The organism is Streptomyces sp. C10-9-1 (assembly GCF_024497955.1).
In the GTDB taxonomy this organism is placed as follows: Bacteria; Actinomycetota; Actinomycetes; order Streptomycetales; family Streptomycetaceae; genus Streptomyces; species Streptomyces sanyensis.
Window position 1 is genome coordinate 113,378 of the sequence record NZ_JANHKP010000009.1, and the last position, 184,884, is coordinate 298,261.

At 74.0% G+C, this 184,884-nt stretch carries 173 protein-coding genes (1 of these 173 running past the window's edge); 60 read left to right on the plus strand and 113 right to left on the minus strand.

From position 1 onward, the window contains the following. On the minus strand, window positions 1-486 hold the 5' portion of the coding sequence (locus NPS70_RS14665; RefSeq protein WP_256524664.1) for a ferritin-like fold-containing protein. 240 nt of this gene lie to the left of the window's left edge; the window shows 486 of its 726 coding nt (coding positions 1-486); it begins with the start codon at window positions 484-486; its stop codon lies beyond the left edge, outside the window. Between the two features lie 273 nt (window positions 487-759). Between NPS70_RS14665 and NPS70_RS14670 the strand changes: the two genes are divergently transcribed. Next, entirely contained in the window at window positions 760-2,805 is a 2,046-nt protein-coding gene (locus NPS70_RS14670; protein WP_308315013.1) for a DEAD/DEAH box helicase, read from the plus strand. A 120-nt stretch (window positions 2,806-2,925) separates the two neighbouring features. After that, window positions 2,926-3,783 carry an alpha/beta fold hydrolase gene (locus NPS70_RS14675; RefSeq protein WP_256524665.1) on the plus strand — a complete coding sequence of 286 codons (858 nt, stop codon included), beginning with the start codon at window positions 2,926-2,928 and terminating at the stop codon, window positions 3,781-3,783. Between the two features lie 37 nt (window positions 3,784-3,820). Here NPS70_RS14675 and NPS70_RS14680 read toward each other — a convergent pair whose 3' ends face one another. Next, complete coding sequence (locus NPS70_RS14680; protein ID WP_256524666.1) at window positions 3,821-4,735, minus strand: NYN domain-containing protein; 915 nt, start codon at window positions 4,733-4,735, stop codon at window positions 3,821-3,823. 193 nt (window positions 4,736-4,928) lie between these two features. Between NPS70_RS14680 and NPS70_RS14685 the strand changes: the two genes are divergently transcribed. Continuing rightward, window positions 4,929-5,066: a hypothetical protein gene (locus tag NPS70_RS14685; RefSeq protein ID WP_256524848.1), complete on the plus strand. Its 138-nt coding sequence runs from the start codon at window positions 4,929-4,931 to the stop codon at window positions 5,064-5,066. Between the two features lie 79 nt (window positions 5,067-5,145). Here the strand turns inward: NPS70_RS14685 and NPS70_RS14690 are convergent, their stop codons facing one another. The 3 genes from NPS70_RS14690 to NPS70_RS14700 all read right to left on the minus strand — a co-directional run bounded on the left by NPS70_RS14690 (window position 5,146) and on the right by NPS70_RS14700 (window position 7,558). Next, the gene (locus NPS70_RS14690; protein WP_256524667.1) at window positions 5,146-5,751 is read right to left on the minus strand and encodes a MarC family protein; all 606 of its coding nucleotides are present in this window, start codon (window positions 5,749-5,751) and stop codon (window positions 5,146-5,148) included. Window positions 5,752-5,877: 126 nt separating this feature from the next. Further along, window positions 5,878-6,744 (minus strand): PHP domain-containing protein, encoded by an 867-nt coding sequence (locus tag NPS70_RS14695; RefSeq protein WP_256524668.1) that lies wholly within the window; start codon window positions 6,742-6,744, stop codon window positions 5,878-5,880. A gap of 175 nt (window positions 6,745-6,919) precedes the next feature. Further along, entirely contained in the window at window positions 6,920-7,558 is a 639-nt protein-coding gene (locus tag NPS70_RS14700; protein WP_256524669.1) for a DUF6758 family protein, read from the minus strand. A gap of 209 nt (window positions 7,559-7,767) precedes the next feature. On the opposite strand from NPS70_RS14700, the gene NPS70_RS14705 reads away from it, so the two are divergent. After that, entirely contained in the window at window positions 7,768-9,069 is a 1,302-nt protein-coding gene (locus NPS70_RS14705) for an MFS transporter (RefSeq protein ID WP_256524670.1), read from the plus strand. A gap of 48 nt (window positions 9,070-9,117) precedes the next feature. On the opposite strand, the gene NPS70_RS14710 is transcribed toward NPS70_RS14705, so the two are convergent. After that, a complete protein-coding gene (locus tag NPS70_RS14710; protein WP_256524671.1) occupies window positions 9,118-9,708 on the minus strand; it encodes a suppressor of fused domain protein in 591 nt (196 codons plus the stop codon). A gap of 471 nt (window positions 9,709-10,179) precedes the next feature. Here NPS70_RS14710 and NPS70_RS14715 point away from each other — a divergent pair, with 471 nt between their 5' ends. Together NPS70_RS14715 and NPS70_RS14720 are read left to right on the plus strand one after the other, a co-directional pair. Beyond that, on the plus strand, window positions 10,180-11,295 hold the full coding sequence (locus tag NPS70_RS14715; RefSeq protein ID WP_256524672.1) for a magnesium and cobalt transport protein CorA: 1,116 nt from the start codon (window positions 10,180-10,182) through the stop codon (window positions 11,293-11,295). A 105-nt stretch (window positions 11,296-11,400) separates the two neighbouring features. Beyond that, window positions 11,401-11,919, plus strand: coding sequence for a hypothetical protein (locus NPS70_RS14720; protein WP_256524673.1), 519 nt, complete (start codon window positions 11,401-11,403; stop codon window positions 11,917-11,919). Between the two features lie 57 nt (window positions 11,920-11,976). Here NPS70_RS14720 and NPS70_RS14725 read toward each other — a convergent pair whose 3' ends face one another. Next, entirely contained in the window at window positions 11,977-12,552 is a 576-nt protein-coding gene (locus tag NPS70_RS14725) for a helix-turn-helix domain-containing protein (protein WP_256524674.1), read from the minus strand. Between the two features lie 91 nt (window positions 12,553-12,643). On the opposite strand from NPS70_RS14725, the gene NPS70_RS14730 reads away from it, so the two are divergent. After that, window positions 12,644-13,936, plus strand: coding sequence for an MFS transporter (locus NPS70_RS14730; RefSeq protein ID WP_256524675.1), 1,293 nt, complete (start codon window positions 12,644-12,646; stop codon window positions 13,934-13,936). Window positions 13,937-13,949: 13 nt separating this feature from the next. Here NPS70_RS14730 and NPS70_RS14735 read toward each other — a convergent pair whose 3' ends face one another. Then, a complete protein-coding gene (locus NPS70_RS14735) occupies window positions 13,950-14,720 on the minus strand; it encodes a hypothetical protein (RefSeq protein WP_256524676.1) in 771 nt (256 codons plus the stop codon). Window positions 14,721-14,885: 165 nt separating this feature from the next. On the opposite strand from NPS70_RS14735, the gene NPS70_RS14740 reads away from it, so the two are divergent. From NPS70_RS14740 to NPS70_RS14750, 3 genes are read left to right on the plus strand one after another with little or no spacing between them, the layout of a single operon-like run. Continuing rightward, on the plus strand, window positions 14,886-16,148 hold the full coding sequence (locus tag NPS70_RS14740) for a magnesium transporter MgtE N-terminal domain-containing protein (RefSeq protein ID WP_256524677.1): 1,263 nt from the start codon (window positions 14,886-14,888) through the stop codon (window positions 16,146-16,148). Between the two features lie 11 nt (window positions 16,149-16,159). Beyond that, on the plus strand, window positions 16,160-16,753 hold the full coding sequence (locus NPS70_RS14745; protein ID WP_256524678.1) for a DUF1003 domain-containing protein: 594 nt from the start codon (window positions 16,160-16,162) through the stop codon (window positions 16,751-16,753). 43 nt (window positions 16,754-16,796) lie between these two features. Next, window positions 16,797-17,930, plus strand: a complete 1,134-nt coding sequence (locus NPS70_RS14750) for an Mrp/NBP35 family ATP-binding protein (RefSeq protein WP_256524679.1) — start codon at window positions 16,797-16,799, stop codon at window positions 17,928-17,930. 106 nt (window positions 17,931-18,036) lie between these two features. On the opposite strand, the gene NPS70_RS14755 is transcribed toward NPS70_RS14750, so the two are convergent. The 5 genes from NPS70_RS14755 to sigE all read right to left on the minus strand — a co-directional run bounded on the left by NPS70_RS14755 (window position 18,037) and on the right by sigE (window position 23,080). Beyond that, the gene (locus NPS70_RS14755) at window positions 18,037-18,711 is read right to left on the minus strand and encodes a hypothetical protein (RefSeq protein ID WP_256524680.1); all 675 of its coding nucleotides are present in this window, start codon (window positions 18,709-18,711) and stop codon (window positions 18,037-18,039) included. Window positions 18,712-18,827: 116 nt separating this feature from the next. Next, the gene (locus tag NPS70_RS14760) at window positions 18,828-19,289 is read right to left on the minus strand and encodes a sec-independent translocase (RefSeq protein ID WP_256524681.1); all 462 of its coding nucleotides are present in this window, start codon (window positions 19,287-19,289) and stop codon (window positions 18,828-18,830) included. Window positions 19,290-19,457: 168 nt separating this feature from the next. Next, window positions 19,458-21,182 (minus strand): S1C family serine protease, encoded by a 1,725-nt coding sequence (locus NPS70_RS14765; RefSeq protein ID WP_256524682.1) that lies wholly within the window; start codon window positions 21,180-21,182, stop codon window positions 19,458-19,460. Between the two features lie 177 nt (window positions 21,183-21,359). Then, window positions 21,360-22,316 carry a zf-HC2 domain-containing protein gene (locus tag NPS70_RS14770; RefSeq protein ID WP_256524683.1) on the minus strand — a complete coding sequence of 319 codons (957 nt, stop codon included), beginning with the start codon at window positions 22,314-22,316 and terminating at the stop codon, window positions 21,360-21,362. Then, window positions 22,313-23,080: an RNA polymerase sigma factor SigE gene (gene sigE, locus NPS70_RS14775; protein ID WP_256524684.1), complete on the minus strand. Its 768-nt coding sequence runs from the start codon at window positions 23,078-23,080 to the stop codon at window positions 22,313-22,315. The genes NPS70_RS14770 and sigE overlap by 4 nt, the downstream gene beginning before the upstream one ends. A gap of 145 nt (window positions 23,081-23,225) precedes the next feature. Between sigE and NPS70_RS14780 the strand changes: the two genes are divergently transcribed. After that, on the plus strand, window positions 23,226-23,903 hold the full coding sequence (locus tag NPS70_RS14780; RefSeq protein WP_256524836.1) for an O-methyltransferase: 678 nt from the start codon (window positions 23,226-23,228) through the stop codon (window positions 23,901-23,903). A gap of 79 nt (window positions 23,904-23,982) precedes the next feature. Here the strand turns inward: NPS70_RS14780 and NPS70_RS14785 are convergent, their stop codons facing one another. Beyond that, complete coding sequence (locus NPS70_RS14785; RefSeq protein ID WP_003966491.1) at window positions 23,983-24,150, minus strand: DUF3117 domain-containing protein; 168 nt, start codon at window positions 24,148-24,150, stop codon at window positions 23,983-23,985. A 334-nt stretch (window positions 24,151-24,484) separates the two neighbouring features. Between NPS70_RS14785 and NPS70_RS14790 the strand changes: the two genes are divergently transcribed. Beyond that, window positions 24,485-25,285, plus strand: a complete 801-nt coding sequence (locus NPS70_RS14790; RefSeq protein ID WP_256524685.1) for an enoyl-CoA hydratase/isomerase family protein — start codon at window positions 24,485-24,487, stop codon at window positions 25,283-25,285. Between the two features lie 112 nt (window positions 25,286-25,397). Here the strand turns inward: NPS70_RS14790 and NPS70_RS14795 are convergent, their stop codons facing one another. Together NPS70_RS14795 and NPS70_RS14800 are read right to left on the minus strand one after the other, a co-directional pair. Continuing rightward, window positions 25,398-26,006: a DNA-3-methyladenine glycosylase I gene (locus tag NPS70_RS14795; protein WP_256524686.1), complete on the minus strand. Its 609-nt coding sequence runs from the start codon at window positions 26,004-26,006 to the stop codon at window positions 25,398-25,400. Continuing rightward, the gene (locus NPS70_RS14800) at window positions 26,003-26,353 is read right to left on the minus strand and encodes a DivIVA domain-containing protein (RefSeq protein ID WP_256524687.1); all 351 of its coding nucleotides are present in this window, start codon (window positions 26,351-26,353) and stop codon (window positions 26,003-26,005) included. Before NPS70_RS14800 ends, NPS70_RS14795 begins: the two co-directional genes overlap by 4 nt. Before the next feature lie 145 nt (window positions 26,354-26,498). On the opposite strand from NPS70_RS14800, the gene folP reads away from it, so the two are divergent. Then, a complete protein-coding gene (gene folP / locus NPS70_RS14805) occupies window positions 26,499-27,359 on the plus strand; it encodes a dihydropteroate synthase (protein WP_256524688.1) in 861 nt (286 codons plus the stop codon). A 15-nt stretch (window positions 27,360-27,374) separates the two neighbouring features. Here the strand turns inward: folP and NPS70_RS14810 are convergent, their stop codons facing one another. Both NPS70_RS14810 and dapE read right to left on the minus strand, forming a co-directional pair. Continuing rightward, entirely contained in the window at window positions 27,375-28,133 is a 759-nt protein-coding gene (locus NPS70_RS14810) for a TIGR00730 family Rossman fold protein (RefSeq protein ID WP_256524689.1), read from the minus strand. Window positions 28,134-28,349: 216 nt separating this feature from the next. Beyond that, window positions 28,350-29,429, minus strand: a complete 1,080-nt coding sequence (gene dapE / locus NPS70_RS14815) for a succinyl-diaminopimelate desuccinylase (protein ID WP_256524690.1) — start codon at window positions 29,427-29,429, stop codon at window positions 28,350-28,352. Between the two features lie 146 nt (window positions 29,430-29,575). Between dapE and NPS70_RS14820 the strand changes: the two genes are divergently transcribed. Further along, complete coding sequence (locus tag NPS70_RS14820; protein ID WP_256524691.1) at window positions 29,576-30,481, plus strand: hypothetical protein; 906 nt, start codon at window positions 29,576-29,578, stop codon at window positions 30,479-30,481. 215 nt (window positions 30,482-30,696) lie between these two features. On the opposite strand, the gene NPS70_RS14825 is transcribed toward NPS70_RS14820, so the two are convergent. Continuing rightward, the gene (locus NPS70_RS14825; RefSeq protein ID WP_256524692.1) at window positions 30,697-31,275 is read right to left on the minus strand and encodes a hypothetical protein; all 579 of its coding nucleotides are present in this window, start codon (window positions 31,273-31,275) and stop codon (window positions 30,697-30,699) included. 655 nt (window positions 31,276-31,930) lie between these two features. Here NPS70_RS14825 and NPS70_RS14830 point away from each other — a divergent pair. Further along, window positions 31,931-32,341, plus strand: coding sequence for an ATP-binding protein (locus tag NPS70_RS14830; RefSeq protein ID WP_256524693.1), 411 nt, complete (start codon window positions 31,931-31,933; stop codon window positions 32,339-32,341). Window positions 32,342-32,443: 102 nt separating this feature from the next. Here NPS70_RS14830 and dapC read toward each other — a convergent pair whose 3' ends face one another. Continuing rightward, window positions 32,444-33,538, minus strand: coding sequence for a succinyldiaminopimelate transaminase (gene dapC / locus NPS70_RS14835; protein WP_256524694.1), 1,095 nt, complete (start codon window positions 33,536-33,538; stop codon window positions 32,444-32,446). Between the two features lie 128 nt (window positions 33,539-33,666). After that, window positions 33,667-33,987, minus strand: coding sequence for a ferredoxin (gene fdxA / locus NPS70_RS14840; protein WP_003985062.1), 321 nt, complete (start codon window positions 33,985-33,987; stop codon window positions 33,667-33,669). Window positions 33,988-34,100: 113 nt separating this feature from the next. Here fdxA and NPS70_RS14845 point away from each other — a divergent pair, with 113 nt between their 5' ends. Both NPS70_RS14845 and NPS70_RS14850 read left to right on the plus strand, forming a co-directional pair. Next, window positions 34,101-35,105 (plus strand): GNAT family N-acetyltransferase, encoded by a 1,005-nt coding sequence (locus NPS70_RS14845; RefSeq protein ID WP_256524695.1) that lies wholly within the window; start codon window positions 34,101-34,103, stop codon window positions 35,103-35,105. A gap of 148 nt (window positions 35,106-35,253) precedes the next feature. Beyond that, window positions 35,254-36,105 (plus strand): transglutaminase-like domain-containing protein, encoded by an 852-nt coding sequence (locus NPS70_RS14850; RefSeq protein ID WP_256524696.1) that lies wholly within the window; start codon window positions 35,254-35,256, stop codon window positions 36,103-36,105. A 109-nt stretch (window positions 36,106-36,214) separates the two neighbouring features. On the opposite strand, the gene NPS70_RS14855 is transcribed toward NPS70_RS14850, so the two are convergent. From NPS70_RS14855 to NPS70_RS14870, 4 genes are all read right to left on the minus strand, one after another. Next, window positions 36,215-38,266, minus strand: coding sequence for a hypothetical protein (locus tag NPS70_RS14855; RefSeq protein WP_256524697.1), 2,052 nt, complete (start codon window positions 38,264-38,266; stop codon window positions 36,215-36,217). Window positions 38,267-38,641: 375 nt separating this feature from the next. Next, on the minus strand, window positions 38,642-39,043 hold the full coding sequence (locus NPS70_RS14860; protein WP_256524698.1) for a DUF6113 family protein: 402 nt from the start codon (window positions 39,041-39,043) through the stop codon (window positions 38,642-38,644). Continuing rightward, window positions 39,040-40,008: an N-acetyl-1-D-myo-inositol-2-amino-2-deoxy-alpha-D-glucopyranoside deacetylase gene (gene mshB, locus NPS70_RS14865; protein WP_256524699.1), complete on the minus strand. Its 969-nt coding sequence runs from the start codon at window positions 40,006-40,008 to the stop codon at window positions 39,040-39,042. The genes NPS70_RS14860 and mshB overlap by 4 nt, the downstream gene beginning before the upstream one ends. A gap of 176 nt (window positions 40,009-40,184) precedes the next feature. Continuing rightward, window positions 40,185-40,379 carry a hypothetical protein gene (locus tag NPS70_RS14870; RefSeq protein ID WP_256524700.1) on the minus strand — a complete coding sequence of 65 codons (195 nt, stop codon included), beginning with the start codon at window positions 40,377-40,379 and terminating at the stop codon, window positions 40,185-40,187. Window positions 40,380-40,546: 167 nt separating this feature from the next. Between NPS70_RS14870 and NPS70_RS14875 the strand changes: the two genes are divergently transcribed. Then, a complete protein-coding gene (locus tag NPS70_RS14875; protein ID WP_256524701.1) occupies window positions 40,547-42,694 on the plus strand; it encodes a prolyl oligopeptidase family serine peptidase in 2,148 nt (715 codons plus the stop codon). Window positions 42,695-42,910: 216 nt separating this feature from the next. Here the strand turns inward: NPS70_RS14875 and NPS70_RS14880 are convergent, their stop codons facing one another. The 13 genes from NPS70_RS14880 to NPS70_RS14940 form a co-directional block, all read right to left on the minus strand. Continuing rightward, complete coding sequence (locus NPS70_RS14880; RefSeq protein ID WP_256524702.1) at window positions 42,911-44,053, minus strand: ABC transporter ATP-binding protein; 1,143 nt, start codon at window positions 44,051-44,053, stop codon at window positions 42,911-42,913. Further along, window positions 44,046-45,056, minus strand: coding sequence for an ABC transporter ATP-binding protein (locus NPS70_RS14885; RefSeq protein WP_256524703.1), 1,011 nt, complete (start codon window positions 45,054-45,056; stop codon window positions 44,046-44,048). Before NPS70_RS14885 ends, NPS70_RS14880 begins: the two co-directional genes overlap by 8 nt. A 12-nt stretch (window positions 45,057-45,068) precedes the next feature. Next, complete coding sequence (locus NPS70_RS14890) at window positions 45,069-46,055, minus strand: ABC transporter permease (RefSeq protein WP_256524704.1); 987 nt, start codon at window positions 46,053-46,055, stop codon at window positions 45,069-45,071. Then, window positions 46,048-46,971: an ABC transporter permease gene (locus NPS70_RS14895; RefSeq protein ID WP_256524705.1), complete on the minus strand. Its 924-nt coding sequence runs from the start codon at window positions 46,969-46,971 to the stop codon at window positions 46,048-46,050. The genes NPS70_RS14890 and NPS70_RS14895 overlap by 8 nt, the downstream gene beginning before the upstream one ends. A 145-nt stretch (window positions 46,972-47,116) precedes the next feature. Further along, the gene (locus tag NPS70_RS14900) at window positions 47,117-48,745 is read right to left on the minus strand and encodes an ABC transporter substrate-binding protein (protein WP_256524706.1); all 1,629 of its coding nucleotides are present in this window, start codon (window positions 48,743-48,745) and stop codon (window positions 47,117-47,119) included. 68 nt (window positions 48,746-48,813) lie between these two features. Then, the gene (locus NPS70_RS14905; protein WP_256524707.1) at window positions 48,814-49,761 is read right to left on the minus strand and encodes a GNAT family N-acetyltransferase; all 948 of its coding nucleotides are present in this window, start codon (window positions 49,759-49,761) and stop codon (window positions 48,814-48,816) included. Between the two features lie 123 nt (window positions 49,762-49,884). Next, window positions 49,885-50,985, minus strand: a complete 1,101-nt coding sequence (locus NPS70_RS14910) for an ABC transporter ATP-binding protein (RefSeq protein ID WP_256524708.1) — start codon at window positions 50,983-50,985, stop codon at window positions 49,885-49,887. Then, on the minus strand, window positions 50,978-52,036 hold the full coding sequence (locus NPS70_RS14915) for an ABC transporter ATP-binding protein (RefSeq protein WP_256524709.1): 1,059 nt from the start codon (window positions 52,034-52,036) through the stop codon (window positions 50,978-50,980). Before NPS70_RS14915 ends, NPS70_RS14910 begins: the two co-directional genes overlap by 8 nt. Window positions 52,037-52,047: 11 nt before the next feature. Further along, window positions 52,048-52,995 carry an ABC transporter permease gene (locus NPS70_RS14920; protein WP_256524710.1) on the minus strand — a complete coding sequence of 316 codons (948 nt, stop codon included), beginning with the start codon at window positions 52,993-52,995 and terminating at the stop codon, window positions 52,048-52,050. Beyond that, window positions 52,988-53,914: an ABC transporter permease gene (locus NPS70_RS14925; protein WP_256524711.1), complete on the minus strand. Its 927-nt coding sequence runs from the start codon at window positions 53,912-53,914 to the stop codon at window positions 52,988-52,990. Before NPS70_RS14925 ends, NPS70_RS14920 begins: the two co-directional genes overlap by 8 nt. A gap of 97 nt (window positions 53,915-54,011) precedes the next feature. Beyond that, window positions 54,012-55,649: an ABC transporter substrate-binding protein gene (locus tag NPS70_RS14930; protein ID WP_256524713.1), complete on the minus strand. Its 1,638-nt coding sequence runs from the start codon at window positions 55,647-55,649 to the stop codon at window positions 54,012-54,014. Between the two features lie 472 nt (window positions 55,650-56,121). Continuing rightward, on the minus strand, window positions 56,122-58,029 hold the full coding sequence (gene typA, locus NPS70_RS14935; protein ID WP_256524714.1) for a translational GTPase TypA: 1,908 nt from the start codon (window positions 58,027-58,029) through the stop codon (window positions 56,122-56,124). Window positions 58,030-58,341: 312 nt separating this feature from the next. Next, the gene (locus NPS70_RS14940; RefSeq protein ID WP_256524716.1) at window positions 58,342-60,702 is read right to left on the minus strand and encodes an ABC transporter family substrate-binding protein; all 2,361 of its coding nucleotides are present in this window, start codon (window positions 60,700-60,702) and stop codon (window positions 58,342-58,344) included. A 260-nt stretch (window positions 60,703-60,962) separates the two neighbouring features. Here NPS70_RS14940 and NPS70_RS28530 point away from each other — a divergent pair, with 260 nt between their 5' ends. Continuing rightward, window positions 60,963-62,747, plus strand: coding sequence for a TPM domain-containing protein (locus NPS70_RS28530; RefSeq protein ID WP_308315014.1), 1,785 nt, complete (start codon window positions 60,963-60,965; stop codon window positions 62,745-62,747). A 28-nt stretch (window positions 62,748-62,775) separates the two neighbouring features. Here NPS70_RS28530 and NPS70_RS14950 read toward each other — a convergent pair whose 3' ends face one another. The 5 genes from NPS70_RS14950 to NPS70_RS14970 all read right to left on the minus strand — a co-directional run bounded on the left by NPS70_RS14950 (window position 62,776) and on the right by NPS70_RS14970 (window position 67,720). After that, window positions 62,776-65,340, minus strand: coding sequence for a SpoIIE family protein phosphatase (locus NPS70_RS14950; RefSeq protein WP_256524717.1), 2,565 nt, complete (start codon window positions 65,338-65,340; stop codon window positions 62,776-62,778). A gap of 148 nt (window positions 65,341-65,488) precedes the next feature. Continuing rightward, window positions 65,489-65,905 carry an ATP-binding protein gene (locus tag NPS70_RS14955; RefSeq protein WP_256524718.1) on the minus strand — a complete coding sequence of 139 codons (417 nt, stop codon included), beginning with the start codon at window positions 65,903-65,905 and terminating at the stop codon, window positions 65,489-65,491. A 155-nt stretch (window positions 65,906-66,060) separates the two neighbouring features. After that, entirely contained in the window at window positions 66,061-66,471 is a 411-nt protein-coding gene (locus NPS70_RS14960; protein ID WP_256524719.1) for a (deoxy)nucleoside triphosphate pyrophosphohydrolase, read from the minus strand. Between the two features lie 87 nt (window positions 66,472-66,558). Then, entirely contained in the window at window positions 66,559-66,729 is a 171-nt protein-coding gene (locus NPS70_RS14965; protein ID WP_256524720.1) for an SPOR domain-containing protein, read from the minus strand. A gap of 238 nt (window positions 66,730-66,967) precedes the next feature. Next, entirely contained in the window at window positions 66,968-67,720 is a 753-nt protein-coding gene (locus NPS70_RS14970) for a GntR family transcriptional regulator (RefSeq protein ID WP_256524721.1), read from the minus strand. 253 nt (window positions 67,721-67,973) lie between these two features. Here NPS70_RS14970 and NPS70_RS14975 point away from each other — a divergent pair, with 253 nt between their 5' ends. Further along, window positions 67,974-69,332 (plus strand): glycoside hydrolase family 18 protein, encoded by a 1,359-nt coding sequence (locus NPS70_RS14975; RefSeq protein WP_256524722.1) that lies wholly within the window; start codon window positions 67,974-67,976, stop codon window positions 69,330-69,332. 36 nt (window positions 69,333-69,368) lie between these two features. Here NPS70_RS14975 and NPS70_RS14980 read toward each other — a convergent pair whose 3' ends face one another. Both NPS70_RS14980 and NPS70_RS14985 read right to left on the minus strand, forming a co-directional pair. Beyond that, window positions 69,369-70,232, minus strand: a complete 864-nt coding sequence (locus NPS70_RS14980; protein ID WP_256524723.1) for a DUF4190 domain-containing protein — start codon at window positions 70,230-70,232, stop codon at window positions 69,369-69,371. A 161-nt stretch (window positions 70,233-70,393) separates the two neighbouring features. After that, a complete protein-coding gene (locus NPS70_RS14985; protein ID WP_256524724.1) occupies window positions 70,394-71,977 on the minus strand; it encodes a S8 family peptidase in 1,584 nt (527 codons plus the stop codon). A 204-nt stretch (window positions 71,978-72,181) separates the two neighbouring features. Between NPS70_RS14985 and NPS70_RS14990 the strand changes: the two genes are divergently transcribed. Continuing rightward, the gene (locus NPS70_RS14990) at window positions 72,182-73,300 is read left to right on the plus strand and encodes a pyridoxal-phosphate dependent enzyme (protein ID WP_256524725.1); all 1,119 of its coding nucleotides are present in this window, start codon (window positions 72,182-72,184) and stop codon (window positions 73,298-73,300) included. A gap of 95 nt (window positions 73,301-73,395) precedes the next feature. Beyond that, window positions 73,396-74,397, plus strand: coding sequence for a TIGR00341 family protein (locus NPS70_RS14995; RefSeq protein ID WP_256524726.1), 1,002 nt, complete (start codon window positions 73,396-73,398; stop codon window positions 74,395-74,397). Window positions 74,398-74,588: 191 nt separating this feature from the next. Here the strand turns inward: NPS70_RS14995 and NPS70_RS15000 are convergent, their stop codons facing one another. The 10 genes from NPS70_RS15000 to NPS70_RS15045 form a co-directional block, all read right to left on the minus strand. Beyond that, window positions 74,589-75,494, minus strand: a complete 906-nt coding sequence (locus NPS70_RS15000; RefSeq protein WP_256524727.1) for a fumarylacetoacetate (FAA) hydrolase — start codon at window positions 75,492-75,494, stop codon at window positions 74,589-74,591. A 25-nt stretch (window positions 75,495-75,519) separates the two neighbouring features. Continuing rightward, window positions 75,520-76,836, minus strand: coding sequence for a pyridoxal phosphate-dependent aminotransferase (locus NPS70_RS15005; protein ID WP_256524728.1), 1,317 nt, complete (start codon window positions 76,834-76,836; stop codon window positions 75,520-75,522). A 31-nt stretch (window positions 76,837-76,867) separates the two neighbouring features. Beyond that, the gene (locus NPS70_RS15010; RefSeq protein WP_374212002.1) at window positions 76,868-78,529 is read right to left on the minus strand and encodes an AMP-binding protein; all 1,662 of its coding nucleotides are present in this window, start codon (window positions 78,527-78,529) and stop codon (window positions 76,868-76,870) included. Window positions 78,530-78,555: 26 nt separating this feature from the next. Then, window positions 78,556-79,686, minus strand: a complete 1,131-nt coding sequence (locus NPS70_RS15015; protein WP_256524731.1) for a Glu/Leu/Phe/Val dehydrogenase dimerization domain-containing protein — start codon at window positions 79,684-79,686, stop codon at window positions 78,556-78,558. 70 nt (window positions 79,687-79,756) lie between these two features. Continuing rightward, window positions 79,757-80,320, minus strand: a complete 564-nt coding sequence (locus NPS70_RS15020; RefSeq protein ID WP_256524732.1) for a type 1 glutamine amidotransferase — start codon at window positions 80,318-80,320, stop codon at window positions 79,757-79,759. Window positions 80,321-80,332: 12 nt separating this feature from the next. Continuing rightward, on the minus strand, window positions 80,333-81,136 hold the full coding sequence (locus tag NPS70_RS15025) for an acetylglutamate kinase (protein WP_256524733.1): 804 nt from the start codon (window positions 81,134-81,136) through the stop codon (window positions 80,333-80,335). After that, window positions 81,133-82,188 carry an N-acetyl-gamma-glutamyl-phosphate reductase gene (gene argC, locus NPS70_RS15030; RefSeq protein WP_256524734.1) on the minus strand — a complete coding sequence of 352 codons (1,056 nt, stop codon included), beginning with the start codon at window positions 82,186-82,188 and terminating at the stop codon, window positions 81,133-81,135. The genes NPS70_RS15025 and argC overlap by 4 nt, the downstream gene beginning before the upstream one ends. Continuing rightward, the gene (locus NPS70_RS15035) at window positions 82,185-83,036 is read right to left on the minus strand and encodes a RimK family alpha-L-glutamate ligase (protein WP_256524735.1); all 852 of its coding nucleotides are present in this window, start codon (window positions 83,034-83,036) and stop codon (window positions 82,185-82,187) included. Before NPS70_RS15035 ends, argC begins: the two co-directional genes overlap by 4 nt. A gap of 1 nt (window position 83,037) precedes the next feature. Further along, on the minus strand, window positions 83,038-83,223 hold the full coding sequence (locus NPS70_RS15040; RefSeq protein ID WP_256524736.1) for a lysine biosynthesis protein LysW: 186 nt from the start codon (window positions 83,221-83,223) through the stop codon (window positions 83,038-83,040). Window positions 83,224-83,299: 76 nt separating this feature from the next. After that, complete coding sequence (locus tag NPS70_RS15045; RefSeq protein ID WP_256524737.1) at window positions 83,300-84,451, minus strand: isopropylmalate synthase; 1,152 nt, start codon at window positions 84,449-84,451, stop codon at window positions 83,300-83,302. A gap of 237 nt (window positions 84,452-84,688) precedes the next feature. On the opposite strand from NPS70_RS15045, the gene NPS70_RS15050 reads away from it, so the two are divergent. Continuing rightward, window positions 84,689-85,441, plus strand: a complete 753-nt coding sequence (locus NPS70_RS15050) for an arylmalonate decarboxylase (RefSeq protein WP_256524738.1) — start codon at window positions 84,689-84,691, stop codon at window positions 85,439-85,441. 67 nt (window positions 85,442-85,508) lie between these two features. Here the strand turns inward: NPS70_RS15050 and NPS70_RS28710 are convergent, their stop codons facing one another. From NPS70_RS28710 to NPS70_RS15070, 4 genes are all read right to left on the minus strand, one after another. After that, on the minus strand, window positions 85,509-86,198 hold the full coding sequence (locus NPS70_RS28710; protein WP_256524739.1) for a response regulator transcription factor: 690 nt from the start codon (window positions 86,196-86,198) through the stop codon (window positions 85,509-85,511). 27 nt (window positions 86,199-86,225) lie between these two features. Then, a complete protein-coding gene (locus NPS70_RS15060; protein ID WP_256524740.1) occupies window positions 86,226-87,431 on the minus strand; it encodes a transposase in 1,206 nt (401 codons plus the stop codon). Between the two features lie 354 nt (window positions 87,432-87,785). Beyond that, window positions 87,786-89,015: an MFS transporter gene (locus NPS70_RS15065; RefSeq protein ID WP_256524741.1), complete on the minus strand. Its 1,230-nt coding sequence runs from the start codon at window positions 89,013-89,015 to the stop codon at window positions 87,786-87,788. Between the two features lie 118 nt (window positions 89,016-89,133). Next, window positions 89,134-89,670 carry an SDR family oxidoreductase gene (locus NPS70_RS15070; RefSeq protein ID WP_256524742.1) on the minus strand — a complete coding sequence of 179 codons (537 nt, stop codon included), beginning with the start codon at window positions 89,668-89,670 and terminating at the stop codon, window positions 89,134-89,136. Window positions 89,671-89,878: 208 nt separating this feature from the next. Between NPS70_RS15070 and NPS70_RS15075 the strand changes: the two genes are divergently transcribed. Beyond that, window positions 89,879-93,244, plus strand: a complete 3,366-nt coding sequence (locus tag NPS70_RS15075; RefSeq protein ID WP_256524743.1) for a BTAD domain-containing putative transcriptional regulator — start codon at window positions 89,879-89,881, stop codon at window positions 93,242-93,244. Between the two features lie 47 nt (window positions 93,245-93,291). On the opposite strand, the gene NPS70_RS15080 is transcribed toward NPS70_RS15075, so the two are convergent. The 3 genes from NPS70_RS15080 to NPS70_RS15090 form a co-directional block, all read right to left on the minus strand. Beyond that, window positions 93,292-93,978, minus strand: a complete 687-nt coding sequence (locus tag NPS70_RS15080; protein ID WP_256524744.1) for a ScbR family autoregulator-binding transcription factor — start codon at window positions 93,976-93,978, stop codon at window positions 93,292-93,294. Window positions 93,979-94,858: 880 nt separating this feature from the next. Further along, entirely contained in the window at window positions 94,859-95,551 is a 693-nt protein-coding gene (locus NPS70_RS15085) for a TetR/AcrR family transcriptional regulator (protein WP_256524745.1), read from the minus strand. Between the two features lie 493 nt (window positions 95,552-96,044). Then, entirely contained in the window at window positions 96,045-96,767 is a 723-nt protein-coding gene (locus tag NPS70_RS15090) for a hypothetical protein (RefSeq protein ID WP_256524746.1), read from the minus strand. A 664-nt stretch (window positions 96,768-97,431) separates the two neighbouring features. On the opposite strand from NPS70_RS15090, the gene NPS70_RS15095 reads away from it, so the two are divergent. The 5 genes from NPS70_RS15095 (at window position 97,432) to NPS70_RS15115 (ending at window position 99,997) form a co-directional block, all read left to right on the plus strand. Continuing rightward, on the plus strand, window positions 97,432-97,701 hold the full coding sequence (locus NPS70_RS15095) for a type II toxin-antitoxin system Phd/YefM family antitoxin (protein WP_256524747.1): 270 nt from the start codon (window positions 97,432-97,434) through the stop codon (window positions 97,699-97,701). Beyond that, on the plus strand, window positions 97,694-97,957 hold the full coding sequence (locus tag NPS70_RS15100; protein ID WP_256524748.1) for a type II toxin-antitoxin system RelE/ParE family toxin: 264 nt from the start codon (window positions 97,694-97,696) through the stop codon (window positions 97,955-97,957). The genes NPS70_RS15095 and NPS70_RS15100 overlap by 8 nt, the downstream gene beginning before the upstream one ends. Window positions 97,958-98,246: 289 nt before the next feature. Then, window positions 98,247-98,633 carry a CPCC family cysteine-rich protein gene (locus tag NPS70_RS15105; protein WP_256524749.1) on the plus strand — a complete coding sequence of 129 codons (387 nt, stop codon included), beginning with the start codon at window positions 98,247-98,249 and terminating at the stop codon, window positions 98,631-98,633. Further along, window positions 98,630-99,361 carry a HEAT repeat domain-containing protein gene (locus tag NPS70_RS15110; RefSeq protein WP_256524750.1) on the plus strand — a complete coding sequence of 244 codons (732 nt, stop codon included), beginning with the start codon at window positions 98,630-98,632 and terminating at the stop codon, window positions 99,359-99,361. The genes NPS70_RS15105 and NPS70_RS15110 overlap by 4 nt, the downstream gene beginning before the upstream one ends. A gap of 3 nt (window positions 99,362-99,364) precedes the next feature. After that, window positions 99,365-99,997, plus strand: a complete 633-nt coding sequence (locus NPS70_RS15115; RefSeq protein WP_256524751.1) for a DUF6000 family protein — start codon at window positions 99,365-99,367, stop codon at window positions 99,995-99,997. A gap of 404 nt (window positions 99,998-100,401) precedes the next feature. On the opposite strand, the gene NPS70_RS15125 is transcribed toward NPS70_RS15115, so the two are convergent. Further along, the gene (locus NPS70_RS15125) at window positions 100,402-100,743 is read right to left on the minus strand and encodes a hypothetical protein (protein ID WP_256524753.1); all 342 of its coding nucleotides are present in this window, start codon (window positions 100,741-100,743) and stop codon (window positions 100,402-100,404) included. Between the two features lie 249 nt (window positions 100,744-100,992). On the opposite strand from NPS70_RS15125, the gene NPS70_RS15130 reads away from it, so the two are divergent. Next, window positions 100,993-101,244 carry a hypothetical protein gene (locus tag NPS70_RS15130; protein WP_256524754.1) on the plus strand — a complete coding sequence of 84 codons (252 nt, stop codon included), beginning with the start codon at window positions 100,993-100,995 and terminating at the stop codon, window positions 101,242-101,244. Further along, complete coding sequence (locus NPS70_RS15135) at window positions 101,244-101,636, plus strand: DNA-binding protein (protein WP_256524755.1); 393 nt, start codon at window positions 101,244-101,246, stop codon at window positions 101,634-101,636. Before NPS70_RS15130 ends, NPS70_RS15135 begins: the two co-directional genes overlap by 1 nt. 113 nt (window positions 101,637-101,749) lie before the next feature. Here the strand turns inward: NPS70_RS15135 and ychF are convergent, their stop codons facing one another. Then, window positions 101,750-102,838 (minus strand): redox-regulated ATPase YchF, encoded by a 1,089-nt coding sequence (gene ychF, locus NPS70_RS15140; protein ID WP_256524756.1) that lies wholly within the window; start codon window positions 102,836-102,838, stop codon window positions 101,750-101,752. Window positions 102,839-103,034: 196 nt separating this feature from the next. On the opposite strand from ychF, the gene NPS70_RS15145 reads away from it, so the two are divergent. Then, on the plus strand, window positions 103,035-103,667 hold the full coding sequence (locus NPS70_RS15145; protein WP_374212003.1) for a DUF6542 domain-containing protein: 633 nt from the start codon (window positions 103,035-103,037) through the stop codon (window positions 103,665-103,667). Window positions 103,668-103,713: 46 nt separating this feature from the next. Here NPS70_RS15145 and ppgK read toward each other — a convergent pair whose 3' ends face one another. Together ppgK and NPS70_RS15155 are read right to left on the minus strand one after the other, a co-directional pair. Continuing rightward, the gene (gene ppgK / locus NPS70_RS15150) at window positions 103,714-104,454 is read right to left on the minus strand and encodes a polyphosphate--glucose phosphotransferase (RefSeq protein ID WP_256524757.1); all 741 of its coding nucleotides are present in this window, start codon (window positions 104,452-104,454) and stop codon (window positions 103,714-103,716) included. Between the two features lie 204 nt (window positions 104,455-104,658). Then, on the minus strand, window positions 104,659-105,651 hold the full coding sequence (locus NPS70_RS15155) for a 4-hydroxy-3-methylbut-2-enyl diphosphate reductase (RefSeq protein ID WP_374212004.1): 993 nt from the start codon (window positions 105,649-105,651) through the stop codon (window positions 104,659-104,661). Between the two features lie 76 nt (window positions 105,652-105,727). Here NPS70_RS15155 and NPS70_RS15160 point away from each other — a divergent pair, with 76 nt between their 5' ends. From NPS70_RS15160 to NPS70_RS15175, 4 genes are all read left to right on the plus strand, one after another. Further along, the gene (locus NPS70_RS15160; RefSeq protein ID WP_256524759.1) at window positions 105,728-107,086 is read left to right on the plus strand and encodes an APC family permease; all 1,359 of its coding nucleotides are present in this window, start codon (window positions 105,728-105,730) and stop codon (window positions 107,084-107,086) included. A gap of 43 nt (window positions 107,087-107,129) precedes the next feature. Continuing rightward, window positions 107,130-108,338 (plus strand): exodeoxyribonuclease VII large subunit, encoded by a 1,209-nt coding sequence (gene xseA, locus NPS70_RS15165; RefSeq protein ID WP_256524760.1) that lies wholly within the window; start codon window positions 107,130-107,132, stop codon window positions 108,336-108,338. Between the two features lie 76 nt (window positions 108,339-108,414). Continuing rightward, complete coding sequence (locus tag NPS70_RS15170) at window positions 108,415-108,648, plus strand: exodeoxyribonuclease VII small subunit (RefSeq protein WP_256524761.1); 234 nt, start codon at window positions 108,415-108,417, stop codon at window positions 108,646-108,648. Window positions 108,649-108,762: 114 nt separating this feature from the next. After that, window positions 108,763-109,353 (plus strand): malonic semialdehyde reductase, encoded by a 591-nt coding sequence (locus NPS70_RS15175; RefSeq protein ID WP_256524762.1) that lies wholly within the window; start codon window positions 108,763-108,765, stop codon window positions 109,351-109,353. Between the two features lie 148 nt (window positions 109,354-109,501). On the opposite strand, the gene NPS70_RS15180 is transcribed toward NPS70_RS15175, so the two are convergent. Continuing rightward, window positions 109,502-110,059 carry a DUF4245 domain-containing protein gene (locus tag NPS70_RS15180; RefSeq protein ID WP_256524838.1) on the minus strand — a complete coding sequence of 186 codons (558 nt, stop codon included), beginning with the start codon at window positions 110,057-110,059 and terminating at the stop codon, window positions 109,502-109,504. Window positions 110,060-110,196: 137 nt separating this feature from the next. Between NPS70_RS15180 and glpX the strand changes: the two genes are divergently transcribed. After that, a complete protein-coding gene (glpX, locus tag NPS70_RS15185) occupies window positions 110,197-111,228 on the plus strand; it encodes a class II fructose-bisphosphatase (protein ID WP_256524763.1) in 1,032 nt (343 codons plus the stop codon). A 147-nt stretch (window positions 111,229-111,375) separates the two neighbouring features. Here glpX and NPS70_RS15190 read toward each other — a convergent pair whose 3' ends face one another. Both NPS70_RS15190 and NPS70_RS15195 read right to left on the minus strand, forming a co-directional pair. Beyond that, window positions 111,376-111,738 (minus strand): WhiB family transcriptional regulator, encoded by a 363-nt coding sequence (locus NPS70_RS15190; RefSeq protein ID WP_305885929.1) that lies wholly within the window; start codon window positions 111,736-111,738, stop codon window positions 111,376-111,378. A 157-nt stretch (window positions 111,739-111,895) separates the two neighbouring features. Beyond that, entirely contained in the window at window positions 111,896-112,558 is a 663-nt protein-coding gene (locus NPS70_RS15195; RefSeq protein ID WP_256524765.1) for a DUF1707 domain-containing protein, read from the minus strand. A 188-nt stretch (window positions 112,559-112,746) separates the two neighbouring features. Here NPS70_RS15195 and NPS70_RS15200 point away from each other — a divergent pair, with 188 nt between their 5' ends. Further along, a complete protein-coding gene (locus tag NPS70_RS15200) occupies window positions 112,747-114,414 on the plus strand; it encodes a fumarate hydratase (RefSeq protein ID WP_256524766.1) in 1,668 nt (555 codons plus the stop codon). Between the two features lie 155 nt (window positions 114,415-114,569). On the opposite strand, the gene NPS70_RS15205 is transcribed toward NPS70_RS15200, so the two are convergent. Then, entirely contained in the window at window positions 114,570-116,102 is a 1,533-nt protein-coding gene (locus NPS70_RS15205) for a ricin-type beta-trefoil lectin domain protein (protein ID WP_256524767.1), read from the minus strand. Window positions 116,103-116,219: 117 nt separating this feature from the next. Here NPS70_RS15205 and NPS70_RS15210 point away from each other — a divergent pair, with 117 nt between their 5' ends. The 4 genes from NPS70_RS15210 (at window position 116,220) to NPS70_RS15225 (ending at window position 122,462) form a co-directional block, all read left to right on the plus strand. Further along, the gene (locus tag NPS70_RS15210; protein WP_305885891.1) at window positions 116,220-117,668 is read left to right on the plus strand and encodes an aspartate ammonia-lyase; all 1,449 of its coding nucleotides are present in this window, start codon (window positions 116,220-116,222) and stop codon (window positions 117,666-117,668) included. A gap of 113 nt (window positions 117,669-117,781) precedes the next feature. Continuing rightward, complete coding sequence (locus NPS70_RS15215; protein ID WP_256524768.1) at window positions 117,782-118,462, plus strand: DUF402 domain-containing protein; 681 nt, start codon at window positions 117,782-117,784, stop codon at window positions 118,460-118,462. Window positions 118,463-118,898: 436 nt separating this feature from the next. After that, the gene (locus NPS70_RS15220; RefSeq protein WP_256524769.1) at window positions 118,899-120,827 is read left to right on the plus strand and encodes a SpoIIE family protein phosphatase; all 1,929 of its coding nucleotides are present in this window, start codon (window positions 118,899-118,901) and stop codon (window positions 120,825-120,827) included. A gap of 171 nt (window positions 120,828-120,998) precedes the next feature. After that, window positions 120,999-122,462 carry a catalase gene (locus NPS70_RS15225; RefSeq protein WP_256524770.1) on the plus strand — a complete coding sequence of 488 codons (1,464 nt, stop codon included), beginning with the start codon at window positions 120,999-121,001 and terminating at the stop codon, window positions 122,460-122,462. Between the two features lie 77 nt (window positions 122,463-122,539). Here NPS70_RS15225 and NPS70_RS15230 read toward each other — a convergent pair whose 3' ends face one another. Further along, entirely contained in the window at window positions 122,540-124,765 is a 2,226-nt protein-coding gene (locus NPS70_RS15230; protein WP_256524771.1) for a transglycosylase domain-containing protein, read from the minus strand. 402 nt (window positions 124,766-125,167) lie between these two features. Between NPS70_RS15230 and NPS70_RS15235 the strand changes: the two genes are divergently transcribed. Beyond that, window positions 125,168-126,061 (plus strand): SPFH domain-containing protein, encoded by an 894-nt coding sequence (locus NPS70_RS15235; protein ID WP_256524840.1) that lies wholly within the window; start codon window positions 125,168-125,170, stop codon window positions 126,059-126,061. Further along, window positions 126,058-126,306, plus strand: coding sequence for a hypothetical protein (locus NPS70_RS15240; protein WP_256524772.1), 249 nt, complete (start codon window positions 126,058-126,060; stop codon window positions 126,304-126,306). The genes NPS70_RS15235 and NPS70_RS15240 overlap by 4 nt, the downstream gene beginning before the upstream one ends. Window positions 126,307-126,337: 31 nt before the next feature. Here the strand turns inward: NPS70_RS15240 and NPS70_RS15245 are convergent, their stop codons facing one another. Then, entirely contained in the window at window positions 126,338-127,279 is a 942-nt protein-coding gene (locus tag NPS70_RS15245; protein ID WP_256524773.1) for a hydrogen peroxide-inducible genes activator, read from the minus strand. Window positions 127,280-127,411: 132 nt separating this feature from the next. Between NPS70_RS15245 and NPS70_RS15250 the strand changes: the two genes are divergently transcribed. Together NPS70_RS15250 and NPS70_RS15255 are read left to right on the plus strand one after the other, a co-directional pair. Continuing rightward, the gene (locus tag NPS70_RS15250) at window positions 127,412-127,966 is read left to right on the plus strand and encodes a peroxiredoxin (protein WP_256524774.1); all 555 of its coding nucleotides are present in this window, start codon (window positions 127,412-127,414) and stop codon (window positions 127,964-127,966) included. 2 nt (window positions 127,967-127,968) lie between these two features. Further along, a complete protein-coding gene (locus NPS70_RS15255) occupies window positions 127,969-128,502 on the plus strand; it encodes an alkyl hydroperoxide reductase (protein ID WP_256524775.1) in 534 nt (177 codons plus the stop codon). An 84-nt stretch (window positions 128,503-128,586) separates the two neighbouring features. On the opposite strand, the gene NPS70_RS15260 is transcribed toward NPS70_RS15255, so the two are convergent. The 5 genes from NPS70_RS15260 to NPS70_RS15280 all read right to left on the minus strand — a co-directional run bounded on the left by NPS70_RS15260 (window position 128,587) and on the right by NPS70_RS15280 (window position 134,743). Continuing rightward, on the minus strand, window positions 128,587-129,354 hold the full coding sequence (locus NPS70_RS15260; RefSeq protein WP_256524776.1) for a hypothetical protein: 768 nt from the start codon (window positions 129,352-129,354) through the stop codon (window positions 128,587-128,589). Next, a complete protein-coding gene (locus NPS70_RS15265) occupies window positions 129,351-130,694 on the minus strand; it encodes an AI-2E family transporter (RefSeq protein WP_256524777.1) in 1,344 nt (447 codons plus the stop codon). The genes NPS70_RS15260 and NPS70_RS15265 overlap by 4 nt, the downstream gene beginning before the upstream one ends. Window positions 130,695-130,909: 215 nt before the next feature. Then, window positions 130,910-131,617, minus strand: coding sequence for a transglycosylase SLT domain-containing protein (locus NPS70_RS15270; protein ID WP_256524778.1), 708 nt, complete (start codon window positions 131,615-131,617; stop codon window positions 130,910-130,912). Window positions 131,618-132,055: 438 nt separating this feature from the next. Beyond that, window positions 132,056-133,378, minus strand: coding sequence for a PhoH family protein (locus NPS70_RS15275; RefSeq protein ID WP_256524779.1), 1,323 nt, complete (start codon window positions 133,376-133,378; stop codon window positions 132,056-132,058). Window positions 133,379-133,981: 603 nt separating this feature from the next. Beyond that, window positions 133,982-134,743: an isoprenyl transferase gene (locus tag NPS70_RS15280; protein ID WP_256524780.1), complete on the minus strand. Its 762-nt coding sequence runs from the start codon at window positions 134,741-134,743 to the stop codon at window positions 133,982-133,984. A 107-nt stretch (window positions 134,744-134,850) separates the two neighbouring features. Here NPS70_RS15280 and mgrA point away from each other — a divergent pair, with 107 nt between their 5' ends. Beyond that, window positions 134,851-135,888, plus strand: coding sequence for an L-glyceraldehyde 3-phosphate reductase (mgrA, locus tag NPS70_RS15285; RefSeq protein WP_308315015.1), 1,038 nt, complete (start codon window positions 134,851-134,853; stop codon window positions 135,886-135,888). A 383-nt stretch (window positions 135,889-136,271) separates the two neighbouring features. After that, window positions 136,272-136,976 (plus strand): hypothetical protein, encoded by a 705-nt coding sequence (locus NPS70_RS15290; RefSeq protein WP_256524781.1) that lies wholly within the window; start codon window positions 136,272-136,274, stop codon window positions 136,974-136,976. A gap of 65 nt (window positions 136,977-137,041) precedes the next feature. Here NPS70_RS15290 and NPS70_RS15295 read toward each other — a convergent pair whose 3' ends face one another. Further along, complete coding sequence (locus tag NPS70_RS15295; RefSeq protein ID WP_305885935.1) at window positions 137,042-137,899, minus strand: A24 family peptidase; 858 nt, start codon at window positions 137,897-137,899, stop codon at window positions 137,042-137,044. A gap of 148 nt (window positions 137,900-138,047) precedes the next feature. Between NPS70_RS15295 and NPS70_RS15300 the strand changes: the two genes are divergently transcribed. Both NPS70_RS15300 and NPS70_RS15305 read left to right on the plus strand, forming a co-directional pair. Further along, window positions 138,048-138,473 (plus strand): DUF192 domain-containing protein, encoded by a 426-nt coding sequence (locus NPS70_RS15300; protein WP_256524783.1) that lies wholly within the window; start codon window positions 138,048-138,050, stop codon window positions 138,471-138,473. Window positions 138,474-138,577: 104 nt separating this feature from the next. Then, window positions 138,578-139,144, plus strand: a complete 567-nt coding sequence (locus tag NPS70_RS15305; protein ID WP_256524784.1) for a CchlQ — start codon at window positions 138,578-138,580, stop codon at window positions 139,142-139,144. Window positions 139,145-139,238: 94 nt separating this feature from the next. Here NPS70_RS15305 and NPS70_RS15310 read toward each other — a convergent pair whose 3' ends face one another. The 14 genes from NPS70_RS15310 to NPS70_RS15375 form a co-directional block, all read right to left on the minus strand. Continuing rightward, on the minus strand, window positions 139,239-139,889 hold the full coding sequence (locus NPS70_RS15310; protein ID WP_256524785.1) for an OmpA family protein: 651 nt from the start codon (window positions 139,887-139,889) through the stop codon (window positions 139,239-139,241). Further along, window positions 139,889-140,488 (minus strand): hypothetical protein, encoded by a 600-nt coding sequence (locus tag NPS70_RS15315; RefSeq protein WP_256524786.1) that lies wholly within the window; start codon window positions 140,486-140,488, stop codon window positions 139,889-139,891. Before NPS70_RS15315 ends, NPS70_RS15310 begins: the two co-directional genes overlap by 1 nt. Window positions 140,489-140,517: 29 nt before the next feature. Then, window positions 140,518-141,192 (minus strand): pilus assembly protein TadG-related protein, encoded by a 675-nt coding sequence (locus NPS70_RS15320; RefSeq protein ID WP_256524842.1) that lies wholly within the window; start codon window positions 141,190-141,192, stop codon window positions 140,518-140,520. Further along, entirely contained in the window at window positions 141,189-141,425 is a 237-nt protein-coding gene (locus NPS70_RS15325; RefSeq protein WP_256524843.1) for a hypothetical protein, read from the minus strand. Before NPS70_RS15325 ends, NPS70_RS15320 begins: the two co-directional genes overlap by 4 nt. A 164-nt stretch (window positions 141,426-141,589) precedes the next feature. Further along, a complete protein-coding gene (locus NPS70_RS15330) occupies window positions 141,590-142,597 on the minus strand; it encodes a response regulator transcription factor (protein WP_256524787.1) in 1,008 nt (335 codons plus the stop codon). Window positions 142,598-142,613: 16 nt separating this feature from the next. Then, window positions 142,614-144,098 (minus strand): sensor histidine kinase, encoded by a 1,485-nt coding sequence (locus NPS70_RS15335; RefSeq protein ID WP_374212005.1) that lies wholly within the window; start codon window positions 144,096-144,098, stop codon window positions 142,614-142,616. A gap of 114 nt (window positions 144,099-144,212) precedes the next feature. After that, entirely contained in the window at window positions 144,213-145,100 is an 888-nt protein-coding gene (locus NPS70_RS15340; protein WP_256524788.1) for a DUF5936 domain-containing protein, read from the minus strand. A 10-nt stretch (window positions 145,101-145,110) separates the two neighbouring features. Next, window positions 145,111-146,049 (minus strand): type II secretion system F family protein, encoded by a 939-nt coding sequence (locus NPS70_RS15345; protein WP_256524789.1) that lies wholly within the window; start codon window positions 146,047-146,049, stop codon window positions 145,111-145,113. Window positions 146,050-146,101: 52 nt separating this feature from the next. Continuing rightward, on the minus strand, window positions 146,102-147,442 hold the full coding sequence (locus tag NPS70_RS15350; protein ID WP_256524790.1) for a CpaF family protein: 1,341 nt from the start codon (window positions 147,440-147,442) through the stop codon (window positions 146,102-146,104). Between the two features lie 67 nt (window positions 147,443-147,509). Then, window positions 147,510-147,896, minus strand: a complete 387-nt coding sequence (locus NPS70_RS15355; RefSeq protein ID WP_256524791.1) for a TadE/TadG family type IV pilus assembly protein — start codon at window positions 147,894-147,896, stop codon at window positions 147,510-147,512. Between the two features lies 1 nt (window position 147,897). Next, window positions 147,898-148,407, minus strand: coding sequence for a TadE family protein (locus tag NPS70_RS15360; protein ID WP_256524792.1), 510 nt, complete (start codon window positions 148,405-148,407; stop codon window positions 147,898-147,900). An 87-nt stretch (window positions 148,408-148,494) separates the two neighbouring features. Beyond that, on the minus strand, window positions 148,495-149,742 hold the full coding sequence (locus NPS70_RS15365) for a P-loop NTPase (protein ID WP_256524793.1): 1,248 nt from the start codon (window positions 149,740-149,742) through the stop codon (window positions 148,495-148,497). A 7-nt stretch (window positions 149,743-149,749) separates the two neighbouring features. Beyond that, entirely contained in the window at window positions 149,750-150,469 is a 720-nt protein-coding gene (gene cpaB, locus NPS70_RS15370; RefSeq protein ID WP_256524794.1) for a Flp pilus assembly protein CpaB, read from the minus strand. Between the two features lie 127 nt (window positions 150,470-150,596). Then, window positions 150,597-151,475 carry a hypothetical protein gene (locus NPS70_RS15375; protein WP_256524795.1) on the minus strand — a complete coding sequence of 293 codons (879 nt, stop codon included), beginning with the start codon at window positions 151,473-151,475 and terminating at the stop codon, window positions 150,597-150,599. Between the two features lie 435 nt (window positions 151,476-151,910). Between NPS70_RS15375 and NPS70_RS15380 the strand changes: the two genes are divergently transcribed. Then, window positions 151,911-153,569 (plus strand): chitinase, encoded by a 1,659-nt coding sequence (locus NPS70_RS15380; RefSeq protein ID WP_256524796.1) that lies wholly within the window; start codon window positions 151,911-151,913, stop codon window positions 153,567-153,569. 57 nt (window positions 153,570-153,626) lie between these two features. On the opposite strand, the gene NPS70_RS15385 is transcribed toward NPS70_RS15380, so the two are convergent. Then, complete coding sequence (locus NPS70_RS15385; protein ID WP_256524797.1) at window positions 153,627-154,955, minus strand: Nramp family divalent metal transporter; 1,329 nt, start codon at window positions 154,953-154,955, stop codon at window positions 153,627-153,629. Window positions 154,956-155,213: 258 nt separating this feature from the next. On the opposite strand from NPS70_RS15385, the gene NPS70_RS15390 reads away from it, so the two are divergent. Further along, window positions 155,214-156,560: a M14 family metallopeptidase gene (locus tag NPS70_RS15390; RefSeq protein ID WP_256524798.1), complete on the plus strand. Its 1,347-nt coding sequence runs from the start codon at window positions 155,214-155,216 to the stop codon at window positions 156,558-156,560. Window positions 156,561-156,612: 52 nt separating this feature from the next. Here the strand turns inward: NPS70_RS15390 and NPS70_RS15395 are convergent, their stop codons facing one another. The 3 genes from NPS70_RS15395 to NPS70_RS15405 are packed head-to-tail and all read right to left on the minus strand — an operon-like array spanning window position 156,613 to window position 158,827. Then, window positions 156,613-157,017: a RidA family protein gene (locus NPS70_RS15395; protein ID WP_256524799.1), complete on the minus strand. Its 405-nt coding sequence runs from the start codon at window positions 157,015-157,017 to the stop codon at window positions 156,613-156,615. After that, complete coding sequence (locus NPS70_RS15400; protein WP_256524800.1) at window positions 157,014-157,796, minus strand: IclR family transcriptional regulator; 783 nt, start codon at window positions 157,794-157,796, stop codon at window positions 157,014-157,016. Before NPS70_RS15400 ends, NPS70_RS15395 begins: the two co-directional genes overlap by 4 nt. Continuing rightward, a complete protein-coding gene (locus NPS70_RS15405) occupies window positions 157,793-158,827 on the minus strand; it encodes a sugar kinase (RefSeq protein ID WP_256524801.1) in 1,035 nt (344 codons plus the stop codon). The genes NPS70_RS15400 and NPS70_RS15405 overlap by 4 nt, the downstream gene beginning before the upstream one ends. A gap of 175 nt (window positions 158,828-159,002) precedes the next feature. Here NPS70_RS15405 and NPS70_RS15410 point away from each other — a divergent pair, with 175 nt between their 5' ends. Both NPS70_RS15410 and NPS70_RS15415 read left to right on the plus strand, forming a co-directional pair. Then, window positions 159,003-160,277: an alanine racemase gene (locus NPS70_RS15410; RefSeq protein WP_256524802.1), complete on the plus strand. Its 1,275-nt coding sequence runs from the start codon at window positions 159,003-159,005 to the stop codon at window positions 160,275-160,277. 66 nt (window positions 160,278-160,343) lie between these two features. Further along, entirely contained in the window at window positions 160,344-161,951 is a 1,608-nt protein-coding gene (locus tag NPS70_RS15415; RefSeq protein ID WP_256524803.1) for an amidohydrolase family protein, read from the plus strand. A 21-nt stretch (window positions 161,952-161,972) separates the two neighbouring features. Here the strand turns inward: NPS70_RS15415 and NPS70_RS15420 are convergent, their stop codons facing one another. Continuing rightward, entirely contained in the window at window positions 161,973-162,602 is a 630-nt protein-coding gene (locus tag NPS70_RS15420; protein WP_256524804.1) for an alpha-ketoglutarate-dependent dioxygenase AlkB, read from the minus strand. A 271-nt stretch (window positions 162,603-162,873) separates the two neighbouring features. Here NPS70_RS15420 and NPS70_RS15425 point away from each other — a divergent pair, with 271 nt between their 5' ends. After that, complete coding sequence (locus NPS70_RS15425; RefSeq protein WP_256524805.1) at window positions 162,874-163,131, plus strand: chaplin; 258 nt, start codon at window positions 162,874-162,876, stop codon at window positions 163,129-163,131. A 281-nt stretch (window positions 163,132-163,412) separates the two neighbouring features. Here the strand turns inward: NPS70_RS15425 and NPS70_RS15430 are convergent, their stop codons facing one another. The 3 genes from NPS70_RS15430 to NPS70_RS15440 form a co-directional block, all read right to left on the minus strand. Beyond that, entirely contained in the window at window positions 163,413-164,273 is an 861-nt protein-coding gene (locus NPS70_RS15430; RefSeq protein ID WP_256524806.1) for a tyrosinase family protein, read from the minus strand. Window positions 164,274-164,308: 35 nt separating this feature from the next. Then, a complete protein-coding gene (locus NPS70_RS15435; RefSeq protein WP_256524807.1) occupies window positions 164,309-164,821 on the minus strand; it encodes a tyrosinase cofactor in 513 nt (170 codons plus the stop codon). Between the two features lie 167 nt (window positions 164,822-164,988). Then, the gene (locus NPS70_RS15440; protein WP_256524808.1) at window positions 164,989-165,492 is read right to left on the minus strand and encodes a hypothetical protein; all 504 of its coding nucleotides are present in this window, start codon (window positions 165,490-165,492) and stop codon (window positions 164,989-164,991) included. Window positions 165,493-165,645: 153 nt separating this feature from the next. Here NPS70_RS15440 and NPS70_RS15445 point away from each other — a divergent pair, with 153 nt between their 5' ends. Then, window positions 165,646-166,923 carry a cytochrome P450 gene (locus NPS70_RS15445; protein WP_256524809.1) on the plus strand — a complete coding sequence of 426 codons (1,278 nt, stop codon included), beginning with the start codon at window positions 165,646-165,648 and terminating at the stop codon, window positions 166,921-166,923. Between the two features lie 49 nt (window positions 166,924-166,972). Here the strand turns inward: NPS70_RS15445 and NPS70_RS15450 are convergent, their stop codons facing one another. Both NPS70_RS15450 and NPS70_RS15455 read right to left on the minus strand, forming a co-directional pair. Continuing rightward, complete coding sequence (locus NPS70_RS15450; protein ID WP_256524810.1) at window positions 166,973-167,473, minus strand: DUF5949 family protein; 501 nt, start codon at window positions 167,471-167,473, stop codon at window positions 166,973-166,975. 79 nt (window positions 167,474-167,552) lie between these two features. After that, window positions 167,553-168,083, minus strand: a complete 531-nt coding sequence (locus NPS70_RS15455) for a DUF4352 domain-containing protein (protein ID WP_256524811.1) — start codon at window positions 168,081-168,083, stop codon at window positions 167,553-167,555. 190 nt (window positions 168,084-168,273) lie between these two features. Between NPS70_RS15455 and NPS70_RS15460 the strand changes: the two genes are divergently transcribed. Beyond that, a complete protein-coding gene (locus tag NPS70_RS15460; RefSeq protein ID WP_256524812.1) occupies window positions 168,274-168,537 on the plus strand; it encodes a hypothetical protein in 264 nt (87 codons plus the stop codon). A 45-nt stretch (window positions 168,538-168,582) separates the two neighbouring features. Here NPS70_RS15460 and NPS70_RS15465 read toward each other — a convergent pair whose 3' ends face one another. Beyond that, window positions 168,583-169,860: an NAD(P)-binding domain-containing protein gene (locus tag NPS70_RS15465; protein ID WP_256524813.1), complete on the minus strand. Its 1,278-nt coding sequence runs from the start codon at window positions 169,858-169,860 to the stop codon at window positions 168,583-168,585. Further along, on the minus strand, window positions 169,842-171,155 hold the full coding sequence (locus tag NPS70_RS15470; RefSeq protein ID WP_256524814.1) for an ATP-grasp domain-containing protein: 1,314 nt from the start codon (window positions 171,153-171,155) through the stop codon (window positions 169,842-169,844). Before NPS70_RS15470 ends, NPS70_RS15465 begins: the two co-directional genes overlap by 19 nt. A gap of 145 nt (window positions 171,156-171,300) precedes the next feature. Here NPS70_RS15470 and NPS70_RS15475 point away from each other — a divergent pair, with 145 nt between their 5' ends. Beyond that, window positions 171,301-172,563 carry a glycoside hydrolase family 26 protein gene (locus NPS70_RS15475; protein ID WP_256524815.1) on the plus strand — a complete coding sequence of 421 codons (1,263 nt, stop codon included), beginning with the start codon at window positions 171,301-171,303 and terminating at the stop codon, window positions 172,561-172,563. On the opposite strand, the gene NPS70_RS15480 is transcribed toward NPS70_RS15475, so the two are convergent. Genes NPS70_RS15480 through NPS70_RS15520 form a run of 9 tightly spaced genes read right to left on the minus strand, consistent with a single transcriptional unit; the run spans window position 172,529 to window position 183,391 of the window. Beyond that, window positions 172,529-173,728 carry a GNAT family N-acetyltransferase gene (locus NPS70_RS15480; protein WP_256524816.1) on the minus strand — a complete coding sequence of 400 codons (1,200 nt, stop codon included), beginning with the start codon at window positions 173,726-173,728 and terminating at the stop codon, window positions 172,529-172,531. The genes NPS70_RS15475 and NPS70_RS15480 overlap by 35 nt on opposite strands. Further along, window positions 173,728-174,396, minus strand: a complete 669-nt coding sequence (locus NPS70_RS15485) for a lipopolysaccharide biosynthesis protein (RefSeq protein ID WP_256524817.1) — start codon at window positions 174,394-174,396, stop codon at window positions 173,728-173,730. The genes NPS70_RS15480 and NPS70_RS15485 overlap by 1 nt, the downstream gene beginning before the upstream one ends. Then, complete coding sequence (locus tag NPS70_RS15490; RefSeq protein ID WP_256524818.1) at window positions 174,393-175,562, minus strand: glycosyltransferase; 1,170 nt, start codon at window positions 175,560-175,562, stop codon at window positions 174,393-174,395. The genes NPS70_RS15485 and NPS70_RS15490 overlap by 4 nt, the downstream gene beginning before the upstream one ends. Then, window positions 175,559-176,329 (minus strand): polysaccharide deacetylase family protein, encoded by a 771-nt coding sequence (locus tag NPS70_RS15495; RefSeq protein WP_256524819.1) that lies wholly within the window; start codon window positions 176,327-176,329, stop codon window positions 175,559-175,561. The genes NPS70_RS15490 and NPS70_RS15495 overlap by 4 nt, the downstream gene beginning before the upstream one ends. Next, window positions 176,319-178,136 (minus strand): murein biosynthesis integral membrane protein MurJ, encoded by a 1,818-nt coding sequence (murJ, locus tag NPS70_RS15500; RefSeq protein ID WP_256524820.1) that lies wholly within the window; start codon window positions 178,134-178,136, stop codon window positions 176,319-176,321. Before murJ ends, NPS70_RS15495 begins: the two co-directional genes overlap by 11 nt. Further along, the gene (locus NPS70_RS15505; protein ID WP_374212007.1) at window positions 178,133-179,611 is read right to left on the minus strand and encodes an O-antigen ligase family protein; all 1,479 of its coding nucleotides are present in this window, start codon (window positions 179,609-179,611) and stop codon (window positions 178,133-178,135) included. Before NPS70_RS15505 ends, murJ begins: the two co-directional genes overlap by 4 nt. After that, window positions 179,608-181,068: an exopolysaccharide biosynthesis polyprenyl glycosylphosphotransferase gene (locus tag NPS70_RS15510; protein WP_256524821.1), complete on the minus strand. Its 1,461-nt coding sequence runs from the start codon at window positions 181,066-181,068 to the stop codon at window positions 179,608-179,610. The genes NPS70_RS15505 and NPS70_RS15510 overlap by 4 nt, the downstream gene beginning before the upstream one ends. Further along, window positions 181,065-182,237, minus strand: coding sequence for a glycosyltransferase family 4 protein (locus tag NPS70_RS15515; protein WP_256524822.1), 1,173 nt, complete (start codon window positions 182,235-182,237; stop codon window positions 181,065-181,067). Before NPS70_RS15515 ends, NPS70_RS15510 begins: the two co-directional genes overlap by 4 nt. 53 nt (window positions 182,238-182,290) lie before the next feature. Then, window positions 182,291-183,391 (minus strand): DUF3344 domain-containing protein, encoded by a 1,101-nt coding sequence (locus NPS70_RS15520; RefSeq protein ID WP_256524823.1) that lies wholly within the window; start codon window positions 183,389-183,391, stop codon window positions 182,291-182,293. Between the two features lie 347 nt (window positions 183,392-183,738). Between NPS70_RS15520 and NPS70_RS15525 the strand changes: the two genes are divergently transcribed. Both NPS70_RS15525 and NPS70_RS15530 read left to right on the plus strand, forming a co-directional pair. Further along, a complete protein-coding gene (locus NPS70_RS15525) occupies window positions 183,739-184,038 on the plus strand; it encodes a hypothetical protein (protein ID WP_256524824.1) in 300 nt (99 codons plus the stop codon). Between the two features lie 154 nt (window positions 184,039-184,192). Next, window positions 184,193-184,603 (plus strand): rodlin, encoded by a 411-nt coding sequence (locus NPS70_RS15530; RefSeq protein WP_256524826.1) that lies wholly within the window; start codon window positions 184,193-184,195, stop codon window positions 184,601-184,603. Window positions 184,604-184,884: the final 281 nt, after the last annotated feature.

Below are 184,884 nucleotides of genomic sequence, written 5' to 3' on the forward strand. Positions count from 1 at the left end.
CTTCTCCACGGCGAAGTTGCCGTGGCCCGTGTCGTCGAGCACCGCCAGCACCAGGGCACGGGTGTCGCCGTCCAGCCGGGCGGCCACCTCCCGGTAGAAGTCGCTGGCGATCGAGTCGCCGACATAGGCCTTGACCAGACCTTCGAGCCAGTCGGACGGAGCGGTCTGGCGGTGGAAGTCGTCCAGGGCCCGGGCGAACGGGGCCATGGCCTCGGTGGGCTCGGTGTCGATCGCGGCGAGCCGGTCCCGCAGCCGCTCGAAGTGGTGGAACTCGGCGGAGGCCATCTTCGCCAGCTCCGCCTTGTCGGCGAGCGTGGGCGCCAGCTTCGCGTCCTCGGCGAGCCGCTCGAAGGCCGCCAGCTCCCCGTAGGCGAGGGCGCCGAGGAGGTCCACGACCGCGGCGCGGTACTGGGGGTCGGCGGAGGCCGCGGCCCAGTCCTGGGCGGCGATCCCGGTGTGTTCAGTGGCGTTGTCAGGGCTCTCCATGGAGCGCACAATAGCCCGCCCGTCCGGCGGGTGAAGGGGCTGGTCAGCGACGCCCCCAGCACATCCGTCGGGAATTCGTCCAACACAGATGCGCGATTTGGGGGTACAGTGGTAATGCGCCTGCTGAGCATCAGCGTCAGCGATGTCTGCTCGGTGGGCCGTCTCATGAATGAGGATGCCCGGTCGGTGGCCCGATCGGCTCCGACCCGCCCGCCCTCCACGCGGTCCGAGTGCACTTGTGCGCCGGGTCGCAGATGAGGGGCCCTCAGCGGCATGACGCTCGAGCGACGGCAGTGGTCCCGCACCGTCCGGCCAATCCAGGGTCGGCCCTGCACCCGGCTGCGGTACGACCCCCATCGTTCGCCTCGTGCCGCGTCTCACAGAAGAGGCAACACCCTGACTACGCAGACCACGACTTTCCGGGATCTCGGGATCCTCCCCGAGACGGCCGAGGCCCTTGAGGCCGTCGGCATCGTGTCCCCGTTCCCCATCCAGGAGCTGACCCTCCCCGTCGCGCTCTCCGGCACCGACGTGATCGGCCAGGCCAAGACCGGCACCGGCAAGACGCTCGGTTTCGGCCTGCCGCTGCTGGAGCGCGTCACCGTCCCCGCGGACGTCGAGGCCGGCCGTGCCGGCCCCGAGCAGCTCACCGACGCGCCGCAGGCGCTGGTGGTCGTCCCCACCCGCGAGCTCTGCACGCAGGTCACCAACGACCTGCTGACCGCCGGCAAGGTGCGCAACGTGCGCGTGCTCGCCATCTACGGCGGCCGCGCCTACGAGCCCCAGGTCGAGGCGCTGAAGAAGGGCGTCGACGTGATCGTCGGCACGCCCGGGCGCCTGCTGGACCTGGCCGGGCAGAAGAAGCTCGACCTCTCCCACGTGCGGGCGCTCGTGCTCGACGAGGCCGACGAGATGCTCGACCTCGGCTTCCTGCCCGACGTCGAGAAGATCATCCAGCTGCTGCCCGCACGCCGCCAGACCATGCTCTTCTCGGCGACCATGCCGGGAGCGGTCATCGGCCTGGCCCGCCGCTACATGTCGCAGCCGACGCACATCCGCGCCACGGCCCCGGACGACCAGGGCGCGACCGTCGCCAACATCGCCCAGCACGTCTACCGCGCCCACTCGATGGACAAGCCGGAGATGGTCTCCCGCATCCTCCAGGCCGAGGGCCGGGGGCTGGCGATGATCTTCTGCCGGACCAAGCGGACCGCCGCGGACATCGCCGACCAGCTCGCCCGCCGCGGCTTCGCCTCCGGCGCCGTCCACGGCGACCTCGGGCAGGGAGCGCGCGAGCAGGCCCTGAGGGCCTTCCGCAACGGCAAGGTGGACGTGCTGGTGTGCACGGACGTGGCCGCCCGGGGCATCGACGTCGAGGGTGTGACGCACGTCGTCAACTACCAGTCGCCCGAGGACGAGAAGACCTATCTGCACCGCATCGGCCGGACCGGCCGCGCCGGGGCCTCCGGCACCGCGATCACGCTGGTCGACTGGGACGACATCCCGCGCTGGCAGCTGATCAACAAGGCCCTGGAGCTGGACTTCAACGACCCGGTCGAGACCTACTCCACCTCACCCCACTTCTACGCGGAGCTGGGCATCCCCGAGGGCACCAAGGGTGTCCTGCCCCGGACGGAGCGCACCCGCGCCGGGCTCGCGGCGGAGGAGATCGAGGACCTGGGCGAGACGGGCGGCCGCGGCCGCCGCTCGGCCGGACCGGCGGTGAGGGAGGAGCGCCCGGCCCACACGCCGCGGCAGCGGCGGCGCACCCGGGGCGGCGCCGAGGTCGCCGCCGGGGCGGTTCCCGAGCAGGGCGGCGAGCAGCCGGCCGAGCCGCGCACGCCGCGGCGCCGCCGTCGCACCCGCTCCGGCGCCCCGTCGGCGGGCGCGGCCGTGGCCGAGGCCGCGGCTCCCGCGGAGGGGCTCGCCGCCGAGGCGGACGAGGCCGCCGTGGCGGCTCCGCGCCGTCGGCGGACCCGGGCGGCCGAGAGCGTCGCCGAGGCTGCGGTGCCCTCCGCGGCGGAGGCCGAGGCCGCCCCGGCCGCGGAAGCCGAGGCCAAGCCGCGCCGGACCCGCACCCGCAAGACCGCCGCCAAGGCCACCGCACCCGAGGCCGCCGAACCGGCGACCGGGGCGGAGCCGGAGGCCGCCGAGGCCAAGCCGCGGCGGACCCGCACCCGCAAGACCGCCGCCAAGGCGACCGCCGCCGAGGCCGCCCCGGCCGCCGAAGCCGAGGCCAAGCCGCGCCGGACCCGCACCCGCAAGACCGCCGCCAAGGCCACCGCACCCGAGGCCGCCGAACCGGCGACCGGGGCCTGAGCCCGCGGCAGTGCGCCGAGTGAACGCCCCGCCCCTCCCGGGCGGGGCGTTCGCCGTCCCCGGCCGGTGGCCGCGCACCCGCTCCGCGGTCCGCGCGCACCGGCGCGCTAGCCTCTGGCCATGAGCCGCCCTCCCACGTTCGTCCCGCCGTCCTGCGCCCGCTCCCTGCGCCTCGCCACCTCCCGCGGCGAGTTCGCCGTCCTCGACGCCCGCCCCTCGGGGGCGCCGCGGGGGACCGCCCTGCTGCTCCCGGGGTACACCGGGAGCAAGGAGGACTTCATCGCCCTGCTCGCGCCGCTCGCCGAGGCGGGCTTCCGCGCCGTCGCGGTCGACGGCCGCGGCCAGTACGAGACCGGCGGCCCCGCCGACCGGGAAGAGCCCTACGCCCAGCAGGAGTTGGCGAGCGACGTACTCGCCCAGGCCGCCGCGGTCGGCCCGGGGGTGCATCTGGTCGGGCACTCGCTGGGCGGGCAGATCTCCCGCGCGGCCGTACTGCGGGAGGCCTCGCGCTTCGCCAGCTTGACGCTGATGTCCTCCGGGCCCGCGGAGGTGAGCGCGGCCCAGCAGGAGAAGGTCGAACTGCTCGCCGGGGCCCTGGCCGTGATGTCGATGGACGAGGTCTGGACGGCGATGCAGACCTTCGAGGGCTCCGCACCCGAGGACGCGGCCGAGGGGACCGACGGCGACCGCGAGGACCTGCGGCGGCGCTGGCTGCTCCACAGCCCGGCGCAGCTCCTGGCAACGGGGCGCCAGCTGCGCGGCGAGCCCGACCGCACGCAGGAGCTGGCGGCGGTCGGGCTGCCGCTGCACGTGCTCTCGGGAGACGAGGACGACACCTGGCCGATCGGGCTGCTCGACGACATGGCCCTCCGGCTCAAGGCGGCGCGCACGGTGGTCGACGGCGCGGGGCACTCCCCCAACACGGACCGCCCCGAGGAGACGGCACGGGCGCTGGTGCGCTTCTGGGAGGGGTGCTGACGGGCGGTCCACGCGCGGCGGGCCGCCCTCGGGACGCTCAGAGGGCGGACTGCAGGCTCTGCCAGAAGCCGTCCCGCAGCGCCCGGCGCAGCATCCCCTGGCCGCGCAGAGAGCTCCCGAGCAGCCGCTCCGCCTCGACGAGGAGCTCCTGGTCGACGGGGCCCGGCAGGTAGGGGTGCCCGGGGAGCAGCGCGGACAGCTCCGCGGCATCCCGGTCCGCGGCCCAGGCGGCCGCGATCCGGGCGCCGGTGGTCCGCACCTCCTCGCGCGAGGGCGGGGGGCCCTCGGTCTCCAGGGTGGTCACGGGGCGCCTGCTGACGTAGGGGCGGCAGAAGTCGGCGTCGAGTACGCGGCGGCTGTCGGCCTCCCAGCACAGCGGGTCGGCCTGGTTGCGGCCCTCGGCGGCCTCGATGCCCCACAGGTGGACCCGCACGCCGTAGCCCTGGGCCGCCTCGACCGCCGGGACGAGGTCCTCGTCGCCGCCGACCAGGGCCGCGTCGCTGATGGCCCGGTGGCGGGCGAGGGACTCCAGGTCGCCGCGGATGAGGGAGTCCACGCCCTTCTGCTGGTTGTTGGCGTTGAGGTTGCCGAGGCGGACCTTGACGTCCGGGAGTTCGGCGATGGCCTGCTGCTCGGGGGTGTGGATGCGGCGCCGTGCGCCGTCGTACCAGTAGACGCGCAGCAGGCGGCTGTCGCCGAAGACGCCGCGCGCGGTGTCGATGAGGGCCGCGATCAGGCCGCCGGCGTCCAGGTCGCACGCGCGCCGGTCCTCGGTACCGGCGACCAGCAACCCGGCCGAAGCATGCACGTAACCGGCGTCCACGAAGATGGCGTGTGTCGAGGGACTTCTGGCGACCTCGACGAGCATGCGCCGCAGGAGCTCATCGGTGTGCTCCAGGCGGGCGGCGAGTTCGGCGGTGTCGGTGCTGGTGCTGCGGGCGTCGTCGTTCATACCGGCCCCATTCTCCGCGCCCGGGACGCTAACCGCTAGTAGTTAGGCGTCCGAAAAATTTCTTTAGCGTAGGGAATGTTTGCAGGATGCATCGCGTTGTGGAGAGTCGGACACGGACGGAGAATTCCGTCTGTCAGCAGTTCTCCGCACAGGAGGATCACGACGAAGGGAGAAGCCGTTGCGCTTCGAGATCATGCGACTGGACGACGTCGACGGCAGTGCTGTCGACAGCACTGTCGTGGACGCCGCCTCCGTCAACCGGATCGTGCAGCAGGCCGCCTCGATCGGCCAGCGCATCCTCATCCGGCCCGCCGAGACCTCGGCTTCGTAGCCCTCGCCCATCCGCACGCGCGGCGCCCCCGTACGGGACTTCCGTACGGGGGCGCCGTGCGTGTCGGGGGCGACCGGGGTCAGGCGCCCCGGACGACCTGCGTGACGCCGTTGATGATCTGCTGGACCGCGATGGCGGAGAGCATCATCCCCGCGAGCCGGGTCACCAGGACCACCCCGCCGTCCTTGATCACACGGATGATGACCAGCGAGTAGCGCATCGCCAGCCACAGCACCACGTGCATCGCGGCGATCGCCGCCCAGACCGAGACCTGCTCGCCGGCGGTGTCCGCGTGCTGCACGGCGAGGATCACCGAGACGATGGCCCCGGGACCGGCGAGCAGCGGCATGCCGAGCGGGACGAGGGCGACGTTGACGTCCTTGGTCTGCTGGGGCTCGTCGGTCTTGCCGGTGAGCAGGTCGAGCGCGATCAGCAGCAGGAGCAGACCTCCGGCGATCATCAGGGCCGGGACGGAGACGTGCAGGTAGTCGAGGATCTGCTGGCCGAGGATGCCGAAGACGGTGATCACACCGAAGGCGACGGCCACGGCCTGCCAGGCCATGCGCCGCTGGACCTTGGCGGCGCGGCCGGAGGTGAGCGCCAGGAAGATCGGCGTGACCCCCGGGGGGTCCATGATGACGAAGAGGGTCAGGAACAGGGAGCCGAAGACGGCGGCGTCGAACACGTGAGGGCCTTGCGTGAGGAAGGGGTGCTGTCCGGGGCCGCGGCGCGCCGGGGCACGCCGCGCGGTGCTCCCGGGGCAGGCGTGCCCCGGGGGCGCGGGGAAGAAGGAGGGCGGGGAGGAGCGGTGCTACCGGCGCGGTGCTCCACCGGCGCCCGGCACGGGGAACGCGCCGCTCGCGCGCCGGGTGATCTCCCCGTAGATCTCGGGGTCGGTGGTGTACTCGCCGAGGGCGCAGGTCTTGCGGCTGCCGTGGTAGTCGCTGGAGCCCGTGACCAGCAGCCCGAGATCGGCCGCGAGGCCCCGGAGCCTGGTCCGGGCGGCGTCGTCGTGGTCCATGTGGTCCACCTCGACGCCGTCGAGGCCGTGGGCCGCGAGGGCGGCGAAGGCGTCCTCGGGCACCGTGCGGCCGCGCTTGACCGCCAGCGGGTGGGCGAGGACGGTGACACCGCCCGCGGCCTTCACCAGGCTGATCGCGGTGAACGGGTCGAGTTCGCACTTCTCCACGTGGGCCCGGCCGCCGTCGGCGAGCCATGCCGGGGTGAAGGCGTCCGAGACGGAGGAGACCACGCCGAGTTCGACGAGGGCCTCGGCGATGTGCGGCCTGCCGACCGAGCCCTCGCCCGCGATCCGCGCCACCTGCTCCCAGGTGACGGGCACGTCCAGTTCCCGCAGGCGGGCGACCATGGCACGGGCCCGGGGGACGCGGTCGTCCCGGACGAGTTCGCGCCGGCGCAGCAGCTCGGGCTCCTCCGGGTCGAAGAGGTACCCCAGCAGGTGCAGCCCCACTCCGTCGAGGCGGCAGGAGAGCTCGGCGCCCGTCACCAGGGTCAGCCCGGCGGGCAGGGCGGCCGCGGCCTCCGCATGGCCCCGCGTGGTGTCGTGGTCGGTGAGCGCGACGACGTCCAGCCCGGCCGCGGCCGCGTTGCGGACCAGCCCGGCGGGGGTGTCCGTGCCGTCCGATGCGGTGGAGTGGGTGTGCAGGTCGATGCGCACGACGCGGTACTCCAGGGCTCGGGGCGGACGGGGACGCTCCAGGATAACCGCCGCACGGAGCCCGGGACCCCGCCGGGCAGGCCGATGAGGGTAACGCCACACCAGCCCCGGCGCCCCTTACCGAGGCCCCGCCGGCGCACCGCTCCGCCGCACCCCGGGGACGGGGGAGCGGCGCCTACGGAATCAGGCGGGGCGAGAGCGCCCCGCAGGGCAGCAGCTCGATCTCGGCCCCGGCATCGCGCAGATCGGTGAGCACCAGCTCGTCGTAGAGCAGCAGCCCGGACTGCTCGGGCCAGACCACGGCCCACAGCCACAGGCCGCGCGCCTCGCCGGCGAAGACCGCGCGGTCCGCCGGGACGCCCTCGACCTGCCACAGCGGCGTGGGGCGCCCCGCGGCGAGGACCTTGGCCTGCGGGGCACCGTCGACCTTCAGGCGCGCGCCGGGATCGGGGCCGTCGATGCCCGCGTAGCGCGCACCCAGCCCCACCCCCAGCTCCTCGGCGACCAGGAGCAGTTCGCCGATCCCGCCGAGGGGGCCGGGGCCGGAGCAGGCGACCGCGGTGGCACGCCCCCCGCTGCGGTCGTCCCCGGCGTGGGCGACGCCGGTGAACAGCCAGCCGACCGGGAGCGGCCACGGCATCCACACCGGGATCCGGGCGCGGTGCACGACGACACCGAGGGCCTCGACACTGGGCGGGATCACCGGCTGCAGCGGATACACGGCCCCGTGCACATCGCACTGCCAGGAGTCGGCAAAGAGACCGGGCGCCCTCACCCGGCCACCGCACTTCGGGCAACTGGGTTCGCCCCTCATAGGGAACCACGGTCCTCCCCCGCCGACGCCGCGTCAAGGACGATCACCCGTCCGGAGCGTGCCTCCGCCTGGAAACATGCATGCATATTGCAGTAATTAGCCTCCCTAAAATACTGTGGGCGGGCACTCCGGCGGGGACGCGGGCACGCACGCCCCGGCGCGGCACGCACACGGGCACGCACGGGACGAGGACACGGAGGGGCGATTCCATGCACGCAGAGGACCGCGCGGGCTCCCGCGCAGACGGCCGGGCGGTCGGCACCCCGACCGGGGAGGCGGCACCCGGCGGGCAGTCCCGGGAGGGGGCCCCCGGCATCCTGCGCCAGCCGAAGGCGGTCTGGGCCACGGCCGGCGCGTCCGTCGTCGCCTTCACGGGGATCGGGCTGGTCGATCCGATCCTGCCGTCGATCGCCGACGGGCTGAGGGCCACACCGAGCCAGGTCTCCCTGCTGTTCACCTCGTACTTCCTGATCACCGCGTGCGCGATGCTGGTGACCGGCGCCGTCTCCAGCCGCCTCGGCGGCCGGCGCACCCTGCTGGCCGGGCTCGCCCTGGTGGTCGTCTTCGCCACACTGTCGGGAACCTCGTCCTCGGTGGGCGAGCTGGTCGGGTTCCGCGCGGGCTGGGGGCTGGGCAACGCCCTGTTCGTCTCCACCGCGCTGGCCGTCATCGTCGGCGCGGCGAGCGGGGGCAGCGCCGCGGCGATCCTGCTCTACGAGTCGGCGCTGGGCCTCGGCATGGCCTGCGGCCCGCTGCTGGGCGCCGTCCTGGGCGAGGCGAGCTGGCGCTACCCCTTCTTCGGCACGGCCCTGCTGATGGCCATCGGCTTCGTGTGCATCGCCGCCTTCCTGCGGGAGCAGCCGAGGCCGTCACGCCCCGCCTCGGTGCTCGACCCGGTCCGGGCGCTGGGGCACCGCGGGCTCGCCTCCACCGCGGCCGCGGCCTTCTTCTACCACTACGCCTTCTTCACCGTGCTCGCCTTCGCCCCCTTCGTCCTCGACCTGACGCCCTACCGGGCGGGCGGCGTCTTCTTCGCCTGGGGCGTGCTGCTCGCCCTGTTCTCGGTGGTCGTCGCCCCGCGCCTGCAGTCGCGCTTCGGCTCACCGCCCGTCCTCTGCGCCGCCCTGCTGGTGCTGGCCGCCGACGTGGTGGCACTCGGGTACGGCGGGCACGGCACGGCCGTGTTCTGCACGGTCCTCTCCGGCGCCCTCATCGGGGTGGCCAACACCGTCTTCACGGAGCTGGCGCTCGGTGTGTCCGACGCGCCCCGGGCGGTGGCCGGAGCCGGGTACAACTTCGTGCGCTGGTTCGCCGCGGCGGCCGCCCCCTACCTGGCGCCCCGGATCGAGGAGTGGAGCGGCGGAGCGCGGATGCCGTTCCTGGTCGCGGGCGCGGCAGCGGCGGCGGGGGCGGGCATCGTCCGGGTCCGGCGCGGACTCCTCGCCCCGCGGGCCGGAGGCCCGGAGCCGGGCGGGAGCACCCGCGAGGGCACGGCGGCCCGCGCCGGCTGACGCAGCGGCGCTCCCGGGCGGCCACCGGTCCGGTGGCCGCCCGCGGGTTCACTCCAGGGGCACCGAGCGGCGCACCGGGTCGCGCAGGTCCGTACCGTGCGTCAGCCAGCGCTCCTGGAGGGCCGCCGCGCCGTGCACCCGCTTCCACGCCGCCTCGTTGGAGGTCATCGGCAGCAGGGGCAGGAACCGCACCGGCTCCATGGGCTCGTCCAGGTCGAGGTCCTCGACCAGCCCGCCGGGCTCGGCGACCAGCACCGAGGTGAACGGCGCGCCCGGCCACAGGGGTTCGCCCACGTCGAGCGAGGCTCCGGGCACCACCACGACGCCCTCGACCTGGGGGGAGGCGGCCAGCACGGCGAGCGGCCGCAGCACCTTGTCGGTCTCGGCCCGCCCCGCCCGGACCGAGAGCAGCAGCTCGGCGCGGGGGCCCTTGTGGGGGTCGGCGAAGGCCGCGGTGGGATCCGCCATCGGCGAGCCCGCCATGCCGAGGGTGGCGTAGCGCACGATCCCCCCGGCCTCGTCGGCGAAGCGCAGCACCTCGATCCGGTCGGTGCCGAGGAAGGTGACCGCCGCGCGGGCGTCGGGCTCACCGAGCGTGCCGCGGAGCCGTGCTTCGACGAGAGCGAGAACTTCTTCCATGCAGTGAGCATAAAACGCGTAAGGAACGGGCAAACACAGGGATTGGCCCGTGAGCGGCTGATACTGTGAAGCGCTGGTCGGGACGGCTCGCAGGGACTCCTCCCCGCGGCCGCCGCAGGAGCCCTGCTCCGGTCCCGACGACACGTCATCCCCCACGGGGGACCGGCAGGAGGAGGTGGGGCTGCGATGGACCGAAGTCGATCGTGCAGTACCGGCAGCTCTTCCGCACGGCCCGTCCTCCCGTACGCCGCCTGATCCCGGCGCACCGCTGAGCACCGCGCCCCCGGGGTCCCCCCTCACGGGTCGCACGGCGTGCCGCACGACGGAAGAGCACCGCGTCTCTCTTTGTCTGCAGCGAATCGCCGTCACCGCGATCCCGCGGTGCCGCCCGCTTTGCGGACGTGTGTCCACGTCCCCATTCCGGGTTGCGCCACGCCCGTCGCCGACGGCCTCTCCGTGAAGGAGCCAGCCATGTCGATGATCCGCGACCTCCGCGCCGTCGTGCGCCCCTCCCTGCGCAGGAACCGCACCAGCTTCCACGCCTACGACACCACCCGCGACCCCTCCGCCTCGACCGCCGTCGTGGACTGCGCGGTGTACCGCGACGGCAGGCGCCTGGAGGGCGGCGGCTGCCAGACCCCCCACGAGGCGATGCTGCGCGTGCGCGAGGGCGGCGGCTTCGCCTGGATCGGGCTGCACGAGCCGACCGAGCAGGAGTTCGCCGGCATCGCCGCCGAGTTCGGCCTGCACCCCCTCGCGGTGGAGGACGCCGTCCACGCCCACCAGCGGCCGAAGCTGGAGCGCTACGACGACACCCTGTTCACCGTCTTCAAGACCATCCACTACGTCGACCACGCCGAACTGACCGCGACCAGCGAGGTGGTGGAGACCGGCGAGGTGATGGTGTTCACCGGCCGGGACTTCGTCATCACCGTGCGGCACGGCGGCAAGGGCTCGCTGCGCGCCCTCCGCCACGGCCTCCAGAAGGACGCCGACCTGCTCGCCAAGGGGCCCTCGGCGGTGCTGCACGCCATCGCCGACCACGTGGTCGACGGGTACATCGCGGTGGCCTCCGCCGTGCAGGACGACATCGACGAGGTCGAGATCGACGTCTTCTCCGCCCCCGCGAAGGGCAGCCCGCGGGGCAGCGACGCCGGGCGGATCTACCAGCTCAAGCGCGAGGTGCTCCAGTTCAAGCGGGCCGTCTCGCCGCTGCTGCGGCCGATGCAGCTGCTCAGCGAGCGGCCCATGCGGCTGGTCGACCCGGACATCCAGAAGTACTTCCGCGACGTCGCCGACCACCTCGCACGGGTCCAGGAGGAGGTCATCGGCTTCGACGAGCTGCTCAACTCCATCCTCCAGGCCAACCTGGCCCAGGCGACGGTGGCCCAGAACGAGGACATGCGCAAGATCACCTCGTGGGCGGCCATCATCGCCGTGCCGACGGCCGTCTGCGGGATCTACGGCATGAACTTCACGCACATGCCCGAGCTGGAGTGGCGCTTCGGGTACCCCGCGGTGCTCACCGGCATCGCGGTGGCCTGCTTCGCCATCCACCGCACGCTCAAGCGCAACGGCTGGCTCTAGCGCGGCCCGGGCCGGAGGTCCGCCGCCTCCTGCCGGCGCGACTCCGGCACAGGCCGCCACGGCGCCCCCGGCCCGCCCCCCGGGCCGCTCGGTAGGCTGCCCCGTATGACAACGCAACGGCTGGGCCAGGCGCTCGTCGAGGAGTCCGCGAAGAAGTCCGGGCTGCTCTGGGTACGCGGCGACGGCGTCCCCGCCCGCGCGCTGTGGCACGTGTGGCACGAGGGAGCCGTCCATGTCGTCGGCGACGGGCCCGGCGAGCAGCCGCTGCCGGGACTGGCCGACGGCGGCACCGCCGAGGTCACCGTGCGCAGCAAGGACAAGGGCGGCCGACTCGTGCAGTGGACGGCCTCCGTACGGCGGCTGGAGCCGGGCACCCCGGCCTGGGACGCGGCCGTGGCCGAGCTGCGGGGCAAGCGCCTCAACGCGACGGACGCGGAGGGCATGGCGGAGCGCTGGGCCCGCGAGTGCCGTGTGCTGCGGCTCGAACCTCGGGGCGCGGCCGTCACCGAGCTGCCCGACGGCCCCCTCGACGCGGCGCCGCTGCCGAGCCCGGCGGTCACCCGGCGCCCCGCCCCCGCGGCGCTGCCGAAGCTGCTGCTGGGACGCCGCGGCCGCCGGCGCTGAGCGGGCGGCGCGCGGACCGCGGGACACGGCACGGCGTCCGCGCCGTGGTCCGGAGCGTCAACTCCGCGGGGTGCGCAGCCGTATGCGCTCCCCGCGGCTGCCGAAGAGGCTCAGCACCTCCGCACCGCCGCGCCCCGCGGCCCCGAACCAGTGCGGCACCCGGCAGTCGAACTCGGCGGCCTCGCCCGGGCCCATGGTGAAGTCGCGCTCCCCCAGGCGCACCCGGAGCCGCCCGGTCAGGACGTAGACCCACGCATGCCCCTCGTGGGTGCGCGGGTGCGGCCGGCCGTCGCACACCGGGATGACCACCTTCTCGGCACGCGGTCCGCTGCCCCGGCGCGCCAGCGGGATCAGCAGCCGGCCCTCTCCCGCGGCGGGGGCGGACCGGAGGGCCGCTTGCGTCCGGGGCGCCGGGACGACGTCGCCGAGGGGGATGCCCAGCGCCGCCGTGACCGGCAGCACCAGCTCCAGGCTCGGCTTGCGCCGTCCCGACTCCAGCCGGGAGAGGGTGCTCGTCGAGATGCCCGTGGCGCGGGCGAGGCGGGCGAGGGTCACGCCCTTCTTCTCACGGGCGTGCCGCAGCCGGGGGGCTATCTGCTCGATCACGGCGTCCACGCTCGGTTGCTGCTCCATGGCGCGCAGCGAAGCAGGACGTCCCCGAATCGGCAAGATTTTTTGCCGGAACGGCCTCTCCCTCACGATGCTCCCGGTGGAGGTGTTCCCCATGGACGCAACAACGGATGCCATCGGAGCCGGCCCGAGGACCGCAGCGGGCCCGGCACCCGCCCCACCGCCGGGAAGGCTGCCCGCCGGGGTGTACGTGCTGGGCTTCAGCCTGTTCGCGATGGGCACGGCGGAGTTCCTGATGGCGGGTGTGCTGCCCCAGGCCGCGGACGACCTCGGGGTCAGCCTGTCCTCGGCCGGGTTCCTGATCACGGCCTTCGCGCTGGGGGTCGTGGTCGGCGGTCCGCCCTTCGCCGTGCTCAGCCTGCGCTGGCCCCGCCGCACGGCGCTGGTCGTGACGCAGGGCGTGTTCGCCCTCGCCGTGGCCGCGGGGCTGCTGGGCGACTACCGGGTCCTGCTGGTCACCCGGGTGGTCGCGGGCCTCGCCTACGCGGGCTTCTTCGCGGTCGCGTCGGTGACGGCGATCAGCCTGGTGCCGCCGGAGCGCACCGCGCGGGCCTCCGGCGTGGTGGTCAGCGGCCTGAGCACGGCCATGGTCGCCGGAGGGCCCGCGGGCACCCTGCTCGGCCATGTCACCGAGTGGCGCGGCGGCTTCTGGGGCGTCGTGGCGCTCACCTGCGCCGGGATCGCCGGCTGCCTCCTCGGTCTCCCCCCGCACGGCGGCGCCGGCGGGTCCGCCGCACCGAGCCTGGCGCGGGAGCTCGCCGTGATGCGGCGACCGGCGCTGTGGGGCGTCTACGCGATCACGATCCTCACCACCGCGGCGTACATGATCACCTTCAACTACCTGGCGGCCCTGCTCACCGAGGTCACCGCCCTGCCCCGGGTGTGGGTCCCGGCCGTCCTGGCGCTCTTCGGGGCCGGTGCCTTCGCCGGCCTGGCCGTCGGCGGCCGGATCTCCGACCGGCGCCCCCACCTGGCGCTGCTCGCCGGCGCGTCGGCGATCGCGCTCCTGTCGGCCCTGATGGCCGCCGCCCTCCACCGGGTGTGGGCGGTGGTTCCCGTGGTCCTCCTCCTCGGCATCGCCGCGTTCCTGCTCAACCCCGCGGTCTACGCACGGGTCTTCGCCATCGCGGCGGACGCGCCCGCGCTCGCCGGGGCCACCACGGTCTCGGCGTTCCAGCTGGGCATCAGCCTCACCCCCGCGCTCGCCGCGTCCGCCCTCGCCCGAGGAGCCTCCCTCACCGGCATCTGCCTGATCGGGGCCGCGCTGGCCGCGGCCGCCGTCCCCCTGGTCCTCCTCGACCGCGCCCGGCACGTCCGGGCGGTGCGCACCGCCGCGGTGGAGCACCGTCCGCCGCACGCCGGGGCCCCGAGGGCGCCGCGGGGCTGAGCGCGGCGCCCGGTCAGTCCCCCGAGGTCCCGGGGAGCTGGCCGCTGTAGTCCAGGGTCTCGTCCTTGGAGGGCTCCGCCAGGGCGAAGTCCTTGTCCCAGTCCGCCAGCACCAGCACCCCGGCGCCCCCGGCGCGGGCGAAGCGGAGCGGGTAGGGGTCGCCGATCAGGGACACGTCGAGGACCCCGCCCGCGCCCTTGGCGGCGCGCACCTCGATCGTCTTCACCCCGCCCACCCGGGTGCGGTCCCCCTTGCTCAGCTCGCCGTGCATCCCGAGCAGGCCGTCGAGGATGACGTCCATCTCCGTGAAACCGCGGAACTGCGCGTACGAGGGGTCGTTCTGGGGCACCTTGACGTACTTGTCGCCCAGCTTGCGGGCCGCCTCCTGGTCCGCCTCGGTCTGCTTGTCGTCGCCGTCCTCGCCCGCATGGGTCCAGAAGCCCGCGTCGGCCTTGAGGTAGAGGGCGTCGCCGACCCTGAGCAGTTCGAAGGTGTTCTCCTTCGAGGCCACCGAGCCGCTGGCGCCGTCCTGCTTGAGGCGCATGTTCAGCTTGTAGGTGCCGCCCTTGCTGACCAGCGTGCCCGAGAGGCGCACCGCGGAGGCGGCGTCCGCCGCCGCCCGGGCCTTCTTCTCGATCTCCGCGGCACCGAGCTTGCCGATCCCGTTCGTGCCCTCGTCGGGATCCGGACCGCCGCAGGCCGTCGCCGCCGAGGTCACGACGGCGCACAGGGCTGCGGCGAGAGCCGCGCGACGCGCCCGGCCGGCGATAGGAAGGGGAGTCACCGGCACCCTGCCTCTCATCTGTCGGGGATGGCAGACCGCAGCGTACCCGGGCGTCCCGCGGCCGCCGGAGGCAGCCGTACGGCGGTGGGCCGAGGGCGAGGCGGAACGGTACGGGCTAGCCTGAACGCGTCGAAGTGCACCTTTCACGGCATAAGGAGGGGCGGCATGGCAGCGGGCGCCCCCCGGGTCTTCGTCTCGCACCTCGCCGGCGTGCCGGTCTTCGACCCCAACGGGGACCAGGTCGGCCGGGTCAGGGACCTGGTGGCGATGCTGCGCGTCGGGCACCGGCCGCCGCGGCTGCTGGGGCTGGTGGTGGAGGTCATCAGCCGGCGCCGGATCTTCCTGCCGATGACCCGGGTCACCGGTGTGGAGTCGGGCCAGGTGATCACCACCGGTGTGCTCAACGTGCGGCGCTTCGAGCAGCGGCCCACCGAGCGGCTGGTCCTGGGCGAGCTGCTGGACCGGCGGGTGCGCCTGGTGGAGACCGACGAGGAGGTCACCGTCCTGGACGTGGCCATCCAGCAGCTCCCCGCCCGCCGCGACTGGGAGATCGACAAGGTCTTCGTCCGCAAGGGCAAGGGCGGTGCCCTGCGCCGCAAGGGCGAGACCCTGACGCTGGAGTGGTCCGCCGTGACGGGCTTCTCGCTGGAGGAGCACGGGCAGGGCGCGGAGAGTCTGCTGGCCACCTTCGAGCAGCTGCGCCCCGCGGACCTCGCCAACGTGCTCCACCACCTCACCCCCAAGCGCCGCGCCGAGGTGGCGGCGGCACTCGACGACGACCGGCTCGCCGACGTGCTGGAGGAGCTCCCCGACGACGACCAGGTCGAGATCCTCGGCAAGCTCAAGGAGGAGCGGGCGGCCGACGTGCTGGAGGCGATGGACCCGGACGACGCCGCCGACCTGCTCTCCGAACTCCCCGAGGACGACAAGGAGCGGCTGCTGACCCTGATGCGCCCCGACGACGCCGCGGACGTGCGCCGCCTGCTCTCCTACGAGGAGCGCACCGCGGGCGGGCTGATGACCACCGAGCCGATCGTGCTCCGCCCGGACGCCACCGTCGCCGACGCGCTGGCCCGGGTACGCCAGCAGGACCTCTCCCCGGCCCTGGCCGCCCAGGTCTACGTCTGCCGTCCGCCGGACGAGACGCCCACCGGGAAGTACCTGGGCACGGTGCACTTCCAGCGGCTGCTGCGCGATCCGCCGTTCACCCTGGTCAGCTCGATCGTGGACAGCGACCTGCCGCCGCTGTCGCCGGACACGGCGCTGCCGGCCGTCACCAGCTACCTCGCCGCGTACAACATGGTGGCCGCCCCGGTCGTGGACGAGGGCGGCTCGCTGCTCGGCGCGGTGACCGTGGACGACGTGCTCGACCACCTGCTGCCCGACGACTGGCGGGAGACCGAGTTCGAGGAGTCCGGCCATGGCTGAGGGGGGCGCCCGTGGTTAGCGGCGGCGAGCCCGGCCACCCCGAGCGCGGCGAGGTCCGCGACCGGGTGCCCTCCGGCGCCTCGGCGGCCTCCCGGCGGGTACGGCTGGACCTGCCCCGGGCGCCGCGCCGCACCCTGCTGCCCGACTACGACCCCGAGGCCTTCGGCCGGCTGTCGGAGAAGATCGCCCGCTTCCTCGGCACCGGCCGGTTCCTGGTCTGGATGACGCTGACGATCATCGCCTGGGTGCTCTGGAACATCGGCGCCCCCGCCGAGCTGCGCTTCGACGAATACCCGTTCATCTTCCTCACGCTCGTGCTCTCCCTCCAGGCCTCCTACGCGGCTCCGCTGATCCTGCTGGCGCAGAACCGCCAGGACGACCGGGACCGGGTCAACCTGGAGCAGGACCGCAAGCAGAACGAGCGGTCCATCGCCGACACCGAGTACCTCACCCGAGAGATCGCGGCCCTGCGCATGGGCCTCGGCGAGGTGGCCACCCGCGACTGGATCCGCTCGGAGCTGGAGGACCTGGTACGCGAGCTGGAGGAGCGTCGCGCGCCCCTCCCGCCGGAGCGCTCCGCCCGACGTGACGAAGGCGACCGCTGACGGCCTTTCCGGAGGCGTCCTCCAGCGCCGTACCATCGTCGGTATGGCTACGGAAGACGCGGTGCTCGAGGCACTGGCGACGGTGAACGACCCCGAGATCAACCGACCGATCACCGAACTGGGCATGGTGAAATCGGTCGACATCGGGGACGACGGCACGGTCGCCGTCACGGTGTACCTCACCGTCTCGGGCTGCCCGATGCGGGAGACGATCACCCGGAACGTGACGGAGGCGGTGGCCCGCGTCGACGGCGTCGCGCGCGTCGACGTCTCCCTCGACGTGATGAGCGACGAGCAGCGCAAGGAGCTGGCCGCCTCGCTGCGCGGCACGACCGCGGAGCGCGAGGTGCCCTTCGCCAAGCCGGGCTCCCTCACCCGGGTCTACGCGGTGGCCTCCGGCAAGGGCGGCGTCGGCAAGTCCTCCGTGACCGTGAACCTCGCGGCCGCCATGGCCGCCGACGGGCTGAAGGTCGGGGTCGTGGACGCCGACATCTACGGCCACAGCGTGCCGCGCATGCTGGGGGCCGACGGCCGGCCCACCCAGGTCGAGAACATGATCATGCCGCCCTCGGCGAACGGCGTGAAGGTCATCTCGATCGGCATGTTCACCCCGGGCAACGCCCCGGTGGTGTGGCGGGGGCCCATGCTGCACCGCGCCCTCCAGCAGTTCCTCGCGGACGTCTACTGGGGCGACCTGGACGTCCTGCTGCTCGACCTCCCTCCGGGCACCGGCGACATCGCCATCTCGGTGGCCCAGCTGGTGCCCAACGCGGAGATCCTGGTCGTGACGACGCCGCAGCAGGCGGCCGCCGAGGTGGCCGAGCGCGCCGGGTCCATCGCGGTGCAGACCCACCAGAAGATCGTCGGGGTCGTGGAGAACATGTCCGGGCTGCCCTGCCCGCACTGCGACGAGATGGTCGACGTCTTCGGGACCGGGGGCGGGGAGAAGGTGGCGGAGGGGCTGACGAGGACCACCGGCGCCACCGTGCCGGTGCTCGGCGCCATCCCGATCGACGTCCGGCTGCGCGAGGGCGGCGACGAGGGCAAGCCGGTGGTGCTGACCGACCCGGACTCCCCGGCCGGGTCCGCGCTGCGGGCGATCGCCGGGAAGCTCGGCGGACGGCAGCGGGGCCTGTCGGGGATGAGCCTGGGCATCACGCCGCGCAACAAGTTCTGAGACCCGGAACCGCGCGTTCGTGCGCGGCAGCGTGCAGGGGCCCCTGCGGCCGTCGACGGCCGCAGGGGCCCCTGCACGCCCGGCTCCGGGCGGCGGGCGGGCGCTGTCAGAGGTAGGGCGCCAGGTCCTCGATCGCGGTGAAGGCGAGCCCGTAGGCGCTCATCCCCCGCCCGTAGGCCCCGATGTGGCAGCCGTTGCCGGCCGTCCCCGCCAGCACCCAGCCGAACTCGGACTCGCGGTAGTGGAAGGGGGTGGGCACGCCGTCCACGGGAAGCGCCAGCGCCGACCACTCCTCGCCGGACAGGTCGTCGGCGAGCGCGAACGCCGTCTCGGTCTGCTGGTCGAGCCAGTCGTCGCGCAGCGCGTGGTCCAGCTGCGGGGGCCAGGTGTGGGCGAGCAGCCCCGACCCCGCCAGCCAGGCCGCGGTGGAGACCGAGGTGGCCTCCAGGACGCCCGTGCCGTCGCCGCTGCGCCGCAGGGGGCTGGCCGCGACGGTCACGACCACGGCGAACCGCTCCTTCTCCGCGCCGGTCGCCTCGTTCCGTATCGAGGGCTCGTCGCCGTGGTTGATCGCCCCGTGCTGGACGGTGCCGTCGGCCGCGGTGCCCACCTGCATCAGCCTGCGCGGGCCGGTGAAGGCACCGTCCAGGCCGTACCAGGGGAAGGCGGCGCTCCGGAACCCGTCCGCCGTGCGCCGTGCCGCTGCCGCCGCCGCGCCTCCCTCGGTTCCCGGGTCGCCGCCCGGGACCGGTGCGACACCGGTCGTACTGTGCGCCGTCATCCGGCCGCCTCCTGAGATCTCCGCACCTTCAGCGGCCCCCGCCCACGGGCGTGCGGCACACTGACGGACAGATGGAGAGAATAGCCACCCGGGGGCGGCCTCAGCGCATTGACCGCTCAGGTGGCGTCGGAGTCGAAGGGCGGCCGCTCGTCGCGGGCGGGTGTGTCGCGCTTCTTCAGCAGGTCCGGGCCCCCGGCGGGCGAGCCGTTCACGGCGGCCGGCACGGCCTGCCCGGGCGCGTCGGACGGCTCCTTGCCGTTGACCGCGTCCGCGACCTCGTTGATCTCCTTCTTGAGGTCGAAGCTGCCGCGGAGCTCCTTGAGCTCCTTGAGGTCCTCGTTCTCCGCGAGCTGCTTGCGCAGATACGTCTTCGGGTTGAGGTCCTCGAACTCGAAGTCCTTGAACTCCGGGCCGAGTTCGCTGCGGATGTCGTGCTTGGCGCTCTCGGAGAACGCGCGGATCTTGCGGATGAAGCGCGCGGCGTCCTGGATCACCTTCGGCAGCTTGTCGGGGCCGAAGATGAGCACGGCGAGGACGACCAGAGCCACCAGCTCCAGTCCGCCTATGTCGTTGAACACCCTGCAGCTCCTCGTGTTCTCCGCGGCCCCTGGGGCCCGAGGGGATCCGGACCCCGTCCACGGTACCTGTCGTGTCCGTCGTGCCGGTACCTCCCCGGTGACCGGCAGGTGGTCCCCGGCCACCGCCGGGGTGCGCCACCCGGGCGCCCGGGTGAGGCGGGGAGGTGCTCAGGAGCCGTCGGCCGAGCCCAGTGTCAGTTCCACGGTCCGCTGCCGGCCGGCGCGGGTGAGGGTCAGCTCCAGCCGGTCGCCGGGACGGTGGGCGCGGATCTTCACGATGAGCTCCTCACCGCTGTGCACCCGCTGGCCGTCGACCCGGGTGATCACGTCGCCGGGCCTGACGCCCGCGGTCGCCGCGGGACCGCCGGGGGTGACCGACGGAGCGCCGTCGCGGCCCTTGTCGCCGACGCGGGCGCCGTCCCCCGGGAACTTCATGTCGAGGCTGACGCCGATCACCGGGTGGGTGGCCTTGCCGGTGTTGATCAGCTCCTCGGCGACCCGCTTGCCCTGGTTGATCGGGATGGCGAAGCCCAGGCCGATGGAGCCCGCCTGGCCTCCGTCGGCTCCTCCGGTGTCGGCTGCCCGGATGGCGCTGTTGATGCCGATGACCCGGGCCTGCGCGTCGACCAGGGGGCCGCCGGAGTTGCCGGGGTTTATCGGGGCGTCCGTCTGGAGGGCGTCGACGTAGCTGACGTCGCTCCCGTCGCCCCTCTCGCCCCCGGCGGTGATCGGCCGCTCCTTGGCGCTGATGATGCCCGAGGTGACGGTGTTCTGGAGGTCGAAGGGGGCCCCGATGGCCACCACGGGGTCGCCGACCCGGACGTCGTCGGAGTTGCCCAGCGGCAGCGGCTTGAGGCCGGAGACGCCGGTGACCCTGACCACGGCCAGGTCGTAGCCGCTGTCCTTGCCGACGAGGGTCGCCTCGGCCGTCTCCCCTCCGCTGAAGGTCACCGTGATGTCGCCCGACTCGCCCGCGGGGTCGACGACGTGGTTGTTGGTCAGGATGTGCCCCCGCCGGTCGAGGACGAAGCCGGTCCCGGTGCCCTGCTCCCCGCTGCCGCTGACGTGCAGGGTGACGACGCTGGGGAGGGCGCTGGCGGCGATCCCCGCGACGCTGTCGGGGGCGCGGTCGCGGTTCTCGGCGTCCGCCTGCGGGAGCTCCAGCCGGGTGAAGCCGCCGTTGCGTTCGACGTAGGCGCCGATCGCGCCTCCGGCACCGCCCGCGACCAGCGCGACGGCCAGGGCCCCGGCGAGGAGCCCGCCGCGGCGGCGTCGGCGGGGGACCGGCTCACCGGAGGAGGTCAGGGGCCCGTCGGGGGCGCTCCAGGGGTCGTACTGGAGCCATACGGAGTCCGGCGGCTGGGGGCGGTCGCCCGGCGCCGGGGGCTGGTGGGGGTGCCCGGCGGGCGGCTGCGCGGGCAGCGGGAGCGGGCCCCGGACGGCACCCGGGCCGTCCTGGCCGGGCGGCACCGCGGGGGGCGGCGGGGCGTACGGCCCCGGGGCGGGACCCTGCGCCGGGGCCGGGGTGTGGACGGAAGTGCCGTGCGCCGGGGTGGGCACCGGGCGCTGGACCGGCGGCGCGGGCGCCCAGGGCCCCGGGCCGCCGTACGGCGGGGTGCCGTAGGGATCGGGGTCGTGCAGCGGGACGGCGCGCGCGGGAGGCTGCTCCGGGGGCGGTCCGGGAGCAGGGGCGGGCGGCGCGGACGGGATCTCGGGAGAGGCGGCCTCCGGCGCGAAGGGCGCGTCCGCGCCGGGCTGCCCGGCGCCGGGTGCCGGGCTCTCGGGCGCGGGGGCTCCGGGCGGGGCGTCCGCCCCGGCCGTGTCGGCCCTCCCGGCCACACCGGGGCGGCTCCACCACTTCGCCTTCGGTCCGGTGGGCTTCCCGTCGTCCATGCTCTCCCCGCAAACTGCCGGCCAACGCGCTGCCTCCGCCGGGCACGCTCCGAGGATTCAACCAGGTTTGCGATTCGGTGCGCAGGACACTGCGACCGGTTCCCGCCGCCTGCCCGGGGCGGACCGGACGGGCGGCCGGCCGCCGGGCACGCCCGGTCGGCCGGGCGGCCGCGGCGGTCAGCGCAGGGGCCTCCAGGGCGAGGTGGGCGGAGCCTGGGAGGCGGCGACCGGCGGCACGGCCGGGGCCGTGGCCGCGGGTGCTCCCGGTGCGGGCGGCACGGTGGGCGCCGGTGGTGCTCCGGTGGCCGAGGACAGCCGGAAGCCCGCTGCGGCCGGCGGCACCAGCGGTGGCAGCGGCGCGTAGCCGTTCCTCAGGAACAGCGGGGGGAACGGGGCCGACTGGGCCTGCACGACGGGCGGAGCCGCGGGTGAGGGCGCCGCGACCGGGCCGCCGTCGGTGCGGCCGGTGGTGCGGCGGCGCTCGGTGTCCGCGGCGCTGCGCAGGGAGGAGCCGCCCGTCCCGGGGGTGCCGGAGGGCACGGCCGTGCGCACCGGGGTGACCTTGTTCCCGGCGCCGCTCCCGCGGGGGGTGGTCTCGGCCGAGAGGTCGAGGGGGACCGCCCCGCCGAAGGCGATCGCGGCGAAGGACACGGCGCTGGCGGCGGCGAAGGCGAAGCGCCGGCCTCGCCAGCCCGAGCGCTCAGCCTCGGCGCGGCCCACGTCGTGTATCCGGAACCCGCTCTCGGCGCGACCCGGCAGGGCCGCCGCGTGGGACCCCGCGGGGACGTACCCGAAGGCCTCCCCGCGCCGGTGCGGGGTATGTCCCGCGGAGCGGTTCAGAGCTCCGTGGTCGCCGTCGGCCGGGCGGCCGGTGAAGGGGCCGCCGCCCTCACCGGGACCGGCGGGCAGCCCCTGGAGCCGGGCGAGCAGGCTCTCGGAGAGCGGGGGCGGCGCGGACTGGGCGAAGGCGTTCTTCAGACGGCGCTGGGCGTCCGCCTCGGCCTTGCACCGGGGGCAGGTGGCCAGGTGCGCGAGCACCCTGTCCCGTGCGTCGTGCGTCAGCTCGCCGTCGACGAGCGCGGCGAGCCTGTCCCCCAGGTGCTGCTCCGCGGGGGTCGGACCTGTTGCACTCACGCCAGTCCGCCCTCCCCTGCCAGACCGGCGGCCACGGCGGGGCCGCGCCGCTCGGAGCGGGCCTGGGGCGACCGGTGCCGCAGCGCCTTGCGCAGATGCGAGCGCCCACGGTGGATCCTGCTGCGGACGGTGCCGAGCTTGACGCCGAGGGTGGCGGCGATCTCCTCGTAGGACAGTCCCTCGATGTCGCAGAGGACCACGGCGGCGCGGAACTCCGGGGCGAGGGTGTCCAGTGCCTGCTGGACGTCCGCGTCGAAGTGGGTGTCGTTGAACACCTGCTGCGGGGACGGCTCACGGCTGGGCAGGCGCTCGGCCGCGTCGTCGCCGAGGGCGTCGAAGCGGATCCGCTGCTTGCGGCGGACCATGTCCAGGAAGAGGTTGGTCGTGATGCGGTGGAGCCAGCCCTCGAACGTGCCCGGGGTGTACGTCGACAGGGAGCGGAAGACCCTGACGAAGACCTCCTGGGTGAGGTCCTCCGCGTCGTGCTGGTTGCCCGTGAGCCGGTAGGCGAGGCGGTAGACCCGGGCGCTGTGCATGCTGACGATCTCCTCCCAGGTGGGAGGGGTCCACACCTGCGATTCCGCATCCGATGCGAAGCTCGCGGTGGTCACGGTTTCGGAGGACATGGAACGGTCAGCGCTCTTGGTCACGGATTCGGGCTCACCCACCGACCCGAGCAGGCGCCTCAGTACGCCTCTCCGATCCGCAGGCGCAGCCGCACCTCCCCTGTCAGATCTGGTGGTGTCCAGCGGAGCCCCTACCATAGCCACCTCGCCCGTTAGCTCCGGATAAGAATCTTTACGTGGATTTGGGCCGGACCCTCCGCCCCTCCGCCGTCGCCTCCCTCCGGGCCTCTCCCCCGCCCTGTCACAACGCCTGGTCCCATCTGCGGGTTCCCGGGCGCAGCGGATACAGTCAGCGTCGCGCCAACCAAGGGGACAGGAGAGGGTCATTACCGCCAACCGGCAGACGAGCTGGGCGTTCGCCGACGCCTTTCTCGCCGAGGACGACGCTCTGCACTGGGCCCGCGAGCGGGCCCGGGAGACGGGGCTGTCCCCGGTGTCGCCCGGCACGGGCTCGGCGCTGCGTCTGCTGGCCGCCACCGCCGAGGCCAAGGCGGTCGCCGAGATCGGCACGGGCACCGGTGTCTCGGGGATCTACCTGCTCCAGGGCATGCGGCCGGACGGCGTCCTGACCACGGTGGACCTGGAGCCCGAGCGGCAGCAGTTCGCCCGGGAGGCCTTCCGGGCCGCGGGGTTCGCGGCCAACCGCGCCCGCTTCATCCCCGGCGGAGCCCTCGACGTCCTGCCCCGCCTGGCGGACGGCGGATACGACCTGGTCTTCTGCGACGGCGACCGGGCGGAGTCGCTGGAGTACCTTGCTGAATCGTTGCGCCTGCTCCGGCCGGGCGGCGTCGTCTGCTTCGAGGGCGTCTTCACGGACGGCCGCACGGTGGACTCCGCGGCCCAGCCCGTCGAGGTGCTGCGGGTGCGCGAACTCCTGCGCGCCGTGCGGGAGAGCGCCGAACTGCTCCCGACGCTGCTGCCGGTGGGCGACGGGCTGCTCTGCGCCGTGCGCAGGCCCTGACCCGGCGCGCGGACGACCGGGCCCGGACGCACCGCGGCCCCGGCACGCTCGGTACCGGGGCCGCTTGAGCCGGGCTGCGTCAGCCGACGACCTTCTTCAGGGCGTCACCGAGTGCGTCGGCTTCGTCTGGAGTCAGCTCGACGACAAGCCGACCGCCGCCTTCGAGCGGAACGCGCATGACGATGCCCCGCCCCTCCTTGGTCACCTCGAGCGGGCCGTCGCCCGTCCGCGGCTTCATGGCCGCCATGCTCGTTCCCCTTCCTGAAACCAGCTCACCGCAGCCGGCGGCCCCATGACAGGTGCTGTGTCACCGGCATCGAACACATTGCTTCCAGGCCATTATCCCGCATGGCGGGACCCAAAGACCAACATCAGTCCGCATCGCTTGGGCAACGCGCTCCCGCAAAACCACCCAATTCGGCGATCAGCCTGCGATACTTCGCGCTCCCCGGTCGCCGCGGTGCCACCACCGGGCCTCCGGCACTTTGACGCAGGTCACACCCCCGCACCGGACGCGGCGCGGTGATCTCCGCCATGCTGGGCCCCGACACTGCCGTCACACCGCAAAGGGGAACACCGCCATGGCGGACGCCGTGCTCTACGACGTGAGCGACGGACTCGCGACGATCACGCTCAACCGGCCCGAGGCCATGAACGCGATGAACGTCGAGGCCAAGGTCGCCCTCCGCGACGCGGCCCGCGCCGCCGCGGCGGACGAGGCCGTGCGAGCGGTGCTCCTGACGGCGACGGGGAAGGCGTTCTGCGTCGGGCAGGACCTCAAGGAGCACGTGGAGCTCCTGGCCGCTGCCGCCGAGACCGGGTCCCGGGACGTGATGACCACCGTCCGCGAGCACTACAACCCGATCGTGGAGGCGCTCGCCGGGATGGCGAAGCCCGTGGTCGCCGGGGTCAACGGCGTCGCCGCCGGGGCGGGCCTGGGATTCGCGCTCGCCGCCGACCACCGCATCGTCGCGGAGACCGCCACCTTCACCACTTCCTTCGCCGGGGTGGCGCTGACCGCGGACTCCGGGGTCTCCTGGACGCTGCCGAGGCTGGTCGGGCCGAGCCGTGCGGCCGACCTGCTGCTCTTCCCCCGCTCCTTCGGCGCCCAGGAGGCGTACGACTGGGGCATCGCCAACCGGGTCGTGCCGGCGGCCGAGCTGCACGCCGAGGCGGAGAAGGCGGCCAGGGCGCTCGCGGCCGGGCCGACCCTGGCCTACGCGGCCCTCAAGGAGTCCCTGGCCTACGGGGCGGCGCACTCGCTGACCGAGTCACTCGCCAAGGAGGAGGAACTCCAGTCGAGGGCGGGGGCCTCCGAGGACCACGCGATCGCCGTGAAGGCCTTCCTCGCCAAGGAGCGCCCGGCCTACGTGGGCCGCTGAGGCGAACCCGCGGACCGGGGTGCGGCGGGGAAGCCGCGCCCCGGTCGCCCGGGCGGGGCGGCCGCCGCGGCACGGGGCCCGCGTCCCGGCAGCCGTGCGGAGCGCACCGCCCCTATGCCGTGGGCCGGAGCGCGGGGGCGGGCGGGCGGCGGGCCAGGCAGTCGGCGAGATGGTCGTCGACCAGCCCGCAGGCCTGCATCAGCGCATAGGCCGTCGTCGGTCCGACGAAGCGCAGCCCGCGCTTCTTCAGCGCCTTGGCGAGGGCCGCCGACTCGTTGGTGGTGGCGGGCACCTCGGCCGTGCTGCGCGGCGCGGGCCGCCCCTCGGCGGCGGGCGCGTGCGACCAGATCAGGGCGTCCAGCTCCCCGGCCGGCCAGTCGGCGAGGACCCGGGCGTTGGCCAGGGTGGCCTCGATCTTGGCCCGGTTGCGGATGATGCCGGGATCGCCGAGCAGCCGCTCGGCGTCGGCCTCGGTGAACCGGGCCACCTCGGCGATGCGGAACCCGGCGAAGGCGCGCCGGAACCCCTCCCGGCGGCGCAGGATCGTGATCCACGACAGCCCCGACTGGAAGGCCTCCAGGCACAGGCGCTCGAAGAGTGCGTCGTCGCCGTGGACGGGACGGCCCCACTCCTCGTCGTGGTAGGCCGTGTAGTCCTCGGCGGACACCCCCCAGGGGCAGCGGAGCCGCCCGTCCGGGCCGGGCAGCGCGCCGGTGCTCATCGGCCCTCCTCCTCGCCGCGCTCGTCGAAGAGGTCCGGCCGCACGGCGGTGGCCCGGGCCCCGGCGAGGGCGGACTCCAGTTCGGCGATCCGGGCGTCGCGCTCGGAGAGCTCGGCGCCCAGCCGGTCCAGCACGTCGTCGACGTCGCCCATGCGGTACCCGCGCGGGGTCACCGGCAGGCGCAGGGCGTCCAGGTCGGCGCGGGCCACCGGGCGGTGTGCGGGCAGCGGGTCCACGGGCTGCTCGGGCGCGGCGTCCGGCAGCACGGCGCTGCCGGTGCCGCCGACCACCGCGAGCGTGACCGCGGCGACCACCACCACCATGGTGATCAGCAAGAAAAAGAACACGAGCGACCCTCTCCCCGAAAAGCCCGGACCCCGGCCCGGTGTCGACGTCCCGTGCCGATCGTGCCACGGGAGACTGACGGTGCCGATGGTGCCACGGCACTGTGACAGTAGGGTCGCAGGCGGACGACCCGAGGAGGAACTGCGGATGCTGCGGCTGGGACGGCGTGAGTTCGCCACGCACGAGCCGGTGATCATGGCGATCGTGAACCGGACCCCCGACTCCTTCTACGACGGGGGAGCCACCTTCCGCGACGAGCCGGCGCTCGCCCGGGTCGAGCAGGCGGTGGCCGAGGGCGCGGCCATCATCGACATCGGCGGGGTGAAGGCGGGCCCCGGCGACGAGGTCACGGCCGAGGAGGAGGCCCGGCGCACGGTCGGCTTCGTCGCCGAGGTCCGCAGGCGCCACCCGGACGTGGTGATCAGTGTGGACACCTGGCGCCACGAGGTGGGCGAGGCCGTGTGCGAGGCGGGCGCGGACGTGATCAACGACGCCTGGGGCGGGGTGGACCCGAAGCTGGCCGAGGTGGCCGCCCGGTACGGCGCCGGCCTGGTGTGCACCCACGCGGGCGGCGCCGAGCCGCGGACCCGGCCGCACCGGATCGCCTACGAGGACGTGATGGCGGACATCCTGCGGGTGACCGTGGGGCTCGCCGAACGCGCGGTGGCCCTCGGCGTGCGGCGGGACGGCATCATGATCGACCCCGGCCACGACTTCGGGAAGAACACCCGGCACAGCCTGGAGGCCACCCGCAGGCTCGGCGAGATGGCGGCGACCGGCTGGCCGGTGCTGGTGTCCCTGTCGAACAAGGACTTCGTCGGGGAGACGCTGGACAAGCCGGTCAAGGAGCGGGTCCTCGGCACGCTGGCCACCACGGCGGTCTCCGCCTGGCTGGGCGCCCGGGTGTACCGGGTGCACGAGGTGGCCGAGACCCGGCAGGTGCTGGACATGGTGGCCTCGATCGCGGGCCACCGCCCGCCGGCGGTGGCCCGCAGGGGCCTGGCCTGAGCCCAGGGCAGGGCGTCAGGCCTGGTGGCCGGTCTCCTTGGTGACCAGGGCCACGGCCTCCTCCACGGAGTCCGTGACGTGGAACAGGGTCAGGTCGTGCTCGGACGCCTTGCCCCCGGCCACCACGCTGTCCCGCAGCCAGTCGACCAGCCCGCTCCAGTAGGAGCTGCCGAAGAGGACGATCGGGAAGCGGGTGACCTTGCGGGTCTGGACGAGGGTGAGGGCCTCGAACAGCTCGTCCAGCGTGCCCAGCCCGCCGGGCAGCACCACGAAGCCCTGGGCGTACTTCACGAACATCGTCTTCCGGACGAAGAAGTAGCGGAAGTTCACGCCGATGTCGACATGGGCGTTGATGCCCTGCTCGAAGGGGAGCTCGATACCGAGCCCCACCGAGATGCCCTTCGCCTCCCGGGCCCCCTTGTTCGCCGCCTCCATGGCGCCCGGCCCGCCGCCGGTGATCACCGCGAAGCCCGCCTCGGCCAGCGCCCGGCCGAGCTCGACGCCGGTCTCGTACTCCGGGGTGCCGGGCTTGGTGCGGGCCGAGCCGAAGACGCTGATGGCGCTGGGGAGTTCGGCGAGGGCGCCGAAGCCCTCCACGAACTCCGACTGGATCCGCATGACCCGCCACGGGTCGGTGTGGACCCACTGCGAGTCGCCCTCGGTGTCCAGCAGCCGCTGGTCGGTCGTTCCGGGCTGGACCTGCCCCCTGCGGCGCAGTACCGGCCCCAGTCGCTGCTCCTCCAACGCGCGCAGCCCCTCGGAGTTGCCGCTCATGACCTGCTCCCTCCGCCGAACATCATGTGCTTCGGGACAGGGTAGGTCGGAGCAGGTGACGAATGGCGGAATCAGGGCGATCGACGGGGGGTGGGCTTGGTTGCCCCGGCCCGGACGCCGCCCGCCGGGGCGGGCAGAGGCGCCCCGGGCGGGCCGGGCGGCCCTGCGGTGCGCACCCGCCCGGGCCGGAGCGTGCCGCCCGCTCCCCCGCGCGCCTCAGGAGCCGAGCCACTCCCGCAGCCGCCGCTCGCAGTGGACGATCCGGTCGGTCCGCACGTGCTCGTCCCGCTTGTGCGCGTACAGCGGGTCCCCGGGTCCGTAGTTGACGGCCGGGACGCCCAGCGCGCTGAAGCGCGAGACGTCCGTCCAGCCGAACTTGGGGCGCGCGGTGCCGCCCACGGCGGCCATGAACGCGGCCGCGGCCGGGTGCGACAGGCCGGGCAGGGCGCCCCCGGTGTGGTCGTCGACCACGAACTCGCTCACCCCGCAGTCGGCGAAGACCTCGCGGACGTGCGCCTCGGCCTCCGCCATGCTGCGGTCGGGCGCGTACCGGAAGTTCACCACGACCGTGCAGGCGTCCGGGATGACGTTGGTGGCGACGCCGCCCTCGATGCCCACCGCGTTGAGGCCCTCCCGGTACTCCAGGCCGTCGATCTCCACCCGGCGGGGCCGGTAGGAGGCGAGGCGGGCCAGGATGGGGGAGGCCGCGTGGATGGCGTTGGAGCCCATCCAGCCGCGCGCCGAGTGGGACCGCTCCCCCGCCGTGCGCAGATGGACCCGCAGGGTCCCCTGGCAGCCGCCCTCCACCTCGGCGTCCGAGCCCTCCAGCAGGATGGCGAAGTCCCCCTCCAGCCAGTCGGGGTGCGCCTCGGCGACGTGCCCGAGGCCGTTGAGGTGGGCGGCGACCTCCTCGTTGTCGTAGAAGACGAAGGTCAGGTCGCGGTTGGGCTCGGGCACCGTTGCGGCGATGCGCAGCTGCACGGCCACGCCCGACTTCATGTCGCTGGTGCCGCAGCCCCACAGCACCCCGTCCCCGTCGAGCCGGGAGGGGACGTTGTCGGCGATCGGGACCGTGTCGATGTGCCCGGCGAGCACCACGCGCTCCGCCCTGCCGAGGCGGGTGCGGGCCACGACGTTGTTGCCGTGGCGGTCGACGGTGAGGTGGGGCAGGGCGCGCAGGGCCTGCTCGATGGCGTCGGCGAGGGGCTTCTCCTGGCCGCTGACCGAGGGGAAGTCGACCAGCGCGGCGGTGAGCGCCGGGCCGTCGAGGCTGAGGTCGAGCGTGGTGTCGGGCATGGTCCCGAGCCTATGTCCTCGGCCCGGGCCGGGGCGGGCGCGGTCCGGCCCCGTCGGGACCGGGGGCCGGTGCGGTCCCGGGGGTGCCCTCCGCCGGGGGAGGTCGGCCGGAGGCGCCGCGGCGGGGCTCCAGTACCGTGTGCCTCGTGTCCGAGACCGCCTCCCCCGTCCGGCGCGGCCGCCTGCGGCGGTTCGCCGCCGCGCTCCTCGTGCTGCTGGCGCTGGCCGGCTACGTCACCGTGCGGTACGTCACCGGCGGCGGCCCGCCCGGGTGCGTCGTCCGGGCCTCCGAGAAGGGCGGAGCGGCGTACCGGCTGTCCGCCGAGCAGGCCGACAACGCGGCCACCATCGCCGCGGTGGGCACCACCCGCGGCATGCCGCAGCGCGCGGTCACCATCGCGCTGGCGACCGCCCTGCAGGAGTCGGCGCTGCGGAACATCACCTACGGCGACCGCGACTCCCTCGGCCTGTTCCAGCAGCGCCCCTCGCAGGGCTGGGGGACGCCGGAGCAGATCCTCGACCCGGTCTACTCGGCCGGGATCTTCTACGACCACCTCGCCGAGGTGCCGGGCTACTCGCGGCTGCCGCTGACGGTGGCCGCGCAGCGGGTCCAGCGCAGCGGCTTCCCGCAGGCCTACGCGAAGCACGAGCCGGACGCGACCCTGCTGTCCGCAGCGCTCACCGGCGGCGCCTCGGCGGCGCTCAGCTGCTCGGTGCGCCCGGACGGCCGGGCGGGCGACGCCTCGGCCGTGCAGGAGGAGCTGACCCGGGCGTTCGGCCCCGGTCTGCTGCCGCCGTCCGCCCCGGCGGCCGGGGCCCCGGGCTCCGCGGTCCTCTCCGTGCCGGTGGACCGGGAGGACCCGGACGGGGGCGACCGGCGGGGCTGGGAGCTGGCGCACTGGGCCGTGGCGCGCTCCGACGCGCTGCGGGTCGCCGAGGTCTCCTACGCGGGCCGCGTGTGGAGCTCCGACCGGGCGGTGGAGGGCTGGCGCGCGCAGCGGTCGGCCCGCGGGGACGACGGCGGCAGCGTCCGGATACGCGTCGCCCACTAGGCACTGCCCCGCGACTCCCGGCGGGCGTCCGACGGCGGTTGCGGCACCCCGCGGCGTTGGCGGATGCATCCGGACGCGTCCGGCAGGCGGAGGCTCCTCCGTCTGCCGGACGCACCGCATCCGACGCCGCGCGCAACGGCCGGACAGCCCCGGGTCGTGTCGGAACCGCGCCGCGAAGGCGCGTCCCGCAGAGCGATCACGACCCGACGCGCACGCTAGCTCGTCCAGCTGTGGGCCACGTCGACCACGACCCTGTCGTCCAACTGGAACACGCGGAAGGGCAGTCGGGCCCGCACACCGAGACCGACCTGCGTCTCGCCCTCGAAGGTGCTGCCGAACCGGGTGTCCCGGAAGGTGCTGTACCCGCTGACGTCCACGCCGGGCAAGGGCTCACCGGCTTCGCCCGGGTAGGTCGGCACGCCGGCCTCCAGGTCGTAGCTCCACGCGCCGACGCGGACGTCGAGGATCGCCCCGCCGGCGACCGGAATGTACTCGCCCGAGGGCCCCGCGTGGAACCGGTCCACGTACTGGACGTGGTAACCGATCCGGTCACCACCGCCGGGCACGTCGAAGACGATGCGGTCGAAGCACTCGTGCTGTCCGGTCCGGATGTCCTCCAGGTGATCGGCCCCCTGGGGGGCACCGCCCTTGACGCCGCTGCCCCAGCCCGTGGGACAGACGGCCGCCGTCGCCCGCGACCCCTCCGCCGGGGCCGCGCCCGCGGTACCCGCCGCCGCCCCCAACGTGCCACCCGCAAGCACGAACACCGCCATTGCCGCTCCGAAACGCCGCATCATTTCCCCTTTGATCGCGTGTGGTCACGGACTCCGCTGTCAGATGGGACACCCCGCGGCACCCGGAAGGTTGCACACCGGCCGGGCCCGATCCGGGAAACCCGCCATCCGCCGTCACTGCCCGACAGCGGCCCCGATGCCCACCGCAGATCGACCACGGGCCGATGCGCTCCGCCGGGGGCCGCCCCGCCGTCGCCGGTGGACCGGCGCGCGGCGTCCGACGCGCTGCGTCCGGCAGACGGAGGAGCCTCCGCCTACCGGATGTATCCGCACACATCCGGCAACGCCCCGGGGTGCCGCAACCGCCGTCGGACGCCCGCCGGGAATCGCGGGACAGCCGCCGCCGGGGCACCAGTACGAAGGTTCACCCCCGGGAGCCACGGCACCCCCTCCGGGGATGGCGCGCGGGCCGCGCGGACAACCGGCAGGCAGGGGAGGCGGAGCGGCGCCCGGCAACGGGAGTGACGTTCCTGCACCCTTTCGGACATGACGGTGTTCGCCCGTTATCGGCCGGGCCCGGCCCTTCGGCCCGTTACCGATTCTTTACCTTGGGGTGCCGAAACTTACCCCGCCCTCCCGCCGGTTGTCAGGACGTCCGTGCACGGACAGCAGCACCACCGCACAGTCCGAACGTCCTCTCGCTTCAAGGAGCACCATGTCCCTCCCCCTGACCCGTCGGATCGCCCGTGCCGCGCTGCTCATCGCGGCGGGAGCAGCTCCCGTGGTCGGTGCGGCCGGCTCCGCGGGCGCTGCCACCCTCCCCGAGACCCCCGTGGGGGGCCTGACGGCGCTCGACACCGCGAACGTCGACGGAACGGTCGACAGCGTCTCCAGGGAGACCACCGAGGTCGCCGGCCAGGTCGGCGGCCCGACCGCCGGTAAGGCCGCGCCCGCCGCGACCGAGACCGTGGGCAAGGCGGCCGGGCAGGCCGCCCCGGTCGCCGAGCGGGCGGCCGGCGACGCCGCGGGCGAGGCCGGCGGCCTGCTCGGCGGCGGTCTGCCGACCGACGCGCTGGCCGGCGGCGCCACCGGCGCCCTCGGCGGGGGTCTGCCGCTGGGCGGCTGACCGCCGGCACGCACGTGCGGAGGGGCCCGGCGGTGTCGCCGGGCCCCTCCGCACGTCCGCGGGCGCGACCGGGGGCTCCCGCTGCCGGGGCCCCGGCAGCCGTCACCCGAGGCGCTTGACCGCGGCCTCCACCCGCTCGTCGGTGGCCGTGAACGCCACCCGCACGAAGCGGGCGCCCGCCTCGCCGTAGAAGTCGCCGGGGGCGACCAGGATGCCCCGCTCGGCGAGGCGGGCCACGGTGTCCCAGCACGGTTCGTCCCGCGTCGCCCAGAGGTACAGGCTCGCCTCGCTGTGCTCGATCCGGAAGCCGTCCGACTCCAGCGCCGTGCGCAGCGCCGCCCGCCGGGCCGCGTAGCGCGCCCGCTGCTCGGCCACGTGCACGTCGTCGCCGAGAGCGGCGACCGTCGCGGCCTGCACGGGCGCCGGGGTCATCATCCCGCCGTGCTTGCGGATGGTCAGGAGCTCGCCCAGCACCCCGGCGTCACCGACGAGGAACGCCGCGCGGTACCCGGCCAGGTTGGAGCGCTTGGAGAGCGAGTGGACCGCGACGACGCCCTCGTAGGAGCCGCCGCAGACGTCCGGGTGGAGCACCGAGACCGGCTCCGCCTCCCAGCCGAGCTCCAGGTAGCACTCGTCGCTGAACAGCAGCACCCCGTGCTCGCGCGCCCAGGCCACGGTGCGGGCCAGCTCGTCCCTGCCCAGCACCCTGCCGGTGGGGTTGGAGGGCGAGTTGAGCCAGAGCAGGCGCAGCCCCCGCGGGTCGAGCTCGGTCGGGTCGTCGTACACCACCGGGGTGGCACCGCACAGCCGGGCGCCCACCTCGTAGGTCGGGTACGCCAGCCGGGGGTAGGCGACCGCGTCGCCCGCCCCGAGGCCCAGCTGGGTCGGCAGCCAGGCCACCAGCTCCTTGGAGCCCACCACCGGCAGCACGTTGGTGTGCTGCGGGTCCACCGCGCCGAGCCGGCGGGCGGCCCAGCCGGTGAGCGCGTCGCGCAGGGCGGGCGTGCCCCAGACCGTCGGGTAGCCGGGCGAGTCGGCGGCGTCCACGAGGGCCTGCCGGACGATCCCCGGCACGGGGTCGACCGGGGTGCCGACGGACAGGTCGACGATGCCGTCGGCATGGGCCGCGGCCGTCGCCTTGAACGGTTCGAGCTTGTCCCAGGGGAAGACGGGGAGGCGCGACGAGACTGCGGCCACGGCGGGGACTCACTTTCTGGTGCGGCGGGCGGGGATACGCCGCGGTCCCGCACGACGGGTGCCGTGCGGGACCGGGGCGTGCGCAGGGGCGGCCCGCCGGTGCGGCGGGCCGGACCGCTCGGGGCGGTTCAGCCGTTCTGCGGCGGCAGGGCGGCGATGAAGGGGTGGTCCCGCTCGATCAGGCCGAGCTTGGACGCGCCACCGGGCGAACCGAGCTCGTCGAAGAACTCGACGTTCGCCTTGTAGTAGTCCTTCCACTCCTCCGGGGTGTCGTCCTCGTAGAAGATCGCCTCCACCGGGCAGACCGGCTCGCAAGCACCGCAGTCGACGCATTCGTCCGGGTGGATGTACAAGGACCGGGAGCCCTCGTAGATGCAGTCGACGGGGCACTCCTCGATGCACGCCTTGTCCTTCACGTCGACACAAGGCTGCGCGATGACGTAGGTCACGCTGTCGTTCCTCCTCGGTAAGGGCTGGCTTGCGCGGGAGCGCGGCGTCGTCGATGCCCGCCCCTAGTATCTCCGTTCCTGGGGACGATCCGAACAGGAGGGGCGGAGGAACCGTGGAATTCACTGCCGGCGGGCGGCTCGTGGTCCGAATTACCCCGGCTGACGTGGGGAAACGGGTGTCGGTCAGGAGTGCGGGGGCAGCCACTCAAGCGGGTGCCCGGTTCACCGACACGGTCGGGGTTCTCACATCGTGGACCGACGGTGTGCTGCTGATCACACGGCGCACCGGCGAGAGCGTCCGTGTCCCGGAGTCCTCACTGGTGGCGGGCCGGACGGTACCGGCCGCCCCCGCCCGGCGCCGGGGCCCGGCGGCCTCCTTCGGGGAGCTCGCGCGGGCGGCGTCCCGGGCGTGGCAGCCGCAGGAGGCCGAGCGCCTCGGCGAGTGGGAGCTGCGTGCCGCGTCCGGGTTCACCCGGCGCGCCAACTCGGTGCTGCCGCTGGGCGACCCCGGGATGCCGCTGGACCGGGCGCTGGAGCGGGTGCGCGCCTGGTACGCGGCACGCGGGCTGCCCGCCTACGTCCAGGCGGCGACCGGGGCCGCGGGTACCCAGGAGGAGCTGTGCGCGGCGCTGGAGGAGCGCGGCTGGGAGCGTGAGGTCTCCGCCGAGGTGCTGGTCGGGCCTCTCGCCCCGCTGGCCGACCGGGACGCGGACGTCTCCCGCGTCACGGTCTCCCGCACGGCCGGGGAGGGGTGGCTGCGCCGCTACGGGCGGTTCGGGGGACCGGAGGGGGAGCTGCCCGCGCAGGTGCGGGCGGTGCTCGCCGCGGGCCCCTCGGTGTGGTTCGCCTCCGTGCCGGGGGCGGACGGGGTGCCGGCGGCGATCGGCCGCTGCGTCGTCGACGGGCGCTGGGCGGGGTTCATGGCCGTCGAGGTGGCCCCGGAGCACCGGCGCCGGGGCCTGGGCACGGCGGTGATGGCCGCCCTGGCGGGCCGGGCGCTCGCGGAGGGCGCCTCGGCCGCCTGGCTCCAGGTCGAGGCGGGCAACGAGGCCGCGCAGGCCCTGTACGCGGGTCTCGGCTTCGCGGTGCACCACCGCTACCACCACTTCCGCGCCTGAGGCTCCGGCCGCGGCCCGAGGGTGCGGCCCGAGGGACAATGGGCGCACCGCGGCGGCCGGCGGGGGCGTCCGGCCCCTGTGCGCCCGGCCGCGGCCGGCGCGCGGGCGCCGCCGGTCCGACGAGTCCTGGACGGGGTACGACAGCCATATGCACCACCACCGGGCACACGAGGACCGGGCAGAAGGTCCCTGGCGGCGCCGGTTCGCCGAGGAGGCCAGGGCGGACCGGCCCGACCTGGCGCTGCTGTGCCTGCTCATCGGCACGGAGGCCGACGAGGAGTTCGGCGAGGAGGGCATCGACGCGGCCCAGATCGAACTCGACCGGCTGTCCGGGGCGCTGCCCTACGGGGTGCGCGGGCCGGACGCCCAGGCACGGGCCCTGAGCGGGTTGCTGGGCGGCCGGGAGGGCTTCCACGGGGCTCCGGCCGACTACCGGCGGCTGGAGTCCTCGCTGCTCCACGAGGTGCTGCGGCGGCGACGGGGCCTGCCGATCCTGCTGTCGGTGGTGTGGACCGAGGTGGCCCGCCGGGCGGGGTGGCACGTGTACGGCGTCGCGCTGCCGGGCCACTTCGTGGTGGGCTTCGGGGACGCGGACGGGCAGGTGCTCGCCGACCCGTTCGCGGCCGGCCGGACGCTCTCGGCCGAGGACGCCGGGCTGCTGGTGGCGGGCGGCACCGGCACGGCGCTCACCCCGGACATGCTGGAACCCGCCGATCCGCGGGCGGTCGTCACCCGGATCCTGAACAACGTCCGCGCCTGGGCCTCGGCGCGCCCCGAGCGGTCGGACGTGGCGCTCTGGGCGCTGGACCTGCTGCTCCTGCTGCCCTCGCACCCCGCCCGACTGCGCTACGAGCGGGCGCGGCTGCTGGTGCAGCGGGGCTCGTTCACCGAGGGCGCCGCGGAGATGGAGGCGTACGCGGACGTGGTGGCCGCGGTGGAGCCGGCCGCTGCCGAGTCCCTGAGGAGCCAGGCGCGCGGTGCGCGGGCGCGGCTGAACTGACCGCCCGGAAGCGGCCCGGGTCCGGGCGGAGCCGGGAGCACCGCAGGCCCGGGCGGACCGCTCGCGCGGAATCCGCCCGGGCCTGCCGCCCGGCGTGCGGCGGGGCCGGTCAGCTGGGGTCGAGGTCGATGACGGCGGTCCGCTCGGCGGGCGTCGTCCCCCGCAGTGCGGGACCCATGGCCTGGGCCACGTCGTCGGCGGAGACCTCGTACTCCCGGCCGTCCCCCTTGGTGATCATGATGCCGTCGAAGACGCCCTCCAGGAGCTCCTCGATGGCGGCCTTGTCGTAGTGCTCGACCAGCTTCCCGTCGACGGCCTTCATCGACAGGATCCTCGGCAGGGACCTGGCCGGACCGAACTGGATCTGCTTGCCCCCGGCCTGGATGGTGATCAGGCCGGACATCGCGGGCTCGGCGAACTCCTTCATCGCCCGGTCGATCTCGGCCTGGGTGACGGCCGGCTCCCGCGTGGTGAGCGGCAGCGTCACCACGTTGGGGCTGCCCGTCTCGACCTGCGCGCGGTACGCGTCCTTGACGGTGACCAGCGACCGGGCGACGTCCACGGTCTCGCCGGGCTTGCCCGGTACGGCCACGGCGCGTCCCGTCTCGAAGCGGATCGTCCCTTCTGAGGCGGAGTCGGCGGAGCCGGCCAGGTCGGCGAGGGCCACGCTCAGCTTCTCCTCGTCGACGAGGATCACCGGCTGCGCGACCCGCTCGCCCCCGAAGAGGGAGCCGATCACGGAGACCGGGTTGTAGTCGCTGCCGGCCGCCGCCCGGACCGTGGCCTGGCTGTCCAGCGACAGACCGGCCTTGTCCGGCACCAGCTCGCTCTTCTGGTCCCCGACGGCGAGCTGCATCGGGGCGGTCGCCCGTTCCCCGAGCGCCGCGTCGAGCTTGCCGACCGCCTCCTCGCGGGTACCGCCGCCGATGTCCACCCCGAGCACCGTGGTGCTCTTCGGCACGTCCGAGTGGTTGAGCAGCAGCCCGGCGCCGTAGGCGACGGCGAGCAGGCCGAACACGCCCGCTCCGGCGAGCACCAGCTTGGAGCGTCCCTTCTTCCCGGCCGGTGCGGGCGCCGGACGGCTCTCGGGCTCCGGCGCGGGCGCGGGCGCCGCGGGGCCCGGGCGTCCTGCGGCGGGTCCCGCGGGGAACCCGGCGCCCGGGCCCTGGGGGAACCCGCTGCCGGGCGCGGTGCCGCGCGGGCCCGCATCCCGGCCCGCGGGCGGGAAGGGAGCCCTCCGGTCGCCGGGGACGACCGGGATGCCGCTGCTCAGCGTGTCGCCCGAGACCTGGCCGCCGGGCGGCTCGGGCGCGGGGCGCTGCGGGGTGAGCACCGCGGTGTCGTCGGAGATGCCCGGCGGCTCCGCCGGACCGCCGGGGGCCCGGCCGAGGTCGCCGGGGGCGAACTGCAGCTCGCCGGTGGCCGGACCCGAGGTGGGGCCGGCGGGGCCCGTCGCCCCGGCGAAGGGGTCCCCCGGGGGCGGGGTGGGCGCGGGGCCGACGACGGGGCCGTCCTGGGCCAGCAGCGGGTTGGGACCGGTGCCGCGCAGGGCGCCGCCCGTGCCCGCTCCGCTACCGCTGAGCGGGCGGGTGGGCAGGCCCGGGGGCCCGGGGGTCCCGGCTCCCTCGGCGAGGTCGGCGAGGGAGGAGCGCGGGGCGGCCTCCGGACCGGTCTCCTGGGCGGAGGGGGTCCCGGGCGCGGAACCGCTCCCGGGGGGCTGCGCGGGCACGGCGGGCTTGCGGGGCGCGAACCAGTCGCTGGTCGCCGCCTTCTCCTCGGCCGGGGGTGCCGCCGCGGGCTGCGGCGCCTCCTGGTCGGCGGGGGGCCGCGGCGTGCTGCCGGTGCGCTCGGCGGCGCCGTCGCCTCCCGCGCCCCCGTCCGCGTCCGCGCGGCCCGCCCCGTCGGTGTCGCTCATCGGCGTGCGCATCACGACGGGCGGGATCGGCCGGGACCCCGGGATGTTGATCCGGATCCGGGTCGTCAGGGTCGTCTCGGTCTTCGGCTCGTCCGGCCGGCGCTCCGGGGTCCGGGCGTCGTCCGGCTCGTCCTGCGGATGCAGCGACGGATACTGGCGGGAACCGTACGGCGGGGTTCCCGAGGGGTACGCGGCTCCACCGCCCCCCTGGGGGCCGGAGGACGAACTGTCAGTTTCACGACTCAAAGCAGGTTCTCCCGGTTGGCTCCGCCGCCCGTTCTTACTGGAACGCTGCTGCTGCGGGCGGCTCGGCGGCGCGCACCACCATACTGTTTGGCGCCGACGGACACCCCGGGGCCGCGTCAAGCGGCACCCGTCCGTGCCCGGCGGACCGTGTGCGCACGGCCGGTTCACGGGCTCCCCCGCCCGTTGACCGCCTCACCCTAGGCGCTGCGTGCACGCGGGGTGCAGCGGGGGTGCGGCGGCGGTGTGCGGAAGCCGTGGACATCGCCGGCCGGGCCGCGGACGCCCCACCGGCGGGGCCGGGCACCGCACTTGCCCGCCCGCGCGCCGCTCGGCGCACCGCGGGCGGGCTCGCGGGCGCCTGCCGCCCGGCGGCCCCTACCGGCCCGTACCGCCGCCCCGCCCGCCGGACCGCCACAGAGTGGCGCAGATCACAGCGGCGGCCATCCCGCCCAGCATGAAGGCGATCGGTCCGAGGCCGGAGGCGAACAGGGCGTCCCCCTCGGGCCGTCCGGTGCTCAGCAGGACGATCGCGAGCAGCCAGCCGACCGCCGGCCAGACCACACCCAGTTGCGTACCGGTGGCCTCGCGGGCGCCTGCGAAGAGGGCCGTCGTGCCCAGCAGGGCGAGGGCCAAGCCGCCCGGGAACCAGGCGGCTTGGAGCAGCGAGCCGGCCAGGCCGACGACCGCCCCGAGGAGGAGCAGTCCGGCGTAGGCGGCGACACGCCGCGGGCTCGGCGGGCCGCCGGGGAAGACGCCCGGGAGGTGCTGCCCGCTCATGCCGTGCCTCCGGCGGCGCCACGGGCGGCGCCGTGGACGGCCTCCCCGGCCGGACGGGGCACGGTGCCGCCGTCCGGGAGGGGGATCCCCGCGAAGAGGTCGCGCTCGCGGCCGCCGTGCCCCTCGCCGGGGGTTCCGACGGCCAACTCGTAGTACTCGGTGGTGAACAGCGGCTGCCCCAGGTCGTTGGAGAGCGCGAAGAAGCGCCCTTCCACGGCGATCTGGGTGGCGTGCGCCCTCATCGCGGCGGCCTTGCGGTCGGCGTACGCCGAACCGTCGATCTCGGTGGTGACGCGTGCGTCGTCGACCACTCCGGGGACGTCGTCCGGGGAGCCGACGGCGGGGAACGGCCGCGAGGTGGCGGCCCGGAGCCGGTCGAAGCCCTCCTCGGCCACCGACCGCGGCACCCGGTTCCAGTAGATCTTGGCGATGGTGTGCGGTTCGCCCAGGTCCCGCCGGTACGCGCGCTCGCCGGCCAGGTCCGCGGCCCGCATCGCGACCCGGTGCGCCTGGATGTGGTCGGGGTGCCCGTAGCCCCCGTCCGGGTCGTAGGTGACCAGCACCTGCGGCCGGACCGAGCGGATCACCTCCACCAGGTGGGCCGCGGCCTCGTCGACGTCGGTGTTCCAGAAGGCGCCCTCGCGGTGGTTCTGCTCGACGCCCATCATCCCGGAGTCGCGGTACCGGCCCCGGCCGCCGAGGAAGCGGTGGTCGCCGACGCCCAGCTCCTTCATGGCGGCGGCCAGTTCGCCCACCCGGTGGGGACCGAGGCGGTCCTCGCGGTCGGGGGCGAGGTGGGCGAGCCCGGGCGGGATGACCTCGCCCTCCTCGCCGAGCGTGCAGGTCACCAGCGTGACATGGGCACCGGCTGCCGCGTACAGCGCCATCGTGGCGCCGTTGTTGATCGACTCGTCGTCGGGGTGGGCGTGCACCAGCAGCAGACGGCGGACGGGGAGATCCTTCATACGGCACAGCGTAGAGCGCCGGGGCACACGACGGAGCCCGGAGCGCCGAGGACCCTCCGGCGGGTCGGGGGCGGCCGCGGCGCCCCGTCCGCACGGCCGCGGACGCGTACGGGCCCGCCCCGGCCGGTGCGGTCAGCGGTCCGCGGTCCGCCCCCCGGCGAACCGCGGGCCGGTCCTCAGAACTTGAGTCCTCCGATCATCCCGGCCACGTTCGAGGTCAGCTCGTTGAGCGTCGGGGCGATCGAGGAGCTGGCGAGGTAGAACCCGAGCAACACGCAGACCGCCGCATGCCCGCCCTTCAACCCGGACTTCCGGATCAGCAGGAAGACGACGATCGCCAGCAGCACCACCGCCGAAATCGAGAGTGCCACGGCGGTTCACCTCCACAGAATGTCGGTAGGGACGGTCCAGTTGCCTGTGCCGGAGGGTTCATACCCACCTTGCGCTACGGATCATAACTATCCGTGCCTCCGCATCGATCGGTGCACGGCAGCACACGGGGGCGCACGGGCCCGGCCCGGTGCCATAGGTTCGCCGCATGACAGCGACGCAGCAGCTCTCCTTCCCGCGTCAGTCGGCGCGGACGCAGCGGTTCTCCCTGGGAGCCCCCCGTGCCTTCACCGTCTCGCCGGACGGCTCCCGGGTGGTGTTCCTGAGATCGGCGTCGGGGACGGACCGGACCGGTCTGCTCCATGTCCTGGATCTGGACGGGCCGGTGCCGCGGGAGCGGGTCGCGGCCGACCCCCGGGAGCTGCTCGGCGGGGCGGACGAGGACCTGCCGGCGCAGGAGCGGGCGCGCCGGGAGCGCAGCCGGGAGGCGGGCGCGGGCGTGGTCGGCTACGCGGTGGACGGCGCCGCCGAGTTGGCGGCCTTCGCCCTGTCGGGGCGCCTGTTCACGGCGGAGCTCCGCGCGGGCACGGCGCGCGAACTGCCCTGCCGGGCGCCCGTGGTGGACCCCAGGCCCTCCCCCGACGGGAGGCGGGTCGCCTACGCCTCGGGGGGCGCCCTGCGGGTGGTGGGCGCCGAGGGAGAGGGCGACCGCGCGCTCGTGGAGCCCGAGGAGGAGGGCGTCGCCTGGGGGGTCGCCGAGTTCGTCGCGGCCGAGGAGATGGGGCGCTCACGCGGGTTCTGGTGGTCCCCGGACTCGGACCGCCTGCTGGTCGCGCGGGTGGACGACCGGCGGGTCCGGCGCTGGTGGATCGGCGACCCGGCGCACCCGGACCGCGAGCCGGTGCCGGTGGCCTACCCGGCCGCCGGCACCCCGAACGCCGACGTCCGGCTGTTCTCGCTCACCCTCGGCGGGGAGCGCACCGAGGTGCTCTGGGACCGGGCCCGCTACCCCTACCTGGCCCGGGTCCACTGGTCGCAGGCCGGACCGCCGCTGCTCCTGGTGCAGTCGCGGGACCAGCGCAGCCAGCTGTACCTGGCCGCCGACCCGGAGACGGGCGCCACGAGGTGCGTCCACGCGGACGAGGACGAGGCCTGGCTGGAACTGCTGCCCGGCGTCCCGGCCTGGGCCCCCGGCGCGGCGGGTGCCGGCGGGGGCCGCCTGGTGCGCGTCGCGGACGAGGGCGGGGCGCGGGTGCTGGCCGTCGGCGACCGGGTGCTGACGGGGGCGCGGCTGCACGTCCGCGCCGTCCTCGACATCGGGGAGGACGACGTGCTGGTGTCCGCCTCGGCGGGCGAGGAGGCCGCGGAGGCGGAGACGGGCGAGGTCCACGTGTACCGGGTCGGTGCGCGCGGGGTGGAGCGCGTCTCGGGCGGGGCCGGGGTGCACCGGGCGGTCCGCTCGGGCGGGGTGACGGTGCTGGCCTCCTCCTCGGCCCGCTCGCCGGGCACCGCGGTGCGGGTGCTGCGGGACGGCGAGCCGGTGGCGGAGGTGGCCTCGTACGCGGACACTCCCGTGCTGGCGGCCCGGCCCCGGCTGGTCGAGGCGGGCCCGCGCCGCATCCCCTGCGCGGTGCTGCTGCCGTCCGGGTACGACGCGGGGCAGGGGCCGCTGCCGGTGCTGATGGACCCCTACGGCGGGCCCCACGGCCAGCGGGTGCTGGCCGCCCACGACGCCCATCTGACCTCGCAGTGGTTCGCCGACCAGGGCTTCGCCGTGGTGGTCGCCGACGGGCGGGGCACACCGGGGCGTTCACCGGCGTGGGAGAAGGCCGTCCGTGGCGACTTCGGGCTCGCGCTGGAGGACCAGGTCGAGGCGCTCCGGGCGCTGTCCGGGGAGTTCCCGCTGGACCTGGGGCGGGTGGCGGTCCGGGGCTGGTCGTTCGGCGGCTATCTGGCCGGCATGGCGGTGCTGCGGCGCCCGGACGTGTTCCACGCGGCGGTGGTCGGGGCGCCGGTGACGGACCTCCGGCTGTACGACACCCACTACACCGAGCGCTACCTGGGCGACCCGGCGGCGGAACCGGCCGTCTACGCCGCGAACTCCCTGGTCGGTGACGAGGGCCTGACGGTGTCCGGGACCCCGCACCGGCCGATGCTGATCGTGCACGGGCTGGCCGACGACAACGTGGTGGTGGCCCACGCCCTGCGGCTGTCCTCGGCGCTGCTCTCGGCGGGACGTCCGCACGAGGTGCTGCCGCTGAGCGGGGTGACCCACATGACGCCGCAGGAGCAGATCGCGGAGAACCTGCTGCTGCTGCAGGTGGACTTCCTGCGCCGGTCCCTGGGGCTGGTCTGAGCCCTGCCGCCCCGGCCTTCGGGAGCCGCCGGGGCTCCCTGACGGGGCGGCGGCGCGGCGGGCGGTGCGCGCTGGTTGCGCCGGCCGGGGCGCATGGCGCGTCCCGGCCGGCACGACGGCACCCGCACGGCCGTACGGGGTCCAGCGTGGCGTGTCCGTATATCGGTGACGGGTCGCCGGGGTTGCCTGCGTGTTAACGCCCCGCCCGGCGCGCCGTCAGCCCGGGGCGGCGCCTCCCCCGCCTCCGGTCCCGCCCTCCGGGCCGTCGCCGGTGCCAGGGTCCTCGGCGGCCTTCCCGCCACGCGCCCCGGCGCCGCCCGTCGGCCCTTCCTCCCCTCCCGGCACCACGTGCCGCTCCTCGGCGAAGTGGCAGGCCGAGGGGTGCTGCACGGGCCCGGGGACGACGGTGAGGTGCGCGGGGACCGCCAGCAGCGGCACCTCCTGCGCGCAGCGCTCCTGCGCCTTCCAGCAGCGGGTGCGGAAGCGGCAGCCGGAGGGGATGTCGGTCGGCGAGGGGACGTCGCCGGTGAGGATGATCCGTTCCCGGTGCTCGCGGGCCTCCGGGTCGGGCACGGGCACCGCGGAGAGCAGCGCCTGGGTGTACGGGTGGGTGGGGTGGTCGTAGATCTCGGCGTCCTTGCCGATCTCCACCACCCGTCCGAGGTACATCACGCCCACCCGGTCGGAGATGTGGCGGACGATCGACAGGTCGTGCGCGATGAAGACGTAGGAGAGCGAGAACTCGCTCTGGAGGGCGTCCAGCAGGTTCACCACCTGGGCCTGCACGGAGACGTCCAGCGCGGAGACCGGCTCGTCGGCCACGATGATCTCGGGCTGGAGCGCGAGGCCGCGGGCGATGCCGATGCGCTGGCGCTGGCCGCCGGAGAACTGGTGCGGGTAGCGGTTGACGTACTCCGGGTTGAGGCCGACGACGTCCAGCAGTTCCTGCACCCTGGAGCGCCGGGAGCCCTTGGGGGCGGCCTCGGGGTGGATCTCGAAGGGCTCCCCGACGATGTCGCCGACCGTCATCCGCGGGTTGAGCGAGGTGTAGGGGTCCTGGAACACCATCTGGATGTTGCGGCGGACGGCCTTGAGCGCCTTGCCGGACAGCCTGGTGATGTCCTCGCCCTTGTAGCGGATCGCCCCGGCCGTGGGGCGCTCCAGGTGGACGAGCATCCTGGCGAGGGTGGACTTGCCGCAGCCGGACTCGCCGACGATCCCCAGGGTCTCGCCGGCCGCCAGGTCCAGGTCCACGCCGTCCACGGCCTTGACCGCGCCGATCTGCTTCCTGAACAGGATGCCCTTGGTCAGCGGGTAGTGCTTGACCAGGTCGCGCACTTCGAGGATCGCTTCAGCCATGCAGGGTCTCCTCCCAGAAGTGGCACGCGCTGCGGCGGTCCTCGTCGACGGTGTAGAGCGGCGGGACGTCCCGGCGGCAGACCTCCTGGGCCATGGGGCAGCGGGGGTTGAAGGCGCAGCCGGGCGGGATGGCCAGCAGGTTGGGCGGCAGGCCCTTGATCGCGTACAGCTCCCGGCCCTTCTGGTCCAGGCGCGGGATGGATTCCAGCAGGCCCCGGGTGTACGGGTGGGCGGGTGCCTTGTAGATGTCGTGGACGGGTGCGGTCTCGACGATCCGGCCCGCGTACATCACGGCGATCTTGTCGGCCACGTCGGCCACCACGCCGAGGTCGTGGGTGATCAGGATGAGGCCCATGTCGAGTTCCCGCTGGAGTTCCGCGAGCAGGTCCATGACCTGGGCCTGGACGGTGACGTCGAGTGCCGTGGTGGGCTCGTCGGCGATGATCAGGTCCGGCTCCAGGGAGAGAGCCATGGCGATCATGATGCGCTGGCGCATGCCGCCGGAGAACTGGTGGGGGTACTGGCCGACGCGTTCGCGGGCGGCCGGGATGCGGACCCGGTCCATCAGCTCGACCGCCCTGGCCCGCGCGTCCTTGCGCGACAGGCCCTGGTGGACGGTGAACATCTCGCCGAGCTGGTCGCCGACCGTGAGGACGGGGTTCAGGGAGGAGAGCGCGTCCTGGAAGATCATGGCCATCTCGGCGCCCCGGATGCGGCGGCGCTCGTCCTCGCCGAGGGTGAGCAGGTCACGGCCCTTGAAGAGGATCTCGCCGCCCGCGATCCGCCCGGGCGGGGTGTCGAGGATGCCCATGACGGCCTGCGCGGTCACGGACTTCCCGGAGCCCGACTCGCCGAGGACGGCGAGGGTCTCCCCCGCGGAGACCGTGTAGTCGACGCCGTTCACGGCCTTGGCGACCCCGTCGCGGGTGTGGAACTCCACGTGCAGGTCGCGCACGTCGAGCAGCGGCCCGGGTGCGGAGGGGCGTTCGGGCGTGGTGGACATGGCGGGCACCGCCTATCGGAGCTTGGGGTCGAGGGCGTCGCGCACCGCGTCGCCGAGCATGATGAACGCGAGGACGGTGACCGCCAGGGCCCCGGCGGGCCACAGCATCATGTGCGGGGCGTTGCGGATGTAGGGGGACGCGGACGAGATGTCGATGCCCCAGGAGACGGTGGGGGGCTTGAGCCCGGCGCCGAGGTAGGACAGCGTCGCCTCCAGCGAGATGTAGGTGCCGAGCGCGATGGTGGCGACCACGATCACGGGGGCGATCGCGTTGGGCGCGATGTGCCGCAGCAGCATCCGGGTGTTGGAGGCGCCGAGCGCGCGGGCGGCCTGCACGTAGTCGTTCTGCTTGGCGGTGATCACGGAACCGCGGGCGATGCGGGAGATCTGCGGCCAGCCGAGCAGCACCATGAAGCCGACCACCGGCCAGACGGTGGTGGAGTCGACGACCGAGAGCAGGACCAGGCCGCCGAGCACCACGGGGATGCCGAAGAAGATGTCGGTGAGCCGGGACAGCAGCGAGTCCGGCAGGCCCCCGAAGAACCCGGCCAGCGAGCCGAAGAGGGAACCCAGGATGCCGACCCCGAGCGTGGCGCAGACGCCCACGGTGACCGAGGTGCGGGCCCCGTAGACGACCCGGGTGTAGACGTCGCACCCCTGGCCGTTGAAGCCGAAGGGGTGCCCGGGCTGGGACCCCTGCTGGGCCTTGGCGAGGTCGCAGGAGAGCGGGTTGCCCGAGGCGATCAGCGAGGGCCAGAGGGAGATGACGACCAGGAAGAGGATCACCAGGGAGGAGACGATGAAGACGGGGTTGCGTCGCAGGTCCCGCCAGGCGTCGGACCACAGGCTGCGCGGCTTCGCCGCGGGGCCGCCCTCGGAGGGGCTGTCCCCCAGGGGCTTCTCCAGGGTCTCGCCCTCGCTCATCGCGAGGTCGGTGGCGCCCCCGGCTCCCGTGGGCGCGATGGCGGAGTCCTCGTAGGGTGGCTGCTGCTCAGGCATACCGGATCCTCGGGTCGAGAACGGCGTACAGGAGGTCGACCAGCAGGTTCGCCAGGAGGAAGACGATGACCAGCACGGTGACGAAGCCGACGACGGTCTGGGTGTTCTGGCGCAGGATGCCCTGGTAGAGCTGGTAGCCGACGCCGTGGATGTTGAAGATCCGCTCGGTGACGATCGCGCCGCCCATCAGCGCGCCGATGTCGGTGCCGATGAAGGTGACGACGGGGATGAGCGAGTTGCGCAGCAGGTGCCGGCGGATGACCCGCCCGCGCGGCAGCCCCTTGGCCTTGGCGGTGCGCACGTAGTCGGCGCGCAGGTTCTCCGCGATCGACGTCCGGGTGAGCCGGGTGACGTAGGCGAGGGAGACGGAGGCGAGGACGAGGCCGGGCACGATCAGCTCGTCGAGCGGGGCGGACGAGGACACCGAGGGGTCGATCCACCCCCACTTGATGCCGAGCAGCAGCTGCACGAGCAGACCGGTGACGAAGGTCGGCACCGCGATGACCACCAGCGTCAGCACGAGCACCCCCGTGTCGACCGGGCGGCCGCGGCGCAGCCCGGTGACCACGCCGAGGGTGATGCCGATGACGATCTCGAAGAAGATCGCCACCAGGGTCAGCCGGATGGTGACCGGGAAGGCGTCGGCCATCAGCTCGGTGACCTCCTGCCCGTTGAACGCGGTGCCGAAGTCGCCGGTGAAGACGTTGCCCATGTAGGTCAGGTATTGCTGCCACACGGGCTTGTCGAGGCCGAACTCCTTGCGCAGCTGGGCCGCCGTCGCCGGGTCGCACTGCCGGTCCCCGCACAGGCCGGCGACCGGGTCGCCCATGACGTTGACCATGAGGAAGATCAGCAGCGTGGTGCCGAAGAAGACCGGGATCATCTGCAGCAGACGCCGGATCACATAACGTCCCATGAGGTGCTCCGGGGATCGTCGCGGACAGGCGGGAACGGGGCGGGGCGGAGGCGGGCCGGGAGGAAGGGGTCGGGGCCGCGGGACCGGGGGGAACGGGGACGGCCCGGCGCTCGCGCTGCGTCGCCGGGCCGGACGGGCTCCGCCGTCAGTTGACCGTGATCTCGTTGTAGACCGGGACGCTGAAGGGGTTCAGGGTCACGTTCGAGATGCGCTCCGAGTAGCCCGCGCTGCCGTTCTGGTACCAGAGCGGGACGGCGGCCATCTGGTCGCGCACGACCTCCTCCGCCTGCTGGAAGGTGTCCACCGCCGTGGCGGTGTCGGTCTCGGCGTTGGCCCGGTCGACGAGGTCGTCGAACTCCTGGTTGCTCCACTTGCCGTCGTTGGAGGAGGCGTTGGTGTAGTAGAGCGGCTGGAGGAAGTTCTGGATCAGCGGGTAGTCCATCTGCCAGCCGGCCCGGAAGGGGCCGGGCATCCGCTGCTCGCCGATCTGGTTCCGGAAGTCCGCGAAGGTGCCGATCGGGTTGCCGATGCACGCCTGGTCGTCGCCGAGGGCGTTGTTGATGGAGTTGCAGACGGCGTCGACCCAGTCCTTGTGGGAGCCGGTGTCCGTGTTGTACGAGATCTTGATCTGACCGCCGGGGAGGCCGCCGCCCTCCTCGATCAGCCGCTTGGCCTCCGCCGGGTCGTACTCGCAGGCGTCGCCGCAGAGGGTGTCGTCGAAGCCGCCGTCCTCCCCGAGGACCGGCGAGGTCCAGTCCTTCGCCGGGGTGCGGGTGCTCTGGAAGATCGTCTCGGTGATCTGCTCCCGGTTGATGGCCCGCGAGATGCCGGTGCGGACCTTGTTGCCGTCCGGGGTGTCCCAGGCGTCGTCGTAGAAGGGGAAGGCGAGGGTCTGGATGATGCCGGCGGGGGTGTTGATGTAGCGGTCGCCGAGGTCGCTGCCGACGTTGCGCAGCTGGGCGGCCGGGATGTCGTCGACCAGGTCCAGGTTGCCCGCGATCAGGTCCGTGTAGGCGGTGTTGTTGTCGGTGTAGACCATGAGGTCGATGCCGCCGTTCTGCGCCCCGTCCGGCCCCGGGTAGTCGTCCCAGCGGCGCAGTTCGGCCTTCGTCCCCCGGTCGTAGGACTGGAGGGTGTACGGGCCGTTGCCGACCGGCTGGTCGAGCCAGGCGTCGTGGTCGTCGAAGAAGGACTGCGGCAGCGGGGCGAAGGCCGAGTACCCGAGGGTGTCCGGCCAGGTCGAGAACTTCTGCGAGAGCTTCACGGTGAAGGTCAGGTCGTCCACGACCTTCAGCCCGGACAGGGAGGTGGCACTGGGCTCGCCGCTCTCGGGGTGGACCTGCTCGTAGCCGTCGATGTAGCCGAAGAAGTAGGCGTTCTTCTGGTTGTTGCGGAGGTCGGCGCCGTAGTTCCAGGCGTCCACGTAGGACTTCGCGGTGACCTTCTCGCCGTTGCTGAAGGTCCAGCCGTCCTTGATCCTGACGGTGAAGTTGACCGAGTCGTCGGTCTCGATGCTCTCGGCCATCATGTCGGTGGCCGCGCCGGTCTTCGGGTCGTACTTCTTCAGCCCCCGGAAGATCATGTCGAGGACCTTGCCGCCCTGCACCTCGTTGGTGTTCGCGGGTTCCAGGGGGTTCTGCGGGTCGGACCAGGAGGAGGAGACGATCCCGTCCTCGCCGCCCGCTCCGCCGTCGCCGCCGCCACCGCAGCCCGTGGCGGCGAGGGCGACGGCGACCGCGCAGGCGGCCCATCCGGCGCGCGTGGGTCCACGCATGGGGTTCCTCCCGTGTCCTCGGCAAGACTTAGGACCGAATATCACCCCGTACAGGACCTAACGCACTTTCAGGGCGTCCGGGTGGGTGTCCCTGCCGGGAGGGTGAGCTCCCAGGTGTCGACCCCGTAGTGGAGGGCCATGCCGTGGGCCTCGTAGAGGGCGAGCGCGCGGGTCTCGTTCGAGGTGTCCACGCCCAGACCGACGAGGTCCCGGCCGCGGGCGGCGTAGACGCCGAAGGCGTGGCGCAGCAGATGGCCGCCGATCCCCCGGCCGCGCACCTCCTTGCGCACCCCGAGGTTGCGGATCCATCCCATGGCCTCGCGGTCGTCCCGGGTGAGCAGCACCGCCACGTCGCCCTCCGCCTCGGTCGAGGCGATCCAGACCAGCGACCAGTCCAGGCGCGCGCCGTCGATGTCGTCCAGCCAGGAGGTGTAGCCGCGCGGGTGGTGGCCGAAGTGCTCCGCGAAGGTCTCCTCGACCAGGGCGTGGGCCCGGCGGCGGTCCTCCTCGGCCCGGCAGTCCCGCAGGCTGAGTCCCGGCAGCGGGGCGGGGGCGGTGTCCGCCCGGGCCGACAGCGGCCGGGTCATCACCTGGTGGCGGCGCACGGTGTCCCAGCCCCGCTCCCTGAGCAGCCCGGTGTCGAGCGCCGGCTCGGCGTTGAGGTGGAGGTGGAGGACGGCCCGCCCGGCGCCGGCGGCCATGGCCGCCGCCCGCTCCTCGGCGAGACGCAGCAGCAGGGCGGTGACGTCCCCGCGGCCCGGCAGGGCGTACAGGTCGACGCCGATGTCCCCCTCGTCCGAGTCGCTCCAGACGACGGCGTAGCCGACCGGGTCGCCGGGGCCGTCGGTGACGAGCCAGGTGTCGCGGTCGAGATCGGTGTCGGGGTGGCGCAGATCGGCCTCGACCGTGTGCCGGTCGGTCTCGGGGCGGCCGATCTCGACGAGGTCGACGGCGTTCATCAGGGCGCAGACGGCGGGTGCGTCGGCCAGCGACACGGGGCGCACGGAAAGGGGCATGCGGTCACTCTCCGGGCCGCCCGGGCGCGGCCGCAAACGCTTTTCCCGCCGGCCGGCACCCGCCCCGGACGCGACGGTGCCCGCCCCGCCGGAGGGCGGGACGGGCACCGGTTGCGCGAGGGGTCAGTGGACGTGGACGACGTCCTTCTCCTCGGCGAAGTGGCACGCCGACTCGTGCGCGGCCGGGGTGTCCTTGCCCACGAACGGGGCCGGGACCGCCAGCAGCGGCACCTCGATGGAGCACTTCTCCTCGGCCTTCCAGCACCGGGTGCGGAAGCGGCAGCCCGACGGGGGGTTGGCCGGCGAGGGCACGTCACCGGTGAGGATGATCCGCTCACGGCCCTCGCGGGCGGCCGGGTCCGGCACCGGAACCGCGGAGAGCAGCGCCTGGGTGTACGGGTGGGTCGGGTGGTCGTAGATCTGCACGTCGGTGCCGATCTCGGCCATCTTGCCAAGGTACATCACGCCGACCCGGTCGGAGATGTGGCGGACGATCGACAGGTCGTGCGCGATGAAGATGTAGGAGAGGTTGAACTCGTCCTGGAGCTTCTCCATCAGGTTGATGACCTGCGCCTGCACCGAGACGTCCAGCGCGGAGACCGGCTCGTCGCAGATGATGATCTCCGGGTTGAGCGCGAGGCCGCGGGCGATGCCGATGCGCTGGCGCTGGCCGCCGGAGAACTGGTGCGGGTAGCGGTGGATGTACTCGGGGTTGAGCCCGACGACGTCCAGCAGCTCCTGCACCTTCTTGCGGCGGTCACCCTTCGGGGCCACCTCGGGGTGGATCTCGAAGGGCTCCCCGATGATGTCGCCGACCGTCATCCGCGGGTCGAGCGAGGTGTAGGGGTCCTGGAACACCATCTGGATGTTGCGGCGGACGGCCTTGAGCGCCTTGCCGGACAGCTTGGTGATGTCCTGGCCCTTGTAGAACACCTCGCCGGAGGTGGCCGTCTCCAGCATCATCAGCAGCTTGGCCACGGTGGACTTGCCGCAGCCCGACTCGCCGACGATCCCCAGGGTCTCGCCCTGGTAGAGGTCGAAGGAGATGCCGTCCACGGCCTTGACCGCGCCGATCTGCTTCTTGAACAGGATGCCCTGGGTCAGCGGGAAGTGCTTGACCAGGTTGCGCACCTGCAGGATCGGCTCACCCCGCCCGACGGGCGCGTCGAGCGCGGCGGAGGGGGTCGGGTCCACGGCCTCGCCGTCCTTCGTGAGCTCAGCCATGGATCGTCTCCTTCCAGAAGTGGCACGCGCTTCCGCGGCCGGGCAGCTCCCCGCCGTCCTGCTCGGTCACCGGGTGCAGGACCGGGACGTCGGTGCGGCAGACGTCCTGCGCCTTGGGGCAGCGCGGGTTGAAGGCGCAGCCCGAGGGGATCTTGAGCAGGTTGGGCGGCAGGCCCTTGATCGCGTACAGCTCCTGGCCCTTCTGGTCCAGGCGCGGGATGGAGTCCAGAAGACCCCGGGTGTACGGGTGGGCCGGGCGCTGGTAGAGCTCGTGCACGGGGGCCGTCTCCACGATCCGGCCCGCGTACATCACGGCGATCTTGTCCGCGACGTCGGCCACCACGCCGAGGTCGTGGGTGATCAGGATCAGGCCCATGTTGTACTCGCGCTGGAGCTCCGCGAGCAGGTCCATGACCTGGGCCTGCACGGTGACGTCGAGCGCCGTGGTGGGCTCGTCGGCGATGATCAGGTCCGGCTCCAGGGCCAGCGCCATGGCGATCATGATGCGCTGGCGCATACCGCCGGAGAACTGGTGGGGGTAGTCGTTGACCCGCGCCGCGGCGGCGGGGATCTTCACCCGGTCCATCAGTTCGATGGCCTTGACCTTGGCCTCCTTCTTGGAGAGGCCCTGGTGCACCCGGAACATCTCGCCGAGCTGGTAGCCGACGGTGAGGACCGGGTTCAGCGAGGAGAGCGCGTCCTGGAAGATCATGGCGATCTTCGAGCCGCGGATCTTGCGGCGCTCCTCGGGCGACATGGTGAGCAGGTCGCGGCCGCGGAAGAGCACCTCGCCCTTGGGGATGCGCCCGGGGGGCATGTCGAGGATGCCCATGATGGCCTGCGCGGTCACGGACTTGCCGGAGCCCGACTCGCCGAGGACCGCGAGGGTCTCGCCGGCCGAGACCGTGTAGTTGACGCCGTTCACGGCCTGCGCGACACCCTCGCGGGTGTGGAACTCCACGTGCAGGTCGCGCACTTCGAGGAGCGGGCCCTCGTGGTCCCCGGCGCCGCGGGGGGCCGGGACGTCCGCCGTCTTGTCGATGATGGTCACGTACGCCTCCCTCAGCGCAGCTTGGGGTCGAGGGCGTCGCGCACCGCGTCGCCGAGCATGATGAACGCCAGAACCGTGACGCTCACGAAGCCGGCGGGGAACAGGAGCGGGTGCAGGGCCTCACGGATCCGGCCGAGCGACTGGTTGATCATCACGCCCCAGGAGATGGTGGGCTCCTGGATGCCGACACCGAGGAAGCTCAGCGTCGCCTCGACGGAGATGATCACACCGAGCGAGATCGTGGCGAGCACGATCAGCGGGGTCAGGGCGTTGGGCAGCACATGGCGGAACATCAGGCGGCCGGTGGACGCGCCCAGCGAGCGGGCCGCGGTCACGTAGTCGGCCTGCTTGGTCTGGATGACGGTGGAGCGCATGATGCGCGCCATGCTCATCCAGCCGAGGACCGTCAGGGCCGTGAGCACGCCCCAGATGCCGCCGGTGCGGAAGCCGTCGTCGTCACGGAAGGTGTTGAGGATGACGATGGCGCCCACGAGGAACGGGATGCCCATCACGATGTCGATGCCGCGGGAGATCAGGGCGTCCACCCAGCGGCCGTAGAAGCCGGCGACCAGGCCGAGCAGGAGCGCGATCAGCGCGGAGCCCACGGTCGCGAGCACACCGACCGTGATGGAGGTGCGGGCGCCGTGGATGGTGCGGGCGTAGACGTCGCAGCCGCGGGCGTCGTAGCCGAACCAGGCGTCGGCGCTGGGCTTCTGCAGCGAGCGGGAGAGCTCGCACAGCTGCGGGTCGGCGCTGGCGAAGAACGTCGGGAAGGCCGCCATCAGCAGCAGGACGAAGATGATGCCCGACGCGATGAGGAAGAGCGGGCGGCGCACCAGGTCGCGGACCGCGTCCTGGAGGAGGCTGCGCGACTTCTCGGGCTTCTTCGAGAGCTGGGGCGCGGCGGGGGTCGCCGCGGCCGCCTCCGGGGTGACTGCGGTGTTGGTCACGTCAGGCATAGCGAATCCTCGGGTCGAGCACGGCGTAGAGGAGGTCCACGACGAGGGCCATCACCACGTAGACGAGCACCAGCAGGGTGACGAAGCCGACGAGCGCAGGTCCGTCCTCGATCTGGATCGCCTTGAAGAGGTTGTATCCGACACCGGGGATGTTGAAGATCCGCTCGGTGACGATGGCCCCGCCCATCAGGGTGCCGAGGTCCGCGCCGAGGAAGGTGACCACCGGGATCAGGGAGTTCCGCAGGACGTGGACGCCCGTGATCCGGGTCGGCGAGAGCCCCTTGGCCTTGGCCGTGCGGACGTAGTCCATCCGCAGGTTCTCCGCCACCGAGGCGCGTGCCAGCCGCGCGATGTAGGCGAGGGAGACCGAACCGAGCACCAGACCGGGCAGCAGATAGCTCATGAAGCCCTCGTTGGTACCCGACACCGGGAAGATCCCGGCCTTGACGCCGAGGAAGATCTGGGCCGTCTGCCCCAGCACGAAGATCGGGACGGCGATCACCGTGAGGGTGGACAGCAGCACCAGGTTGTCCAGGAACTTGCCGCGTCTCATGCCCGCCAGCACGCCGGCCGCGACACCGACGACCATCTCGAAGACGAAGGCGATACCGGCGACCTTGAGGGTCTCCGGCCAGGCGTCGGCGATCATCTCGCTGATCGGGCGGGAACCGCTGAGGCTGGTTCCGAAGTCGCCCTGCAGGAGACCCGAGACGTAGTAGCCGTATCTCACCGGCAGCGGGTCGTCCAGGTGGTACTGCGCGGTCAGCGCAACTCTGATGCTCTCTGGTACCGGACGCTCTCCGTACAGGTTCTGTACGGGGTCACCACCCATTTCGGTGACGAGCGCGAAGACCAGGAATGTGGTCCCGATGATGACCGGGACCATCTGGAGCAGCCGTCTCAAGACGTAGCGGCCCATGGTTCCTCCTCGTGGGAACGACGAGGGGCGGCTCGTACCGCCACCCCTCGTCGTTCAGGCCCTGATGTACTGTGCGGCGCCCTCGGGCGCCGGGCCGTCAGGCCTTCTCGACCTTGGTGAGCTCGACCTGGTTGAACAGGTTCATCTCAACGTTCTTGACGTTGGTCGAGTGACCGAAGACGTTCTTGCCAAAGCGCAGCGGGATCACCGGCATGTCCTTGACGAGGATGTCCTCGGCGGCCTGCCACTTGGTGATGGCCTCGGCCTCGGTCTTCGCCTCGCGGCCCTCCTGGACCAGGCGGTCGAAGTCCTTGTTGCTGTAGCCGTAGTAGTTGGAGGAACCGTCCGTGGAGAACAGCGGGCCGAGGTAGTTCTCCATCGACGGGTAGTCCATGATCCAGCCGAGGCGGAACATGCCGGAGAACTTCTTCTCCTCGACCTGCTTCAGCAGCTCGGCGAACTTCGGCACGGCCTGGCCGACGCAGTCGATGCCGAGGTTCTTCTTCAGCTGGTCGCAGGTGGCGTTGATCCACTGCTCGTGACCACCGTCGGCGTTGTGGCCGATGTTGATCTTGTTGCCCTCGATGCCGCCGGCCTCGGCGAGCAGCTTCTTGGCCTCGGTCGGGTTGAACTTGCAGGCGTCGCCGCAGGCGCCCTCGCGGTAGCCGCCCACGACCGGGGAGACGAACGCGTCGGCGGAGGACTGCGAGTTCTGGAAGACGACCTTGATGATCTCGTCGCGGTCGATGGCCATGGAGATGGCCTTGCGGACGCGCGGGTCGGAGAACTTCTTGTCGTACGTCGGGAAGGCGACGAACTGGAAGGTGGACGCCTCGGAGGACTTGAAGCGGTCGCCCAGCTCGCTCGGGGCGGTGCCCATGACCTCGGTCGGGATCTGGTCCACGACGTCGAGGTTGTTGGCGAGCAGGTCGTTGTAGGCGGTGTTCTGGTCCTGGTAGATCCGGAACTCGACCGCGTCGACCTTCGGCTTCTCACCGAGCTTGTAGTCGGCGTACGCCTTGACCTTGACGGCCTTGTCGTGCTCCCACTTGCCGTCCATCTGGAACGGGCCCTGGCCGATCGGCGCCTCTTCGTACGCCTTGATGTCGGTCAGCGCCGACTGCGGCATCGGGTAGAAGACCGTGTAGCCGAGGACGGACTTGTAGCCGGCGAACGGGGCCTTGAGGGTGACCTCGATGGTCTTGTCGTCGACGGCCTTCAGGCCGGACAGCTCCTTGGCCGAGGGCTCGGGGGCCTTCTTCGGGCCCTCGTCGCCGTCCGGGTCGACGGGGTTCATCTCGTCGTAGCCCTGGATGGTGCCGAAGAAGTAGTTGCCGTCGGCGGCGTTGGGGCCGTACGCGCCCCAGTTCCAGGCGCCCACGTAGTCCTTGGCGGTGACGGGGGTGCCGTCGTGCCAGGTGGCGTCCTTGAGCTTGATCGTCCAGACCTTGTTGTCCGTGCTCTCGATGGACTCCGCGGCGGCCAGGACGGGCTGGTTCTGGGCGTCGAACTCGACGAGCGGCGTGAACAGGCCCGACAGGACCTGGGAGCCACCGGACTCCGTGGCCGCCTGCGGGACGAGGCGCTTGGGCTCGGCGATGTTCATGCTGAACGCGCCGCCGGAGCCCCCTTCGCCCCCGCTCTTGCCCTCGTCACTTCCGCTGCCACAGGCAGTTGCGGCCAGGGCGACGACTATCGCACCCGCGACCCACTTGGCGCTCTTGGCACCGCGCATGGGTTCCTCCTCATGAGTCCACTTGTCGCTACATGAGGGCCACTGACGTGGGTGGCGCCGACACCCCTGACGACGCCGTGTCAATGACCCGAGTGTGCTCGTGAGTCGGCGCTCCCCACAGCGCATGACCCATTGACCCGAGCTCAATGGAGCCAACTATTAAGTACGTCCGGGCCGTAAACCACACTTAAAGGGTCTCGTTTTGACAACATCACCCGGGGCCGTCGAATCGAAATCCGGACAAAGCGAGCACAGACAGACACCCGCGAAACGGACCGTTAACACGTGTTCCGGAGAGCGACGGCCGATATGCGGACACCCGGCACGGTAAACCGACTTGACGCACGCCACGGCCCCCCGCGGTGGGCGCGGGGGGCCGTGGTGGAGCTATGCGCTTTTTGCCCGAATTGCCTGAATGGATGTCAGGCCCCCGGCCCGGGCCCGCCGTCGGCGGCCGGGGCGCCGTGCCCGCTCAGCCGTGCTTGGCGCGCGAGGCGGTGCGGGCGCGCTCGCGCTGGTCCAGGACGACCTTGCGGATGCGCACGGCCTCCGGGGTCACCTCGACGCACTCGTCGTCGCGGCAGAACTCCAGGGACTGCTCCAGCGAGAGCTTCCGCGGCGGCACGATGGACTCCGCGACGTCGGCCGTGGAGGAGCGCATGTTGGTGAGCTTCTTCTCCTTGGTGATGTTCACGTCCATGTCGTCCGAGCGGGAGTTCTCGCCGACGATCATGCCCTCGTAGACCTCGGTGCCCGGCTCCACGAAGAGCACACCGCGCTCCTGGAGGTTGGTCATGGCGAAGCCGGTCACGGCGCCGGAGCGGTCGGCGACCAGGGAGCCGTTGTTGCGGGTCGTCAGGGTGCCGAACCACGGCTCGTGGCCCTCGTGGATCGAGTGGGCGATCCCGGTGCCGCGGGTGTTGGTCAGGAACTCCGTGCGGAAGCCGATCAGGCCGCGGGAGGGGACCACGAACTCCATGCGCACCCAGCCGGAGCCGTGGTTCGACATGTTGTCCATGCGGCCCTTGCGGACGCCCATGAGCTGGGTGACGGCGCCCATGTGCTCCTCGGGGACGTCGATCGTCATCCGCTCGACCGGCTCGTGGACCTTGCCGTCGACCTCCTTGGTGACGACCTGGGGCTTGCCGATGGTGAGCTCGAAGCCCTCACGGCGCATCTGCTCGACCAGGATGGCCAGCGCCAGCTCGCCGCGGCCCTGCACCTCCCAGGCGTCGGGGCGCTCGGTGTCCAGCACGCGGAGCGAGACGTTGCCGATGAGCTCGCGGTCGAGGCGGTCCTTGACCTGACGGGCGGTCACCTTGCGGTCCTTCACGGCCGCCTTGGCGTCCGCGCCCTTGCCCGTGCCGCCGCGGCCGACGAGCGGCGAGGTGTTGGTGCCGATCACCATGGAGATGGCGGGCTCGTCGACGGTGATCAGCGGCAGCGCCACCGGGTTCTCCGGGTCGGCCAGGGTCTCGCCGATCATGATGTCGGGGATGCCCGCGACGGCGCAGATGTCGCCCGGGCCGGCCACCTCGGCGGGCTTGCGGGTGAGTGCCTCGGTCATCATCAGCTCGCTGATGCGGACGTTGGAGATGCTGCCGTCGCGCTTGATCCAGGCGACGGTCTGCCCCTTGCGCAGCTCGCCCTGCTCGACGCGCAGCAGCGCGATGCGGCCGAGGAAGTTGTCGGCGTCGAGGTTGGTGACGTGCGCCTGGAGCGGGGCCTCCTCCTCGTACACCGGGGCCGGGACGTGCTCCAGGATCGTGGAGAAGAAGGGCTCCAGGTTGGTGGAGTCCGCCGGGACCGTGCCGTCCTCGGGCTTGGTCAGCGAGGCGACGCCGTCGCGGCCGCAGGCGTAGACGATCGGGAACTCGATCTGGTCCTCGTCCGCGTCCAGGTCGAGGAAGAGGTCGTAGGTCTCGTTGACGACCTCGTCGATGCGGGAGTCCGGGCGGTCGGTCTTGTTGATGCAGAGGATGACCGGCATCCGGGCCTGGAGCGCCTTGCGGAGCACGAAGCGGGTCTGCGGCAGCGGGCCCTCGGAGGCGTCCACCAGCAGCACCACGGCGTCCACCATCGACAGGCCGCGCTCGACCTCGCCGCCGAAGTCGGCGTGGCCGGGGGTGTCGATGATGTTGATCGTGATGGGCGCCCCGCCGTCCTTGGGGTGGTACTTCACCGCCGTGTTCTTGGCGAGGATCGTGATGCCCTTCTCACGCTCCAGGTCGTTCGAGTCCATGACCCGGTCGTCGACGGTGTCGAGCTGGTGTGCGGCGAAGGCACCGGCCTGCTTGAGCATGGCGTCGACGATGGTCGTCTTGCCGTGGTCGACGTGGGCGACGATGGCGACGTTGCGGATGTCGTGGCGCGTGGGCATGGGTGGCTTGCGCTTCTCTCGGGTCGGGGATTCGGCGTGAAGTTCCTCGTACGCCCGCCGGGCGGACGCGCCACGGCTGCCTCCCATGGTACGGGGCCGCCGCGCAAGGGGCTTCCCCGGCGGGAGGGGACGGGGGGAAGAGACGAGGATCACGCCGCGGGCGCGGGGTGCCACGGCCCCGGGAGCCCGGGTCGGGGGGCCGGAGACGACCCTGCCCGCCGGGGGGACCGGCGGGCAAGGGAGTTGAGCTGTTCCAGAGCTTGCGAGGGCCGCGTCACGAAGGGGTCACCCGTTCGAAGCCGCCCCCGGCGGTCATCCGGCGGCGGTCTCCCGCCCGGTCGCGTCCTCCGCCCCGCCCGCACCGTCGGGCGCCGCGTCCTTGCGGTAGCCGATGTCCTGGTAGCGGGGCGTCTCGAAGCCGAAGGCGCCGATGTTGGCCAGGGAGGACTTCACGGCGACCAGGTCGGGGCGCTGGTAGAGCGGGACCGAGCCGGCCGCGGCCCAGATCCGGGCGTCCGCGCGCCGGATCAGGTCGCGGGCCTCGTCCTCGTCCAGCTCCGCCGCCGCCTGGTCGAACAGCTGGTCGATGTAGTCGGTGCCCACGCGGGTGTAGTTCTGCTCCACCAGCAGCGAGCCGTCCGAGGCGGGCCGGGGCTTGGCGTGGATGGGCCGCGCGTCCGTGGCCGGGTAGGCGCTGGCGGGCCAGGAGTACAGGGCCAGGTCGTAGTCGCCGGAGGCGATGTGGTCCGTGAAGTAGCCCTCGTCGGCGACCTTGGTGATCTCGGTGCGGATGCCGATGCGCTCCAGCATCGCGGAGATCTTGCCGCCCACCGAGCGCAGCGCCTCCGAGCCCGGGCCCGAGGGGAGCACGAAGCGCAGGGTCAGCGGCTTGCCGTCCTTGCCGACGGCGCCGCCCGCCGCGGCCGGGGAGGGCGCGGCGGTGCCGCGGGGGGCGTAGGCCCCGGACACGCCCTCCCCCGAGCCCTTGGCCTCGCTCGTGCCCGCGGCGTCCGGCTCGGCGGCGACCGCCCGGGCCTGCTCCCGGATGGCGAGGCTCTGCAGGAGCGCCGCGGGGGCGGGGGCGAGGACGCGGGTGTCGGCCCGGCCGGCCTCCCGCGCGCGGGTGCCGGCGGCGGGCTTGTCGTCGTCGCCGACGATGTACAGGCCCTCGTCGGAGGCGGCGGGGTCGGCGGAGGCGTCCCGGCCGCCGGGCTTGTCGGACTGCCCGGCCCCGGCCCCCTGCCCGTCCGCCTTCTCCTGCTCCGCGCCCGCGGCCTGCTCCTCCTGCTTCCGGGGGACCGCGCCGCCGGGCGTCCAGCCGGCGTCGGCGAGGAGCGCCTGGGCCTGCTCGGTGTCCGGGCCGCCGAGCACACCGCTGGAGTCCTTGTAGGCGGGCTGGCCCGCGAGGGCCACATGGCTGCCCGGCGGGTCGGCGGGCAGGCCGAGCGGGGCGAGGACGGCCTCCGCCAGCTCCTTGCGGTCGATCGCCCGGGCCACGGCCTGGCGCACCCGGCGGTCGGCCAGCGGACCGGACTCGCCGTTCATCGCGAGCTGGGTGTAGGCGGGCTCCAGCGACTTGCGGACCCGGAAGCCCTTGAGGGCCGACTGCTCCTTCGCGTAGGCGGCCCGGGCCGCCGCCGTCCGCTCCCGGGTGGCGCGGGCCGCCTCGGCCGCGCTCGCGTCGGAGCCGTTGGCGCGGGCCCACGAGCCCAGTGCCGCGGAGGGGGCGAGGTCCGCACCGGGGCCGTGGGCGAGCGGGCGCCCGCCGCGGCCGGCGTCCTTGGCCGCATAGGCGATGCGGTCCGCCGCGGAGCGGTCGATCTCCGCCACGTCCAGCTCGCCCGCGGCCAGCGCGGCGACCCGCTCGGCCCGGGGCACCGCGGTCAGCACCAGGGATTCCAGCTTGGCCCGCTCGCCCCACCAGCGGGGGTTGCGGACCAGGGTGGTGGTCTCGGCCTTGCGGTCGATCCTGCCGATCCTGAACGGCCCCGCGGTCGCGGCGAGCCGGGTGCGGGCGGCGTCGTTGAAGGCGGCCGGGGTGGCGGTGACGTCCTTGGGGTACAGCGGGGTGAACAGCGCCTTCCAGTCCGCGTAGGGCTTGGCGAAGGTGACCTTGACCTCCAGGTCGCTGTCGCCGCGCTCGATCCGCTCGATCCGCTCGTACCCGGCGTTGCGCGCCGTCCAGTAGGCGGACTCCTTGCCGCTCAGCGCCCGCCACTGGGCGAGGAAGTCGGGTGCGCCGATCTCCCGGCCGTCGCTCCAGACCGCCTGCTGGTTGAGCTTGTAGAGCACGACCTGCTGCGGCTCGCGCTCGACGACCTCCGCGGACTCCAGGAAGTCCGGGTTGCGCACGGGGCGCCCGCGCTCGTCCATGGTGAACAGCGCGGGGAGGACGGCGGAGGCGATCCGGCCGGTGGTGGCGTCCGCGTCGGCCTGGAAGGCGTTCAGGGTCACGGGGACGGAGTCCACCGCCCAGCGCACGGTCCCGCCGTCGGCGAGGCTGCCGCGCCCGGCCGCCGCGATGTCCCGGGCGGGTGGCCTGGCCGAGGCCCCGTCGTCCCCCGCGGTGCACGCCGACAGGGTGGGCAGTGCGAGAACGCCGCCGGTGAGCAGGGCGACGGAGCGAAGCCTTCGGGAGCACGTCCGCCCTCGGGGGACCTCGACCTGGGACATGGCTTGCACCTCTTGGTCCTGTTGTGTCGATTCTGGAGATGATCACACCGATTCCTCCACTGAAGTGGACGGCCCCCGAGGGCCGCGGCAGACACGGCGGTCCGCGGCGGTGAACTCACCCGCGCGGACCAAGACCGCCCGCGGGCGCCCTCACCCGGACGGGCGCGGCGCGGCGGCGGGCGCTCCCGGGCCGCGGCGGGAGGCGGGGCGGGGGCGGCGTCCGGTCGCGGGGGCCCCGGCCGCGACCTAACCTCCGGAATGTGACGCGTACCGCCGCGAAGGCCCTGCTCCCGGCGCTGGCCGCGGTGTGGTGGCTGACCGGTCCCGCCCTCGCCCACCCCCCGGACGGCGCGGCCGGCGCGCGCCCCGGGCCGGACCGGGTCAGCGGCCGGCCGGCCGAGGCCCCCCGCCCCGGTGCGCCGCCGGACGCCCGCGCCCTCGCCCAGGGCGCCGGGTCCGGGGCGGGCGACCTGGTGCTCCCCATCGCCGCGGTCGGCGGCGCGGGCGCGCTCGCGGCCTACGCCTACGCCCGGCGCCGCCGCCGCACCGCCACCCGCACCACGCCCCACGGCGGGCACGGGGGCCTCGACGGCCCCCGCCCGCTGCCCGAACTCGACGCCCGGGCCCGCCGCGCCCTCGTCGGGACCGAGAACGCCCTGCTCACCAGCGAGGAGGAACTGGACGCGGCCGCGGAGCGGTGCGGCGAGGAGGCCGTCCGGCCCTTCCGCGAGGCCGCCGCCCGCGCCCGGGAGGAGCTGACGGCCGCGTTCCGGCTGCGCCAGCAGCTCGACGACGCCTACCCGGACGGGGAGTCCGCCCGGCGGCGGATGCTCGACGAGATCGTGGCCCGGTGCACCGGGGCGGTCCGGAGGCTGGACGCCGAGGCGGAGGACTTCCGGCGGCTGCGGGACCCGCGGCGGAACGCGCTGCGGGACCTGGCCGCGGTGCAGCGGCTCCACGACGAGGCCGACGGGCGGATGATGCACGCCGAGGCCGCCCTGCGCGTGATGCGGGAGCGGTACGCCTCCGCCGCCTCGGCCCCGGTCGCCGGGGTCGTGGCGACCGCGCGGGAGCGGCTGGCGTTCGCGGCCGGCGCCCTGGCGGAGGCCCACCGGGCCGCCGGGGGCCGGGACACCGCGGGGGCGGCGGACCGGGTGCGGGCGGCCGAGGCCGCGGTGTCCCAGGCGGGACGCCTGGTGGAGGCCGTCGACCGGCGGGCCCGGGAACTCGCCGAGGCCGCCGGGAGGCTGCCGGAGGCCCTGGCCGACACCGAGGCGGACCTCGCGGCGGCGCACGCCCTGCTCGACGCCCTCGGCCCCGGCGCGGTGGCCTCCGGCCCGCTGCGGGCCAGGGAGGCCGTCGCCGTGACCGTGGCCGCCGAGGTGCGGCGGGAGCGGGACGCGGGGCCGTTCGACCCGCTTGAGGCGCTCCGCAGGGTCGAGGAGGCGGACGGCGCGCTGGACCGGGAGCTGGCCGAGGCCCCGGGCCCGGACCGGGGCACCCTGCGCGCCCGGGCCCTTCTGGAGCGTGCGCTGCTGGGCGCGCGGGCGGCGGTGCACGCGGCCGACGACTCCATCGCGGTGCACCGGGGCGCGGTGGGCGGCGAGGCCCGGACCCGGGCGGCGGAGGCGCGCCGCCGCCTGGGGCGGGCCGAGGGGCTGTCGGGGCGGCCGGAGGGCGCGAAGGGCGCCGGGACGGGCGGGGCCGGAGTGCCCGGCGGTCCCGGGGGCCCGGGGGGCGATCCCCGCTCGGCGCTGGTCGAGGCGCAGCGGGCCGACGCCCTCGCCCGGGAGGCGCTGACGCTCGCCGAGAACGACGTACGGGCCTGGCACGCACGCGCCGCCGGAGGCGGCGAGGCGCAGGCGCGGCCGGCGGGAGCGGGCGGCGCGGTACTGGGCGGGATCGTCCTCCTCGGGGAGGCCGGCGCCGGCGGCCCGCCGCCCGAGGCCACCGGGGTGCTCGGGGGCGGGCAGCCCGCGCGGTTCGGTGGCGGCGCCGCCCGCGGGCGGCGCGAGGGGGAGGGCGGGGACGGCGACGGGTCCTGAAGCGGCACGGCCCGATCGCGGCGGCCCTTCAGAACATGCTGAGCAGCTGCTCCACGGTCGGTTCCGCCGAGCCCGCCTCGTCCGGCAGCCCGAGTTCGAACCAGACCGTCTTGCCGCGCGGGGTGCGCCGTGAGCCCCAGCCGGCGCTCAGCAGCCCGACGAGCTGGAGCCCGCGCCCGCCCTCGTCGGTGTCGCGGGCGCGGCGGCGGCGTGGCTGCACCAGGCCCGCGTCCCAGACCTCGCACACCAGGGTGCGGTCCCGCAGGAGCCGGAGCCGGATCTCCCCCTCGCCGTAGCGCAGCGCGTTGGTGACCAGTTCGCTGACGAGCAGTTCGACGGTGTCGACCAGCGCCTCCAGGCCCCAGGAGTCGAGCTGCGCGCGGGCCAGCTCGCGGGCGCGGCCGACCGAGCGCGGCTCGCGGGGCAGCCGCCAGTCGCCCACCGCGTCGGCGGGCAGACCCTGGATACGGGCCATCAGCAGGGCGATGTCGTCCTCGCCGTGGCGGGTGTCCAGGGTCGTCAGCACATGGTCGCAGACGTCCTCCAGGGCGCGGCCCGGATCGCCCAGGGCCGCGCGGAAGGCGTGGAGCCCCTCGTCGAGCGGGTGGTCGCGGGACTCCACCAGGCCGTCGGTGTACAGCGCCAGCAGCGCGCCCTCGGGCAGCTCGACCTCGACCTCCTCGAAGGGCTCGCCTCCCACCCCGAGGGGCATCCCGGGCGGCACGTCGAGCAGGAGTGCCTCCTCCCCGGGCTCGACCAGGACGGGCGGCAGATGGCCGGCGTTGGCGAAGGTGCAGCGCCGGGTGACCGGGTCGTACACCGCGTACACGCAGGTGGCCAGGTAGACCTCGGCCAGGTCGGCCGGCTGCTCCGGCGCGTCCGGGCCCGCCGCGCCGGAGCGGCGGACCTGCGCACGGGTGCCGGGCCCGCCCAGACCGCGGGCGATCTCGTCGAGCGCGGAGAGCACCTCCGCGGGTTCCAGGTCGAGCAGGGCCAGGGTGCGCACCGCCGTGCGCAGCTCGCCCATGGCCACGGCGGCGCGCAAGCCCCTGCCCATGACGTCGCCGACGACGAGCGCGGTGCGGTGGCCGGGCAGCTCGATCACGTCGAACCAGTCGCCTCCGACCTCGGTGGCGGTGGTGCCCGGCAGATAACGGCAGGCGATGTCCAGCCCGGCGGCCTCGGGGTCGCCGGGGGGCAGCAGGCTGCGCTGGAGGATGAGCGCCCTCTCGTGCTCCCGCCGGTAGAGGCGGGCGTTGTCGATGCACACGGCAGCGCGGGCGGCGAGCTCGACGGCGAGCGCGCGGTCCCGCTCGCCGAAGGGTTCGCTGCCCTTGGCCCGGGCGAACTGGACCAGCCCGACGACCGTGTCGTGGGCCACCATCGGCACGGCCAGCGCGGACTGCACCAGGCCGCCCTCCCCCTCCGGCAGCGCCCGGACGGCGGCCGTGCGCAGCGCGGTGGCGCAGGCGGAGTTGAAGGGGTAGCGGTGGACCTCACCGAGCGCGACCGGGGGCGTCCCGCCGGAGGAGGCGGCCAGGGGCGCGTCGGAGACGGCGCTGGCGAAGGCGACCCGGCGCAGGTCGGCGCTGCCGCCGCCGTAGCTCTCGTGGACCGAGCCGAACTGGCCCGGCGGAGCCTCCTCGCCGGTGAGCAGGGCCTGGTAGAGGTCGACGGAGGCCAGGTCGCAGAAGCCGGGGACGGCGACGTCCAGCAGTTCGCGGGCGGTGGTCTCCAGGTCGAGCGAGTTGCCGATGCGGGCCCCGGCCTCGTTGAGCAGGGCGAGGTTGCGGCGGGCGCTGGCGGCCTCCCGGGCGGCGATCTGACGGTGCGTGACATCGGTGCCGACCCCGGCAACGCCGATCGGCCGTCCCGAACCCCCGTGCACGCGGTAGAGGTTGACCGACCAGTGCCGGCGCTCGCCCTCTCCGCCGGGCACGGTCCCGGAGACCTGGAGGTCGGTCACGGACTCGCCGGTCTCCAGGACGCGGCGCAGCGCCGCGTCCAGGTGCTCCGCCTCCGCGCGCGGCAGGTAGTCGTGCACGGTGCGGCCGCGGTGCTGCTCGGCCTCGCCGCCGAACACGGCGGCGAAGCGGCGGTTGGCCCGCTGCACGGTCAGGTCGGTGCCGAACAGCAGGAACCCGAAGGGCGATTGGCCGAAGATGGCCTGGGAGGAGGCGAGGTCGCTCTCGATGCGGCGCAGCGCCCGCACGTCGACGACGATGCACAGGGCCGCCTGCCGCCCGTCCCGCGCCTCACCGGGCATCACGTAGATCTCGGCGAGGCCGTGGGCCCGCGGGCGTCCGGGGGCGCGGAAGGGGACCAGCCCGGTCCACTCCTTGCCGTCCAGGATCTCCGCGACCTTGCGGTGGCCCCGGGGCCGGAGTTCGGCGGGGAGGAACGCCTCCACCGGGTCCTTGCCCCTGACCTGCTCGGCGGTCAGGCCGAAGAGGTCCGCGGCGCGCCTGCTCCACTGGTCGACCAGGCCGTCGGGGCCGATCGAGAAGGATGCGACCTTGATGTAGTCATAGATCGAGCCAGGCGGGCTGCTCTGCCACACGACACCGCTCGCCGTCCCAGGTATCTCGCTCACGCGACCGTCCCCTCCAGCTCACCGCACCGGACCGGCCATGACCGCAGTATTCAGCACTACGGCCCCGGTCGGCACGGCGTTCACGATCACAGAGAGGTCTCGTTCATTTCCGGCCGAGTTCCCCGTGATCGTCGTCCCTCCCCGACTCCTAACCCGTCAGAGCCAGCTCGAACCACACCGTCTTGCCCGTTCTCCCGCGCCGGATGCCCCAGCGGCGCGCGGAGCAGGCCACGAGCCGCAGCCCGCGGCCCCCTTCGTCCTCGGGGCGCGGGGCGCGCTCGGTGGGCGGGTCGGGCAGCGGGTCGGAGACTTCGACCAGCAGGGTGGGCGGGGTGCCGTCGGGCGCGGCGCGGCGCATCCTGACGCCGATGGGGCCGACGGTGTACCGCTGGGAGTTGGTGACCAGTTCGCTGACGAGGAGGACCGTCACCTCGCCGACGGCGGCGTCGACGCCCCACGCGCCCAGGGCGTCCCGTACGGCGTGGCGGGCGGCCCGCACCGCGTCGGGCCGCGCCGGGAAGCTCCACTCGACGCAGTGGTCCTCCGTGTCGATCACGCCGCTCACTTCCCCGGATACCGACGACCCGCACGCCCGTTTTCGGGCGTTTAAAGGCCCCATACCCCGTTTCGGGCATGAACTACCGTGACTCCCGGGGCGGAAGGGGCGCAGCCGAGGGGGACGTCCCGACGCCCCGGACGGGGCGGGAGCGCACCCGGGGACTACCCCCGGTCCGGGCGCCCTCCCGGGAGCAGCCTGAACGCCTCCGCCACCGCGGGCCGGTCCTGTTCGAGCCAGTCGACGGCGTTCGCCTCGTGCGGCGCGAGCCAGCGGAGTTCGTCGTGGTCCTGGAGGGGGGCGGGGCGGCCCCGGACCAGCAGGGCGGTCCACACCCGCAGGACGTAGCCGGGCTTCAGGGGCCACTCACCGGGGATCCGCTCCAGGGGGCGGACCTCCACCCCGAGCTCCTCCCGGAGCTCGCGCACCAGCGCCTCCTCGGGGACCTCCCCCGCCTCCACCTTGCCCCCGGGCAGCTCCCAGCGCCCGGCCAGCTCCGCGGGCGCGCTGCGCCGGGCCGCGAGCAGCCGGCCCTCCTCGTACACGGCACCGGCCACCACCACTCGATCAGTCACCCCGGGAGCGTAGCGGGCGGCCGCTGCCGCCCGGGCACGCCGGGAGGACCGGCGGACCGCACCGACGGGCCGTCAGGGCCGGGGCGCCTACTGGCCCACGGGCTCCACCCGGTAGAGCTGCTCGCGCCCCCGGGCGACGAGGGCGTCCGCGATGCGCTGGGCCTCGTCCCTGGTGGCGTAGCGGCCGACCCGGTAGCGGTTGCCGTTGTCGTCCTGCCGGATCACCTGCCAGGGGAGCGAGGCGGTGCCGTCCGTCATCGGGCTCCTCCCCCGGTCGAGCCGAGTGTCCGTAACCTTCGCCAGGAAACCGCAGTGCGCATATGCCTGAGCGTACGCCTGACCTTCACTGAGCGGATACGGGTTTTCACAAAGAGACAGCAACGAGGGGCGTATCCGGCCGGATACGCCCCCTTCACGCCCGAGAAGCACCCCCCTGCGCGGGAAGCCCGGCCGGACACGCCCCCTCCCTGCCGGGCAGAACCCCGCAGGGGCGCGGTCACCGCACGGGGAGGTGGTAGGCCACGCGGTAGCGGTCGGCGGGGACGACCACGTCCGCGGTCTCGACGGCGCGGCCCGAGGCGTAGTAGGTCCGCTCGATCACCATGACCACGTGGCCCGGCACGCCGCCGAGGGCGAGCAGCTCCTCCGCGAGCCCGGGACGGGCCCCGACCTGCTCCACCACGTTGTCCACGACGACGTCGATCGCCGCCATCCGCTCCACGACCCCGCAGCCGCCGAGCGGACCCTCCTCGGGGAGCATCACGGGAGTGCGGCCGGTGAGCTCCAGAGGCTCCCAGGAGGTCGAGAGCATCATGGGCTCACCGGCGTCCCGGTAGAGGTAGCGGGTGCGCATCACGCGGTCGCCGAGCCCGACCCCCAGCCGGTCCGCGACCTCGGGGGTGGCGCGCTCCTGCTCGCTGCCGGACTCCCAGGAACCGCGCACCCCCTCCTCGGCCTGCTCCTGCCGGAAGGGGGAGGCGCCGGAGGCGGGGCGGAAGCCGGAGCGGGCCACACGGCGGGGCACCGGGCGCTCGCGCACATACGTCCCCGAGCCGGAGCGGCCCTCGACCAGCCCCTCGGCCATCAGCACCTTGCGGGCCTCCAGGGCCACCGTGTCCGAGACCCCGTACTCCTCGCGGATGCGGGCCTGCGAGGGCAAGCGGGTGTGCGGCGGCAGCGAGCCGTTCACGATCTTCTCGCGCAGATCGCTCGCGACACGCAGATAGGCGGGCTGCTCACCGAAGGCCACTGACCACTCCCCAACACATTGACAGACGGCGACAGCCTGGCAACCGTAGGTTGCCGTCCGCAAGTGCGGGCCACAGTGTCACCCGATGTGATGACTTCCCGGTCGGCGGGGGTTTGGCACCCGCATGCACGATCTTGCCGGAGGCGCACGGGTACGCACCCTTGACCGGAATGGTCCAGACCAATAGCTTCCTTGCCGCACGCACGACTCCGCTCCTCCCCCGTCGGCACCCGCACAGGAACGAGCCAAGCCCATGCGTCGAACAGCCCTGGCCCGTACGGCAGTCGCCCTCAGCTCCCTCGCCCTGCTGGCCACCCTCTCCCCCGCCGCCGCGTCCGCCGGGGGTCGGCCCCCCGCACACGGCTCCGGCCACACCAAGCCCGAACTGCGGCGGGTCGGCTACTTCACCCAGTGGGGCGTCTACGGCCGCGACTTCCAGGTCAAGGACATGGACACCAGCGGCCAGGCCGCGCGCCTCACCCACATCAACTACGCCTTCGGCAACATCAGCCCCGAGGGCACCTGCTTCACCGGCAACGTCCCCGGCGAGGCCGACGCCTGGGCCGACTACGTGCGCCCGCTGGGCGCGGCCGACTCGGTCGACGGCGTCGCCGACACCGCGGACCAGCCGCTCGCCGGGAACTTCAACCAGCTGCGCGAGCTCAAGGCCGAGCACCCCGGCCTGAAGGTGATGATCTCGCTCGGCGGCTGGAGCTGGTCCACCCACTTCTCGGACGCGGTCCGCACACCCGAGTCCCGCCGCGCCCTGGTGTCCTCCTGCATCGACCTGTACCTCAGGGGCGATCTGCCCCGGGACGGTGCGCGCGGCGGCCCGGGGGCGGCCGCCGGGGTCTTCGACGGGATCGACATCGACTGGGAGTGGCCGGGCTCGGCGGGCGACAGCGACACCGTCTACCGGCCGGAGGACAAGCGCAACTTCACCGCCCTGGTGCGCGAGTTCCGCGTGCAGCTCGACGCGCTCGCCGCCGAGCAGCGCGGACGCCACGGCCAGCGGCGGCACTACGAGCTCAGCGCCTTCGTCCCCACCGCCCCCGCGAAGATCGACGCGGGCTTCGAGGTCCGCAGGATCATGCGGGACTTCGACTTCGTGAACCTCCAGGGCTACGACTTCCACGTGTCGGGCGAACCGGTCACCGCCCAGCAGTCGGCCCTGCGGGCGCGCGGGGACTTCAGCGTGCAGCAGACCGTGCGGGACTGGAAGCGCCGGGGCGCACCCGCCCGCAAGCTGGTCGTCGGCATGCCGTTCTACGGGCAGGGCTGGACGGGCGTGCAGGGCGGAGGCGACGGCATGGGGCAGCCCGCCTCCGGTCCGGCCCCCGCCACCTTCGCGAACGGCTACGAGGACTACAAGGCGCTGAGGAGGCTCGCCGCCTCGGACGCCTACACCGTCCACCGGGACCGCCGCGGGGGCCACGCCTGGATCTTCGACGGCACCACCCTGTGGACCTACGACGACCCCGCGGTGCTGCGCGCGAAGGCCGCCTACGTCCGCTCGGAGGGCCTGGGCGGCGCCATGTTCTGGTCCCTGGACGGGGACACGGCGGACGGCGAGCTGACCGCCGCGGTCGACCGGGGGCTGCGCCGCCGCTGAGCCGGCCCGCCCCCGCACGGCGGGACCGGCGCAGGGTCAGACGCCGGTCCCGCCGCCCGAGGCGCCGTCCGCGGTCCCCGCTCCGTCCTTGAGGGAGCCGGTGAGCCGGCCCTCGGTCGCGGCCAGCGCACAGGTGACGGTGCGGTCGCCGAGCGACCAGCTCTCGCGGGTGGGCAGGTAGTAGAAGTTGGCGATGTGCGGGGCGAGCGCGTCCGGGTCCGGCACGTACTTCTCGCTCATGAGGTGGCAGCGCCCCTCCATCTCGCGCTCGTCCGCGGCCGAGCCGGGGTAGCCGCCCTCGTCGTCCAGGAGGTAGCTGCCCGTGACCTCGGCGTCGTGCGGTCGGGCGCAGTCCACCGTCGGGACGGAGAAGGCCTCCGACTCCTCGGGGACCTCCTTGCCCGGGATGTCGAAGCAGTCGCCCTCGGCCAGGTCGAAGGGGCTGCTGGCCGCGGCGTCCAGTCCGTCCCGGACCCCGCGCATGAACTCGCCCGCGGCGCCGGTCGCCACGAAGGCGACGGTCAGCAGCGTACTGACGGCGGAGAGGGCGATACCGGCGACGGCCATGCCCTTGCCGCGCTGGCCCGACCGCCTGATCTGGGCCAGCGCGATGATGCCGAACACCAGACCGAGCGGCGGGATGCAGCAGACCAGGCCCACCACCAGGGCGGTGACGGCCAGTCCGTTGACCGGACGCTGCCCGGGGACCCCCGGGTAGGGGGCGTTCGGCGCGCCGTACGCGGGGTGCGGCGGATGGCCCGCGTACGGGCCCGCGCCCGGCTGGCCGAAGGGCCCCGCCGGGGTGCCGTAGGGCTGCGGGGCGGGGGGCTGGGCGCCGGGCGGGGCGCCGTAGGGCTGCTGCGGGTTCGGCGGCTGCCCGTTCTGGGCTGCGGGGTCCACGGTCGTTGCTCCTCGGTCGTCGTTCGAACCAGTGCGAACGGACGCGCGGATCATACGACGGGGGCAGGGCGCCGGGGCGGGCGGGGCGGGGCCGCGCACGCAGCGGGAGGGGCGGCCGCGAGCGGCCGCCCCTCCCTCGGGAAGGCTGGATCAGCGCCGGGTCAGAACTGCATCGACCAGGCGTCGATCTTGCCGGTGTCCCACCACGCGTTGTCGCTCACGCGCAGCTTCCAGGTGCCGTTGGCCGCCTCGGAGGAGGCGTTCACCGTGTAGGTGGTCAGGATGTTGTCCGAGCTGCCGCCGGAGCCGTAGGACTTCAGGTTGTAGACCGAGCCGTCGGGGGCGACGAGGTCCACCTTCAGGTCACCGATGTAGGTGTGCTTGATGTCCACCGACACCGCGAGGTCCGAGGGCGCGTTCCCGGAGACGCCGCTCACCGTGATCGGCGACTCGACCGTGGAGTTGTCGCTGATCGCGTAGTCGCCGGTGTTCTCGAAGCGGTCCCCGTCCGGCGGCGGCGGCGTGGTGCCGCCGTCGCCGACGTACAGCAGGCGGTTGGGCGAGCCGGAGCCCGGGTTGCCGACCTTGCCCTCGGTGGCGGAGTCGGCGAGGGCCGTGGACACCTGCGCCGGGGTCGCCGAGGTGTTGTCGGCGAGGTAGAGCGCTGCCGCGCCCGCGGCGTGCGGCGCGGCCATCGAGGTGCCGGAGATGGTGTTGGTGGCCGAGTCGCTGGAGTTCCAGGCCGAGGTGATCGAGGAGCCCGGCGCGAAGATGTCCACCACGCTGCCGTAGTTGGAGAAGCTGGAGCGCGCGTCGGAGCTGGTCGTCGAGCCGACCGTGATCGCCTCGGCGACCCTGGCGGGCGAGTAGTTGGAGGCGTTCGCGCCGCTGTTGCCCGCCGCCACCGCGTACGTGACTCCGGAGGCGATCGAGTTGCGGACGGCCTGGTCGAGGGCGCTGTCCACGCCGCCGCCGAGGCTCATGTTGGCCACGGCGGGCTTCTGGGCGTTCTGGGTCACCCAGTCGATGCCCGCGACGACCTGGGCGGTGGTGCCGGAGCCCTGGTTGTTGAGGACGCGGACGCCGACGATCTTGGCCTTCTTGGCCACACCGAAGGAGGACCCCGCGACCGTGCCGGCGACGTGCGTGCCGTGACCGTGGCCGTCCTGCGCCGTGTTGTCGTTGTCGACGGCGTCGTAGCCGTTGAAGGCCCGCCCGCCGAAGTCGTTGTGGCTGATCCGCACGCCGGTGTCGATGACGTAGACGGTCACGCCCTGGCCCGCGGAGTCCGGGTAGGTGTAGCTCTGGTCGAGCGGCAGCGACCGCTGGTCGATGCGGTCGAGGCCCCAGGACGGCGGGCTCGGCTGGGTGCCGGAGATGGTGAAGACGCGGTCCTGGACGACCGACTCGACGGCCGGGTCCGCCGCGAGCTTCCTGGCCTGCGCCTCGCTGACCTGGACCGCGTAGCCGTTGAGCGCCGCGTTGTAGGTCCGCTTGATCTTCGCGCCGTACTCGGCCGCGACCTTCCTGCCCTCGCTGGAGCCCGCATCGGCCTCGGACTCGTCCAGGGTCACGATGTAGCTGCCCTCGATGGCGCCGGGAGCACCGGCGTTCTGGATCTCGCCGACGGGGGACGGCTCGGCCGCGCCGGCGGGAAGCGCGGAGGCGGCGCCGGCCACGAGGGCGGCGACGGCTATGGCGCTGGCTGCGGCGATTCTTCGCCGCGAGTCACGCATCACAGACATGTGAGGGGTCCTCCTCATTGGTGGTGCGTTGCTGTGGGGGTCATGACAAGCAGACGTCAGGGACATGCCAACACATCCGTACCGAGGTGCCGGCACTTCTCGTCCGCCCGTCGAGCGAAAAGGTTGGCCGATCCATAGGAATCGCACAAGAGGGCCCGTACGCCCGGAAACACGAGCGCCACGGGCCTGCCATGCTGACGGCCCATGACGCGCTACCGCTGCCCGGACTGCACGGGCCACTGGCCCATCGACGCCGCCGTCTGGCGCTGCCCGTCCTGCGAGGGCCCCCTCGACCTGGACTTTCCCACCGCACCGGTCCCCCGCGGGCACCTGGGCGCGCGGGTCGGCTCGCTGTGGCGCTACACCGAGGCGCTGCCCTTCACGGCGCCCTCCTGCTCGCTCGGCGAGGGGCGAACGCCGCTGGTCACACTGACCCATACGGTTTCGGCCAAACTGGAGTTCCTGATGCCCACGCTCTCCTTCAAGGACCGGGGAGCGGTGATGCTCGCCGAGCTCGCGCGGCGCCTGGGCGCCCGCAGCGTCCTCGCCGACAGCAGCGGGAACGCGGGGTGCGCGATCTCCGCCTACTGCGCCCGGGCCGGACTCGACTGCACGGTGATGGTCCCGGAGGGCACCTCGCCGAAGAAGACCGAGCAGATCCGGGCCCACGGAGCGCGGCTGGACGTGGTGCCCGGCGACCGCGAGGCCACCGCCGCGGCCGCCCGGGCGGCCGCCGGCCGGCCAGGCGTCTTCTACGCGAGCCACGTATACAACCCGTACTTCCTGCACGGCACCAAGACCTATGTGTACGAGCTCTGGGAGGACCTGGGCGGCACCCTGCCGGAGACGCTCGTCCTCCCCGTGGGCAACGGCACCCTGCTGCTCGGCGCCTCCCTCGCGGTCGGGGAGCTGCGCGCCCACGGGCTGATCGGCACCGCACCGGCCCTGGTGGGCGTGCAGGCGGAGGCGGTCGCCCCGCTGGCCGCCGCCCACCGGGCGGGAGCGGTGGACCTGATCGCGCCCCGCGGTGCGGCCGGTGACGGGGCGGGCGCCTCCGCCGCCCCGGCGACCGTCGCCGAGGGCATCGCCGTCGCCGCGCCGCCGCGGGCCCGTCAGATCCTGCGCGCGGTACGGGAGTCGGGGGGCGCGATCCTGACCGTCCCGGAGGACGCCGTCCGCGCCGCCCAGCGCGACCTCGCCCGCCGAGGGCTGTTCGTGGAGGCCACCGCCGCGGCCTGCTGGGCCGCCGCGGGCAGCTGGAAGGGCCGCACGGCGGTGGTGCCGCTGTGCGGAGCGGGCGCGAAGTCCGGCCTCGCCGGCTGAGCGGCCGGTGCGGCGAGGGGGCCGTGCGGGGGCCGCGGGCGCCGGGTCCCCGTGTCGCACCGGCGGGCCCGTTCCGGCCGTGATACGTGAAAGGGATGCTCAGCGGAGTCCGCAACCGTGTCCTGCCCGCCTCACAGCGCCGCTCACTGGAAGAGCTGTCGGACGACCTCGACCTGTCGTCCGGGGACACGAGGGCGAAGCGGTCCGCGTTCTGGACCATGCTGACCCTGTCCGCGGTCATCGCCGCCGGAGGAGTGATCACGGACTCCACCGCGACCGTGATCGGCGCCATGATCATCGCTCCGCTGTCCACCCCGATCATGAGCATCGCCGTCGGGTCGGTGATGAGCCGCCGGACCGGCTCGATCAGGACCGTCCTCGCCTCCTGCCTCCTGGTGATCGCCATCGGGGCCCTGCTGTCCATCGTGCTGCCGGAGAACTACGACCTGCTCTCCAACAGCCAGATCTCCTCCCGCACCTCCCCCGGGCTGATGGACCTGATCGCCGCCCTGGCGACCGGCTTCGCCGGCGCCGTGGCGCTCGCCCGCCGCGACGTGGCCGCCGTCCTGCCCGGGGTGGCCATCGCGATCTCCCTGGTCCCGCCCCTGGTGGTGGCCGGGGTGTGCCTCAGCCACGGCGAGGTGTGGCTGGCGCTCGGCGCGGTGCTGCTGTTCGTGTCCAACCTGTTCGCCCTGATCTTCGGCGGCATCGTGGTCTTCGCGACCCTGGGCTACGGCGCGGAGCCCACCGCCGGCAGGCGCCGGCCCCGGCGCACCGTGTACGTGGCGATGAGCCTGCTGTTCGCCGTGGTCTTCGTACCTCTGGCCGCCAACACCGCGCTCACCCTGCTGATCAACACCTGGACCGCCCGCGCCAAGACCCAGGCCGAGCTGTGGCTCTCGGACGACCCCGGAGCCACGGTCACCCAGGTGAGCGCCGCCTCCAGGACCCTCTACATCCAGGTCCGCACCAAGGACGACCTCCCGCCGGTGGACGGCCTGCTGGAGCGGCTGGAAGGCCAGATCCCCAACGGCATCCCGGTGGTGGTGGAGTCCACCCGCGGCAGGCGGGTCGAGGTCGGGCGGGTGGGCCAGTAGCGAGGCCGGGAGCGGGCGGCGCCCCGGCGCCGGGCGGGACGCCGGTGCCGCGGGGCCGGGCGGGACGCCGGTGCCCCGGCGCCGGGCGGGACGCCGGTGCCGCGGGGCCGGGCGCGCCCGCGGCGGCCTTCGCGACCGGCCACCGCGGGCGGGAGGGCACCGGATTCCGGCGGCGCCCACCGGGGGGGTGCTCAGGCGGGGCGGCCCGGGGAGACGTGGCGCACCGTGTTGGCGAAGGCGACGCCGTGGCTCTTGACGTCGATGGCGATCCGGTCGCCGTCGGCGATGCGGAAGCCCTCGTGGAAGCTCGCCTCGTCGGCGCCCAGGAGGACGTAGTTGACCAGGCCGGGACGGCGCACCGCGGGGAACGAGAACAGGTGCTCCACCATGTCCGGCACCCGGAAGTACAGGGCGTCCGAGCCGCAGTCGAAGCTCCCGCTCCAGGCGGCCGCACCGTCCCGCTCGATGGTGACCCGGCCGGTCACCGAGCGGGGCGGTTCGCCCAGGAACAGCCAGGGGGCCAGCGCGGTGTCGCACAGCTTGCAGTACGGGTTGTAGCCGGGGTCCCTGCGGTGCAGGCCGATGTCGCACAGGTCGTTGCCGAAGGTGTAGCCCGCGTAGTGCGGCCTGCCGTCGGCGTCGTTGACGTAGACGAGGGCCACCTCCGGCTCCTCGATCAGCGCGACCGGCTCGGCGGGGACGTGCAGTGCCTCCCCCGGCATCCGCACCCAGTCGCCGAAGCCCTTGAAGAACCACTTGGGCGGCGTGAAGTCCCCGTCCTCAGGGGCGCTGAGACCGCCCCACTTCTTCTTGTGCGTGCCCATGAACCCGCTCAGCAGGGCATGGCCGGAGGCCGTGGGCAGCAGCGGCGGCAGCGGACGCACCTCCGGGTCCCCGGCGGTGACGGTGACGCTCCCGGCGCCGTCGGTGAGCGCGGCGCGCAGGGCGGCCTCCGAGGCGCCGGCGGCGACGACGGCCGCCGCCAGCTGCCCGTCGGCCACCGGGTGGAGGGTCTGCGGCGCACCCGGCTCGGGCAGCCCGAAGCCGACATGGCGCGCACCCCGGTAGGTGGCCTCGAAGAGGGTCGGGACAGACATGGGAAGGGCCTCCTTGGCCTCGTGGTCAGAACTGGCGGGCGGGAGCGGTGCCGTGGCGGTGCGGGTGGGGCCGCGCGCCGGTGAGGTCGGACAGCGCGTCGCCGACCCACTCGACCGCCTGCCGGATCCAGGGCAGCGCGAGCGGGTCCGGCGCGTCGAGCGCGGCCGTGCGCTGCGCGTCGGAGTCGCCGTACAGGCGGCTGGTGGCGGCCCGGATCCGCAGGAGCCGTCCCTGCTCCCCGAACGCGCCGGCCGGGAGCACCCCTATGCCGTGGCGCTCGCCGAGGAACCGGGCCAGGTCCTCGCCGCCCTCCACACCGCGGGTCCGGGCGAGCCGGTCCCGGAGCGGCTCGAAGTCCGGGTACAGGTAGCAGGTCGCGCGGACGGGCGCGAGGAGCGCCCCGGCCGCGGTGAAGCGCTCGGCGACCGCGCGCGCCACCGCCCCGTGCAGCCGGCGCCCGGCCGCGATGCGCTCGGTGATCTCCGGTGGCTCGCCGAAGGCGTAGGCGGCGGCCGCCTGCACGGGTGCCGGCGGACTCGACCAGATCTGGCTGGCGACGGAGACGAGCCGGGTGTGCAGGGCACGGCCGGTGTCGCTGTCGGGCAGCCGGGCCACTCCGGTGCGCCATCCGCCCACCGCCAGGTTCTTGGTCAGGCCGGTGGTCACGACGGTGCGTTCGGGAGCGTGCCGGGCAGGGGAACCGGCCGGCGCCGAGGTGTCGAAGAGCAGGTCGCCGTAGATCTCGTCGGAGACGATCACCAGGTCGAGGTCGCGGGCCGCCGCGGCCAGGCGCCGCAGCGTGCCGGGCGAGGCGACGGTGCCGGTCGGGTTGTCCGGCACGGTCACCACCACGGCGCGGGGGTCCCGGCCCGCGGCGCGGGCCGCGGTGACCGCCTCGCGCAGCCGCTCCGGATCCGGCACCCCGCCCTCGCCCGGCAGGATCGGCACGGGCAGCGGACGCGCTCCGGCGAGCCGGGCGTGCGCCGCGTAGCTCACCCAGCTCGGCACGGGCACGACCACGTCGCCGCCGAGGGCGAGCAGCAGGGCGAACAGCAGCGGCTTGCTGCCGGGCCCGGCCACGACGAGCCCCGGGTCGACGGCCAGGCCCCGCCTCGCCCAGTAGCCGGCGGCGGCGGCGCGCAGGGCCTCGCTGCCGGGCACGGGGCCGTACGCGTTGTCGTCCGCGGCGGCGGCGAGCCTGTCCCGCAGGGCGGGAAGCACGGGAAGGCCGATCTCCCCGCTCGCCATCGGCAGGACGCGCTCCCCCGCCCGGCGCCTGCGGGCGAGGGCTTCGTCGGCGGCGAGGGTCGCCGACATGGGGACCGCTGTGAACTCGGGCATGTCCAGCTCCAGGGTGAAGGGCTCGGGGCCGTCAGCCGGCCGTCGGGGCGTACCGCTGCCGCAGCTCCGCCTTGCGGACCTTTCCGGTCAGCGTCTTGGGCAGGGCGGGCAGCAGCTCCACCCGGTCCGGCAGGAAGCCGGAGTCGTGCCCCGACTCCCGGAGATGGGAGCGGACCTCGTCGAGCGAGGGCCCCTCGGCCCCGTGCGGCACGACCACGGCGCAGATCTCCGTCCCGCCGCGGTCCGCCCCGCACGGCAGCCCCACCAGGGCCGCCTCGACGGCCTTCGGGTGGCTGCCGATGACGGCCTCCAGCTCCGTCATGGGGGCCACCCGTCCGTCGCGGACGATCGCGTCGCGGGCGCGGCCGACGATCCGGATGCCGCCGCTGCCGTCGTCCCGCGCGAGGTCCCCGGTGTCGAACCAGCCGTCCGCGCCGAACTCCGCCGCGAACGCCTCCTCCCGCCGGTAGTAGCCGAGGGCCAGCGAGGCGCCGCGCACCCTGAGCCGGCCGACGGGGGTGCCCGTGGCGTCGGTTCCCGTGGGGTCGATGCGGGTCTGCATGGCGTCGATGGGGCTCCCGTTGCTCTCCGCCGCCCGGAGTTCGGGATCCTCCGGACGGGTCATGGTCACCGGCCCGTTCTCGGACATGCCCCACAGCGAGTAGGTGCGCGCGCCGAGCGTTTCGTGGACCTCGTCGGCCAGCGCCTTCAGCACCGGTGCGGAGCCGATGACCACGTGGCGCAGCGTGCTCGTGTCCCGGCGGGCGGACCGCTGCGAGGCGGCCACGTCCGCGAGGGTGGCGGGCGGGCCGTACAGGAGCGTGGCCCCGTAGCGCTCCACGAGGTCCAGGAGCGCCTCGTTCCTGCGCACGTCCTGGAAGGCCACCGTGCCGCCGAGCATGACACCGGCGAGCACGCCCTGGGCGAAGCCCGAGTAGTGCACGAGCGGCGTGGAGACGGCGGCGACCCAGTCGTCGCCGAGCCCGAAGGCGTCGGCATAGCCGCGCACCGCCGAGTGGACCGTGTTCTGGCTGTGCAGCACGCCCTTGGACTCCCCGGTGGTGCCGGAGGTGAACAGGACCACGAAGGGCTCGTCCGCGGTGAGCGCCGGGCCCTGCGGCCCGGGGCCCGCGTGCGCCTCGCGCTCCTCGGCCACGCAGTGGGCATGGAAGGAGAGCGCCCCCTCGGGCACCGGCCCGTCCACGACCAGCACGTGGTCGAGCGAGGGGAGTTCGCCCCGCAGCCCGGTGACGATCCGCGCCAGGGGCGTGCCCGCCCACTGGGGGAGCGTGACGCACACCCGGGCCCCGGTGAGGCCGAGGCGGTGCCGCAGCTCGCTCTCCGGGCAGATCGGGGAGATCGGGCAGATGACGGCGCCGATGCGCATGCAGGCGAACATCAGCGGGACCGTCTCCCACCGGTTGGGCAGCTGCACGGCGACGACGTCGCCGCGGCGCACCCCGAGGTCGCCCAGGGCCAGGGCGAAGCGCTCCGTCAGCCGGGCGAGCTCGGCGTAGGTGAGGGTGTCGGTGCGGGACTCGGCGACACGGCGGCCCGCGACGGCGAGCTTGTGCGGGCGCTCCCGCGCCTGGCGGAGGAGGTCGTCGAGGAAGGTCTCCTCGCGCCACCAGCCGCGGCGCCGGTACTCCGCCGCCCGCTCCTCGGCGGACGCGGCCGCCGCCTCGGCGTGCACGCTCGCGGAGGGTCCGCCGGCCCGGCTCATCGCAGTCCCCCGCGGAGGTCCTTGCGGCGGGCGTCCAGCAGTTCGGGCAGCGGGTTCCCCGCACGCGCGGCGGCGATCTGGAGGAGGTCCCGGGTGTTGTGGCGCACCCGGTCGGCGACCCAGTCGAAGACCCAGGCCTTGCGGGCGTCCGCAGCCAGGTCGAAGGGGACGACCCGGGTGACGGCCAGGGCGGCCGAGGCCGCGCCGCCGATGTTGGCGATCACACCGGGGACCAGGGTGGAGCCCGAGGCCGCGATCTTCTCCTTCGCCTCGTCGCTGGAGGCGAGGTTGGCGCCCTCGACGACCAGCCGGGCGCGCAGCCGGTGGGTGTTCTCCGCGGTGAGCGCGTACTTCTGCGCCGCGAGGACCAGCAGGTCGGCGTCGACGTCCAGCCAGGCGTCGGGCTCGCGGGACTCCGTGACGCCCTCCGGCAGCCGGGAGCGGTCGATCCGCCCGAACCGGTCCGTGACGGCCACCAGGTCGGCCACGGGAAGGCGGTCCGCAGTGAGGGTGCCGTGCACGTCGGCGACGCCGACGACGCGGTGCCCGCGGTCCTCCAGGTAGCGGGCGACGGCCCTTCCCACCGCTCCGAAGCCCTGCACCACGACGCGCGCCGAGCGGGTGCCGCCGCCTGCCTCCAGGGCGGTGACGGCGGCCACTCCGACCCCGTGCCCGGTGCAGTCGATCAGGGGCTCGTAGTACGTCCGCCAGTCGATGGGCATGTCCGGGGCGCCCAGCCGGTAGCGCGGGTCGTAGCCGGCCTCGTCGAAGAAGACGGCGCGGTCGGCCGGGGTGACCCCCATGTCGATCCCGAGGTGGATGCCGCCGTGCAGCAGCGGCTTGACGGTGCGGCCGAAGGTGCGGAAGGTCGCCTCCCGGTCGGTGCCGTCGGAGGCGATGCCCGCCTTGGCCCCTCCGATGCGCAGCCCCGCGAGGGTGAACTTGTCGGTCATGTCGCGGGCGAGCCCGGCGACCTCCTCCTCGGTGACGCCGGGGGTCATCCGGGTGCCGCCCATCGCGAGGCCGTCGACCAGGGTGTCGACGACCACCCAGCCCTTGAGGCTGCCGCCGCTGCCGTTCAGGTGCACGGTGAAAGCGGGTTCCTGCGTACTGTCCTCGGCGCTCATCGCGGGTCCTTCCGTGAGTGGGGTGGGTTCGGGGGGAGGGGGCTGCGCGCGCCCCGGGCGGGAGGCGGCGTCACCGGTAGAGCCGGGAGAAGCCGCGCAGGATCTCCAGCCCGTCGCTGCGGAACTCCAGATGCGCCTGGGAGCCGTGGATCCGGCCGTCGTCGGAGCGGAGGAACTCCACGGGTGCGTGCGCGGAGCGGCCGATGGAGCGGAAGCCCTCGGGAGCCTCGCGGAGGTAGAGGGTGTGCCGGTGGAAGACGGTCACCGTGGGCTTGACGTAGGTGAACAGCGGCTCCTCCGTGTCCACCTGCGCCTCGTGGCCGCCGACGCGCTGGGGGCCCTCCTCCAGCCGCCCGCCGGCCGCCACCGCCAGCAGCTGCATGCCGCCGCAGATCCCGAGCACCGGCACCCCGGCGCCCATCACGAGGTCGGTCAGCGGCCGGTAGAAGGCGGTGTCGTGGGCGCGCACCTTGGTGCCGCTCAGGACGACGGCCTGGTAGCGGCCGTCGAGGCGGGCGGGCACGGAGGCCACGTCGACCGCATCGGTCACCGAGCCCAGCTGCTCCAGCCGGGCGCGGAGTTGTTTCAGGGACAGCGTGCCGTTGTTGACGACGAGCACTCGGGGCTGCGTCATGCTCGGTACTCCTCACGTACGGGTGATGACGGTGCCGGTGCTCCCGGCGAGCAGTTCGGTGACGGGCGCGCTGCCGATGACGACGCGGCCCACTCCGGCGTCCAGCGCCTCGCCGGCGGCACGCAGCTTCTTGCGCATGCCTCCGGTGGCCTTCCTGTCCCGGAACTCGGCGGCGGCCCGGGCGGTGATCCGGGGCACCGGTTCGCCGTCGACGAGCAGATGGGGGACGTCGGTGACGAGGACCAGGCCCCCGGCGCCGAGGGCCCCGGCGACGGCGGCGGCCGCCCGGTCGCCGTCGGTGTTCACCTCCCGGCCGGTTCCGTTGCGGGCCAGGGGGGTGACCAGGCAGGTGCGGCCCGGTGCCAGGTTCTTCAGCAGCGCGGGGTCCACGCCGGTGATCGGGCCGACCAGGTTGTCCAGCTCGACCAGCTGCCGGTCCTTCCACCACCAGCGTTCGCCCTCGCCCGCGGTCACCAGCCCGTCGCTGCCGAGGATCCGCTCCGCCGCGAGGCCCCGCCGCTCCAGGCGGCGGAGGATCTCTTCGCCCAGGCGGGCGCTGACGGTGCGGATGTCCGCGAGGACCTCCGGCGTGGTCCACCTGCTCTGGTTGCCGTACCGGTCCCGCAGGATCGCCGAGCCGTCGCGGTAGCGCGGCCTGAGCGCCTTCAGCGGCCGGGACCAGCCGTGCACGAGGACCACGGGGTGCTCCCGGGCGTGCCGGGCCAGGTCGTCCCACCAGGCTTCGGCGAGGGTCTCCAGGCAGCTGCCGCCGAGCTTGACCACGGTCGGCGGCGGTTCGGGCCTCTCTCCGTTCACGCCGGCATCACGGGCAGCATCGACAGGCCCGCCTCCTCCGGCAGCGCGAACCGCCTGTTCACCGCCTGCACGGCCTGGCCCGCGGCGCCCTTGACCAGGTTGTCCAGGGCGGCGAGGACGACGATGCGGCCGCCCTCCTCGTCGTGCATCACCGTCACGTCGCAGTAGTTGGAGCCCAGGACGGCCTGCGGGTCGGGCACCGGGACCAGGGTCTCGGTGTGCCGCCGCACCCGCACGAACCGGTGCTCCTTGTAGAAGCGCAGGTACGCCCGCTGGAGTTCGCGCTGGTCCACGGGCTCGTCGAGGAACACGTACGAGCTGGTGAGCAGTCCGCGCACCTGGGGGACGCCGTAGGCCGACATGGACAGCCTGCCGATGCTGCCCCGCCCGCCGCGGCCTAGGAAGTCGCCGACCTCGGCGGCGTGCCGGTGCCCCACGGGGGCGTACGGGGCGATCGCACCGGCGCGCAGCGGGTGCAGGTCCGCGGTGCGCAGTTGCAGCCCGCCGCCGCTGGAGCCGCTCTTGCCGTCCACCACCACGGTGCCGAGGTCAAGGCCCAGGCCCAGGGTGAGGGGGGCCAGGCCCAGCGTGATCGCCGTGGCGTAGCAGCCGGGCAGGGAGATCAGCGCGGCGTCCGCCATCCGGTCGCCGACCAGCTCGGGCACGCCGTAGACGAAGCGGTCCGCCAGGTCGGTGCGCCGTGCGACCTTGGGGTACCAGCGGTCGTGCAGCTCCGGTGTCCGGATGCGGAACGCGCCGCTGAGGTCGACCACGGCCGGGATCCGGTCCGCGAGCAGCCCGGCCAGCTCCGCCGACACCGGGGCCGGCGTCGCCAGCAGCAGGACGTCGACGCGGTCGGCGACGTCCTCGGTGACCGGTTCCACGGCCAGGCCGAGTTCGAGCCGCAGGCCCGGGTGCAGTTCGGCCGGGCGCCTGCCGATGTTGGAGGAGCCCCCGAGGAAGGCCAGCTCCAGGTCGGGGTGCTGGGTGACCAGCCTGATGAGTTCGCCGCCGGCGAGTCCCGAGGCGCCGACGACTCCGACACGGATCACGTGAGTATCTCCTGCAGATGGCGGGCGACGGCCCGCGGGATGTCCGCCCCGGTGGACTGGCTGACGGCCCTGAACGCCGGGGCGTGGTTGACCTCGTTGACGACGTATCCGTCGGCGGTCCGGAACAGGTCGATGCCGTAGATGCCCGGTCCGAGGGCGTCCAGCACCCCGTCGACGACCTTGCCGATCTCCGGGTCGTGGTCCAGCGAGCGGCTCTGGTTGCCGAGCGCCGCGTTGCTGCGCCAGTCCTCGCCCGCGCTCGCGAACTCCGCGGTGGCGACCGGCTCCCGGCCGACCACGAGGCAGCGGACCGAGGTGCCGCCGTCCAGGTAGGGCTCCACCAGGCACGCCTGCTCGAAGGCGTGCCCGAGGTCCTCGACGTAGTCGTAGACGGACTGGGCGGTGTCGGCGTGCCGGATCAGGGTGACGCGCTTGCCCATGCCGCCGAAGACCGGCTTCAGCACGACCGGTGGTTCCAGTTCGCCGAGAGCCGCGGCGAAGTCCTTGCGGGAGAGCACGAGCCGGAAGTCCGGCACGGGGACCCCCGCGGCGTGCAGCACGCTGCGCAGGACCGCCTTGTTCTCGCAGGCGTTGATCGCCCCCGCGCTGTTGAGGACGGGGACTCCGGCCGCTTCGGCGAGGGTGGCGACCAGGCCGCCGCGGGTGTAGCTGCGGCTGCGCACGAGCAGCGCCTGGTAGCCGGTCACCGCGGGGGCCTTGGGGTGGCCGAGGCACAGGGACTCGTCGTTGACCCAGTCGATGCGCAGGCCGTGCTCCGGGGCGGTCTCGATCAGCCGGCGTTCCTCCCAGCCGAGGCGGTCCGCGACGATCGCTACGTGAAGGGTCATCTCACTGGCCCCAGTCGCGGAGCTGGACCTCGACCATCTGGAGGCTGAGCCTGCCGTCCTGGACGTCCTCGACGCGCAGCGTCAGCATGCACTCGGGGCAGGACAGCGTCTCCCCCCGGACGATCGGGGGCACGGTCAGGTCGGTCTCGCACTCGGGGCAGATGCCGCTCAGGGTGGCGGTGGTCATGGGGTGACTCCGTAGGTCGTGGTGGTCGTGGTGGTGGTGCCGGAGGGCGGGGGGCGGCCGGCCGGCGGGCGCCGGATCAGGCGGCCTGGAAGTCGACGGCGGCCTTGCGGACGGCGTCGCGGTCGAGGAGCGGTGCGCCGTCCCGTTCCTGGCGCTCGACGAGCCACGGGGTGAAGGCGTCGACGTCGACCTCGGCGCCCGAGCCGTCGAGGGCCCACCGGAGGAGCGCCGGAGTGAGGCGGGTGCGTACCCGCAGTTCCCGGGCGTTGCCGAGGAGTTCGGCGGGCAGCGTCTCGTACGCCTCCGGGTGGGTCAGCTGGCCCGGCAGCTCGTAGGCGAAGGCGTGCGCGGTGGTCGGCCCGGGCTGGAAGGCCTCGCCGAGGCCGGCCCCCCGGAGCGCGGTCCGGGACAGCTCGGTGAGGTGGGTCAGGTCGAAGCGGGCGTCGCCGTGGACCACGCGCAGCGAGGTGAGGAGTTCCGCCAGCGGGGCGTTCCCGCCGCGCTCGCCGATGCCGCCGACGGTCGCCGAGATCCACCGGGCGCCGGCCCGCACGGCGGCGAGGGAGTTGGCCACCGCCATGCCGAGCATGTTGTGGGAGTGGATCTCGATCTCGGACCCGTCGATCCCGGTGAGGTCGGCGATCACCTCCTCCATCTGCCAGGGCGAGAGGCAGGCGACGGTCTCCGCGAGGCGGAACCGGTCGGCCCCGGCCTCGAAGCCCGCGGTGACGTAGGGCACGAGCCTCTCGCGGGGGGTGCGGGCGCCGTCCTCGCCGCTGAAAGTGACGTGGAAGCCCCGCTCCTTGGCCTGGGAGATCGCCGAACGGGCGGTGGTGTGCAGGAACTTGGCGCTCGCCGACCCCAGCTTCAGCTTGGCGTGCTGCTCCGAGGTGGGGATGGAGTACATGATGTGGCGTACGCCGAGCCGCTCCGCCTCGTCCAGGGCCTTCGCGACCTGGCGGCGGTCCCGCACCACCACGAGCGTCATGCTCCGCTCCGGGGTGACGGCCTCGTGGGTGGCCAGCACGAGGTCGGCGTCCTTGGAGTCCGGCCCGGAGACCATGCCCACCTCGACCAGGGAGACACCGGTCTTCACCAGCAGCTCCGCGATGCGTGCGGCGTCCCGCGGTCCGAACTCGACGCCCGCCATGTGCGCGGAGTCCCTCAGCGTCGCATCGGATATACAGGGAGGGGTCTGCTGCCCCTTCGGTCCTTCCGGAATTTCCATGGCCTTCACTCCTTCTTTCTGAATCTGGCCGGTGAGCCGAAATCGGAGGACTCGGCGGCTTCGGGCTCCAACCTCCCTCGAAAAGGCCGGGCAGAACAAGGAGTTGCGTGTCAGGTCTCCGTCCGGGACTGTCAGGGAATGTCAAGAGGGACAGGCGCCGCAAGCCCCGTGTCCGACGTCCGTCAATTCCGCGGACATGCCGTCCCCACATCTCGGGGAGAGGCTTAGTGTGCCGATATGGAACTGTTCTCGTTGCCCAGAATCGGCATCGTCGTACCCCCGGAGAACCCGACTGCGGAACCCGAGTTCAACCGGCTGCTCGACTGCCGACTGAACGTATTCACCTCCCGTTTCCCGGTAACACCGGACATGGGGCTGAGGGAAATGCTGGAGACGTACAACCGCGTGCTTCCCGACACCCTCGGCGCCTTCGGGCGCATGCGTCTGGACGGCGCCGTGGTGGCCTGCAGCGCCTCGCACTACCTGCTGGCGCCCGAGGGGGACCGCGCGCTGTGCGACGAGCTGTCGGCGCGTGCGGGCTACCCCGTGCAGTCGTCGACCCAGGCGACCCTGGCCGCCTGCGAGGCGCTCGGCGTGACCCGCCTGACCCTCGTCTCGCCCTACCAGCCGTGGCTCACCGAGACCTCCCGCGACTTCTGGGAGCGGGCCGGGCTCCGGGTCGACGCGGTGGTCCGCGTCCCGGCGGCGCGCGGCGCGGACGGCAGCGAGCTCCACGACCCCTACCGGGTGACCGCGCAGGCGATACGCGACCGCCTGCGCGGCCGGAGGCTCACCGACGGCAGCGCGGTGCTGTTCACCGGCACGGGGATGGGCACGCTCACCGTCCTCGGCGAGCTCGCCGGGCAGGACGCCTCCCGCGTCCTGCTCTCCTCGAACCTGGCGTCCGCGTGGTGGGCCCGCCGCCTGGCCGGGGACCGCTCCGAGGCCGCGCACCCGCTGGTGCGGCGCCTGGACGCCCAGGCGCGGTGACCCGGGGCGCGGCCCCGGACGGCGCCCCGTCGGGGCGCGGTCCGGGGCCGCGCTCGCGTGCGGCCGTTCAGCCGGCGGACACCTCCGGCACCCGCCAGGCGTGGCCCATGCGGTAGCCGACCCCCCGGACCGTGAGGATCCACCCGCTGGATCCGAGCTTCGCCCGGAGACTGCTCACATGGGTGTCCAGGGTGCGGCTCGTCTGCGACCAGGTGGTCCCCCACACCTTGGCCATGAGCATCCTCCTGGACACCACCGTCTCGGGGCTGGCGGCGAGTGTGTACAGGAGCTCGAACTCCTTCGACGTGACCTCGATGACCTTCTCGCGCAGGCGCACCTCCCGGGTGCGCGGATCGATGGAGAGCGGGGGGAGGGAGATGCTCCGGGGCAGCGGCGTACCGCGGCGGGAGCGGCGCAGGACGGCCTCGATGCGCGCCCCCAGCTCCCGGTGGCCCCAGGACCTCGCCACGCAGTCGTCGGCTCCCGCCTTGAGGGCGAGGACCCGCTCCAGTTCGTCGTCGAGGCGGGTGAAGGCGATCACGGGTACGTCGCTCTCCTCCCGCAGGGACTTGCAGACGTCCAGCCCGTCGATGTCGGGCAGTTCCAGGGAGAGCAGTACGAGATCGGCGTCGCGGTAGGTGCGCAGGGCGTGTGCGCCCGTCTCGACGCTTCGTACGAGGTATCCCTGCCGGCGCAGGTCGCGCATCATGGATTCGGCGGCGGAGGGCTCACGCTCCACCACGAGTACGTTTCTCACGTGCCCAGGACCTCTCTCGGCGTCGCGTCAGCTCGCGGCTCGGGCCGGATTCGCCGGCGCTGCCGCCGGAACCTGTGTGACGGGGCCGGCGGCGTGGAGGTGCTGGTACGCGTATGCGGCCGAGGCCATGGTCATGTGGTGGTGCCAGCCGGGGAAGGAGCGGCCCGCGAAGTCGAGCACCCCGAACTGCTCGCGCAGCGTGGTGACGGCCGACCGGGCGGCGACGCGGCTGCGCACCAGCGCGACGGTCTCGTCCACGCCGCGGTCCGTCAGGCTGCTGACCCAGTACCGGGCGGGATGCCGGCCCGCCGGGTCGCGCACCTCCAGGAGGCGGTAGCGGTTCGCACCGCCGCCCCGGAAGCCGCCGGGCCGGGGCAGGGAGACGGTCCCCGCGTACGCTCGGATCGGCGCCGCCCTGGCCCGGCAGGCCGGTGCCTGGCCGGCCGCCAGGTGCCCGTCGCGGGCGGTCCTCGTCTCCATCAGGCGGCCCACCGTGGTCACGCCCTGGGGGCGGTGCCCGGCGAGCACGACCTGGCCGGGCTCCACCTCGCAGACGACGTCCAGGCTCAGCCCGGCGAACCCCGCCAGCACCCGGCCGGCGCTGGCGCACGGGGTGAGGTCCAGCACCCAGGGGACGGGAGGCAGCCGCGGCCGGGCGGCGATGTCGGCCGCGTAGTCGAGGACATGGGCCCCCAGGGGGCGCGCGGTCTCCGCGTCCGGTATCCGCGCCCGGAGCCTGCGCTCCGGGTCCTGGATCCAGGACTCGTCGAGCACGAGCCTCCAGTCCACCGGATAGCAGTGCGCCTGGGTGACGAGAAAAAGCCCCACGGCCCGCTGGCAGTTGACGGTCCGGCCGCTCTGCGCGTCCAGGCAGCGGTGCACGCCCACCGAATGCTCACCGCGTTTCGGAATGACGAGTTCGGTGACCGTCCAGGCGCGGGGCGGAGTGCGTCCCGCGACCCACAGGGCGAGCCTGCGGCGCACCGGCTCCCAATCCCAGGGGCTCGCGTTGATGAACTGGTGTAATCCGTGGGCTGCCGCCGGGGGGAGCGGGTTGGAGCGCGCTATGCGCCTCGGCGTCTTTCTTCCCGAGGCCTGGATCAGGCCCAGCAGGTAGGCACGCGCCCAGCGGCGCTGCTCCGCACGGTGGAGCGGCCCGAAGATGTCCTCCAGGAACGCCTGTCTGCACGCGACTTCGTCCTCTGCGGCCGCACACGTCTCGCTTGGCGACATGGAAAGCTGCGCCCCCCTCATACTTGTGCCGTCCGCACTCGATGGCGGTGTGGACATTCCGTATGAGGAACAAAAATACCTTCTCGAAGGAAAATTTCACGGTCAGGGCGACGACTTCAGGAGTTGCCGCTCTGACCTGCGGTGATGTGATCCCGGGCGGGGCACACCGCAGACGCCCCGAGGGCACGGCGAGCCGCCGAAGGCCAGGGGGAGTGGAATGCCTTCGGCGGCCGTCCGGGAGCCCCCGCACGGAGGAGGTCCGACGGCGGACCCCGGGGGGCCGGGAGCCCGGCGCGGGGCCGACGGCGGACCGCGGCGCCCGTCACGCCGGGCCGCGGTCCGCCGCCGGCCGTCCTACGCCCCGGGCCGCTTGGCGGGGAAGCCGTGGTTGCGGGCCGCTGCCACCACCGCGAGCACCGGCACCATCAGCACCAGCACGGCCCAGGGGAAGGCCTCGCTGCCGATCGTGTCCAGCAGCACGCCGCCGATGACGCCGCCGCCCGCCATGGCGACGTTCCACAGGGTCACCAGCATCGCCTGTGCCGCGTCCGCCGCCTCACCGCCCGCGTCCCCGGCCGCGGTCTGGAGCAGCGTGGGAACGCCGCCCCAGCCCAGGCCCCACAGCGCGGACGCGAGGTACACCAGTGCCGTGTTGTCGGCGAGCACGCCGAGCAGCGCCGCGGCCACGGCGACCAGCAGGGCGCTGGTGATCGTCAGGGAGCGCAGCCTGCGGTGGATCTGCGCCCCCACGATCCAGATGCTCAGCAGCGAGGCGCCGCCGAAGACGAGGAGCACCAGGTCGGTGTCCCCGCCCATCCCCAGGTCGTCGAGGAAGGTGGCGATGTACGCGTACAGGATCGTGTGCGCCAGGACGAACACGAGGACCACGAACAGCACGGGCGTCACGCCCGGGACACGCAGCGCGTAGAGCATCCTCGGCCGCTCGCCGCGCTCCTGCCCGGGGAAGTCCGGTACCGCCACGAAGATCCACAGCAGCAGCAGCACCGTCAGCGCCGTCATCGTCAGGAACGCCGTGCGCCAGCCGAGCAGGCTGCCGAGGAACGTGCCGGCGGGCACACCCAGGGAGAGCGCCACCGGGATGCCCGCCATGGCGATGGCGATGGCCTTGCCCTGCAGGGGGACGGGTGCCAGACGCCGCGCGTATCCGACGAGGAGGGCCCAGGCCAGACCGGCCGCGACACCGGCGACGAACCGGGCCACCATCGTCAGGCTGTAGTCGGAGGACACCGCGGTGACGGTGTTGGCGACGGCGAAGCCCGCCATGGAGGTCAGCAGCAGCCGCTTGCGCGACCAGCCCGCCGTGGCCGCGCTCAGCGGGATCGCCGTCAGGACGGTGCCGATGGCGTAGATCGTGACCGTCTGGCCCGCCGCGGACTCGCTCACCCGCAGACCGTCGCTCATCGCGGGGAGCAGACCGGCGGGAAGGGTCTCGGTGAGGCTGGTGATGAAGACGGCGGTGGACAGCGCCAGGAGGGCGAAGAGCGGGAGCTTCTGCTGCTCCGCGTGCCCGTCCCGGGGGCGGGTGGCCGCCTCCGGGACGGCGGCGTCGGGTGAGGTGCTCATAGGAGTGCTCCGGATCGTCGGGGGACGTGATGCGCGTGCTCGTACGGGTGCCGGGCCGGGCGGCGGCCCGGTGCCCGCGGCCGGGGGTCCGCGGTCCGGTGCCGGCGCCACCGGGCGGTCACGGCGGTTCCAGACCGCCGTCGACGGGGAGGCGGGCACCCGTCGTGAAGGTCGCCTCCTCCGCCAGGAACAGGGCGGCCCGGGCCACCTCCTCGGCCGAGCCGAGGCGGCCGAGCGGGGGCAGCGGGGCGGAGCCGCCCGGCGGCGCCTCGATGCAGCCCGGTGCCACCGCGTTGACGCGGACACCGCGCGGCGCGAGCTCGGCGGCCAGTGCCCGCACCGCGGAGGAGGAGGGGGCGGCGGTCGTGAGCACGACCGCGCCGCCGTGTGCGAGGAGGGGCAGCAGCGAACGTGCCGCAGCGACCCCGTCGGCGAAGACGAAGTCCACGCCGCCGGCGACCGCGGAACCCGGCGCACCGGCTTCCACCACCCGCGCGGCCGAGCCCAGCTCGCCGCACGCGTGCGCCCGTTCCCGTGGCGTGGCGGCCGTCAGCACGACCTCCGCGCCTCCCTCGACCAGGCGCTTGGCGATCGCCAGGCCGATACCGGTGGCCTGGCCGGCGACCACGGCCCTCCTGCCCGCGTATCGGGTCATGCCTGCCGCTCCTTCCCTGGCGTCCTCAGCCGCCGGAAACGGCACAGGCCGCCCGGCAGCCACGACTGTGCCGCCCGGCGCTCCGGAAAGTCTCAGGAGCCGCTCACGGCCCGCTGACGGCCCGCTGACGGCAGGGGGCCGCCGGCCCCGAACGGGCTCCGCGGAGCCCGTCCCCCTGCCTGACGCGGCAGCATGTACCGTTGATCGCATGCGGTTTGGAGTGCTCGGGTCACTCACGGTGTGGGACGACGAGGGGAAGCCGGTCCGGGTCCCCGAGGCGAAGGTCCGGGCGCTGCTCGCCGATCTGCTGGCGCACGACGGGGGACCCGTCTCCGTCGACCGCCTCATCGACGACCTGTGGGGCGACGAGCCGCCCGGCAAACCGGCGGGCGCCCTGCAGACCAAGGTCTCCCAGCTTCGCCGGGTCCTCGGACGCGACCGTGTGGTACGGCAGGGCGCGGGCTACCGGCTCCGGCTGGACCGCGAGACGGACGAGGTGGACGCCGACCGCTTCCGCGCCCTTCTCGCCGATGCCCGCCCCGAGTCCGACCCCGCCGCCCGTGCGGCAGGACTCACCCGGGCGCTCGGCCTGTGGCGGGGGCCCGCGTACGCCGACTTCGCGGACGAGGCGTTCGCCCAGGGTCCCGCGCACCTCCTCACGGAGCAGCGGCTCTCCGCCGTGGAGGAGCAGGCCGAGGCCCGCCTGGCGGCGGGCGACCACGCGCTCCTCGCCGGAGAGCTGACCGACCTGGTGTGCCGCCACCCCCTCAGGGAGCGGCTGCGCGCCGTCCAGATGAGGGCGCTGTACCTCGCGGGGCGCCAGAGCGAGGCACTCGCCTCGTACGAGGACCTGCGCTCCCGCCTCGCCGAGGAGCTGGGAGTCGACCCCGGGCCCGGACTCGGCGCGCTGCACCGGGCCCTCCTCCGCCAGGACCCGGACCTCGGCCCCTCCCCCGGCGTCGCCGCCGCGGCCTCCCCCGGGACCCGGCCGGCCGACGCCGCGGGCCCCCCGGCCGACCGGGACCCGGCCGTGCCGCCCGGTACGGGGCCCGCCCCCGCCGGGGCGGCGCCCCCGGCCACGCCGGGGCCCGCGACGGGCCTCCACGCGAACCTGCCCGTCCCCCTCACCCCGCTCATCGGGCGCGAGGAGGCACTGGCGCAGCTCTCACGGCTCCTGACCGAGGCACGCCTGGTCACCCTCACCGGCCCCGGCGGTGTCGGCAAGACGCGCCTCGCCGTGACCGCCGGCGCCGCCCGTGCGGCGGACGCGACGTCGGCCGACCTGTGCGACGGCATCTGGTGCGTGGAGTTCTCCGGCGTCCGCGCCGGTGCCACCGCCGCCGACCTCGCCCAGGTCGTCACCGCCGCGCTCGGCATCCAGGACGACGCTCCCTCCGCCCTGCCGGGCGCCGCCGGTGCGTGGGGCGGCTCCTCGCCCGCGCACCGCCTCGCCGCCGCCCTGCGCGACCGGCGGGTCATGCTCGTCCTGGACAACTGCGAGCACGTCGTCGACGCCGCCGCCGAACTGGCCGAGCTGCTGCTGCGCACGGCCCGGGGGCTGCGGGTCCTCGCGACCAGTCAGGAACCGCTCGGACTCGCGGGCGAGGTCGTGTTCATGGTCGAGCCCCTCGGCACCACCGACGCCGTGCGGCTGTTCACCGAGAGGGCCGTCGCCTCCGCCCCGGGGTTCCCGATGGACCTGGAGGGCTCCGACCCCTCCGACCGGGAGGCCGTCGCCGAGATATGCCGCCGCCTGGACGGCATCCCCCTCGCCCTCGAACTCGCCGCGACGCGGGTACGCGCCCTCGGTGTACGGGAGCTGGCCGCACGCCTCGGCGACCGCTTCCGGGTCCTGACCTCCCGGCACCGCGGCGTCCCCGCCCGCCAGCAGACCCTGCGGGCCGTGATCGACTGGAGCTGGGAGCTGCTCAGCGCACCCGAGCGCATCGTCCTTCGCCGCCTGGCCGTGCACCGCGACGGTTGCGACATGGACGCCGCCGAAGCGACGTGCGCGGGCGACGGCGTGGCCGCCGAGGAGGTGCTCGACCTGGTCACACGGCTGGTCGACCGGTCCCTGGTGGTCGCCGTGGACGGCCCCGCCGGCCCCCGCTACCGGCTCCTCGAGTCCGTCGCCGCGTACGCCACGGAGCGCCTGCACGAGATGGAGGACCACGGCGCCGTACGCGACCGCCATCTGCGCCACTACCTCGCGCTCGCCGAGCGGGCGGGGCCGCGACTGCGCGGCGGAGACCAGCGGGCCTGGCTCGCCCGGCTGGACGCCGAGAGCGGCAACCTCAGGGCCGCGCTCGACGAGGGGATCCGCCGGGCCGCCGAAGGCCGGGCCGCCCAGGCGGTGCGGCTGGCCGCCGAGCTGTCCTGGTGGTGGCTGCTGCGCGGCCGCCTCACGGAGGCACGGCGCAGCCTGGCGGCCGTACTGGCGGCCACCGAGGACGCCGACCCGGAACTGGTCCTGCTCCACACGGCGTTCGCGCTCCTCACCGGCGACCGCGCCGAGGCGGACCCGGCCGCGGCGGCCCGCGCCGTGCCCGACCCCGTCCGCGGCGCCCGCGCCCTGTGGCTGTGCGCCTACGGCATGTTCAGCGCGGGAGAGGCCGATGCGGGCGACGCGCTGAACACCGACGCCCTGGCCCGCTTCGGCACGGCCGGCGAGCCGTGGGGCACCGCTGCCGCCCTGGGGCTGCGGGCGATGCTGGCACTCATGCGCGGGGACCTCGCCGGGACGGGCCGCGACGGCCTGCGGAGCGCCGCCCTCTTCCGCGAACTCGGCGACACCTGGGGTGAGTTGCAGACCGTCTCCGCGCTCGCCGCGCTCGCCGAGATCCGCGGCGACTACGAGGGCGCCACCCGCCGGCAGCGCGCGGGGCTGCGCATGGCCCGGGAGCTGGGCCTGGAGGCCGAGGTGTCGGCGAGGCTGTCCGGGCTCGGCCGGCTCGCGCTGCTCGGACACGACTGGGACCGGGCCCGCGACCTGCACGAGCAGGCCCGCCGCATCGCCAGCGAGCAGGGCTACACCTACGGCGAGATCCACTCGGAGATGGGCCTCGCGCTCGGCGCGCGCCGGTCCGGGGACCTCGACGCGGCCGAGGCCCGTCTGCGGCGCATCCGCGAGGGCTACGCCGAGGTGTCCTCGAAAGCGGGCGACCACCTGCTCCTCGCCGAACTCGGCTTCATCGCCGAACTGCGGGGCGATGCGGACCTGTCCGTCCGCCATCACCTCGGCGGCCTGGACGTCGCGCGCTCCCTGGCGGAGCCGCGCGCGCTGGCGCTCTCCCTGGAGGGCCTCGCGGGAGCGGCGGCCCTCCACGGGCGCGAGGAGACAGCCCGCTGCGCGGGGCTGCTGCTGGGGGCGGCCGACGCGGCACGCCGGAGCGTGGGGGCGCCTCTCCCCCCGGCCGAGCGCGGCGACACCGACCGCATCGCCACGGCCGCGGAGGCGACCCTGGGCGGGCCCGCCTTCACCCGGGCGTTCGAGCGAGGGGCGGGGCTGTCCGCCGAGGCGGCACTGCGCCTGACCCGCACGGCACTCGGGCGCACCGCGGACCGGGCGGGCTGAGGCGCCGCCCCGCTTCCACCGCCCCGACGACCACGGCCCGGGCCGCCTCAGGGGCGCCCCGGGGCGGACGGGCACAGTCTGAGGTCGCTCTCGGCCATGGGGATGACCGTCCGCACGATCGCGAGGGTGCGCTCCATCAGATCGGCACGGTCGCTGAGCACCCACGAGAGGTGCTGCGCACCGAAGAAGGCGGACACCAGGACACCGGCGAGCGTCGCGGGGGGCACGAGGTCCCCCGGGCCCGCCTGCTCCCTGCTCGACAACCAGCCGGTGATCAGGTCGGTGTAGGCCTGGTAGGGGGCGGGGAGCTGGGCGCTGATCAGCTGGCGCTCCACCTGCAGCCGCGCCCCGGCCTGGAGCACGGTCTCCTCCCGGAAGGCCGACGCCGTCCGGATGAGGAGCTCGGCGACCGCGCTCACCGGCGGGAGCGCCAGCTCCTCCACGGACTCCGCGACCGCCGACAGGCGGCGGTGGAACATGTCGACCACCGCGACCGCGAGGGCGTCCTTGTTCTCGTAGTGGAAGTAGACCGCGCCCTTGGTCATCCCCGAGGCCCGGGCCACGTCCAGGATGGTGACCGCGGGATAGCCCTTGGCCGCGAACGCCTGTGCCGCGGCCGCGAGCACGCGCTCGCGGGTGCGTACCGCCCGTTCCTGCTTCAGCTCCTTGGCAGGGGGCGGGGGAGGCGTCTCGAAGAATTCGCCGGCGCTGTCCGTCATCATCAACTTCTGCATCTTCTGTTGAAACCTGCTCGAAGGTATATTCGGCTTCGGGGTGGAGTGCCGCGAGGAGCCGCCCCGCCCTCCGGGCGGAGAGGCCGTGTGCGGCGCACCTGGGTCCGCGACCGGCCCGTCCGTCGTCCCGCTGCGGCGGGAACACGCCCCCCTCCTGCGGCAGACGGCGCCCACCCCGCCGGCCCACGGGCGGAGGCCGCCGTCACGCACGCCTGGGTGCTGTGGGGCGGCCGCCGCATCCCGGTGGGAGCCGGTGGCGGCGGGGCCACGGGGACCGGCTGCCAGGCGCAGCGAGCCGGAGGGGTCCGCGGTCCGCGGGGACCGGGCACGGAGGGGGAGCCTGCGCACAGGCCCCGCACGCGCCGATGAGTGCGGCCACCTGCCCCTGACGGTGCCGCCGCAGGACGCCCGGCGAGGAATCCCGCCGGCCCGTCACCGGGTCGCCCCGCGCTCCGGGCGAGGGCGCGCCCTCGCGGCCGCGGCCGTCGCCGACCGGGCTTCCGCGGAGCGGCAGTCGTGCCGCCCGCCCACGCAACCACACATGCCCCGCCTCCCCCGGTCTCGGGCATGGCCGGTGGCCCGATGACCTACCGTCGAGAAGGAACCGTACTGGAGGATGGCGAGAAACCGAAGGAACTGGCGTGAATCCGCCCTGAGAGAGGGGGAGTCCAGCGCGAGCCCGCGCCCGCCCGGCCCACCGCGAGGGGGGCCGTGTCCGAAACCGCCGCCCGTACGGCTCGCCGCCCCCACCGGCACGGCGCACGGCACCGAGCGGCGCCCCGGCGCCCTGCGGAGGCCCGCGCAGCGGGGACCACGTGCCCACGGCGGGGGTGGGCCCGCGTTCCCGGCCCGCGGCTCGCCGGGCGGAAGCGGACGGGGGCTACCGGCAGGGCTCCCCGGCACCCGGGTGCCGCCCGGCCTGCGGAGCGTACGAGGCGCGGCAGCACGGGGTCTCCCGCGCGAGGGGCACCTCCGCGGACGGGGCGGCGGACGCCGCCAGGGCAGCCTGCGGCGAGAGCAACTGCCACAGCCGGCAGACCTGTTCCGCACCGTCCCGGGGCCCGCACGGCGGCACGGTGTAGTAGGCGCCGAAGACCGACGACAGGACCAGGGAGCTGATCAGCTCCGGAGAGTGCCCGGTGACCAGCTCCTCCCGCGCCTGGGAATCGCCGATGAGCCGGGTCAGCGTGGCCGACAGGTCCGTCACCACCTCCGGGAGCCCTCCCCGGGTGGCGGCCTCCTCCTGCACGAGGCGGAGGCCGGCGCGGAACCGTGCGTCCGTGTTCATCAGGCGGGCGAAGCCGACCGTGATGCGGCACAGGTTCGTCAGCGGGGGGTCGCCGTCGTCGACCTCCTGCAGCAACTCGCGCCAGACCCGGTCGAACACCGAGGTGAAGGTGGCCGCGAGGGCGTCCTTGGACGGGAAGTGGGCGTACAGCGCGCCCTTGGTCATCCCGACGGTCGCCGCTATGCGCTGGAGGTTCGCTCCGGCGTAGCCGTGCCGCGCGAACTCGTCGGCCGATGCGTCCAGGAACCGCTCATGAGTCCTCGCAGCTCTCTCTTGCTTCGGCATGGCGTCCCTCCGTGGTTTCCCCGTGACAGAAAATAACAGTCCGTCGGGAATCTTTTCCCGATGTCGGCCCGTTTGCAGACTCCCAGAGGCGGGGGCACCCACGGACCCGGCGCGACGAGGAACCGGCAACGGACAGGTCGGCGCGGACGCGTGGAGCGTGGCCCGAGGACCGGGCACTCGTGGTCCCCACCCTCGACCGGCCCATCGGCCCATCGGCCCATCGGCCCACCGGCCCACCGGCCCACCAGCTCCACCGCACCCGCCGGCAGCCGAAGCCCGATCACGCTCACCGGTTCCCGCGGATGCGGTGCGGCGGCGGACGAGAGGGTGTGCGACCGCACCGCCCCGGACGCACGTGGGCTTCGGCAGGTGGAAACCCCGTTCTCCGCACGCTCCCTGCGGCCGGACAGTCGCAGAAGCCGGCCCGCGCCATGACTGTTCCCGCACAACCAGCCGGGAGCGCGGCGAGAGCCGATCGCCCCCGGCACACCGCTCACATGACGGGGCGATGGGCGGACGCGTACTCATCCGCGATGCTGAAGACGCTGGCACAGCAGGGACATTCGGCGTGGCCGAAGAGATGGGCGATCCCGTCGGCGAGCACGGCTTCCCCATCACGGAGTGCAGTCTCATGCATCCGTCGACCGATGCCCGAAAGGCTTTCCGGGGACGCCGGCCTGAGTCCTCGGCGGTCCACGTCACCGAGGTGCCAGTCCCGGATCGCCGAGTAGCGCCCGTGATCGCCGATGGCGATCGTCACCTCCACAGCGCAGTGAGGGCAGGTGACCTGGTAGAAGTCATCCGAGAAGTCCCCCAGGACCGCACTCCAGTGGTACTGCTCCTCCGCCGCGAGCAAGGAGAGGAACGTCGTGAAGTAGTCGCCCGGCCGCGACCGCAGGTGCTGATCCAGCAGCTCACGGAACTCCGCGATCGCGTCGGCGCAGCCCGCCAGCAGATCGTCGCACCCGTGGCCCCCTGCCGCGCACCGCAGGATCGCACCGGCCAGCCCGCGCGCCCGCGCGCTCCGCGACGCGAGACGCACCAGACGCGGCAGTGCGGCGAAGCTGGCGGGGAACACCACGTCGCGCTCAAGGACCAGCCGGTAGCCCAGCTCGTCCCATGCCCCTGCGTCGTCCTCGCGCTCGACGCGCGCCAAGAGCTCGGGGACGCGATCGACGTCCCCGTGGCAGTCGTACATCCGCGCCCAGTTCACCACCTGAGCATTTAACCGCCCCCGAGCCGCCGGGGACGACTCCGCGCCTTCCCATGCGCACCGGCCGTCGGGAGCCGAGCGGCGAAGGTCTTCGATCCCACCGAGAACACGCCGCTCCTCGGCATGGGGAGCGGGCGTAGGGAAGAGCGCGCCCCGACCATGGCCTGACGCAAACAGTGCGTCAATGCGTCAAAACCTCCGCCGACGGCTCGACGCCGGGCCTTCGAGGAAACGGCGTCGAGACGACCGCAGCACGGCCGCAGCGTCCCTGCGCACCGCGATACATGCGAACGTCGAGGAGCCCGAACGAACATGTGCCATCGACCACGACCCCGGTGTTGCGACTGGCCGGTCGAGTCCGGTTCGCCGCCGCGGTCCGCATGCACGACGCAGCCGGGTCAGGTCGAACCGTTCTGCGGACCGTTGCGGACAGCGGAACGGCCTCACCGACGTTCCCGCAGGTCAGGCCCTCTCCGGCAGTGCGGTCACACGGTGAAGCGGAATGCCCGAGCCCCGACCCTGACCTGCGGCGGAGCCACGCACAACGCCCTGACCAGCGCGTACCCGACATTGCCCGGCCCGCCGTCGCAGCCGTTGGCTTCGAACATCGGCGACGAGTGCACGCGATCACGTTGTGTACACATGGGACACTCGGTACCTTTGAGGCATGACTCAGCCGCTGCCCATAGAGTCCATTCGCGACGTACGCGCCCACTTGGCCGAAGTCGTCGAACGGGCCGACCGCGACGACGTGCCCACTGTCATCACCCGTCGCGGAAAGCAGGTCGCCGCCGTGGTCTCGATCGAGGTGCTGCGCAAGTACCAGGAGTGGGAAGAGCGTGAGATCAACCGCATCATCGACGAGCGCATGGCGAGCCCGGCCGCCGGCGTCCCGATCGAGGACGTGATGAGGGAGACGCTGGCACGCGGTGAGTGACTATCGCACGGTGTTCCGGCCCGAGGCCCAGGCCGAGCTGCGCAAGATCCCGCGTGACATGGCGCTCCGCATCCTGGCCAAACTGACAGAGCTGGAGAGCGACCCCTTCGGCTTCAACACCACGGCACTCGTATCCCAGCCCGAGCGCCGCCGCCTACGGGTCGGCGACTACCGTGTCGTGTACACGATCGACAACGGGGAGCTGGTGGTGTGGGCCGTACACATCGGACACCGCTCCACGGTCTACGGCACGTAGCTGCTCCCAGTTCTGCGGACTGTTGCGGAACAGAAGGGCCTGACCTGCATCCTCGCAGGTCAGGCCGCGTCTGGATACGCGATTGGACGTTGAAGCGGAATGTCTGCGGACTGATCCTGAGCTGCGGCGGAGACCCCTCTAGGGCTCTGACCTGGGATTTCCCGGTTGGCATGCGTTGGCTCCCGACGGCCGTTTACGAGTGTCCCGCGGACTGGCTGCGGACTGGCCGGGGGCTCCGAGGCGGCGAAATCCCTGGCCCACCGGCGGGGCCTGCGACGAGACTGCGCAGGTGAGCGACTCCTACCCCTGCCCGTGCTGCGGGCACCGCGTGCTGGGCGAGATGCCCGGCTCGTACGAAATCTGCCCCGTCTGCTTCTGGGAGGACGACGGCGTCCAGTTCCGCTGGCCGACCATGGGCGGCGGCGCGAACAAGGTCTCCTTGATTGAGGCCCAGCGGAACTACCAGGACTTCGGCGCCTGCGACGAGCACGGCCGCCGGTTCGTCCGCCCGCCGGCCGAAGACGAGACGCTCGACCCCGCCTGGCGCACCATCGATCTGACCCGGGACTCCTTCGAGGACTGGGCAGCCGAGAACAGCGCCCCGTGGCCCGACGACAGCTCGGTTCTCTGCTGGTGGCTCCCCACTTTCTGGCGCCGGGGCCACTCCGCGTCATGACCTCCCACATCAAGACACTCGTCCAGCAGCTCGACGGCAAGGCCGAGGAGTCCTACGACGCCCGTGCGGAGCTGATCTGGATCGGCGCCGACGCCATACCCGCCGTCATCAACGGCCTGCTTTCCCTCGGCGGCTTCGGCCAGCTGACCGCCATCGAGGTCTTCGAGGAGGTGGGCGATCCCCGTTGCGGCCCCGCTCTCATCGGCCTGCTGGACAGCGACAACCCGACCGTCCGCGAATGGGCGGCCATGGCCCTGGCGAGCCTGGAGATCGACGGCGCCATCGAGCCCCTGCGCCACGCCTACCGCGCCTGCCTGGAACGGGCGACCCCACCAGACTGGACCGAGCCCGTCGGCATCCGCTGGGCCCTGACTGAACTCGGAGCACGCAACTCCGTCGTCCCACCGCTCACCGCACGCCTACGAGCCGCCACCGCGGACGACGCCCCTGGCTGGCCCTCGACCCACTTCACCGGGATCATCAACGACCTCTCCGACCACGCCCAGGTGATCCTCTACTCCCAGTTCTGGCGCGTGGACGCCTGCGGCACGTACGGCGTCTCCGACCCCGGCCTGGACTGGGAACTCGACTGGACCGCGCCCTGGGAGCACCTGGTCGAGGAGTCTCGCACCTGGTCCCTGCTGGAAGCCTCCGCAGCCCCCGTCGACGACAACATCTTCGTCGCCCCCACTTGGATCGACCGTACCGACCTGTACCCGGAGAGGTGACCGATGCCGTTCCAGCACCCCGAGGAGGTCGGCTACGGCTACGTGATCGAGCGCTACGCGGCAAGGAAGGACTCGGGCCACGCGCGCTACCTCGTCCTGAAAAGTGGTCGATTCCTGCGGCCCGAGTGGCCTCACGGCGAACGTTTCGCCCATCACCTCATCGACGACGCGGCCACGATCACCGATGCCGAGTTGGAAGCCCTTCTCGGCTACGAGTGGCGCTCGCGCCTCACCGCCGCATGGCTGATCGGCGTCGACCGCCGCGAACGGTTCCGCGAACGCATCGGCGACCTGCTTCTGGCCAGCGAGGTCTGCTTCTCGGGCAGCGCCTACTGCTTCGCCCTGGCCCGCTTCGGCACCCACGCGGACGCCGAGATCCTCACCGCCTACCTCGACCGCTACCTCCCCCGCACCGACCTCCGCTACGACCAGCCCGCGGCCCTCGGCGCCCTCCTCCGCCTCGACGCCCACCTCTGCACCCACCACGCGGCCCGCTTCACCCAGCCTGACGGTCTCTGGGACCAATGGGTCCAGGCCCTCGCCCACCTCCGCGACCACCCCCCTTACACCCCCGGCGAGCAGCGCCGCTGGACCGACCTCCGGTGCGACTTCGCCGACGGCTGGTCACGTCCGTAGTTCCAGGTACCGGGCCGCTGCGGCCACGTGAGGTCCCTATACGCCAGACGCTACCCACAGCGTCCGGGGCTTCAGTCGAGTTCGCAGCCGATGCCATCACCGTCGCGGTCGAGGCGGTGGGGGTCGGAGGGGCCGACCCAGACGGGACCACGAAGGTCTGAGCAGTCGACGTCGGGAACGCCCGCGGGAGGACCCGGGGGATAAGAGCGGTTGGTGTCCTTCGACGCTGTCGGCGCTGCGCTCTCCGGCTTCGGGCTCACTGCCGGCCGTACGTCAGCGTCGACTATCACCCCGTTCCTGACCGCGTACGTGCCCTCGAAGGAACGCACGGTCCCATCCATCTGCAGGGCGTCGAGCGTGACCGTGACCGTGCCGTCGTGGACATCGACGATGCGGACGGTGTCCTAGACGGTGTCGGCAAAGCCTGCCTGGAAGGACTCGTAAGAGCCACCAAGATTCTTGCCTCCGAGGTCCCACGCTCGTCGATAGTCGCGCGCGTTGATGGCCGCGAAGTATCCCTCGACAGTGAAGGCCGCGTCAGCAGTGGGAGTTGCAGTCGGCTTCGGCAGAGCGGGAGGCGGCGTGGGAGTGGGTGTTGGCTCTGCGGTGACGGTCTGGGTCGTCGTGACTGTCGGACCCGTTTCCACCGTCTTCTCCTCACCCGAGGAGCCACAGCCACTCATCCCCGTGAGTGCCACTGCCAGTGCCAGGAGAAAGGCGTAACCGGTAGAGAGGATGCGGCTCATCGGCATCACCTCGCGGAGCGGATCGCACTCACTTCAGTGTGCGCCGCCCGATTCAGCGGCGCCTGCGATCCCTGGTGACTCCTCCACCCCCTGAAGGGGGTGGCTTCTCGCTGAGCCGGTTGGGCTTCGCCACGGACCAGCCCGGCCCGTAGAACGTTGATCGCGCCTCCCCGCTGACCTCCTGGCGCCGGTCCGCCCATGGGACCTTTCACCCCGCGAAGGCTTACGACCACCGGTAGGATCGGCACCATGAGTAGTAGCAGGAAGTATTCGATCAGCCTGCCCGAGGACCTCGCCGAGGCCGTACGCGCTCACGTCGGACCCGGCGGTTTCTCCGCCTACGTCGCCGAGGCCCTCGAACAGCGGGTCGCCATGGACAAGCTCCGGGAGATCGTCGCCGACTTCGAGACCGACAATGACGAGCTCACCCACGAGGAGGTCGAGGCCGCCCGCGCGCTACTGCGCCACGACCACCGCCAGGCCGGCGGTGCCGCCGCCTGATGCCCGGCACCCTCCTGCTCGACAGCGAAGGACTCTCCAAGCTCTACCGCAAAGACCGCACCGTCACGGCTCTGATCCAGGCGGCATCAGAGGAGGGCATCCGTGTTGCCACCAGCGCCATGACCACCCTTGAGGCCGACTACGAGCGGATCCACCCGGCCCGCATCAAGTGGGTCCTCTCCCGCGTCGACGTTCACGACGTCACCAAGGAGATCACCGACCAGGCCGCCGCGCTTCTGCGCGCCCATCACCTCCACGGCCACAAGTACGCCATCGATGCCACCTTCGCCGTCATCGCCCGCAACGCACCCCGGCCGGTGACCGTCCTCACGTCCGACCCCGAGGACCTGACACTCCTGTGCGGCCCTTCCGTGGAGGTCGTCAAGGTCTGAGGCAGTCTCACGCCGACCAGACCTGCCGCTATCCCAGGGGCACAGGACTCCCTGCGGACAGAACTGTGCCCGACCCACCAACAAGCTTGCCGGGCACAGTTATTGACGATTCGTCAGACGTTGAAACGGAACTCCACTACGTCCCCGTCCTGCATCACGTACTCCTTGCCCTCCATGCGGGCCTTGCCCTGGGCGCGGGCGTCGGCGACGGAGCCGGTGGCGACGAGGTCCTCGAAGGAGATGACCTCGGCCTTGATGAAGCCCTTCTGGAAGTCGGTGTGGATCACACCGGCTGCCTCGGGGGCCGTGGCGCCCTTCTTGATCGTCCAGGCGCGGGACTCCTTGGGGCCCGCCGTCAGGTAGGTCTGCAGGCCGAGGGTGGCGAAGCCGACACGGGCGAGGGTGGTCAGACCGGGCTCCTCGGCGCCGACGGACTGGAGGAGCTCCGTGGCGTCCTCCTCGTCGAGTTCGGCGAGGTCCGCCTCCAGCTTGGCGTTGAGGAAGATCGCCTCGGCCGGGGCGACCAGGGCGCGCTGCTCGGCCTTGAACGCCTCGTCGGTCAGCTCGTCCTCGTCGACGTTGAAGACGTAGAGGAAGGGCTTGGTGGTCAGCAGGTGGAGGTCGTGCAGGAGCTCGGCCTTCTCGGAGCCCTGGACGATGCCCTGGGAGAACAGGGTGTCGCCACGCTCCAGGATCTCCTTCGCGGCCTCGACGGCGGCGACCTTGGGGGCGACGTCCTTCTTGATCCGCGCCTCCTTCGCCAGGCGCGGGAGCACCTTCTCGATGGTCTGGAGGTCGGCGAGGATCAGCTCGGTGTTGATCGTCTCGATGTCGTCCCCGGGCGAGACCTTGCCGTCGACGTGCACGACGTTCTCGTCCTCGAAGGCGCGGATCACCTGGCAGATGGCGTCGGACTCGCGGATGTTCGCCAGGAACTTGTTGCCCAGGCCCTCGCCCTCGCTCGCGCCCCGGACGATGCCCGCGATGTCGACGAAGTCGACCGTGGCGGGGAGCATCCGCTGCGAGGAGAAGATCTCGGCCAGCTTGGCGAGGCGGGCGTCGGGCACGCCGACCACGCCGACGTTCGGCTCGATGGTGGCGAACGGGTAGTTGGCCGCCAGCACGTCGTTCTTGGTCAGGGCGTTGAACAGGGTCGACTTGCCGACATTCGGCAGGCCGACGATTCCGATCGTGAGCGACACGTTGGCGACTTCCTGAGTGGAGGGTGGTCGGGGACCGCGGGCCCCTCGGGGACCGCGGCGGGTGGGCCGATCCACCAGTTTACGGGCGGCCCGGAGCGGCCATCGACGCCCGCCCTCGGTCGAACGCACGGCCAAGGTCGGCCAAAGGGCGTGTCTGGTACCTGTGCGGCGGCATCGGGAGACCTACGTTGTGGGGGTGGAGCAGCACAGGACACGCCGCCCGGAGGCCCGCCGGGGCCAGCAGCGCACGCAGGGCCCCTCGAAGGGACCGGCCGCCGCCCGGGGCGGACCGCGCCTCGACGGTGTGACCGTCCGCCCCCTGCCGGACCGGAGGCCCGGCGGCACCCGGCCCGCCCCGCCGCTGGTCGCCGCGGTGCGCCGACTGCCCTCGCCCCGGCTGACCGGCCTGGGCGCCGGGCTGTTCGCGAGCGCCGTGATGCTGGTGGTGGGCTTCCTCGCCCTGCTGCTCCTGGACGGCTCCGCCGTGGTCTACGGGGTGCTGTTCCTGCCGGTCAGCGCGCTGACCGCGCTGTGGGTACGGGAGGCGGACCTGGTGATGGCGCCGGTCATCGTCCCGATCGCGTTCACCGTCGGCATCGTGCCGATCTCGGGCGGCGAGGGCGGCTTCGGCGGCCAGACCATGGCGGTGGTGACGTCCCTCGCCGTGTACGCGGGCTGGCTGTACGGGGGGACGCTGGTGGCCGGGCTGATCACCTGTGTGCGCAAGGCCCGGGTGATGACCCGGCGCAGGCGCCGGGCCCGCCCCGGGGCCCCTGACGGGCCCGCGGGGGACGGCAGCGCGGCGGGGGCCGGCGCCCGCCGCCACTGACGGCGGCGCGCGCGGGCCCCGGCGGGCGGCGGAGCGGCGCCCGCCGTCAGCGGCCGGCGGCGGCCATGCCCGCGCCGACGATGCCCGCGTTGTTCTGCAGCTGCGCCGGGACGATCTCCGCGCGCACGTCCTCGATCAGCGGGACGAACTTCTCGGCCTTGCGGCTGACGCCGCCGCCGAGGACGAAGAGCTCCGGTGAGAAGAGCATCTCCACATGGGCCAGGTACTTGCCGAGCCTGCGCGCCCAGTGCGCCCAGCTCAGGTCGTGGTCCTCCTTGGCCTTGGTGGAGGCGCGCTTCTCGGCGTCGTGGCCGTGGAGTTCGAGGTGGCCGAGTTCGGTGTTGGGCACGAGGTGGCCGCCGGTGAAGACGGCGCTGCCGATGCCGGTGCCGAGGGTCAGCAGGATGACGGTGCCCTCGCGGCCCTTGCCCGCGCCGAAGGTCATCTCGGCGATGCCCGCCGCGTCGGCGTCGTTGAGGATCGTGACGGGCAGGCCGCCGAGCCGGTCGCCGAGCAGCCGGGCCGCGTCGCGGCCGACCCAGCCCTTGTCGACGTTGGCCGCGGTGCGCGTGATGCCGCCGGTGACGACGCCGGGGAAGGTGATGCCGATCGGGCCGGCCCAGCCGAAGTGGCCGACCACCTCGGCGACGCCGTCCGCGACCGACTCCGGCGTCGCCGGGTGCGGCGTGAGGACCTTGTGGCGCTCCTCGGCCAGGGCGCCCCGTTGCAGGTCCACGGGAGCGCCCTTGATCCCGGATCCGCCGATGTCCACTCCGAAGACGTTCATGGACCCAACGTTACGGGCTGGGGCTGACGGTGACCGCCGGGACGGCGCAGCCTCCGCGGGTGCGTCGGCCGGACGCGCTCGCCGTGCCCCGTGGCCCGAGCCCGCGCGGCACCTCCGCGGGTGCGTCGGCCGGACGGGGGCCGCAGACGCGAGGGCGGCGGCGCGCGGAGCCCTCGGGCCCGCGCACCGCCGCCGCTCCGGGGGTCAGCCGCGCAGGAGGCGGGTGGCCTCCTCGCGCAGGTCGCGGCGGAGCTCCTTGGGCAGGGAGAAGGTGATGGACTCCTCGGCCGCCTTGACGATCTCCACGTCCTCGAAGCCCCGCTGGGAGAGCCATTCCAGGACGCCCTCGACCAGCACCTCGGGCACGGAGGCACCGGAGGTGACGCCGACCGTGGAGACGCCGTCGAGCCACGCCTCGTCGATCTCCTCGGCGAAGTCCACCAGGTGCGCGTCGCCCGCACCGGCGCCGAGGGCGACCTCGACCAGGCGGACGGAGTTCGAGGAGTTCCTGGAGCCGACGACGATCACCAGGTCGGCCTCGGCGCCCATCTGCTTGACGGCGATCTGGCGGTTCTGGGTGGCGTAGCAGATGTCGTCGCTCGGCGGGGAGACCAGGCCCGGGAACTTGGTCTTCAGCGCGCCGACGGTCTCCATCGTCTCGTCGACGGAGAGCGTGGTCTGGGACAGCCAGACGACCTTCTCGGGGTCGCGGACCTCGACCTTGGCGACGTCCTCGGGGCCGTCGACGAGGGTGATGTGGTCCGGGGCCTCGCCGGAGGTGCCGATGACCTCCTCGTGGCCCTCGTGGCCGATCAGGAGGATGTCGTAGTCCTCCTGGGCGAAGCGCACGGCCTCCTTGTGGACCTTGGTGACCAGCGGGCAGGTCGCGTCGATGGTGGCGAGCTTCCGCTCGGCGGCCTCGGCGTGCACGGTCGGCGCGACGCCGTGCGCGGAGAACATCACGATCGAGCCCTCGGGGACCTCGGCGGTCTCCTCGACGAAGATCGCGCCCTTCTTCTCCAGGGTCTGGACGACGTACTTGTTGTGGACGATCTCGTGGCGGACGTAGACGGGCGCCCCGTACTGCTCCAGGGCCTTCTCCACGGCGATCACGGCGCGGTCGACGCCCGCGCAGTAGCCACGGGGAGCGGCGAGGAGGACGCGTCGGGCAGGCGGCACAGCAGTCATGCCCCCCATCGTAAGGCCGCCCAGAACAGGCACCCGGCCGCCCACCGGCCGCACACTGGGCGTGACCCACCGCTGGGAGGACGCGATGAGGCGATCGCCGGGGGCCCGCAGCGGCCGCGGCCCCGGGGAGGGCGGGCTGCACCGGGAGCTCGGCTTCCGCGACCTGGTGGTCTACGGTCTGCTGTTCATCGCCCCCATGGCCCCGGTCGGGGTGTTCGGCACGCTGGACGCCAGGTCGGGCGGCGCGGTGGCGCTGGTCTACGCGGTGGCGACGGTGGCCATGGCGTTCACCGCTTCGAGCTACGCGCAGATGGTCCGGGTGGCGCCCCGGGCGGGCTCGGTCTTCACCTACGCCCGCAAGGGGCTGGGAGAGGCTCCGGGCTTCGTCGCCGGGTGGATGGCGATGCTGGACTACCTGCTGATCCCGGCGGTGGCCTATCTGTTCTCCGGGATCGCGATGGAGGCGCTGGTACCGCAGGTGGACCGCTGGGTGTGGACCGCGCTCGCGGTGGTGGTGACCACGGCGCTGAACCTGTGGGGAGTGCGGGCGGCGGCCCGGGTGGGCTTCGCGGTGCTCGTGATGGAGATCGTGGTGCTGCTCGTGTTCGTGGTCTCCGCGACCGCGGTGCTGGCGCGCGAGGGTGCGCGGCGGGACTGGCTGACACCGCTGACCGGGGACACCGGCTTCTCGACGGCGGCGGTGCTGGGCGCGGTGTCGGTGGCGGTCCTGTCGTACCTGGGCTTCGACGCCGTCGCCTCCTTCGCCGAGGAGGCGACGGGCGGCTCGCGCCGGGTGGCCCGGGCGGTGCTGTTCTGCCTCGGGGTGGCGGGTGTGCTGTTCGTGGTGCAGACGTACCTGGCGGCACTGCTGATGCCGGTGGCCTCGGCGGAGCTCCGTGCGGAGCCGGCGGGGCAGGGGACGGCGTTCTACGACGCCGTGGACGCCTCGGTCGGCACCTGGCTGCACGACCTGGTGGCGGTGAGCAAGGCGGTCGGCGCGGCCTTCGCGGCCCTGGCGGCGCAGGCGGCCGCCGGGCGGCTGCTGTTCGCGATGGCGAGGGAGCAGCGGCTGCCCCGGCCGCTGGCGCGGACGGACGCGGGGGTGCCGCGGGTGGCGCTGCTGGCGGCGGCGGCCGTGACGCTGGTGGCCGCGGTCGCGGCGGCCCAGCTGGACGACGGGCTGGAGCATCTGGTGTCGATCGTGGACGTCGGGGCGCTGTCCGCCTTCATCCTGCTGCACGCCAGCGTGGTGGGCTGGTTCGTGGTGCGGAGGATGGGCGGCCCGCCGCAGTGGGGGCGCCATCTGGTGGTGCCCGTCCTGGGAGTGGTGGTGCTGGGGGCGGTGGTGCTGGAGGCGGCGCGCTCGGCCCAGCTGGTGGGTCTGGTGTGGCTGGGGGCGGGGCTGGTGGTGCTGTCGCTGCAGTGGGGGCGGCGGGAGTGGTGAGGACGGGCCCGGGGTGTCGTAGCCGGCCGCTACGCTCGCGGTCATGGCTCTCAACACGTCCGCGGAGGCGCCCCTGCCGGTCGGCGAGGTGTCGCGGCTCATCGGCGGCTGGATCGACCGGCTCGGGTCCGTGTGGGTCGAGGGGCAGATCACCCAGTTGTCGCGCCGCCCCGGCGCCGGGGTCGTCTTCCTGACCCTGCGCGACCCGTCGTACGACATCTCCGTCGGCGTCACCTGCTACCGGAAGGTCTTCGACACGGTGGCGGACGTGGTGTCGGAGGGGGCGCGGGTGGTGGTGCTCGCCAAACCGGAGTGGTACGCGCCCCGCGGCCAGCTGTCCCTGCGGGCCGCCGAGATACGGCCGGTGGGCATCGGGGAACTGCTGGCCAGACTGGAGCAGTTGAAGCGGTCCCTGGGGGCCGAGGGGCTGTTCGCCGCCGACCGCAAGCGGCCGCTCCCGTTCCTGCCCCACCGGGTGGGTCTGGTGTGCGGCCGGGCCTCGGCCGCGGAGCGGGACGTCCTGGAGAACGCCCGCCGCCGCTGGCCGCAGGTGCGCTTCGAGGTGCGCAACGTGGCGGTGCAGGGCGTGCACGCCGTTTCCCAGGTGGTCGGGGCGGTGAAGGAGCTGGACGCCCATCCGGAGGTGGACGTGATCATCGTGGCGCGCGGCGGCGGCAGCGTGGAGGATCTGCTGCCGTTCTCCGACGAGCAGCTGGTGCGCGCCGTCGCGGAGTGCACCACCCCGGTGGTGTCGGCGATCGGCCACGAGCCGGACGCACCGCTGCTGGACCTGGTCGCCGACGTGCGCGCCTCGACACCGACGGACGCCGCCAAGAAGACGGTCCCGGACGTGGGCGAGGAGCTCCGTCGGGTGGAGCAGCTGCGGGAGCGGGCGCTGCGCTCGGTGCGCGGGCTGCTGGAGCGCGAGGAGCGCGGTCTGGCGCACGCGGTGGCCCGCCCGTGCATGGAGCATCCGCAGCGGATGGTGGAGCAGCGCGAGGAGGAGGTGCGGGCGGTGCTGGCGCGCGGCCGCCGGGTCCTGGGGCATCTGCTGGACCGGGCGGAGTCCGAACTCGCGCACACCCGGGCCCGGGTGGTGTCGCTGTCGCCCGCGGCGACCCTGGAGCGCGGCTACGCGGTGCTCCAGCGGGAGGACGGGGCGGTGGTGCGCTCACCCCACGGGGCTCCGGCCGGGGAGCGGTTGCGGGCCCGGGTCGCCGAGGGGGAGTTCGCCGTGCGCGTCGAGGACTGAGGGGCCGGGAAGGCCGGGCGGACAGGGCCGGCGTCGCGCGGGCGGCGCCGGAAGGTGACAGGAGGACGGAGCGAGCATGGGCGGCAGGACGGAAGAGGCCGCGATCGGCTACGAGCAGGCACGGGACGAGCTGATCGAGGTGGTGCGCCGGCTGGAGGCGGGCGGGACCACGCTGGAGGAGTCGCTGGCGCTGTGGGAGCGCGGCGAGGAGCTGGCGAAGGTCTGCCGGCACTGGCTGGAGGGGGCCCGGGCCCGCCTGGACGCCGCGCTGGCGGAGGAGGCGGCGCAGGAGGGGGAGGCGTCCTCGTAGGGCCGCGCCGCGGACGGGGCGGCATGTGAGTGGAGTCACCACTCATTTTAGTTGAAGGTTAATCTATTCGAGGTACGGTGAAGAGGTACTTGGTTGACCCATGAAAGGCCCCCCATGCCCCTCGTCCTCGACCCCGCCGCACAGGACCTGCTGTTCCGCGAGGCCCGCACCGCGAACAGCTTCACCGACGAGCCGGTGACCGACGAGCAGGTCCAGGCCATCTACGACCTGGTCAAGTACGGCCCCACCGCCTTCAACCAGACGCCCCTGCGCATCGTGCTCATCCGCAGCGACGAGGCCCGCGCCCGCCTGCTGCCGCACCTGGCCGAGGGCAACCGGGCGAAGACCGCGGCCGCGCCGCTGGTCGCCGTCCTGGCCGCGGACAACGAGTTCCACACCGAGCTGCCGACGCTCTTCCCGCACTTCCCGCAGGCCAAGGACGTCTTCTTCAGCGAGCGCCCGGTGCGCGAGGCGACGGCGACGGTCAACGCCGCGCTCCAGGCCGCGTACTTCATCGTCGGCGTGCGCGCCGCGGGGCTCGCGGCCGGTCCGATGACCGGCTACGACGCCGCCGGCATCCGGAAGGAGTTCCTGGACGGCGACCACACCCCGCTGATGGTCGTCAACATCGGCAGGCCCGGACCGGACGCCTGGTTCCCGCGCTCCCCGCGACTGGACTACGACAAGGTCGTCACCAGCGTCTGAGCCCCTCCCACGGCAGCCGAAGGCCGCCGCGCCCGGTTTCCCCGGCCGCGGCGGCCTTCGCGTGTCCGCGGGACGCCCCGCACGGGCCGGCGGGCACCGCCCCGCGGCCCGACCGCACAGCCGGGCCGGCCCCGGTGGCCGGGGGCGGCTAGCCCGCCGCGGGCGACGCGGAGGCCGGGGAGGGGGACGGACCCCGCTCCGCCACCAGGGCCTCGGCCATCTCGACCAGGCGCCCGGTCGTGGCCGTGCCCATGACGACCGTCGTCACCTCGTCGGAGGCGAGCACCAGGGCGTCGTACTTCGGGCCCTCCCAGTACCGCCAGGTCTCCCCGTCGACCTGCTCGGTCCGCTCGGTCGGCTCGGCCTCCCGGGTGACCTCGCGCACGTACTTCTCGTCCGGCCGGGCGGTGGACTGCTCCACGGCGACGTACTGGCGGTCCGGGTCGAGGAAGCCGAGGTGCCAGGCGTGGCCGTCGGCGCCGTCGAAGGTCACGCTCGTGGCGCGCCAGCCCTCACCCAGGCCGACGGGGGCCGCCACCGGGTACGGCGCCGCGCGCCGGGCCGTCAGCAGCTCCACACGGTAGTCCTGCTCCCGCACCGGGTCCGCGTTCTCGTCGTGCGGGACCAGCGTGTAGATGCCCGCCACGACGATGCCGATCACCGCCATGGACTGGAACATCCCGCGGATCGTCTGTCTGCCTCGCATACCTGCCACGCCCCCCATGGTCGCATCCGGCATCCGTGCTCAAACGTGGCCCCCTCTGCTCAATTTGTCGATGTACCGATAGAGTCGCAGGACCCTCCCAATACGGCCGTCGCGTCGTACAGAAAGGTGCGCTCCCGATGACCGAGCATCATCTGCCGCCCCCGCTCGAGGTCTCCCCCGAGGCCCCGGACCGCAACCTCGCCCTGGAGCTGGTCCGGGTCACCGAGGCCGCCGCCATGGCCGCCGGCCGCTGGGTCGGCCGCGGCGAGAAGAACGGCGCCGACGGCGCGGCCGTGAAGGCCATGCGCACCCTCGTGTCCACCGTCTCGATGAACGGCGTGGTCGTCATCGGCGAAGGCGAGAAGGACGAGGCGCCGATGCTGTACAACGGCGAGCGCATCGGCGACGGCACCGGCGCCGAGTGCGACATCGCCGTGGACCCGATCGACGGCACCACGCTGACCGCCAAGGGCATGCCGAACGCCATCGCGGTGCTCGCGGCCGCCGACCGCGGCACCATGTTCGACCCCTCGGCCGTGTTCTACATGGACAAGCTGGCCACCGGCCCCGAGGCGGCCGACTACGTCGACATCAACGCCCCGGTCTCGGTCAACATCCGCCGGGTCGCCAAGGCCAAGAAGTCGACCCCCGAGGACGTCACCGTCGTCATCCTGGACCGCCCCCGCCACGAGGGGATCGTCAAGGAGATCCGGGAGACCGGCGCCCGGATCAAGTTCATCTCCGACGGGGACGTGGCCGGGTCGATCATGGCCGTCAAGGAGGGCACCGGCGTCGACCTGCTGCTCGGCATCGGCGGCACCCCCGAGGGCATCATCTCGGCCTGCGCCATCAAGTGCCTCGGCGGGGTGATCCAGGGCAAGCTGTGGCCCAAGGACGACGAGGAGCGGCAGCGGGCCGTCGACGCCGGCCACGACCTCGACCGGGTGCTGTCCACCAACGACCTGGTCAGCGGCGACAACGTGTTCTTCGTGGCCACCGGGATCACCGACGGCGAACTGCTGCGCGGGGTCCGCTACCGGGCCGAGACGGCGACCACGCAGTCCCTGGTGATGCGGTCGAAGTCCGGCACGATCCGCCAGATCGACTCGACCCACCGGCTGTCGAAGCTCCGGGCGTACAGCGCGATCGACTTCGACCGCGCGCAGTAGCGGGCCCGGCCCGGCGGCGGGCCGAACGGCGGGAGGCGCCCTCGTACGGAGGGCGCCTCCCGCGCCGGGTCGTGCGGCCGGGGTGCGCGTCTCCCCCTCGTACGCGGCAGCGCCGAACCGGCCGGGACCGGGAGGCCCGGGAGCGGTTCAGGCCGCCGAGGCCGGGTTCTTCAGCTCGACATCGCGCCGGCGGCGGCGCGCGAGGACCACCCGGCGCTCGGCGGCGGTGAGCCCGCCCCAGACGCCGTAGGGCTCGGGCTGGAGCAGGGCGTGCTCCCGGCACTCGATCATCACCGGGCAGCGGGCGCAGACCCGCTTGGCCGCCTCCTCGCGGGCGAGCCTGGCGGCGGTCGGCTCCTTGGAGGGCGCGAAGAACAGCCCGGCTTCGTCGCGGCGGCACACCGCCTCCGCATGCCAGGGACCGGCCTCGTCGTCCCGGGCCGGGACGCGCTGACGCGGAACGGCGGCGACCTGCGGGGCCACCGGCAGTGAATGAGGCGGCAGTTGCAGCACGGTCTACTCCTGACGACGGATTCGCGAGCGAGAGACGATGCAGCAGTCCCTACCCGCTGTGCGTACGCCTATGCACTGAGTGGCCCGCGCGGCGGCGGCGCCCTGGGGCGCCCCGGCGCCGCGGCAGCGCGAACGCTGCGGTCGCACGCCCTCGTCAGTCGCGGCGTTTACGCAGGCGGGCGTGGAGGTCGGCGACCCGGCGCCCGCGCCTGGGCTTGGCCTCGACATTGCCGAAAACCGTGTACCCGTTGACGACCACGACCGGAGCCTCCGGGTCCGCCGCCTCCAGGGTGACCACCTCGAAGTTGCCGAACACTCCCGTGCCGCTGCCGCGCAGCGTGATGTTCTCGGGAACCCGGATCTCGACGCTGCCGAAGATCGAGGTCGCGTTGACCGTGGTCAGCCGCTGGCGGAAGAGCGCCTCGGTCAGGTCGATCTCGACGCTGCCGAAGAGCGAGAAGGCGTTGGTGCGGCGACCGACCCGCCAGCGGCCCTTGCGGACGGAGGCGGAGAAGACGGCGACGACGTTCTCCGCCGGGGCACCGTCCGCCTCCTCGCCCCCGGTCGCGGCCGCGTCGCGTGCCCCCGACACGGGCAGGTCCCTTACCAGCGGCTCCAGTTCGCCCATGGTCTTGGCGCGGTAGACGGCGTCGATCCGCTCCGCGTGCTCCTCCGCGTCCAGCCTGCCCTCGGCCAGGGCCGCCCCGAGGACGTCCGCGGTCCGGTCCCGGTCGGCGTCGGAGGCGCGCAGGGCCGGCGCCGCGCCCTCGGTCCGGGCGGTGCCCGCCTGCTGCTGGGGGTGCTTCTCGAGGTCCACGGCCTCAGCGTAGCGAAACGCGATAGATCGCGACCAGTACACCGGGGGATGCACCCGGACGCGCGCAGGGCACCCCCGCGGCACCAAGTGAGCCTTACCTCACAAGCCCCGCGCGGCGGGCGCGCCCTACCCTGGAGAGCGCTGCCAACGGAGGCACGCCGCTGTCTGTGAAGTGAGGAATGGGCGAAATGCCGGAGTTCGCGTATACGGATCTGCTCCCGCTCGGCGAGGACACCACGCCCTACCGGCTAGTGACCTCGGAGGGCGTCTCCACCTTCGAGGCCGACGGGCGCACCTTCCTGAAGGTGGAGCCGGAGGCCCTGCGCACCCTCGCGGCCGAGGCGATCCACGACATCCAGCACTACCTCCGCCCCGCGCACCTCGCGCAGCTGCGGCGCATCGTCGACGACCCCGAGGCGTCCTCCAACGACAAGTTCGTCGCGCTGGACCTGCTGAAGAACGCCAACATCGCCGCCGCGGGCGTGCTGCCGATGTGCCAGGACACCGGCACCGCGATCGTCATGGGCAAGCGGGGCCAGAACGTCCTCACCGCGGGGGGCGACGAGGAGGCCCTCTCGCGGGGCATCCACGACGCCTACACCAGGCTGAACCTGCGCTACTCGCAGATGGCCCCCCTGACCATGTGGGAGGAGAGGAACACCGGCTCCAACCTGCCCGCGCAGATCGAGCTCTACGCCACCGACGGCGGCGCGTACAAGTTCCTCTTCATGGCCAAGGGCGGCGGCAGCGCCAACAAGTCCTTCCTCTACCAGGAGACCAAGGCCGTCCTCAACGAGGCGAGCATGATGCGGTTCCTGGAGGAGAAGATCCGCTCGCTCGGCACCGCGGCCTGCCCGCCGTACCACCTGGCGATCGTCGTCGGCGGCACGTCCGCCGAGTTCGCGCTGAAGACCGCGAAGTACGCCTCGGCGCACTACCTGGACGAACTGCCCGGCGAGGGCTCGGAGCTCGGCCACGGCTTCCGCGACGAGGAGCTGGAGCAGAAGGTCTTCGAACTCACCCAGAAGATCGGCATCGGCGCCCAGTTCGGCGGCAAGTACTTCTGCCACGACGTCCGCGTGGTGCGCCTGCCGCGCCACGGGGCCTCCCTCCCCGTGGCCATCGCCGTCTCCTGCTCCGCCGACCGCCAGGCCGTCGCCAAGATCACCGCGGAGGGCGTCTTCCTGGAGCAGCTGGAGACGGACCCGGCGCGCTTCCTGCCGGACACCACGGACGAGCAGCTCGCCGAGGACGCCGACGTGGTGCGGATCGACCTCAACCGGCCGATGGACGAGATGCTCGCCGAGCTGACCAAGTACCCGGTCAAGACCCGGCTGTCGCTCACCGGCCCGCTCGTGGTGGCGCGCGACATCGCGCACGCCAAGATCAAGGAGCGGCTGGACGCGGGCGAGGAGATGCCGCAGTACCTCAAGGACCACCCGGTCTACTACGCGGGTCCGGCCAAGACGCCCGAGGGCTACGCCTCGGGCTCCTTCGGCCCGACCACCGCCGGGCGCATGGACTCCTACGTGGAGCAGTTCCAGGCGGCGGGCGGCTCGAAGATCATGCTCGCCAAGGGGAACCGCAGCAGGCAGGTCACGGACGCCTGCGGCGCGCACGGCGGCTTCTACCTGGGCTCGATCGGCGGCCCCGCGGCCCGCCTGGCGCAGGACTGCATCAAGAAGGTCGAGGTCCTGGAGTACGAGGAGCTCGGCATGGAGGCGGTCTGGAAGATCGAGGTCGAGGACTTCCCCGCCTTCGTCGTGGTCGACGACAAGGGCAACGACTTCTTCACCGAGCCCGCTCCGGCGCCCACCTTCACCTCCATCCCGGTGCGCGGGCCCGGCCTGGCCTGATCCTCCGTTCCGGCCGTCCGGGCCGGCCGGCCCCCTTCAAGGGGACCGGCCGGCCCGGGCGTGTGCCGGGAGGCCGTGCAGGGCCCAGGGCGGCGCCCCGGCCCGCTGCCGGGCGCCCGGTCCCGGAGCACCGGCCGGGGCTCCCGGCGCCCGGCTCAGGCGAAGCGCTGCCCGGCGGAGCCGTCGCAGGCCCGCAGGCGGAGTGCCTCGCCCGCCGCACCGGCGGTGGCGCACAGGGACTGCGCGGAGGAGGGGCGCAGCGTGTCGCCGACGCGGGCGAAGCGCTGGTTGGCGCCGCCGTGGCAGTTCCACACGATCAGGGCCGTCCCCGCCCGCGCGTCGCCGCCCGGGACGTCCAGGCAGCGGTCCTGGCTGAGCTCGGTGTGCAGCGACCCGCGGTCGGGGTCGTACCACCAGCCCTGGTTGCGGCCGCCGTGGCAGTCCCAGCCGAGCACGCGGGTGCCGTTGCGGCTCACCGCGCCCTCCACGTCCAGGCACGGGCCGGAGGCGGCCTTCAGCGGCCGGTAGGCGTCGTCCCACGCGAACGGGAAGAGCTCCGGACGGCCCGACGAGGCGACGTCGGCACAGCCGGCCTCGCGCAGGCCCGACGCGTACAGCTGGGTGAGGCACGAGGCGAACGCGGCGTGGCCGCGGGCGTTGGGGTGGAAGGACTGGCGGACGGAGTTGGAGTCCGGCGGGAAGTGGGACAGGTCGATGTACAGACCGCGGGCCCAGGCGTCCTGGTGGCAGACCTCGTGGCCGTGGAAGAGCCGGGAGTTGTCCAGGTAGACGGCGCCGGTGGCCCGGGCGACCTCGCGCATGCCGCGCTGGAAGGCGGGCACGGCGGTGTTGCGGCCCCACACGGTGTCGGAGTCGTAGCCCATCCCGCCGCAGATCAGCTTGCCGGGGAAGTCGGGGTTGTCGCGGAAGTCGGGGCCGATGGGGCTGGGGTAGCCCATGACGACGAGGCGGTAGTCGCCGTCCGCGTAGCCGGCCTCGCGCATCACCGTGCGCAGGTCCCGCACGGTCTGCGTGACCTTGGGCACGAGGGCGTCGACGCGGGCCTGCCAGCCGGGCGCGTACGTCGGGGCGCAGGGCCCCTGGAGGAGGATGTAGCGGGTGACGCAGTCGGTCATGACCGGTCCGAAGCGGAGGTCGTCGTTGGCCCCGGCGACCAGGAGGACCATCTTGACGCGGGTGTTGCGGGCCTTGATCGCGAGGGCGTCGCTCTGCACGAGTTCGTCGGCGTACTGGGGGCTGCCGCCGATGCGGATGTTGCCGGTGTAGGCGCCCGAGCAGGAGACGTTGTAGGTGACGTCGGCCTCAATGCCGGTGCGGTGGATGGCGGCCTCGGGCGAGCGGTGGCACCAGTTGTCGGGGCCGTCGGTACCGGGCTCGTAGCGGCCGACCCCCTCGCCGGAGATCTCGCTGTCACCGAGCGAGACCAGGCCGGTCTTGCGCTCCGCGAGCGGGAGCTGGTCCGGGCTGCCGTAGAGCGCGGTGGCCTCGGCCGCCCGGACGGCCTCCAGTTCGGGCGGAAGGGGGACGGCCCCTGCCCCCGACGGGGCGGGGGCAGGGGCGGGAGCGGGAGCTGCGGCGGCGCTCGTGCCGCCGGCCGCGGTGGCGAGGACGGCGGTCGCCGCCACCGCTCTGAGGAGCATGCGAAGTCTTGGGCCTGAACGCGTCATTGCGCCTCCCCGGGTTGTGGTTACCCGGGGTATTTACTGGCGGGTAAGGCAGTTGGGAATACACAGAACAAGACAACTGCTCACCTTTTCGGCGGCAGGTGGAGAAAGGACAGTGCGATGAGCGGCAGCGAGGCGGACGGCTCCCGGGCCCAGGACGTGGACGGCCCCCGGGCCGGGGAGGCCGCCGGGTTCCGGACGGAGCGCGACTCGATGGGCGAGGTCCGGGTGCCCGCCGGCGCCCGGTGGCGGGCCCAGACCCAGCGGGCGGTCGAGAACTTCCCCGTCTCCGGGCAGCGGCTGGAGCGGGCCCACATCGAGGCCCTGGCCCGGATCAAGGGCGCGGCCGCCCTGGTCAACGCGCGGCTGGGCGTGCTGGAGGAGGACGTCGCGGAGGCGATCGCCGGGGCCGCGGCCGAGGTCGCGGAGGGCCGCTGGGACGACCACTTCCCCGTCGACGTCTTCCAGACCGGCTCGGGCACGTCGTCGAACATGAACGCCAACGAGGTGCTGGCGACGCTCGCGAGCGAGCGCCTGGGCCGGGACGTCCACCCCAACGACCAGGTGAACGCCTCGCAGTCCTCCAACGACGTCTTCCCCTCCTCCATCCACATCGCCGCGGCGGCCGCCGTGACCGGCGACCTCGTCCCGGCACTGGAGCACCTGGCGGGCTCCCTGGAGCGCAAGGCGGCGGAGTTCGCCGCCGTGGTGAAGTCCGGTCGCACCCACCTGATGGACGCCACTCCCGTCACCCTCGGCCAGGAGTTCGGCGGCTACGCGGCCCAGGTCCGCTACGGCGTCGAGCGGCTGCGCTCCGCCCTGCCCCGCCTCGCCGAACTCCCGCTCGGCGGTACGGCGGTGGGCACCGGCATCAACACCCCGCCCGGCTTCGCGGCCGCGGTGATCGCCGAGGTCGCCCGGGCGACCGGGCTGCCGCTGACCGAGGCCCGGGACCACTTCGAGGCCCAGGGGGCGCGGGACGCCCTGGTGGAGACCTCCGGGCAGCTGCGCACCGTCGCCGTGTCGCTGACGAAGGTCTGCAACGACCTGCGCTGGATGGCCTCCGGGCCGCGCACGGGGCTCGCCGAGATCAACCTGCCCGACCTCCAGCCCGGCTCCTCGATCATGCCGGGGAAGGTCAACCCGGTGGTTCCGGAGGCCGTGCTGATGGTCGCCGCCCAGGTCACGGGCAACGACACCACCGTCGCGGTGGCCGGGGCCGCGGGCAACTTCGAGCTCAACGTGATGCTGCCGGTGATCGCCAGGAACCTGCTGGAGTCGATCCGGCTCCTCTCCAACGCCTCCCGCCTGCTGGCGGACCGGACCGTGGACGGCATCACGGCCAACGCGGGCCGGGCGCGCGAGTACGCCGAGTCCTCGCCGTCCGTGGTGACCCCGCTCAACCGGTACCTCGGCTACGAGGAGGCGGCGAAGGTCGCCAAGAGGTCGCTCGCCGAGCGCAGGACGATCCGCGAGGTCGTCCTGGAGGGAGGCTACGTGGAGCGCGGGCTGCTGACCGCGGAGCAGCTGGACGAGGCCCTGGACGTGCTCCGCATGACCCACCCGTGAGGGGCACCGCCGCGGGCGGCCCCGCCCCGCGGGGCACCGGGGCGCGTCCTCGGCGGCCCGACCCGCCCCCCGGCGGACGGCGCCGCGTCCGGGCCAGACCTTAGGATCTGCTCATGCCAGGGACGGAAGACATCGCACGCTGGGCGCCGGGGGACCACATCCTGTGGCGCTACCTCGGCCGCGCCCCGCACCCCGGCGGGCGGGCCGTGCACATCTGCCGGCCGGTCACGGTCGTCCGGGACACCGAGGAGCTGCTCGCGGTCTGGATGGCTCCGGGCACGCGCTGCGTCAAGCCGGTCCTCGCGGACGGCACACCGGTGCACCTGGAGCCGCTCGCCACCCGCTACACGGCGCCGCGCACCCTCACCACCGGCCGCTGGTCCGGGACGGGCGTACTCAAGCTCGCCCGTCCGGGGGACCCCTGGTCGGTCTGGCTCTTCTGGGACCCGGGATGGCGGTTCAGGAGCTGGTACGTGAACCTGGAGGAGCCGCACGGCCGCTGGTCGGGCGGCGTGGACTCCGAGGACCACTACCTCGACATCTCCGTCTACCCGGACCGCAGTTGGCTCTGGAGGGACGAGGACGAGTTCGAACAGGCCCAGCGGGTGGGGCTGATGGACGCGGCGACGGCGGAGCGGGTGCGTGCGGCGGGGCGGGCCGCGGTGGCGGCGATCACCGCCTGGGACGCCCCGTTCTCCTCCGGTTGGCAGGACTGGCGGCCGGACCCCTGCTGGCCGCTGCCGGAGCTGCCCGCGGACTGGGACCGCTCCCCCGGGCGCACCCTGGCCTCCTGAGCGGAGCGCTCCCGGGTTGACGCGGACCGAACCTGGCCGAAAATTTGCGTTTCACCGTCACCGCGCCCCTTCTTTCCGCTCCGTGGCCGCTCGGCCCGCTCCTTGTCTGTCCGATTCCGGTCCGGAAACGCGCTCCCGGGTGTACGACCTCGTGAGACTCTTGATGCGCCCCCTCGGGGCAAACGTAGGATCGTCCTCCGCAGTGCGGCCGGCACGCGCGGCACGGGCGTCACACGGGTTCCGAGGGAGTGTTCGGAGGAACACTGCACGTCAGCACCAGTCACCGAAGTCAGTATGCGTCGCACAGAGGGGGGCGAGCCGTGCCGGATGCGCGCCGTCCCGTGCCGGCCGGACCCGGAGCGGGTGCCGCGCCCCAGGGGGCGCACCCCGTCGCGACCGCAGCGCACCACCGGCCCGGACGGACGGAATCCCAGGCGTGACGGAGCATCCCACCTCCCATGACGGCCGGCAGCCGCTCGCTGCCCGGCCCCAGGAACGCACCCGGCCGCGGGCCGAGGGCGCCGCGCCCCCGCCCGCCGACCCGCCCCCGCGGCGGGCCCCGGCCGCCGGGCCGCCGGCGCAGCCGCTGCCGCCCGCCCCGGCCGTGCCCTCGCCGCCGCCCGCCGCCGAGGCCGCGTCGGCCGACCTCGCGGGCACCGCGCGCCGCGAGGGGGACCGGCTCCGCTTCGTCGGCGCCGCGACCCGGCGGATCGCCCGCGGCCTGGACCTGGACGAGATCGTCCTGGGCCTGTGCCGCGCGACGGTGCCCACCTTCTCGGACGCGATCCTCGTCTACCTCCGCGACCCGCTGCCCGTGGGCGACGAGCGGCCCGTCTCGCCGTTCGTGCTCCGCCTGCGCCGCACCGACCGGCTGCGCTCGACCGGCGAGGAGGGCGAGGCCGCCGGCGGCCTGCTGCCGGCCGCCGACCGCCTCCTGGACCCGGCGCCCGCCGCCGAGCTGTGCGAGGTCCGCTCCGGCGGCGCGCTGTCGGAGGTGCTGCGGGGCGTGCGGCCGGTGTTCGGCGACTCCGCGGCCGCCCGGGCCGCCCTGCCGGAGCTGCTCGGCGAGGGCCGCGGCGTGCCCGGCGGCCACCGCGCCATCCTCGCCCCGCTCCGCGGCCGGCGCCGGGTCATCGGCGCCGCGGTGTTCCTGCGGCGCCCGGACCGGCCCGCCTTCGAGCCGAACGACCTGCTGGTCGCGGCCCAGCTCGCCACCCACACCGCCCTGGGCATCGACAAGGCGGTGCTCTACGGGCGGGAGGCGTACATCGCCGACGAGCTCCAGCGCACCATGCTCCCGGACTCCCTCCCGCAGCCCACCGGGGTGCGCCTGGCCTCCCGCTACCTGCCGGCCGCCGAGACCGCCCGGGTCGGCGGCGACTGGTACGACGCGATCCCGCTGCCCGGCAGCAGGGTGGCGCTGGTCGTCGGCGACGTGATGGGGCATTCCATGACCTCGGCCGCGATCATGGGCCAGCTGCGGACGACGGCGCAGACCCTGGCCGGGCTGGACCTGCCGCCCCAGGAGGTGCTGCACCACCTCGACGAGCAGGCGCAGCGCCTCGGCACGGACCGCATGGCCACCTGCCTGTACGCCGTCTACGACCCGGTCTCCCACCGGATCACCATCGCCAACGCGGGGCACCCGCCGCCGGTGCTGCTGCACCTGGGCGGACGGGCCGAGGTGCTGCGCCTGCCGCCGGGCGCCCCGATCGGGGTCGGCGGCGTGGACTTCGAGGCGGTGGAGCTGGACGCCCCGGCGGGTGCGACGCTCCTGCTCTACACGGACGGGCTGGTGGAGTCCCGGCTGCGGGACGTGTGGACGGGCATCGAGCAGCTGCGGGAGCGGCTGGCCGCGACCGCCCAGCTGACCGGGCCGGACCACTCGCCCCCGCTGGAGGCCCTCTGCGACGACGTCCTCGACATGCTCGGGCCCGGGGACCGCGACGACGACATCGCGCTGCTGGCGGCCCGCTTCGACGGCATCGCCCCGAGCGATGTCGCCTACTGGTTCCTGGAGCCGGAGGACGCGGCACCGGGCCGCGCCCGGCGGCTGGCCCGCCGGGCACTGGAGCGCTGGGGCCTGACCGAGCTGTCCGACTCGGTGGAGCTGCTGGTCAGCGAGGTGGTCACCAATGCCGTGCGCTATGCGGAGCGACCGGTGATGCTGCGCCTGCTGCGCACCGATGTGCTCCGCTGCGAGGTGGGGGACGACTCCCCCCAGCTTCCGCGGCAGCGCCGGGCCCGGGACACCGACGAGGGCGGCCGCGGCCTGTTCCTGGTCAACCGGATGGCCCGGCGGTGGGGTGCGACGCGGCTGTCGACCGGCAAGGTGGTCTGGTTCGAGCTGCCCACCCGCTGCTGACGCCTCGGGGCGACACCCACCGGAACACCGTCCGGGACCGGACCGGGACCGCTTCCGTACCGGGAAGAAGTCCGGATTGCGTCTATATGTTGCCAGAGGGGTGTCGTAGGCGTTGACTGGGGCACACGGCCGAAGCGACCACCTAGACCCCAGACCGACGGGAGGACGCTCGTGTCCGAGTCGACCCCCAGGGCCCCGTACACCACGAACAACGCCGGCATCCCGGTGGAGAGCGACGAGCACTCGCTGACCGTGGGGCCGGACGGCCCGATCCTGCTCCAGGACCACTACCTGATCGAGAAGATGGCCCAGTTCAACCGCGAACGGGTCCCCGAGCGGGTGGTCCACGCCAAGGGCTCCGGCGCCTACGGCTTCTTCGAAGTGACCAACGACGTATCCCAGTTCACCAAGGCGGACCTCTTCCAACCCGGCAGGCGCACCGAGATGCTGGCCCGGTTCTCGACGGTCGCCGGGGAGCAGGGCTCCCCCGACACCTGGCGCGACCCCCGCGGGTTCGCGCTGAAGTTCTACACCGGGCAGGGCAACTACGACCTGGTCGGCAACAACACCCCGATCTTCTTCGTCCGCGACACGATCAAGTTCCAGGACTTCATCCGGTCGCAGAAGCGCCACCCCGCCACGGGGCTGCGCAGCAACGACATGCAGTGGGACTTCTGGACGCTCTCGCCGGAGTCGGCCCACCAGGTCACCTGGCTGATGGGCGACCGGGGCATCCCGAGGACCTACCGGCACATGAACGGCTACGGCTCGCACACCTACATGTGGGTCAACGGCGCCGGCGAGCGCTTCTGGGTGAAGTACCACTTCAAGACCGACCAGGGCATCGACTTCCTGACCCAGGCCGAGGCGGACGGACTCGCGGGCCAGGACGCCGACCGGCACCGCCGCGACCTGTACGAGTCGATCGCCTCGGGCGACGCGCCCTCCTGGACGCTGAAGGTGCAGATCATGCCCTTCGAGGACGCGGCCGACTACCGCTTCAACCCCTTCGACCTGACGAAGGTGTGGCCGCACGGCGACTACCCCCTGATCGACGTCGGCCGGATGGTGCTGGACCGGAACCCGGAGGACTACTTCGTCCACATCGAGCAGGCGGCCTTCGAGCCGTCGAACATGGTGCCGGGCATCGGGCCCTCACCGGACAAGATGCTGCTCGGGCGGCTCTTCTCGTACCCGGACACGCACCGCTACCGGATCGGCCCGAACTACGCCCAGCTGCCGCCGAACCGGCCCCGTTCGGCGGTCAACTCGTACGCCAAGGACGGCCCGATGCGCTACGAGCCCTCCAGGGCGTCGCGGCCGTACGCACCGAACTCCTACGGCGGTCCCGCGGCCGACGTGGGGCGCTTCGGCGACCCGGCCGGCTGGGCGACGGCGGGTGAGATGGTCCGCGAGGCCACCGCGAGGCACCGCGAGGACGACGACTTCGGCCAGGCGGGCACGATGGTCCGCGAGGTGCTGGACGACGCGGCGCGGGAGCGGCTGGCCTCCAACATCAGCGGCCATCTGCTCGACGGGGTCACCCGGCCCGTGCTGGAGCGCGCGCTGCAGTACTGGCGCCAGGTGGACAAGGACCTCGGCGACACCGTCGCCGCGAAGGTCGGCGGCGGCTGAGGGCCCCGGGCACGGCGACGGCGGCGCCCCGCAGGCTGCGGGGCGCCGCCGTCGCGGTCGCCGGGAGGGGGCGGGCCTCAGCCGCCGCCGTCGCTCCGGGGGCGCTCGCCGCCCTCCTCCGGCTCCACCGGCGGGGTGAACGTCGTCTCGCCCGTGGGGGTCGGGTCGGGGATCAGCGTCGGGGTGTCGGAGGGCGTGGGGGCGGGCTCCTCCGTGGGGGTGTCGGAGGGCGTCGGGGTGGGCTCCTCCGTCGGGGTGTCCGACGGCGTCGGGGTGGGCTCCGGCTCCTCGGACTCCGTCTGCGAGGGCCCCGGGTCGGGCTGGGGGCGTGCGGGTTCCGCCACGTCGAGGTCGAAACGGGCGTCGGAGCCGCCGCCGAGGGCGTCCAGGGTGTAGGCGGCCCAGATCCGGGCCGGGAAGCCGCCGCCGTTGGCCCGCCCGGAGTCCGCGGTGCCGGTGAGGCTCTTCTGCCCGCCGCCGTCCGCGGTGGACTCGCCGAACAGGGCCACCACGGTGGTCAGTTCGGGGGTGTAGCCGGCGAACCAGGCCGAGCGGTTCTTCTCGGAGGTGCCGGTCTTCCCGGCCGCCTGGTACGCCGGGGACGCGGCCGCGACGCCGGAGCCGGACCGGACCACGCCGGTGAGGCCGGCGGTGACGGTGTCGGCGGTCTCGCGGCTGATCACCTGGCGGCCGACCGCCTCGGGCATCTCGATGGTGCGGTCGTTGTGCTCGGCCCTGGCCACGATGGAGGGGGTGACCTTCTTCCCGTGGTTGTCCAGGGTCGCGTAGACGCCGGCCATGTCCCAGGTGGAGGCGTACATGGTGCCCAGCGAGATGGCCGGGACCTCGGGGAAGTTGAGATCCTGCATACCGAGGTCGAGGGCCGTCTTCTTCACCCGGTCCAGGCCGACGTCGACGGCCATCTGCGCGAAGGAGGAGTTGATCGACCGTTCGAGCGAGGTCTGGACGCTCACCGGCCCGTGGCTGCGCCCGAGGTCGTTCTGCGGGGCGAAGGGGACGTCGCTGCCGACCACGGGGCGGCGGCTGGTGCCGTCGTAGACCGTGTTCAGGCCGATGGGCCGGCCGCCCTGGGTCTCGGAGCCGTTCTCCAGGGCGGAGGCGAAGACCACGGGCTTGAAGGTGGAGGCCGGCTGGTAGTCGCGGCGGGTGGCGTTGGAGAGCCAGTGCTGCGTGGCGTCCACGCCGCCGTAGAGGGCGACGACCTTGCCGGTCTTCGGGTCGACGGAGGTGGCGCCCGCCTGCACGGTGGCGTCGACCTCGCTCCCCTCGCGGTCGAGCCTGGACTCCAACTGCTCCTCGACCGCCTCCTCCAGGGCCTTCTGGCGCTTGGAGTCGATGTTGAGCGTGATCGTCCAGCCGCCGGCGTCGAGGTCCTCCTCGCCGAGGCCCTCCCGCGCCAGTTCCTTCTTGGCGGCGTCGACCAGGTAGCCGGTCTGCCCCTCCATGCCGGGTGCGGGCCGCGGGTCCTCGGGCACCGGGAAGGTCAGCCCGGCGCGCTTGCCCGCGTCCAGCCAGCCCTCCTCGACCATGTTGTCGAGGACGTACTCCCAGCGCGCCTCGACCATCTTCTTGCCCTTGTCGGAGGCGGCGGTCCAGTCGTACTGGCTGGGCGCCTGGAGCAGCGCGGCGAGGTAGGCGCCCTGGGCGACGTCCAGCCGGTCGGCGTCCACCCGGTAGTAGGCCTGGGCGGCCGCCTGGATGCCGTAGGCGTTGCGCCCGTAGTAGCTGGTGTTGATGTAGCCGGCGAGGATCTCCGACTTGGTCTTCTGCTGGTCGACCTTGAGCGAGATCACCAGCTCCTTGAGCTTGCGGGTGACCGTCTGGTCCTGGTCCAGGTAGTAGTTCTTGACGTACTGCTGGGTGATCGTCGACCCGCCCTGCTTGCCCTGGCCTGTGAGCGTGTTCTTGACCCCGCGGAGCGTGCCCTTGACGTCCACGCCGGAGTCCTCGAAGAAGCTCTTGTTCTCCGCGGCGACGAAGGTGTACTGCACGTCGCGGGGGATCTCCTCCAGGCCGACGATCTCGCGGTTGACCTCGCCCGTGCGGGCCAGCACCGTGCCGTCGCTGTACTTGTAGATGTTGGACTGCATCTCGGCCTCGGCGTTGGCGGCCGGGACCGGGACCATCAGGTAGACGACGAGGAACGCGCCCATCCCCAGCAGGCACAGGGCGAAGAACGTCCCCACCAGCTTCCGCCAGGTGAAGAGCCGGCGTATCCCGGATGCCCCCGTCCGGCGCGCATCGCGCTGCCCCGGGGCCTGTTGCCCGTCCGCTCGGCCCATCGCTTCGCAGCCCCGCTCTCTCGTCGTCGCATCCGTGGTCGGCGGCCGCCCCCCACCGGTGTCGGGCGGCCCGGAATCAGCTCAGAAAGGTAACACCGGCGAGTGCGACAAAGGCGCCGCGATCCGCTCTTTTCATGACGTGACAATCAGCACCTCTCCCGAGGGAACCGACTCACCACGGGGCCGAAGGGTTGCCATCCGAGATTATGTGATATCACTTTGCTAGAGGTTGCGAGGGTGCCGGAACGCGCCGCGCACACGACGACAGGACGGGGAGAGGCCATGGCGGGGACAGGGATCGGCACGGACAGGGACGGCGCCGCGGAGGAGGCCGCACGGGCGGCCGTCCACCCGGGCGGCCTGCCGGAGGGACCGGCGGACGCGCCCCGGAACGGGCCCCGGATGCCCGCCCCGCGGGTGCGGGAGTTCCCCGCCCACAGCATCGGGGGCGGACTCGCCCTGCTGCTCGGGCTGCTGGGGCTCGCGGTCGGCGCGCTGCTGGTGTTCTCCGCCGTCCCCGTGGAGTCCGCGGGCGGCAAGGCGGCGCTGATCGTCACCGGCCTCCTGGTCGGCCTGCTGGCCCTGCTCGCGATGGCCGGGCTCAACATGGTCGCCCCCGGCGAGGCCCGTGTGGTCCAGCTCTTCGGCCGCTACCGGGGCACCATCCGCACCGACGGGCTGCGCTGGGTCAACCCGCTCACCTCGCGCGCCAAGATCTCCACCCGGGTGCGCAACCACGAGACCGCGGTACTGAAGGTCAACGACGCCTACGGCAACCCGATCGAGCTGGCGGCCGTGGTGGTGTGGAAGGTCGACGACACCGCGCAGGCCGTGTTCGAGGTCGACGACTTCCTGGAGTTCGTCTCCACCCAGACCGAGGCGGCCGTGCGCCACATCGCCATCGAGTACCCCTACGACGCCCACGAGGAGGACGGCCTCTCCCTGCGCGGCAACGCCGAGGAGATCACCGAGAAGCTGGCGGTCGAACTGCGGGCGCGGGTGGAGGCGGCCGGTGTCGCCATCATCGAGTCCCGCTTCACGCACCTCGCCTACGCCCCCGAGATCGCCTCCGCCATGCTCCAGCGCCAGCAGGCGGGTGCGGTGGTCGCCGCCCGGCGCCAGATCGTCGACGGCGCGGTGGGCATGGTGGAGGCGGCCCTCAACAAGCTCACCGAGCAGGACATCGTGGAGCTGGATCCCGAGCGCAAGGCGGCCATGGTCTCCAACCTGCTGGTCGTCCTCTGCGGCGACCGCGCCGCGCAGCCGGTCGTCAACACGGGCACCCTGTACCAGTGACACCGCCTCCCCCGCCCCCGCCCGGAGGGCGCAAGCAGATCCTCCTCCGCCTCGACCCCGCGGTCCACGAGGCCCTGGCCCGCTGGGCCGGCGAGGAACTGCGCAGCGCCAACGCCCAGATCGAGTACCTGCTGCGGCGGGCCCTGGCGGAGGCCGGGAGGCTGCCGGGGAACGCCGCCCCGCAGGCCCGCCGCGGGCGGCCGCCGCGCAGACCGGCCCCCGGGGACGGCGGCACGGGATCCTGAGGCGGGGGTGCGGACGCAGCGGACGGCCCGCTCAGTCCGCGACCCGCACGGGCAGGGAGCCCAGGGCCTCCCGGAGCGCCTGCGCGAACTCGGCGAACTCGCCCCCGCGAGCGGCCCCCGTGCGCATCGCGAGGGCGATCCGGCGGGACGGCGCCGGTGCGGCGAACCACCCGGTCCGCAGGTCTCCGCGCCCCGCCTCGACGGCCACCGCCGTGCGGGGCAGCAGGGTCACGCCCATGCCCCCGGCGACCAGCTGGACCAGGGTGGCGAGCCCGGCTGCCGTGGTGGTGACGGGCGCCCCCTCGGTCCGGCCGGCTTCCCTGCAGACGTCCAGGGCCTGGTCGCGCAGGCAGTGCCCTTCGTCCAGGAGCAGCAGGGGGAGTTCCCGCAGCACCTCCCGGGGGAGGCCCTCGCGCCCGCCGAGCGGGTGCCCGGTCGGCGTCACCAGGACGAAGTCCTCGTCGAAGAGAGGCAGTTCCGCCACCCCCGGCACACCGAGCGGGACGGCGAGCAGCAGCAGGTCCAGGCGGCCGGCGGTGAGCCCGTCGAGCAGCGAGGAGGTCTGCTCCTCGTGGACCTGGAGGTCCAGCTCGGGATAGCGCCTGCGCACCAGGCGCAGCACCGTGGGCAGCAGGTACGGCGCGACGGTGGGGATCACACCGAGCCGCAGCACGCCGGTGAACGGCGCCCGCACGGCCTCCGCCTCCTCCATCAGCTCGCCGACCGCGTCGAGCACCGCCTTGGCCCGCACCGCCAGCCGCTCCCCGGCCGGGGAGAGCAGCACCTTGCGGGTGGTGCGCTCCAGCAGCTGCACACCCAGCCCCTCCTCCAGGGCCGAGACCGCACCGGAGAGCGCGGGCTGGCTCATCCCGATCGCCGCCGCGGCATCGCGGAAGTGGAGGTACTCGGCCACCGCCGCGAAGGCCCGCAGTTGCGCGAGACTCGGCTGTTTGCCCCGGTTCGCCGCCACCACTGATAACCACCTCCGATCGCGATGACCGAGTCTAGCTATTTCCGCGATCAATGCACCCTGTGCCACCATCAAGACCTGTCCAACCCCCATGGAAGACCCCAAAAGGGACCTTCCTGTATGCAAGGAGAGCGCGTGCTCACTGTCGGTGACCAGTTCCCCACGTTCGAGCTGACCGCCTGCGTCTCGCTGGAGAGCGGCAAGGAGTTCGAGACGATCACCCACAAGTCCTACGAGGGCAAGTGGAAGGTCGTCTTCGCGTGGCCGAAGGACTTCACCTTCGTCTGCCCGACCGAGATCGCCGCCTTCGGCAAGCTGAACGAGGAGTTCGCCGACCGCGACGCCCAGGTCCTCGGCTTCTCCGGCGACTCCGAGTTCGTCCACCACGCCTGGCGCAAGGACCACGACGACCTGCGCGACCTGCCCTTCCCCATGATGGCGGACTCCAGGCACGAGCTGATGCGCGACCTCGGCATCGAGGGTGAGGACGGCTTCGCGCAGCGCGCCGTCTTCATCGTCGACCCGAACAACGAGATCCAGTTCACCATGGTGACGGCCGGCTCCGTGGGCCGTAACCCCAAGGAGGTCCTGCGGGTCCTGGACGCGCTCCAGACCGACGAGCTGTGCCCCTGCAACTGGACCAAGGGCGAGACCACCCTGGACCCGGTCGCCCTCCTGGCCGGTGAGTGACGATGGCCCTCGCCGAGCTGAAGTCCGCCATACCGGACTACGCGAAGGACCTGCGCCTCAACCTCGGATCCGTCATCGGCAACAGCGAGCTGCCGCAGCAGCAGCTGTGGGGCACCGTGCTGGCGTGCGCCATCGCCGCGCGCTCGCCGCGGGTGCTGCGCGAGCTGGAGCCTGAGGCCAAGGCCAACCTGAAGCCGGAGGCGTACACCGCCGCCAAGTCCGCCGCCGCGGTCATGGCGATGAACAACGTCTTCTACCGGACCCGGCACCTGCTGTCGGACCCGGAGTACGGCACCCTGCGCGCGGGCCTGCGGATGAACGTCATCGGCAACCCGGGCGTGGAGAAGGTCGACTTCGAGCTGTGGTCGCTCGCCGTCTCGGCGGTCAACGGCTGCGGCCAGTGCCTCGACTCGCACGAGCAGGTGCTGCGCAAGGCCGGAGTGGACCGGGAGACCGTCCAGGAGGCCTTCAAGATCGCCGCGGTGATCCAGGCCGTGGCCACCACGCTGGACGCCGAGGCGGTCATCGCCGAGTAGGCGCGCCGCCCCGCGACGACGGGCCCCGCCGGATCGGACGATCCGGCGGGGCCCCGCGTGCTTCCCGGCGGCTCCCCGGCCGGTTCAGCCGTCCGCCTTCAGCCGGTCGAGCAGGGCGCGCACGTCATCGACCAGGTCGCCCTCCAGCCGGGAGACGTCCAGGAGCGGCTCGCCCGTGCCGTAGTCGATGTCGCCGGAGAGGACGAGGCGGACCTCCGCCTGGCCGTCCAGCACGTCCAGGGTGATCTCCGAGGCCCCCGCCACCACGAAGGCCCGTTCGCCCGGACCGTCGAGTTCGCGCACCTCCGTGCCCGGTTCCCACATCTCGTGCCGGGCGCGGACCGTCGACTCGAACTCCGGCTCGGGGTCGAGGCCCTTGTGGAGGATGTAGGAGACGTACAGGGTGGGCATCGAGCCGAGCTCGTTCCCCTCCTCGTCCACGGGGACCTCGTAGCCGACGGGGCGCAGGGACCGGATGCAGCTGGCCTCGTCGCGCGCCACATGGCTGAAGGACTCCGACTGGCCGCGGTCCTCGAAGGGGCCGACGGCCTCGCGGATGCCCGCGAGCTCGGTGCGCTCGCACAGGTCCTCCACCGCCCGGTAGGCGCCGGGGTCGAGGGCCAGACGCTGGTAGGCGGTGAGCCCCACGGCCCACAGCGCGGAGGCGGCCAGGGCACCGCCGAACGCCCACCACCAGGCCGGACGCCGCCGGAGACCGCCCGGCGCCCCGGCGCCCCCGGTGACCGTGTCCCCGGCGTCCGGCTCCGGGGGACGTCCCGGGCCGACGGCACCCGGCCGGTCGCCGGGGCGCTCGAAGGGCTCGTCCCCCACGAGTTCGGGCTCGGAGATCACGACTGCTCCTCCCCGCCGGAGCGGCGCTCCGCGCTCGGCGGCAGTACGGGGGCGGTGGCGAGGGCCGTCGCGCCGTGGGGCGGCGGGGCGAGCCTGGCCTCCTGCTCCTTGCTGTAGGCGCGCAGATAGCCGGCGACGGTGTTGGTGACCGCGACGAGCGGCACCGCCACGACCGCCCCGCCGATGCCCGCGGTCAGCCCGCCCGCCGCCACCGCCAGCACCACCGCCAGCGGATGCACCCGTACGGCCCGTCCGAGGATGAACGGCTGGAGCACATGGCCCTCGATCTGCTGCACGGCCAGGACCACGACCAGCACCATCAGGGCCGTGAACACGCCCTGGGTCACCAGTGCCACGACCACCGCGAGTGCCCCGGAGATCACCGCGCCGACGAGCGGGATGAAGGCGAACAGGAAGATGAACACGGCCAGGGGAACGGCCATCGGCACGTCGAGGAACCAGATCCCGAGGCCGATGAAGATGGCGTCGATGAGCGCCACCAGCACGGTGCCGCGGACGTACGCGGTCAGGGTGCGCCACGCCCGGGGCCCGGCCCCCGCCACGCCGTGGCGCGCCTGCTCGGGGACCAGCCGGAGGGTCCACTCCCAGATGCGCCTGCCGTCGTAGAGCAGGAAGAGCGTGGAGAACATCGCCAGCAGTATCCCGGTGAGCACCTCGACCATCACGGTCACGCCCTGCAGCCCCGCGGAGGTGATCTCCTCGGTGTTGGTGCCGATGGTGTCGCTCAGGTTCTCGGCGATGTCGTTGATCTGGCTCTCGGTTACATGGAAGGGACTGTCCAGCAGCCAGCGCTTGAGCTCGTCGATGCCGTCGCGGACGCGGGCCGAGAGCGTGTCCAGGTTCTCCATGACCTGCCACACCACGAACCAGCCGACGAGGCCCATGATGACGAAGCCGAGGATCGCGGTGACGGCGGTGGCCAGGCCCCGCGGCAGCCCCGTGCGGCGCAGCCGGGCCACGGTCGGCTGGAGCATCGCCGTGACGAGCAGGGCGGCGACGAAGGCCAGCACCACGAGCTGGACCGCGCTGATGACCCGCATCAGCACCCAGAGGGTGCCCGCGAGGACGAGCAGCCGCCAGCCTGCCTCCGCGGCGACGCGGATGCCCCAGGGGATCGCGGCGACGGGGTCGGGGCGGGCCGCGACCACGGGCGCGTAGGACGGCGGGGCGGGCACGCTCCCCCGGGTCTCCATCGCGGCGTCGGGCACCGGGGGCAGCTCGTCCTCGGCGACGGCCTCCCGGCGGCGCTCGTCCAGCCGCTCGCCCACCCGGGTGAGGCCCGCGCCCACGCGTCCGAGCCACCCTGGAACCTTCGACATGTTGCTCCCTCTTGTCCCCACCGCTCTCCCCCGCGCCCCGAAGGGCGGGGTGGTGCCCCCGCCGGGGAGTGACGGACCCCGACGGTACACGCACGGAGCCCCCCACCGAAGGACGGCGAGGGGCTCGGGAAGGTTGAGCGGCGGTACGGCTCCGGAGGGCCTGGTCCCCCGTCAGGCAGGGGTCCGCCCGCGGCGGCCCCTGCCCGGGGAGGCTCCTAGTACCAGTTGTTGGCCTGCCAGAAGGACCAGGCGCCGCACGGGCTGCCGTAGCGGCCGTCCATGTAGCTGAGGCCCCACTTGATCTGGGTGGCCGGGTTGGTCTGCCAGTCGGCGCCGGCCGAGGACATCTTGGAGCCCGGCAGGGCCTGCACCAGGCCGTAGGCACCCGAGGAGGGGTTCTGCGCCCGGTAGTTCCAGCTGGACTCGTGGCTCACGATGTTGCTGAAGCACTGGAACTGGTCGGCGGGGACCATCTGGCGGGCCATGGCCTGGACCTCGGCGACCGTGTAGGAGGCCTGGGCGGCGAAGCTGGTCGCGGAGCGGACCTCGTCGCGGCTGGCGCGCTCCTCGGCCTCCTTGCGCTCGCGCTCGGCCTTCTCCTCGGCGGCGGCTGCCTCGTCGGCGGCGGCCTTCTTCGCCTTGGCGGTCTTGGCGGCCTGGAGGCGGGCGGCCTCCTCGGCGGACTTCTTCGCGGTGGCGTCGGCGGCGGCGGCCTGGGCGTCGGCCTGCTGCGTCAGGGACGAGACCTGCACCTGGGCCTGCTGGCCCATGGGGATGTCCGCCAGGAGCGTCGCGTCCGCCGCGGTCGCCTCGAAGTCGTCCGAGGGCGCGGTGCTGCCTGACGCGACGCCGACGACGGCGCCGACGGTGGTGACCGCGGTCGCCGAGGCGACTGCGAATCCCCGGACCGAGATCCGGCTCACACGGTTTCCTTCCAGCAACGCCCGCATCGGTGACCTCGCGAGCGCGATCGTGCCCCTGACGCTGGCCTCCACCTGAACGGGTCACGGAGGCGCGGGCCCGGTGGGCGGCTCCGTTTCCGGAGTCGCCGCGTTGTGCTCGCGGGCGGCATGCGACGACATGTCTTGAGTTGTCTGTATGCGTGCACCACGGATGGTGCGGTTGGGTCGCATGCGGGGCCTGACGGAAGCAAGACTCTGCCGGAAGCCGACGGCGCAAGGCAATTCCCCGTTGCGTGGGAAAGGTCACACCCCGTTTGGGTCAGGGCTTTTGACGGAAAGGGCGCGCAGCGCGGCGCCGCCCGGCTACGCTTTCGCGCTTCGCCGGACGGCGCCAACTCCTTCAGCCCTTTTGTCCGATAAGCGGTTTCATGCCCGTCGGAGACCGGGGGACATCAGCGGTCAGACCCGTCCGTCCTCCAGCATTTCGGTCACCAGGGCGGCGATCTGGGAGCGCTCCGAGCGCGTCAGCGTGACGTGTGCGAAGAGCGGATGCCCCTTCAGCTTCTCGACCACGGCGACCACTCCGTCGTACCGCCCCACCCGGAGGTTGTCCCGCTGCGCGACATCGTGGGTCAGCACGACACGCGAGTTCGCCCCCACCCGCGACAGGACCGTCAGCAGGACGTTGCGCTCCAGCGACTGCGCCTCGTCGACGATGACGAAGGCGTCGTGCAGGGAGCGGCCCCGGATGTGGGTCAGCGGGAGCACCTCCAGCATGCCGCGGCCCAGCACCTCCTCGATGATCTCGCGCCCGGCCACGGCGGACAGCGTGTCGAACACCGCCTGCGCCCAGGGGCTCATCTTCTCGGCCTCGGTACCGGGCAGGTAGCCCAGGTCCTGGCCGCCCACCGCGTAGAGCGGGCGGAAGACCATCACCTTCTGGTGCTGACGGCGCTCCAGCACGGCCTCCAGCCCCGCGCACAGCGCGAGCGCCGACTTGCCGGTGCCGGCGCGGCCGCCGAGGGAGACGATGCCGACCTCCTGGTCGAGCAGCAGGTCGAGTGCGATGCGCTGCTCGGCGCTGCGGCCGTGGATGCCGAAGGCCTCCCGGTCCCCGCGGACCAGGCGCACCGTCCCCTCCGGAGTGACCCGCCCCAGCGCCTTGCCCCGCTCCGAGGCCAGGACGAGCCCGGTGTGCACGGGCAGGTCGGCCGCCTCGGGGACGTACAGGGTCTCCTCCGCGAACAGCAGGTCGACCTGCTCGCCGGAGAGCGGCAGTTCGGACATACCGGTCCAACCGGTGTCCGTGATCGCGAGTTCGGCCCGGTACTCCTCCGCGAGCAGCCCCACCGACGACGCCTTGATGCGCAGCGGCAGGTCCTTGGAGACGACGGTGACGTCGTACCCCTCGGCCTGGAGGTTGCGCGCGACGGCGAGGATCCGGGAGTCGTTGTCGCCGAGCCGGAAACCGGCCGGGAGCACCCCGGGATCGGAGTGGTTCAGCTCGACGCGGAGCGTGCCGCCGAGATCGCCGATCGGGAGCGGTGCGTCGAGGCGGCCGTACCGGACGCGGAAGTCGTCGAGCAGGCGCAGCGCCTGCCGGGCGAAGTATCCGAGCTCCGGATGGTGCCTCTTGGCCTCCAGTTCCGTGATCACCACGATCGGCAGCACCACCTCGTGCTCGTCGAAGCGGCTCATGGCGTGCGGATCGGCCAGCAGGACGCTGGTGTCGAGAACGTAGGTGCGCCTGTCGGGCAGGCGGCGCTTAGTACTGTTCACCACGGAAGGACGTACCCCCTCGGACGAGGTCGGGGTGCGACGGCGGGCGACCGCGTCGCGGACCATGGGTCCAGCCGCCGGAGCGGAGGACGGGCCGGGTGCGGGCCCGGTGCACGGGCCGGACACCGGCCCCTCCCGCGGGCCGCACGGGCCCGGTGGTCCGTGCGGTGCGCGCACCGGCCGCGAGGGCCGGGGCAGTCCTCGGTGTGCAAAGGGCCTCCCGGGTGAGCGGTGTCGGCCGCTCACTGAGATACGACGTCCGTGGATCGGACGTCGACCTGGAAGTGGTATTCCCTCGAACAACTGCGGCCATGCCATGACACGTGTCGTCGCCCGGGTGAACACCGGATGACACCCCTTCGGGCGGACCGGCGGCACCGCCCGCGCCGCCGCGCCCCGTCCCGCGCCCTTGCGGTGCCGGCACGGCGGAGCGGCCAGGTGGCGGGCGGTCCGGCGGGCGGCGCGGGGGGCGTCCCGCCCGGGCGGCGGACCCGGTGCGAGGCGGCCAGGCTCCGGGCCGCCGGGCCCGGGCGGCGCATCCGGGGCGCCGCGGGGCACGTCCCCGGCGCGGGGGCGGGCACCGGGGCGGGGCCCCGGGTCAGCCGGTCAGCCGCCGTAGCGGCGGTGGCGTGCCGCGTAGTCCCGCAGGGCCCGCAGGAAGTCGACCTTCCGGAACGCGGGCCAGAAGACCTCGCAGAAGTAGTACTCGGAGTGGGCGCTCTGCCAGAGCATGAAACCGGACAGCCGCTGCTCGCCGCTGGTGCGGATCACCAGGTCCGGGTCGGGCTGTCCGCGGGTGTAGAGGTGCTCGGAGATCAGGTCGATGTCGACGGTCTCGGCGAGCGCCTCGAAGCTGGTGCCCTTGGCCGCGTGGTCCAGCAGCAGGGACCTGACGGCGTCGGCGATCTCCTGGCGCCCGCCGTACCCGACCGCGACGTTGACGAGTATCCCGTCGATGCCGGAGGTGGCCTCCTCGGCCTCCTTCAGGACGGTCTGCGTCTCGGCGGGCAGCAGGTCGAGGGTGCCCACGTGATGCACGCGCCAGCGGCCGTCCGCCGCGAGGTTGCGGACCGTGTTCTCGATGATGCGCAGGAGCGGGGTGAGCTCCTCCGCGGGACGGTCGAAGTTGTCCGTGGACAGCAGCCACAGGGTGACGACCTCCACGTCGGTCTCGTCGCACCAGCCGAGCAGCTCGGAGATCTTGTCCGCACCCGCCTGGTGGCCCTGCGCCGCGGTGCCGCCCGACGCCTTGGCCCAGCGCCGGTTGCCGTCGAGGATCACACCGATGTGCTTGGGCACCTGGGCGTGGTCGAGGCGGCCCTCCACCCGGCGTGCGTAGAGCCCGTACACCAGGTCGCGCAGGTTCACTGTGGTTACACCCCTCGATACGGCAGTCCCCGAAGGCGCCACAGTACTGCGGCGGGGCCACGGGGGCCCAACCCGGTGTGTCACAAGTCCGTGATAGGGAGGGAAGCGTGACTCTCTCCCTCCACCACCTGCCCGCCGAGGACCGGTACGACGCCATGGAGTACCGGCGTGCCGGGCGCTCCGGGCTCAGGCTCCCCGCGATCTCGCTCGGCCTGTGGCACAACTTCGGCGGCGACCGGTCGCTGGAATCCCAGCGGGCGATCCTGCGCCGGGCCTTCGACCTGGGTGTGACCCACTTCGACCTCGCGAACAACTACGGCCCTCCGCCCGGCTCGGCCGAGCGGAACTTCGGCACGATCCTCTCCCAGGACTTCGCCGCGTACCGCGACGAGCTGGTCGTCTCGACCAAGGCCGGCTACCTGATGCACCCGGGACCCTACGGCGAGTGGGGCTCCCGCAAGTACCTGCTGTCCTCCCTGGACGCCTCGCTGGAGCGGATGGGCCTCGACTACGTCGACATCTTCTACTCGCACCGCTTCGACAAGGACACGCCGCTGGAGGAGACCATGGGGGCGCTGGCCTCCGCGGTGCACCAGGGCAAGGCCCTGTACGTGGGCGTCTCCTCCTACACCGCGGAGCAGACCGCCGAGGCGGCGCGGCTGCTGAGGGAGATGGGGGTGCCCGCCCTCATCCACCAGCCGTCCTACTCGATGATCAACCGGTGGATCGAGGACGACGCGCTGCTCGACACCCTGGAGGGGGCCGGGATGGGCTGCATCTCCTTCGTCCCGCTCGCCCAGGGGCTGCTCACGGGCAAGTACCTCAAGGGGATCCCGGAGGGCTCGCGCGCGGCCCAGGGGAAGTCCCTCGACCCGGATCTGCTCTCGGACGAGGTGCTGCGGCGGCTGCACGGGCTGAACGACATCGCCGCCCGCCGTGGGCAGACCCTGGCGCAGCTGGCGCTCACCTGGGTGCTGCGCGACCCCCGGATGACCTCCGCGCTGATCGGCGCCTCCCACGTGCGGCAGCTGGAGGAGAACGTGGCCGCCCTCTCGGGGCCGCCGCTCACGGACGCGGAGCTCTCGGAGATCGACGCCTTCGCCGTGGACACCGCCGGGACCAACATCTGGGCCGCCCGGGGCTGACCTCCGCCGCGGGGGGCGGCGACACGAAAACGGGCCGGTCCGTGGGGGGGATACGGACCGGCCCGAGGGGGGGTTTCCACCATAACCCTTCGTAAGGGCGGATGGGTGACCCGCCATGCCACAACCGCGCGTCGAATTCGCGGCGGGGACGTCACGGAACCCGACCGGAACGGGAACAACCGGGTCAGCGGGCCGCCGGCCCCTCGGAGTCGTACCTCCGAAAGGGTGATACCCCGTCATGTGCGGTCCCTTGACGAACACGTGACGTAACGTCAGCCGTCCGCGGGTCGCCCGACCCGGCGCCCCGGACGCCCCGGGGGCCGGAGGGCCGGCGGGGTGGTGGGAGAATCCCGGGGACCTGCCGGACGATCGAAAGGCACCCGGTGCGCACTCTCCCCACACGGCGTCTCCTCCCCGCGGCGGCCGTGCTGCTCCTCGCCACGGCGACCGGCTGCGGAGCGGGATCCGGCGACCCCGCGGACGGCGGGGCCGCGAACGGCTCGGCCGCCTCGCGGATCGAGGCGGTGAACAAGGCCATGCGGGAGACCTCGTTCACGGCCACGGGGACGACGACGGCCTTCGAGGGAGCAACGCAGCAGACCTGGTGGGACCCCGAGCAGGGCTTCCGGATGCGCATCAGCGGCTCCACGCCGGAACACAACGGCGAGATGTACTGCAAGGACGGCACCAGCTACACCAGCGCCCCGCTCTTCGCCGCGATGCTCGCCCAGAAGGGCCAGCCGATCTCCGTCCCCGAACGGCTCGAGGACACCTACGTGGCCACCGAGACGGGCGACTGCACGGCCTTCTTCGCCATCGCGCCCTCGGGCGAGTTCGCCCCCGGCAAGGTCACCGCGATCGACGGCACCGACGCCCTGGCGATCGAGGTGACGGCGGGCGGGGCCTCGGACACCTACTTCGTCAGCAGCGGCGCGCCGGACCGCCTGCTCCGGCAGGAGGCCACCCGCGACGGGAGCACCAGCACCACCGAGTACGGCGGCTTCGGCGAGGCGTTCACCGTCACGGTGCCGTCCGACGGGCAGTCCCTGACGATGGACGAGTTCCGCGGCGAGGTGCTGCCCGGCTGACACCCGTCGGCCCTGCGGAGCGGGCGGGCCCGCAGGGCCGGGGAGTGCGGGGCGGGGCCGCGTCGTCACGGCACCGTGAGCGCTCCCGCCAGCAGGCCCAGGAACGCCCCGGCGAGCATGAAGGGGCCGAAGGGGATACCGGTCCGGCGGTCCGCGCGCCGCAGCGCGACGAGCCCGAGGCCGTAGAGCGCACCGAGCAGGAACCCCGCGAAGGCACCCGCGAAAAGCACGGCCCAGCCGTACCACCCGAGGGCCGCGCCGAGCGGCAGTGCGAGCTTCACGTCGCCGAACCCCAGGCCCCGGGGGTTGAGCAGGAAGAGGAGGAAGTAGACGGTACCGAGGCCCGCCCCGCCCAGGAGCGCCCCGGACCAGGAACCGCCCGCGCCCGGGAGGAGCGCGGCCAGGCCGAGCAGCACGGTCACGGCCCCCGCCAGTGGCAGCGTCAGCCGGTCGGGAAGGCGGTGGACCGCCCCGTCGACGACCGCCAGCAGCACGCCCACGGGGATGCACAGCAGCCAGACCGCGAGCTCGGGCCGCGGCCCGGTGGCCAGGGCGGCCAGCAGACAGGCCGCCGCCGTGACGAGCGGTGCGAGGAGCGAGCGCCCGTACACCGCCCCCGCGCCACCGCGGTCGCCCGCGTCCCCGGCCGGTCCCCTGCCGCCGCCCGGGCCCGTGCCCCCGGGGGCGTCCACCGCCGCGGGCGCATCCGTGCGGCGGGGGCGGGCCGGGGCACCGGAGGCGCAGGGCGCGCAGCGGGCCGGGCCGAGCCAGCCGCTCGCGGGTCCGGTGAGCAGGTGCCCGGCGGGGCAGGTGTCGCGCCAGGGCTCCTCCGGCCGCACCGACAGCCGGTACGCGGCCCGGGGGACGAGCGTTCCGGCGGCGGCCCCCCAGAGCGCGGCGGCCAGGGCGGCGGTGGGTGTCAGCAGGTCCACGCCCCGACCCTAGAGGGTGGCGCGCGGGCCCGCCGCGATACGCACGGCACGTTCCCCGGGTGCCCCCGGCGCAGGCCCGTCGCACCGGGGGCCTGGCCGCGGCCTCCCGCCGCGGCGGGAGGCGCGCTACCGTCGCCGTATGCGGAGGTGGCACGACGGCGTCGGCGAACTGCTGGTCGAGGGGCGGGAGGAGGCACCGGTCGCCCTGCGCATCGCGGCGTCCTCCCGCACGCGCGCCCGCGGTCTGCTCGGCCGGGACGGGATCGAGGGCGCGATGCTGCTGACGCCCTGCAACTCCGTGCACACCTTCCGGATGCGCTTCCCGATCGACGTCGCCTACCTGGACCGCGGGTTGCGGGTCCTGGCCGTGCACACCCTGCGCCCGGGACGGCTGGGCATGGTCCGGGTGCGGGCGCGCCACGTCCTGGAGGCCGAGGCCGGGTCGATGGCCGGCTGGGGCGTGGTGCCGGGGGTCCGGGTGTCCGTCGTGGCGACGGGTGCGGACCGGGGCCCGGCCCGGGACAGGCGGACGGGCCGCAACCGGGGTGCCGGGCCTGCCTGCTGACGGTCGGGCCCTCGTCCGCCCTCGCCCCGGCGGGGCCGCCGGCACCGGTGCTACCTTGCGTCCGGACCGGACGGCGGCAGGAGCCGAGGACCACGGGGGCGTACATGGAGTGGGGGACGCTGGTCGCCACGCTGGGCGGAGCGGTGATCGCCATCGCGGGAACGGTCCTGGCGGACCGGCTGCGCACCCGCCGGGAGGCCGACCAGGGCCTCGGGGCGCGGCGCCGCGAGCTCTACACGGCGTTCATCACGGCGGCCGGGGCCGCCCACACCGAGCTCCGGCGCCTCGCCCAGGAGCGCGTCCCGGGCGCGGGCGCCGCAGACGTGGAGGAGGCGAGCCGCACCGCGCTCAGCGCGGCGGGGATCTACGAGGTGCGGGAGCGGCTGTACCTCGACGCCACCGCGCGCGTCGCGGGGGCGGGGCAGGCGATGTTCGAGAGACTGCGCGCGCTCAGGGCGGTCGTGGGCGCGGGGGCTCCGCTGGACTCGGCCGCGTTCCACGACGCCTACCACCCGTACCTGGAGGCGGTCTGGTCCTACCGGGCCGTGGTCCGGGAGGAGCTGGAGGGGCGCCCGCTCGTGCCGGGGGACTTCGGCTGGGGCTCCTGGGACGGGCGCGAACGCTGCGGCCGGTGCCGGCAGGGCACGCATCGCGCGGCGGTGGACGGCTGAGCCCTCCGGGAGGAGCTCCCGGGCGGGGGCTCGGTCCCGCAGCAGGCACTGCGGGACCCGTGGTGCGGCCGGACGCCCGGGCGGCGGGCGGCTCTCAGCCGCCGGAGCCGTCGCCGCGGGGGAAGGAGATCTCCACCCGCCTGTTCTTCCTGCGGCCCTCCTCGCTGCTGTTGTCCGCGATCGGGAACAGCTCGCCGTAGCCCCGGATCTCGTAGCGGATGTCCGAGGAGTCCAGTTCCTGCGCGAGGACCCGGTGCACGGCGTCGGCCCGCTTCTTCGACAGCACGTCGCCGTGGGCAGCCGAGCCGAGGTCGTCGGTGAAGCCGAAGACACGGACCTGTGTGGAGCCCTGCCGGGTGATCTCGGCCGCGACCGAGGCGATGCGGGCCTGTGCCGCTCCCGAGAGCTCAGCGCTGTCCTTGCCGAACAGCACCTCGGCCTGGAGGGCGAACTTCAGGCTCTCGTTGGTCTCCTCGCGGCGTTCCTCACCGCCCTCCGTCTCGACGATGGACACGATGGGCAGGACCCTCGCCGGAGCGAGGGTGGCGCCGTCCCGGAGCCTGAGCCCCGGGGAGCGGCCGTCGATCTCGGGCGGGCGCCCGGTGGGCTCGGTGCCGGGCGGGACGCTCGGTCCGTCGTCGGCGAGGGCGCCGGCCGCCGCGGAGAACTGCGCCCCGGAGAACAGCAGCACGGCGGCGACGGCGACGGCGGCCGCCCTGCGGTGGCGGCGGGTGGCGGCGGGCATCACGACAGCTCGATCGTGGCGACGGGCATCTCCGGCACGAGGATGTCCACCTCGGTGGTGGTGGCGGGAGGGGCGGGGAACTGGGCGAAGAACGTCACCGACTCCCCCGCGTCCAGCCGGTCGATGCCCGTCGTGGTCAGCGGATAGCCGTCGGTGTCCCGCAGGACGTAGTAGCGCTTCTTCTCGTTCTTGTCCACGAGCGTGATGCCTGCGAGCGAGCGGCCTGTCGCCCGGACCTGCTTCTCCTGGCCGCTCCATACGACCCGTGGCGCAAGCCCCTTGGAACTCGTGTTCGTGATGGCACCGGTGACCGTCAGGAACCCTCCCTCGTCCCGGGCCGCGGAGTGGACCAGGAACTGGAAGCCGTTGCTGCCGTTGATGGTGGCCAGAGTCCGGCTGGTGTCGGGGACGGTCGTCCCGCCCTCCCCCGGCGTCCCGCCCTTGCCCTCGCCCGTCGCCGCGGGGGTGGACACAGCAGGGTCCTTGCCGGGGGTGTCGGTGCCTCCGGTTCCGCAGGCTGTCGTCGCCAGCGCGAGGGTCAATGCCCCGATGACCGCGGCCCCGAGTCGTCGGGACCTGCTTCTCTTCCACATGCTCATCAGCGTTCTTCCTTTGCGGTCATTCCCAGTCAGTCCTCAGCCAGCCGAACCCTGAAGAGGTCGGCCATGTCCGGAAGGTCGAGGCGCTCCAGATCGATGACCCAGTCCTCCGCGTCGCACCGCAGCGCTCCGGGCGACGAGGGCTCCTCGGGTTCCTCCGCGTCGTCGGCGGGCGGGCCGTCGCTCTCGTCCGGCAGAGGCTCCTCACCGGCGGGGGGCTCCTCGTCCGCTACGGGCTCGAACGTGCACCGGGACTCCACGACGGCGGTGGCCCCGGCCGTCGCACGCGCGTTCTCCGTGCCGGGGAGAATGGAATCGCCCATGCCGTCCTGCGTGACGACGTCGACGGTGAAGCCCCATCGCCCGTCCGTGATCCACCGGCACGCCCCGACGTCAGCGCCGTTGCGGGCCGCGAAGTGGGCGGCCGCCGCGCAGCCGTCGTCCGCTCCCGGGAACTCACCGTTGAAGACGTCGTCGAGGAAGACGGGATCGAGCAGCCCGGCCAGCAGGTCGTCCCGGAGCCGGTCACGGGACTCCTGGGCGGCGCCCAGCGCCGCCGCGTCGGCAGCCGACTGGGCCTCGTTGTGCGTGGCGCCCGCCTGGCCGACCGCGAAGAAGGCGAGCGCCAGAAACAGCAGGCCCGCCACCATCGTGAGATAGACGGGGGCGGCCTGCCCGGTGTCGCGGGGGGCGCTTGCCGTCAGCCGGCGTTGAGGATCTCGCTCACCTTGTCGGTCAGCCCCTGCGCGATGTCGTCCGCCACACCCGTCCCGACGATCGCCACGATGATCAGCGCCACCAGCACGATCACCCCCACGTACTCCACCGCGCCCTGGCCCCGGTCCGAGCGGTGCCGGAGCGAGCGGGCGGCCGTGTCGGCCCAGGAGCCGATGTGGACCTTGACGCGGGCGGCGGCCTTCAGCGTGTTGTCCGACATGGTGGTCCCCTCGGTCATCGGCCGCGGAACGGCCGGGTGCACTGTCGACAAGGGGAGGGTACGGCGGAACACCGCCCCGCCGCATGGGTCTTGGGGCCCAATCGCGGCACCCGCACCCGCACCGCGCTTCCCTGCCGCCGGCGGCCGTGCCGGGACCCGGTCGCTCAGCCATGGTCGCAGCCCCCTCGTCCCGGGCGCGGACGGCCGTGCCACAGGGCGATGGCCTCGCCTCTGCTGCCCGCGTCCAGCTTGGCGAAGATGTGGTTGATGTGGTTCTTCACCGTCTTGTGGCTGATGAAGCAGGCAGCGGCGATCTGCTGGTTGGTCATGCCCGAGGCGATCAAATCCATGACTTCCACCTCCCGCTGGCTCAGTCCCGTCGGCAGGGCCCCCGGCACCCCGGCCCCCTTGCACGAATGTCCCACATCCGCTTGCGTTTGCGAAGCAATTCGGAGAGGTTGCCCTGTCGGCCGCACACGATGTTCACCCTCTCGCCCATACGAGTTGGGCAAACCGGACCACTCGTACGGATGACAACTATGTGCGTTCGCAGACGAGTGGATCCGTCCCGTGCCCGCCCCGCAGGACGAGCCGGTCAGGCCGTCCGGACCCCGCAGCAGCAGCGCACTCCCGGACCGTTCCGGCACCGCGGCCAGGGCGCCGCAGGCCGAGGGGGTGAAGGCGCCCCGGCCGCCGGGCACGGCCCGCACGGCGGCGAGGAGTTCGTCCGCGGTGAACTCGCCGTGGACGAGGTAGCCACCGGCCCCGCGCAGCACGGCCTCCCGGACGACCTCGTCCTCCGCGCTGTAGGTCGTCATCACGACGGCGGCCAGGCCCACCAGGCGGGGCAGGACCGCGAGGCCGTCCACGCCGGGCATGCGGACGTCGAGCAGGACCACGTCCGGCCGGTGGCGGAGGGTGGCCTCGTACGCCTGGCGGCCGTCGGCGGCCTCGGCCACCACCTCGATGCCACCGCCGCCCCGGAGCAGCGCCGCAAGCCCCGCCCGGACGACCGGGTTGTCGTCGGCGACCAGCACGCGCAGCGGGGTGGTCTCCGGCGGATGGCCACCGGGGGCTCCGCCGTGCGGAACGGCAGGGTCCGGGGTGGGGGCCGAAGCCCGCGGTGGCGCGGCCCCGGAGGGCTCGGAAGGACGGGCGAACGCGTGCGGCATGGTGCGGCCTCCTCTCTCAGGGTCGGGTGCGGGAGCGGGTACGGGACGGACGGCGGCGGCCTCGCGGAGAGCCGGCACCGACGGGGCCGGCACCGGGAGACGCGGCGGGATCGGAACCGGCAGGCGCGGCGGGGTGGTTGCCATGGGGCCCGGCGGCGGCGAGGGGGGCCGGGAGGGCCCCGACGCCCGCCGCCCCGGCCGCGGCGGTATCCGGGCGTGCGGGGCGCAGCAGGTGCAGCGGGAGGTCGATCCGCACCTCGGTGCCCGCGGCGCAGGTGTCCCGTCCGATGCGGATGCGGGCCCCGAGAGCCGCGGCACGCTCGACCATGCCCAGGAGTCCGAAGTGCCCCGAGTGCGCCAGCCCGTCGAGTGTGGTGCCGGGCGGCAGACCGCACCCGTCGTCGCGGACGCTGACGCGCAGCAGGCCGCCGACGACCCCGGCGGCGACCTCCACCCCGTCGGCCCCGGAGTGCCGCCGGGCGTTCTCGACGGCCTCGTCGGCGATGGCGAGGAGCTGCCGGGCGAGCGGGGCCGGGATCCGCGGGAGGGGTCCGGTGCCGAGGTCGCGGTAGGCGACGCGCGGCCCCGTCCCCCGGCCGGGGCCGGCCGCCCGGTGGCGGAGTGCGGCGGCGAGGTCGGTCCCCGCCTCGCGGTCCGGTCCTCGGCGGAGGTCGCTGAGCAGCTCCCGGGACTCGGCCGCGGCACGCCGCGCGGCCCGGGCCACGAGTTCGGCCTGGCGCCGGAGGGCGGACGGGTCGCCGCGGTCGACTCCGGCCGCCAGCCCCTCGGCGGCGAGGGCGACGCCGTGCAGCGTCTTGGCGACCGAGTCGTGCATCTCGCGGGCGAGCCGGGCCCGTTCGCCCTCCACCGCCTCGTGGGCCGCTATCCGGGCCCGGGCCCCGCTCAGGGCGTGGGTGGCGGTGCCCAGGTCGAGGATCAGCTTGCGCAGGGTGCTGCCGACGGCCCCGGCGATGACGCACAGCCCCGGCAGCAGCAGGGCGTTGCCGCCCGCGTCCACGGTGTCGTTCACCGCGTAGGCCCCGGCGACGAGCAGGGACTCCAGGACCGCGAAGGCCGCCGCGCCCCGCCAGCCGTAGACGAGTCCGGCGAGGAGCGGGGTGCACAGGGTGACGTAGGCGAGCGTCGACTCGGGGGAGGCGGTGACCAGCAGCAGGGCGCCGAAGAGGGCGTCGGCGGCCAGCAGCGAGGGGTGCCGCAGCAGGACGGGGCCGAAGCGCTCCCAGTCGCGCAGCAGGACGTAGGAGAGCATGAAGGTGACCAGCACCGCCGCGCTGATCAGCCAGGTGGCGGGGCCGCGGGCGGTGTGGGCGAGGGCGAACGGGGCGGCGAGCGCGATCATGGCCAGCCGGAAGCCGAAGGTCTGGCGGCACAGCGCCTGGAGCGCGTTGACCTGCAGTGCGGGGGCCGACGTCCGGGGCGGGGAGCCCGGGGCGGGCGGCACCGGAGGGAGCGGGGCAGGGGCGTCCGGGTCGGGGGTCACGGGGGATCACCTCCCGTTCGGGGTCGGTGCGCAGGGGCGCGGGCCGGGGAGAAGCGGGGACGGGAGCCGGTCCGGAGGGGGCGGGGACGGGGCCCCGCGGCCGGAGGCGGCGGGTCAGCCGCCGAGCAGGGTGCCGAAGTCCACTCCCGAGCCGTAGTAGAAGCTGAGCACGATGAGGATCATGGTGGCGGGCAGCATCACCATGGTGACCACCAGCGTGGTCTTGGGCACCGCCTTGGCGGCCGCGCGGCGGGCGTTCTGGGCGTCCGCGCGGCGCATGTCGTTGGCGATCTGGATGAGCGTGTCCACGATGGGGGCGCCGAGTTCCTCGCCCTGCTGCAGGGCGGTGACGAACATGGAGACCTGTTCGGAGTCGTTGCGGCGGCGCAGCTGCTCGAAGGCCTCGCGGCGGCTGACGCCCATGTCCATCTGCCGCAGGGTGATGCGCAGTTCGTCGGACCAGGGGCCGGTGTACCTGTCCGCGACGCGCTCCAGGGCCTGGCGGAACCCCAGGCCCGCGGAGACCACCACGGCGAGGACGTCCAGGAAGTCGGGGAGCGTCCGCTCGATGTCCGCCCGGCGCCTGCGGACGGACGCCCGCAGCAGCACGTCGGTCCAGAACAGGCCGTACAGCAGGGCCAGGAGCGCCACCAGGGGCTGGCCGCGCAGGAGTGTCGCCAGCGCCGCCAGGATGCCGAGGAGGCCGTACACGGCACGACGGGCGGCGTAGCGGTCGACGGTCAGGCCCCGGGGGTTTCCGGCCGTGTCCAGCCGCCGGCGCAGGGCGTCCACCCGGCGGGGTCCCATCCACCGCAGGACGGCGGGGGCGAAGCGGATCCCCAGGCGGTCGATGCCGGAGCCGACGGCCGTGGTGCGCGTGGCGCCCACTTCGAGGGCGAGTGCGAGGTCCCCGGGGAGCCGGGCGTCGGCCCGGTACATGCGGACGCCGTGGAAGGCGCCGTAGACGGCGAGTGCCGCGACGGCGGCGAGGATCAGTCCCATGTGCACCCCCTCAGACCTGGATCCGGGACAGCCGGCGGATCAGGAAGAACCCGACGGCGTACATGCCGAAGGCGAGGAGGACGCCCGCCTGGCCGACGACGGAGCCGGTCATCTTGTCCAGGGCCCCCTCGGTCATGCCGTTGATCATCAGCAGGAAGCCGAGCCCGAGGAGGGGCACGGCGACGGCGGTGACCTTGATCTGGGAGAGCGTGGTGGAGACCTCGCGCCGGGTCTCCTTGCGCTCCTCCAGGGTCTCGGTGAGGTTGCGCAGGGAGCTGACGATCTGGCCGCCCGCGCGGTTGGACAGCACCAGCGTGGTGACCAGGACGACGAGCTCGCGGGAGGGGAGCCGGTCGGCGAGTTCGCCGAGCGCGTCGTCCAGGCTGTGCCCGACGGCCAGGCGGTCGGCGACCCGGCCCAGTTCGGAGCCCGCGGGGTCGTCGAGCTCCTCGGCGGCCATGGCCAGGGCGGTGCGCATGGCGAGTCCGGCCTGGGTGGCGTTGGCGAGGACGCGGGTGAGCTCCGGCAGCTGCCCGATGAAGGCCTCCGTGCGCTTCTGGCGCTGCCAGGTGAGGAAGGCGTTGGCGCCCCAGAGTCCGGCGAGCGCCGCCAGGACGCCGAAGAAGGGGGCGAAGACCGCGCCGACGACGAGGTGGACGGCGAGCAGGCCCCCCGCGGTGTAGACGGTGTACTCGCCGGGGGTGAGGGCGAGGCCGGTGGCGGCGAGCCGGCGTTCGATGCGGCGGCCGGGGCGGGTGGTCCGCAGGCGGCGGTCCAGGGCGTCGAAGCGCCGGCGGCGCACCCCGTGGTGGCGCTCCGGGGACTGGGCCATCCGCTCCACGAGGGCCTGCCGGTGCGCCCGGCCCGTGGCGTAGCTGCGGACGCCGGCCACGCCGAGCACGCAGGCGAGCAGCGTGACGCCGATCGTCAGCTGGGGGAGGTGGGCCATGTCGGGTGGACCTTCGTGTCGGGGGCGGGGGCTTCGGGAGGGCGGGCGGGGCTCAGGCGGCCGGCCTGCGCATCAGCAGCTGGGCGTCGGAGTCCGCCACCCCGAAGACCGGCGGCGGCGCCTCGCCCTTCATGTGGAGCCGCTCGGCGACCCGTCGCGGCAGCGGATGGTAGGAGAACTCCCCGTGCACCCGGCCGTCCGGGGCCGGGGGCCGGGCCTGGAAGCGGCAGACGGACACGATGCGGTAGTCCTGCCGCCCGTGGGAGTCGACGACGGCGATCTCGGTGACACGCCGTGAGCCGTCGGCGTGGCGGGTGAGCTGGACGATGACGTCCACGGCGCTGTTGATCTGGTCCTTGATGGCGACGAAGGGGATGTCGACCTCGGACATCGACCCGAGGGTCTGGAGGCGCAGCAGGGCGTCCTCGGCGCTGTTGGCGTGGACGGTGGCCAGGGAGCCGTCGTGGCCCGTGGACATGGCCTGGAGCATGTCCAGGGTCTCGCCGCCGCGGACCTCGCCGACGACGATCCGGTCGGGGCGCATCCGCAGGCTGTTGCGCACCAGGTCCCGGATGGTGACGCGGCCCTGGCCCTCGACGTTGGGCGGGCGGCTCTCCAGGGTGATCACATGCGCCTGCTGGAGCCGGAGTTCGGCGGAGTCCTCGATGGTGACGATCCGCTCGCCCTCGGGGATCATCCCGGAGAGGGCGTTGAGCAGGGTCGTCTTCCCGGTGCCGGTGGCCCCGGAGACGATGATGTTGAACTTGGCCCGCACCAGTCCGGCGAGCAGCAGGGTCATCTGCTCGTCGAGGGAGCCGAGTTCGATCATCTCCCGGAGGGTGAAGGCCCGCGGGAAGCGGCGGATGGTCAGGATCGGGCCGGTGAGGGAGAGCGGCGGGATGATGACGTTGACGCGCTCGCCGGACGGCAGCCGGGCGTCGACCATCGGGTTCGCCTCGTCGACCCGGCGGTTGACGGTGGAGACGATGCGCTCGATGGTCTGCATCAGCTGCTCGGTGGAGGAGAAGCGCATCGGCAGCTGCTCCAGCCTGCCGCGCCGCTCGACGAAGACCTGCTCGGGACCGTTCACCATGATCTCGCTGATCGAGGCGTCCTCCAGGAGGGGTTCGAGGATGCCCAGGCCGAGGGCCTCGTCGACGACCCGCCGGATCAGCTGGGAGCGCTCGGCGGTGGACAGGACCGGGCCCTCGCGGCTGATGATGTGGCCGAGGACGCGTTCCAGCCGTGCCCTGCGCTCGGCCGCCGCGAGGGCGGACATCTCCGCGAGGTCGATCTCCTCCAGCAGTTTCGCGCGGTAGACGCCGACGAGGTGGCCGCCCTCCCCCTGACCGCCGGACGGCTGGGGGCCCTTGATGCGCGCCCGCAGGCTCATCTCCTCAACTCCCTCGCTGTGCTGTGCTGTTGCGTCGTCGTCGGCGTGCGGTCACGCATGGCGGCCGTCAGTCGCGGGGCATGGTGGTGGTGCGCTGGGCGGTGCCGAAGTCGAGGAGGGGCAGCAGCGCGGGCACCCGGACCCGTGCCGTGACCGACACCTCCTCCTCTCCGTAGGAGGCGGCGAACTCGCCGTCGAGCCAGTCGCTCAGCGCCCGCCGGCCCGCGGCCTCGGGGCCGATGTCGACGCCCTCGTAGGCGGCGGCACGGGCGGCCGCACGCGAGGCGGTCCCGGCCTGCTGGGCCGCGTAGGCGACCAGGCCGAGCTGGATCGCCGCCAGGGCGGTGAACAGCAGGACCGTGATCACACCGACGTACTCCAGGGCCGCCTGGCCCCGCTCGTCGCGGCCGGTGCGGCGGGGCGCGGGGTGCTCGGGTCCGCAGGGTGGGCGCATCTCAGCTCTCCCTCACCGCTGCGGCCTCGCCGGGTGCGTTGATCCCCAGGGAGAGGCCCGGGAACAGGACGGGGATCCTGACGTCCACGGTGGCCTTCACCAGGTCCCCCTCGCTCCAGCAGCCGATCTCGGCCGACCAGGCACCGGGCAGGTCCTGCCGCCCGGCGCGCTCGCAGGCCCCCGCGCGGTCGCCCTCCGCGACGGCCCCGGCGCGCACGGCCTCGTCCGCGGCGTGGCCCGCCAGGGAGAAGGAGTAGCCCACGAGGGCGGCCTGCCAGAGCAGGACGATCGTGGCGAGCACCACGGGCACCATGCCGGTGAACTCGATGGCCGCCTGGCCCCGGTCGTCGCCGGGGCGGAACCGGGCGGGACCGGCGGTCCTCTCCTCGCGGGGACCGCCGGCGCGCGGGTGCGGCCGGGCGCGGGCGGCCGGGCGCCGACGGCACCCCGCCGGGCGCGCCGAGGGCCCTGCCGTGCGCGGGACGCGTCCCGCCGTGCGTGTACGTCCCATGGTTCCCCGCGCCCCCTCGCCCCCCGCGGTCCCCGCGGCGGCCGGTCCGCCGCGCGCCCTCGTCCCGTTCCCCACGTCCCGCCCCCGTCACCGGCCGCGCTGCCGCCGGAGGCCGGCGGGCCCCCGGTCGCCGCGCTGCCGTCCCCGCCTGCCGGGTACGTCGGGAGTCTCCACCATGCCCACCTCGGCCGCCAGTGCCCACAGAGCCTGCTTGACGGCGGACTTGGCGTCCAGGTCCTGCATCCGCCCGGCGTCGACCGCGGCCGCCAGCTCCTTGAAGGCCGCCGGGACGACGGACCGGGCGGTGCGGGTGCGGGTGATCTTCTCGACGAGCTGGGGCTGGATCTCGGTGGACCGGGTGTGGCGGTTGACGACGGTGACCGTCTCCTCGGCCTTGCGGATCTGGAGCCGGTCCCACAGGCGGACCGTCCGCTTGGCCGCGCGCACGGCCACCACGTCGGGGGTGGTCAGCAGCAGTGCGGTGTCGGCGGTCTCCACGGCCACCGCGTTGGCGTTGGTCATATGGGTGCCGCAGTCCACGACGACCACCTCGTAGCGGTGGCGCAGGGCGCCGAGGATCTGCCGGACCGCGCGGTCGGTGACCTCCTCGCCGCGCTCGCCGTCGGCGGGCGCCAGGAGCAGTCCGAGACCGGTCTCGTGGACGAAGACGACGTCCTGCAGGACCCGCGGCGAGATGTCCTGGATCCCGGCCAGGTCCACGACCGACCTGCGGAACTGGACGTCGAGGTAGGAGGCGACGTCGCCGGCCTGGAGGTCGAGGTCGACCAGTGCGACGGTCCGGCCGGAGGCCCGTGCGGCGAGGGCGAGCTGGACGGCGGCGACCGTGGTGCCGACCCCGCCCTTGGCGCCCGCCACGGCGACGACCGTGCCCCCCGGCCCCGTGGGCGCGTCCGCGCCCTGGCCCAGGTGGCGGCGGACGCCCGACGCCCACGCGGCGGCGGCCTGGATGCGCTGGGCCAGCTCCTCGTAGGAGAGCGGAAGGCCGACCAGCCCGCGGGCCCCGGAGTCCATGGCCGCGGAGTACAGTCCGGTGCCGGCGTCCGCCGTGACGAGGACGACCCCCACGGCGGGGAAGCGCAGGGCGACCTCCCGGATGAGCTCCAGCGCGGGTACCGGGCCGATGTGCTCGTGGACGAGGACGACCTCGGGAAGCTCGTCGAGGGATTCCGAGGCGAGGCGGGCGAGCGTGTCGATCAGCGCGGTCGAGTCGCCGGCGGGCTCCGAGGGCTCGCTGTCGGGCAGCTGGCCGAGCAGGCCGGCGAGCGAGCGGGCGACGTCGGCGTCGCCGACCGCGGGGAGGATGCGTGTCGTCATGGCCGCCTCACCGGTCCCGGTCCTCGTCGAGGGTGTAGGTGCCCTCGCCGGGGCGCAGGTCCGTGGGGCTGCCCTGGGCGACCAGCGCGAGGCGGACGTGGACCGCGAAGGACTCGGCGAAGGCGACCCGCTGGGCGTCCTGGGTGTCCAGGGCGAAGGTGATGGGCACCGCCTGGGTGACGGTCCGGCCGCGGTCGCCGGCCTTCGGGTCCAGGGGGGTCAGCCGCCCGACGTCGATGACCTTGGCGTTGGCCACGATGATCCGGGACTCCGGAACGGAGCCGCGGCCCCGGGACTCCTCGTCGAAGGTGGCGAAGATGTTGACGCGGGCCCCGGGCGTGATCTTGCCCGCGACGCCGGTGGCCGCGTCGATCATGATGGCGATCTCCTGCTCGCCGTCCTCCAGCGCGGGCCGGAGGACCATCATGTCCCGCTGGAGCAGCGATCCCTTGAGCAGCCGGGTGACGGCCGTCCTGCCCTCGACCGCGGCCAGGTCGGTCACCGCGCTGTCGGAGAGCCACCGCCGGGGCATGCTGACCTCCTCGAACTGCCCGGCGCTGAGCTCGGTGTACGGGGCGATGTCGGCCTTCACCCGGTAGGCGGTGACCTCGGGTCCGACCTTGGCGTTCACGTCGCTGACCACCGACAGCACGCCCGCGAACGCCCCGAGGGCGCAGAGTACGGACAGGAGCATGAGGACGACGCCGCGGCGCTGCCGTGAGTTCATGGGCGGGGCAACCTCGTGGGGAGACGTGGGCTGGCTGGGTTCGGTCGGGTGGTCGGGTGGTGCCGGTCGCCTCCGCCCTCCCGGGAGGGCCGGCCCCGCGCACGCCCGTGGCGCGGCCGGTGCGCGGCTACGGGCCGAGGCTGCTTTGGGTCCCCTGCCGCAGGGGGACCGGGGCACGGTCGCGCGGCTCCCGGGGGCCGATGGGGGCGGCGCAGAACCCGCACCGGTCGCCGATGAGTTCGAGGCCGCACCAGCGGCAGTCCTCCCTGCGGACCGAGGCCACGAGCTGGTGGACCACGGTGAGGTCGGGCAGGTGCGCGGCGAACTCCACGAGCCGTCCGGTCCCCCACCACCCGGGGGACGCGGCGGGCAGGGGGGCCTCCTGGACGTCCTGCACCCGCCAGGCCGCCGCGAGGTGGTCGGTGACCCAGTCCGCCGCCAGCTGCCCCCGGGCGAACAGCAGCCGGGTGGCGTACTCGGGTCCTTCGAGTTCACCCGCGCCCGCCTTGACGAGCTGCGCCCGGGGGTGGGCGGCGACGGCGAACTGGGAGCCGGGGACCCAGGAGCGGGCGTGCGCCTTCAGGCCCACGGGCACGCGGTCCAGGCGGGCCACGCTGCCGAGCAGCGCCCCGGCGTGCAGGTAGTGGGAGAGCAGCCGGGCGGCGGAGGCCAGTACCCCGGGGCCGAAGTCGCACAGCGACAGCTGGCGCAGCTGGCGCACCAGCAGGGAGAGGGCGAGCGGGGGGAGCGGAGAGGCGAGCAGGGCGATGCGGTCGCTCTCCAGCAGGGAGCGGACCGCGTGGATCCGCCTGCGGTGGGCGGCGGGGAGCGAGGCCGGGTACAGGGCGATCACGTAGCCGGACTGCTCCACGAGGACCTGCATGTCGGCGACGGCCGCCTCCAGCGGCTGGTCGTCGGGGTGCTGGAGCAGGGCCGCGGTGGGCGTGTGGTGGTCGGTGGCGGGCAGCACGAGGTCGGCGCTGGTGACGGCTATGGAGGTCGGCACGCTGATCCCCCGTTCAGCTTCGGCGGCGGCCTGCGGCGGATGGCCGCGGCGCCTGCTGGCTCCGTGTTCCTCGCCACCTCACCTTATCCACCTCCCACGACGCAGAGAACGGCTTTCGGCACGCAGCGTCGCAGGGGTGGGCCGGCCGGTGCGGACAAACCCTCAGAAAGGGTGTGGACAAGCGGGGTTGGGGCAGGGACCGGCGCCCTCCGGCCGCGCACCGGGGGGCGGGCGGCGGCCCCCGCACCCGCGCCGGGCCCGTCGCGCGGGAGGTCTTGACAAGCCAATTGGTCTGGACCAGCTTGTACCTCCACGGTGGCCGCCGTACGCCCCCGGTCTCCACGACGCCGCGGAGACCGGTCCCTCCCCGACTTCCCCCACCGGAGGACGCAAGTGGACCGCAGCACACCCATCCGCAGATGGCTAGGCGCCGGTATGGCGCTCGCCGTCGGAACCGGGCTCTGCCTCCTCGGCACGGCCGGAACGGCCCAGGCCGCCGACGTGAACGTCGTCAAGAACGCCGGATTCGAGTCTGGGCTCGCCAACTGGACCTGCTCCGCGGGCAGCGGTGCGGCCGTGTCCTCCCCCGTGCGCACCGGGGCGGGCGCCCTGAAGGCCTCGCCCGCCGGGCTGGACAACGCCCGCTGCACCCAGACCCTGGCGGTCAGGCCGAACTCCACCTACGCCGTGAGCGCCTGGGTGCAGGGCAGCTACGTGTACCTGGGCGCGAGCGGCACCGGCACCCAGGACGTGTCCACCTGGACGCCGGGCAGCACCGGCTGGAGCAGGCTCGCCACCTCCTTCACCACCGGGTCGAGCACCACCTCGGTCACCCTCTACACCCACGGCTGGTACGGCACCCCGGCGTACCACGTGGACGACGTGAGCGTCCTCGGGCCGGACGGGGGCGGCGGCACCGACCCCGACCCCGTCGTCCCGTCGCCGCCCGCGACGCCCTCCCTCGGCGCCGTGACCACCACCTCGGTGGGCCTGAACTGGGGTGCGGTCTCCGGCGCCACCGGCTACAACGTCTACCGCGACGGGACGAAGGTCCAGTCGGTGGCCGCCACCTCGGCCACGGTCGGCGGGCTGTCCCCCGACACCGCGTACCAGTTCCAGGTGACGGCCACCAACACGGCCGGGGAGTCGGCGAAGTCCCCCGCCGTGACCGGCCGCACCGCCAAGGACGGCGGCGGTCCCGGCAACCCGTCGGTGCCCCGCCACGCGCTGACCGGCTACTGGCAGAACTTCGACAACGGGGCCACCGTCCAGAAGCTGCGGGACGTGCAGGCGCAGTACGACATCATCGCGGTGTCCTTCGCCGACTCGACGGCGGTGCCGGGTGAGATCGTCTTCAACCTCGACCCGGCGGTCGGCTACGCCTCCGTGGCGGACTTCAAGGCGGACATCGCCGCCAAGAAGGCCGCCGGCAAGTCGGTGATCATCTCCGTCGGCGGCGAGAAGGGCAACGTCACGATCAACAGCGACGCCTCCGCCACGGCGTTCGCGGACAGCGCCTGGGCGCTGATGCAGGAGTACGGCTTCAGCGGGGTGGACATCGACCTGGAGCACGGCATCAACTCCACGTACCTGACCAAGGCGCTGCGGCAGCTGTCGGCCAAGGCGGGCCCGTCGATGGTGCTCACGATGGCCCCGCAGACCATCGACATGCAGAACACCGGAACCGAGTACTTCAAGCTGGCCCTCAACGTGAAGGACATCCTCACGGTGGTCAACATGCAGTACTACAACAGCGGCTCCATGCTGGGCTGCGACGGCAGGGTCTACTCGCAGGGCTCGGTGGACTTCCTGACCGCACTGGCCTGCATCCAGCTGGAGGGCGGCCTCGACGCCTCCCAGGTGGGCCTCGGCGTGCCGGCCTCCACCCGCGGCGCGGGCAGCGGCTACGTGCCGCCGTCGGTCGTGAACAGCGCCCTGGACTGCCTGGCCCGCGGCACCAACTGCGGTTCCTTCAAGCCGTCGAGGACCTACCCCTCGCTGCGCGGCGCGATGACCTGGTCGACCAACTGGGACGCGACCGCGGGCAGTGCCTGGTCCAACGCGGTCGGTCCGCACGTCCACAACCTGCCGTAGCCGTTGCCACCGGCCGGGCCCGACCGCTCCCCCGGCGGCACGGGCCCGGCCGCGTTCTCACCAGGGCAGCTCGCGCACCTGCTGGACGCACAGCACGACGAACAGCAGCCCGGCCGCCGCGAGCATCGCGTTGGACAGCGGCCCGTTGCGCCATTCGGGCGGTGTGCGGCGGGAGTTGAGGAGCCACAGCAGGGTCGTGGCCAGGAAGGGCATGAAGAACGCCCCCAGGACCCCGTAGGCCACGACGAGCCCGAACGGCCGGTCGAGGAAGAGCAGCAGCATCGGCGGGAAGGTCAGCCACAGCAGAAAGGCACGGAAGGCCGTCGTCCGCTCGGGCGCCCCGGTGCCCTCCGCGTCCCCCGCGACGCCCCCGTCAGCCGCCGCTCCGCCCGCCGGGCCGCCGCGGGCGCGCCCGCGGCGCAACCGGCCGGCGAAGTCGGCGAACAGCAGGCTGACCCCGTGCCAGACGCCGATCAGCGAGGAGAACGAGGCCGCGAAGAAGCCGACCAGGAACAGCGTGGCCGTCGCGGAGCCGTACCGGTCCGCGAGGACCTCGCCCAGGTCGACCAGCCCGCGGTCGCCCCCCTCCAGGGCGATCCGGGAGGAGTGCAGCAGCTCCGCACCGATGATCAGCATGGCGACGACGAAGATCCCCGTGGTGAGGTAGGCGACCCGGTTGTCGAGGCGCATGACCCGCATCCAGCCGGGCCCGCTCCAGCCCTTGGCGTTGACCCAGTACCCGTAGGCGGCCATCGTGATCGTCCCGCCGACGCCGCCGACCAGGCCCAGGCTGTAGAGCAGCGAGCCGTCCGGCAGGACCGGGGCGAGTCCGGCGAGCACCGCGCCCAGGTCCGGCGCGACGCGGACGGCGACGTAGACCACGACCACGAACATCACGCCGACCAGGACCGCCATCGCCTTCTCGACGACCGGGTAGCGGCCCCACCACACGAACACGAGCCCGACCAGGCCGGTGACGACGGCCCAGGTACGCAGCCCCGGCCCGTCGGGGAAGAGGGCCGCCAGCGGCAGGGCGCTGGAGGACATGGCGGTCGCCCCGTAGACGAAGCCCCAGACCACGACGTAGACGCCGAAGTAGCCGGTGGTCCAGCGGCCGAGGGAGCGCCAGCCCTCGAAGAGGGTGCGCCCGGTGGCGAGGTGCCAGCGGCCGCACGCCTCCGCCAGTGAGATCTTCACGAGGCAGCCGATGACGGCCGCCCACAGGAGGGTGTAGCCGTAGCGGCTTCCGGCGACGAGGGTGGCGACCAGGTCCCCGGCGCCGACGCCGGTGGCGGCGACGACGATCCCGGGACCGATGAGCCGCCAACCCGCCCTGCGGGGAGGTGCCGCGGAACCGCTCGCGCCCTCCTCGGTGATGCCTGCCATGGATGCATCCGCCTTCCCGCTCGTCCCACCAGGTGACGGCCGTCACGTAAGCGGGGCGCGGGTCGTCGCGCAAGAGGGCCTCGGGTGGTCCGATGGGCTCACCCGCCGCGCGGGGGCCCGGAGAGCCCGGGGATGACCGGGATTCGTATTGACCGGAACATGCCATTACTCGACGATGTCCCCGCACGCCCTGCGGCGGGTGCCGATCCCCGCGCCCCGCCGCACCGCAGCGACCCCCACACCCCCAGGAGCCACCCCATGAGACTCCCTCCCCTCGGCAGGCGGTCGGCCGCGCTCGCGGCCGTCGTCGCCCTCGCCGTGGCGGCGCCCCTCGCGGCGACCGCCTCCGCCGCACCCGACCGCTCCGCGCGGATCCCGGCCGCGCCCTCCGGCGACGCGGAGCAGACCCGCCAGTACCTCGTCCACGGGCCCTCCTCCCCCGCCGACCGCAGCGCCGTCGCCGCGACCGGCGCCGCGGTCGACGAGGTCTCCGACCACACCCTGGTGGTGAGCGCGACCCCCTCCGAGGCGCGCCGCCTGCGCGGCCTCGGGCACCGGCTCACCCTGCTGCCCGCGCCCCCCGCGCACCGCGGCACGGCCGACGTGCGACCCGCCGACTTCCCCCCGTCGGACGCGCGCTACCACACGTACGCGGAGATGTCCGCGGAGATCGACCGACGGGTCGCCGAGCACCCGGACATCATGAGCAAGCGGGTCATCGGCAGGAGCTACCAGGGCCGGGACATCGTCGCCGTGAAGATCAGCGACAACGTCGCGGCGGACGAGGACGAGCCGGAGGTGCTGTTCACCCACCACCAGCACGCCCGCGAGCATCTCACCGTCGAGATGGCGCTCTACCTGCTGCGGGAGTTCGGCGAGGACTACGGCAGCGACCCGCGGGTGACCGCGGCCGTGGACGGCCGGGAGATCTGGATCGTGCCCGACCTCAACCCGGACGGCGGCGAGTACGACATCGCCACCGGCTCGTACCGGAGCTGGCGCAAGAACCGCCAGCCCAACAGCGGCTCCTCGGCCGTCGGCACCGACCTGAACCGCAACTGGGCCTTCCAGTGGGCCTGCTGCGGCGGCTCCTCCGGCTACCCGGGCTCGAACACCTACCGCGGGCGGTCCGCCGAGTCCGCGCCCGAGGTGAAGGTCGTCGCGGACTTCGTCCGCAGCCGGGTGGTCGGCGGCAGGCAGCAGATCCGGACGGCCATCGACTTCCACACCTACAGCGAGCTGGTGCTCTGGCCCTTCGGCTACACCTACTCCGACACCGCGCCCGGCATGACCCGGGACGACCGGGACGCCTTCGCCGCGGTGGGCCGGAAGATGGCCGCCAGCAACGGCTACACCGCGGAGCAGGCGAGCGACCTGTACATCACCGACGGGTCGATCGACGACTGGCTGTGGGGCAGCCAGCGGATCTTCGGCTACACCTTCGAGATGTACCCGCGCGGCTTCGGCGGGGGCGGCTTCTACCCGCCCGACGAGGTGATCGAGCGGGAGACCTCGCGCAACCGGGACGCCGTGCTCCAGCTGCTGGAGAACTCGGACTGCATGTACCGGTCCATCGGCAAGGAGTCGCAGTACTGCACCGGCTGACCCACCCGTCCGCGGGGCCGCCCCGCGCCCCGCGCCGCGGTCGCGGCGTCCTCTAGTCGAGGACCGCCATCGCGTCGATCTCGACCAGCAGCCCCTCGGGGAGGCCGACGTAGACCGTGGTGCGGGCCGCGGGCGGCACCGCGAGCCCCGCGAAGTAGGCGTCGTAGATCTCGTTCATCTCGGCGAAGTGGGCGGTGTCGGTGAGGTACACGCGGATCATCACCGCGTCCTCCCAGCCGGACCCCGCCTCCCTGAGGACGGCTTCGACGTTGGCGAGCGTCTGCTCCATCTGCGCCCGCAGGGTCGGGCCCGCGGGCACCGGCGCGGCGCCGTCGCGCGCCGGCAGGAAGCCGACCTGACCGGCGACCTGGAGGATGCCGCCCTTGCGCACCCCGTGCGAGAACCGCGCGGGCGGTGCCGTGTGGGTGGCGGGCGTGTAGGCGGTCTTCTCGGTCACCTGGGTGCGTCCTTCCGGGAGGCGGATCCTTGACGGGGCGTGTGTCCCGCGTACTCGCGGCTGACGGCCTCCGCCGTGCGCCGCACCAGCGGGAGGAGGGCGAGCAGGTCCTCGGCGGTGACGACCACGTTCGGGGCGGAGAGCGACATCGCGGCGGCGACCCGCCCGTCCGCGCCGCGGACCGGGGCCGCGACGCAGTTGATGGACTCCTCGTGCCCGCCGAGGTCGGTGGCCCAGCCCTGGGCGCGCACGGTGGCGAGCTCCCTGAGGAAGGACGCCGCGTCCGGTGTCGAACGGGCGGTGTAGCGCGGGTAGTCGAGCCGCGCGGCCGTCGCGCGCCGCTCCTCCTCGGGCAGGTCGGCGAGGAGCAGCTTGGCCACCGCCGCCACGGTGGTGGCGACGGGCCTGCCGATGCGGGAGTACATCCGCACCGGGTAGCGGCTCTCCACCTTGTCGATGTAGATGACCTCGTCCTCCTCCCGGACGGCGAGGTGGACGGTGTGCCCCGTGCGCTCGTTGAGCGCGAGGAGGTGGGGGTGGGCGATCCCCCGTACGTCCAGGCTCTCCACGGCCTCCTGGGCGAGGGCGATCAGCCGGGCCCCGAGCCGGTAGCGCTGGTCCGGCTGGCGGTAGACGAGGCCGTGCTCGTGGAGGGTGCGCAGCAGCCGCAGGGCGGTGGACTTGTGGACGCCGAGGCTCTCCGCCACCCGGCCGAGGTCGGCGGGCCCCCGGGCGAGCAGCGGCAGGATGCCGAGCGCGCGGTCGACGGTCTGGCTCATGGCGTAGGTACCTCCTGGTCCCGGCCCGTCCAGCCCGGGCCGAGGTGCAGTCTCCCCCACGCGGTGTCGTCGAGGGCGGTGAGCCGCTCGGTCTGCTGCCGGCCGGGCGGGGCGGCGAGGTCCCCCGGGACAGTGAGGGCCGCGGCGGCGAAGAGGTGGCCGCGGCGCAGCCGGTCGCGGAGCGGCACGGAGTCGAGGGTGCCGGAGAGGAAGCCCGCGGCGAAGGCGTCCCCCGCGCCGACGGCCGCGACGACCTCGACGCGGGGCGCGCGGGTCTCGACGCGGTCCCCGTCCCCGGTGAAGGCGACGGCGCCCGCGGCGCCGCGCTTGACCACCACCAGCCGTGCCTCGGGCAGCGCGGCGCGGACCGCGTCGGGGGTGTCCAGGCCCCAGGCGGTGCGCGCCTCGTCCTCGCCCACGAAGACGAGGTCGGCGCCGCGGGCGAGCCGGAGCAGGACCTCGGGACCGTCGGCGTCCCGCCACAGCGCGGGCCGGTGGTTGACGTCGAAGGAGACGGTGCCCCGTCCGGGCCTGTGGGCGAGGAGCCGGTGCATCAGGTCGCGGCAGCCGGCGGAGAGGGCCGCGGTGATGCCGGAGACGTGCAGGATCCGGCCGGAGGCCAGGGCGGCGCGGGGGACGGTCCGGTGGGACAGGGCCGAGGCCGCGGAGCCGGCGCGGTAGTAGAGGACCTCGTGGTCCGCGTCCGCCCGGTCGGCCGCGGTGCGCAGGTACACCCCCGTGGGCCGGTCCGGGTCCCGCACGACGGCCGAGGTGTCGACCCCGCGGGCGGCGATGGCGGCCACCAGGTGGTCGCCGAAGCCGTCCGCGCCGACCCGTGAGACCCACCGGGTGCGGTGCCCGGCGGCCGCGAGGGCGCAGGCCACGTTGGACTCGGCGCCGCCGATCCCGCGCACGAACGCCTCGGCGTCGGCGAGGCGTCCGCCCCCGGCGGGCAGCAGCGCGACCATGGACTCGCCCAGGCAGACGACGTCCACCGGAGCGGGGTCGGTCGCGGTCGGGCTCGCGGTCATGGCGGGCTCCTCGCTGGTCGGCCGGTCCGGGCCGTGCGACCGGCCCCGGGAGGCGGGGGCCGTGCGCCCCGGCGACCGGACACCATTGACCCGGCATCCGACCGGATGTTAGACACCGCAGAGCGCCATGCGCAACGCATGTTGCAGATGACGCAACAACAGTGGAGGAGGTCCCATGGCAGCCGACAGCGCCGTCGCCCGTCTCGCGGACGAACCGGCGGACCACCGCTTCAAGGGGCTCCCGCCGGATGCGGGCGGACTGACTCTCGGTGCCCTCGCCGCCCAGCGCCGCAACCTGTTCACCGGCGGGTTCACCACCCCCGTCCTGGCGCTCTCCGCGGAGGCGCTGGAGCACAACCTGGCCCTCCTGGAGACCTATGCCGAGGAGCACGGCCTCGACTTCGCCCCGCACGGCAAGACCTCCATGGCCCCCCAGCTGTTCGCCCGTCAGCTGGAGCGCGGCGCCTGGGGGATCACCGCGGCCGTCCCCCACCAGGTGCGGGTCTACCGGGCCTACGGGGTCCGCCGGATCTTCCTGGCCAACGAGGTGGTGGACGCCGCCGCGCTCGCCTGGATCGCCGGTGAGCTGGACCGCGACCCGGAGCTGCGCCTGATCTGCTACGTGGACTCGGTGCGCGGCGTGGCGCTGATGGACGAGGCGCTCGCCGGGGCCGCGCGCCCGCTGGAGGTCGTGGTGGAGCTGGGCGCGGGCGAGGGCGCCCGCACGGGCGTCCGCACGGCGGCCGAGGCACGCGCCGTCGCCGAGGCGGCCGCCGCCGCCCGGTCGCTGCGCCTGGTCGGGGTGGCGGGCTACGAGGGGGAGGTGCCCCGCGCGGACGGCGAGCGGGTGCGCGCCTGGCTGCGCACCCTGGTGGCGCTCGCCGCAGACCTGGACGCCGCGGGCCTGCTCGCCGACACGGACGAGATCGTGGTCAGCGCGGGCGGCAGCGCCTGGTTCGACACGGTGGCCGAGGTCTTCGCGGAACTCCCCCCGCTCTCCTCGCCGGTGCTGAAGCTGCTCCGCTCGGGCGCCTACGTCTCCCACGACGACGGGCACTACCGCCGCCTGACCCCCTTCAACCGGGTCTCCGGGGAGGGTGCCCTGCAACCCGCCTTCCGGCTGTGGGCGCAGGTGCTGTCGCGGCCCACGGCAGAGCAGGCGTTCGTCAACGCGGGCAAGCGCGACGCCGCGTACGACCTGGACCTGCCGCAGGTGCAGGTGGTGCGGGACGCCCGCACCGGCGAGCTGCGCCCGGCCGAGGGCATCACCCTCACGGGGCTGTCCGACCAGCACGGCTGGCTGCGCACCGGGCCCGGGGCCCGGCTGGAGGTCGGCGACTGGGTGGGGCTCGGCCTGTCGCACCCGTGCACGGTGTTCGACAAGTGGCAGCTGATCCCGGTGGTGGAGCGGGACGGCACGGTGGCGGACTTCGTGCGCACCTTCTTCTGACCCCCTCCCCGGCGCGGGCGCCCCGGGCGGCGGGGCGTGTCCGCACCCGACCGAAAGGCCTCCCCCATGGACCTCGTCATCCGCGGTGCCCGCGTCGTCGACGGCTCCGGCGGCCCGTCCTACCGGGCCGACGTGGGGGTGCGCGAGGGCCGGATCGCGGCCGTGCGGCGGGAGGGCGAGCGCAGCCTGGCGGGCCGGCGCACCCTCGACGCCGACCGGCTGGTGCTCGCCCCGGGCTTCGTCGACATGCACGCCCACAGCGACCTGGCCCTGCTGCGCGACCCCGACCACTCGGCCAAGGCCGCGCAGGGCGTCACCCTGGAGGTCCTCGGCCAGGACGGCCTGTCGTACGCGCCGGCCGACGACACGACGCTGGAGGCGGTGCGGACGGCGATCGCCGGCTGGAACGGCGGCGGCCCCGGGGACGAGCGCGTCGACTTCGACTGGCGCACCGTGGGCGGGTACCTCGACCGGCTGGACCGGGGCGTGGCGGTGAACGCGGCCTACCTGGTCCCGCAGGGCACGGTCCGGATGCTGGCGATGGGCTGGGAGGACCGGCCGCCGACCCCCGCCGAGCTGGACCGGATGAAGGCGCTCGTGGCCGAGGGCCTGGAGCAGGGCGCGGTGGGGATGTCCTCCGGGCTGACGTACACCCCGGGCATGTACGCGGGCGACGGGGAGCTCACCGAGCTGTGCCGGGTGGTGGCCCGCCACGGCGGCTACTACTGCCCGCACCACCGCTCCTACGGCGCGGGCGCGCTGGCCGCCTACGCCGAGATGGTGCTGCTGGCGCGCGTCGCCGGCTGCCCCCTGCACCTGGCCCACGCCACCATGAACTTCGGCGTGAACGATGGCCGCGCGGGCGAGTTGCTCGACCTGCTGGACGCCGCGCTGGACGCGGGCGCCGACATCACGCTCGACAGCTACCCCTACACCCCCGGCTGCACGACGCTGGCCGCGCTGCTGCCGAGCTGGGCGGGCGAGGGCGGGCCGGAGACCGTACTGGCCCGGCTGCGGGACGCGGAGGTGTCCGAGCGGATCCGCCGCGACCTGGAGGGGACAGGCTCGGACGGCTGCCACGGCGTCCCGGTCGACTGGGGCACCGTCGAGGTCTCCGGCGTGCGCGAGCCGTCCCTCGCCGGCCATGTCGGCCGGACGGTCGCGCGGACGGCCGCCCTGCGTGGGGAGGCCCCGTGGACGACGGCCCGCCGGCTGCTGGTCGAGGACCGGCTCGGGACGACGATCCTCCAGCACGTGGGCCACGAGGAGAACGTCCAAACGATCATGCGCCACCGCATCCACACGGGCGGCAGCGACGGCATCCTGGAGGGCGCCAAGCCGCACCCCCGGGCCTACGGGACCTTCCCGCACTACCTCGGCCGCTACGTGCGGGAGCTGGGGGTGCTCTCGCTGGAGGAGGCCGTCGCGCACCTGTCGGGGCGGCCCGCGGCCCGGCTGCGGCTGCCGGACCGGGGCCTGGTCCGGCCCGGCCACCGGGCCGACCTGGTGCTGTTCGACCCGGAGACGGTGGCGGCGGGCGCCACCTTCGACTCCCCCCGGGCCCGGCCCTCGGGCATCCCCCACGTGCTGATCGACGGCCGGTTCGTCATCGCGGACGGGGCCCGCACGGACGTGCTCGCGGGGCGTTCGGTGCGGCGCGGGCCCCTGTCCTGACGCGTCGGCGGGCCGGACGGCTCACCGCACGCCGTGCGGGCGGAACTGGACGCTGATGCGCGGACCGACCGCGCGGGAGGTCTTGGGCACGGCGTGCTCCCAGGTGCGCTGGCAGGAGCCGCCCATCACGACCAGGTCGCCGTGGCCGAGCGCCCTGCGCACCGCCGGGCCGCCGCCCCCGGCCGGCCGCAGGACGAGGTCGCGGGGCGCACCGAGGGACAGAATGGCCACCATGGTGTCCTCCCGGGCGCCCCGCCCGATCCGGTCCCCGTGCCAGGCCACGCTGTCGCGGCCGTCGCGGTAGAGGCAGAGCCCCGCCGTGGTGAAGGGCTCGCCGAGCTCGGCGGCGTAGTGCCGGGAGAGCGCCTCGCGCGCCGCGGCGAGCACGGGATGGGGCAGCCGGGCGCCGTCCCCGTAGGAGGCCAGCAGCCGGGGGACGTCGACCGTGCGCTCGTACATGGTGCGGCGCTCGGCGTGCCAGGGCACGCACCGCTCCAGCTCGGTGAAGAGCGCGTCCGCCCCGGTCAGCCAGCCGGGCAGGGCGTCGAGCCAGGCGCCCGCACCGAGCAGGGTGCGCCCGAGGCCGTCCAGCGGACCGAGCCGGATCTCGTCGGTCTGGTCGAAGAGGGAGCCCTGGAGGTGTGCCGCCATGCCCTCCACCCTACCCCTTTAATAGAACATACGAGCGAACGCGCGGGTGTGCCCGCCGGGCCGGGAGAGGGCGGCGGACGCCGGGCGCGGCCGCGTCGGCTTCCGGCGCGCCCCGCGCACCGCCGCGCGGGCACCGTCCGCACGAGGTCCGTACGGGACCGTTGGGGTCGGAGTTCGCCGTGATCCGTTACCGGCGTCCGGTTGAGGCGTTGAACGGTGCGTGATGGCCGCAAACCCTGCGGCCGCCTCTGAATCGTGCAAGGAGAAGTTGATGTCGCGTATCGCGAAGGCCGCCGCCGTTGTCGCGGGCACGGGTGCCATCCTGGCCGGCGGCGCCGGCATGGCCGCCGCCGACGCCGGAGCGCACGGTGCGGCCGTCGGTTCCCCCGGCGTCCTCTCGGGCAACCTGGCCCAGGTTCCCGTCCACGTGCCGGTCAACGTCTGCGGCAACACGGTGAACGTCATCGCGCTGCTCAACCCGGCGTTCGGCAACACCTGCGTCAACGCCGACGGCAACGGCGCCTACTGACGCACCGGGCGGGGCCCCTGTCCCGCCGCCGCGTCGGTCCTGCGGCCCCTCCCGTGCGACCCCGCACGGGAGGGGCCGTGCGCATGTGCGCACCCCGCTCCGCTCCGCGCCCCCCGGGCGACGCCTGCGGGGCGGGCCCGGTTCCGGAGTACAGCGCACAGACCGGAGGCCGCCCGGGGCGTCCCGGGCGGCCTCCGTCCGCGGTCCGCGGTCTGCGCGACGCCCGCGGGCCGGCCCGCGGCAGCGGCAGCGGCAGCGGCAGCGGCAGCGGCAGCGGCAGCTCAGGCGTAGCGGTAGTGGCGCGTGTGGTCCAGCAGCTCCGAGGGGCGCACGTCCCAGGGGGGCATCGGATCGTCAAGCGAGAAGATCTTCCCGTGCCCGGGGTCGGTGGCCGGAAGCGGCTGCGCGGGAAGGTACCCGGCCTCGGGGTGCGCGGCCTGCCAGCGCACCCAGAGCAGGTCCACGAACGCGTGGTGGAGCCAGAAGACGGGATCGTTCGGCGAGGTCGACCCCATCATCAGGCCGCCCACCCAGCGGTGGACCCGGTTGTGGTTGCGCCAGCGCGCCTCGCCCCCGGGGTTCCAGCCCTCCACCGCGTTGCGGAAGCCGCGGGTCACCCGCGAGTCCCAGGGGGCGGTGTCGTAGACGGGCTCCGCCAGCGCCTCGGCCACGTCCTCCTTGGTGGGAAGCGTCACGGGGTTGCGGGGGCGACCGAGGTCCCGCGTGAGGAACTTGCCGTCCGTGATGCGGCTGTCGATGCGCCAGCCGCCGTTCCTGTACGCGAAGGGCCCGGTCGTCACCTGCCGGTCCAGGCCGCGCCCCGTACCGCCCATGAAGTCGTCCGCCCAGAGGGAGGAGGACGGGCTGTCGTCGACCGTCCAGTCCCAGTAGGGCACCGACACGCCCGGGTCGACCGACTGCAGCGCCCGTTCGAACTCCAGCAGGTAGCGCCGGTGCCAGGGGAAGAACGAGGGGGCCATATGGGCGGCCCGGGGCCGCTCCTCGGCATCGGTGACGTAGTACGCGCCGTGCATCCTGACGAACTCGTCGTACCGGCCGGAGCGCTTGAGCGTCAGCAGGGCGTCGACGAAGCGGCGCTTCTGGGCCCGGGTCATGTTCCGCTGGTTGATGCGGGTGTACACGGGTGCGGTCCCTCCCGGGTCGGGCACGGTCCGTCTCAGTGGCCGTGCGTGGGGGTCAACGACAGCTGTGCGCCGGCCAGTTCGTCGACCGCGGCACGGGCCACCCCGCGCAGGGTCGGGAACGACTCGTAGTGGTTCACCATGCTCAGGTAGCTGCCGTCCGCACGGCGCATCACGTGCAGCGGCCGCCCGTCGATGCGGACCTCGACGCTGGGCACCCCGGCCCGCGCCCGCGCCTCGGCGTCCGTGCCCGCCGGTGCCCCGGCCGGGACCATCACCGTGGCACTGCCCTGGATGTGGCGGCCCCGGTAGGTCTCGGCGAAGTCCTCCAGCGAGCGGGGCGACCGCTCGGACGCCGGCCCCCGCACCCCGTCCGCGCCCCGGCGGGCGAGGACGGGGGCGAGCGCCCCGGCCGTGCCGGCGATCACTCCGGCGGTGAGCAGGGCGCGCAGCACGATCCGGCGGGCGAGGGGGCGGGCGGTCGGCCATCGGGCCGCGGCCCCGGCCAGGGCCCCGGCGGTCCCGCGCGTCCCCCTGCTGCCGATCATGTCCTCGTCCCTCCCCGTCGCTCCGCTCCGAGGTGCACCCGGCTTCACGGTGCACGCACGCTCGGTCTGCACAACGAGGGCGGCCCCGAAGGGTTGCTCGCCCGGACGGGGGGCGGGCCCGCTGCGGACCGGGCGTCGGCGCCCCGGCCCGTGGCGCGCCTTGGGCGTCAGCCCAGCAGGAGGGCCGCCGCCGGGGCCCCCTGGAGCACCGGCGCGATCACCCCGGCCTCGGGCATCGTGGGCTCCGGCTGCCCGAAGGAGTCCGGCCGCGGCTGGGTCAGCGGGGCACCGAGCGAGGCGCCCGGGCTGGACAGCCTCAGGTCGGACGCCTCGGTGACGGCCCGGACGGCACCCGGCTCGCCCTCGCCGAGCGGGTTGTCCACCGGGAGTTCCACCAGGGTCTCGGGGAGCTGCCCGGCGAAGGGCACCGCGGGGAGCGTGTTGTCCGGCAGCAGGTTGCCGGTGGTGTGGCGCGGGGTCTCGGGGGCGCCCGGGACCGGGACCGGCACGCCCGTGCTCAGCGAGGGCGCCTCGACGGGCAGCGCCGCCTCGACGCTCTCCAACGGCACGGTGACCGGCACGGATCCGGCGGCGACGGCGGGCGCCCCGGTCACGGCCGAGGCCACGCAGGCCACCACGGCGGCGAGTGGGCCGCGCGTTGTCAACTTCATCACGGTGTTTCGTCCCCTCGGGAGTTACCCGGACCGGCTTCGGCCCGTTGCTCTGCAACAACGAGCACACGCCCGCACCCGCGCAGATTTCCCCTGTCCGCAGCAATCGCCGGACCGGTGCTGACGCGGTGGGCCCGTTTGCAGGAGGTCGAGATGGCACGCAGGATCCCGGGAGCCCGGGGAGTACCGCCCGGCGGGGCGGGGGCACCGGGGGTCCCCGACCTGGCGGACCCCTCCTTCTGGCGGCTGCCGCGCGAGGAGCGGCTGGCGGCCTTCGCGTACCTGCGCACGCTGCCCGCACCCGTCCGCTTCGGCGAGGGAACCGGGGCCCCGTTCCACGCGCTGGTGCGGCACGCGGACGTGGTCGCGGCCAGCCGGCGGCCCCGGGACTTCGCCAGCGCGCCCGGGGTCACCACGCCCGAGCCGGCCGCCTGGGCCAAGGCGCTGTTCGGGAACTCCATGGTCAACATGGACGGCCCCGACCACGCCGACCTGCGGCGGATCGTGGCCCGGTCCTTCACCCCCCGGCTGCTCGCCGCCACCGAGGACAACGTCCGCGCGACGGCCCGCCGGATCGTTGACGAGCTGCTCGCCCGGCACCCCGGGGGCGTCCGGGAGGCCGACTTCGTGAAGGAGGTCGCCTCGCGGATGCCCTTCGAGGTGATCTGCGACCTGATGGGCGTCCCGCAGGGGATGCGGGCCGGGATCGCCCTGCGCGTCGACCGGGCGTCGGAGAACGTGGGCGTGCGCCGCGGGTTGCGGGTGCCGGGCCGGGGCCTGCGCGCCCTGGCCCACCTCCAGGCATCGATGGTCCGCCTGGGCCGGGAGCGCCGCCGCCGCCCGAGAGGCGACCTCGTCTCGGCCCTGGTCTCCGCGGACGTCCACGGACGCGGCCTGAGCGGACGGCAGTTGGGGGCCTTCTTCTCCCTGCTGCTGGTGGCGGGGGTGGAGACCACCCGCAACGCCCTCGCGCACGGCCTGTGCCTGCTGTCCGCCCACCCGGAGCAGCGGGCGCTGCTGGAGGAGGACTTCGACCGCCACGCGGACGGGGCGATGGAGGAGATCGTGCGGCACTCGACGCCGATCATCCAGTTCCGCCGCACGGTGGCCGCCGAGTGCGAACTCGGCGGGCGGGTGTTCCGCCCCGGGGAGAAGGTGGTGCTGTACTACGCCTCGGCCAACCGGGACGAGGCGGTCTTCGCCGATCCGGACGCCTTCGACATCACCCGCGACCCCAACCCCCACCTCGGCTACGGCGGCGGCGGGCCGCACTACTGCCTCGGCGCGCACCTGGCCCGCCAGGAGCTGAAGGCGCTCTTCGGTGAACTGCTCGGCAGGCCGCGCGGTCTGCGCGCGGCCGGTCCGGCGGGCCTGGTGGACTCCAGCTTCGACAACCGGGTCCGCAGTCTGCCCTTCACCTTCGGCGCCTGACCGGGCGGGCGGCGGCCTGGGGCCCCGGCCCGCCCGGCCGGGAGGCGGGTCAGCCGCGCAGCCGGGAGACCGGGAGCAGCACGTGCGCGGTGTCGGCCAGGACGGCCTCGTCGCCGAGGAAGCTCTTGAGGACCTCCTCCGACAGGGCCGTACCGGGCCTGGCCTCGGGCCACGGGCGTGCGGCGATCATGAAGTGGACGGTGCCGCGCTCCTCGGCGGCGGCCAGCCACTCCTCGGGCGCCGGGCACTGCGCGTTCATGTGCGGCATGGTCAGCACGGCCTGCCCCGCCTGGATGAGCAGCTGCACGGGGAAGGTGCCCTCCCGGGTGCGGTCCTGCAGCACGTCTCCGGTGGTCAGCCCGAGCTCCTCGATCATCGTGGCGGCGGCCGCCCGGGCGGCCTCGCCGCCGCCGGTCCCGTCGCCCAGGGAGTAGGCGACCAGGTAGGGGGTGTCGTGGCCCTCGGCCGGGTCGCCGGTCCAGGCGAGCAGCACCATGGTGCCCAGCTCCGCGGGGTCGACGGCCGTGTTGACGGTGTTCGCAGTGGTCATGGCTCGGCACCCTAGTGCCCGGAGGAGGCCCTTCCGGGCCGCGTTCACCTGCCCGGGTGAACGCTTCCGGTGCCGGGTGTCACAGGGCCCAGCGGTGCTCCCCGGCCGCCGTCCGGCAGTGCAGGGCGACGGCCCGGGAGCCGTGCGGGACGGCGAAGGCGAGCCAGCCCCTGCGCTGCTCGCCGACCGTCATGCGCCCGCGGGCGAGCGGGAGCCCGGTGGTCAGCTCCCCGGTGGCGACGGCGGGGTGGCTGCGCCCCCGGTCGTCCACCACCCAGGCCCGCGCGACGGCGGACTCGTGGGCGGTGCCGCCCACGTTGACGACGGTGAGTTCGACGCCCACCCAGCGGGTCCCGGGCCCCGGGCGCGGTACGGCGGGCACGCCCAGCGCCGGGTCCACCTGCCCGCGCAGGGTGATCCGCAGGTGCTCCCCTGCGGGGGTGCCGCCGTCGTCCACCGTGTCCCCGACACCGGCGGGGGCGGAGGCAGCCGGGGAACGCCCCTTGGCGGTCCCCGGTTCCACCGGTGCCGGTGCGGCGGCCGACTGGCAGGCGGTCATGCCCAGCAGCAGTGCGGGGAGCAGTGCCGCCGCCGTGCCCTTGTGTCCCATCGGTCCCCTCTTCCCGCGACCCGTCGCCCGTATCCTCCGGGCCCCGGTGACGGGAACGAGGGAGCCGCGCGGGATGTCACGCGGGACCGGCCCCGTGCGGGCGGCACGGACCCTCGAATGGCCGTTCCGGTCGTCCCCTGGGACCGGGGCGCGGTGGTGACCTCGGCACGGCGGGACGCGTTGGCCCGGTATGGCAAGGACCACGGCGCCGACTCGTTGGCAGCGCGTATCGACGGGCACGGACCCGGCACCGGCGACACCGCCCGACGCCGGGACCCCGATCTACGACCGCCTGGCGGCGGAGTGGGAGGCCGCGGGCCGCACCCTGCCGGGCCGTCCCGACGGGGAGTGGCGCCGGCTGACGGTCTTCCCCCCGGTGTCGGACGGGCGGCTCGGGCCGCTGCTGCCGCCGCCGGCGCGCCGCGGCTGGCTCTACGACCGCCACACCGCCTGAGCCGCGCCCGGCCGGCACGAACCGGGCGCGGCTCACGGGCGCGGCTCAGCCGCGTCGGCCCACGGCCGCCTCCCCGGTCCCGGGCGGCGCCGGGGTGGGGTGCGGCAGCCGCGGCACGGCCGGGGTGCCGCGCAGTCGGCGCCGGACCCCGGCGACCAGCCGGGGCGCCGTGTAGGAGGCCCCGTGGACGAAGCGCATCGCGGGGCCGAAGGCGGGGGCGGAGAGCAGCCCGGCGAAGAACAGCCCCGGGTGGGAGGACTCGAAGGCGCCGCTCAGCTCCGGTGCCCCGGTGCCCGGCTGGAGCCGCAGGACGCGCCGGAGGGTGTCGTCGAGCAGCCCGAGGCGGGCCAGGTCCGGGGTGAAGCCCGTGGCGGCGACCACGTGCCCGGTGTCGACCGCCGTCGCGTTCCCGTCCGGCCCCCGCAGGTCGAGGCGGACCCGCCCGTCGGCCCGCACCCGCGAACCGCGCAGCACGTGCCCCAGGAGTTCGGGGACCCTCCCCTCGTAGCGCTCGCGCAGCCACCAGGCGCCCGCCGGGCCGAGGGCCGGGTCCGCGTGACGGCGGCGCGTGCGGGCGGGCAGCAGCCGTACCGCTCCCGGCAGTTCGGCCCACACCCAGGTGGTCCACCCGGTGCCGAGTCCGCTGTGGGGGGTGCGCAGCGCCCGCGGCAGGGGGCGTTCCAGCGGGGCGGGCGGGGTGTTCCAGCGCAGCCGCCGGGTGCGGGCGACCAGCCGGGGGCGGGCACCGCCCTCGGCGAGCAGCACGGCCGTCTCCAGGGCGGCCTGCCCGGCGCCCACCACGGTGACGTCCGTACCGGCGAAGCGGCCCAGGTCGCGGTGGTCGCAGCTGTGGGTGAGCAGTTCGGCCGGCAGGCCGGCGAGGGGTTCGGGCAGTCTGCGGAAGGAGGTCAGCCCGACCGCCAGGACGACGGTGCGGGCCCTGGTCTCCCCGCCGTCCTCGGTGCGCAGGCGGAAGCCGTCCGCCTCGGGCACGAGGCGCACGACGGTCCGCTCGTCCACGGGCGGCACCGCCCGCCGCGCGAACCAGTCCCCGTACCCGGTGAACTCCGTGATGGGGACGGGGTTGCCGTGGGCGGCCTCGAAGCCGCGTCCGGCGGCGTACTCGGCGAGGGTGTGGGCGCCGCCGGGGTGGGAGAGGTTCGAGGACCAGGGTTCGGACTTGAGGAACATGCCCTCGGGCATGTGGTCCCGCCACGAGGCCATGACGCGCCCGAAGACGCAGAGGTCCAGTCCGGCGGCGGCGGCGTGCGCCGCGACCGAGAGCCCGTAGGGGCCCGCGCCGATCACTGCCAGGTCGTACATGGTGCGCTCTCGCTCCTCGGGTCGGGGTGTGCGGGGGAAGGTGCGGCCTCGGCGGGCGCGCCCGGTCGGTCGGGGCGCAGCCGTCCGGCCGCCTTGGCGAGGCCGCGGCCGGCGAAGGCGCGGGCCATGGCGGCGAAGGGGGCCGGGTCGTCCCCGGCGAACCAGGCGGTCTCGACGCCGCTGCCGCGGGGGATCCGGCTGCCGGGGACCGGGCGGGTGGACCGGCCCCGGGGGGAGACGAGGCCGGAGAGGACGGACAGGGCCGCGTAGTTCTCGGCGAGGAACACCCGCCCCGGGCGCGCCGGGGACGGCCGCACGCCCCGGCCGGTGAGGTCCAGGTGCAGGGCCCGCACGACGTCGAGTCCGTCGGCGCCGGTGAACAGGCGGAACTGGGCGCCGGGGCGGGGGTTGGCGTCGAGCAGCCGGTAGGTGCCGTCCGCGTCCCGCCGGAAGTCGAGGTCGAGGATGCCGTGGTAGCCGGTGTGCCCGGCCAGGCGGCGGGCGGCCTCGGCGACCGCCTCGTTGTGCTTCCAGCGGCCCAGGGCGGTGAGTCCGGTGCGCGGCGGCCAGGAGAGTTCCTTGCGGCCGGTGCCGCCGTGCAGGCAGGTGGCGTCCGCGGCGAAGTAGCCGTGGAAGAACCAGTCGGCGTGGGCGCGTTCCGGAAGTCTCCGCTGGAGGAGCAGGGTGCTGCCCGCCTCGGCGCTGCGATCGAAGAGCCGGGCCGCGGCGCGCGGTGAGGAGACCAGGCTGGTGCTGCGCAGACCGGAGGCCGGGTCCAGCAGCCACGGCCTGCTCCACTTGGCGACCAGCGGCACCCCGATCCGCCGTACCGCGGCGGCTGCCTCGGCGGGGCCGGCGGGCACCACGGTCTCCGGGTGGGGGATGCCGGCCTCCCGGCAGAGGGTGGCGAGTGCGGCCTTGTCGGCCAGGTTCCCGGGCAGCGCGGCCGACTGGACCGCGGTCAGGTAGCGGCCGGCGAGCCGCTGGGCGTGCTCGGCGACCAGGAGCGCCCCGAGGTCGTCCATCGGGACGAGGACGGCGGGGCGTCCGATCCGGTCCGCGATGCCGAGCAGCGCGCGCACCAGGGTCTCGGGGTCGGGCGGTCCGCCCGGCCGCGGGTGGGCGCGGTGGAGGTGCCGGGAGCGTACGACGGGGCTGCGCGGCGATTCGACCACCGCGTGCACCTCCACGCCCGCCCTCCCCAGCGACCGGACGGCGCCGAGGGTGCCGTGGTGGAAGGGATTCCGGTCGAGACGGAGCACCAGTGCGGGTACCGACCGGTCGAGTTCGGTCATCGGGGTCACATCTTTCACCTGGACGGGCCTGATCACTGCGTGCCTCTTCGCTAATGGCCTAGGAAACGACCTTCCGACTGATCATTCGAAGGGCTTTCTGCCTAACGTCGTGTCAGTCGCAGAAATACTCCACAAGGAGGAAGGCATGCCCCAGAGGCACCGTCTGATCCATTCATGCATAGCGACGGTCGCAGCCGGACTCCTCGTGTCCGGCGGACTGCTCGGCACCGCGGCGGCGTCGGCCGCGGAGGACACCGGCGGCGCGGACGCCGCCCCGCCGCCCTCGGCGACGGCGGTCGGCGCGTATCTCCACTACGGGCCGACCGGGATACAGAGGATGGCGGAGCTCTCGGACTGGCTGGGCGGGCGGGAGCTGACGGTCGCCCACACCTACCTCCCCGGGGACGTGTGGACGAACATCGAGGGCCGGCGCGAGTTCCTGCGCCCGTGGGCGGAGTGGCGGAGCGGTGCCGAGGAGCGGATGTTCGTCCTCAACGTGCCGATGCTGGACCGCAACGAGGACCGGCTCCCCGACGCGGCGGTGGCCCAGCTGCTGAGGGCGGGTGCCCGGGGGCAGTACGACCACCACTACCGCACCCTCGCCTCTCGCCTGGTCGACCTGGGTGCCCGGGACACGGTGATCGTGCTCGGCTGGGAGATGAACGGCACCACGTACACCCACCGGTGCGGGCCGGACCCGGCCGCGTGGAGGGCGTACTTCAGGAGCATCGTCACGGCCATGCGCTCCGTTCCCGGTCAGGAGTTCCGGTTCGACTTCGCCCCCAACCGGGGGCTGGACGCCGTCCCCTGGACCGAGTGCTATCCCGGTGACGACGTGGTCGACATCATCGGAATGGACTCGTACGACCAGCCTCCCGGCCGGTCGTTCGACGACCAGGTGAACGCGCCGTACGGACTGCAGCATCAGGTCGACTTCGCGGCGGAGCGCGGAAAGGCGATCTCGTATCCGGAATGGGGGCTCTTCCGGAACGGTGACAATGCCGAGTACATGCGCCGCATGCTCGAATGGATCGACGTCCACCAGCCCCTGTACCAGACCATCACAGACTACTGTCCGCACGGGGTCTGGCAGTGCGGGAACAATCCGGAATCCTCGGCGGTGTACCGGGACGCGATGTCCGCGGCACCCGAGGAGCCGACCGAGCCCGACCCGGTCGAGCCTGACCCGGTGGAGCCCGAGCCGACCGAGCCGGACCCGGTCGACCCCGACCCGGTCCCCGAGATCCCCGAGATCCCCGAGATCCCCGAGTTCCCCGGAACGGGCGACGACTGGGTGGAGCCGGTCGAGTGGTGCGCCCCCGTCAACCTGGCGGACTGGCTGGCCCCATGGCTCTCCGAGCAGCGCTTCTGCTTCACCGTTCCGACGGTCCACCGCCGCCCGTCCTGACCGAGACGCCCTCCGCCCGCCAGTCGTTGAACCGGCCGCGCCACTCGCGCGCGGCCGGCAGGCGGCTGCGCACCACGTCCGCGGCCCGCTCCCGCATCCGCGCCCGCGACTCGTGCAGCCGCAGCAGCGGCTCCAGGGCGGGGCGGGAGAGCAGCAGCCGACCGCTGGTGACCGTGTTCGGGCGCCAGTGGTTCTTGTACGGCTCCGCACCCCGCAGCAGGCTCAGCACCGCCGCCCCGCTGCGGGCCGCCTCGCGTGCGTCCTCGCGCAGCAGCATCGTCGCCACGTCGGCCTTGCGCTCCCGCAGCACGGGGTCGGCGCCGTAGAGGTAGCCGCCGCCCAGCCTCCCGGCCCGCAGCGTCAGTCCCGCCGCGACCACCCCGCCGTCCAGCGTGAACTCGGTGAGCGTGGCCTGGCCCGCCGGCACCATCGCCCCCACGGCACGCACCAGGTGGTCGTGGAAGCGCGGCCGCAGGTGCTCGATGTTCACCCCCCGGCCGCGCCACTGCCGCTCGTGCAGCCGCAGCAGCCGCCCGACGCCCTCCGGCACCTCCTCGGCCGGCACGCTGCGGGCGGTGATCCCCAGGGCGTCCAGCTTGCGCAGCTTGGCCCGCACCCGCTGGGCGCGGTTCGCGGCCATGCGCGTGACCAGCTCCTCCACCGGCACGGCCGGCAGTTCCATGCACACCGAGTCCTCCAGCCGTGCGCGGGGACCGGGCCAGAGGGCGTACAGGCGCTCGGCGGCGGCGCCGGGGCGCACCTCCCGCAGGTCGACGACGGCGTGCCGGGCGACCCGCTCCAGGCCGCGGGCCAGGGCCGCGAGGGCCGCCGGGGCGTGCTCCTCGTCGACGACCACGTCCCCGTAGTCCGAGATCGCACCGCCCAGGGGCACCAGCAGGGGCATCGGCCGGTGCACCAGCATCAGCGGCGCGGCGCCCACCAGCCGGCCCTCGCGGCGGGCCAGCAGCACCCGCAGCCGCCCCGCCGCCCCGTAGGAGAGCCACCAGGAGTGCAGCCAGGCGTGGCTCTGGAACGGGGTGGCGGCGGAGCAGGCCCGGTGCAGCCGGTCCCACTCCGGCCCGAGGGCGGCGAAGGCGTCCGGGTCCCGGCAGAGGGCGACGCCGGTCTCCGACGGCGCCTCGGGGCCCGGGTGGACGGCGGCCATCAGACGCGCTCCCGTGCCGCGGCCGGCTGCGCGGGCGCGGGCACCGCGGTGGCCGCGCCCGGGGTGCCGCGCCCGGCCCGGGGCCGTACGAGCAGGACGAGACCGCCGACCAGGCCGCCCGCCGAGGCACCGACCGCCGTGGCGACCGGGAGCGAGGGGGAGACCGGCTCGCCGGGGGTGACCGCCCGGGAGAAGGACATCAGCTGCACACCGGTGTCCTTCGACACCTGGTTGCTGTTGACGAAGATCGCGCCGGAGACGGCGTTGGCGATGCGGGCGGCCTCGGCGGGGCGGGGGGAGGTCCCCGAGACGGCGATCATCGGCGAGTCGGGCGAGGTCTCCGTCCGCACCCGGGTGCGGAGTTCGGCGAGCGGCAGGCCGGCCTCCTTGCGGGCGTAGGCGAGGGTGGCCTCCCCGGTCGCGATCCGGCCGTAGGCCTGGGCGAAGCCGAGGGCGGCCCCCGGCTCCGCGCCCTCGGCGGGCACCGCGACGACATAGCTGGTGGCGACGTACTCGGGGGCCTTGACCACGCCGTACCCGAGGCCACAGGCCGTGCCGAGCACGGCGCAGGCCGGGACGGCCCACCAGGCGGGGGCGGCGTGGAGCTTCGCGAGGAGGCGTCCCGGCCGTCCGGGGGCGGGCTGCTCCTGCTGGTGCGTGCGGGTCATCGGCGTGCTGCTCTCTCGACGGGGACGGGGGTCCGGGTGCGGGTGGGGCGGGGGACGCGCGGCGGGCGCGCGCCGCCCAGGGTGTGCGCGTACAGCTCCGCGAGGAGGTCCGCGCTGCGGGCGATGTCGTAGTGCGCCACGGCGGGCGGCGGCGGCAGCCGGCGGGGCCCGGCCGCCGCGGCGGTGCGCAGCGCGGCGGTCAGCTCGGCGACCGAGCAGCCGCCGAGGGAGCGCGCGCCCGGGGCCTGGTCTCCGGGCAGGTCGTCGACGGCCGGGCAGGGGCCGTGGAGCACGGGCAGCCCGGCCGCCAGCGCCTCGACCACGGCCAGCCCGAACGCCTCCTCCCGGGACGCCGAGACGAAGAGGTCCGCGGCGGCGAGCAGCTCCGGCACGTCCTCGCGGGCGCCGAGCAACCGGATCCGCTCCGCCGCCCCGAGGCGGGCGGCCCGCGCCCGCAGTGCCGCGCGCTCGGGCCCGTCGCCGGCCAGCAGCAGCACGGCGCCGGGCAGGGCGGCTACCGCCTCGACGAGCGCGTCGAAGCGCTTGCCCGCCACCAGCCGGCCGACCCCGGCGACGGTGAAGGCCCCTTCCGGCAGACGCAGTTCGGCCCGCAGCGTACGGCGGGCCGCCGGGTCGAAGGCGAAGCGGCGGGCGTCGATGCCGTTGGGCACGGTGCGGATGCGCCCGGGCGGGACCCCCCAGTCGCCCAGCCGCTCGGCGACGGTCGGCGACACGGCCGCCGTCGCCGCCCCCAGCCGCTCGGTGGACAGGTACAGGGCGCGGACCCCGCGGGTCAGGGGCCGGCCCTCGATCTCCTGGGCTCCCAGCGAGTGCTCGGTGGCGACGGAGGGGACCCCGGCGAGCCTCGCGGCGAGCCGCCCGTACACGCAGGCCCGGTAGAGATGGGTGTGGACCAGGTCGTACCCGCCGCGGGCGATGTGCGCCACCAGCCGCGGCAGCGCGGCCAGATCCCGGTTGCCGCCCATCTCCAGACAGCTCACCGGCACGCCGTCGGCGCGCAGCCCCTCGGCGACCGGGCCCGGGTTGGTGAGGGTGAGCACCTCGCAGCGGTAGCGCGCGGGCAGGTGGCGCAGCAGCAGCCGCAGTTGCTGCTCGGCGCCGCCGATGCCGAGCCCGGTGATCACCTGGAGGACCCTGGCGGTCATCGCACGCGCTCCTGGGAGGCGGGCACCACGACGGGCGCGAGGCCGGGCATCCGCCGCAGCCGGTGGCGCAGCCGCTTCGCGGTCAGCCGGGCACCGCGGTCGGCGTGGCTGATGTGGGTGCGGGGCAGGGCGTGCGGCCCGGCCGCGGGGCCGGGGGCGATCGCGCAGGCGTAGGAGTAGCCCGCGGAGCGCACGGCGTCGGCCGCCCGCTGGTCGAAGGTGCCGTACGGGTAGCAGAACCCGGCGGGCGCGGCGCCGGTGATCTCCCGCAGCAGCTCCCGGCTGCGGGCCGTCTCCTCGTGCAGCTGCGCCCGGGTGAGCGTGGTCAGGTCGCGGTGGAACAGCCCGTGGGAGCCGATCTCGGTGCCCTCGGCGGCGGCCGCCCGGATCGCGTCGGCGTCCAGCAGCGGCCGCCGGGGGCCTTCGCGGTCCCAGTCGTTGTCCTCGCCGAGGCGGCCGGGGAGGACGAAGAGGGTGGCCGAGCAGCCGTGGCGGCGCAGCAGCGGCAGCGCTCCGGTGGAGAAGTCCGCGTAGCCGTCGTCGAAGGTCAGGCCCACCAGGTGGTCGGCGCGGCCGCGGGCGTGGGCGCGCAGCAGGGTGCTCACGTCGACCCCCCGCAGCCCTCGCGCGCGCAGCAGCCGCAGCTGGCGGTCGAGCCGGTCGGGGGCGACGGTGATGCCGTACGGGTCGTGGGCCGGGTCGCCGACCGCGTGGTACATCCAGATCCACGGCTGAGGGCGGCGGTCGGTGGTCGGGTCAGGGGTCATGACGCAGCCTCCGTCGTGCGAGGGCCAGCAGGTGGACTGCCTCCGGTGCTCCGAGGGCGCGGGCGGCGCCCAGGAAGACGAGGGGGACGAGCACGGCGCCGACGGCGAGGGAGACGGGGGCGGGCCCCGTTGCCGGTGCGGCGAGCAGCGCGGCGGCGGCCGCGGCGGCCGCCGCGAGCACCAGGCGGGCGATCCGCAGGCCGATGGCGCGGACCTCGATGGCGACCACCCGCGAGCCGAGGCCGTGGAGCAGCAGCAGCGCGGTGGTGCTGATGCCGGCGGCGTTGGCCGCGGCGATGCCCTGCACCCCGTGGGGGCCGGCGGCGGCGGCCCCCACGGCGATCGTCACGCCGAGCCCGGCGGCCATCGCGGCGGCCGGGAACCAGACGGGCCGCCCGGCGGAGAAGAAGGGCCGGCCGAGGGCGCCGACCAGGCAGTGGCCGAGGAGCCCCGCGGCGTACACCCGCATCACCGCGGCGGTGGTGGCGGTGTCGCCCGCGTCGAAGGCGCCCCGCTGGAAGAGGACCTCGATGATCGAGGGGGCGTGGCCGACGACGAAGGCGGTGCCCAGCAGGACGAGCGCGCCCGCGGTGGCGAGGTCCTCCTCGACGCGGCGGCGGGCCCGCTCCCGGTCGCCCTCGGCCATGGCCCGTGCGACGACGGGGAAGGTGACCGTGCAGACCATCAGCGAGAGCACCATCGGCATCTGCGCGACCTTCTGCGCGTAGTTGAGGTGCGAGATCGCCCCCGGGGGCAGCGGGGCGGCCAGGAACCTCTCGACGAGCACCTGCGACTGGCGGCCGACGGCGAAGAGCACCACGGGGGCGAGCACGGCCGTGCCGATCAGCGGGGCGCGGCCGGTCCGGCGGCGCGGTCTCACCAGTGGCCGGAGCCCCACGTGCCGGGAGAACGCGGGCAGTTGGACGAGGATCATCAGCACGCCGCCGACCGCGACCCCGGCGGCGGCGGCCCGTACGCCCCACAGGTGGTGCAGGGCGAGGGTGGTGGCGATGATCCCGATGTTGTACGCGGTGTACACGGCCGCGGGCCGCAGGAAGCTGCCGTGGGCGCGCAGCGCGGCGCTGAAGTAGCCGGTGACGCCGAAGGTGAGCACGGTCAGCGCGGTGAGCCGGGTGCACTCGGCCGCGAGGGCCGGGTCGCCGAAGCCCGGGGCGAGCAGCCGCACCACCTGCGGTGCACCGACCATCAGCAGGGCGGCGACGCAGGTCAGCACGGCGAACAGCCGGGGGAAGGTGGCCGATGCGAGCTCCCGGACCGCCCCCGGGTCCCGGGCGGCGAGGGCATGGGCGAAGGCGGGCACCAGGACCAGGGCCATGGCGTCCTCGATCAGGAGCGTGGAGGCCATCTCGGGGACGGTCCAGGCGATGAGGAAGGCGTCGCTCTGTGCGCTCGCGCCGAAGAGGTGGGCGATCGTCTGGTCGCGGACGAGCCCGAACACGGCCCCGGCGACGGTGAGGGCGCCGGTGACCGCGGCCGCGCGGGCGAGGCCCCGGCCGAGGGGCGCGGCCGGCCGGTCGGCGGCGCCCCGTGCCGGGCGCCGGGCGCCGGTGGCGGCGGCCGGCCCGGGGCCCTCGGGGGCGGGTTCGGGCCCCGGGGGCGCGCCGGGTCCGCTGCCGGGGCGGTCCGGCTCGGTGTCCGCCGCGGGCGGGGCGGGGCGCCGGGCGGGCCCGGGGCGGGCAGCGGGGCCGCTCCCGGCGTCCTGCCCGCTGCGCGGGCGCGGGGTGGACGGGGGCGGGGGAGCCGCCGGTCCGGACCCGGCGGGCGGAGGGCGGTCGGCGGGTGTCATGGCCGTGTCCCCGGCGGCGCGGGGGCCGCGGGTGCGGACGCGGCGCCGGACGCGCGTGCGGGCGCGGGTGCGGATGCGGGAGCGGTTGCGGATGCGGGAGCGGTTGCGGGGGCGGGGCCCAGCGCCCACCAGGCCGCCAGGCCCGTCACCACACCGGTCAGCACGGTGGAGGGGCCGCCGATGTCGGCGTAGAGGAAGTCGACCGCCTGCCACAGCATCAGGCCGGTGGCGGCCAGACCGCAGTCGGCCGGGGCACCGGGCGCCGCGCGGACGAGGCGCCGGACGGCTCCGAGCAGCAGGGCGAGCCAGGACGCCAGGAAGGCGGTGGCGCCGACCAGCCCCTGCTCGCCGAGGACGAGCAGGTACATGTTGTGGGGCGAGAGCAGCGGCTGCTTCTCGAAGGAGCGCCCCGCACCGGCCGTGTCGCTGCCCGCGGACAGCCCGAGGGAGGCGTGGGCGTCCCGGTGGGCGGGGAAGCCCTTGAGCCCCACGCCGGTGGCGGGCTCCTCCCGCCACATCGACACGGCGGCGGCCCACATGCTGTACCGGTCGGTGACCGAGCGGTCGGGTGCGTCCGTCACCTGGGTGATGCTGCCGATCCGCTGCGAGATCATCTCGGAGCCCACGCCGAGCCCTCCGACCAGCACCACACCGGCCGCAACAGCCGCGGCCAGCACCTTGACCGCCCGCCGCGGGCCGTCCAGCAGCAGCACCGCCAGCGCGGCGAGCGCGGTGGCGATCCACGCGCCGCGGCTGAACGACAGCCCGAGGGGCACCAGCAGCAGCCCGGCCGCGGCGAGGGCGGCGGGGCGCAGCCTGCGGGGCGCCCCCTGCGGGGGGCTCAGCGCGAGGGCGAGCGCGGCGAGGAACCCGTAGGACACGACGGTGGCCATGCCCATCACGTCCGTGGGCCCGAAGGTGCCGACGGCGCGGATCTCGGCCCCCATGTACGAGGCGCCGGTCCCGGTGGCGAACTGGTACGTCCCGATCGCGCCCTGGACGAGGGCGAGCGCGACCAGTGCGCCGGTGACCGCACGGAAGCCCCCCGCGTCGCGGAGCAGCAGCATCACGGCGCACGGCACGAGGACGAACACCTGGAGGTAGCGCACCAGTCCGGGCAGGGCGGCCACCGGGTCCGCCGCGGTGACGGTGGCGATCGCGAAGCCGACGACGGGCAGGGCGAAGACCGCTGCCGCCGCCGGGCCGAGAGGCCGCTCCCGTCGCCGGACGAGCCGCAGCAGGCAGGCGGCCACCAGCACGCCGGAGGCGATGTCGGCCGGCGCGACGGTGCCCGGGCCGCCGTACCGGCCGAGCGGCAGGGCGAGCAGCAGCACCGTCGCGAGCAGCGGCAGGAGCAGCAGCCGGTCGGTGCGGGGGCGGGCCCGGCGCGGGGCCGGTGCGGGGGCCCCGGCGGCGGGCGAGGGGGCCTCGCCGGGGGCGGGGGACGCGGTCGGTGCGGCGGTGGCCACGGTCAGCTGCCCCCGAGGCGGAAGAGCGACGCGGCGGTGCGCGCCATGATGCACACGTCCTGCCACAGCGACCAGGTGTCGATGTAGTGGTTGTCGAAGCGGGCCCGCTCCTCGATGGAGGTGTCCCCGCGCAGCCCGTTGACCTGGGCCAGTCCCGTGATGCCCACGGGCATCCGGTGGCGGTCGCCGTAGCCGGGGTAGGTGCGGGTGAACTGGGCGACGAAGTAGGGCCGTTCGGGCCTGGGGCCGACCAGGCTCATGTCGCCGCGGAGCACGTTCCACAGCTGCGGCAGCTCGTCCAGCGAGGTGCGGCGCAGCAGGCTGCCGGTGGCGCTCATCCGGCGGTCGCGGGCCACGTTCCAGCGGGTCGCGGACTCGTGCTCGTCGGCGGGGCGCAGGGTGCGGAACTTCAGCAGGGTGAAGGGGCGCCCGCCGAGCCCGATGCGCTCCTGGCGGAAGATCACCCCCGGTCCGTCGGCGAGGCGCACCGCGAGGGCGCAGGCGCCGAGCACCGGCGCGGCGACGACCAGGACGACGGCCGCGAGCAGTGCGTCCAGCGCGCGCTTGGCCGAGCGGGCGGGGCCGAGCGGGCGCGAGCCGGACGGAAGGGGCTGGACGGAGAAGCCCCACAGGTGGTCGTCGTGGGCGGCGCGCGGGCGCACCACTCCCTCGGCCGCTCCCCCTTCCACCAGCCATGTGCGGCACCCGTGGTCGGCGAACAGGCGCACCAGCGGGGCGGAGGGCGGGGTGGTGAACAGGGCGTGGGTCACCGCGTTCTGGATGACGGCGCGGCTGACGTCCTCGCCGGTGACCAGGACCGGAAGGGTCCCGGCGTCCTCGGTCGCCCCCCGTCGGGCGGGGTCGACCCGGCCGACGGGCCGCATCCCGTAGCCCGGGTGCGCGTAGAGGGCGGCGGTGACCTGGCGGGCGACGGCCCCGTCGCCCACCACCAGGGCCGAGTGCGGCCTGCGCGCGGCGAACCGGCGGCGTCCGTGGTGGACGGCGGCGCGCCCGGCGCAGGCCAGCAGGGTCTGGAGCGCGGCACCCCCGGCCAGGGGTCCGGCTCCGGTGAAACCGGACCCGTCCGCGGCGAGCGCCTCGCCGAGCAGGATCCACCCGGCGGCCGAGGCCAGCAGGAGGGTCGGCAGCTCGGCGAGCGCGGAGGGCGACAGGGAGCCGCGGTACAGGCCCCTCCAGGCGTGCAGGGCCGCCGCGGAGGTCGCGAGCAGCAGCATCGCGGGGAGCAGGGACCGCTCGGGTCCGGGGACCGCGGCGGCCGCCACGGCGGCCGCGGCCGAGTCGACGGCGAGCAGGGCCACCGGTCTGCCGCGCTGCCGGATCCGGCGGCGGGCGTGGGCGGCGGGGCGGCGGCCGGCCGACCTGCGGGAGGCGTGGAGCGAAGGGGCCCGGCGGCTCGCCGCCACGGGGGCGGTGTGGGGCACGGGAGCACTCTCCGTCGTCATCGTGCGGTGCTCTTCCTCGTCATGGGGCGGTGCGTGGTGAGGAGTTCCTGGTAGAGGCCGAGGACGGCGTCGGCGGTGCGCCGCACGTCGCCGGTGGCCCGGACATGGGCGGCCGCGCTGCGCCCGAGACCGGCGGCGAGACCGGGGTCGGCGAGCAGCCGGACGAGAGGGGCCGCGAGGGCGCGGGAGTCCTCCGGCGGGACGGGGGCGGGATGCTCCCCGCCCGGAGGGAGGCTCTCCCGGGCGCCGCTCACCTCGGTCAGGACCACCGGGCGCCCGCAGGCCATGGCCTCCAGGGGGGCCAGGGCCATGCCCTCCCAGCGGGAGGGCAGCACGACGGCGTCGGCCGCGTACAGCCAGGGCCTGACGTCCTCGCAGGCGCCCGCGAAGATCACTCCGGGCGGGGCGGCGGCGCGCAGGGCCGCGCCGTCGGGGCCGTCGCCGACCAGGACGAGGCGGGCCCCGGGGACGGCGGCGGCGACCTCGGGCCAGGCCCGCAGCAGGACGTCCTGGCCCTTCTGCCGGCACAGCCGCCCCACGCACACCGCGAGCGGGGTGCCCTCGGGGAGGTCCAGGCCGGCCCGGGCGGCGGCGCGCAGCTCGCCCTCGCGGTCCTCGGCGAAGCGGTCCGGGTCGATGCCGTTGCGGATGACCGACCAGCGGGCGCGGATGCCGGCACGCTCCCCGGCGCGGCGCTCGCTGTCGCTGACGCACAGGGTGCGGGTGCTCCAGCGGGTGCCGTAGCGCTCCCAGGTGAGGGCCAGGCGCGCCTCGCGGCCCGAGACGGCGTCGAAGGACCAGGCGTGGGGCTGGAACACGGTCGGCACGCGCCCGCGGACGGCGAGGCGTCCGGCGAGCCCGGCCTTGGCGCTGTGGACATGGACCAGCTGGGGGCGGACGGCACGGATCAGCCGCGCCGCGGAGGCCACCTCGCGGGCGAGCGCCGGTCCGGGGGACCGCTCGGCGGTCCACGGCTCGACGCGGGCTCCGGCGCCGGCGGCCGCGGCGGCCAGGGTGCCGCCGGGCGGGCAGGCGACCACGGGGCGCACGCCGGCGGCCGCCTGCGCCCGGACCAGATCGGTGACGACCCGTGCCACGCCGCCTTCCACGGGCTGGACGAGGTGGAATACCGTCAGTCGGCTTTTCTCTGTCCGGTCTCTCTGCGGCACGTGGGGCTCTCTTAGGACGGGTGGAACGCGAGGGAAGGGTCGGGGTCCGGAATTCAGCGGCGCGTGTCCGCCTGCACGAACAGGGCACCCAGGAAGTAGCCGTTCTTCTCACCGGCGAACCGGAAGGTGAGGGAATGCGCGCCACCGCGGAGCGCAGAGCGGATGTCGTACACGTCGGAGTCGTATCCGAGGGTGTTCCGGTAAGCGGGTTTCCGGGCCGGGCTGCTGCGGCCGAGATCGGACACGGTGGAATTCATGGTGTCGGCGGCGGGGTTGGCCGCGTCGGTGAGCGGCCGGGGGCTGCCGGTCCCGGTGCGGACCGTCACGGCGTCGCCGCGCTCGCCGCGGTCCCCGTCATAGGCGACGATCCCCGCGCGCCCGGCGGCCCCCGGGGGGACGCGCAGCCCCCGGACGGTCACCTCGCGGGGGCCGTCGGCGGAGCGGACGGTCTCGAAGCCGTCCCAGAGGGAGAGCTCGCGCAGCGGTTCGCGGGCGTTCTCGTAGGCGACCACCAGGGTCCAGCCGCCCCAGGAGCCCGCCGCGGTGCGGCCCATGGCGACGTTGATCTGCGCCACGGTCCAGAAGCCGGGGCGGCTGCTGCGCACCAGGGGCGTGATGTCGGCGGACGCCTGGTAGGAGTCGGTGCCGTCGGCGTCGCGGTGGGCGATGCGGGTGTCGGCGAGGACCTCCTTGTAGCGGCCGCCGGGCTCGGCGACGAGCACCCGGCCGTTGTCCTCGGGCGGCTTCTGCTCGCCGACCCGGAGGTTGCCGCCCCAGTAGAGCCGGGCGTAGCGGACCGTGGAGCCCTCGGGCAGGGCGAGCCGGGCGCGGGTGGCGTTGTAGGTGTTGGGGTCGTCGTCGAGGTCGACGTAGAACATGTCGTAGTCGCCGTTGGCCCCGGCCGCGCCGCGCCGGAGCTCCCGGCAGGACGCGGCGCCCTTCGCCTCGGGGGTGCGGCAGGTGATGGACGCGTTGGCCGCGCGGACGATCCCGCCGTGGTGGACGGCGTGGTAGCGCTGGGCGAAGGGGATGCGCGGGGCATCGGCGGGTACCGGAGGGGGTGCCGCCGCGGCGGCCGCCGGGGCGAGCACCGCAGCCGTGCACAGCAGGGACGCCCATGCGCCTCGCCGGGCGAAGCCTGACGACTTCGGCATGACTGGCTCCCCATTTTCGATCAAGGCGGCAAAACAGGAGTGCACTTTGTCAGAAAGCGAGGGCGAAATCACGTCGGACTCGGCAGTTCGACCAACTGGCGGTGCGGGTATTCCGCTCCCGTGCAGGAGCGTTGCGCGCGGGACTTCGTGCGCCCCCCGCAATCGGGGACCCAACCATCGTGTGATGTCGCGCAACTTCCACGGAACTTGGTCGTTGAGAGGGCTCGTGGATCGCCCGCGCCTTCGCTGTCCTTCATGAACGGGATAACGGAGGGGTTTCCCGTTCGGATACGGCTCGTTGTACCTGTCGACGGCGGGGGGTACCCGCCGGGAACAGGATTCGCGAAATGAAGAAGTCCAGGGCCGCCGCCATCCTCGCCGGTTCGGCCGCCGCGATGGGTGTCGCCGCTCCGGCCATGGCCGCGCAGCCGCCGAGCGCCGTGCCGATGAGCCTGAACGGCGGGATCGCCCACGTGGCCTCCACGCTGCCGCAGCTCGACGACGTCACGCAGACGGACCAGGTGCTCGGTCAGACCACCGACGCCGTGATGGAGCTGAACAACCTGAAGGGCAACGCTCCCGAGCAGGTCCTGAAGACCGCGGCGGCCACGACCCCGATGCTCGGCGGCGTCTCGCTCGGCGGCTGAGGCCGGCTCCGGGCGCGGCCGGCGTCCGGGGACACGGCGTCAGCAGCCGTGCGGACGGGGGCCTTTGGAGTGAACCGGGAGAACCAAAGGACCGGTCGCACGGTTGGTCAGGCAGCTCCATCGGCGGGCATTCTCAGCAACAGAAGGACGCAACATGTTCAAGAAGGTTATGGCTACGGCGGCACTCTCGCTCTCCGTGGCGGCCGCGGGCGCGACCATGGCCCCGCAGGCGATGGCCGTCGGCGACAACGAGGGCACGCACTCCGCGAGCGGCAACAACGCCTCGCAGGTCTACGGCAACGCCGAGACCTACGGCGACATGAGCCCGCAGATGAGCCTGATCCAGGGTTCGCTGAACAAGCCCTGCGTCGGCCTGCCGCTCAAGGCCAACGTCGGCTCCCTCGTCGGCGCGGTGCCGGTCGCCCTCCAGGACATCCCGGTCCTGTCGGCCCCGCAGAACCAGCAGTGCGTCGAGAACTCCACCCAGGCCAAGGGTGACGAGCCGCTGTCGCACATCCTGAACGACATCCCGGTCCTGTCGGGGAACGGCCTGTCCGGCCGCTGACACCCGGTGGGGAGCCCCGGCGGCCTCGGGCCGCCGGGGCTCCTCCGCGTCCGGGCGCCTTCGGCCCGGGTGGCGCGGGGTGCTCCCGCCGGGGCCCCGGGGGGCCGGGCCCCGGCGGGCGGGCGTCTCAGGAGGTCCAGAAGTCCCACCAGCGGGTCAGCACCAGCATCCCGATGATCCCGACGTGCAGCACCGGCAGCACCCAGGTGAACTCCCCCAGGAAACCCCGCACCCCCGCCGGCGCCGGCAGCACCCCGCTCCGCACGTTGTGCGAGGTCACG

What these genes read in the sequence shown, in the direction of transcription:
- NPS70_RS15345 (WP_256524789.1), bottom strand. Translation starts at nt 146,049, where the DNA reads ATGGCCCACCTCCCCCAGCTGACGATCGGCGTCACGCTGCTCGCCTGC.
- NPS70_RS14990 (WP_256524725.1), top strand. Translation starts at nt 72,182, where the DNA reads ATGACGCGCTACCGCTGCCCGGACTGCACGGGCCACTGGCCCATCGAC.
- NPS70_RS15390 (WP_256524798.1), top strand. Translation starts at nt 155,214, where the DNA reads ATGAGACTCCCTCCCCTCGGCAGGCGGTCGGCCGCGCTCGCGGCCGTC.
- NPS70_RS14995 (WP_256524726.1), top strand. Translation starts at nt 73,396, where the DNA reads ATGCTCAGCGGAGTCCGCAACCGTGTCCTGCCCGCCTCACAGCGCCGC.
- NPS70_RS15385 (WP_256524797.1), bottom strand. Translation starts at nt 154,955, where the DNA reads ATGGCAGGCATCACCGAGGAGGGCGCGAGCGGTTCCGCGGCACCTCCC.
- NPS70_RS14885 (WP_256524703.1), bottom strand. Translation starts at nt 45,056, where the DNA reads ATGTCCACCACGCCCGAACGCCCCTCCGCACCCGGGCCGCTGCTCGAC.
- NPS70_RS14765 (WP_256524682.1), bottom strand. Translation starts at nt 21,182, where the DNA reads ATGGACGACGGGAAGCCCACCGGACCGAAGGCGAAGTGGTGGAGCCGC.
- NPS70_RS15400 (WP_256524800.1), bottom strand. Translation starts at nt 157,796, where the DNA reads ATGAGCCAGACCGTCGACCGCGCGCTCGGCATCCTGCCGCTGCTCGCC.
- NPS70_RS14890 (WP_256524704.1), bottom strand. Translation starts at nt 46,055, where the DNA reads ATGCCTGAGCAGCAGCCACCCTACGAGGACTCCGCCATCGCGCCCACG.
- NPS70_RS15070 (WP_256524742.1), bottom strand. Translation starts at nt 89,670, where the DNA reads ATGACCCGATACGCGGGCAGGAGGGCCGTGGTCGCCGGCCAGGCCACC.
- NPS70_RS15455 (WP_256524811.1), bottom strand. Translation starts at nt 168,083, where the DNA reads ATGGGACACAAGGGCACGGCGGCGGCACTGCTCCCCGCACTGCTGCTG.
- NPS70_RS14880 (WP_256524702.1), bottom strand. Translation starts at nt 44,053, where the DNA reads ATGGCTGAAGCGATCCTCGAAGTGCGCGACCTGGTCAAGCACTACCCG.
- NPS70_RS14975 (WP_256524722.1), top strand. Translation starts at nt 67,974, where the DNA reads ATGCGTCGAACAGCCCTGGCCCGTACGGCAGTCGCCCTCAGCTCCCTC.
- NPS70_RS14790 (WP_256524685.1), top strand. Translation starts at nt 24,485, where the DNA reads ATGGCGGACGCCGTGCTCTACGACGTGAGCGACGGACTCGCGACGATC.
- NPS70_RS15530 (WP_256524826.1), top strand. Translation starts at nt 184,193, where the DNA reads ATGTTCAAGAAGGTTATGGCTACGGCGGCACTCTCGCTCTCCGTGGCG.
- NPS70_RS15180 (WP_256524838.1), bottom strand. Translation starts at nt 110,059, where the DNA reads ATGCGAGGCAGACAGACGATCCGCGGGATGTTCCAGTCCATGGCGGTG.
- xseA (WP_256524760.1), top strand. Translation starts at nt 107,130, where the DNA reads ATGGCTCTCAACACGTCCGCGGAGGCGCCCCTGCCGGTCGGCGAGGTG.
- NPS70_RS14860 (WP_256524698.1), bottom strand. Translation starts at nt 39,043, where the DNA reads ATGAGCGGGCAGCACCTCCCGGGCGTCTTCCCCGGCGGCCCGCCGAGC.
- NPS70_RS15045 (WP_256524737.1), bottom strand. Translation starts at nt 84,451, where the DNA reads ATGGAAATTCCGGAAGGACCGAAGGGGCAGCAGACCCCTCCCTGTATA.
- NPS70_RS15525 (WP_256524824.1), top strand. Translation starts at nt 183,739, where the DNA reads ATGAAGAAGTCCAGGGCCGCCGCCATCCTCGCCGGTTCGGCCGCCGCG.
- NPS70_RS15200 (WP_256524766.1), top strand. Translation starts at nt 112,747, where the DNA reads ATGCCGGAGTTCGCGTATACGGATCTGCTCCCGCTCGGCGAGGACACC.
- NPS70_RS15310 (WP_256524785.1), bottom strand. Translation starts at nt 139,889, where the DNA reads ATGCCCGCCGCCACCCGCCGCCACCGCAGGGCGGCCGCCGTCGCCGTC.
- NPS70_RS15155 (WP_374212004.1), bottom strand. Translation starts at nt 105,651, where the DNA reads ATGGGGGGCATGACTGCTGTGCCGCCTGCCCGACGCGTCCTCCTCGCC.
- NPS70_RS15485 (WP_256524817.1), bottom strand. Translation starts at nt 174,396, where the DNA reads ATGACCCGCACGCACCAGCAGGAGCAGCCCGCCCCCGGACGGCCGGGA.
- NPS70_RS15170 (WP_256524761.1), top strand. Translation starts at nt 108,415, where the DNA reads ATGGGCGGCAGGACGGAAGAGGCCGCGATCGGCTACGAGCAGGCACGG.
- cpaB (WP_256524794.1), bottom strand. Translation starts at nt 150,469, where the DNA reads ATGAACTCACGGCAGCGCCGCGGCGTCGTCCTCATGCTCCTGTCCGTA.
- NPS70_RS15110 (WP_256524750.1), top strand. Translation starts at nt 98,630, where the DNA reads ATGACCTCCCACATCAAGACACTCGTCCAGCAGCTCGACGGCAAGGCC.
- NPS70_RS14705 (WP_256524670.1), top strand. Translation starts at nt 7,768, where the DNA reads ATGCACGCAGAGGACCGCGCGGGCTCCCGCGCAGACGGCCGGGCGGTC.
- NPS70_RS15415 (WP_256524803.1), top strand. Translation starts at nt 160,344, where the DNA reads ATGGACCTCGTCATCCGCGGTGCCCGCGTCGTCGACGGCTCCGGCGGC.
- NPS70_RS14920 (WP_256524710.1), bottom strand. Translation starts at nt 52,995, where the DNA reads ATGCCTGACGTGACCAACACCGCAGTCACCCCGGAGGCGGCCGCGGCG.
- NPS70_RS15410 (WP_256524802.1), top strand. Translation starts at nt 159,003, where the DNA reads ATGGCAGCCGACAGCGCCGTCGCCCGTCTCGCGGACGAACCGGCGGAC.
- NPS70_RS15380 (WP_256524796.1), top strand. Translation starts at nt 151,911, where the DNA reads ATGGCGCTCGCCGTCGGAACCGGGCTCTGCCTCCTCGGCACGGCCGGA.
- NPS70_RS15350 (WP_256524790.1), bottom strand. Translation starts at nt 147,442, where the DNA reads ATGAGCCTGCGGGCGCGCATCAAGGGCCCCCAGCCGTCCGGCGGTCAG.
- NPS70_RS15080 (WP_256524744.1), bottom strand. Translation starts at nt 93,978, where the DNA reads ATGCAGAAGTTGATGATGACGGACAGCGCCGGCGAATTCTTCGAGACG.
- NPS70_RS15465 (WP_256524813.1), bottom strand. Translation starts at nt 169,860, where the DNA reads ATGTACGACCTGGCAGTGATCGGCGCGGGCCCCTACGGGCTCTCGGTC.
- NPS70_RS15085 (WP_256524745.1), bottom strand. Translation starts at nt 95,551, where the DNA reads ATGCCGAAGCAAGAGAGAGCTGCGAGGACTCATGAGCGGTTCCTGGAC.
- NPS70_RS14685 (WP_256524848.1), top strand. Translation starts at nt 4,929, where the DNA reads ATGCGACTGGACGACGTCGACGGCAGTGCTGTCGACAGCACTGTCGTG.
- NPS70_RS15205 (WP_256524767.1), bottom strand. Translation starts at nt 116,102, where the DNA reads ATGACGCGTTCAGGCCCAAGACTTCGCATGCTCCTCAGAGCGGTGGCG.
- NPS70_RS15050 (WP_256524738.1), top strand. Translation starts at nt 84,689, where the DNA reads ATGGAACTGTTCTCGTTGCCCAGAATCGGCATCGTCGTACCCCCGGAG.
- NPS70_RS14900 (WP_256524706.1), bottom strand. Translation starts at nt 48,745, where the DNA reads ATGCGTGGACCCACGCGCGCCGGATGGGCCGCCTGCGCGGTCGCCGTC.
- NPS70_RS15135 (WP_256524755.1), top strand. Translation starts at nt 101,244, where the DNA reads ATGCCCGGCACCCTCCTGCTCGACAGCGAAGGACTCTCCAAGCTCTAC.
- dapE (WP_256524690.1), bottom strand. Translation starts at nt 29,429, where the DNA reads ATGCCCGACACCACGCTCGACCTCAGCCTCGACGGCCCGGCGCTCACC.
- NPS70_RS15115 (WP_256524751.1), top strand. Translation starts at nt 99,365, where the DNA reads ATGCCGTTCCAGCACCCCGAGGAGGTCGGCTACGGCTACGTGATCGAG.
- NPS70_RS14830 (WP_256524693.1), top strand. Translation starts at nt 31,931, where the DNA reads ATGTCCCTCCCCCTGACCCGTCGGATCGCCCGTGCCGCGCTGCTCATC.
- NPS70_RS15040 (WP_256524736.1), bottom strand. Translation starts at nt 83,223, where the DNA reads ATGACCACCGCCACCCTGAGCGGCATCTGCCCCGAGTGCGAGACCGAC.
- NPS70_RS15435 (WP_256524807.1), bottom strand. Translation starts at nt 164,821, where the DNA reads ATGATCGGCAGCAGGGGGACGCGCGGGACCGCCGGGGCCCTGGCCGGG.
- NPS70_RS15440 (WP_256524808.1), bottom strand. Translation starts at nt 165,492, where the DNA reads ATGAAGTTGACAACGCGCGGCCCACTCGCCGCCGTGGTGGCCTGCGTG.
- NPS70_RS15365 (WP_256524793.1), bottom strand. Translation starts at nt 149,742, where the DNA reads ATGACGACACGCATCCTCCCCGCGGTCGGCGACGCCGACGTCGCCCGC.
- NPS70_RS15060 (WP_256524740.1), bottom strand. Translation starts at nt 87,431, where the DNA reads ATGTCGCCAAGCGAGACGTGTGCGGCCGCAGAGGACGAAGTCGCGTGC.
- NPS70_RS14940 (WP_256524716.1), bottom strand. Translation starts at nt 60,702, where the DNA reads ATGTCCCAGGTCGAGGTCCCCCGAGGGCGGACGTGCTCCCGAAGGCTT.
- NPS70_RS14680 (WP_256524666.1), bottom strand. Translation starts at nt 4,735, where the DNA reads ATGAACGACGACGCCCGCAGCACCAGCACCGACACCGCCGAACTCGCC.
- mshB (WP_256524699.1), bottom strand. Translation starts at nt 40,008, where the DNA reads ATGAAGGATCTCCCCGTCCGCCGTCTGCTGCTGGTGCACGCCCACCCC.
- NPS70_RS15475 (WP_256524815.1), top strand. Translation starts at nt 171,301, where the DNA reads ATGCCCCAGAGGCACCGTCTGATCCATTCATGCATAGCGACGGTCGCA.
- NPS70_RS15420 (WP_256524804.1), bottom strand. Translation starts at nt 162,602, where the DNA reads ATGGCGGCACACCTCCAGGGCTCCCTCTTCGACCAGACCGACGAGATC.
- NPS70_RS15215 (WP_256524768.1), top strand. Translation starts at nt 117,782, where the DNA reads ATGCCAGGGACGGAAGACATCGCACGCTGGGCGCCGGGGGACCACATC.
- NPS70_RS15305 (WP_256524784.1), top strand. Translation starts at nt 138,578, where the DNA reads ATGGAGTGGGGGACGCTGGTCGCCACGCTGGGCGGAGCGGTGATCGCC.
- NPS70_RS15520 (WP_256524823.1), bottom strand. Translation starts at nt 183,391, where the DNA reads ATGCCGAAGTCGTCAGGCTTCGCCCGGCGAGGCGCATGGGCGTCCCTG.
- NPS70_RS15300 (WP_256524783.1), top strand. Translation starts at nt 138,048, where the DNA reads ATGCGGAGGTGGCACGACGGCGTCGGCGAACTGCTGGTCGAGGGGCGG.
- NPS70_RS14925 (WP_256524711.1), bottom strand. Translation starts at nt 53,914, where the DNA reads ATGGGCCGCTACGTCTTGAGACGGCTGCTCCAGATGGTCCCGGTCATC.
- NPS70_RS15130 (WP_256524754.1), top strand. Translation starts at nt 100,993, where the DNA reads ATGAGTAGTAGCAGGAAGTATTCGATCAGCCTGCCCGAGGACCTCGCC.
- NPS70_RS14730 (WP_256524675.1), top strand. Translation starts at nt 12,644, where the DNA reads ATGGACGCAACAACGGATGCCATCGGAGCCGGCCCGAGGACCGCAGCG.
- NPS70_RS15315 (WP_256524786.1), bottom strand. Translation starts at nt 140,488, where the DNA reads ATGAGCATGTGGAAGAGAAGCAGGTCCCGACGACTCGGGGCCGCGGTC.
- NPS70_RS15480 (WP_256524816.1), bottom strand. Translation starts at nt 173,728, where the DNA reads ATGGCCGCCGTCCACCCGGGCCCCGAGGCGCCGTCGGAGACCGGCGTC.
- NPS70_RS15325 (WP_256524843.1), bottom strand. Translation starts at nt 141,425, where the DNA reads ATGTCGGACAACACGCTGAAGGCCGCCGCCCGCGTCAAGGTCCACATC.
- NPS70_RS15235 (WP_256524840.1), top strand. Translation starts at nt 125,168, where the DNA reads ATGCCCGCCCCGCGGGTGCGGGAGTTCCCCGCCCACAGCATCGGGGGC.
- NPS70_RS15510 (WP_256524821.1), bottom strand. Translation starts at nt 181,068, where the DNA reads ATGACGACGGAGAGTGCTCCCGTGCCCCACACCGCCCCCGTGGCGGCG.
- NPS70_RS15005 (WP_256524728.1), bottom strand. Translation starts at nt 76,836, where the DNA reads ATGCCCGAGTTCACAGCGGTCCCCATGTCGGCGACCCTCGCCGCCGAC.
- NPS70_RS15495 (WP_256524819.1), bottom strand. Translation starts at nt 176,329, where the DNA reads ATGACCCCTGACCCGACCACCGACCGCCGCCCTCAGCCGTGGATCTGG.
- NPS70_RS15175 (WP_256524762.1), top strand. Translation starts at nt 108,763, where the DNA reads ATGCCCCTCGTCCTCGACCCCGCCGCACAGGACCTGCTGTTCCGCGAG.
- NPS70_RS14725 (WP_256524674.1), bottom strand. Translation starts at nt 12,552, where the DNA reads ATGGAGCAGCAACCGAGCGTGGACGCCGTGATCGAGCAGATAGCCCCC.
- NPS70_RS15330 (WP_256524787.1), bottom strand. Translation starts at nt 142,597, where the DNA reads ATGCCGCACGCGTTCGCCCGTCCTTCCGAGCCCTCCGGGGCCGCGCCA.
- NPS70_RS15460 (WP_256524812.1), top strand. Translation starts at nt 168,274, where the DNA reads ATGGCAAGGACCACGGCGCCGACTCGTTGGCAGCGCGTATCGACGGGC.
- NPS70_RS14755 (WP_256524680.1), bottom strand. Translation starts at nt 18,711, where the DNA reads ATGACGGCGCACAGTACGACCGGTGTCGCACCGGTCCCGGGCGGCGAC.
- NPS70_RS14720 (WP_256524673.1), top strand. Translation starts at nt 11,401, where the DNA reads ATGACAACGCAACGGCTGGGCCAGGCGCTCGTCGAGGAGTCCGCGAAG.
- NPS70_RS15340 (WP_256524788.1), bottom strand. Translation starts at nt 145,100, where the DNA reads ATGGGACTGATCCTCGCCGCCGTCGCGGCACTCGCCGTCTACGGCGCC.
- NPS70_RS15075 (WP_256524743.1), top strand. Translation starts at nt 89,879, where the DNA reads ATGCGGTTTGGAGTGCTCGGGTCACTCACGGTGTGGGACGACGAGGGG.
- NPS70_RS15355 (WP_256524791.1), bottom strand. Translation starts at nt 147,896, where the DNA reads ATGCGCCCACCCTGCGGACCCGAGCACCCCGCGCCCCGCCGCACCGGC.
- NPS70_RS14715 (WP_256524672.1), top strand. Translation starts at nt 10,180, where the DNA reads ATGTCGATGATCCGCGACCTCCGCGCCGTCGTGCGCCCCTCCCTGCGC.
- NPS70_RS15230 (WP_256524771.1), bottom strand. Translation starts at nt 124,765, where the DNA reads ATGGGCCGAGCGGACGGGCAACAGGCCCCGGGGCAGCGCGATGCGCGC.
- NPS70_RS14965 (WP_256524720.1), bottom strand. Translation starts at nt 66,729, where the DNA reads ATGACGGACGGCACCGCCTCGCTCCCCTGGCAGGTGATCCGGCAGGAC.
- ppgK (WP_256524757.1), bottom strand. Translation starts at nt 104,454, where the DNA reads ATGAACGTCTTCGGAGTGGACATCGGCGGATCCGGGATCAAGGGCGCT.
- NPS70_RS15255 (WP_256524775.1), top strand. Translation starts at nt 127,969, where the DNA reads ATGGCCCTCGCCGAGCTGAAGTCCGCCATACCGGACTACGCGAAGGAC.
- NPS70_RS14910 (WP_256524708.1), bottom strand. Translation starts at nt 50,985, where the DNA reads ATGGCTGAGCTCACGAAGGACGGCGAGGCCGTGGACCCGACCCCCTCC.
- NPS70_RS14710 (WP_256524671.1), bottom strand. Translation starts at nt 9,708, where the DNA reads ATGGAAGAAGTTCTCGCTCTCGTCGAAGCACGGCTCCGCGGCACGCTC.
- NPS70_RS15210 (WP_305885891.1), top strand. Translation starts at nt 116,220, where the DNA reads ATGAGCGGCAGCGAGGCGGACGGCTCCCGGGCCCAGGACGTGGACGGC.
- folP (WP_256524688.1), top strand. Translation starts at nt 26,499, where the DNA reads ATGCTGCGGCTGGGACGGCGTGAGTTCGCCACGCACGAGCCGGTGATC.
- NPS70_RS14850 (WP_256524696.1), top strand. Translation starts at nt 35,254, where the DNA reads ATGCACCACCACCGGGCACACGAGGACCGGGCAGAAGGTCCCTGGCGG.
- NPS70_RS14985 (WP_256524724.1), bottom strand. Translation starts at nt 71,977, where the DNA reads ATGTCTGTGATGCGTGACTCGCGGCGAAGAATCGCCGCAGCCAGCGCC.
- glpX (WP_256524763.1), top strand. Translation starts at nt 110,197, where the DNA reads ATGACCGAGCATCATCTGCCGCCCCCGCTCGAGGTCTCCCCCGAGGCC.
- NPS70_RS15425 (WP_256524805.1), top strand. Translation starts at nt 162,874, where the DNA reads ATGTCGCGTATCGCGAAGGCCGCCGCCGTTGTCGCGGGCACGGGTGCC.
- NPS70_RS15125 (WP_256524753.1), bottom strand. Translation starts at nt 100,743, where the DNA reads ATGAGCCGCATCCTCTCTACCGGTTACGCCTTTCTCCTGGCACTGGCA.
- NPS70_RS15095 (WP_256524747.1), top strand. Translation starts at nt 97,432, where the DNA reads ATGACTCAGCCGCTGCCCATAGAGTCCATTCGCGACGTACGCGCCCAC.
- sigE (WP_256524684.1), bottom strand. Translation starts at nt 23,080, where the DNA reads ATGGTAGGGGCTCCGCTGGACACCACCAGATCTGACAGGGGAGGTGCG.
- NPS70_RS15035 (WP_256524735.1), bottom strand. Translation starts at nt 83,036, where the DNA reads ATGACCCTTCACGTAGCGATCGTCGCGGACCGCCTCGGCTGGGAGGAA.
- NPS70_RS15450 (WP_256524810.1), bottom strand. Translation starts at nt 167,473, where the DNA reads ATGACCACTGCGAACACCGTCAACACGGCCGTCGACCCCGCGGAGCTG.
- NPS70_RS15360 (WP_256524792.1), bottom strand. Translation starts at nt 148,407, where the DNA reads ATGGGACGTACACGCACGGCGGGACGCGTCCCGCGCACGGCAGGGCCC.
- typA (WP_256524714.1), bottom strand. Translation starts at nt 58,029, where the DNA reads ATGCCCACGCGCCACGACATCCGCAACGTCGCCATCGTCGCCCACGTC.
- NPS70_RS14930 (WP_256524713.1), bottom strand. Translation starts at nt 55,649, where the DNA reads ATGCGCGGTGCCAAGAGCGCCAAGTGGGTCGCGGGTGCGATAGTCGTC.
- NPS70_RS15160 (WP_256524759.1), top strand. Translation starts at nt 105,728, where the DNA reads ATGAGGCGATCGCCGGGGGCCCGCAGCGGCCGCGGCCCCGGGGAGGGC.
- NPS70_RS14810 (WP_256524689.1), bottom strand. Translation starts at nt 28,133, where the DNA reads ATGAGCGGCAACTCCGAGGGGCTGCGCGCGTTGGAGGAGCAGCGACTG.
- NPS70_RS14740 (WP_256524677.1), top strand. Translation starts at nt 14,886, where the DNA reads ATGGCAGCGGGCGCCCCCCGGGTCTTCGTCTCGCACCTCGCCGGCGTG.
- NPS70_RS14785 (WP_003966491.1), bottom strand. Translation starts at nt 24,150, where the DNA reads ATGGCGGCCATGAAGCCGCGGACGGGCGACGGCCCGCTCGAGGTGACC.
- NPS70_RS15490 (WP_256524818.1), bottom strand. Translation starts at nt 175,562, where the DNA reads ATGACCGCCAGGGTCCTCCAGGTGATCACCGGGCTCGGCATCGGCGGC.
- NPS70_RS14750 (WP_256524679.1), top strand. Translation starts at nt 16,797, where the DNA reads ATGGCTACGGAAGACGCGGTGCTCGAGGCACTGGCGACGGTGAACGAC.
- NPS70_RS14875 (WP_256524701.1), top strand. Translation starts at nt 40,547, where the DNA reads ATGACAGCGACGCAGCAGCTCTCCTTCCCGCGTCAGTCGGCGCGGACG.
- NPS70_RS15015 (WP_256524731.1), bottom strand. Translation starts at nt 79,686, where the DNA reads ATGAGCGCCGAGGACAGTACGCAGGAACCCGCTTTCACCGTGCACCTG.
- NPS70_RS14675 (WP_256524665.1), top strand. Translation starts at nt 2,926, where the DNA reads ATGAGCCGCCCTCCCACGTTCGTCCCGCCGTCCTGCGCCCGCTCCCTG.
- NPS70_RS15000 (WP_256524727.1), bottom strand. Translation starts at nt 75,494, where the DNA reads ATGTCTGTCCCGACCCTCTTCGAGGCCACCTACCGGGGTGCGCGCCAT.
- NPS70_RS14895 (WP_256524705.1), bottom strand. Translation starts at nt 46,971, where the DNA reads ATGGGACGTTATGTGATCCGGCGTCTGCTGCAGATGATCCCGGTCTTC.
- murJ (WP_256524820.1), bottom strand. Translation starts at nt 178,136, where the DNA reads ATGACACCCGCCGACCGCCCTCCGCCCGCCGGGTCCGGACCGGCGGCT.
- NPS70_RS14795 (WP_256524686.1), bottom strand. Translation starts at nt 26,006, where the DNA reads ATGAGCACCGGCGCGCTGCCCGGCCCGGACGGGCGGCTCCGCTGCCCC.
- NPS70_RS15445 (WP_256524809.1), top strand. Translation starts at nt 165,646, where the DNA reads ATGGCACGCAGGATCCCGGGAGCCCGGGGAGTACCGCCCGGCGGGGCG.
- NPS70_RS15405 (WP_256524801.1), bottom strand. Translation starts at nt 158,827, where the DNA reads ATGACCGCGAGCCCGACCGCGACCGACCCCGCTCCGGTGGACGTCGTC.
- NPS70_RS14700 (WP_256524669.1), bottom strand. Translation starts at nt 7,558, where the DNA reads ATGAGGGGCGAACCCAGTTGCCCGAAGTGCGGTGGCCGGGTGAGGGCG.
- NPS70_RS15265 (WP_256524777.1), bottom strand. Translation starts at nt 130,694, where the DNA reads ATGTCGAAGGTTCCAGGGTGGCTCGGACGCGTGGGCGCGGGCCTCACC.
- NPS70_RS15020 (WP_256524732.1), bottom strand. Translation starts at nt 80,320, where the DNA reads ATGACGCAGCCCCGAGTGCTCGTCGTCAACAACGGCACGCTGTCCCTG.
- NPS70_RS14670 (WP_308315013.1), top strand. Translation starts at nt 760, where the DNA reads ATGACGCTCGAGCGACGGCAGTGGTCCCGCACCGTCCGGCCAATCCAG.
- NPS70_RS15470 (WP_256524814.1), bottom strand. Translation starts at nt 171,155, where the DNA reads ATGACCGAACTCGACCGGTCGGTACCCGCACTGGTGCTCCGTCTCGAC.
- NPS70_RS14825 (WP_256524692.1), bottom strand. Translation starts at nt 31,275, where the DNA reads ATGCGGCGTTTCGGAGCGGCAATGGCGGTGTTCGTGCTTGCGGGTGGC.
- NPS70_RS14905 (WP_256524707.1), bottom strand. Translation starts at nt 49,761, where the DNA reads ATGCCCCTTTCCGTGCGCCCCGTGTCGCTGGCCGACGCACCCGCCGTC.
- NPS70_RS15065 (WP_256524741.1), bottom strand. Translation starts at nt 89,015, where the DNA reads ATGAGCACCTCACCCGACGCCGCCGTCCCGGAGGCGGCCACCCGCCCC.